Source organism: Shewanella litoralis (assembly GCF_009828585.1).
GTDB classification, from domain to species: domain Bacteria; phylum Pseudomonadota; class Gammaproteobacteria; order Enterobacterales; family Shewanellaceae; genus Shewanella; species Shewanella litoralis.
The window spans coordinates 1-168,171 of the sequence record NZ_WSRZ01000007.1 but is presented as its reverse complement, the minus strand read 5'-3'; the positions used below and the strand labels follow the sequence as shown (position 1 = coordinate 168,171).

128 protein-coding genes, 11 tRNA genes, 1 other RNA gene and 1 pseudogene are annotated in these 168,171 nt (G+C 42.7%); 80 read left to right on the top strand and 61 right to left on the bottom strand.

Going from position 1 to position 168,171, the window contains the following annotated elements; genetic code table 11:
- Nucleotides 1-271 precede the first annotated feature (271 nt).
- Together GQA99_RS08235 and GQA99_RS08230 are read left to right on the top strand one after the other, a co-directional pair.
- A complete protein-coding gene (locus tag GQA99_RS08235; protein ID WP_160053407.1) occupies nt 272-646 on the top strand; it encodes a rhodanese-like domain-containing protein in 375 nt (124 codons plus the stop codon).
- Nucleotides 647-661: 15 nt separating this feature from the next.
- Nucleotides 662-1,357, top strand: coding sequence for an alpha/beta fold hydrolase (locus GQA99_RS08230; RefSeq protein ID WP_160053406.1), 696 nt, complete (start codon nt 662-664; stop codon nt 1,355-1,357).
- Nucleotides 1,358-2,124: 767 nt separating this feature from the next.
- Here GQA99_RS08230 and GQA99_RS08225 read toward each other — a convergent pair.
- The 4 genes from GQA99_RS08225 to GQA99_RS08210 all read right to left on the bottom strand — a co-directional run bounded on the left by GQA99_RS08225 (nt 2,125) and on the right by GQA99_RS08210 (nt 3,284).
- Nucleotides 2,125-2,241 (bottom strand) — tRNA-OTHER (locus GQA99_RS08225).
- A gap of 303 nt (nt 2,242-2,544) precedes the next feature.
- Nucleotides 2,545-2,620, bottom strand: a tRNA-Met gene (locus GQA99_RS08220).
- Between the two features lie 467 nt (nt 2,621-3,087).
- Nucleotides 3,088-3,163 (bottom strand) — tRNA-Met (locus tag GQA99_RS08215).
- Nucleotides 3,164-3,208: 45 nt separating this feature from the next.
- Nucleotides 3,209-3,284, bottom strand: a tRNA-Met gene (locus GQA99_RS08210).
- 292 nt (nt 3,285-3,576) lie between these two features.
- Here GQA99_RS08210 and rlmKL point away from each other — a divergent pair.
- The 5 genes from rlmKL to rmf all read left to right on the top strand — a co-directional run bounded on the left by rlmKL (nt 3,577) and on the right by rmf (nt 10,158).
- The gene (gene rlmKL / locus GQA99_RS08205) at nt 3,577-5,712 is read left to right on the top strand and encodes a bifunctional 23S rRNA (guanine(2069)-N(7))-methyltransferase RlmK/23S rRNA (guanine(2445)-N(2))-methyltransferase RlmL (protein WP_160053405.1); all 2,136 of its coding nucleotides are present in this window, start codon (nt 3,577-3,579) and stop codon (nt 5,710-5,712) included.
- The gene (locus tag GQA99_RS08200) at nt 5,702-5,935 is read left to right on the top strand and encodes a glutaredoxin family protein (RefSeq protein ID WP_160053404.1); all 234 of its coding nucleotides are present in this window, start codon (nt 5,702-5,704) and stop codon (nt 5,933-5,935) included. The genes rlmKL and GQA99_RS08200 overlap by 11 nt, the downstream gene beginning before the upstream one ends.
- Before the next feature lies 1 nt (nt 5,936).
- Nucleotides 5,937-7,853, top strand: a complete 1,917-nt coding sequence (locus tag GQA99_RS08195; protein ID WP_160053403.1) for an ABC transporter ATP-binding protein — start codon at nt 5,937-5,939, stop codon at nt 7,851-7,853.
- A 25-nt stretch (nt 7,854-7,878) separates the two neighbouring features.
- Nucleotides 7,879-9,774, top strand: a complete 1,896-nt coding sequence (locus GQA99_RS08190) for a DUF3466 family protein (protein ID WP_160053402.1) — start codon at nt 7,879-7,881, stop codon at nt 9,772-9,774.
- A 207-nt stretch (nt 9,775-9,981) separates the two neighbouring features.
- Nucleotides 9,982-10,158, top strand: a complete 177-nt coding sequence (gene rmf / locus GQA99_RS08185) for a ribosome modulation factor (protein WP_160053401.1) — start codon at nt 9,982-9,984, stop codon at nt 10,156-10,158.
- Nucleotides 10,159-10,220: 62 nt separating this feature from the next.
- Here rmf and fabA read toward each other — a convergent pair whose 3' ends face one another.
- The gene (gene fabA, locus GQA99_RS08180) at nt 10,221-10,736 is read right to left on the bottom strand and encodes a bifunctional 3-hydroxydecanoyl-ACP dehydratase/trans-2-decenoyl-ACP isomerase (protein WP_160053400.1); all 516 of its coding nucleotides are present in this window, start codon (nt 10,734-10,736) and stop codon (nt 10,221-10,223) included.
- Nucleotides 10,737-10,811: 75 nt separating this feature from the next.
- Nucleotides 10,812-12,551: a S16 family serine protease gene (locus GQA99_RS08175; RefSeq protein ID WP_160053415.1), complete on the bottom strand. Its 1,740-nt coding sequence runs from the start codon at nt 12,549-12,551 to the stop codon at nt 10,812-10,814.
- 249 nt (nt 12,552-12,800) lie between these two features.
- Here GQA99_RS08175 and GQA99_RS08170 point away from each other — a divergent pair.
- From GQA99_RS08170 to GQA99_RS08160, 3 genes are all read left to right on the top strand, one after another.
- Nucleotides 12,801-12,890: transfer RNA gene (locus GQA99_RS08170), tRNA-Ser, on the top strand.
- A 104-nt stretch (nt 12,891-12,994) separates the two neighbouring features.
- Entirely contained in the window at nt 12,995-13,987 is a 993-nt protein-coding gene (locus GQA99_RS08165; RefSeq protein WP_160053399.1) for a site-specific integrase, read from the top strand.
- A 205-nt stretch (nt 13,988-14,192) separates the two neighbouring features.
- Complete coding sequence (locus GQA99_RS08160; protein WP_160053398.1) at nt 14,193-16,307, top strand: TonB-dependent siderophore receptor; 2,115 nt, start codon at nt 14,193-14,195, stop codon at nt 16,305-16,307.
- A 260-nt stretch (nt 16,308-16,567) separates the two neighbouring features.
- Here GQA99_RS08160 and yidZ read toward each other — a convergent pair whose 3' ends face one another.
- A complete protein-coding gene (gene yidZ, locus GQA99_RS08155; protein ID WP_160053397.1) occupies nt 16,568-17,536 on the bottom strand; it encodes an HTH-type transcriptional regulator YidZ in 969 nt (322 codons plus the stop codon).
- Complete coding sequence (locus GQA99_RS08150; protein ID WP_276615937.1) at nt 17,511-18,734, bottom strand: MFS transporter; 1,224 nt, start codon at nt 18,732-18,734, stop codon at nt 17,511-17,513. Before GQA99_RS08150 ends, yidZ begins: the two co-directional genes overlap by 26 nt.
- Before the next feature lie 747 nt (nt 18,735-19,481).
- Here GQA99_RS08150 and GQA99_RS08145 point away from each other — a divergent pair.
- On the top strand, nt 19,482-21,116 hold the full coding sequence (locus GQA99_RS08145) for a methyl-accepting chemotaxis protein (RefSeq protein ID WP_160053396.1): 1,635 nt from the start codon (nt 19,482-19,484) through the stop codon (nt 21,114-21,116).
- Between the two features lie 92 nt (nt 21,117-21,208).
- On the opposite strand, the gene GQA99_RS08140 is transcribed toward GQA99_RS08145, so the two are convergent.
- Nucleotides 21,209-22,675, bottom strand: a complete 1,467-nt coding sequence (locus GQA99_RS08140) for a DASS family sodium-coupled anion symporter (protein WP_160053395.1) — start codon at nt 22,673-22,675, stop codon at nt 21,209-21,211.
- Nucleotides 22,676-23,091: 416 nt separating this feature from the next.
- Between GQA99_RS08140 and GQA99_RS08135 the strand changes: the two genes are divergently transcribed.
- The 10 genes from GQA99_RS08135 (at nt 23,092) to GQA99_RS08090 (ending at nt 29,972) form a co-directional block, all read left to right on the top strand.
- Nucleotides 23,092-23,949 carry a YHYH protein gene (locus GQA99_RS08135; protein WP_160053394.1) on the top strand — a complete coding sequence of 286 codons (858 nt, stop codon included), beginning with the start codon at nt 23,092-23,094 and terminating at the stop codon, nt 23,947-23,949.
- Nucleotides 23,936-24,520 carry a toxin-antitoxin system YwqK family antitoxin gene (locus GQA99_RS08130; RefSeq protein WP_229785866.1) on the top strand — a complete coding sequence of 195 codons (585 nt, stop codon included), beginning with the start codon at nt 23,936-23,938 and terminating at the stop codon, nt 24,518-24,520. The genes GQA99_RS08135 and GQA99_RS08130 overlap by 14 nt, the downstream gene beginning before the upstream one ends.
- Nucleotides 24,495-25,166 carry an SCO family protein gene (locus GQA99_RS08125; RefSeq protein WP_160053393.1) on the top strand — a complete coding sequence of 224 codons (672 nt, stop codon included), beginning with the start codon at nt 24,495-24,497 and terminating at the stop codon, nt 25,164-25,166. Before GQA99_RS08130 ends, GQA99_RS08125 begins: the two co-directional genes overlap by 26 nt.
- 458 nt (nt 25,167-25,624) lie before the next feature.
- Nucleotides 25,625-26,044, top strand: a complete 420-nt coding sequence (locus GQA99_RS08120; RefSeq protein ID WP_160053392.1) for a secondary thiamine-phosphate synthase enzyme YjbQ — start codon at nt 25,625-25,627, stop codon at nt 26,042-26,044.
- 247 nt (nt 26,045-26,291) lie between these two features.
- Nucleotides 26,292-26,936, top strand: coding sequence for a UvrY/SirA/GacA family response regulator transcription factor (gene uvrY, locus GQA99_RS08115; RefSeq protein WP_160053391.1), 645 nt, complete (start codon nt 26,292-26,294; stop codon nt 26,934-26,936).
- A 39-nt stretch (nt 26,937-26,975) separates the two neighbouring features.
- Complete coding sequence (uvrC, locus tag GQA99_RS08110; RefSeq protein ID WP_160053390.1) at nt 26,976-28,808, top strand: excinuclease ABC subunit UvrC; 1,833 nt, start codon at nt 26,976-26,978, stop codon at nt 28,806-28,808.
- A gap of 44 nt (nt 28,809-28,852) precedes the next feature.
- On the top strand, nt 28,853-29,401 hold the full coding sequence (gene pgsA / locus GQA99_RS08105) for a CDP-diacylglycerol--glycerol-3-phosphate 3-phosphatidyltransferase (RefSeq protein ID WP_160053389.1): 549 nt from the start codon (nt 28,853-28,855) through the stop codon (nt 29,399-29,401).
- Nucleotides 29,402-29,649: 248 nt separating this feature from the next.
- Nucleotides 29,650-29,725: transfer RNA gene (locus GQA99_RS08100), tRNA-Gly, on the top strand.
- Between the two features lie 40 nt (nt 29,726-29,765).
- Nucleotides 29,766-29,839 (top strand) — tRNA-Cys (locus GQA99_RS08095).
- Between the two features lie 47 nt (nt 29,840-29,886).
- Nucleotides 29,887-29,972 (top strand) — tRNA-Leu (locus tag GQA99_RS08090).
- An 847-nt stretch (nt 29,973-30,819) separates the two neighbouring features.
- Here GQA99_RS08090 and panP read toward each other — a convergent pair.
- From panP to GQA99_RS08050, 8 genes are all read right to left on the bottom strand, one after another.
- The gene (gene panP / locus GQA99_RS08085) at nt 30,820-32,478 is read right to left on the bottom strand and encodes a pyridoxal-dependent aspartate 1-decarboxylase PanP (protein WP_160053388.1); all 1,659 of its coding nucleotides are present in this window, start codon (nt 32,476-32,478) and stop codon (nt 30,820-30,822) included.
- A gap of 303 nt (nt 32,479-32,781) precedes the next feature.
- Nucleotides 32,782-33,951, bottom strand: coding sequence for a glycerate kinase (locus GQA99_RS08080; RefSeq protein ID WP_160053387.1), 1,170 nt, complete (start codon nt 33,949-33,951; stop codon nt 32,782-32,784).
- 16 nt (nt 33,952-33,967) lie between these two features.
- Complete coding sequence (locus GQA99_RS08075) at nt 33,968-35,326, bottom strand: GntP family permease (protein ID WP_160053386.1); 1,359 nt, start codon at nt 35,324-35,326, stop codon at nt 33,968-33,970.
- A gap of 145 nt (nt 35,327-35,471) precedes the next feature.
- Complete coding sequence (locus GQA99_RS08070) at nt 35,472-36,626, bottom strand: sugar diacid recognition domain-containing protein (protein WP_160053385.1); 1,155 nt, start codon at nt 36,624-36,626, stop codon at nt 35,472-35,474.
- Nucleotides 36,627-36,917: 291 nt separating this feature from the next.
- A complete protein-coding gene (locus GQA99_RS08065; RefSeq protein ID WP_160053384.1) occupies nt 36,918-39,005 on the bottom strand; it encodes an MtrB/PioB family decaheme-associated outer membrane protein in 2,088 nt (695 codons plus the stop codon).
- Nucleotides 39,006-39,017: 12 nt separating this feature from the next.
- Nucleotides 39,018-40,007 (bottom strand): DmsE family decaheme c-type cytochrome, encoded by a 990-nt coding sequence (locus tag GQA99_RS08060; protein WP_160053383.1) that lies wholly within the window; start codon nt 40,005-40,007, stop codon nt 39,018-39,020.
- A 97-nt stretch (nt 40,008-40,104) separates the two neighbouring features.
- Nucleotides 40,105-42,066 carry an OmcA/MtrC family decaheme c-type cytochrome gene (locus tag GQA99_RS08055; protein ID WP_160053382.1) on the bottom strand — a complete coding sequence of 654 codons (1,962 nt, stop codon included), beginning with the start codon at nt 42,064-42,066 and terminating at the stop codon, nt 40,105-40,107.
- Nucleotides 42,067-42,347: 281 nt separating this feature from the next.
- Complete coding sequence (locus tag GQA99_RS08050; RefSeq protein ID WP_160053381.1) at nt 42,348-44,510, bottom strand: OmcA/MtrC family decaheme c-type cytochrome; 2,163 nt, start codon at nt 44,508-44,510, stop codon at nt 42,348-42,350.
- Between the two features lie 443 nt (nt 44,511-44,953).
- Here GQA99_RS08050 and ffs point away from each other — a divergent pair.
- Nucleotides 44,954-45,051, top strand: an RNA gene (gene ffs / locus GQA99_RS08045) — signal recognition particle sRNA small type.
- Nucleotides 45,052-45,152: 101 nt separating this feature from the next.
- Here ffs and GQA99_RS08040 read toward each other — a convergent pair.
- From GQA99_RS08040 to dinG, 6 genes are all read right to left on the bottom strand, one after another.
- Nucleotides 45,153-45,455, bottom strand: coding sequence for a late competence development ComFB family protein (locus GQA99_RS08040; protein ID WP_160053380.1), 303 nt, complete (start codon nt 45,453-45,455; stop codon nt 45,153-45,155).
- A 65-nt stretch (nt 45,456-45,520) separates the two neighbouring features.
- The gene (locus tag GQA99_RS08035; RefSeq protein WP_160053379.1) at nt 45,521-46,465 is read right to left on the bottom strand and encodes a histone deacetylase family protein; all 945 of its coding nucleotides are present in this window, start codon (nt 46,463-46,465) and stop codon (nt 45,521-45,523) included.
- Nucleotides 46,466-47,176 (bottom strand): DUF2057 domain-containing protein, encoded by a 711-nt coding sequence (locus GQA99_RS08030; RefSeq protein ID WP_160053378.1) that lies wholly within the window; start codon nt 47,174-47,176, stop codon nt 46,466-46,468.
- Nucleotides 47,177-47,185: 9 nt separating this feature from the next.
- Nucleotides 47,186-47,848, bottom strand: a complete 663-nt coding sequence (locus GQA99_RS08025; RefSeq protein ID WP_160053377.1) for a primosomal replication protein — start codon at nt 47,846-47,848, stop codon at nt 47,186-47,188.
- Nucleotides 47,845-48,618, bottom strand: coding sequence for a TSUP family transporter (locus GQA99_RS08020; protein WP_160053376.1), 774 nt, complete (start codon nt 48,616-48,618; stop codon nt 47,845-47,847). The genes GQA99_RS08025 and GQA99_RS08020 overlap by 4 nt, the downstream gene beginning before the upstream one ends.
- Before the next feature lie 8 nt (nt 48,619-48,626).
- Nucleotides 48,627-50,702, bottom strand: coding sequence for an ATP-dependent DNA helicase DinG (gene dinG, locus GQA99_RS08015; protein WP_160053375.1), 2,076 nt, complete (start codon nt 50,700-50,702; stop codon nt 48,627-48,629).
- Nucleotides 50,703-50,833: 131 nt separating this feature from the next.
- On the opposite strand from dinG, the gene GQA99_RS08010 reads away from it, so the two are divergent.
- The 15 genes from GQA99_RS08010 to glnS all read left to right on the top strand — a co-directional run bounded on the left by GQA99_RS08010 (nt 50,834) and on the right by glnS (nt 70,518).
- Nucleotides 50,834-53,218 (top strand): DNA polymerase II, encoded by a 2,385-nt coding sequence (locus GQA99_RS08010; RefSeq protein WP_160053412.1) that lies wholly within the window; start codon nt 50,834-50,836, stop codon nt 53,216-53,218.
- Nucleotides 53,219-53,833: 615 nt separating this feature from the next.
- Nucleotides 53,834-56,440 carry a TonB-dependent receptor domain-containing protein gene (locus tag GQA99_RS08005; protein WP_160053374.1) on the top strand — a complete coding sequence of 869 codons (2,607 nt, stop codon included), beginning with the start codon at nt 53,834-53,836 and terminating at the stop codon, nt 56,438-56,440.
- A 102-nt stretch (nt 56,441-56,542) separates the two neighbouring features.
- Nucleotides 56,543-57,514: a class I SAM-dependent methyltransferase gene (locus GQA99_RS08000; RefSeq protein WP_160053373.1), complete on the top strand. Its 972-nt coding sequence runs from the start codon at nt 56,543-56,545 to the stop codon at nt 57,512-57,514.
- 373 nt (nt 57,515-57,887) lie between these two features.
- Nucleotides 57,888-58,670 carry a DUF3450 domain-containing protein gene (locus GQA99_RS07995; RefSeq protein WP_160053372.1) on the top strand — a complete coding sequence of 261 codons (783 nt, stop codon included), beginning with the start codon at nt 57,888-57,890 and terminating at the stop codon, nt 58,668-58,670.
- Entirely contained in the window at nt 58,670-60,025 is a 1,356-nt protein-coding gene (locus tag GQA99_RS07990; protein ID WP_160053371.1) for a MotA/TolQ/ExbB proton channel family protein, read from the top strand. The genes GQA99_RS07995 and GQA99_RS07990 overlap by 1 nt, the downstream gene beginning before the upstream one ends.
- Complete coding sequence (locus GQA99_RS07985; protein WP_011638074.1) at nt 60,025-60,552, top strand: MotA/TolQ/ExbB proton channel family protein; 528 nt, start codon at nt 60,025-60,027, stop codon at nt 60,550-60,552. The genes GQA99_RS07990 and GQA99_RS07985 overlap by 1 nt, the downstream gene beginning before the upstream one ends.
- A 13-nt stretch (nt 60,553-60,565) precedes the next feature.
- On the top strand, nt 60,566-60,970 hold the full coding sequence (locus GQA99_RS07980; RefSeq protein WP_160053370.1) for an ExbD/TolR family protein: 405 nt from the start codon (nt 60,566-60,568) through the stop codon (nt 60,968-60,970).
- Between the two features lies 1 nt (nt 60,971).
- Complete coding sequence (locus GQA99_RS07975; RefSeq protein ID WP_160053369.1) at nt 60,972-61,592, top strand: energy transducer TonB; 621 nt, start codon at nt 60,972-60,974, stop codon at nt 61,590-61,592.
- Complete coding sequence (locus tag GQA99_RS07970; protein WP_160053368.1) at nt 61,592-62,839, top strand: tetratricopeptide repeat protein; 1,248 nt, start codon at nt 61,592-61,594, stop codon at nt 62,837-62,839. The genes GQA99_RS07975 and GQA99_RS07970 overlap by 1 nt, the downstream gene beginning before the upstream one ends.
- A gap of 252 nt (nt 62,840-63,091) precedes the next feature.
- Nucleotides 63,092-64,921: a DUF885 domain-containing protein gene (locus GQA99_RS07965; RefSeq protein ID WP_160053367.1), complete on the top strand. Its 1,830-nt coding sequence runs from the start codon at nt 63,092-63,094 to the stop codon at nt 64,919-64,921.
- Nucleotides 64,922-65,000: 79 nt separating this feature from the next.
- Nucleotides 65,001-65,279 (top strand): peptidylprolyl isomerase, encoded by a 279-nt coding sequence (locus GQA99_RS07960; RefSeq protein ID WP_160053366.1) that lies wholly within the window; start codon nt 65,001-65,003, stop codon nt 65,277-65,279.
- Nucleotides 65,280-65,362: 83 nt separating this feature from the next.
- Nucleotides 65,363-65,899: a GNAT family N-acetyltransferase gene (locus tag GQA99_RS07955; protein ID WP_160053365.1), complete on the top strand. Its 537-nt coding sequence runs from the start codon at nt 65,363-65,365 to the stop codon at nt 65,897-65,899.
- A 198-nt stretch (nt 65,900-66,097) separates the two neighbouring features.
- Nucleotides 66,098-66,337: a FeoA family protein gene (locus GQA99_RS07950; protein ID WP_160053364.1), complete on the top strand. Its 240-nt coding sequence runs from the start codon at nt 66,098-66,100 to the stop codon at nt 66,335-66,337.
- The gene (gene feoB / locus GQA99_RS07945; RefSeq protein WP_160053363.1) at nt 66,330-68,642 is read left to right on the top strand and encodes a Fe(2+) transporter permease subunit FeoB; all 2,313 of its coding nucleotides are present in this window, start codon (nt 66,330-66,332) and stop codon (nt 68,640-68,642) included. The genes GQA99_RS07950 and feoB overlap by 8 nt, the downstream gene beginning before the upstream one ends.
- 205 nt (nt 68,643-68,847) lie before the next feature.
- Nucleotides 68,848-70,518, top strand: coding sequence for a glutamine--tRNA ligase (gene glnS / locus GQA99_RS07940; RefSeq protein ID WP_160053362.1), 1,671 nt, complete (start codon nt 68,848-68,850; stop codon nt 70,516-70,518).
- A gap of 63 nt (nt 70,519-70,581) precedes the next feature.
- On the opposite strand, the gene GQA99_RS07935 is transcribed toward glnS, so the two are convergent.
- A complete protein-coding gene (locus GQA99_RS07935) occupies nt 70,582-71,178 on the bottom strand; it encodes a Yip1 family protein (RefSeq protein WP_160053361.1) in 597 nt (198 codons plus the stop codon).
- A gap of 373 nt (nt 71,179-71,551) precedes the next feature.
- On the opposite strand from GQA99_RS07935, the gene miaE reads away from it, so the two are divergent.
- Nucleotides 71,552-72,334 carry a tRNA isopentenyl-2-thiomethyl-A-37 hydroxylase MiaE gene (miaE, locus tag GQA99_RS07930; RefSeq protein WP_160053360.1) on the top strand — a complete coding sequence of 261 codons (783 nt, stop codon included), beginning with the start codon at nt 71,552-71,554 and terminating at the stop codon, nt 72,332-72,334.
- A gap of 12 nt (nt 72,335-72,346) precedes the next feature.
- On the opposite strand, the gene GQA99_RS07925 is transcribed toward miaE, so the two are convergent.
- Together GQA99_RS07925 and GQA99_RS07920 are read right to left on the bottom strand one after the other, a co-directional pair.
- Nucleotides 72,347-73,069 (bottom strand): UDP-2,3-diacylglucosamine diphosphatase, encoded by a 723-nt coding sequence (locus tag GQA99_RS07925; RefSeq protein ID WP_160053359.1) that lies wholly within the window; start codon nt 73,067-73,069, stop codon nt 72,347-72,349.
- Between the two features lie 2 nt (nt 73,070-73,071).
- Nucleotides 73,072-73,566 (bottom strand): peptidylprolyl isomerase, encoded by a 495-nt coding sequence (locus GQA99_RS07920; RefSeq protein WP_160053358.1) that lies wholly within the window; start codon nt 73,564-73,566, stop codon nt 73,072-73,074.
- 143 nt (nt 73,567-73,709) lie between these two features.
- Between GQA99_RS07920 and cysS the strand changes: the two genes are divergently transcribed.
- Nucleotides 73,710-75,089: a cysteine--tRNA ligase gene (gene cysS, locus GQA99_RS07915; RefSeq protein WP_160053357.1), complete on the top strand. Its 1,380-nt coding sequence runs from the start codon at nt 73,710-73,712 to the stop codon at nt 75,087-75,089.
- An 89-nt stretch (nt 75,090-75,178) separates the two neighbouring features.
- Here cysS and folD read toward each other — a convergent pair whose 3' ends face one another.
- Complete coding sequence (folD, locus tag GQA99_RS07910) at nt 75,179-76,033, bottom strand: bifunctional methylenetetrahydrofolate dehydrogenase/methenyltetrahydrofolate cyclohydrolase FolD (protein ID WP_160053356.1); 855 nt, start codon at nt 76,031-76,033, stop codon at nt 75,179-75,181.
- 283 nt (nt 76,034-76,316) lie between these two features.
- Between folD and GQA99_RS07905 the strand changes: the two genes are divergently transcribed.
- The 10 genes from GQA99_RS07905 to GQA99_RS07860 all read left to right on the top strand — a co-directional run bounded on the left by GQA99_RS07905 (nt 76,317) and on the right by GQA99_RS07860 (nt 86,600).
- Nucleotides 76,317-76,393: transfer RNA gene (locus GQA99_RS07905), tRNA-Pro, on the top strand.
- A 94-nt stretch (nt 76,394-76,487) separates the two neighbouring features.
- Nucleotides 76,488-76,564 (top strand) — tRNA-Arg (locus GQA99_RS07900).
- Nucleotides 76,565-76,572: 8 nt separating this feature from the next.
- Nucleotides 76,573-76,648, top strand: a tRNA-His gene (locus GQA99_RS07895).
- Nucleotides 76,649-77,030: 382 nt separating this feature from the next.
- Nucleotides 77,031-78,335: a trigger factor gene (gene tig / locus GQA99_RS07890; RefSeq protein ID WP_160053355.1), complete on the top strand. Its 1,305-nt coding sequence runs from the start codon at nt 77,031-77,033 to the stop codon at nt 78,333-78,335.
- A gap of 90 nt (nt 78,336-78,425) precedes the next feature.
- Entirely contained in the window at nt 78,426-79,037 is a 612-nt protein-coding gene (gene clpP / locus GQA99_RS07885; RefSeq protein WP_160053354.1) for an ATP-dependent Clp endopeptidase proteolytic subunit ClpP, read from the top strand.
- 133 nt (nt 79,038-79,170) lie between these two features.
- Nucleotides 79,171-80,451, top strand: coding sequence for an ATP-dependent protease ATP-binding subunit ClpX (gene clpX / locus GQA99_RS07880; RefSeq protein ID WP_160053353.1), 1,281 nt, complete (start codon nt 79,171-79,173; stop codon nt 80,449-80,451).
- 131 nt (nt 80,452-80,582) lie between these two features.
- Nucleotides 80,583-82,934, top strand: coding sequence for an endopeptidase La (gene lon / locus GQA99_RS07875; RefSeq protein WP_160053352.1), 2,352 nt, complete (start codon nt 80,583-80,585; stop codon nt 82,932-82,934).
- 263 nt (nt 82,935-83,197) lie between these two features.
- Nucleotides 83,198-83,470, top strand: coding sequence for a nucleoid-associated protein HU-beta (gene hupB / locus GQA99_RS07870; RefSeq protein WP_160053351.1), 273 nt, complete (start codon nt 83,198-83,200; stop codon nt 83,468-83,470).
- A 220-nt stretch (nt 83,471-83,690) separates the two neighbouring features.
- Complete coding sequence (locus GQA99_RS07865; protein ID WP_160053350.1) at nt 83,691-85,568, top strand: SurA N-terminal domain-containing protein; 1,878 nt, start codon at nt 83,691-83,693, stop codon at nt 85,566-85,568.
- A gap of 126 nt (nt 85,569-85,694) precedes the next feature.
- A complete protein-coding gene (locus tag GQA99_RS07860; protein ID WP_160053349.1) occupies nt 85,695-86,600 on the top strand; it encodes an AraC family transcriptional regulator in 906 nt (301 codons plus the stop codon).
- Between the two features lie 66 nt (nt 86,601-86,666).
- Here GQA99_RS07860 and GQA99_RS07855 read toward each other — a convergent pair whose 3' ends face one another.
- From GQA99_RS07855 to GQA99_RS07845, 3 genes are all read right to left on the bottom strand, one after another.
- Entirely contained in the window at nt 86,667-87,911 is a 1,245-nt protein-coding gene (locus GQA99_RS07855) for a DUF819 family protein (RefSeq protein WP_160053348.1), read from the bottom strand.
- Nucleotides 87,908-88,795: a LysR family transcriptional regulator gene (locus GQA99_RS07850; RefSeq protein ID WP_160053347.1), complete on the bottom strand. Its 888-nt coding sequence runs from the start codon at nt 88,793-88,795 to the stop codon at nt 87,908-87,910. The genes GQA99_RS07855 and GQA99_RS07850 overlap by 4 nt, the downstream gene beginning before the upstream one ends.
- 188 nt (nt 88,796-88,983) lie before the next feature.
- Nucleotides 88,984-90,033 (bottom strand): porin, encoded by a 1,050-nt coding sequence (locus GQA99_RS07845; protein ID WP_308426345.1) that lies wholly within the window; start codon nt 90,031-90,033, stop codon nt 88,984-88,986.
- A 275-nt stretch (nt 90,034-90,308) separates the two neighbouring features.
- On the opposite strand from GQA99_RS07845, the gene GQA99_RS07840 reads away from it, so the two are divergent.
- Nucleotides 90,309-92,078, top strand: coding sequence for a flavocytochrome c (locus GQA99_RS07840; RefSeq protein ID WP_160053345.1), 1,770 nt, complete (start codon nt 90,309-90,311; stop codon nt 92,076-92,078).
- A 574-nt stretch (nt 92,079-92,652) separates the two neighbouring features.
- Here the strand turns inward: GQA99_RS07840 and fabV are convergent.
- From fabV to pspF, 7 genes are all read right to left on the bottom strand, one after another.
- The gene (fabV, locus tag GQA99_RS07835) at nt 92,653-93,855 is read right to left on the bottom strand and encodes an enoyl-ACP reductase FabV (RefSeq protein ID WP_160053344.1); all 1,203 of its coding nucleotides are present in this window, start codon (nt 93,853-93,855) and stop codon (nt 92,653-92,655) included.
- Between the two features lie 105 nt (nt 93,856-93,960).
- The gene (locus GQA99_RS07830) at nt 93,961-94,746 is read right to left on the bottom strand and encodes a peptide ABC transporter ATP-binding protein (protein WP_160053343.1); all 786 of its coding nucleotides are present in this window, start codon (nt 94,744-94,746) and stop codon (nt 93,961-93,963) included.
- A complete protein-coding gene (locus tag GQA99_RS07825; protein WP_160053342.1) occupies nt 94,727-95,734 on the bottom strand; it encodes an oligopeptide/dipeptide ABC transporter ATP-binding protein in 1,008 nt (335 codons plus the stop codon). The genes GQA99_RS07830 and GQA99_RS07825 overlap by 20 nt, the downstream gene beginning before the upstream one ends.
- Before the next feature lie 3 nt (nt 95,735-95,737).
- Complete coding sequence (locus GQA99_RS07820) at nt 95,738-96,628, bottom strand: ABC transporter permease subunit (protein ID WP_160053341.1); 891 nt, start codon at nt 96,626-96,628, stop codon at nt 95,738-95,740.
- A complete protein-coding gene (locus GQA99_RS07815) occupies nt 96,615-97,646 on the bottom strand; it encodes an ABC transporter permease (protein WP_160053340.1) in 1,032 nt (343 codons plus the stop codon). Before GQA99_RS07815 ends, GQA99_RS07820 begins: the two co-directional genes overlap by 14 nt.
- Nucleotides 97,647-99,272, bottom strand: a complete 1,626-nt coding sequence (locus GQA99_RS07810) for an ABC transporter substrate-binding protein (protein WP_160053339.1) — start codon at nt 99,270-99,272, stop codon at nt 97,647-97,649.
- Nucleotides 99,273-99,353: 81 nt separating this feature from the next.
- Nucleotides 99,354-100,424 carry a phage shock protein operon transcriptional activator gene (pspF, locus tag GQA99_RS07805; protein WP_160053338.1) on the bottom strand — a complete coding sequence of 357 codons (1,071 nt, stop codon included), beginning with the start codon at nt 100,422-100,424 and terminating at the stop codon, nt 99,354-99,356.
- A gap of 193 nt (nt 100,425-100,617) precedes the next feature.
- Between pspF and pspA the strand changes: the two genes are divergently transcribed.
- The 6 genes from pspA (at nt 100,618) to GQA99_RS07775 (ending at nt 105,048) form a co-directional block, all read left to right on the top strand.
- A complete protein-coding gene (pspA, locus tag GQA99_RS07800; RefSeq protein WP_160053337.1) occupies nt 100,618-101,301 on the top strand; it encodes a phage shock protein PspA in 684 nt (227 codons plus the stop codon).
- A gap of 20 nt (nt 101,302-101,321) precedes the next feature.
- Entirely contained in the window at nt 101,322-101,561 is a 240-nt protein-coding gene (gene pspB, locus GQA99_RS07795; RefSeq protein WP_160053336.1) for an envelope stress response membrane protein PspB, read from the top strand.
- Nucleotides 101,548-101,943 (top strand): envelope stress response membrane protein PspC, encoded by a 396-nt coding sequence (gene pspC / locus GQA99_RS07790; RefSeq protein ID WP_160053335.1) that lies wholly within the window; start codon nt 101,548-101,550, stop codon nt 101,941-101,943. Before pspB ends, pspC begins: the two co-directional genes overlap by 14 nt.
- Before the next feature lie 69 nt (nt 101,944-102,012).
- A complete protein-coding gene (locus GQA99_RS07785; RefSeq protein ID WP_160053334.1) occupies nt 102,013-103,455 on the top strand; it encodes a YcjX family GTP-binding protein in 1,443 nt (480 codons plus the stop codon).
- 22 nt (nt 103,456-103,477) lie between these two features.
- Nucleotides 103,478-104,569, top strand: coding sequence for a TIGR01620 family protein (locus GQA99_RS07780; RefSeq protein WP_160053333.1), 1,092 nt, complete (start codon nt 103,478-103,480; stop codon nt 104,567-104,569).
- A gap of 140 nt (nt 104,570-104,709) precedes the next feature.
- The gene (locus GQA99_RS07775) at nt 104,710-105,048 is read left to right on the top strand and encodes a ComEA family DNA-binding protein (protein ID WP_160053332.1); all 339 of its coding nucleotides are present in this window, start codon (nt 104,710-104,712) and stop codon (nt 105,046-105,048) included.
- Between the two features lie 83 nt (nt 105,049-105,131).
- Here GQA99_RS07775 and GQA99_RS07770 read toward each other — a convergent pair whose 3' ends face one another.
- A complete protein-coding gene (locus GQA99_RS07770; RefSeq protein ID WP_160053331.1) occupies nt 105,132-105,869 on the bottom strand; it encodes a YciK family oxidoreductase in 738 nt (245 codons plus the stop codon).
- 259 nt (nt 105,870-106,128) lie between these two features.
- On the opposite strand from GQA99_RS07770, the gene GQA99_RS07765 reads away from it, so the two are divergent.
- Both GQA99_RS07765 and sohB read left to right on the top strand, forming a co-directional pair.
- Complete coding sequence (locus GQA99_RS07765) at nt 106,129-108,618, top strand: VolA/Pla-1 family phospholipase (RefSeq protein ID WP_160053330.1); 2,490 nt, start codon at nt 106,129-106,131, stop codon at nt 108,616-108,618.
- Between the two features lie 86 nt (nt 108,619-108,704).
- Nucleotides 108,705-109,750, top strand: a pseudogene (gene sohB, locus GQA99_RS07760) (protease SohB).
- A gap of 77 nt (nt 109,751-109,827) precedes the next feature.
- Here sohB and GQA99_RS07755 read toward each other — a convergent pair.
- Both GQA99_RS07755 and GQA99_RS07750 read right to left on the bottom strand, forming a co-directional pair.
- The gene (locus tag GQA99_RS07755) at nt 109,828-110,898 is read right to left on the bottom strand and encodes a DUF3083 family protein (protein WP_160053329.1); all 1,071 of its coding nucleotides are present in this window, start codon (nt 110,896-110,898) and stop codon (nt 109,828-109,830) included.
- A 157-nt stretch (nt 110,899-111,055) separates the two neighbouring features.
- Nucleotides 111,056-111,613: an arylesterase gene (locus GQA99_RS07750; RefSeq protein WP_170293515.1), complete on the bottom strand. Its 558-nt coding sequence runs from the start codon at nt 111,611-111,613 to the stop codon at nt 111,056-111,058.
- 61 nt (nt 111,614-111,674) lie between these two features.
- Here GQA99_RS07750 and GQA99_RS07745 point away from each other — a divergent pair, with 61 nt between their 5' ends.
- Both GQA99_RS07745 and GQA99_RS07740 read left to right on the top strand, forming a co-directional pair.
- Nucleotides 111,675-112,424 (top strand): ABC transporter ATP-binding protein, encoded by a 750-nt coding sequence (locus tag GQA99_RS07745; protein ID WP_160053328.1) that lies wholly within the window; start codon nt 111,675-111,677, stop codon nt 112,422-112,424.
- Nucleotides 112,424-114,907, top strand: a complete 2,484-nt coding sequence (locus GQA99_RS07740) for an ABC transporter permease (protein ID WP_160053327.1) — start codon at nt 112,424-112,426, stop codon at nt 114,905-114,907. Before GQA99_RS07745 ends, GQA99_RS07740 begins: the two co-directional genes overlap by 1 nt.
- A gap of 292 nt (nt 114,908-115,199) precedes the next feature.
- Here GQA99_RS07740 and GQA99_RS07735 read toward each other — a convergent pair whose 3' ends face one another.
- Nucleotides 115,200-115,454 (bottom strand): TIGR03643 family protein, encoded by a 255-nt coding sequence (locus GQA99_RS07735; protein WP_160053326.1) that lies wholly within the window; start codon nt 115,452-115,454, stop codon nt 115,200-115,202.
- A 120-nt stretch (nt 115,455-115,574) separates the two neighbouring features.
- On the opposite strand from GQA99_RS07735, the gene GQA99_RS07730 reads away from it, so the two are divergent.
- From GQA99_RS07730 to GQA99_RS07700, 7 genes are all read left to right on the top strand, one after another.
- Nucleotides 115,575-116,294, top strand: coding sequence for a pseudouridine synthase (locus tag GQA99_RS07730; protein WP_160053325.1), 720 nt, complete (start codon nt 115,575-115,577; stop codon nt 116,292-116,294).
- 229 nt (nt 116,295-116,523) lie between these two features.
- On the top strand, nt 116,524-117,420 hold the full coding sequence (locus GQA99_RS07725; RefSeq protein WP_160053324.1) for a LysR family transcriptional regulator: 897 nt from the start codon (nt 116,524-116,526) through the stop codon (nt 117,418-117,420).
- A 606-nt stretch (nt 117,421-118,026) separates the two neighbouring features.
- Nucleotides 118,027-119,028: a hypothetical protein gene (locus tag GQA99_RS07720; protein ID WP_229785865.1), complete on the top strand. Its 1,002-nt coding sequence runs from the start codon at nt 118,027-118,029 to the stop codon at nt 119,026-119,028.
- A gap of 138 nt (nt 119,029-119,166) precedes the next feature.
- Nucleotides 119,167-119,934 (top strand): hypothetical protein, encoded by a 768-nt coding sequence (locus tag GQA99_RS07715; RefSeq protein ID WP_160053323.1) that lies wholly within the window; start codon nt 119,167-119,169, stop codon nt 119,932-119,934.
- A 307-nt stretch (nt 119,935-120,241) separates the two neighbouring features.
- Nucleotides 120,242-120,382: a type II toxin-antitoxin system HicA family toxin gene (locus GQA99_RS20935; protein WP_206194571.1), complete on the top strand. Its 141-nt coding sequence runs from the start codon at nt 120,242-120,244 to the stop codon at nt 120,380-120,382.
- Complete coding sequence (locus tag GQA99_RS07705) at nt 120,379-120,720, top strand: type II toxin-antitoxin system HicB family antitoxin (RefSeq protein ID WP_160053322.1); 342 nt, start codon at nt 120,379-120,381, stop codon at nt 120,718-120,720. The genes GQA99_RS20935 and GQA99_RS07705 overlap by 4 nt, the downstream gene beginning before the upstream one ends.
- 167 nt (nt 120,721-120,887) lie before the next feature.
- A complete protein-coding gene (locus GQA99_RS07700; protein WP_160053321.1) occupies nt 120,888-121,100 on the top strand; it encodes a hypothetical protein in 213 nt (70 codons plus the stop codon).
- A 993-nt stretch (nt 121,101-122,093) separates the two neighbouring features.
- Here GQA99_RS07700 and GQA99_RS07695 read toward each other — a convergent pair.
- Both GQA99_RS07695 and folX read right to left on the bottom strand, forming a co-directional pair.
- On the bottom strand, nt 122,094-122,984 hold the full coding sequence (locus tag GQA99_RS07695) for a TIGR01777 family oxidoreductase (RefSeq protein WP_160053320.1): 891 nt from the start codon (nt 122,982-122,984) through the stop codon (nt 122,094-122,096).
- A 72-nt stretch (nt 122,985-123,056) separates the two neighbouring features.
- The gene (gene folX, locus GQA99_RS07690) at nt 123,057-123,425 is read right to left on the bottom strand and encodes a dihydroneopterin triphosphate 2'-epimerase (RefSeq protein ID WP_160053319.1); all 369 of its coding nucleotides are present in this window, start codon (nt 123,423-123,425) and stop codon (nt 123,057-123,059) included.
- 153 nt (nt 123,426-123,578) lie between these two features.
- Between folX and GQA99_RS07685 the strand changes: the two genes are divergently transcribed.
- The 7 genes from GQA99_RS07685 to GQA99_RS07655 all read left to right on the top strand — a co-directional run bounded on the left by GQA99_RS07685 (nt 123,579) and on the right by GQA99_RS07655 (nt 130,344).
- On the top strand, nt 123,579-124,727 hold the full coding sequence (locus GQA99_RS07685; protein WP_160053318.1) for an AI-2E family transporter: 1,149 nt from the start codon (nt 123,579-123,581) through the stop codon (nt 124,725-124,727).
- A gap of 33 nt (nt 124,728-124,760) precedes the next feature.
- A complete protein-coding gene (locus tag GQA99_RS07680) occupies nt 124,761-125,675 on the top strand; it encodes a class I SAM-dependent methyltransferase (protein ID WP_160053317.1) in 915 nt (304 codons plus the stop codon).
- Between the two features lie 626 nt (nt 125,676-126,301).
- Entirely contained in the window at nt 126,302-126,460 is a 159-nt protein-coding gene (locus tag GQA99_RS07675; protein ID WP_160053316.1) for a periplasmic nitrate reductase, NapE protein, read from the top strand.
- Between the two features lie 44 nt (nt 126,461-126,504).
- The gene (locus GQA99_RS07670) at nt 126,505-126,762 is read left to right on the top strand and encodes a chaperone NapD (protein WP_160053315.1); all 258 of its coding nucleotides are present in this window, start codon (nt 126,505-126,507) and stop codon (nt 126,760-126,762) included.
- A gap of 2 nt (nt 126,763-126,764) precedes the next feature.
- A complete protein-coding gene (gene napA, locus GQA99_RS07665; RefSeq protein WP_160053314.1) occupies nt 126,765-129,254 on the top strand; it encodes a nitrate reductase catalytic subunit NapA in 2,490 nt (829 codons plus the stop codon).
- Nucleotides 129,255-129,265: 11 nt separating this feature from the next.
- Nucleotides 129,266-129,736, top strand: coding sequence for a nitrate reductase cytochrome c-type subunit (locus GQA99_RS07660; RefSeq protein WP_160053313.1), 471 nt, complete (start codon nt 129,266-129,268; stop codon nt 129,734-129,736).
- A 20-nt stretch (nt 129,737-129,756) separates the two neighbouring features.
- On the top strand, nt 129,757-130,344 hold the full coding sequence (locus tag GQA99_RS07655) for a cytochrome c3 family protein (protein ID WP_160053409.1): 588 nt from the start codon (nt 129,757-129,759) through the stop codon (nt 130,342-130,344).
- Between the two features lie 128 nt (nt 130,345-130,472).
- On the opposite strand, the gene GQA99_RS07650 is transcribed toward GQA99_RS07655, so the two are convergent.
- On the bottom strand, nt 130,473-131,483 hold the full coding sequence (locus tag GQA99_RS07650; RefSeq protein WP_160053312.1) for a D-alanine--D-alanine ligase: 1,011 nt from the start codon (nt 131,481-131,483) through the stop codon (nt 130,473-130,475).
- Between the two features lie 407 nt (nt 131,484-131,890).
- The gene (locus GQA99_RS07645) at nt 131,891-133,993 is read right to left on the bottom strand and encodes a TonB-dependent siderophore receptor (protein WP_160053311.1); all 2,103 of its coding nucleotides are present in this window, start codon (nt 133,991-133,993) and stop codon (nt 131,891-131,893) included.
- Nucleotides 133,994-134,253: 260 nt separating this feature from the next.
- Between GQA99_RS07645 and GQA99_RS07640 the strand changes: the two genes are divergently transcribed.
- Entirely contained in the window at nt 134,254-135,423 is a 1,170-nt protein-coding gene (locus GQA99_RS07640) for a PepSY-associated TM helix domain-containing protein (RefSeq protein WP_160053310.1), read from the top strand.
- Nucleotides 135,423-135,896 carry a PA2404 family protein gene (locus tag GQA99_RS07635; RefSeq protein ID WP_160053309.1) on the top strand — a complete coding sequence of 158 codons (474 nt, stop codon included), beginning with the start codon at nt 135,423-135,425 and terminating at the stop codon, nt 135,894-135,896. Before GQA99_RS07640 ends, GQA99_RS07635 begins: the two co-directional genes overlap by 1 nt.
- Nucleotides 135,897-135,971: 75 nt before the next feature.
- On the opposite strand, the gene GQA99_RS07630 is transcribed toward GQA99_RS07635, so the two are convergent.
- The 9 genes from GQA99_RS07630 to rmuC form a co-directional block, all read right to left on the bottom strand.
- Complete coding sequence (locus GQA99_RS07630) at nt 135,972-136,328, bottom strand: YkgJ family cysteine cluster protein (RefSeq protein ID WP_160053308.1); 357 nt, start codon at nt 136,326-136,328, stop codon at nt 135,972-135,974.
- 271 nt (nt 136,329-136,599) lie between these two features.
- Complete coding sequence (gene recD, locus GQA99_RS07625) at nt 136,600-138,756, bottom strand: exodeoxyribonuclease V subunit alpha (RefSeq protein ID WP_160053307.1); 2,157 nt, start codon at nt 138,754-138,756, stop codon at nt 136,600-136,602.
- Nucleotides 138,750-142,562 (bottom strand): UvrD-helicase domain-containing protein, encoded by a 3,813-nt coding sequence (locus tag GQA99_RS07620; protein WP_160053306.1) that lies wholly within the window; start codon nt 142,560-142,562, stop codon nt 138,750-138,752. The genes recD and GQA99_RS07620 overlap by 7 nt, the downstream gene beginning before the upstream one ends.
- Nucleotides 142,559-146,314, bottom strand: coding sequence for an exodeoxyribonuclease V subunit gamma (recC, locus tag GQA99_RS07615; protein ID WP_160053305.1), 3,756 nt, complete (start codon nt 146,312-146,314; stop codon nt 142,559-142,561). Before recC ends, GQA99_RS07620 begins: the two co-directional genes overlap by 4 nt.
- 136 nt (nt 146,315-146,450) lie before the next feature.
- Nucleotides 146,451-148,502, bottom strand: coding sequence for a transglutaminase TgpA family protein (locus GQA99_RS07610; RefSeq protein WP_160053304.1), 2,052 nt, complete (start codon nt 148,500-148,502; stop codon nt 146,451-146,453).
- Nucleotides 148,502-149,596, bottom strand: coding sequence for a DUF58 domain-containing protein (locus tag GQA99_RS07605; RefSeq protein WP_160053303.1), 1,095 nt, complete (start codon nt 149,594-149,596; stop codon nt 148,502-148,504). Before GQA99_RS07605 ends, GQA99_RS07610 begins: the two co-directional genes overlap by 1 nt.
- A 21-nt stretch (nt 149,597-149,617) precedes the next feature.
- Nucleotides 149,618-150,529 carry an AAA family ATPase gene (locus GQA99_RS07600; RefSeq protein WP_160053302.1) on the bottom strand — a complete coding sequence of 304 codons (912 nt, stop codon included), beginning with the start codon at nt 150,527-150,529 and terminating at the stop codon, nt 149,618-149,620.
- A gap of 116 nt (nt 150,530-150,645) precedes the next feature.
- Entirely contained in the window at nt 150,646-152,574 is a 1,929-nt protein-coding gene (locus GQA99_RS07595) for a transglycosylase SLT domain-containing protein (protein ID WP_160053301.1), read from the bottom strand.
- Nucleotides 152,575-152,733: 159 nt separating this feature from the next.
- Nucleotides 152,734-154,236, bottom strand: a complete 1,503-nt coding sequence (gene rmuC / locus GQA99_RS07590; protein WP_160053300.1) for a DNA recombination protein RmuC — start codon at nt 154,234-154,236, stop codon at nt 152,734-152,736.
- Nucleotides 154,237-154,504: 268 nt separating this feature from the next.
- On the opposite strand from rmuC, the gene msrP reads away from it, so the two are divergent.
- Nucleotides 154,505-155,542, top strand: a complete 1,038-nt coding sequence (msrP, locus tag GQA99_RS07585) for a protein-methionine-sulfoxide reductase catalytic subunit MsrP (RefSeq protein WP_160053299.1) — start codon at nt 154,505-154,507, stop codon at nt 155,540-155,542.
- On the top strand, nt 155,542-156,147 hold the full coding sequence (gene msrQ / locus GQA99_RS07580; RefSeq protein ID WP_160053298.1) for a protein-methionine-sulfoxide reductase heme-binding subunit MsrQ: 606 nt from the start codon (nt 155,542-155,544) through the stop codon (nt 156,145-156,147). The genes msrP and msrQ overlap by 1 nt, the downstream gene beginning before the upstream one ends.
- Before the next feature lie 8 nt (nt 156,148-156,155).
- Here msrQ and GQA99_RS07575 read toward each other — a convergent pair whose 3' ends face one another.
- Together GQA99_RS07575 and GQA99_RS07570 are read right to left on the bottom strand one after the other, a co-directional pair.
- Nucleotides 156,156-156,485: a hypothetical protein gene (locus tag GQA99_RS07575; protein ID WP_160053297.1), complete on the bottom strand. Its 330-nt coding sequence runs from the start codon at nt 156,483-156,485 to the stop codon at nt 156,156-156,158.
- Nucleotides 156,486-156,621: 136 nt separating this feature from the next.
- Nucleotides 156,622-157,938, bottom strand: coding sequence for a benzoate/H(+) symporter BenE family transporter (locus tag GQA99_RS07570; RefSeq protein WP_160053296.1), 1,317 nt, complete (start codon nt 157,936-157,938; stop codon nt 156,622-156,624).
- Between the two features lie 84 nt (nt 157,939-158,022).
- Here GQA99_RS07570 and GQA99_RS07565 point away from each other — a divergent pair, with 84 nt between their 5' ends.
- Entirely contained in the window at nt 158,023-158,562 is a 540-nt protein-coding gene (locus tag GQA99_RS07565) for a helix-turn-helix domain-containing protein (protein ID WP_206194572.1), read from the top strand.
- Between the two features lies 1 nt (nt 158,563).
- Here GQA99_RS07565 and GQA99_RS07560 read toward each other — a convergent pair whose 3' ends face one another.
- From GQA99_RS07560 to GQA99_RS07545, 4 genes are all read right to left on the bottom strand, one after another.
- On the bottom strand, nt 158,564-158,740 hold the full coding sequence (locus GQA99_RS07560) for a DUF6435 family protein (RefSeq protein ID WP_160053294.1): 177 nt from the start codon (nt 158,738-158,740) through the stop codon (nt 158,564-158,566).
- A gap of 217 nt (nt 158,741-158,957) precedes the next feature.
- Nucleotides 158,958-160,163 (bottom strand): MFS transporter, encoded by a 1,206-nt coding sequence (locus GQA99_RS07555; RefSeq protein ID WP_160053293.1) that lies wholly within the window; start codon nt 160,161-160,163, stop codon nt 158,958-158,960.
- 116 nt (nt 160,164-160,279) lie between these two features.
- On the bottom strand, nt 160,280-161,275 hold the full coding sequence (locus GQA99_RS07550; RefSeq protein ID WP_373291428.1) for a response regulator: 996 nt from the start codon (nt 161,273-161,275) through the stop codon (nt 160,280-160,282).
- Nucleotides 161,276-161,292: 17 nt separating this feature from the next.
- Nucleotides 161,293-164,634, bottom strand: a complete 3,342-nt coding sequence (locus GQA99_RS07545) for an MHYT domain-containing protein (RefSeq protein ID WP_160053292.1) — start codon at nt 164,632-164,634, stop codon at nt 161,293-161,295.
- Nucleotides 164,635-164,957: 323 nt separating this feature from the next.
- On the opposite strand from GQA99_RS07545, the gene GQA99_RS07540 reads away from it, so the two are divergent.
- Complete coding sequence (locus GQA99_RS07540) at nt 164,958-166,667, top strand: AMP-binding protein (protein WP_160053291.1); 1,710 nt, start codon at nt 164,958-164,960, stop codon at nt 166,665-166,667.
- A gap of 154 nt (nt 166,668-166,821) precedes the next feature.
- Here GQA99_RS07540 and GQA99_RS07535 read toward each other — a convergent pair whose 3' ends face one another.
- The gene (locus GQA99_RS07535) at nt 166,822-167,760 is read right to left on the bottom strand and encodes an alpha/beta hydrolase (RefSeq protein WP_160053290.1); all 939 of its coding nucleotides are present in this window, start codon (nt 167,758-167,760) and stop codon (nt 166,822-166,824) included.
- Nucleotides 167,761-168,171: the final 411 nt, after the last annotated feature.

Below are 168,171 nucleotides of genomic sequence, written 5' to 3'. Positions count from 1 at the left end.
CAGAAAAGATAGACTGGGCGGTCTGCTATATAACAATAAACGCAAAAAAGTCACAACAAAGAAAATCTAGAAAAGACATAACGTTAGATGGAATTTTTGCAGGCCTTAATGCTTAAGGTCCAGTGTATGAAAAGGGCTTAAACAAGGCGCATGACTGAATGAATAATTGTTCTCTTTCGAAGTCATGCCGGTATCAAGCTTTAATCGATTGAATAAAAGCCTGAAAATAATGTAGTTTAAGCTAACCTCTTATTATTTTTTGGAGCTACCTATGTCATTTCTCAGCCGATTATCCCAATGGCTACCGTTCGGTCACGTGCCAGAAATGGATACTAAAAGTGTTTACCAGCATCTTGAAGATAATAAAATTCAAATTGTCGATGTGCGCACAACGCTGGAGTGGGAAAAATCACACATTAAAGGGGCGATTAACCTTCCCATTACTCATTTCTCTGAAGATTCTGTTAAACAACTTCGGCTTAATACTGACCAGACTATCATCGTTATTTGCCTCTCCGCCCATCGAAGCATTCCGGCCGTTAGAAAACTTAAGCAGTATGGTTTTAAAGATGTGTATCAGCTTAAAGGTGGAATGCTGAGTTGGTGGAAAGAAAAACTGCCGACATTAATATCACAAGTAAAATAGGAAAGGCTCATCAATATGACGTTACTCTTTTTACATGGCTCGGGCTGTACCCATGTTGTTTGGCAGCACCAGCAACAGTTTTTTGAACATAGCATTGCTATTGATTACCCCGGTCACCCTGATGGGCAAACACTGACAACTGTAGATGCGTTAACGCAATGGCTGGTAGACTACATTGCGCAGCATCAGTTTGATGACGTGGTATTAGTTGGGCATTCTCTTGGTAGCGCCGTAGCAATGCAACTCGCTATCTCAGCAAAGGCAAAGATACAATTAAAGGCGTTAGTGCTCATTGGCGCGGGGGCTCGGCTCAAAGTGATGCCTCAACTATTACAATCACTTTCAATATTAGTCGAGTCAGCACAGCCTTTTCCAGCGTATTTATTGGCGGCAAATCAAAATATTGCCGAGCATCTACAATCACAAATCAACACTTCAATTATCAATAATGGCGTTAACGTCATGCTGACTGATTTCACCATTTGCGATAAATTTGACGTTATTGAGCAACTGCCGCAAATTGATGTCCCCACGTTAATTATTGTGGGCGATGCAGATCAAATGACACCGATAAAATATGCCACATTTTTACAGCAGCATATCCCCAACGCGCAAATTGCCATTATAGAAGAGGGCAGTCACATGGTCTTTGCTGAACAACCCGATAGGGTAAATCAATGTATCGAAACCTTTCTCAACACACTTGATTAAGCATGATCTGATATCTGTTGAGTTTATTCACGTAGCTGAATTGTATGCGCGGAGCTGATTTTTTGAGTATAGAAAGTCGTTGCGGGAGCAGGACTTGATAAAAAGAAAGAGCAACGATCTTCAGCTTTGGTTTATAAAAAAGAGCTGTTTATAAAATTCGGCGGTTTATGAAAAGCTGAGTCCGACGAGCTATCAATTGTTTTGGTATTGATTTTTAATAATGGAGTTTTGATAATTATTTTGAATTGAATATAGGGAGTTATACCAATTCCATTAATTATCTGGTCATTCAGCGGAAGTTCTGTGCCTTCTAGGCAAGTAATAGAATTGTAGGCATAGTTGCTCTCGGCAAATGCTCCTGCGTTGCTCTACCTCCTGCATCCATGCAGTCGTACGTCAAAATGCTATTAAGCAGCGTAGAAGGCACAGAAACCCGCCTTGTAGGAGACACTCAGACCGTCCATTTCTTTGTTGCATTGTCTTAGAAGGGAATAACCATTATTTCAACAATGCGCCTCAAACTGAACAATCTGAGTGACTCTGATTGGTCACATAATTAATGGAATTGGTATTAAGTATAAGGAATTTTCAAAATGGTTGCGGGAGCAGGACTTGAACCTACGACCTTCGACTTTTGTTTATAAAATACAGCGGTTTATAAAAAACTGAGCCCGACGAGCTACCAATTGCTTGGTATTGGTTTGATAGTATTAGGGTTTTATATTTGATTTAGATATGGGGATTTAAGTGTATTTGATTTTTCAAAATGGTTGCGGGAGCAGGACTTGATAAAAAGAAAGAGCAATGACCTTCGCTTTGGCTTATAAAAAAGAGCGGTTTATGAAAAGCTGAGCCAGACGAGCTACCAACTGCTCCATCCCGCGACTGATTTTGATTACGTTTATCTTTATTCTTGTTAAACAAGAAAGTGGTTGCGGGAGCAGGACTTGATAAAAAGAAAGAGCAACGACCTTCGCTTTGGCTTATAAAAAAGAGCTGTTTATAAAATACAGCGGTTTATAAAAAGCTGAGCCCGACGAGCTACCAATTGCTTGGTATTGGTTTGATAGTATTAGAGTTTTATATTTGATTTAGATATGGGGATTTAAGTGTATTTGATTTAGATATGGGGAATTAAGTGTATTTGATTTAGATATGGGGAATTAAGTGTATTTGATTTTTCAAAATGGTTGCGGGAGCAGGACTTGAACCTACGACCTTCGGGTTATGAGCCCGACGAGCTACCAACTGCTCCATCCCGCGACTGATTTTGATTACGTTTATCTGTATTTTCTTAAAGTTTAAGAAAATGGTTGCGGGAGCAGGACTTGATAAAAAAGCTACGACCTTCGACTCTTGTTTATAAAAAGCTGAGCCCGACGTTCTATCAATTGTTCCATCTCGCGTCCGATAAACGCTATCAATTATTTTAATTCTATTGACCAAAGAATTGGTTGCGGGAGCAGGACTTGATAAAAAGCTACGACCTTCGACTCTTGTTTATAAAAAGCTGAGCCCGACGTTCTATCAATTGTTCCATCTCGCGTCCGATAAACGCTGTCAATTATTTTAATTCTATTGACTAAAGAATTGGTTGCGGGAGCAGGACTTGATAAAAAACTACGACCTTCGACTCTTGTTTATAAAAAGCTGAGCCCGACGAGCTATCAATTGTGCTATTCCGCGTCCGATAACGCTATCAATTATTTTAATTCTATTGACTAAAGAATTGGTTGCGGGAGCAGGACTTGAACCTACGACCTTCGGGTTATGAGCCCGACGAGCTACCAACTGCTCCATCCCGCGTCCGATAAACGCTGTCAATTATTTTAATTCTATTGACTAAAGAATTGGTTGCGGGAGCAGGACTTGAACCTACGACCTTCGGGTTATGAGCCCGACGAGCTACCAACTGCTCCATCCCGCGTCCGATAAACGCTGCTTCGTTGAATCTAAGTTAATTGCCTGTTGGCGTGTAAACTTGTCTGCTTCAAAGCGGGGCGAACTATAGCGATCCCCACATATCTTTGCAAGCAAAATCGAAATAATTCCTTTTGTTTGCTGGTTAATTAAGCGTGTTGTGTTGCAATGAGATAATATTGATTATTTAAGGCTCAAATTGGAGAATTTATAGGCCCATTTCGATAAGTCGTTGGGGATATGTGTTTGAACAGGTATAATGTTGCACTGAATTTTGTGTAACGATGACTGACTAATACATGTTTAATTTTTTTGCTGCAGCCCCTAAGGGTTTTGAATATAGCCTAGCCTCTGAATTGAAAGATTTTGGCGCTACCGATGTTAAAGAAAGCGTTGCCGGTGTGTACTTTTCTGCACCGCTTGAACTGGCATATCGGATCACCTTATGGACCCGCCTAGCGAGCCGTATCGTATTAGTTATTTATAAAGGAGCTTGTGAATCTGCCGAGCAACTTTATAACGCTGCGTATTGTATCGATTGGCCATCGCACTTTTCACATAAAAAAACCTTCAGTATCGACTTCCACGGTACGGGTGGTTTCATCAATAACACTCAATTTGGCGCGCTCAAAATTAAGGATGCGGTTGTTGACCGTTTTCGTGATGATGGTACCCCGCGTCCAGATGTTGAACGTGTTAATCCCGATTTTAAAATCGATGCGCATTTTCGTAATGGTCAATTAACCATTTCGATGAACTTTTCTGGGGCATCGTTACATCAGCGTGGTTATCGCTCAACAACAGGTGAAGCCCCGTTAAAAGAAAACCTCGCGGCTAATATGTTAGTGCGCAGTGGTTGGCAAGCTAATCAAACCACTATCCTCGACCCATTTTGTGGTAGCGGCACCGTATTAATAGAAGCCGCTTTAATGGCTGCCGATATTGCTCCTGGCTTAAAGCGTGAAAAATTTGGTTTCGAAAACTGGCAGAGTCACAACAAAGCGATGTGGCAAACCATTTTTGATGAAGCTCAAGCTCGTGCCACTTTAGGCAAAACGCGTTGCAAAATTAAGTTTTATGGCTCTGACATTGAGGCCCACCTTGTCTCTATTGCTAAGCGTAATGCTGAAAATGCGGGTGTAGCAGAGTTTATTGAATTTACTGTTTCTGATGCTTTAGACGTTACGCCCCCAGTAAGCGAAGGCTTTTTAATCTCTAACCCACCATACGGTGAGCGTTTGGGTAATGTCACTGAACTACTACAACTTTACTACCAGCTTGGTGACAAGTTGAAAAAAGAGTTCGGTGGTTGGAAAATTGCCATGCTGTGTAGCGACATTGAGTTAATGTCATCGCTCAAGCTTAAAGCCGATAAACAAATGAAAATGTTCAACGGTGCATTAGAGTGTGCATTTAACATTTACACTTTACATGCTAATAGCACTCGTCGTGAAGCCGTTGTACTGCCTGACGGTGTCGATCTAGTCGATATTGCACCTGCATTTGTTAACCGTATTAAAAAGAATGTAAAGCAGCTTGAGAAGTGGGCTAAAAAAGAGCGAATCGATAGCTATCGTTTATATGATGCTGACTTGCCAGAATATAACGTTGCCATCGATAAATATGTTGATTACGTGGTTATTCAAGAATATTCAGCGCCAGCCACCATCCCTGAGGCAGTCACTAAGCGCCGCATCAGCGATGTGTTACTGGCATTGCCGAGTGCTTTAGGTATTCATCCTGATCGCGTGACACTAAAAACGCGCGAACGCCAAAAGGGCACAAGCCAGTATCAAAAGTTAGACGAACGTAAAGTTGAAGTTATCACCGAAGAATACGGTGCCAGATTTAAACTTAACCTTACGGGTTACCTCGACACAGGCCTGTTTTTAGATCACCGCGTTACCCGTAAATTGGTGGGTGACAAATCTAAAGGCAAACGCGTACTTAACTTATTTGCCTATACTGGTTCAGCATCTGTGCATGCAGCTATTGGCGGCGCTAAAACAGTCACCACCATTGATATGTCAAACACCTATATCAACTGGGCGAAAGAAAACTTTGCGCTAAATGGCTTGTCTGGGGCTAAATACGATTTTATCCAGGCGGATTGTTTACAGTGGATAAAAGATAACAGTCATCAACAATTTGATTTGATTTTTATTGACCCACCCACGTTTTCTAATTCAAAACGTATGGAAGACAGCTGGGATGTGCAGCGTGATCACGCCGAAATGTTAGGTGGATTAATTAAGCTGTTGTCTCCTACGGGCGAACTTATTTTTTCTAACAACAAACGTAAATTTAAGATGGACATAGAAGCGTTAAACCAAGCCGGTATTAGCGTGACGAATATCGACCACTTATGTTTACCACTTGATTATAAGCGCAACCCGCATATTCATAATGTGTGGTTACTTACGCATGCCAAGTAAGGCCTTGCCCTATATTTTATATCACACAGATGGCTGCCACCTGTGTGATATAGCATTGGCACTTATTAAGCAAACTGATATTGATTTTCAACACGTTGACATCTGCGATGACGCCACTTTAGCTGAGCGTTATGGCATAAGCATACCTGTGTTAGCACAGGGAAAGCGTGAATTATTTTGGCCTTTTGACGGCGAACAATTACAAGAGTTTATAGGAGTTTAGATTGAGTCTGGTTCGGATAAATAATGGCTCGTTAGCCTACGGTTACACTCCTTTACTGCAAAATGCAGATTTTACCATTGAGCCAGGCGAGCGCGTCTGTATCGTTGGCCGAAACGGCACGGGCAAATCCACTTTAATGAAAGTGTTGTCAAAAGACGTATTGCTTGACGAAGGCGAGTTTAATATCGCTAACGACGTCAATGTCAGTCGTCTACAGCAAGATCCGCCTAAAGCAGAAACTGGCTCGGTTTATTCTTATATTGCAGCGGCATTAAAAGACATTGGTGAGGCGTTAGAAAAGTATCATCAATTATCGCACGACGTAGCAGACGCAAATCCTGATGATATGGAGCGCATGCTCAACGAAATGCAGCGTATTCAGGAAGTGTTAGACCATAACAATGGTTGGCAATTAGATTCACGTATTATTCAAAACTGTCAATTATTGGGCTTAGACCCTGACAAACCACTGAATGAACTATCAGGTGGTTGGCAGCGTAAAGTTGCCTTGGCGCGTGCCTTGGTTGTAGACCCTGATTTGTTGTTACTCGACGAACCGACCAACCACTTAGACATTGATACCATCGAATGGTTAGAGCAGTTTTTATTAAGCTTTAAAGGCGCCATCGTATTTGTGAGTCATGACCGTGGCTTTATTCAACGTATGGCAACCCGAATCGTCGATTTAGACCGTGGTGTAGTGATTTCATTCCCAGGCAATTACCAGGCTTATTTAGATGGTAAACAAGAATGGCTTCGTGTTGAAGCTGAAAAGAATGCCCACTTTGATAAAAAACTCGCAGAGGAAGAAGTGTGGATACGCCAGGGTGTTAAAGCGCGTCGTACTCGTAACGAAGGCCGCGTTCGAGCGTTAAAAGCATTACGCGCTGAGCGTGGAGAGCGACTGAATCGTCAAGGCAATGCCAAAATGGCTGTGTCTGACACAGAGCGTTCAGGCAAGTTAGTATTTGATGTAAAAGACGTTAACTACAATTTACCTGACAAAAATTTAGTTAAAAACTTCAGCACCACAGTAATGCGCGGCGATCGTATCGCATTAATTGGCCCCAATGGCTGTGGTAAATCGACATTAATTAAACTATTGATTGAAAAACTGCAACCGCAATCAGGCGAGATTAAAGTCGGTACAAAATTAGAAGTGGCTTATTTTGACCAGTATCGCGAAGCTCTAGACCCTGAAAAAACGGTTGAAGAAAACGTCGGTGAAGGCAAAAGTACCGTGACGATTAATGGTCAAGACCGTCATATTCTAAGTTACTTACAAGACTTCTTATTTTCGCCTATGCGTGCACGCACACCGGTTAAAGCACTGTCTGGTGGCGAAAAGAACCGATTATTACTCGCAAGGTTGCTATTACGTCCTGCAAACTTAATTATTCTCGACGAACCAACAAACGATCTTGATATTGAGACCTTAGAGTTGCTAGAGTCACTGCTGACTGATTTTGAAGGCACCTTATTGATAGTGAGCCACGACAGAGCGTTTATCGACAACACTGTTACCAGTAGCTGGTGGTTTGCCGGAAATGGACACTGGTCTGAATACGTAGGTGGCTACCAGGATGCAATTTCTCAGGGCGCTAAATTTTATTCTGAGGAACCTGTAGCAACAACTGTTGTCCAATCGACACCCGTTGTTGAAACAAAGCCTGTAAAAACACCGGAAAAGGCGGCAAAAAAGCTCTCTTATAAATTACAAAAAGAGTTAGAAGCACTTCCAAGTCAAATGGAACAGCTTGAGCAAGATATAGAGACATTACAACAAACCGTAAGCAGTGCTGATTTTTATAATCAACCAGCAGATACGGTTAATAAGGCTCTGCAAACATTGGCAGAGAAAGAACAAAATTTAGAGCTGTGCTTCCAACGCTGGGAAGAACTTGAGTCACTGAAGTAAAGCACAATAAAACAGGAATGGTTACATGAAGTTAAAGTTTGATAAAGCCTTGTCATTAGTTGCTATAGGCGTATTAAGTGTTATCGGTTCGGCTCAAGCCGCATCAGTGTATGAAATTGTTAACATCGAAGATTACGATTTAAATGGCACATTAGATGGCACACGAAATGGTTATGCCATGGCTGTAAACGATGAAGACGAGCTTGTAGGTATTTCGAAAGGTAAAAACAAGTTAAGCATCGACGACGTTGATGATTCAGTCATCGATATCGAAGATGGTATTACTGCGGCTGAATCTATCACGTATTCTGTTTACTCTGAAATCGAAGCCAACAACTTTACCTTTATATCAAGTGATAATGCTTCTGTGGGTTCTTGGGTGCCAGAATTCTTTAGCATGGCAGGTACATTTGACCCGGCTAGCACAGAAACAGATTCTGATGATGAGCTAATCGTAAATGATGTCGATACCTTTTTCTATGGCATTAACAATAATGGCGTTAAAGTCGGTGCTTATACTGGCCCAGAATTAACCTTAGATTACGAAGGCACCAGTACCACTCAAGAGTATTTCTATTATCGTGAATTTGAAATGCGCGGTATAGCGGTAAAAAATGATGTCGAATACCCATTGTTGCCCTCATTTACCACATACGAGCGTGAGCAAACAGCTGACGTTGATGCCGCAACGGTTGAAGTCGGTGGTTGGTCATTAGCAGCCAAAGTAAATGATAATAACCTCGTGGTAGGTTATGGCAGTACTGCGCTTGCTTCATCAAGTGAGACCCGTATCGACAATTGTATTGAAGATGCTGAAGATACCGATGCAGACAATCCAATTCCTACTGATATTTGTGTGCAAGCATGGCAGTATCCAGATGATAATGGTACGCGCTATATTCAATATCAAACTCGCGCTATGGTTTGGGATCTTGATAACTTAGATGAAGATGGTCTAGCTCAGAGCACAGAGTTACCTCTTGGGTTAACTCCTGATGAAGACTCAACGCTCATTTTTACTTCGCAAGGTTTAGGGATTAACTCTGCTGGTGATGTCGCGGGTCGTTCACATGTTTATCGTAATGGCGATGAAGATGATTTGTATTTTGATGCCGCTTACTGGAAAAAAGACAGTAATGGCAACTACCAGTACAACTGGGTAGAAATGGATGATAAAGTTTATTACTCAATTGCTTATGATATCAATGACTCAGGTATTTTAGTCGGTAGCTACAGCAAGTACATTAGTGGTTATTTGCGCAGTAAGTTCTTTATGCTGGATACTAATAATCCAGAAGAGGGCATCACAACTCCTAATGACTTCCAGACTTCATTGTCTGATTTAAGTAGCAAGCCAAAAGACATTAACAACAAAGGCCAGGTTGTTGGTTATATTGAATCAACATACGACAAAGAAAAGCCCCGTCCAAAAGTGGCTTTCTTGTATGACAGCACTACGGCGGAATTCGTTGACTTAAATAATCAATTGACCTGTGAGTCAAAAGGTTATGAGCGAAACACTGAAGGCGACTGGGTTCGTCATACTGTAAGTGTTCAAGACGGTACAGGTGAAATATTAACGTACAACACCGAAATTTCAGTTGTAGAAGCCAATAGCATTAACGAAGACGGCACGATTGTCGGTACTGCGTTTATTCTCAAACCTGAATACCAATATGACTCGACAACGGGCGACTTAATTATTGGTGAAAATGGTTTACCGCTATTTGAGCTAGATGGTAACGGTGATCCAGTCACCTCTTATTTACCTCGTATGGTGGTAATGAAACCCACTGCAGGTGAGCCATGCTCAACATCTGATGCGGTTGAAGATACAGACTATGAGCGTAAAGGCGCAGCAAGCTTTGCTTGGTTACTAGCATTACCTTTATTATGGCTTCGTCGCAGAGTAAAAAAATAACGGCCTAATATTACCATCAACAGACTAATCAAAAAATCGAGGAAATTTCCTCGATTTTTTTTAATTTAATTCTCAATACCTTAATAGAAAATCCCAAAAAGGGTCATTTTTTTGATTGATCTTGGCTAAAAAAACGTCTATTTCTATATTCATGGCTTCAGCTTCATCCCGTTAAACAGAAGCCTGTAAATGGAAGAGGACGCATGAATGAAAAGACAGAAAAGAGATCGTTTAGACAGAGCTTTTTCAAAAGGATTTCAGGCCGGGATAGGGGGGCGCTCAAAAGAAGTTTGCCCTCACGCTAATCTTGACTCAAGGTCTCAATGGCTTGGTGGATGGCGAGAAGGGGTTGATGGTCGACTCAGTGGCTTATTTAATAAATAATGCCCAACAAAATGCCCTCTAATGAGGGCATTGTTGTAATAGGATAAAACTCAATTACACGTTTAGAATGTAGAAGTATCGCTAAAAATACCGACTTTTAAATCAGTGGCAGAATAAATTTGGCGACCATCAACTTCCATGGTGGCATCAGCAATACCCATCACCAGTTTACGATGGATTTTACGTTTAATATTCAACTTGTAGGTTACCTTTTTAGCGTCTGGTAACACCTGGCCGGTAAACTTAACTTCACCTACACCAAGTGCGCGGCCTTTACCTTCAGCGCCTTCCCAACCTAAATAAAAGCCGACTAGCTGCCACATAGCATCTAAACCTAAGCAACCCGGCATAACAGGGTCTGTTTTAAAGTGGCAATCAAAAAACCATAAGTCTGGAGTGATATCAAGTTCGGCAACAATTTCACCTTTACCAAATTCACCGCCATCTTCATTGATGGTAATAATACGGTCAATCATCAACATGTTATCGACAGGTAAACGCGGTCTATTTGGGCCCAAAAGGTTACCGTTACCGCAGGCAATAAGTTGTTCTTTAGTGAAACTGTTCGCTTTTTCCATTTAATTCTTTACCACTTTATCAACGATTAATGCCAACAAGATAGCGAACACGTGTAAGCTAAACAACTCCGATCACTATATAATCCGTAACCTAGCTAACAATCTAGCTAAAAAGTTGAGCTCAACGTCTTCATCATCTTGACCTGCGAGCTTATCTAAACGCCCTTGCACCAACCCATAAAGGGTATCAGCAGCAAAGTCGTTGTCTTCATTGGCAATGCCTGCTGGCATTTGCATTAAAATCTCAACAGCCTGATCCATGTGTTCAATGGCATGAATATGAAATAAGCCTTTGTTCACAGCATCTATTACAGCGGGTTCTAAATTAAGCTGCAGCACGTTTGCCTTAGGAATAATCACCCCTTGCTCACCCGTAAGGCCACGGCGTTGGCATAAGGTATAAAATCCTTCAATCTTTTCATTTACACCGCCAATGGCTTGTACATTGCCGAACTGATCTAATGCGCCTGTTACGGCTAAGCTTTGCACAATGGGTTGTTCGGCAATAGCCGACATTAAACAGCAATACTCCGCTAATGACGCGCTGTCACCATCGATTTCTTGATATGACTGTTCAAACACAATGTTAGCATTAAGGTGCAGGGGGGCATCACGGCCAAAGATACGATACAAACAAGCCGATAAAATCATCATGCCTTTAGCATGAATATTGCCACCTAATTCAGATTTTCTTTCAATATCGGCTACTTCACCGTCACCATAATGCACCGACGTGGTAATACGAGCGGGTTCTCCATAGGTGTAATCCCCCGTATCAATAACCGTCAACCCATTAATTTGGCCCACCATAGCACCTTTAGTTGGCAGATTTATGAAATTATCATCAAAACTCTGGGCCGAATACACTTCCGAACTATTATGGCGAAACTTGAGCTTCTCTAGCGCTTTAGCAATAGCAGCAGCATTGAGCGATGATTTGCCGGCATAGGCTTTGGCTTGAGCGATCAGTTGCTTAATCTCTAGCATGTTTAAACTTAAACGTTGCTGATGCTCAACTTGTCGAGAGCTAAACCAAAACAGTGGTAATAAACTAGACGGTTCTAACTCGGCGGCTTCATCCTTAGCTAAAACGCTAAGCCATTGCACATAAGCAGATTCAGGGTGCTGAGTTAAATCAACCTCGTTACTCATCTCTGCAAGAATAGGGAAGTGGCGGTTAAATTTGCGGTCTTCTGAACGCAATTGACCATAAGCGAGCCCTGAACCAACCAAAATAATTTTACAGTTAACCGGGATAGGGGCCAGCTCATTATTGATGCGATAGTAACCGTCATGCAGGATTTGCATTAACAAATCCCACAGGTTTTCTCGTTGCCAAATAGACTCTAAACAAATAAACACCATATGGTTTTTTGCTAACGCACCGGGTTTGTAAACACTGGCTTTGTCTGTCTTAATCATTCGGCCTAATAAATCTGCTCGGCGCAACGTACCTTGTAAATAACACGACAATGATTCTTGCTTAGCGATAATGCCCACATTTTGCGCAGGTATCGCAGCTTGCCATTTAAACTGGACTTCAGCATCGTCAGACAATTTTTTCGTCGCCACTAAATAGTTATTTGACGGCGTATCAGCCTGAGACACTAATGCCTTGATAAATAAAGGTCTATCAACACCAGAGAAATCACCAAGAAACAAATGCTGCGAATCGATTTTGGTCATTAACTTAAATGCATCAACAGCGCGCTCTTGTCCAAGCAGTAAATGGCTTGGAAAAAAGGCAGATGTGGCCGTTTCTGGTAAATGATATTGAGGGGCAAGTTTGGCACTAGGCAATAACGTTGGGTTCATAGGGTAATAATCGGGCCATAGCAACGAAAAATAGTCTGATGATATTAGCATAAAGCACCACAAAAACCTTAGCTCATTCTCAGTGCAAATCGAATAAGTCACTAACGAATTTAACCTGTTACCGCTTAACATACCCTTAGTGCGAATGTATAAAAAAACACTAGGCTGATTAAATGCTAAACATTCAGTCATTTTTTTGAAATTTATAGTTTACAAGCAAACGAGTTACTTATATTATTCACGCCGTTCGGAGGGATGGCAGAGTGGTCGAATGCACCGGTCTTGAAAACCGGCAACGGTTTACCCCGTTCTAGGGTTCAAATCCCTATCCCTCCGCCACATTAAATACTAGAAAAGCCGTTGATTATCAACGGCTTTTTTTGTTTTTGGCGTTTGAGGGGTTCTCCATAAGGATTGACTCAGACAATGTATCCGTTTTTTACATGAGCAGAGCACCCAACAACGTATACTTCACACGTATCTGTTTAGCCAAATATTTACGCGACAAGGGCTTTCCCTTTGACGTAAAAGTCTCCTTACTGACTCGTGACAGAGCAGAAGCAGTCATCCGTAACATTGATGTTGCCGGAGCACTCAAAAAAATCATCAAGTCTATTGACCATCAAACCCGTATTAATGACTTTATTCGCTACGTTGATGAGGTCATTAACAATCTTAGAGCTCAGTTTGATGCAGCTGATCCTGATATTACATTCAACATCACGCAAAAACCTCATGCTATCCCCAATAGAGAGACTAAATTGTCTCAGCATCGTGAAACTACCGCAGTGGCGCAAGCAAAGCCTGTTATTGGGTTAAATGAAGCATTAAGCGCATTTATTATCTCAAAACAAAAATCAGCCATTAGGCCTCTGTCTATCAAGCAGCTTGAGCAGCGTACTCGGCATTTTATTGATACCGTATCATCAAAATCCATTCTTAAAACCAAGCTTAAAACTGATGATAAATGTGTGCATGACATCACCAGTGCTGATGCGATGACCTATCGCGATGAGTTACTGACTCAAGGCCGAAGCTACAAAAGCAATAAAGAGTACTTAGCTGCTATATTTCAGTTTTTTAAGTGGTGCCAGTTAATGAACTATTGCAACCACAACCCTTTTGAAAGCGTTACTGTCGGACAAAAACCAAAAGCTAAACCGAATCAAGCTAGAGACCGCTGGACAAATCCTGAGCTTAAACGCCTACTTCGCAGCTCATCATTCAAGGCTTCGACAACTGATTTCAAATGGGTCACCCAATTAATGCTTTATGGTGGCTTAAGGCCCTCAGAAGCCTGCCAGCTCAAACCTGGAGATATCAAACTAATCGATGGCGTACACTGTATTAGCATTAATGACAGCGGTGCAGCACAGCGATTAAAGAACCTCAATGCCAAACGTTATATGCAGAATATTACGGCAGAATACAGATGACAGTATTCTACAGTGTGGTCGTTCAGACTTAATCCGAATGTGATATTTTTTAGAGGGATTTTTGAATATTCACCCTAATTAACTTCTCACAATTAGCTTCGTTTCATCACGTATGTTTAAACAATTTGTAACGAGTACCACTTTGACTACATGTATTGATATGTTGTAACATTTCTTTTTATTTTATTCCTCATGAGCAAAACACGTGAAAAAGCACTTTATATGTTCACTATTAGTCATTTCTAATGGTGTATTAGCACAAGATAATATTACTCAAACATCAGACGTTCAAGATGACATTGAGCGTATTGAAGTGAAACGATTATGGCAGCCATACCGTGGCAATGTGCCATTAATTGATACCCCTCAAGCTGTTGATAGAATTAACGCCGATACCATAAAAAACGAGGGCATTACTCACTTTATGGATGCCTTGGATTTCTCGCCAAGTATCGTAAGACAAAATAATTCTGGTGGCATGTTTGACAGTTTTGCTGTGCGTGGTTTTTCTGGTGACGAAAATAACCCAACGGGTACGCTCGTTAATGGTTTTAACTCACGTGGTTATACTGGTAACAGAAACACGGCTAATATTGAAACCATTGAAGTGATGAAAGGGCCAGGCTCTGCGTTATACGGACAAGGTGAGCCGGGCGGCACAGTGAATATCATTACCAAAAAGCCGCAATTTGAAGAGCAAGGCTACATTCAGGGAACATTAGGCAGTTACGACAAAAAACAAATCGAGTTTGACCACACTAAAGGTCTTACTGATGATGTGGCTTACCGTATAAACGGCTTTTACGAAGATTCTGATACGTATCGAGATAGCGTTGACATTGAAAGTTTAAATTTAAGCCCTTCTATTTTGTGGAATATTTCAGATGTCACGAGCTTAAGCTATGAGATGGAGGTGGTTGAACAGAGCAAAGCGTTAGACCGTGGCGTGTACGTGTTAGATAATGACTTTGATTCTGTCGACTCTGCTGATTTTTATGGCGACACTCGAGATGGTGCACACAAAGTGAAGGCGCTAGGCCATCAATTGTTGTTAAATCATCAACTGAATAATCATTGGAGTTTATTAGCGGGCTTAGCTTATCGAGACTCATCATTTAAAGGCCAGTCTTCTGATACTGAGCTGTCTGCTGGTCGTCAGTTGATTTATACCGACCCTGATTTGCTATCAAGACAGAGAAGAGAGCGAGATTATCAGGCAGAAGATTTATCTGCCCGTTTTGAAGTCAGTGGTGACATAGAGCTTGGTGGTATTAAAAATAACCTACTGATAGGGTTAGATTATTACAACTTCCAATTAGATACAGATTACAGAGTGTGGCGAACCGCGTGGGGATCGGGTGACTCTACCTATGCTATCGACCCTAATAATCCTGACTACACAATGGAACAGCCTGAAACCTCTCCAACAACGGTGACATCTGAAGAGCAAACAGGCCTTGGCTTATATGCACAAGATTTAATTGAACTGACAGATAAGGCCAAGCTTTTAGTCGGTTTTAGGGTTGATTATTTCGAGCAAGATATATTAGATAAACTTGCTAATGAGTCTCAAGATCAAGACCAAACAGAGGTATCTTCTCGCTTTGGTTTTATTTATGAACTGGCTGACAATATCAATGTGTATACCAGCTATGCAGAAGGTTTTAGACCAAACTCGGGTCTAGATTCAGATAGAAATGCGTTTGAACCAGAACAAACCGACTCTTTTGAAGTGGGTCTAAAGTGGCAAAATGTTGCAGATAGATTTTCTGGTAGCTTAGCCCTTTTTGATGCAAGTAAAACAAATATGTTAACTGCTGAGCCCAATACCGGGCTGTCAGCAACCCTAGGTGAAGTTGAAAGCCAGGGTGTTGAATTGCAATTGACGACGTTATTAACTGCAGATACCAGCCTGGATATTGCTTATGCGTATACCGACGCAAGAACGGCAAAAGATTTAGTTGATAATGACTGGGGTGTACCTATTCCTAAAGGGGCGCGTTTAATTAACGTTGCAGAACATGTCGGCCATGTTTCGTTGCGACATTACACTGACATTATGGGCAAAGAAGCTTATTTTGGCGCAACAGTTAATTATGTTGGCGACCGTCTCGGTGAAACAACCGACCCTGACTATATTTTACCTTCATACACCTTAGTTAACTTATCAGCAGCCGTAGATATTACTAGCAGAGTCCGCGTGATGCTTGATGTAAACAACGTATTTGATGAGGAATATTTTGAAAGCTCATACCACAAGTTATGGACGATGCCGGGTGAGCCGATTAATTTTAGTGCGAGTGTGAAGTACCAATTTTAATTGCTTAATATTGACTTGTTATTACAGACTTAGCTTAAGGTTTTTACTGCACAGTGGCACTCGTCAACGCGCAGTGAAGCCCTTAAGCTTGTTGTTTTAGCATCGACAGCGCCACATTGATTGAGGTTAACTAAGTCGCTATTTTACTGGCGGCTTAATTGTATTACTTTTGGCACTCATACACACATACACTCATACCCCTGGCCACAGTGGTATCTCAATATTTACTTAATACAATACTGATCCTATATGGCTTGTGTTTATTGGCGATTGTTTAGATCGCTATATAAGCTTTTAATGGCATTTCTTAACCAGGATATTTTAGGGTTTTGATTATTACGTTTATGCCAAATGAGGGTGAAGGGGATCATCAGTTTTGCTTGTAATGCACTGTCGACAGGGATGGGTAAACACACTAAGTCGGGGTGCACTTTTTGACAGTAATGTTGGCAATATTGCGGCGCCGTTGTGATCATCTCGTGGCCGGGTTGAGCGGTCATAAATAACGATTGCTCAAAGGTGGCCATGGTGAGTTCAATATTGCGTTTTAGGCCCATTTCAATTAACACTTCATCTAATGCCCAGGTGTCGCATTTTTCCCAAGTGATATTGATTTGCGGGTACTTTACAAAAGTCGAAATGTTCCACTCTTCTTGTAACGCAGGATGACTTTTATGCAGATAAACCACCGGAAGATCGGTAAATAACACTTCATAATTAATAAAGTAGGGCAGCAGTTCAATTGACTCTTTTGATCTGGGGTGACTTTCGCGTCCAGTAAAGCCAATATCAACTTCGCCCCGAATAATGGCTTCAATGGAGTCGTAATCCCAGTTATGCACTTTGACTTTAGCATCAGGGTATTTATGGTAAATCTGTTGGCTTAGCTGATTAAACATGGTCAGTAAGAGCGGCGATTCCATCGCAAGGTTAAAGCGAATACCATTGGGGATTTCATCACCACGTTTTGCTAATAGTTGACTGCTTAACTGCAGCCAATCGGCTAACTCTTGCTCCATGCTAATGGCCAGCGAGGTTGGGCTAAATCCATGGGGCGTTTTAACAAACAGCGGGTCGTCAAACCATTCTCTTAATTTGCTCAGTGATTTGCTCACCGTTGAAGGTGTCACATTGAGCTTTTTGGCTGCTTTAGACACACTCAATTCTTGCAACAGTAACTGCAAAGTAATAAGCAGGTTGAGATCAAGGCGTGCTAACGATTTGTTCATGGGTGTCACTCTGCAGTGCTGAAGGGATTAATAGTATTAAAACCATGCTAATAACACCACCAATTAGCAAGATTAATATCAGCATATTCAATGCACTTACCCCTAACAAACCCAGCAACCAAATAAATAATGCTGAACTGCAAACCTGAACCACACCCAGTATTGAACTGGCCACGCCGGCCCTAAAGCGGTAAGGGCTTAATGCTTGGCTCATCACCACACCAAAGCCAATAGAAAAACTGGCACAAATAAGACTAAAACCGAATAAGCTCAGCAATTGATAGCTTGGCGCTAATTGCGTTACCCCAAGTATGATTGCAGCAGTGACAAATAGTCCTTGAGAGAGAATCATTAAGCTGCGCTGGTGGAAAAAAGACAACGCAAATGGCATTGCAAACGAGGTTAACATACTCACCAGTGCAGTTAAGGCCATGGTGGTTGAGTATTCGCCGCGGCTAAAACCCATGGTATTCATGATTAACATCGGAGATGTATTTACAAAAGTCAGAATTGCGGTCACTGCAATGGCACTGATGAGTAATCTACTTAAGAAAAATCGCTCATAAAAAAATTCAGTCGCGGCTATTTGTGCATCTGTTGTGGGTGCCGAATTGTGTGAGTGTTCAGCCGATGGCATTAGCGTTTTATTGTGAGTTTCTTGTAACACAAACACAGATAACAAACACACCAATACTCCCATCCCCGCCATGGTGATAAACAAGCTTGACCAGGGATAGCGAAGCATAATCAAGTGGCCTATCACGGGGGCAATGACCGGCATAATACAGGTAATGCCATTGACCATGGATAACACCTTTGCCCGCCGCTCGTCGTCTAATGTATCGCGTAAAATAGCAAAGGCGACCACATAACAACCCCCAGCGCCAATGCCTTGAATAAAGCGGACTATCAAAAAGGCTTGGCTGTTATCGACTATACTTCCCATTGCTGAGGCGAGGGTAAAAATAATCGCCCCAGCAATGGCGATAGGTTTTCTGCCAATTTTGTCTGCTAATTTACCGGCAAACACCATGGTCGTCGCCATGCCAGCTAAATATACAGAAAAAGCAATATGCAGTTGTGATTCACTCGCGCCCAAATCTTTGGCTATTTGAGGCAAGCCGACTAAATAGAGATCGATTGCCGTTGGATAGAGCAGAACGAGCGCAAAGCTACAGAGTATAAATCGAGTCATCATATCTTCACTTATTAGTTATCCCGAACTCAGGTTAGTTAAGGATAAGGTGAAAGCATGTGATGCACGAGTTGCCATTTTGACAACAGGTATTTCTATTTACGACATGGGCATGTTAAGCCTTTGCTTAACCATAGTGAGCTAAAAGAGCGTTGTACTCGTATTGAGCGTGCTGAAGTATGCCGTGTTTATACCCAAACAACCTGAAGATGCTCGATTTCAGCAAGAATTTACACGCGTTTAGGCAAGGCATTGATTGCGGGTAATGGTTAGTCCCTTTCCAAAATCAGCTAAATTAACATAAGCCGCAGCATAAACGCGTGTAAAACTTGCCCTTTGGGAGTTTCACCGTGTTCCCCTGATTATTAAATCAAGAGCGTTGTTGCGCTAATTTATAAGGTGCCTACATTACCGCATTAACGCGCCTAGTATTGAAAACACGGTGAAGCTCTGAAACACGTATCTTCAAGTTGATTGGGTATATATTGGCAGCATGAAATCGTTGCAATTTTTGAGTGAATGTTTCGGTCTTTACTGGATAAGATTTTAGTCTTTATTGAACATCTGTTACATTACGGCACCAAGCATTGAGATGGAACTCTTATGGTTACATTGCGAGCAAAAAAGTGAATTAACTTACTGCGGTCATTTAACGGTCAAATAAATATTTTACTTACGCATTAGTTATTTAGCTTAATGTGTATCGCGCAAGAATACCTAACAAACTTAATCACATATAAGGTGTTAATCATGAGAATAATAAGCCGCCTGTACTTTGGCTTTGCAAGTTTACTGGTCATTATGGTTGGTATTACCTTGTTTGGTTTATTTAAAATCAGTGTTGCAGACAGCAATTTAACCCAATTGTCTGAGCAAACCGCAGTAGAACAGCGCCAAGCGATTAACTTCAGAGGCAGTGTGCATGATCGCGCCATTTCTATTCGAGATGCCGTGTTAGTCAACAATGCTTCATTGTCGCAACAACATCAAAATGATATTAATCGCCTTAAAGAGTTTTACCTCACCGCGGCACAAACACTCAATACTATGTATGCCAACGTGCAGCACAGCAATGAAGAGTTAAGTTTACTGCAAGCGATTAAAGACATTGAAGTGACCACACTAGCGGCTACTGAAACCTTGTTACAGATGGTGAATTCGAGCCAAAATGATGTAGCAACAGAACACTTATTAGTGACCGTTTCGCCGTTATATAGCGAGTGGCTAAAAAGAATTAATAAACTTATTGATTATCAAGAAGCTCAAATTCAGCAACAAGTGTCTGCTGCGCGTGAGCAAACTTCCAGTTTTCAGTCGGTGATGTTAATCGTGACGGCCATGGCATTATTGATTGGTAGTGTCGTTGCGTTGACTTCAGTTAAACGCTTAAGAAATATTATTGGCGGTGAGCCAGAATATGCAGCCGATGTCATCCAACAAATTGCTCGAGGCGATCTCACGGTAAAGTTTTCTGTTGATTCTTCTCACAGTATATTAAGTGCGGTGCAGGATTTAACTGTGAATTTGACTGAAATTACGCAAAACTCGATGCGTACCGCTAACAAATTGCTTGCAGCATCTAAAGCACTGTATCAAACAGCACAACAAAACGAGCACCTTATTAACAACCAAAAGCTCGCAACAGATAATGGCGCCGCTGCCATTAACCAAATGTCGAGTACGGTTAATGAAGTGGCTAACCATACCAATGATGCCGCTTTACTGTCGCAAACAGCAACCAACGAGTTTAACGCAGGCCAGCTTGAGGTGACTCAAACACAAAACGACATTGATGCACTTGCAGCTAAAGTCAGTGAAGCAGCCGATATTATTCATTTATTGTCGAAAGACAGCAAAGAAATCGGCACCGTATTAGATGTTATTCAAGGCATTGCAGAGCAAACTAACTTATTGGCCTTAAATGCGGCCATTGAAGCCGCGCGAGCGGGCGAACAAGGCCGTGGCTTTGCCGTGGTTGCAGATGAAGTGCGTAACCTTGCCCAGCGTACCCAGGAGTCAACTCAACAAATTCAAGCGGTGATTGAAAGCATGAGCACCAGCTCAGCCAAGGCTGTTACCGTGATGAATGAAGGGCAGGAGCAAGCTAATAGCAGTGTTGGGCAAGCTAAACGTGCCGGTGAGTCTTTAACGGCCATCAATCTGTCGGTGTCTAAAATCAGTGATATGAATACCCAAATTGCCACAGCCGCAGAGCAGCAATCTGTGGTTGCAGCAGAGATTAATCAAAACTTTATTCAAATCACCAACTCTGCATTATTGGCACAACAAGAGGCGAGCAAAATTACCGCGGCAAGCCATCAATTAGAAGCGTTAGCGCAGAGTTTAGAGTTAAACGTTAAGCAGTTTAAGACAGAGTCATTGTAAATAGATAATAGAATAAACAATAACGCTGACAAGTCGCCTAAGGCGTTTGTCAGCGTTAATCTATAACAAGCAGTCAATTGATTGCGATACATTTACCAAAAGCCAAGTACCTTCCACCAAAGCCCGCCAACCACGCCCCAAATGGTTAAGTTAACTACGCTCATAATAAAGCCCATTGTCCACCAATGTTCCATTGATACGTAACCAGAGCCAAAAATAATGGGTGAGGTGCCAGTTGCATAATGGGTTAATGACATCATTAATGACGATGCCCCGGCAAGTAGCAAACCAAGGTATAAAGGTGGGGCACCTAATGCAATACCTGCAGCAAAGAAGGCGGCAAACATAGCAGTAATGTGCGCGGTTGTGCTAGCAAAGAAATAGTGTGCATAAAAGTAAACCACCACCAATATTATCACCGAAATCATCCAGCCCACGCCAAGTTGAGCGATATTGCTTTCAACCACGCCAGAAAACCAAGTCACTAACCCCAATTTATTGAGAAATGTCGCCATCATGACTAAAGCAGAAAACCACACAACGGTATCCCAGGCGGCTTTTTCTTTAAGTACATCTTCCCAACTGAGTGCGCCACTGAGTAATAAAATTGATAACCCTAAAAATGCCACGGCGGTAGTGTCAACCGCAAAGGCTGCACCAAATATCATGGCGGGTACGCCTGCCCATAACACCAATAACAAACCAAACACACTGACCATGATTTTTTCAGCAAAAGTCATTGGGCCCATGTTGGCTAATTTATCTTTAGCATATACGCGGGCGTCTGGGGTTCGTTTAATTTCCGGTGGGTATACCGCATAAATAATTAACGGCATTAGCGCAATACACAATAAACCAGGTAACAAAGCCGCCAGTGCCCAGGTGCCCCAGGTGATACTAATATCTGCGCCCGTAGCATCGGCAATTAATTTAACGATTAATGGGTTAGGTGCCGTGGCGGTAATAAACATAGCTGAGGTTATGGGGTTGGAGTGATAATTAACTAAGGCAAGGTAATGACCAATTTTTCTGGATGTCCCTTCTTCTGGTGACGAGCCAAAGCTGGTGGCTATTGATTTCATTATCGGGTGGATAATTCCGCCGCCACGGGCTGTATTACTTGGCGTAACGGGAGCGATAACTAACTCGGACAACGCAAGCGCATAGCCTATACCAATGGTTTTTCGGCCAAACAAGGAGATAAAGTAATAGCCGATACGATTACCAAGACCGGTTTTAGCTAACCCACGCGAGATAATAATCGCGATACCAATTAACCAAATTAATGAGTTAGAAAAACCACTTAGTGCATCTTTAATTGCGTCTGAAGGTTTGTCATTGGTTACGCCTGTCAACGCGACTAAAGTAATGGCCAACACCGCAATGGCGCCAATCGGCATTGCTTTACCAATAATGGCGACAACAGTACCAACAAATAGCGCCAGTAAATGCCATGCATTGGCTGTTACCCCTTGCGGTGGCTCAACGATAAACCAAAGAAAGAGAATTATCGCAATTGAAATTATGCCTGGAATAACGCGAATATCAGTATTTTTCATTGCTGCATCCTTAGGGTGGAGAATACATGGTTAACATCAAGAGAACTGTGGGTTGGGTTGAGCAACTCTTTTGCTTGAATTAATGCGATAACTTGATACTAAGTCTTTGTGGCAACTAATTTTGTGAACGAATTCTCATTGCGGCAATACGTCATGAAGAGTTGAAAAATAATCGCGATAGCTTAAGTGCTAAACAGGCAAAAAAGCGTTTTGATGCAAGTTATGCCAGCAGAATATTTGGGTTCAATATGAACTGACGCATCTGAGCATGATGTTAATGGGGGGGGGATTTAATTAGCTGAATTAACAGCGTTAACATAAATAGATACAAACGTGCTGATTATTCATTATTTCTGCACATCTGCTGCACATTTCATTGTTAAGCTTTGTCTTATGTTTACATCATGAGATATCACATGAAAAACCCACATTTACGCTTACTGAGCATTGCAATTTCCGGCGCTTTACTGTTGAATTTACCTGGTTGTGGTGGTTCTGAAGACACCGACACCGCTAGCGAGAGTGCAGCTGATACTGCGACAGACACAGACACAGACACAGACACAGACACAGACACAGACACAGACACAGATTCAGGTACAGAAGACTTAGGCAGTGGTATTTTACATACGGCGTATTACGAGTTTGATCAAGATAACGTCAACGTGGTGCTCAGCGGCACGAAGGTCATCATCGAAACCAACGGATTACCCAACCATACCTCGCCGTATTGGTCCGCTAGCCATGAGTTACATGTCGAGCCCACAGTAACTTCTTACGCAAAAATGGCTCCTGGCTATATCGATGACTTTGTGGGCACCTACACCTTAACCGTTAATAACTCACCATCTAAAGCCGGCACAACCTCAGCAACGGGGCTTGGCGCTATTGGTATTGCAGTCAGTGGTGCGGTTATTTATAACGATGAAGAAGGCCCTGGCATTCCGTTGGATGATGCAGCAACTAGCCTCGACTTTAACGGCGCGCACACTGGGCCGCAAAGTTATCATTACCACCTGGAACCCATTTCATTTTCAGACGATGATTCGAATTTAGTGGGGGTGATTGCCGATGGTTTCTTTTTATACGGTCGAAAGTGTAACTCCACAGGGACTTATCCAACAGACTTAGATGAGTCGGGCGGGCATACGTCGATAACCCAATTTGCTCAAGATGCTGAATACCATTATCACATTCAAAATGAGCTGTATTTAGGCTCGTATTACATTTTATTCCCAGGTAATTATCAAGGTTCAGCCAGTGCTATCCGTTAAGCCTTTACTGATTATTTTGGGTTCAATCCTGTTAGCGGATCTGAGTTATAGCCATTTTTTTACGGTAACAACTGAGCCAATAGCAAGTCAGCACATCAGTATTTCGCCTACAACTGGGCTAAGGATGTACCAAAACACCCCTTTTACGGGTGACTCAGTCACTTTTTATCCCAATGGACAAATGGCAAAGTTAGCCCATTTTGAACAAGGTCTACGAGACGGTTTTTTGCGGCAATGGTTTGAAAACGGCACGTTAGCGTTCGACTCTCATTATGTTGCGGGTGTGCTAGAAGGCGTAACACAAAGCTGGTGGCGCAATGGCAATATGCGTTCTGAGTCGGTTTATCGGCAAGGTAAGGTCAATGGCACGTCGTTGCAATGGTATGCCACTGGCGAGTTATTCAAAAAGATGAATTATGAAAATGGGATTGAGGTTGGGCTGCAACAGGCCTGGCGTCGTAACGGCAAACTTTTTAGCAATTATGAATATATTAACGGGCGAGTGTTTGGCCTTAAACGTTCAAATATGTGTGTAGGATTAGAAGATGAAGAAGTGGTTGAATCTGATTAATGTGTTAATGGCGATGTTAGCTGTTCAGTTTGCGGCTTTGCCGTTGATGGCTCAGCCCAGTGGCGAACCCGCGTTGGCCGAGTTACCTTATTATGGCAGTGCCGAGTTTACTCCACATTGGTTTAAGTCTGATAGCCCAGAGCTGGCTGATTTTCACCAAATACCTGCATTTAGTTTTATGAATCAACAAGGGGCATTCGTCACTCAAGATACGGTAAAAGATAAAATCTATGTGGCGAGCTTTTTCTTTACCCGCTGCCCAGGTATTTGCCCTCGAATGAAATCGCAGTTGTCTAAAGTGCAAAGTGAGTTTATGGATGATGACGACATTATGATTGTGTCTCATTCTATTCAACCCGGTAATGATACAGTTGAAGTGTTGCAACAATATGCTCAAAAAAATCATATTGATGCCGCTAAATGGCAGTTAGTGACAGGCGAGCGAGACCAGATTTATGCACTGGCTAAAAACGCCTATTTTGCCAATGAAGACTTAGGTGAATATGTCAGCAAGGAAGATTTTTTACACACTGAAAATTTAGTGCTGGTGGATAAAAATAGACATATCAGAGGCATTTATAATGGTTTAAATAATACCTCGGTTGCGAACTTGATTACTGATATAAAACGTTTAATGAGCGAGTAATTGTAATTGTATAAGCCGTTTTCGTTTGTCAGAATGAGTACGAAAACGGCTTAAGTAACTTGATGGCCGACCTAAACCTTGTCATGCTCAATCGATTTAGCCCCTTATCACTTATTTTTTAGCCAGCCCCGATCTCTCGGCCTTTTTAAATCAAGCACTTTCGTGATTATCAGAATCGCCCTCGTAACTTGAGTGCATTTACCGCAAAGATCACTTAGCCAGGTATGCATTTATCAAATAGCATTTTCACCAGTAATCATAGTATTTTATGCTATTGCAGATGTTTTCTGTTCAAACCAAACTATTAACTCGGTATGTTCTATCGAAGTGTTAAACTTGAGTGTATGCCCTATGGTGATTGTACAATTTACTTTTATGGTATGATGCTCTGTTTGGTGGTGAATGCGAGTTTTTCGTTAGGCCAACATTGAAATGTTTTGTGATTTAGGGCTTTGTCTATGTGGATCCAAAAAAGTATTACGCTAACCCCCAAAAAACGTGGTTTTCATCTTATTACCGATGAGGTGGTGCGGCATATCCCCCAACTGCGTGAGATTGATGTGGGCTTAATGCAGGTATTTATTCAGCACACTTCAGCCTCTTTAACCATTAACGAAAATGCTGATCCGACAGTACGCGGTGACATGGAACGCCATTTCAATGTACTTGCACCAGAAGGTGCACCTTATTTTAAGCACACATATGAAGGGCTTGATGATATGCCCGCGCACATAAAATCAACGTTAATCGGTGTGAGCCAAACCATACCCATTACCCAAGGCCGTTTGAATTTAGGTACCTGGCAAGGGTTGTATTTGTGTGAACATCGCGATAATGCGTCATCGAGAACAATTATTGTTACAGTTCAAGGCGAATAGTCGATAACGTTAACCGTGGATAGAAAATTACCGTACAGTAGATAACATAATTGCATGTTTTGTATGCATTCCTCACGTTCGGTTATGACTTTGCTTGTGTCAGTAAATGTAAAGATGCTAAATTCAAGTGTCTTAATAATACAATTAACATTTGTGGTCTTATTGGCACTATTTAGCCATCAACCGCATGCTATAAAACGGCCCTAAAGATTTTAAAAGAATAACGCATAAAAATAGGTGGGTTAACGTGATATCTGTATATTTGGTTGACGATCATGAACTCGTGAGAACGGGGATCCGTCGCATTCTTGAAGACGAACGCGGTATTAAAGTTGTCGGTGAAGCGCCCGACGGTGAAACCGCTGTTCAGTGGTCGAGGCAGAATGAAGCTGATGTTATTTTGATGGACATGAACATGCCAGGTATGGGCGGCTTAGAAGCAACGCGTAAAATTTTGCGCTATCAGCCTGAAGCTCGAATTATTGTATTAACAGTACAAACTGAAGATCCGTTTCCCACTAAGGTGATGCAAGCGGGAGCGTCGGGTTACTTAACCAAAGGTTCAACTTCGCCAGAGGTTCTTAAAGCCATTACTCAAGTGGCTCGCGGCCAACGTTATTTGTCGCCAGAAATCGCCCAACAAATGGCGCTCAGCCAGTTTAATCACTCTGATGAAAATCCATTTAGCAGTTTGTCTGAGCGCGAACTACAAATAATGTTAATGATTACCAACGGCGAAAAGGTCAATGATATTTCTGAAAAGCTAAACTTAAGCCCTAAAACGGTTAACAGTTATCGCTATCGCTTATTTGCTAAATTAGGCATTGGTGGTGATGTTGAGTTGACCCGTTTAGCGATTCGTTACAAAATGCTCGACACAGGTTCATTTTAGTTGGGAATATCCCGCGTAACGCATTAAGTAGCTTTAATCATGCCTAGTGGTTTTAATGCCAAATCTTTCTTAAAAACGGTTACCAGCGCACCAGGCGTATATCGAATGTACGATATACGCCAACAAGTGATTTATGTTGGTAAAGCCAAAGACCTTAAAAAACGCCTCAGCTCTTACTTTCGCAGCAATATTCCCAGTGTAAAAACGCAAGCATTAGTGTCGCATATTGATCATATCGATGTGACGGTGACGCATAGCGAAACCGATGCATTGTTGCTCGAAAACGATTACATCAAACAGTACATGCCCAAATACAATGTGCTGCTGCGTGATGATAAGTCCTATCCGTATATTTTACTGAGCGGCCATAAACACCCAAGACTTGCCTATCATCGTGGCCCTAAGCGCGAAAAAGGCCACTATTTTGGACCTTATCCTAATGGCGGCGCAGTACGCGAAAGTTTGCACTTAATGCAAAAGCTGTTTCCTATTCGCCAATGTGATGATTTGTACTATAAGTCACGCTCACGGCCATGCTTACAATACCAGCTCGATCGTTGCAGTGCCCCTTGTGTCGGTATTGTGAGCGATGATGAATACAGCGAACAAGTTAAATTGGCTGGATTGTTTTTACGTGGTAAAGACAAACAGGTGATTAGCCAGCTGGTGGCTAAAATGGAAACCGCAGCGGTTGGCATGGAATATGAACAAGCGGCGCAATATCGCGATCAAATTACAGCATTAAGGCGTGTTGCTGAGCAGCAAGAAGTGTCCAACCACAAAGGTGACATGGATGTGATAGGGGTGGATTACGCCTCTGGGATTGCCTGCTTTCATTTGTTGTTTATTCGCGATGGTAAAATCTTTGGTAGCCGCAGTTATTATCCCTCGGTACCTGCTGAAACCGACATTGAAGAGGTGTTATCCTCATTCCTGGCTCAGTTTTATCTAAATGCTGATATTCAGCGAACCATCCCCAAAGAAGTTATCTTAAGCCATTCGTTTGATGGAATAAAAGAGCTTGAGGCATCGATTGAGCATGCCTTAGATAAAAAGTTTGAGCTTAAAACTCAGGTGCGTGGTGACAGGGCTAATTTTTTACGCTTAGCAATGACAAACGCCAGTAATGCCGTTGCGACGCGGTTATCGCACAAAAATACCGTTGAGCAGCGTTTCCAACTTTTAGAAGAAGCTTTAGAGCTTAACGAACCAATAAAACGCATGGAATGTTTTGATATTAGCCACACCATGGGTGAGAGTACGGTTGCATCTTGCGTGGTGTTTAACCGCGAAGGGCCACACAAAGCGGACTATCGGCGCTACAACATTACCGGTATTACTGGCGGCGATGACTATGCCGCAATGGAACAAGCCATTAGCCGACGTTTTGATAAAATAGACAACAATGGCAAAGTGCCAGACCTTTTATTTATTGACGGTGGTATTGGCCAGTTGCGCGTGGCGCAAACGATTGTCGATGAAAAGTGCGTTAAGATTGATAAACCACCACTGTTAATCTGTGTCACTAAAGGTGAGGGGCGCAAAGCAGGGTTAGAAACCTTTACAGTGGGCGGCAGCGAACAAACCTTTGAGATCCCAAGCGACTCACCCGCATTTCACCTTATTTTGCATATTCGTGACGAGTCACATCGTTTTGCGATTACCGGACATCGAAACAAACGTCAAAAAACGCGTAACACTTCAACACTCGAATCTATTCCTGGCGTTGGCCCTAAAAGACGTAAAGCCTTGCTGCAACATCTTGGCGGAATACAAGAAGTCAAAGGTGCAAGCGTGGCAGAATTAATAAAAGTACCCGGAATTAGCCTAGAAATGGCACAAACAATTCACGATGCATTGCGAGGGGGCTAAAATTAAGGCAAGATTGGCGCTGCTTCTGACAAATTGGTCTTTTTATGCCGTTTAATGTACCTATCGCACTGACTTTATTTCGTATTGCTCTGCTGCCTGTATTTATAGTGATTTTTTATCTCCCCTATACATGGGCGCCTTTTGTCGCCGCATTTATTTTTTGGCTCGCAGCGCTAACGGATTGGTTAGACGGCTACGCGGCGCGCAAACTAGGTCAATTAACTCGTTTCGGTGCTTTTTTAGATCCGGTTGCCGATAAAGTCATGGTGTCAACTGCACTGGTTTTACTGGTTCAACAAAATGACAATATGTACTTAACCTTAGCGTCGTTGTTTATGATTGGCCGTGAGATTGTCATTTCAGCATTACGTGAATGGATGGCAGAAATAGGTAAACGTGGCGTAGTCGCCGTGTCCTGGATAGGTAAATATAAAACGGCAGCGCAGATGGCGGCAATTGTTGGCCTGATTTGGAAGCCCACACCGTTACTCACTGACTTAGCTTTTGCATTGTTTTATGTTGCAGCGGCATTAACGTTTTGGTCGATGATGAGTTATATTTCAGCAGCTTGGAAAGATTTAACCGCTGAATAGTGTAATAATAGTTCAATAAGTTTATTTAGTGCGCAAACAGTCAAAATTGCTTAAATCAATAATTGACACACGAGGTTAATTCGGTAGAATGCCTCCCCGTAGACAAGTGATGAGTCAGCAGCAAGCCTTAGGGTGATATGTTAATCATGGTTGTTTACGAGATTGAAAATGCAACATTAGCTCAGTTGAATAGGTTGAAAGACGATACCTTATTGGCAGTGATAATATGCATTATAAAAGTTTTGTAAGCGACATTAGCTCAGTTGGTAGAGCGATACCTTGCCAAGGTATAGGTCATCGGTTCGAACCCGATATGTCGCTCCAATTTCTTATCTTATCCGATGGATTTGAAGTTGGTAAGTATGGCGCGATGGCAGAATGGCTATGCTGCGGATTGCAAATCCGTCGATCTCGGTTCGACTCCGGGTCGCGCCTCCACAAATTGCTTTTAATGGTTACAATGAGTAACGGTTAAAACACACTTTGCCCGAGTGGTGGAATCGGTAGACACAAGGGATTTAAAATCCCTCGCTGAATAAGCGTGCCGGTTCAAGTCCGGCCTCGGGTACCATTATTTATAGTAAGAAATTGCATACGTAAGTATGGTGTAAAAAAGCCTCGACATCAGTCGGGGCTTTTTTACGTCTGTAATTTGAGTTTGATTGTTAAGGATTAAAATCAAAAGCAAAATCCCTCGCGCTCTGGTTGAACATCAGGCGTGCGAGCGCAAGTCCGGCCTCGGGTACCATCCTCTACATACGTAAGTATGGTGTAAAAAAGCCTCGACATCAGTCGGGGCTTTTTTACGTCTGCAATTTGAGTTTGATTGTTAAGGATTAAAAGCAAAAGCAAAATCCCTCGCGCTCTGGTTGAACATCAGGCGTGCCATTCTTTGCTATCAAGAGTAGTCCTGCCTCGGGTACCATCCTTTACATATACATACCAGAATCTAGATGCTAGAGCGGACTTTGTCCTGCTAGGTCGCTACGCGGCTATAAGAGCGGGTAATTCGAATAGTCGCTAAGTTCTTTGGCTTAACCCCTAGCATAATGAAACTATTTATATGGCCAGCGGCCACTAACGTTGTGTTGTTTCGCCAACACCCGATTAAGGTAGTAAATTGATTTAATTGTCTTCCCGGCTCAAAAGCATTGCCGGGACGACGTGAAAGGTGCTAACAAATTTTGGTCCACCCAAAACGCGTTGGTTTAGCTTTAAAATGTCCAAATTCAACTCTGAACTTGAGGACGGAATGGCAGGGATGAGCCAAAAGAGGATTGCTGTTAATCCCCTTTTGGCAAGTGCAGGGTGGAACCATGCGAACTTAAGCGTTTGCGGCCATTAGCCATAAGTCAAAAATACAAACACCTGAATGCCGGGGCGACGCGAAGCTAGCTAACAGGTTATAGACATCGACGTTATTGATGGGGTTGTGTCACCAAAGCTAACAGTTGTGGTAAAAACTCATTGTCTAATTGGGCTATTTCAGCTTGCTCAGTCAACACGTCATGCAATATTTGCTCGTTGGTAAGCGGGTTAGCTAATACCACTCTAAATACCGTAGTGTGCTGCCTGAAATATTTGGCTGGTTTAATACGGGTACGCGAAACAAATGACTTACCTTGTTCACGTTGATGCTTTTGAATAAATTGGGTTAAGCCATCGAGAAGCTCATTTATTTGACGAACTAAGGGCTCGTTATCATTTGCTACTGCATCGTTAAGTAACTGCTGTACTGTACTGGGAATATATCGATAAGTGAGTAAACATAACTCAGGTTTGGTCACTAATTCAAACTTTGGGTGTTGCTCAATAATCGATGCAAAATAACGGGCTTTTTCTAAGCTGTTATTAATTAAAATCTCATAACCGTCGCGGCCAATAATTTGCAGGCAAGCATGTACTAGCATCGCCATACCTGGGCGAGAGCCCTCTAGTGTTTGGCTACCTAAATCCTTAGAGCCCACACGTAAGATATATTCCGCATGATGCACAATGGCTTGTGCAAGCTCAGGATCTTTAAATATCACCATGCCAGCCCCCATTGGTACATACATCTGTTTATGAGCATCAATGGTGACCGAGTCAGCAAGTTCTATGCCTTTGAGTAAATGGCGGTATTTGTTAGATAACAGGCTTGCGCCGCCCCATGCTGCGTCAACGTGGAAGTGGCATTGTAACTCTGCAGCCAGTTCTGCCAGCTCTGTTAACGGGTCAACATTACCGGTTTCGGTTGTGCCAGCAACGCCAACAATGGCCATCACCTTAATATTTTGCGCCGCAAGAGTGTTAGCGGCTTGGCGCATAGCCTCGACATCGACTTTATTATTTTCATCGGTTGCGATGCTGATAATATTGTCGCGGCCTATGCCCAGTAAATCCGCGGTTTTGCCTAAAGAGTAATGTCCACGCTCGGACACTAAAATGGCTAAATCATCAAAGCCATAAAATCGCAGCGCTTTTGGCATGCCTTCGCGGGTGATGCCTTTAAAGTCACCTTGCGGTTTGAGTAATCGGTTACGAGCAATCCATAATGCAGTGATGTTAGCGACTGTACCGCCAGAACAAAATGCACCTAAGGAATGATTGGCGCTGTGCATCCATTGATCATAAAAGTTACCGGGCTGTTGATACACTAAGTGATGCATCATGCCTAACACCTGACGCTCTAGCGGGGTAAAAGCTTTTGATGTTTCAATTTTAACTAAGTTTTGATTAAGCCCAACCATCATTTTAGATAACGGCAACACAAAATAAGGTAGGGCTGAGGTCATGTGACCAATAAAACTTGGTGCTGCCGTATGGACTGAATGGGCCACCAAATTTTGCATAATTTCGTCAGCGTAGTCAGACACAAAAGTGGGGTCTACTGGAATTTGATGGGCATTAAAGTCAGTTTCGATTTCTGATAACGGTTTTTCTAATGCGGCAATGCTATTGCCTAAAAATCCGGCTAAGTCTTGAGATAACCTCTGTTCAATAATGCTTAACGTCGAGGTGGCGTCTTCTGGTGCGGTAAAGATACGCAATAAACTGTCTGCAGAAGCCTGAGCTTGACGGGTGATTTTTGAGGTCATTGTGCTTGCCGTTGTGGTGAAAACTGCATCCTATAGACGATGACAAATGCGTTAAAATACGCGCTATGTCTGTAGGACGAAAAGAGGGTGCTAACTTTACTGTAAGCCTTGCTTAGCTTCAAGTATTTATACTACAGGTCACTTATTAATACAGATTGGTACTAACCTATTGTAAGTCAATTCTACGTAGTTAGCAGGGCAAAGGACTGTTTAAAATGCGTTTATTATTTCGATCTTAGGTTACATCGTAAAAAGCGCCTAACACTATTGAGTATAAGGCGCGGATTGTGGCTCACTTTACACTTAGTTTTGCTTGAATGAGAGCGACCATACCGCGGCAATATTCTGCGCCGTATTGGTTAAGTTTACCTGAGCATCAGACAAGACTTGTTCTAACGATTGCACCGCAGGAATAATAGGGAAAATGGCTGTCATTCCTTGTTGAATAATCGCATCAGCGTTATCACCTAAGCAGCCGGCGATACCAATGGTGGGTACATTGTATCTTTTAGCTACATTGAGCACACCCATTGGGGTTTTGCCATAGACAGTTTGACCATCAATTCGCCCTTCGCCTGTGATAACTAAATCGGCATCCTGGCAATGTTTTGCGAGCTCAACCGTTTCTGTCACGATGTCGACGCCAGGCTTTAAGGTTGCAGCGAGTAATGCCATAACCCCAAAGCCCATACCGCCAGCAGCACCGGCACCCGCTTGATGTTCACAGCCTAATTTGATGTGCGGTGATTGTTGACGGTTAATAACGTTGGCAAAGTGAGCCAATGCCTGGTCGAGTTGTTCTATCATGGCAGGACTTGCGCCTTTTTGTGGACCAAAAATGGCACTTGCTCCACGAGGTCCGCAAAGTGGATTGTCTACATCACAGGCGACTTCTATTGTGCAATCACTGATATTTGGATGCAGTGACTGAATATCTATACTGTGTAATGTCGCAAGTGCAGCACCACCCAATTTAATATTGTTCCCCGTAATATCGGTGAGTTTGGCGCCAAGCGCTTGCATCATGCCTGCGCCAGCATCATTGGTCGCGCTGCCACCTAGGCCTAAAATGATGTGTCTGATCCCCTGGTTAAGTGCATCGGCGATTAATTCGCCGACACCAAAACTGGTGGTCAATAGTGGGTTTCGTTGTGTTGGTGGCACTAAATGAAGGCCTGATGCTGCCGCCATCTCAATGACGGCAGTATGCTGACCGTTTGCATCAGGTTGCCCAAGGATGCCATAAAATGCCTTTACCGGCGTGCCTAATGGGCCGGTAACGAGACGTTCTATTATATGTCCACCGGTTGCATCTACCATAGCTTGCACTGTGCCTTCGCCACCATCAGCCATGGGGACTTTACAATAGTGTGCATCGGGGAAAATATGTTTAAACCCTTGCTCAATGGCGTTTGCTACTTCAAGTGCACTAAGGCTTTCTTTAAACGAGTCTGGTGCAATTACGATTTTCATATATGGCCCTGATAATTTACAGTAAAAATAAACTGAGGAGGTACACAGTAATCATGGCGGTGACACCTTGGATTAATGTTGCTGCAGTTTGTGCGCGATAAGCTTGCTTAACACTCATGCGGCTAAATTGGGTGACAACCCAAAAGAAGCTGTCATTAGCATGTGATACTGTCATTGCGCCAGCACCAATTGCCATCACTGTTAGTACGCGGCCCATTTCAGAATCAAGACCGATATCACCCAATAATGGCGCGACCAATGCTGAAGTGGCCACTAAAGCTACCGTTGATGAACCTTGTGCTGACTTTAATGCACTGGCGACGATAAATGGCATAAATATCCCGACGCCTAATGCCGATAAACTGCTGCCAAGGAATGCGCCAATTTCTGTTGCTTTTAACACCGCGCCAAATGCGCCACCGGCTCCCGTGATCAGCAAAATAGGCGCAGCAACCACCAAGCCCTGGCTTATGCGCTCACTGAACTCGGCAATTTTTTTATCGCTTTTTAAAAGTGATAAAGACAGCAGCAAACCAATCATTAAGGCATTAACCGGTTGCCCTAAAAACACTAATAGTGAAAATATGCCTTCTTCGCCAAGTGGTTTAGACGGGAAGCTGGCAATCGAGCCTAAACAAATCAGTGCAATAGGCACAAAAATCGGTGCAAATGCTTTAGCTGGGCTCGGTAATTTACCGTAAGCATTTTTAAGGTCATCGAGTTGATCAAGTTGTTGAGTTAGCTCTTCTGCACCTTCACCATCAGGTTCTTCGTTTTTAAAGCGATTAGCCCAAAGCATGCCTGCAAATGCAGCAATAGCAGCCACAAAGACACCGACAGCAATGACTAAGCCTAATTGTGACTCTAGGCCTAGGTTACCTGCTGCGGCAATTGGCCCTGGTGTTGGCGGTACAAATGTATGGGTAGCATAAAGCCCCGTCGCTAACGCAACACTCATTGCCACGTTAGACACCTTCATACGGTGAGCCATTGATTGCTTTAGCGAGTTTAAAATCACGAAGCCTGAGTCGCAAAAAACCGGGATTGACACCAGGTAGCCGATGATCGACATGGTTAAGGTTGGAAAACGTTGTCCAAAAAGCTTAATGACCACTTCTGCCATGGTAATGGCCGCGCCACTTTTTTCTAAAATAGTGCCAATGATTGTCCCCAAGACAATCACCAAACCAATGTAACCAAGAATGCCACCAAAACCGTTAGTGATGGTTTTGGCAATTTCTTGGCTTGGCAGGCCGTAAGCAAAAGCGGCAATAAAGGAGGCTAAGATTAGGGTTAAGAACGGATGTAGTTTAAATTTGGAGGTGGCAACCACGATAAACGCGATCACGCCGAGTAAGATCAATATTAAGCCCATAGGTTACTCATTATTATTGTTTGAGGGTAAAAACACTCAACAATAGTAAATCATTAACCCTAAATTGCTTTGTTCATTTGCATCAACTGGGTGGATATTTTGTGTTGTTTATTGTGTAAATGCACAATTTGTTGTGTTGGTTAATTTATTCCGGCTGGTGGATAAGTTGCCCGAGGTACAAACTGAGTAAACCATTGAAATTATGCAAATCAATATTGGTCACGTTTTGAATTTTATCAAGTCGATAACGCAGGGTATTTCTATGGATAAACAAGCTGTTGGCACACGCTTGTAAGTCGCCCATGTGCTGTAAATATGCCGCTAAGGTCTTTTGTAATTGTTGATTATTGTCAGCTTCAATCAACTTTTGATAAGGCGCTGCAAGTGCATTACCTCGCCAGTGATGACGCAAGCCCGAAAGTAATACCGGTAAACTGTAGTCTTGATACAGATATTTGCTTTTTTCTGGGTGATATTTTTTGCCAATGTCGAGGGTTTCTTGGGCTGTACGGTAAGAGTATGTAATGCCTAAATCACCACTAAAATAATGGCCTAATGCGATGTGTAAACGCAATTGCATGTTTGCTGGCAGGCGTTTGAGTAATTTATCGATGCGCTGGCTTTCAAGTTCGGGGTCAAATTGCTTGCCGTCTAGAAATGCCGGTTTAAGGATCACTAATTGAGTGAGCGATGTCATTGCGATTAAATTGTCACGCATGGGGTGTTGCAGCAAGTACATCACTTGTTTGAGTGCTTGATTGTCTTGCTGAAAAGCCGCGTTATGGCTGTCGAGTTCAATGATGGCTGCAACTCGTGGCATCGACAAATCAATTCCTAATTGCAATGCCCACTGTTTTAGTGACGGCAGTTCTGTTTCGCTAGCAAGAATAAGCTGTGAAATAAACTCTTCTTTTTGGCGATTTTGCCACTGTAGCTGTTCTTGCAAGTTAGCTTGCTCGACAATCATTTCAGCGGTCATTTTAAGCAATTCGCCATAATGGCTTAAAGTGTCAGGCTCGCCAGTGATGCCAATTGCGCCAACAACTTGCCCCTGGTAGTGCAGGGGAAGGTTTAACCCTGGTTTTACGCCTTGTAAATTCGCGGCAATGGTGTGATTTATTTCGACGTTACGGTTTTGGCTAATGGCAAGTAAAGCCCCTTCATGAATGGTGCCGATACGGTGCTTTTCACCTGAACCGAGAATGACAGCTTGTGCGTTCATGACATTGATATTGTGGCCAATAATTTTCATTGTGCGGTCGACAATTTTACCCGCAATATCTGTATCAATTTGAAGCATGATCCCCTCGAACTTCCATCGTGTGTGGCAATAAGATCATGATAACTTATGTGTGTTGATAGTGGCAGTCAATGTTAAAAAAATGCATTTGAGGAGGGAGATGCAGGGTAAATAACAATAAAATGTGGGCAACATCCTTTTGCCCAAATTTCAATCACAAGGTATTCACCTTGTTAATATAATGTTAAATATGGTTATATTGCAAGTTTTTTGTCCACAATATAAAAATGCCAACATAAAGATGTTGGCATTTAATCGTTAACACTATCGTTTATAAGTGTTTATAAGTGTTTATAAGCTATAGCGCATACTCAGCATAATCATATGTGCAGTGTAATCATGGTCGACATTGCCAAAGCTGACTACGTTCCAGATGGTGTCTGGATTGAGGTCGTTGGCGTCGTCGTTATCAAGGTATTTTTCCATTTTGTAGTCAACACGAATGCTCATGTTGTCTGTGGCTTGATATTGGCCGTAGAGGTTGATGTTATGCACTTTGGCAAAGTAGTCACCATAATCGCCCGTGATGCCTTGTCTGACCTGGGTGGTGCTGTCTGAATCTGAGTAAGCATAATCTAAGCCTAGTTTTAGTCGACTGTCCATTAAGTTGCTGTAACTCATGCCAGCACCGACATAATCAATGGTGTCTTCGATGTCAGCTTGCCAGTTGGCGACGCTAAAATTTGAACTGCCTGATTGTTCAGATTCAATGATTTGATGATTGTAAAATGCATTTAGCGATAGATCTGCGTTGACCATGTAATGCAGATTAATATCGTAATAAGTGTCTGTTGATTTGGTGAGACCAATGTCGGTCTCAGAGTAATCGTCTAATGCATAGCGCGCACCAAAATCGACGGTTAAATCTGTTAAAGGCGTATGGCTGAAACGTGCTTCTATTTGACTGCGGTCACGATCGGCAAGATAGTAACGACGTAATAGTGCATTTTGCTCTGATGACGATGACATCGATGCGTTGTATTGTGAACCGTCACGCTGGCTCACGCTGCCTTTTAACCACATATTCCACATGTCAAAGCTGTTAACATTGACCCGCGCCCATAAGGTGTCTTCATCGGTGGTTTCACGGTCTTGATAGCTACGTTCTTCGCGTTTAAAGTCATAACCGCCATCAAGCTTTATACCGTGGGTAATACGATAGTCACTTGCTAATTTGGCGCGGTGAGTGGTGAGATCATACGGTGTGTTGTACGCAGCTTCTCCGGTGACATTGTTGATGCTGATTTGGGTCCATTGTTCGATTTGGGTTTTATTATCTCGGTCGTTGTAGTCATAACTGCCATTGACTCGCCAAGCGCGGTTCAGTCGTGTTACTGCCTTTAAGGTCGCGCCTGTGATGTCCACTTTTGCATCAATACTGTTTGCGGGGAGTGGGTATCCGTAGCCGATAGTCGTGAGTGTTTGATCTTGCGTCATTTGCCCAATCAGTAAGCGACCACTTAGGTTTGTCATGGCCATATTATATTGACCTAATAAAGACACTGTGTGGGCTTCGTTATCAGGGTCTAGTGCAATATAGCCCGTCGTTTGTGCGCCAAACGTTGGATTAAATGCGCTGTCAAAACCGAGTTGATTATTGTCATTTTTAAACACTGAGCCAGTGTAATTTACGCTGGTAAACCAATTGTCCCCGCGAAGCTTAATCCCTGCATTGAGGATATCGGTGGTGTAATCGACAGGCTCTGCCAACATCATAGACTGGTTATAAAAACTGCCTGATGTGGTTTTTGTACCGGTTTTCTCTTCACGTTGAAAATTCACATAAGTGGTAAACAACGACTCTGTCTGGTATTCAAACCCAAGCCCTGCACGGTCACGCGTTAATGATAGTTCTACAGGATTTAAGCTACTGTAGAGCATTGGCATGTCAGGGCTTGAGCCTGCTGTGATCCAATTGTCTGGCAGTGTTAGGTAATCGCTGCCAATATTTTGATATGGGCTTAACGCACTGTTTGATTGGTAGTGGGCAAAAGAGCGATAGTTAACATTGATGTTATATACGCTTTGTTTACCGACATCGATATCGATACGGCCGTTATCCATGCCGAGATTGTGAGCCTCAACATTTGCTTGATAACCCGTTTCGCCTTTATAGCGAATTTCAGCGTCTACTTTGCCTGCTACTTGGTTACTGCTATTGAATGCATTGGCAGATTGAATATCATCTTCACCGTTATAGGCTATGCCTGCCCCAACGTAACCTGTTGTGCCAGTTTCAACCACGCAACCTTTACATTGCCAGGCATCGAATTTAACGCTGTCTGTTTTTGCGTTCGCTAAGCCATAACCTTGTGCAAATAAGCCAAAGCTACAGCTTGATAATAACGCTAAGGTGATGATGTTTAATTTTGTATTCATGTTGTTATCTCCTTAGCGCTGCAATAACTTGCCCGATGGATGGTTTGATCCATGGACTTGACTATGACAGTTTAAGCAGCTTCGTCCGCCAGTAAATGCATTGCCAGTGACTGTTGAACCCATATCTGTATTGCCAAGGTAGGCACTACTGGTGTGGCCGTCGCCTGAGTGACATTGCTGGCATAATTGTGGAGCACGCGTTTTAAGCATTGCATCATTAACCGACCCGTGAGGGTTATGGCAATTTGCGCAATTTTCTGTCACGGGTGCATGCTCCCACAGCTTTGGGCCGCGCTTCTCAGCATGGCAGCTATAGCAAGTTTCGTTGACTGTAGGTTGCACCAAATCGGCATCACTTAAGCTGCCATGGGCATTATGACAATCGCTACAGGTCATTTGATTCCATTTCATTGGATGACTGGTACGTTTGTTCATGTCGGCTTTTTGTTTAGTGTGACAGCTGGTACAAACATCCATTTCGGTTTGCTTTGATAATACAGGGTCGTGCGCGGCATGAACGCTGTGACAAGAAGCGCAGGCTACATCAGCATTTGCATGATGGCTGCTTTCCCATGTCATGCGTTTGTCGTCATTGTGACAACTCATACAAACGCTGTTTTGCTTATCGGTTGCGAGACTTGAGTCAGGACCAAAGGTAATCATCGGCTCTTTGCCGCCACGATTGTGGGTGCCCAATGGGCCGTGGCATGCTTCGCATTGTAGGCCTGCCATTGGGCTTTTTGATGAATCAATTGCACCATGGACACCTTTAAAGAGGTCCATGACTTTTTCTGATTTTTTATGACACATTAAACATGAGTCTGCGCCTTTAGGGGAGTATTTTCCTTCGGCGAACTTTTTATCGAGTGTGGCTTCAACTTCAGCCGGTGTCATGGTGGCATCCCACTTTGCTGCGTGTACTTGATTTGACAAAAATACGGTTGATGCCGTCAAGCAGAGTAGGGCGAGTAGTAGGGTATTAATTTGGTTTGTGGTCTTCATAAGTAGACTTCCTAATTTGTCCATTGTGATGATCAACAGTCTGATAATGTATGTCACAGCTTGAGAGAGAAGCCTGGCTTCTCTCTCAATGAACAGATTACAGTTTTACTTGAGTGTGATTTTCAATGCTAGGTGCGTGGCAGTAGAAACAGGTTTCTAACTGCGCAGCATCGTTTGCTTCTTGGTAGCTACCGTTGACAATAGCGCCCTGGCTGGTGGCATGTTGCGAGATTTCATCAAAGCCATGACAAGATGCACATGTTGCTGTGATAGGTGTGGTGTATAAGCCCGCTGAAGTGGCTAGGGCGCCTTTCACTTTAAATGCATCTAGGTTGAAGTCGTCGTGACATTGAGTACAGTCTTTAATAATGCCTTGCTCACCATGCACACTGTGAAGTTTCATTTCAAGTGCGCCTTGGTTTGCGCCAGAAGCATAGGTTCCATCTGGTGTATGACAGGTGACACAGCCATCTACGCCCACAGTCATTTCACCGTTTAGCTCGCGGCCTAGTTGTTCGCTCATTACAAAACCTGCATGGTGACCTTTATGCAGTTCAAAGGTTTCTCCGTGGCAGCTTTCACAAGAAGCAAAATTAACTGAGTCGATATGACGGTAACTAGGGGCATTACCTGAGTAGGTTGCATGGGCCAGTTCCGCTTTCATGCTGGTGGTGGCGACGCCATCGGCACAGTCGATTGCTTGGCTACCATCATTACACATTTCTAGGCCAATAAAGCTAAAGGCTGTGTCGGTATCACCACTACCAAAAGGTAGCGATGCGATGCTGTAAACTAGCTTGCCATCGGCAATGGTTACATCAGTTTGCAGCAGACCCACTTTAACAAAGTCTTTACTCACTTTAGCAAGTCCACTGCCTGGGCTGGCGTTGTATCCCATGATTGGGAAGTTTGGCCCAACGTTAGTGATGGTTTCAAGACGTTGAATTTTGCTCACAAGTGAAGTGGCATCAATTGCTGCGCCAGCAGCGTCTAACATGGTTACTGATAACGTAGCTGACTTATCTTCCGCTGTGGATTTATTGGCGACTAATGTTGCGCTCATACCATATTGGTTGATAAAGGCTTTTTTCTCGCCAAAGGCAGAGGTATGCAAGGTTTCGGTCCAACTTGCATTATGACAAGCGATACAGTTTGAGTTATCAACTTGTTGTGGGTGGCCTTGACCTGTTTTAAAATCAATGTCGGTATGACAGCTGCTACACGCTTCCATGGTTGGAATGCGTGTCCAGTTGTTCCATTCGGTTAATTGTTCTGACTCAACATGGCACGTTGTACAGTTGTCTTGCACGATTGCGTGCGCAGCTTCTGCGCTTTTATCGAGATTACGTCCGTACATTTTTGCATTGTTATGAACGTTATGAATAAGGTGGCTAAAGTCGACTTGTACTTTGTCTCTTTCGATTGCCATTTCGTTAGTGTGACAACTTACACAGGTCGTTAAGTCGGTATAGCTGTGATAAATGCTTTCGCCTTTTACGTGACAAGTATTACAGGTGGCATCGCTAACAATATTTTTGGTGTATTTAGCACTATAGCCTTCACCGTCAAAGTCTTCTGTGATTTCAGCTCTGGGTGATGTTGAGACGCCATCAAGGAGTGTTGATGCACTTGATATGACATTGTAACGTTGCGTGAGCTCTGGATTAAACCCTTCAACATTCACGGTAAAAGTGTATTTGCCGTTGCCTAAATCGGTAAACGTTTTTTCCGAACCTATGTATTGCCATTGGGCTGAATTACCTGCACCGCTAGCACCGGCAGGAATTAACTGGACCACTTTTTTGACTTCTAATGCTGATAGTCCTGCGATAGGCAGATCATTTTCATTGGTTGCAAATACAGTGACTGTTGGTTTGTTGTCTTGGTAGGTCACATCGGTAATATCAAGGTTAAGCACTTGAATGGTTACCGCAGGCTCACCACCTGGATTGCCAGGGTTACCTGGTTCGCCGTCACTGCCGCCGCCACAACCTACCAGTGTCATTGATGCAGACATAGCAAGTAATAATGCAATTTTTGTGTGTGTTATATTCATCATCTTTTCCCTGCAAAAGTCATCCATCTAACTTACTGGCAGTATATTCTGCAATATCGAATTCAGTTAAGTTGATGTTGGAATAAGTTTTCCCAATACTAAGATTACTTTACAAACAACAAGACGTCTGTAAAGCGAACGCAATTGTGTGATGGTGATCAGGCTATTAATAAAGAGGTATATAAAATACAGGCTTAAAGCATATTAATTGTTCGTAATATAAAAAGACCCTAGGCAAAAGCTAGGGTCATTTAATGATTACAATAGATTATTGTGTGTTGGCGTTAAAAGCCGTGGCTTTCATTTATACGTGTTGGTGTGTGACAGGTAGAACACATTTCAGCTGAACGTGTGCGCACATCATCTTCACTCATGCCGTCCGTAATACCGCCATTGGTTTCAATGTGCGATACGGTGGCATCAGTAATGTATTTTTGGTGACAGCTCAAGCATGCGCCAGTGTCAGATGACACCCAAACATCAGCACCTGTTTCGGTATCAGCGTATCGCCATACTCTATCTTCTGCACGGCCTAGCGTTATACCGTCATTGGTGTGACATGTTTTACAGTCAGTCTTTAACACTGTACCTGATTCAACACCCGCATATTGAAGATAGTGACCTTCAGCACTGTGTGCTTTAAACGCAAAGCTGGTCGATTTTTTACCGCCGGGATAAGTCGCATCAGTTTTTAGCGTTTTATCCGAGGTATGACAAGTTTGGCAGTTGACGCCATTGTCATAGTGATACACTTCCTGATTGTGACAACCTTGGCAAGTTGTTGTATCAATGATGTTTCGACGCGATGCCGCAGTTTGGCTACTATTTACTGCATTTGTGGCCATGACAAAGTGATATGCACTGCTTTTTATTTCAACTTTTCTCACATCATCGGCAGAGCATGCGGTTAACTTCACTTCTGGGCGACCATAACCGCCATTGTTGTAACACGCGGTTACCGCTGACCAAAGCTCAAACGTTTTACCTACATAGTCAGTGGGTAGCGTGACGCTATTCCACACTAGGGTCCAACTATTGTCTGCGTTTGCAATACCTTCACTGAGTTTAATGCGTCTGTTGCTGTAACTGGCATCGTTGTAAGCCGGGTAATCTTTGTTGCTGTCCCATGCCATCACGATGCGACTGCCAGTGTCGATAAATTCAGCTGCAATCACATTTGCCGATGCATCAGTAAACTTAACGGTCGTACTAAATTTGCCTTCAGCAGTAACGGTAATATCGCTAAAGACGGCATTCATGGTTTGGGTTTCGTTATAGGCTTTCATCACATCGCCGTGAGCTTCTTTTGCACTACGGGCGTAACCTTCTTCGATATGACATGAAGTACATTGAGTACTTAAGCCAACATGATGTTCAGAGGCTGATTCTGTATGACAAGCAATACACGCAGTGTCGCTTTTATTGGCATTAAATAATGCGGCGTCTTGAGGGGCATTAGCGCCTTCAACGTGACATGCACTACAATCTGCAGCTGGTTTTTGTGGGTACATCACGTTGCCATAATCATGTACACCACCGCCATAACCAATAACTTTATAAGGCGCGGCTTCTTCCGTTGTTGCGGTATGTGTTACGCGGTCTTGGCCTTTATGGATAGCGTGGATCATGTAACCAAAATCGACACTGTTGCCGGTTTCTGGATCGCCAGATGTAGCCGTGTGGCATGATGCGCAGTTTTCAAGATCGATTCTGCGACCACCGTGTAATTCAAGACTATCTGGTTGGTGACAGGTATAACAGGCTTCAATTGACACCACATCTCGTGAGGCGATATCTTCGGTCAACCCAGTAGATGGCTGGAAGTCATAATGGGCATTTGCTGTAATGAGCGGTTGTTTAAGCTCTAAGGTAATACGCTGGGTATTATCTTGATTATAGGTAATCGTTAATGGTTCAGTAATTTGGCTAATATTGGTTTGGAATGTGTATTGATACGTTCCGTCTTGATTATCCACAAAGCAAGTCTCACAAGCCGAAGCGGCTTCTACTTCGGCTTGGTATTGAGCTGAAGGGGAGATATTGGTTTCACCATCGGGGATAGTGCTGGTATTCGGCTGTTTTAATACATTGATATAAGATTGCCATTGATAGCCGCGATCAACTTGTGTGTCGCCCACTATTTCAGTCACAGGCGTTAATTGTGCAATGCCAAAGCGAATATCGTGATCTTTTGTTAACCCAAGTACTGCAACGCCATTGCCATTTTTGAGGCTAAAAGTCACACTAACTTGACCATCAGTAACAGTCGCATCTGTCATTGTGGCTTTTAGTGTTGATGCGCTGTCTATACTGACACCGATAATGCCATCTGGGCCATCTTCACCATTAGCACCATCGCTGCCTCCACAGCCCGATAGTGCCAAGGCAATCAGCCCTGCACTTAGCACCGCTTTTGTTACGGGACGAACGGTAATTGTTTTCATCATCTATTCCCTGCATTTTTTAGTTATCGCGCAATTCACTAAGGGTTAACAGTGTGCGGATTTTATTCAATTTTCATATTAGCTAACCTTTGCGAGTTACTCATCGAAATAAGTGCAGAGTTGTGACTAAGATCTGACTATTACTTTGGGAGTAATGGCGATATACATTCAAAACATAAATTATGGGCATAACTTGAGGGGAATTCGATGAGTCTATCATTGAGCTGATAAACTTGATGGCAAATAACCATAACAGCCAAATAGTGTCATGGATTCAATTAAGCGTGTTGAGGCCACGGATATTAGTTGGGATTTGCATAAGTATTGTGCAACTAAGCAAGTGATTACACAGTTATCAGGATAAAGGCTTGATCATGCTAAAAGGTTAGGGGATAATCGCCTCGTTCTGAAGAACAAGCTTTGTTAATCAGAAGTCAATGGTGACCCTAGGGTCCCCCCGCAATGATAACTTGTGAACTCGGCCAGGCCCGGAAGGGAGCAACCGCAGCAAGCGACTCGTGTGCCGGGGTGTCGGCTCTAGGGGAGCCTCCAAATTTGTTCCCCACATCATTTTCACTAATTCATTTATCTTTGATTTTTTGCCTAAAAGGGCTGCAAATTACCTATACCCTCGAATAATTATCTCTAAATTTGCTGCGCCGCCGCCATTTCCGCTTCTTCTTTTAAGCGTTTTTGTAAGTTGGCTTTAAGAAATTGACGAGACTTTTCAAGCGCATCGTAAATCTCTGTTTTCATCATGTGCAATTCTTGATAATTTTCAAAAAAATACGTGTCGACCAAGTGGCGGATGTAACGCACGGGTAATTGGTTGAGCGTGACGCAGCATAAATCGGCTAGGTATTCTTCAGGCAGCTCTTCCATTAAGCCTTCATCTCTCAGTATTTCCATTAATAGAACTTCATAGTAGTTACGAATATCTAAGTGCATTATATGCTCCATTGAGATCAGTGTGTTGTCGACGTCTATGTCGAATGCTTTACGTGTAAGTTTTGCTACACGAGCTCGGTTGATGAGTCGCTTTTGCTTAACCATAACTCATTTGCTGCAACGAGTAATTGGCTATGCCTATGAGTTAACTCGGCTTCATTACGACTATAGCCTCCACCAATGACTGCTGCAAGGGGGATGTTGTGGCTTTTGGCTATTGATATCACTTGGGTATCTCTGGCTAAAATACCCTGACTAGAAATATTGAAGTAACCTAAATCGTCATCCTGATGAATATCTACTCCGGCATCATAAATAATAAGATCAGGTTGATGCAATCGAATAAGGTAGGGCAGGATTTGCTGAACATGTTCGAGGTATTCCTGGTCACTGCAGCCTTTGTTTAAATCAATATCATGATCTGAGTGTTGCTTGCGTGAGGGAAAATTTTGCGCGCAGTGGATTGAGCAGCTAATAATATCGGGATACCGCTGAGCTAATGTCGCGGTGCCGTCTCCTTGATGTACGTCGCAATCAAATATCAGTACTTTATCTGCTTTGCCACTATCGATGGTTAACTTTGCCGCTATGATTAAATCGTTAAAGACACAAAACCCGCTGCCAAAATCATGATGAGCATGATGATAGCCCCCGGTTAAATGCACTGCAAAACCATATTCTAATGCTAATTGGCTGCATAATACTGTGCCATTGACGGCATGTAAGGTGCGGGTGACAAGATAATCGCTCCAGGGAAATCCAATACGGCGTTGTGCTTTGTATTCGAGCAATCCGTTGAGGAATTGGTCAACATATTGCGGGCAATGCACAGTGTAAAGTGTTTCGATGTTGATGGGGGCAGGAATATGCTGTGCTGATTTATGCAGTAGTTGTTGCTCAAGTGCATATTCATATAACAACTGATATTTTGTCGTTGGAAATCGATGGGTGCGAGGTAACGCCAGCTGAGAATAGCTGGCGTGATACACAAAGGGGATGGCAGTTAACATTTAAAGTTGCTTAATGGCCCAACCCATAAATTCTTTACGTGTTTTTTCATCGGCTTGTAACCACCAGTATTGCAACATTTGCTCAGCTTGTGCAGGGGTTGTTGCTTTACCTGCAGGTACTTTGGTTGTGACTGAGGTTGCAACTACCTCTGGTGCCATATTGGTTGCAACAGCGATGTCTGGTTTAGCGGGGGCCTGGGTGACAATGGTGTCACCATCGCTCGTCGCGGAGGCGGATAAGCTTTCAAAATCTTGTTGTTTATTGGTTTTGAACAAGCTTGTGATAAACGACTCTTCAGTAAAATTTGTTTGCTCAACACTATAAGAAACAGAGCCGTTGTCTTGACGGCTCACTTCGACCTGTGGCGCTTTAGCAAAGGCTTTTGGCTTTTTGATGACATCACCATTAGCCGGTTTTAGACTGTATTGATAATCACCGTCTACCGTTAGTGTCACAATAAAGGGCGTTGATTTAACAAATGTTTGGCTGTCACTAAACGAGTCATCGATGACGTCGTGGTAACGAATGGCGATTTTATGAGTGCCATTGGTGAGTGTTAAATCTGATTGATGTTTAAACATACTCGTTTCAATGGCTTCTCCATCAAGAGCTAAATATTCAAAAGACATGGGAATAGTTAAATTAGCTGCAAATACTGATGATGAAGTTAAAAATGCTAACAGCGCACTAGTGGTGAATACAGATTTCATTGTTGCTCCTTAACGAGGGTAACTTTGGCGAGGACGTTCAAATAATTGAATGCGCTCTTCAATATAACTTGTTGCTTGTTTACATTTTCCTAAGCGACGATGCATCAAAAGGATGTCATTTTGCAATTGAATTTTGTCATCACTATGACAGAATTCAAGATTTGCTTCCATTTGTTGTATTTTTTGCTCAATTTTTTTCGCCCAGTTGAGATGTTTGTTCAGTTCAGCATATAGCTGATGACTGTTTTGCATCACATTACTGGCTATCCAACCAAATCCACTGTCTTGCACCGCTTGCTGTTGTTTTTTTGCATAACGCGCCCGATTACTGGCTTTACGTTGTGCTTCGGCTTTTAAATTAATGTCGGTGGTGAGCAAGGCTCTTTTAAGTGCGATAAAGCGGTCTTGTATGCGATCGCAACTGAGTTGAATAACAGGACCACTCAGCTTAAGTGATAATTGTTTTTCTAACTTTTGAATGTCTTGGCGAAGTTGTGAAATACATGGGCTCAGTAAGCCACCTTGTTGCGCAAACAACTGGCTGTTAAATCGTTCGGTTTGTTGCAAGGTTTGCCGCTGATTTGGAGCTAGGTTTTGGTCATGCATAAGTGCGTCTTGCTCAAGTTGAGTGAGCTGCTGCTTTAACATTGAAACCAATTGTTGGGTGTTCATCCCCAAGCACTCCAAGTTAGGTGGACCGCTATCGACAATACCATAATGATAAAAATAGGTTTAATAAAAGGAATACCAAAGCGAATAGCGCTACGCGCGCCAATATAAGAGCCGGCCATCATGCACACACCCATCCACAGGCCTAACATCCACTGCACTTGACCCATGGAGGCAAATATAATTAACGCAGTCACATTACTCACAGAGGTCATCACCCTTGCTAAGCCACAGCTGTGCAACAAAGGGAGTTTGTGAATTGACACTGATGATACGGTCCAAAATGCCCCAATACCTGGCCCGGCAAAGCCATCATAACTGCCGAGTATAAAACCTTGCGAGATTTGTTTACCAGTAGACGAAGGTTCAATGGGGAGGCTGACATTATTATCACCCATGGCCTTGGGACTGAATAAGGTATAAATGGCAATGCCGATAATTAATAGCGGCAAAATTTTGTCTAGCCAGGTAGGGTCAATGAGGAAAACCAGAATACATCCAGAGACAGAGCCTACAAGGGTGGCAAAAAAACTGGCTTTCCATAATACAGGGTTAAATAATTGCTGTTTGTAGAAGGTAAAACTGGAAGTTAACGAGCCAAAACATGCCGCTAACTTATTAGTGCCTAAGGCTAAATGAGGTGGAATGCCCACAGTTAGCAATGCTGGTATCGACAATAAACCACCACCACCCACTATGGCATCAATAAAACCTGCAATAATCCCGATGACCGCTAAAACTGCCCAATGGCTAGGGTCTAATAATAAATCCAACTCAATACCTATTCAATAACACGTCTAAAAGGGGGAAGGGCATCAATCAATGATTTGCCATAACGTTTGGTCACTAGGCGGCGGTCTAAAATCGTCACTCGTCCGTAATCTTGCTCTTTACGCAGCAAGCGACCACAACTCTGGACTAATTTACGCGATGCGTCTGGAATTGTCAGCTGTAAAAAGGGATTACCACCTTTTACTTTGACGTATTCTGCATGTGCTTGTTCCACCGGTGATGTCGGTACTGCAAAGGGCAGCTTTGTGATAATAAGGTTGGTTAAATAGTCGCCCGGTAAATCCAGACCTTCAGAGAAGCTGCCGGTACCGAATATAATACTGGGTAAACCATCGTCACAACGCTGCTTATGTTTTTCTAAAATCTGCTGCCTTGGAATGTCACCTTGAACAAATAACTGATCTTTGGCTATTTTGCCCTCGACCAAATCGACCACTTTTTCCATTTGCCAGTAAGATGCAAATAATACTAGTGTGGCCATTTCGCCATCGACTAATGCAACAATATGCTCAGCGATCTCGGCGGTGTAGTTGTCATCGGTAGGCTCAGTAACCATTTGCGGAATAAACAGCGTGGCATTATTTTCGTAATCAAATGGCGACAACAGGGCTAAAAAACGTGTGCCATCATTAATGCCTAATCCGACTTGATGAGCAAAATGGTTAAAGTTGTTTAGTGCTCGTAATGTTGCGCTACACAAGACAACGCCAGCGGCTTTTTGCCATAACATAGACTCGAGCATAAAACCGACTTCGATGGGCGATGAGCAAAATAAGTAATCCTGTTGCTTTCCGGTTATTAGCTCTGCCCAGCGTGCCATTGGAGCACCTTTTTTACTGTCTTCTTTGGCCATCATTTTCCACAGCTTATGCAAATTATCTAAGCGTTGTAAAATAAAGCCTGTTTCAGACAATAACCCTTCAGATTGATGCTTAGGCACTTCACCGTCTTTTATTGCCTCACTGAGCACCGATACCACTTTATTAAACTGTTTAACAGCAGCGCCAGATGCCGTAGCAAGGTTTTCTGCCTGAATGAGTAGTGCTTGTGGTAATTGCCCGTGCTCGAAGCGTAGCCGGCTTTCAGGATTGGCAAATAATTGTGGCTGGGTGTCGCAATAGTGCGCGACTTGAGTCAATAAATTAGTTAAGTCAGTTGTGTGATCAAGCATGGCTTGCACTGGGGCAATAATATTATTCGTCTTTAATTGGTTTTGCAGCTTGGAGCAGGTTTTTGAGGCTTTTTCTAACCAATCACACGCCCCGCGTAATGTTGCTTGAGCGCTAGAAAAATCCCTTGCCACAATCGGTAAGTGATGCGCTTCATCGATGACATAAAACATGTCTTCTGGCTCGGGTAATATGACTCCGCCGCCTAATTCTAAGTCTGCAAATAACAAGCTATGGTTGGCAATCAGCACATCCCAGGTGTCAACATCTTCACGAGCTTTATGAAATGGGCAGTTGTGATGCGCTGACACTTGTCGATGACAGCTGTGTTTGTCGCAACAAATTTGTTGCCATAAAAAGTCAGGAATAGGATGTTGTAGGGTATCTATTTCACCGTTCCAACGTTTTTGATGAAAATCTTGATGCAGTTTTTGCAGTTCATTAATTTGGCTTTGGTCGGGTTTGGTTTGCCACATAGCCATTTGCGAGCTGTCTTGCGTGCCGAGCATTGCTTCAAGTTTAGCTAAACATACATAACGTTGCCTACCTTTTACTAAGCCAAATTTAAAGTCAACTCCAGCTTGTTGTAAAAAAAACGGCAAATCTTTGTGGAGTAACTGTTCTTGTAGTGCCACCGTTGCGGTAGCAATACAGACCTTTTTCTTACTGGCTAATGCTAATGGAATGGTGCCAAGAATGTACGACAGCGACTTACCAATCCCGGTGCCAGCTTCAACTACAATAATTCGTCGATCTTTGTCATACTCTCCCGCTAAGGTTTTTGAGATTTCAGCTACCATGTAGTTTTGTTCGCGACGAGAACGAAATTGCGGCATAGCATTAGCAATTTCTTTATAAATGGTGCGAATTTGACTTTTTATCGTATCCGGTAGCATAGAAGTATGATTTCTGCGTGGTCTGAATTATGCTGTACATAATAACAGTGAATTAGCATGCTACGAAGTAATAAATAACATTGAAACATTTACAGCCGCAATTAGAACGTTACACCCATGCTCGTCAAAGCATGTCTGCATTGCCACGAGTGATGGGCAGAGTATTGACTCGCCATGCGATATACCGGCAAGGGCAGTTGGTGTTGCAATATTATTTAAAAACGGCAAATGGGCCAATTTTAGTTGAGTTGCATCACACTGAGGTGATTTGTTTTTGTCGTCAGCAAGATGTGAATATCTTAACCAGTAAAGTCGATTTTGCGTTGAAGGCAGAATCTATTGGGTTAACCAGTTTTGCGCATGAACCTGTCTGTGCACTGTATTTAAAATCGAACAGTCAATTGAAAGGATTAATCCGGGTTGCTAATGATAGTGGTATCACATTATTTGAGGCAGATATTAGGCCTGAACAACGCTACCTTATAGAGCGGTTTATCGCCCTCGATATTGAATGCGCCGGAGAATACCTTAGTACAAGCCATGATAGCGCTTTGCCATTAATGTTACTTGAACGCGCGCGCAAACCTGTCGTAGAAAAGACTGATAATGATATTACGTTAAGCGTAATATCATTAGATTTTGAATGCAGCTTTGATGGCGAACTCTATTCAGTTGGGTTATATGGCGAGCAATACCAATGTGTGTTTATGGTTGGCGAGCCGCAAAGTGATAGCCATGATTTTATTGTGTGGGTAAAAAATGAGGTAGAACTTATCCATCACCTGATTGCCTGGTTTGAGCAATACGACCCTGACATTATTATTGGTTGGGCTGTGGTCACTTTTGATTTAGCATTATTGTACCGGCGTTGTATTTTGCACCATATACCACTCTTAATTGGTAGAGGTGGTACAGAGTTAAGTTGGAAGGTGGCCGATAAATTTAGGCCAGAAACACTCTCATTACCCGGACGCGTGGTGCTTGACGGCATTGATTGGTTAAAAGCGGCATTTTATCAATTTGATAGTTTTTCATTAGAGTATGTATCAAGGCATCTGCTCGATGAAGGTAAGGCCATTGACCATGTCGAGAATCGCGGCCAAGAAATTACCACGTTATTTCACACCGATAAAAATGCGCTAGCATTTTATAACATCACCGATAGCCGTTTAGTGTGGGATATTTTTGAAAAAACCCAGTTGATTGACTTTGCGATTGAACGAGCAAAATTGACGGGTTTAGAATTTGGCCGTGTCGGTGCATCAATCGCTGCATTTTATCATTTATATTTACCTCACTTACATCGCAATGGGTTTGTTGCTCCAGCACATCCTGCCAGTCAAGGTTTAGAGAGTCCTGGCGGTTACGTCATGTCATCTATCCCTGGTCATTACAACGATGTATTAGTTTTAGATTTTAAAAGTTTGTACCCATCAATAATTCGGACTTTTTTAATTGACCCCAAAGGATTAGTTGAAGGCTTACGCTTGGCCGAACAAGCTGATAATACTTCAACCGTGCCAGGTTATTTGGGGGCTTATTTTGCGCGAGATAACGCAATTTTACCCGGTTTAGTTGCCAGCCTAGCTGCGCAAAGAGAAATGGCAAAAATAGAAAAAAATGCGCCGTTATCGCAAGCGATAAAAATTATCATGAACTCTTTATACGGAGTATTGGGCTCAAAAGGGTGTGTATTCCATGATGCAAAGTTAGCCAGTTCAATTACCATGCGCGGTCATCAAATTATGAAATTGACCAAGCAATGGATAGAAGAATCTGGTTATCAAGTTATCTATGGTGATACAGACTCCACTTTTGTTTGGCTTGGCGCTAATCATGGCATAACAGACATCAACGCCTTGGGGTTACAACTCGCAACCAACATAACAACACGCTGGCATGATTGGTGTGAGACTGAATATCAATTAAACAGTTACCTAGAGTTAGAATTTGAAACTCACTTTGATCAATTTATTATGCCGACGTTAAGAGGGTCTGAAGAAGGCAGCAAAAAACGTTATGTTGGTGCCTCATTAGGGGCGGACAATAAGCTCAAATTGACATTTAAAGGCATGGAGCAGGTGAGAAGTGATTGGAGCCCTATCGCCCGTAAGATGCAATTTGACTTATACGAGATGTTTTTCAACGGTGAGGATGTTATCGATTACCTTCGTCAAGAGTTAGATGCGCTAAAAAAAGGTGAAAGAGACTCCGAGCTTATTTTTAAAAAGCGTTTGCGTCGTCATGCTGAGGACTACACAGCTAAATCATCTCCCCATGTCAAAGCCGCTAAGCAATTGGCACAAATAGAGGGCACAAACAAAGCAACAAGAAGGGGTTATCAAATTAGATATTTAATGACAACAACTGGGGCTCAAGCTGTTGAAACACATCCAAACAATATCGATTACGAATATTACATCAGTAAACAAATTCAGCCGATTGCGGAACCTATTTTACAGTTGTGTGGGCAACGATTTGATGCCCTAGTCAATGATCAGCTCACGTTAATATGAAGCTTAATAATGGCGCACGATCCAATAAAATATAGCAGCATAAGATTAATTCTATGCTTAGTAATACACCTTCGAAATGCCTGTCAATGCCACAAATGTCTTGCCATATTCATTGCTTTCAAACCCTACTAGTTAACATCAATATTGGGCTATTATGACCGTCTATAAACGCCTCAATCTCTATTTTTACCTATCAAAAGTGTTAAAGTTAACAATTTAACCACAAACCCTGTTGTTATAAATGTTAAATTTTTATTCATAGCAACACCGAATGAAAACCTGCCCTAGCATAAAGAATCATTCTGCAAAACAGGATGTTAAGTTTTTTATTTTCAACATCCAAAATTCACTGAAATAAAACGAAAGTTCTATAAGGCTATGCTTTTAAATGAATTTAGCCTTGAGTGTCCATTTTAGTTAACAGGAAGCGAGTTCACATTTGATTAACTTTTGCGCTTACGGCACTTCAATTGTTGATTAGTTGTATCAAATGTGATTTTATTGCATACGTAAATGAGCGGTTGTGATGATTTCTGTTGCATTCCCTCATAGAACTAGCACCTAAAAAGGTTGTTAGTATTATAAGAAAGATATAAAAGTCCAGGGAGATAGACAATGCATAAGAACGTATTAGCTAAATCGGTGCGCTTAGCACTGATCAGTGGTGCTGCAGCAACAGCATTTGCTGCACCAGCAGTTTTTGCTGCTGATGAAGATGGCGCAAAAGTAGAACGTATTGAGGTTACTGGTTCGCGTATTAAGCGTTCTGACCTAGAAGGTGCTTCTCCAATTACGACCATCACTACTGAAGATATGAAGATGGAAGGTAACTTTACAGTTGCTGATGCTCTTCGTAACAGTAACTTAAACTCTTTCGGTTCGTTCTCTGAGCGTTCAGGTAGTTCAGCACAATCACAAGCGACAATTAACCTACGTGGTGCAGGCTCAAGCCGTACTCTAGTATTGATTGACGGTAAGCGTTTTCCTGGTTCACCAACACTTGGTGGTGCATCAGCTAACTTAAACGCTATTCCAATGGCTGCAGTTGAACGTATCGACATCTTAACTGATGGCGCATCTTCTACTTATGGTTCTGACGCGATTGCTGGTGTTGTAAACATCATCATGAAAAAGAACTACCAAGGTATTGAATTCAATGTTGGTGGCGGTTCACGTGACCAAGATGGCGGTTTAACCAGTAAAGAGTTCTCAGTCGTTGCCGGTTATCAAATGGACAAAGGTAACATTACTTTTGCATTTGACCATCAAGATCGTCAAGGCATCTCTGACGGAGACCGTTCTTACACTGCAGCAAGAATGACTGACTTCAACGGTGATGGCGAAATCCAAGCTTACGATGAAACTGCTGGTTGGAGTATTTATGGTGCTACAGTAGCAGCTCCAGATTTCTCTACTGCACAAGCATCACTTTTATGTGATGATTTAGAAGCTGAATATGGCTCTAATGTTTTCCAAACCGTTGCTGCTGACAACGATTGGAGCCCAGGATCAACTTACTGTATGTATGCGTTCGCTAACGTGTCATACAACAAAGCTTCTATTGACCGTAACACCGTTTATGTTGACGCTAACTATGAAGTTGCTGAAGATGTTGAATGGTTTGGTCGTGTTATGGTAACTCAGAACAGTTCTTTCGGTCGTTACGCACCACCTGCTGCAGCATGGAATAACATGGCAGCTGATAACCCAAATAACCCATTTGGTGAAGAAACTACAGGTTATTTCCGTTGGGTAGGCATCGGTACGCGTGATGGTTACGTAGACGATTATAACCAAGATTACTTAACCGGTTTACGCGGTACTATCAGTGCATTAAATGACGCTGAATGGGAAGTTTATTATCACCACAATATCGCTGACAACAAGTCAGTGGGTCAGTACTACTTAAGCTATTCTGGTCTTGCTTACAACCAAGCAAATGATATAGATTTAGGCTCTGAAGCTGGCATCAACAACATGAAAGCCACAACACTTACTACTGGTAAAGCAACATTTGACCAGTACAGTGCAGGACTTGGTTTTGATGCATTCGACTTACCTGGTGGTGCTGTAGCGCATTACATTGGTATGGAATACTTTGACCAGCAGTTCAGCGAAGTATACGACGCGCAATCTGAAGCCGGTCTAATCGGTGGTAGTGCGGGTAACTCAGCTGGTGGCGACCGCCAAGTATGGGCTATGTTCTATGAAGCAGTATTACCATTAACTGACGATATCGAATTAAACCTTGCAGCTCGTTACGATGACTACAGTGACTTTGGTGATAACGTTGCTCCTAAAGCATCTATTCGTTGGCAAGCGCTTGAAAACGTAGTTGTACGTGCTTCTTACTCTGAAGCGTTCCGTGCACCTTCTTTAAGTCAACTCTATGCAGCGACGACATTCAGTGCCGAAGACGGAACTGATTATCCATTCTGTACTGCAACTGGCGTAGCCGATGCGGATTGTGCTGAGAAGCAATACGATACCTTTATCAGTGCTAATAGTGATTTGGGTCCTGAAACATCAGAGTATATTAACTTAGGTGTTGCTTGGGACATCGTTGATGATATCGGTATTAAGGTCGATTACTTCAACTTAAACATTGATGACGTAATCAGTCAGCGTTCAATTACAAACGTAATGCGCGGTATTGCTGCAGGTACGCTTGATACTACAGATACTTTCTATGTAGAACGTGCACCTACTACTGACGGTACACTTGGTCGTGCGCTTGAAGTTGGTACCGGTTATGGTAATAGTGATAAGTTAGAAATCACAGGTATTGACGTTGCATTAAACGCTAAGTTTGAAACATCAATTGGTGATATCGGCTTTAACTGGACTAACAGCTTCGTTCTTGACTACATTCAAGAAGTTGAAGGTGGACAGGCTGCAGAAGATATTTCTGGTTGGAACGGTGCTCCAGACTACAAGTCTAACTTTACCACTAACTACATGTTAGGTGATCATAGCCTATCATGGAACATCAACTATACTGGCTCTACTTATGAAACTGATGACACAGGTCACCTAGATTCATGGTTAATTCATAACTTAAGCTATGTATATGATGCTGGTAACTATGGTTCAGTATTATTAGGTATTAACAACCTAACAGACGAAGATCCTGTATTAACTTCTACCGGTCAGTTCACAAATACTGATCTATATAACAACTACGGTCGTGAATACCGTGCAAGTTATACTCTAAAGTTCTAAACACTAGTCACCATTTGCTAGTTATTTAGACTAATAAGGCTCCTTCGGGAGCCTTTTTATTTCATTAAACATTCAAAACGTATGCGTAATAGAGAGATTCATATGAGTAATCATTGGAGTGAGTATTGGCGACAAGGCCATACAACATCATTTGGTGATGCATTATCAGGTAATTATGAAGGCATTTTGCAGTCTGTTTGGGAGCCTACCTTCAGTAGTTTACAAACTGATTTTGTAGCAGTTGATGTCGGCTCGGGTAACGGTTCTGTTCCTTTATTATTAAGAGAATCATTAAGCAACAGTGCCAAAGTCGGCAAGGTGTATGGTGTTGATCTTGCTGAAGTGCAATTATCTGAAAATACTAAGAGTGAAAATTCGACAATTGAAATCGAATTGATATCCAATACAGCCTGCGAAACGTTACCTTTTGAGAATGAGTCAATTGATCTTTACATGTCGCAGTTTGGGTTTGAATATTCCAGTATAGAATCGTCACTAAAAGAAGCGTCTAGAGTACTTAAGCGAGATGGTCAATTCTCGATAGTGTTTCATCATGGAAATTCAATGATCTTGAATCGAAATAAAAAAATATTAAGATTGATTGAACTCCCTCAGGCAAGTGACCTTGTCGAATATTTACGAGAAATTGCCATCGCGATGGGAAGTATGACTTCTGCTAACGATATCGCAAGAATAAAACAAGATCCTAAGTGTGAAAGTATTCGAGTGAAAATTAATCAGGCGATTAAAGATTTAGTTAACTATGATGAGCTATCTGCACAAGATAGTCAGTTAATGATGTTTATTGCGCAGTTTTTTAAAGAAGGGATATTTTGGCCATTAGCAAAAAAGCAACAATTTATTGAATTCATTAAATTACAGATGGATACGTTAAAGCTTAGATTAACTGAGTTAGTTAATGCCTCTTTTGATGAAGATAAATTAGCTAGATTCATTGGTATTTTTAAACAGAATCTATTGGAAATAAACGAGATAAAAGTGCTTAAAAATGAGCAAAAAGAAATTTTAGGCTGGTATTTAGATGCCAGAAAAATTGAAAATTGTGAAGTTTAGATATAGCTAGCGATTAAAATTGGTATTTTTTTTGCTTTAAGTCAATGATTTAACATCGTTGACCTTTTTTAGGTATCATAGATTTACTACAAATTTATGTTGAAGATGTATATTTATTCACCTTTCGTTTACATTCATCTATTTAACTGCTCTTTCCACTAGTTTTTACGCTTTGCAAATGTTGACACAGGTCAACATTTTGTGAAATGATGCCAACGGGTCTGCGCCTTAGCTGGCGTAGAAAAGGGAAGAAAAACTAACAATCACAAGAAAAAGACACACTTAGTTGAATTAACATTGATAACAAATTTTTATCATTCGTTATTTGCCTCAAAGTAAAACTTTTTAATTCACTTCAAATTGGTTGGGAACTATGTCCAAGGTAAGCAATAGAACAAAAATCGCTACTGCACTTGTTGGCGCACTGGCTTTAGCTGGTAGCAACTTCGTTGTTGCAGGTCCTCTAGCTGACGTTCAAAAAGCTGATAGCAGTCTTCATGCTGCTTCTGCTGCGTCACAACAGAAAGTCGACAAATATTTTGACCAAGCACAAGACATGCTTTTTGAGTATGGCAGCGTCGCTGATGAGCGTGAGTCATTAAAATCTTATAATGATTACGTTGCAGGCTTGGTAGCTGATCAACAAAAAACACTTGATTCAATTCAAACCGACATCAATGGTGTTGATAAATTACGTCAAGGTGTTGTTCCATTAATGTTCAAAATGGTTGAGGCGCTAGATCAGTTTGTTAATCTAGATCTTCCATTCAACTCAGAAGTTCGTAAAGAACGTGTTGAAAATCTAAAGAGCATTCTTAACACTGCAGAGGTTACTCTTGCTGAAAAATACCGTCTAATCCTTGATGCTTATAGCATTGAGCGTGAATACGGTAGTTTCGTTGCAGTTCACACTGGTAAATTAAGCTTAGACGGCAAAGAAGTGTTAGTTGACTTCTTTAACCTTGGTCGTGTTGCACTTTACGCACAAAGCTTAGATCAGAAAACAGCATGGATGTATGACGCTGACGCTAAAACTTGGAACAAGTTAGAAGACAGCTACTTACGCGATATTACTAAAGGTATTCGCATTGCTCGTAAGCAAGGCGCTCTAGACCTATTCGCATTACCAATTCCTGCTGCGGAGACTGCACAATAATGAAGAAGTTAATTACATCAGCGCTAGTGGCTGCAACTTTCTCTTTAACAGCTGGTATGGTTTCTGCTGCTGATGCACCAAAAACTATCGACCAACTGCTACAACAAGTTAAAGTTGATCGTGCTAACGAAGGCCAAACTAACGCTAAGCGCGAGAGAGAATTCCAAGCAGAACGTGGCGATAAAGCTGCTCTACTTAAGCGTGAAAAAGACGCTTTAGCTGCAGAGAAACAACGTGGTAAAGATTTAAACCAAGCTTTCTTAGACAACGAGCGTAAAATTGCTCAGTTAGAAGAAGACTTAAAAACTGCTCAAGGTGACTTGGGTGAAATGTTTGGTGTTGTTAAAGGTGAAGCAGGCGATTTCGCTGGTAAAATTGCTGCATCTAACATCAGTGCGCAATTCCCTGGTCGTGATGCTTTCATTGCTGACTTAGGTGCACGTAAATCATTACCAAAAATTGAAGAACTAGAACAATTCTGGGAAGCTCAATTATTTGAAATGGTTCAGTCTGGTAAAGTTGTTAAGTTTGACGGCGCGGTTACTGCTATCGACGGTAACGTTGTGAATACTTCTATTCACCGTGTAGGTCCTTTTAACTTAACGGCTGAAGGTAAATATGTTGTTTACAAGCCAGAATTAGGTTTGATCCAGCAATTATCACAGCAACCTGAAGGCTATCAAGTCAGTGCAGTTGGTTCATGGGAAAATACCACATCAGGTACAGCTCCTTTCTATATTGACCCAGCACGCGGTGTACTACTAAACATCTTCACTAACAAGGCTAGCCTTGAAGACCGTTTAGAAGCCGGTGGTACTATTGGTTATATTATTTTGGCTCTACTTGCCTTAGGTGCATTAATTGCCCTTGAGCGTCTAGTTACACTTACTGTTATTGGCGGTAAAGTGAATAGTCAGCGTAAGAACATCGATAACCCAGGCAATAATGCTCTAGGTCGCATTTTAAAAGTGTATCAGTCAAACAAAGATGTTGATGTTGAAACATTAGAGTTAAAACTTGACGAAGCTATTTTAAAAGAAACACCAGCTTTAGAAGCTCGTATTTCAATCATTAAAGTTATCGCTGCTATCGCGCCTATGATGGGTCTATTAGGTACTGTTACTGGTATGATCGCAACCTTCCAATCAATTCAGTTATTCGGTACTGGTGACCCTAAATTGATGGCTGGTGGTATTTCTATGGCGCTTATCACAACGGTTCAAGGTCTAATCGCCGCTCTACCGTTAATGTTATTACACGCTGTAGTTGTTGCTCGTAGCAAGTCTATCGTTCAAGTTCTTGAAGAGCAAAGTGCTGGTATTATTGCAGAACATGCTGAGAAGAGGGCTGACTAATGATGCTAATCCTGATGGACGTATGGGATTCCGTCAGGGGCTTCATGGCCTCCGGAGGCGATGTCCTCTGGTTGGTTGCAGCAGTGCTATTCCTAATGTGGGTGTTAATGCTTGAGCGTTATTGGTATCTAAATTGGATATCACCAAAACAACATCAAGCGGTAATCGCCTCATGGGAAGCAAGAGAAGAAACAACTTCTTGGCATGCTCACCGTATCCGTGAAGCTTGGGTATCCCAAGCGAAGCAAGATTTGAATGCACGTATGCTGTTAATCAAAACCCTAGTAGCCATTTGTCCAATGATTGGTTTATTAGGTACCGTAACCGGTATGATTTCAGTATTCGATGTGATGGCAGTCCAGGGGACGAGTAATGCTCGTTTAATGGCCGCTGGTATCTCTATGGCCACAATGCCGACTATGGCAGGAATGGTTGCAGCGCTATCGGGTGTTTTCTTTAGCACTCGTTTAGACTCAAAAATGAGAATCAGTTTAGAAAAGCTAAAAGACAGCATGCCTCACCACTAGAGAGAGATTGAACATGGCACGTAAGAAGCATTCCAGTATGGAAGAGGAAGCTCAAATTGATATGACCCCGATGCTAGACATCGTGTTTATCATGCTGATCTTCTTTATTGTAACAACATCGTTTGTTAAGCCATCTGGCTTAGACTACAACAAGCCTAAAGCGTCACAGGCTACGTCTAAACCATCGGCAAACATCTTTATTGGCATCAGCAAAACTGGCGTCATTATGATGGAAAACCGTCAGGTTGATATCGAACGTGTAACGGCTAACGTTGAGCGTATGTTAGCTGAAGCACCAGAAGCAGCTGTATTGATTCAAGCAGACAAAGACACCCAGCATGGTTTGGTTGTTAAAGTCCTTGATAACGTGAAAGCTGCGGGTATTGACAAAATTTCAGTATCAGCGGGGAATGAGTAATATGCTAAGAGCACTCGTATCAATAATCATTGGTGCTGCAGTGACTTTTGGGCTGTTTGCTTTCATGGCTTTCCTAGTCGGCGGCGGTGCGCAGCGCAACGGCGACTCAGCGGAAACCCCTGTTATTGAAATTACGATGGATAAACAGGATTCGAAGGCACAGAAAAAACCAAGGGTTACACCTAAGCCACCTCCACCACCGGAGCAGCCGCCGAAGCCGGATACTACTCCGCCTGATTCATCATCTAATATTGACACCAACTTGGCGTTTAATATGGGTGGGATTGAAGCTGGTGGTCCAAGTACAGGTTTCAAGCTTGGCAACATGATGACCCGTGATGGTGATGCTACGCCTATCGTTCGTATTGAGCCTCAGTATCCAATTGCTGCAGCTCGTGATGGTAAAGAGGGTTGGGTTCAACTTACCTTTACAATTAACGAACTAGGTGGTGTTGATGATGTATCGGTTATCAAGGCAGAACCTAAGCGTTTATTCGATCGTGAAGCGATTCGCGCATTGAAAAAGTGGAAATACAAGCCAAAAATTGTTGATGGTAAACCATTAAGACAACCTGGCATGACAGTACAACTAGATTTTACTTTAGAGAAGGGAGGTAGATAATGCGTAAAGTTACTAGTATCGCTACAGCGTTATTACTTTCTGTCTGTACAAGTACAATGTTGTCTGGTGCTGCATTCGCCGCTGAAAAGTGTGAAATTGATAAACGTCAATCTCGTGCAGTAGGCGAAAGTGCAGCGAAAAAAGTTCAAAAATCTTTTGAAGCGTACACCGAAGGTAATTTAGACCAAGCGATTTCAATATTGCTTGAAGCTAATGCTAAAAACGATTTCGACAAAGCTTATGTCGATCGTATGTTAGGTAACTTCTACGCTGAAAAAGGTCAGATGGGTACAGCAATCAAATATTTAAAGACTGCTGTCGATGCTGATATTCTTGGCGGAACAGATCATGCTGCAACAATGCGTTTGTATGCTGATTTATTACTTCAAGAACGTAAATTTAAAGAAGCGATTCCATACTATTACAAATGGATGGACTTTACCTGTAAGGCTGATGCTCAAATGTATCGCCGTATTGGTATTGCCCATACTGAGTTAAAAGAGTGGAACAAAGTACTGCAAGTAGCTGATAAAGGGTTATCTTTAGCTGAAACGCCTGATAAAGGTTTGTATCAGATGAAGTTAACTGCTTTCTTTAACCAGAAAAAGTACAAAGATGCCGTAAAAGTTCTCGAAATTATGGTGCCTTTGTTCCAAGACGATAAACGTCTATGGGTTCAGTTAGCTCAGTTTTACTTAATGACTGAAGATTATGATAAATCATTAGCGACTTATGATTTGGCTTATAAAAATGGCTTTTTAGAGACAGACGGTAATATTACTCGTTTAGCTCAATTGTTAGCGCAAAAGGGTTCACCTTATAAAGCGGCTACGATTTTTGAAAAGCACATGAAGTCTGGTCTAATTGCTGAAAACGAGAAGAGCTTATCGACTCTAGCTGGTTTTTATCATAATGCTAAAGAGCTAAAAGAAGCGGCGACTTACTACGGTAAAGCTGCGGCGATTAGCGGCAAGGGTGATTTGTTCTTAAAGCAAGGTCGTATCTTAGCTTTAGATCAAAAGTTCAATGATGCTATACCAGTGCTGAAAAAAGCGCTCGATGCAGGCATTGACAACCCAGGCGAAGCTCAGTTTGAGCTAGCTTTAGCATACTTAAGTTTGAAAAAGTACAAGTCAGCTTATAACCGTGCAGTACTCGCTGCCAATGATAAGAAGACTGAACGTAGTGCAAGAAGCTATATTTCTTATATTAAAGAAAAAGCGCGTATTCACAACGTCACGCTTTAACTGCTCTAAGCATGTAAAAAAAGCCCCTTTTTAGGGGCTTTTTTATTGCTTTTTATCAATAGGTTTTGAAGCGTTAAATATTAAATTGTTAATTTATGTGTATTTGAATAAGTTTAGTTTCATGTATGTCTTGGCATCGATACAATATAAGCATCGTGGTTTGGTTTCTGTTTGTTACCAATGATTAACGTCAGGCATGTGTACTGACGACTCATAGTTAATGAGCTTGTGCTGTGTTAAGGAATAATAACAATGAATAAAACTTTATTGGCACTGTCTGTGTCACTATTATTAGCGACTCAGGGGTGTTCTGATAGCGCTAAAACTTCTGAGTCTGTCAATACATCTCCAGCTCCCGTAGCGGAAGCGATAGAACAAACCGCTTCCGAGCAATACTTAGCTATGGTTGATGCTTTTTTTAATGAGCAACTGAAACTAGAGCCTATTTACGCAACTTTTGTTGGGGTAAATGATTATAACGACCAATTTGGTGGGGCATTAACTGATCAATATTTAACACAACGCCACCAATTAAATAGCCGTTATTTTGATGAGGCGAAGTCAATCGATGTTGGCCAATTATCTCCAGCCCTGAAGCTCAGCTATGACATGTTTGTATATGATCGCAACATGGAGCTTATTGGTGAAACGTATCCAGAACGTTTTTTACCTATTAATCAGTTCTATAGTACCGTTTTTACCATGGTTCAATTGGGTACTGGTGAAAGTGCACAGCCTTTTAAAACCGTAGAAGATTATCAACATTGGATCTCTCGGTTACGGGGCTTTATTCAGTGGATTGAATTAGCCCAGCAACGTATGGATGAAGGTATTGCCAGTAAAGTGGTACTGCCTAAAGTACTTGTTGAACGAATCATTCCTCAATTGGATGCTCAATTAGTCGATTCGGCTCAAAATAGCCTATTTTATTCGCCAATCAATTTATTGCCTGATGGTTTTACTGCAGAGCAAAAAGCCAATCTTACACAACAATATACTACGGTTATCGACGCTGAGTTATTACCTGCCTTGAAAGGGTTACGTGATTATATTCAGCAAGTTTACTTACCTAAATCACGCGCATCTGACGGTTGGTGGGGATTACCAAATGGTAAAGATTGGTACCAACATCTTGCTAATAGCCATACCACAACCACACTCCCAGTAGATGAAATCCATCAAATTGGTTTGTCCGAAGTTGCCCGTATTTTATCTGAAATGGATAAAGTCAGAGAGCAAGTTGGCTTTAAAGGTGATTTGACGGCATTTTTTGCATCGTTATCTTCTGAACCGCAATATTTTTTTACCGATAGACAAGATCTGATTGATGGTTATATGACTATTAAAGATCAGATAAATGAAGTACTACCTCAGTACTTCGATGTCATGCCCAAAGCAGATTATATCGTTAAGCCCGTAGAAGCCTTTAGAGAAAAATCAGCTGCTGGGGCTTCATACGAGTCTCCTGCAGTAGATGGTTCTCGTCCAGGTATCTTCTATATTAATACGTATAATTTAAAAGCTCAGCCTAAATGGGGCATGACAACACTGTCGTTGCATGAAGCGGCGCCGGGACATCATTTTCAAATTGCGATTAAGCAAGAATTAACTGATGTTCCTCAGTTTCAACGTTTTCAAGGCTATACCGCTTTTGAAGAAGGTTGGGCTTTGTATGCCGAATATTTAGGTATTGAAATGGGTGTATTTAATGACCCGTATCAATATTTTGGTAAGCTTTCTGATGAAATGTTGCGTGCAATGCGTTTAGTGGTCGACACAGGTCTGCATGCTAAAGGGTGGAGCCGTGAGCAAGCTATTCAATACATGAAAGACAATTCACCAATGGCTGAGTCTGATATCGTTGCCGAAGTAGAGCGCTACATGGCAATACCCGGCCAAGCTTTGTCGTATAAAGTGGGTCAGTTAACCATTTTACGATTACGCGCTGATGCTGAAAAAGCCCTGGGTGATAAGTTTGATTTAAAAGGTTTCCACGATCAGTTATTAACGACAGGTTCGTTACCGATGGCTGTCATGGAAGATAAAATTGCAAATTGGATAAAAGCTGAGTTGGCTAAATAACTGTCTTAGGCAGTATGTCATCTTAGTGTCATTATGTTAGTGTTATTTTTTATTGAACATATTTTTTAGGAGCCCTTATATGGTACAAGCAACAGCAAGACATTTACTCGTTAGCACGCAAGAGCAATGCGAATCGTTAAAGCAACAAATTCAAGCCGGTGCTGACTTTGCCGATGTCGCTAAAGCAAACTCTTCTTGTCCTTCTGGTGCGCAAGGCGGCGACTTGGGGTCATTTGGCCCAGGTATGATGGTTAAAGAGTTTGATGAAGTGGTGTTCAGTGCGCCGTTAAACGTTGTACAAGGCCCTGTAAAAACTCAATTTGGCTATCACTTACTTGAAGTGACCAGTCGTGGTTAATGCGTAAAGCATTAATTGAGGAAATGGCAGCCTAGGCTGCCATTTTTTATGGATGTTTAACTATCAGAGCATACAGGTTAATTATGCAAACAATATTATATGCAGACAAGGTAGTGTTACGTCATTTAGCCTTGGCAGACTGGGATGATTTTCTATCACTGCATCTAGATAGTTCAGTACAACAATATATTCGCCCTGTAGACAGTGAAGACAATATTAAAATAACTTTTGCTCAGCGCATTGAGCCTTGGTCATTCGAGTCTGGTGAATGGCTATCCTTAGTCATTGAGCGTCTTGATACCCACCAATTCGTAGGTTTAATGGGTTTTAGGTGTGATGATTTATTGCTAAAACGCGCAGAAGTAGGGTATTTAATTGCACCATCTCAACAAGGTTTGGGGTTTGCCACCGAAAGCTTACGCGCTGTTATTGATTGGGGAGCTTTACAATATAACATGCATAAATTTTTTGGCATTTGTGCCAGTGAAAACCTGGCGTCACGTAAAGTGCTCGAAAACGTCGGCTTTCTACAAGAGGGCACGTTAAGACAAAATACCTGCATCAACCAGCAATGGTTTGACGATTGTTACTTCGGTTTATTAACTTCGCAACGCGTGTAACTTTTTAGTTAACACATTTCAAAAAATAAAAATATTTGCTCTATGGACTGTATTCTATTGGGCATTTGTCACATAATACGTAATACAAGTGAAAACTATTCTCGTTAGCAGGTAAAACTTTGATCTAGATTTGAGTTTCACTGGCTAAGCTCAGATAAAATTTCAGACGTTAATAATGTTGTTGAAGGTATATGTTACATGAAGCTGAGTGAACTAAAAGCAGGTGACCGCGCCATTATCTCTGAAATCGGTCAATTAACGTTACCGCAAACCGTAAAGCGTAAGTTGTTATCAATGGGCATAACACCCAATACGCAGTTTTCTTTTATTCGCCGAGCACCGATGGGATCTGGGGTTGAATTAGATTTACGTGGCAGTAAATTATGTATGCGTTGCGATTTAGCCGATATCATTGAGGTAGTAATAACTAATGACTAAACAATTCCATTGCGTCACGGTAGGTAATCCAAACGCGGGTAAGTCGACCCTTTTTAATGCGCTAACTGGCGCCAATCAACAAGTGGGTAACTGGTCTGGCGTCACAGTCGAAAAGAAAACCGGTAAATTTAATTATTCTGGTGTTGAAATATCTCTCACCGATTTACCCGGCATCTATGATTTATTGCCAGCCGGCAACAGTTGTGATTGTTCTTTAGACGAACAAATTGCTCAAAACTACTTAGCCACTCAACAAGTTGATGCCATTATTAACCTGGTTGATGCCACAAACGTAGAGCGTCATCTTTACCTGACTACTCAGTTGCGTGAGCTGGGTATTCCAATTATTGTTGTGATTAATAAAATTGATGCAGCAAAAAAGTTGGGCATCAATATTAACGTTGCAGATATGTCCAGCCGTTTAGGTTGCCCTGTTATTGCCATCAGTTCTCGTAATCAAGCTGATGTTGAGCAATTACAATCAGACGTATTGACCTTATTAAACAGCAACGAGGCAACAATACCTTTAGTCTTGCAATATTCTGACGATATTGAAGCCAGTATTAATGCGTTACAGAGCCAAAATGATAGCCAAGACCTCCCAACGCTTAGTCGTGGCCAAGCTTTATCTATATTAGCTAACTGTCATGGTAATGCCTGCGGTACCAGTGAAGTGCAGCTACATGAAACCGTACAGCAATGTGCTCAACGTGCAGAGCAAAATGGTGAAGATATTGAGATTATGATCGCGACCACGCGATATGATTTTGTACAAAAAGTATTTGAATCTTCAGTTAATCAAGGAAAGCACGTCAGTGCTTCTGATCGATTAGACAAAGTGGTGCTACACCCGGTATTGGGTATTCCTGTGTTCCTGTTCGTTATGTACTTAATGTTTTTATTCAGCATTAACGTGGGTAACTCATTTATTGATTTCTTTGATATCACTGCAGGGGCAATTTTTGTCGATCACTTTGGTGCGTTATTAACATCAATGGGCTCACCTGACTGGTTAGTGACCATTTTAGCTGGCGGGGTTGGTCAAGGTATCCAAACTGTTGCGACGTTTATTCCGGTAGTCGCGGCGTTATTTTTAGCATTATCGGTGTTAGAAGCGTCTGGTTACATGGCCCGAGCGGCATTTGTGGTCGACGGTTTAATGCGTCGCATCGGTTTACCTGGTAAAGCTTTCGTACCTATGATTGTCGGCTTTGGTTGTTCAGTACCGGCTATTATGGCAACCAGAACCCTAGGCAGTGAACGTGAACGCATCGTGACAGGCATGATGGCCCCGTTTATGTCTTGTAGTGCTCGTTTGCCCGTGTATGCGCTATTTGCGGCAGCGTTTTTCCCGCAATCAGGTCAAAACTTAGTGTTCCTTCTGTATATCATTGGTATTTTTGCTGCAATTGGCACTGGGTTACTATTACGTAAAACAGTATTGCCAGGTACAAGCAGCGCAGTGGTGATGGAACTTCCAAGTTATGAAATGCCTAAAACCAAAGCGGTGTTTTCTCGCACCACAAAGCGTACCAAAAGCTTTATTATGGGCGCAGGCAAAACCATTATTATTGTTGTTACCTTGCTTAACTTTGTTAATGCAATTGGTACAGATGGCTCCTTTGGCCATGAAGACAGTAAAGAATCACTATTGAGTGTTGCCAGCCAACAGGTTACGCCTTTATTTGCACCAATGGGCATTGAACAGGATAACTGGGCTGCAACGGTGGGGATCATTACCGGTATATTTGCCAAAGAAGCAGTGGTGGGCACATTAAACAGTTTGTATAGCACCACTGATGGTGATGAAGAAGAAATGCTGTCTATATGGGATAGCGTTAAAGTTGGTCTAGCCACAATCCCTACAAATTTATTGGGTATTGAGCCAGATGATCCATTATCTATTGCGATAGCGAGTATTACTGACTTAGATGAAGCCGCTGCAGAGCTGTCTGTTGATACCTCAACCTTTAGCGCGTTACAGAGTGGCTTTAAGAGCCAGTTAGCCGCTTTTTCATATCTATTGTTTATATTGCTTTATACACCGTGTGTGGCTGCAATGGGTGCATTAGTCAATGAGTTTGGCGCTAAGTGGGCTCGATTTGCAGCAATTTGGACTTTTTCTCTAGCATACGGTTCTGCCACGGTGATTTATCAAGGTGCGACGTTCAGTCAGCATCCTTTACAGTCGGCTAGTTGGATTGGCTTTTTTGCGGTGGCATTAGTTGCTTTTTACATGTGGTTAAGTAAAAAAGGCAGACAGGCTCAACAGATTATTCCTGGGATCCGTATTGTTACCGAATAACCCTTGTTGATCTGAACGACTCTTCTAAAACCCAGCATTGCTGGGTTTTTGTTTATATTTGCTAATAGAGTGAGTTTGTTTGAGGCTATTTGGCATTTTTTGTTTATCTAACTAACTTTTTCGATACTAGTAGTTGTAACTACTCAAGATCTGTAGGATCATCTGTTTTTTATTCATATTGCCATTGTGTGCCAAGAGGAATTCCATGAGTCATGTGGACACCGAAGTACGTCCTAGTAACTTCATTCGTAATATCATAGACGAAGACCTAAGTAGCGGTAAGCACAGCCAAGTTCATACTCGTTTCCCGCCAGAACCTAACGGCTTTTTGCATATTGGACACGCTAAGTCTATTTGCTTAAATTTTGGTATTGCAAAAGATTACCAAGGTCAATGTAACTTACGATTTGACGATACTAACCCTGAAAAAGAAGACATCAACTATGTTAAGTCTATTCAGGAAGATGTGCGTTGGTTAGGTTTTCAATGGTCTGGCGATATTCGTTATTCATCAAATTATTTTGACCAACTGCATCAGTATGCCGTAGAGCTCATCACTAAAGGCCTGGCTTATGTTTGTTTTCTTACTGGCGAGCAAACACGTGAGTACCGCGGCACATTAAAAGAGCCGGGTAAAAATAGCCCATACCGTGACACTAGCCCTGAAGAAAACCTAGCACTGTTTGAAAAAATGCGTAAAGGTGACTTCAAAGAGGGTGAATGTGCACTTCGTGCCAAGATTGATATGGCGTCACCCTTTATGTGTATGCGTGATCCGGTGATATACCGTATTCGTTTTGCACATCATCACCAAACCGGTGATAAGTGGTGTATCTACCCGATGTATGATTTCACCCATTGTATTTCGGATGCGATCGAAAATATTACTCATTCAATTTGTACACTAGAGTTTCAAGACAACCGTCGCTTATACGACTGGGTGTTAGATCATTTAGACGATTTTCAAGCGCCTAATCGTACTCGTCAATATGAATTTTCTCGTTTGAATCTTGAATACACATTGATGTCAAAGCGTAAATTAAATGATTTGGTTACGCGTCAATTGGTCGACGGCTGGGATGATCCACGTATGCCAACCATCGCAGGTTTACGTCGTCGCGGTTATACGCCTGCTTCTATCCGTGAATTTTGCCAGCGTATTGGTGTCACTAAACAAGAAAACTTGATTGAAGTCGGCATGTTAGATGCGTGTATTCGTGAAGAATTAAACGAGCATGCACCTCGTGCAATGGCTGTGTTAAGACCTGTTAAAGTTGTCATAGAAAATTACCCTAATGCACAACCTGAACAAATTATCGCGCCAGCCCACCCAAATAATGAAGCTATGGGCACACGTGAGCTGTTTTTTGGCCGCGAGTTATTTATTGATGTTGAAGACTTCAAAGAAGAAGCCAATAAACACTTTAAACGTCTTGTATTAGGAAAAGAAGTTCGTTTACGCAATGCTTACATCATTAAAGCTGAACGCTGTGATAAAGATGCAGACGGTAATGTAACGACAGTTTACTGTACGTATGATGCAGATACCCTAGGTAAAAACCCTGCTGATGGACGTAAAGTGAAAGGTGTTATTCATTGGGTTGAAGCCAGCACAGCGAAACCCGCTGAGTTTCGTCTTTATGACCGTTTATTTACTAATGAAAACCCTGCTGCATTTGAAACCGTAGATGAAGTGATTAACCCACAGTCTTTAGTGATTGTTAATGGTTTAGTTGAGCCAAGTCTTGTGAGTGCTGAAGCTGAAAAAGCTTACCAATTTGAACGTGAAGGTTATTTCTGTGCAGACAATAAAGATTCAAGCGCTGAACACTTAGTCTTTAATTTAACCGTGCCACTGCGGGATACTTTCTCTTAGTGTTTACTGTTAAATAACCCAATAAAAAAGGCGCTCAAAGCGCCTTTTTTATTGTACTAAAAGCTACTGTAACATTGGACCAAAGCCTACGCTCCATAAAATAACACTGCTAGCCATCAGTGCAACTAACAACACCAATCCTGCCGTGACTACTGAGCTTGCGTAAATAAAGCCTTTTTCTTCAGGAATATTCATAATAATGGGTACCCCGGCGTACAGTAGATAGACCGAGTATGCTAATCCAATTAAGCCCACCACCATAATAAACCAAAGCACGGGATACAAAGCTGATAACCCCACCATGAACAGTGGTGTCGCGGTATACGCCGCAAGCTCTAACGCTTGGGTGTAAGTTGGATCTGCATCGAATGTCCTACCCATCCAAAATGCTAGATAAGCTAATGCCAGCACGCCAACGATTAAACCAAAGTACATGCCAATAGACATAAACATCGCGCTTTTAGGTGTTAAAAATAGCGGTTCACCAGCGCCAGGGTGCCAGCCAATGTGTGCAGTGGCAAAATATGAACATACCGCAGGAATTAACGCGATGAGTAAAACATGACTTAAGCTACTTTTCAGTGCTTCGTGATTTTTTTCAATTGTTTGCCACTCTTGTTTTGGATGAGTGTAAAGCCCCATTAAGTGATTTAGTACCATTATAGTTATCCTTGTTTAGCATTTTCGACCTAGCTCGCCAAACAACAGACGAGCTGACTGCAGCTCATTATCAATCGCCTTAATCAGCTCACTACACTTCGCAAAAACCGGATAAAAGCTAAACATAAAAACTGTCTACTGTCTTTTACAAAGCTATCACCTCATCCCAACTAGAGGTTCTCTTTAAGGAGATTGAACACATTGGTTAACGGCGACATTAATTAAAGTGTTAATGTTTGGTTAAATTCTCAATGCTTAGTCTATTTATTAAACATAAATAGACTTTCGTCAAGTTGTATTACGATTTCAGCTTCAGAAAAGATCATCAAAACGGTAAAATGAAATTCAACGTTTAACTCGGATCCAGACTTTCATGCAGCAACTCCTCGTGCCAATTAATCAGTTTTTAGGCTGTGAAACGCCAGACAGCTGGATATCGCTTGCTAAACGACCCGAGCAATTAACAGCCTTACTGATTGATCATTGCAACTGTGAGCTTAAAGCGGCACAAACGGCCATGATGATGATCCGAAAATATGCTATTGATAAACACAGTGCCCAAGTATTAGTAACCTGGGCAAAGCCTTATGAAGACTTTGTATACAGCCAAGGTCGTGATGTCGATGCATTTTTAAATCGTGATATTAAAAAAAATGACATCACTAGTGAGTTAGTGGCAAATACGACCATGAAAAACAGTGCCGATTTAATGATAAAAATGGTGCGCTTAATCAAAGAAGAGTTTCATCATTTTGAACAAGTGCTGCAAATCATGACCGCCAGAGGCATTGATTACAGTAACATTCGTGCAGGCACATACGCAAAACAGCTTATTAGCCATGTTCGTACTCATGAACCGTTAAAAATTGTCGATAAATTAATTGTTGGCGCTTTTATTGAGGCAAGATCGTGTGAACGCTTTGCTAAGCTGGCACCGCATTTAGATGATGAGCTGGCGAAGTTCTATGTGTCTTTATTGCGCTCAGAAGCACGACATTTTCAAGACTACTTGGTATTAGCGCAAGACATTGCCGGTAAAGATATCAGTGAGCGAATTGCCTATTTTAGAGCACAAGAAGCAGCATTGATTTTATCTGAAGATAGCGAATTTCGATTTCACAGTGGCGTTCCTGTATCTCACTTAATCCCAGTGTGACTCACACAGGGATTAAGGTGTGAAGGGCCTTTTTTGCAACTCACAACCTTGCGAGCTTACGGATAAGACGCTGCCTTGTGTATACCAATCTCCAACAACCACACGTTGTTTATTGTGGGGTAATTGATGAATGTCAGGCCTGTGAGTATGACCGTGTATCATTCGCTGACAGTTGGTTTCGGCTAAGAGTGCATCGACAGCGCTAGGTTCAACATCCATGATTTCGTAATGCTTTTGTTGATTACCTTTGATGCTTTTTTGACGAATTTTGGCGGCGATATTTAAGCGTGTTTGTTTTGGCAAAATATTGGCATAAATCCATCGAACGAGCGCGATGCTGCGAAAACGTCTAAAGCGTTGGTAAGCTTCATCAAGCGTACAAAGACTATCACCATGAAGAATAACGGTACGCGTGCCATATAGGTCAATACAATACACTTCGGGCAGTATTTGCATACCGGCCTGTTTGCAAAATGCACGTCCAACCATAAAGTCACGATTACCATGTATAAAATAGACCGGCATTAAATCTGAAACGGACTTTATTGCTTGAGCGATATCTTGAGAAAATGGCTCAGCAATATCATCACCCATCCACACTTCAAACAAATCGCCAATAATATACAGCGCCTCGGCATCTTTTAAACCGTGAGTTAAAAAGTCTAAGAAAGCCTGAGTAATATCAGGGCGATCAGCACTTAAGTGCAAATCGCCCACAAAGACAGTGCGCTTCAAAATTACGCTTTTACGCTAACGTTGTTTATCACAACGGCTTCTAAAGGCACATCTTGATGCATACCACGGTTACCTGTGGCTACCGCTTTAATTTTTTCAACTACATCTAAACCTTCAACAACTTCACCAAACACACAGTAACCCCAGCCTTGGCTTGTTTCTGATTTAAAATCCAGGAAAGTGTTGTCGTTGATGTTAATGAAAAATTGCGCTGTAGCAGAATGTGGATCTGAAGTACGCGCCATTGCGACAGTGCCTTTGCGGTTTGATAATCCATTGCTAGCTTCGTTTTTCACGGTTTCATTACAACGTTTTTGGCCCATGTCTTCGGTAAAGCCACCGCCTTGTATCATGAAACCATCGATAACACGGTGGAAAATGGTGTTGTCATAAAAACCTTCTTCAACATACTTCATGAAGTTAGCTACCGTTAACGGAGCTTTTTCTGCATCAAGTTGTAAAGTAATGTCGCCGTAATTTGTGTGTAAAGTAACCATTAATATTCACCTAGAAAAAATAATTTGCGCGATTCTAACTTATCTTGGTTGCAGCATAAAGTGCAGTGTTCAAAACCAGTGACAACATGGTAGACTCACGGCTAGCATTTACCATAATAAATTAGTGTAAAAGAGAACTTTTGATGTTGAAAATTTACAATAGTATCAGTCGTGAAAAACAAGAATTTAAACCAATAAACCCTGGCAAAATTGGCATGTACGTCTGTGGCGTGACAATTTATGATTTGTGTCATATTGGTCACGGGCGTACTTTTGTATCGTTTGACATGATAGTCCGTTATTTACGTTACATTGGTTATGAGGTTAATTTTCAGCGAAATATTACCGATGTTGACGACAAAATCATTAAGCGTGCCGCTGAAAATAATGAATCCTGTGATGCATTAACAGAGCGTTTAACGGTAGAAATGCACCGCGACTTTGATGCATTAAACATGTTACGCCCAGATTTTGAGCCTCGTGCAACCTTGCACATGCCAGAAATTATCGACATGGTGCAATTACTTCTCGACCGTGGTCATGCTTACGTTGCGCCTGATGGTGATGTGTTGTTTAGCGTGGCATCTTACAAAGACTATGGCCGTTTATCGGGCCAGAATCTTGACCAGTTGCAAGCTGGCGCTCGAGTTGAAGTAGACCAAAGCAAGCAAAACCCAATGGATTTTGTATTGTGGAAAATGTCTAAGCCGGGTGAACCAACATGGGAATCGCCGTGGGGACCTGGACGTCCTGGTTGGCACATCGAATGTTCTGCAATGAACAGTAAACATTTGGGTGTGCATTTTGATATTCATGGTGGTGGCAGCGATTTACAATTCCCGCACCATGAAAACGAAATTGCGCAGTCTTGCTGTGCCCACGATACGCCATACGTCAACTATTGGATGCACTCAGGCATGGTGATGGTTGACCGTGAAAAGATGTCTAAGTCATTAGGTAACTTCTTCACTATTCGTGATGTGCTTGAGCATTATGATCCTGAAACCGTGCGTTACTTTTTATTATCAGGCCACTACCGTAGTCAGCTAAATTATTCAGAAGATAATTTAAAACAAGCTCGTGCGGCACTAGAGCGATTATATACGGCGCTTAAAGATTTAGATTTAACCGTTGCCCCAGCAAATGCAGAGCAATATGTGGCTAAGTTTAAGCACGCGATGGATGATGATTTTAATACACCAGAAGCATACTCAGTGCTATTTGATATGGTTAGAGAAATCAACCGTCTTAAATTGACTGATATGGCAGCTGCATCAGCCTTAGGCGTAAGTCTTAAGCAATTAACCGATGTACTAGGTTTGATTAGCCAAACGCCAGAAGCATTTTTTAAAGGTGAGGGGACTGATGATGAAGTGGCTGAAATTGAAGCTTTAATTGTTGAACGTAACCGTGCCCGTACTGAAAAAGATTGGCCAGCAGCTGACGTTGCACGTGATCGCTTGAACGAGCTTGGTGTTGTGTTAGAAGATGGCCCAAGTGGCACAACATGGCGTAAAAAATAGTTAGATATTGTATTAAACAAAAAGCCTGCAAAAATTGCAGGCTTTTTAATATCCCACCGCCGCTAATGTCGGTGTATTCACACGCTCAGTTAGCTGTGATATTGCTCGCAAGCATAAAGTGTATTTTCTAAAAGGCTGGCAATGGTCATTGGGCCAACACCGCCAGGTACCGGCGTAATGAAGGCCGCTTTTTCAACCGCAACTTCAAATTCCACATCACCGACTAGCGAGCCATCGTCTAGACGATTGATACCGACATCAATCACAATTGCCCCCGGCTTAATCCAATCGCCAGGAATAAAACCTGGCTTACCCACGGCAACCACTAATAAATCCGCCTGGCGAACTTTTTGCTCTAAGTTTTTAGTAAAACGATGACAGGTGGTCGTGGTGCAACCTGCTAACAAAAGCTCTAACGTCATCGGGCGGCCAACAATATTCGAAGCGCCAACAACAGTTGCATCTAATCCATAAGTATCGATACCTGTCGATTTGATTAACGTCATAATGCCCATGGGGGTGCACGAGCGCAGCACAGGTATACGCTGGGCTAAACGGCCCACGTTGTAAGGATGAAAGCCATCAACGTCTTTGTCAGGTCGAATTCGTTCAATCACTTTAGAGTCGTCAATATGGTCGGGCAGGGGCAGTTGCACTAAAATACCGTCAATGTGAGGGTTGTTGTTGCATTGATCAATTAACGCTAATAACTCGGCTTCAGAAGTGCTTGTGTCAAGATCAAATGATTGCGATTCAAAACCGACTTCTTCACAGGCTCGGCGTTTACTGCCTACATACACCTGCGATGCTGCGTCGCTACCCACTAAAATAACAGCCAGTCCGGGCACTCTTTGGCCCGCGTCTTTGCGCGCAGCGACTTTTTGTTTAAGCGTGTTGCGAATGGATTGTGCAATGGCTTTACCGTCAATAAGTTGAGCAGTCATGGCTGTAGTGTTTCCTTTGAATGGCGCGGCTTGAGGCAGATGAATAAATCGGTGGGTATTCTATCAGGCGATTAAAAGAGTGTCATTTGCTAGACAGGGAAATACAGTGAATAAACTATTCGCGCTATGATGCTAATCACTTCTTTTGCTGTTAAATTCAACATATAGACAATTAGCTTAAAAAAATCGTTGACGATAACATAGTGACTCGTTAAGATGCGCTCCGTTCTCGAGACAACGTGGTTGTAGCTCATTGCTGCTTTATGTTGAGAATAGATTAATTCGGTGATTAGCGCAGCCCGGTAGCGCATCTCGTTTGGGACGAGAGGGTCAGAGGTTCGAATCCTCTATCACCGACCAAATTCAGTTATTTGTTTATGTGTTAACTAAACAAATAATCAAACAAGTGTTAAGCTTGTTTAGCCAGACAGGAAACAGCAAATTGCTGTACCATGCGCCCGTAGCTCAGTTGGATAGAGCACCCGCCTTCTAAGCGGGTGGTCGCAGGTTCGAGCCCTGCCGGGCGTACCATTTCAGTGGTGATTGTAGCTCAGTTGGTAGAGTCCCGGATTGTGATTCCGGTTGTCGTGGGTTCGAGCCCCATCAGTCACCCCATTTTTATTTGATTAACTCAAACTCGTGTTTAATAACTCACCGTGTTAGTTGATACCTAATCAAAGCCTTCAGTCAAACCAATCGCTGGCAACACAATAAAATCAATTCGCACATTAAACGTGCAAACACATCAAAAATGGCTAAAAGTCAGTCCTTTTATCGGCTAAATCGACCTTTTCAGGCTCGACTATGCTAAAAACGGTGGCTATAATGTCGCGTCTTGATAAATATCAAAAATAAGCTACCTGAACCAACAGCGTTTTCAGCATCATAATATCGCTGTGCTGGTGGCCTTAGCTAAACACACGGTCAAGAAACGAATATCGAATAGTTGAGTTGTCGACTATTACAAAGAACGTTAGACATATTTCGAGGTAAAACAATGCAAGTTTCTGTTGAAACAACTCAAGGCCTAGAGCGTCGCCTAACTATTTCTGTACCTGCTGAGCAAATCGAGAAATTGGTTAAAGACAATGTACTTCGCGAAGCAAAGCGTGCACGTCTTCCTGGTTTCCGTCCTGGTAAAGTACCTGTAACTGAAATCAACAAGCGCTATGGTAAAGCCATTCGCCAAGACATCACTGGTGAAGTGATGCAACGCAACTTTATCGAAGCAATCGTAGCTGAAAAATTAAATCCAGCAGGTGCACCAGTATTTACTCCTGGTACCACTGACGGTGACACTTTCCAGTTTGTTGCTACATTCGAAATCTATCCAGAAGTTGCATTAACAGGTTTAGATACAATTGCCGTTGAACAGCCTAAAGCTGAAGTAAACGATGCAGACGTTGACACCATGATTGAAACGCTACGTAAGCAACATGCTACCTATGCTGCTGTTGAGCGTGATGCTGCTGATGGCGACAAAGTTAAAATGAACTTTGTAGGGTCTATCGATGGTGAAGAATTTGAAGGCGGCAAAGCTGACGATTTCGAACTACAAATTGGTTCAAACCGTATGATCCCAGGTTTTGAAACAGGCGTTGTTGGCCATAAAGCCGGTGACGAATTCGAAATCGAAGTCTCTTTCCCAGAAGACTACCATGCTGAAAACTTAAAAGGTAAAGCGGCTAAATTCGCAATTACCTTAACTGAAGTTCAAGGCGCAAGCTTGCCAGAAGTGAATGACGAATTTGCGTCATTATTTGGCATTGCAGATGGCGGCTTAGAAGCGCTTAAGGCTGAAATCCGTAAAAACATGACTCGCGAGCTAGAGCAAGCGCTTAAAGCTAACGTTAAAGAGCAAGTGATTACAGGTTTATTAGCGGCTAACGACATCGTTATCCCTAAAGCATTAGTTGATGGCGAGGTTAACGTATTACGTCAGCAAGCTATGCAACGTTTTGGTGGTCAAACTGAAAATATGCCTGAGCTTCCAGCTGAATTATTCACTGAGCAAGCTGAGCGTCGTGTGAAGATTGGTTTGCTATTAGGCGAAGTCATCAAAACAAACGAGCTTAAAGCTGAAGACGATCGCGTTAATGCATTGATCGAATCTATGGCTTCTGCGTATGAAGATCCATCTGAAGTTGTAGCTTACTACAACTCAAACAAAGAACTCATGCAAAACATGCGCAACGTAGCGCTTGAAGAACAAGCTGTTGAAGCCCTACTAAAATCAGCTAAAGTAACGACTAAAGACGTCGCTTTTGAAGAATTTATGAACAAGGCTACAGGCAGAGCGTAAGCTAAGCTTGACTTAACAAGGCGTTCGCCATTTATAATGGCTCGTATGAGGTTCCTCATGCGGGCCATTTTTATTTTAGGGAAATGAATAATGCATAAAGCACCAGAATCAGTACTCAATGCGCTTGTACCTATGGTTGTTGAACAAACAGCAAAAGGTGAACGCTCTTACGATATTTACTCTCGTCTATTAAAAGAGCGTGTTATTTTTTTAGTTGGCCAGGTTGAAGAACATATGGCTAACCTCATTGTTGCTCAGTTATTGTTCCTTGAGTCAGAAAGCCCAGATAAAGATATTTACCTCTATATCAATTCACCAGGTGGTTCAGTTACTGCGGGCATGGCAATTTATGACACCATGCAGTTTATTAAGCCAAACGTCAGTACAGTGTGCATGGGCCAGGCTGCAAGCATGGGTGCATTTTTACTTGCCGGTGGTACTAAAGGTAAACGTCATTGTTTACCTAACTCACGCGTAATGATCCATCAGCCATTAGGCGGTTTCCAAGGCCAGGCGTCAGATATTGCTATCCACGCACAGGAAATCCTGGGTATTAAGAATAAGTTAAACCAAATGCTAGCCGATCACACAGGCCAACCGCTTGAAGTGATAGAGCGTGATACCGATCGTGACAATTTTATGAGTGCTCCACAAGCGGTTGAATATGGTCTAGTGGATTCGGTATTAACAACTCGTAGTTAATACAGGCTGATTTTTTATTGTGACTGGGTTATTCTTCATTCTAGTGAATGAATAATCCAGATGCACAGCCAGTAAGCATATCGAACAAGCAGAGCTCAGATGTAAGGTCTAGGCTGCAACCAGAGGTAGAATAATGGGCGATAACAAAAATAACGGTGACAGCGGCAAACTGCTGTACTGCTCTTTTTGCGGAAAAAGTCAGCATGAAGTGAGAAAGCTCATTGCTGGCCCATCGGTATACGTGTGCGATGAATGTGTTGATTTATGCAACGACATCATCCGTGAAGAAATCAAAGAGATTTCTCCAAAGCGCGATGAAGACAAGTTACCGACACCACATGAGTTACGCGAGCATCTTGATGATTATGTCATCGGTCAAGACAAAGCAAAAAAAGTGTTGGCGGTTGCGGTTTATAACCACTACAAGCGGTTACGTAATGGTTCCGTTAAAGGTGGTGTTGAGCTAGGTAAAAGTAATATTTTACTTATTGGTCCAACCGGTAGCGGTAAAACCTTATTAGCAGAAACGCTAGCCCGTTCACTCAATGTTCCTTTTGCAATGGCTGATGCCACCACGCTAACCGAAGCCGGTTATGTGGGGGAGGATGTTGAAAACATCATTCAAAAGCTACTGCAAAAATGCGACTACGATGTTGAAAAAGCTGAGCGTGGCATTGTTTATATCGATGAAATTGACAAAATTAGCCGTAAGTCTGACAACCCTTCAATCACCCGTGACGTATCGGGCGAAGGTGTTCAGCAAGCATTGCTTAAGCTCATTGAAGGTACTGTTGCTTCTGTTCCGCCACAAGGCGGTCGTAAACACCCACAACAAGAGTTTTTGCAGGTAGATACCTCAAAGATTCTGTTTATTTGTGGTGGTGCATTCGCAGGACTTGAAAAAGTCATTGAGCAACGAGCACACACAGGTACTGGCATTGGTTTTGGTGCAGAAGTGAAAGGCGAAGCCGACAAAGCGACTATTTCACAGATTTTAGGCCAAGTTGAACCAGGCGATTTAATTAAATTTGGTTTAATACCTGAATTTATTGGTCGTTTACCGGTTGTCGCTACGCTAACTGAGTTAGATGAAGCTGCACTAGTACAGATTTTATCTGAGCCTAAAAATGCATTGACCAAGCAATATGGTGCGTTATTTGAAATGGAAAACGTGGAACTTGAATTTCGCGAAGATGCATTACTCGCCATTGCCAATAAAGCCATGTCTCGTAAAACCGGTGCGCGTGGATTACGTTCAATTGTTGAAGGCATCTTGCTAGACACTATGTACGACATTCCATCTACTGATGGCGTGATTAAAGCGGTTATTGATGAGTCTGTGGTAAAAGGCGAGTCAGCACCAATCTTAATTTACGAAAACACCGAGACTCAGGCCGCTTCTGGCGAACAATAATTACCCTGATAGTCAGTAAATTGAAAAATAAGGAGTCCATTGGGCTCCTTTTTTCGTATTGACCATTGAAACTGACAACATCACCCCAATATACTCAGTATTAAGTCTATTTCATTAAACGGAATCGAGCCATGACCCAAGAGCGTGAAGCGCATATCGAACTCCCCGTATTACCACTGCGAGATGTGGTGGTTTATCCGCATATGGTAATTCCGCTATTCGTAGGACGGGAAAAATCTATTCGTTGCCTAGAATCGGCAATGGAACAAGACAAACAAATTTTACTGGTTGCTCAGCGAGATGCTGATTTAGATGAGCCCACAAAAGACGATATTTTTGATATCGGTACCGTGGCCTCTATTTTACAGTTGCTTAAATTGCCTGACGGCACCGTAAAGGTGTTAGTAGAAGGTGGTCAGCGCGCTAAAATTACTCGCTACACCCAAGAAGAAGAATTCTTTGCCGCCACAGCCCAATACCTTGAATCGCAAGCATTAAGCGACAAGGAAGAAGAAGTGCTGGTTCGCAGTGCTATCGGTCAGTTTGAAGGCTACATCAAGCTCAATAAGAAAATCCCACCTGAGGTTCTTACTTCATTATCGGGTATTGATGAAGCCGCGCGTTTGGCCGATACCATGGCCGCGCACATGCCGTTAAAGCTTGAAGACAAGCAATCGGTATTAGAAATGATCAACGTTGGCGAACGTCTTGAATATTTAATGGCGATGATGGAATCGGAAATCGACTTATTGCAAGTTGAAAAACGTATCCGTACCCGCGTTAAAAAGCAGATGGAAAAAAGTCAGCGCGAATACTATTTGAATGAGCAAATGAAAGCCATTCAAAAAGAATTAGGCGACATTGACGAAAGCCACGACGAATTTGAAGTATTGGCGCGTAAAATTGAAGAAGCTGGCATGCCAAGTGATGCCAAAGAAAAAGCCAGTGCTGAACTCAATAAATTGAAAATGATGTCACCGATGTCAGCAGAAGCGACCGTGGTTCGCAGCTATGTTGATTGGATGACGTCAGTGCCTTGGAAGCAACGCTCTAAAATTAAGCGTGACTTAGCCAAAGCACAAGAAGTGCTCGACATGGACCATCATGGTCTTGAAAAAGTCAAAGAGCGTATTCTTGAGTATCTAGCGGTACAAAGCCGAGTGAAACAACTTAAAGGTCCAATTTTGTGCTTAGTTGGTCCTCCAGGTGTCGGTAAAACCTCACTAGGCCAATCCATTGCGAAAGCGACAGGTCGTAAATATGTGCGCGTAGCATTAGGCGGCGTTCGCGATGAAGCAGAAATTCGCGGTCATCGCCGAACTTATATTGGTTCTATGCCAGGTAAAGTCATTCAAAAAATGGCTAAAGTGGGCGTTAAAAACCCATTATTCTTACTTGATGAAATCGACAAGATGAGTTCTGACATGCGTGGCGATCCATCGTCGGCATTATTAGAAGTACTTGATCCTGAGCAAAATGCGACCTTTAACGACCATTACTTAGAAGTCGACTATGACTTGTCTGATGTGATGTTCGTGGCAACGTCTAACTCAATGGATATTCCAGGTCCGTTACTTGACCGTATGGAAGTTATTCGTTTAGCGGGTTATACCGAAGATGAAAAGCTCAATATTGCTAAGCAACATTTATTGCCAAAACAAGTTGAGCGTAATGGCCTGAAAGCCAAAGAAATTAAGGTTGATGACAGCGCCATATTAGGGATTATTCGCTATTACACCCGTGAAGCCGGTGTGCGTTCTTTAGAGCGCGAATTGTCTAAAATATGCCGTAAAGTCGTTAAGCAAATTTTGTTAGACAAAACCGTTAAAGTGGTTGAAGTTAATCAAGATAACCTTAAGTCTTTCTTAGGCGTGCAACGTTTTGACTTTGGTAAAGCGGAATCAAGCAACCAAATTGGCCAGGTAACTGGTCTTGCCTGGACTCAAGTTGGCGGTGATTTATTAACAATCGAAGCCACCTCTGTTGCTGGTAAAGGTAAGCTAACCTATACCGGTTCGCTTGGCGATGTCATGAAAGAGTCGATTCAAGCGGCGATGACGGTTGTGCGTGCTCGCGCTGAAAACCTTGGTATTAACGGCGACTTTTATGAAAAACGTGATATTCATGTGCACGTACCTGAAGGCGCGACACCAAAAGATGGTCCTTCAGCGGGCGCGGCAATGTGTACTGCGTTAGTTTCTAGCTTAACCGGCAATCCAGTGCGCAGTGATGTGGCCATGACAGGTGAAATAACCTTGCGTGGTGAAGTGCTACCGATTGGTGGATTAAAAGAAAAGTTACTGGCAGCACATCGCGGTGGGATCAAACACGTGTTGATTCCTAAAGAAAATGAGCGAGATCTGGAAGAAATTCCAGCAAATGTGATTGCTGATTTAACTATTCATCCTGTGCGTTGGGTTGATGAAGTCTTGAAACTGGCGCTTGAGCGACCAGTAGAAGGCTTTGAAGTGGTTAAAAAATAGCTTATCAGTTAAAAAATTGCTGTAGAGCATAAAAAAAATGAAAAAAGGGGCTTAACAAAACGCTGACCTGTGGTAGCCTAGGTCTGTGGAGAGTCAGACGCACCAAGCCCTTGGGGCATCTGACTTTGAGCTGTATCCAATTTTATTTTTTTGGTTTTCATACTAGGTTTGATGTGTTATCAAACTTATTACAATAAAGCCTCCGCAGACCGCTCTAAACACGGATTTGGTTGCGGCGCGACAATAACATTCAAGGGGATGACATGAACAAATCTGAACTAATCGAGAAAATCGCATCTGGTGCTGATATTTCTAAAGCTGCTGCTGGCCGCGCACTAGACTCATTTATCGCTGCGGTAACTGAAGGTCTTAAAGAAGGCGATAAGATTTCTCTAGTTGGTTTTGGTACATTTGAAGTACGTCAACGTGCTGAACGTACTGGCCGTAACCCACAAACGGGTAAAGAAATTAAAATTGCTGCTGCGAACATTCCTGCGTTCAAAGCTGGCAAAGCGCTAAAAGACGCTGTTAACTAAATCGTTAGCAACGTAGCCTTTGTAAGGCATTCGTAATACAAGCACTGCTTAGGCGGTGCTTTTTACGAAAAGCAATATTGTTATGTATAACATAATGAATATTGGGAGTATTGGGTCATACCCGTGGTAGCGTCTGATAACTCCATATAATTTACATTAAGGCGCATCCACAAGGTGATGCGCCTTTTTATTTTATTAATCGCAACAAGCGAGAATTCAGATGTTAGAAAAAATCCGTGAAGGATCACAAGGGGTTGTTGCTAAAACAATTCTAGTGCTTGTGATACTTTCTTTTGCTTTTGCCGGTGTCAGCAGCTATTTAGGCTCTAACACAGGTGTACCTGCCGCGATCGTTAATGGTGAAGAAGTTAGCGCTAGCGAGTTGGAAAATGCTTTCCAAAATGAGCGCTCACGTATTGAGCAACAGCTAGGCGAAATGTTTAATGCATTAGCCGCTGATGACAACTACATGAATGGCATTAAGCAAGGCGTGCTAGACCGTTTAGTAGCAGATAAGTTGATTGATCAGGCTGCTAGTAAATTAGGTTTACGTGTGTCTGATGAGCAAATCAAGAAAGCCATCATCGAAGAGCCTGCATTCCAAACAGATGGTAAATTTGATAATGACCGTTACTTAGCGGTATTACGTCAACTGGGCTATCAAACCACCAGTTTTAGAAACATGATGCGCGTTGATATGACACGTCGTCAATTATTAAACGCATTAGTGGGCAGTGAGTTTGTGCTTGATGGTGAAGCTAAACAGCTTGCCCAAGTTCAAGGTCAAACTCGTGATATTCGTTATTTAGTGGTTGATTCTACGCCTTTCTTATCAACGGCTACCGTGTCTGACGAAGAAGCTCAAAGCTATTACGATGCTAACCTCGCTCAGTTTATGAGCCCAGAGCAAGTCAGTCTAGAATATGTTGAGCTTAACGCCGCTGATATGGCTAAAAACAGCGCAACGACCGATGAAGAAGTCAAAGCATATTACGACGAGCATCAATCGCAATACCAAACGCCTGAAAAACGCTTAGCTGCGCACATATTTGTTGCTGCTACTGACGATGAAAGTGCCGATAAAGCCAAAGCTGAGGCGATTGCAGCTAAGCTTAATAATGGTGAAGATTTTGCAGAAGTTGCTAAAACCGACTCAGACGATCAATTAAGTGCAGAGCAAGGCGGTCAATTAGATTGGTTTGAACAAGGCGTGATGGATCCTGCATTTGATGAAGCATTATTTGCGCTACAACAAGACCAGATATCGCCAGTGGTTAAGAGTGAGTTTGGTTACCACATCATTAAGTTACTTGACCTGCAAGCAAGCCAAGCCACAGCATTTGCTGATATAAAAGCCAAGATTGTTGCACAGCTGCAAGAAAAGAAAGCACTTGATGTGTTTTATGGCTTACAAAGCAAGCTTGCTGATACGAGCTATGAAATTCCTGACACGTTAAGTGAAACTGCGCAAGCTGTTGGCGGTAAAGTGCAAACTACTGCGTTATTTTCGCGTGACAATGTCCCAGCACAATTTAACAATCCTGAGTTTATTAAAGCGGCTTTCTCTGACCAGGTATTAGCCAGCGGCATGAACAGTGATGTGATTGAATTAGCGCCGAACCATGTGATTGTTATTCGTATGAAACAACACACTATGGCAGGCACTATGCCATTTGCAGATGTTAAATCTGGAATTAGCGACCGCTTAAAGCAAGATAAAGCCAATGAAACCGCTCGTGAAAAAGCAGCCGAATTTATGGCTCAGTTAAAAGCAGGTAACGACACGCTAGACGGTGCAACATTAACCGCATTGCCTAACTTAGGCCGTTTTAATCAAGATATCGATCAAGCGATTACCGATAAAGCCTTTAAGATTGCCGCTCCAGCAGCAAACAGTGTCACGATTGATACTGCTGCGTTAGCAACGGGTTATGCGGTTATTGTGGTTGATAAAGTGAATGAAGCTCAAGGGATTAATGACAACTTAATTAACACCCTTAAGCAACGTTTAGCGCCACAGTATAGCGAAGCCGATTACCGTGCAGTGATTGCTACACTAAAAGCTGATGCTGAAATTGAGTATCCAGTAGCTGAATAATTAAATGACAATAAATTGCGTTAATCATCTTAGCGTCAATTCGATTTAGTCAGTTAAATTAGTGAAGTAAAAAAGACCTAGGCATACTGTCTAGGTCTTTTTATTTTAGGCCATTAAGGAAAACAAGTGAGCCATAAACTCGATCAAGCATTTGAAAAAGCACTCGCCTATATCGACTCTAATATTGCAGCGCCACTGAATATTGATACCCTGGCAACGATTGCTGAACTGCCAGCGTGTCATTTTCAGCACTTGTTTTACTCGCTCTACCGTTTGTCGATTGAGGAATACGTCGAGTTACTTAAAAGTTTGCAGGCGGCCCATCAATTGGGGTTTGGTGAACAAATTTCACTTGAGGCTATCGCGACAAATTTAGGTTATAACAATGAAGCTGATTTTGTTGACTCGTTCACCCATAGTATTGGTCAAAGCCCACAGTCATTCAGGCAAGCGCCGGATTGGAACAATTTCTTTTCCAAACAACAACCGCTTAAATCGTTTCAGTCACCTGAAGATGGAATGCTCACTGCTGATGTTGAGATAGTGTCAATGGATACCTTAACGCTGGCTAGCGTTACGCACAATGGCCCTGCCAAGGCAATGCCTAAGACGATCGAGCGTTTTATTCGATGGCGTCAACAGTACGCAGTAGGATCTGGCGTTGGTCGAACCTTTAATCTGGTACACAGTCTGCCACAAGCACAGCCATATCATATGGATATTGGTGTATCACTTGATGAAGCAACGCAATCCAGGTTAGCTTCTACGGGCTTAATACAAGAGGGTATTGAAACCTACATTATTGTTGCAGGTCGTTATGCAAAATTATCGGTAACAACCGATAAGCAAAATAGTGATATCAATGCAGTGTTGCATGCTGGAGTTGATTACCTTTACCGTATTTGGTTAAACCAACATCAATATTTAGTGCGCAATAGCCCATTAATGTTTGAGCGGCACAATGTTGGCCAAGTCGCTGAGCAGGGCTTCGAGCTGCATCAATCGGTCGATATCTATTTACCTTTGCAATAGCTTTCGCGTTTTTAGTCTTCAATGAGCCGTCGTTGATGATGGGCGGCTATTTTAGTGAACCACTCTTTATTGATTGATCATGCGCATTAACTCGGCGCAAATCCACACCATATAATTGGCCCAGGCATAACCAAATACCGAGAACATAACCGCAACGGGAGCTAAGTGGCGATTAAATGCCATAGCCACTATTGGCGATGATGCTGCACCGCCAATACAACATTGGCTGCTAATGGCCATATACGCTAAGGGTGCTTTCATGATGAGTCCTGCAATCAAAATCAGTAATGCATGAAAACTCAGCCAGACAAAGCCAATTGCAAAATAGATAGGAAAGTCATTGATCATGGTTAAGTCCATTTTTAATCCCATGGTGGCGATTAATAAGTACAGTAACACGGTTGATATTTTCGATGCGCCCTGGCGCTCTAGACGACGAACTTTAGTGTAAGACAGCGCAATACTGACGCTGGTGACAATGATAACAATCCAAAAAAAGTGCGACGTGAAGCTGAGTTTTTCCGATTGAGGGTAGTGTAGACTAAAAAACGGCACTAATAGATCTGCCCCCAGATGTGCCAAGCCTGTGACCCCAAATCCCACCGCAAAAATAACCATATAGCTGGACAATGTAGGTAATGACAATTTAGTTGTAGACTGGGATTGGTCGCGCAAATTAATGCTTTCAACCAGTTTATTGATGCCATTATTGTCGGCGTTTAAGGTGTTATCTATTACTTTCGCGTGATTGGCACAAAAGAGTAAAAATGACATCCAAAGCGCTGAAAACACCACGTTCACAGAGATCATGATGGCAAACATATTGTCATCAACAGCATAAACCTCTTTCATCGCCAGTTGATTTGCCGTGCCGCCGACCCAATTAGCCGCAAGAGTCGCCATGCCTCGCCAGGCAGCCGTGCTACCTTGCCAACTAATTAAGTCCGGTGACAACAGCGAGAAAATATAGAGCGATAAAGGGCCACCGAGAACAATACCGAGACTACCCACTAAAAAAAGTACAATAATCTTAGGGCCAAGCATGAGCATAGACTTAATATCGACGCTAATGATGAGTAGGGTGAGGCAAGCCGGCATAATATAGCGCGAGGCAATACTGCTCAATTGGCTTGCAGAGGTGTCAACCAGCCCAAAGGTGTTAAATAATGAAGGCATCACATAACACACAACCATCACCGGCACCCAGCGATAGAATTTACGCCAATATCGATGTGGATGTTCACTGGTATAAAAAATCAGCCCCAATGTCGCAGCCAGTAAACCCAGAATGACAGGATCTTGATTTATCATTGAGCTGGAGTGGGGACGCTAAAGTCTAAAAATTCGCGTGTAAGACGTGTTAGCGGTTCATCATTACGATAAATAGCCCAGTAATGACGTGAATAATCCCAATGGTTTAATGCAAGCTCGACTAGCTCGCCACGAATAATCTCTTCCTCAACCGCTAAAAGTGGCAGTACACTGACTCCAAAACCGGTGCCTATGGCACGTTTAATTGCCCCCATCGTGTTCATCGATAACTCTTGAGTAATAGTAATGTTGGCACTTTTAAGCAGTTGAGTATTTCTTAAGCGAGAAACTGAAATGGTCTCGTCCATTACCCAGAGTTGTTGGGATAATATTTCGCTGGTAATGGCTTCTGTCACAAGAGGATTATTGCATCCAGTAACAATGCAGAGTCTGTCTTTAAGCCAAGGTTCTTGAGATAGGTTTTTTAGCCCAGGTTTTGCGTCTACAAAACCCAAATCCAATTCTTTTTCAGCCACCATTTGTTCAATACAAAGACTGTTATTGATGACTAATTTTATATCGACAGAGGGGTGCTGCATTTTAAATAATGGGATTTTACGCGACAACACATAATTGCCCGTTGTTTTACTGCAACCGACTTTAATACTGCCTCTAATATTATTACCTTGAGCAAATACATGCTCTAACTCCATGCCTTTTGAGAGCATTTCGTTAGCATAAGGTAGTATTACCGCGCCATTATCATTAATGGTGAGTCCCGTACTGCTGCGCTCAAATAAACGGCTGCCTAATGAATCTTCTAAATCGCGTAAGGCCATGCTTACAGCAGGCACTGACAAATGCAGCTCTTTAGCCGCTTTAGATATTTGGCCACAGTTATGGATGGCTTTAAAAATAGACAATTGCTTTAAGGTGATCCGCATAAGTATATCGATAGTGGTTAATGAATTGAGTATACCGTGTCTGAACCAGTGGCAAGGTAACGTGTGGCGTAAAATGTTAGAACTGTTAACAAGTGCAAAGTTCTCAACAATAACAACAAGCCAAGTCAGTGCTACGGGAGGTTAACTTGGCTTATTAAATGCCTTAATACTTGTATTCTAGGTGCGTGTTAGAAGTTATATCGTACTCCAATACTTGCAATGTTATCGTCTACAAGATCGATGACCGTGCCTGAATTCGCGATTTGGTACTCACCATCATACATAGCATAGTGTGCTTGCAGCATGGTCGATTTTGATAATTGATATCTCGCGCCAAATATTAATGAGGTGACTTCAACATCGGTTGCTTGGTTGAAATCGGCACTCGATGCAACTGCTGAGTTATATTTGATGAACTTACCAAAACCGGCTTGGTCTCGACCGTATTCAACTTTTAAATCAACCCCGTTTAAATCGTAAGTGACCGTGAAAAAGTATGAATCACCTTCTTTTTGATCGTAACTTTGGCTTTCGGTGTGTTGATATAGGCCACCGACTTTAAATTGGCCCATTTTTACTTGACCAACACCGCGATAGGCATCCACGCCGCCGATAGTGTTGTAGGCTCCAGCAACGTAATAAACGGTGTTTTTAAGCTTTTTATCGCCAGCGACAACACTTAGGGCATACTGAGTTTCGTCACTGCCTTCAAAATTATCATCCATTAGGTAGGTGCCATTGACAGTAAATAAACCTGCAATAGTTGGAGAGTAATAAGTAATACCATCTGCTTTTCTGTCTTGACCGGCAATCATGCGGTTATAAGCAGCGTTGGTTAAATCAAATGCTTCGACATCACCTTTAGATGATTTCATCACTGTGTCGTTACGACCAATTAACACCGTCCCCGCATCAGAAATTACACCTAAGTAGGTACTTCTGGCACTGAAGACTTCTTCATCACCTTCGTTAGTTGCGCTATTTACCTGAACTTCCATTTGATAAACTAACTGTAAATCATCATTGATTTTCTCACTGCCTTTCACACCTACACGGCTAAGGTTGTTTTCTAAAACCGTGCCTTCTTTTCTATTTTGGGTGGTAAAACCCTGATCTGAATTCGTCATCGATATATCTAAACGGCCATAAGCGGTAGGTGAATCGGCTATTGCGGTAGCAGACATTAACGATAGTGCAGATAGTAATGCCATAGAAATTAAGCTTTTATTTGTGTTCATAGTCATCTCTTCTCATTAGTTCATTGTTTTTGGAATGAGTTGGCTTTCAGGTTGAGTTGAAAGCATGGACTAATGCTAAAGATTAACGTGAGGGTGAACATGAATGTGAGTCACAGCATGTTAGATTTCAGGGCATTTTAAGAAAGTCTGAACAGTGTTTCATAAAAACTTAACCAAAAGACAAATTTGATACGCGTCTAAGTTTTACTATTCCTTTATGGGTAACCTTGCCGTCAACAAAGCAAGTTAATACCCAATAAGAAAAGGAATGAACAATGAAACTAAAATACTTAGTCTCAGCGATGGCAGTGATGATGCTATCTTCTGGTACTGCAGTGGCGAAGTCTACCGACTTAGCGACATTTCACGCTGATATGGACAGTTGTCAGTCTTGTCATACTAAGCCTATTAAAGTCAGTGACAGCGAAACTCATGAAAATGCTCAGTGTAAGTCATGCCATGGTGATTACGCTGAATTAGCTAACGACAAACTACAATTTGATCCTCATGCTTCGCATTTAGGTGACATTAACTGTACAAGTTGCCACAAAGGCCATGAAGCACCGAAGTTTTACTGTAACGAGTGTCACTCATTTGATCAAAAAGACATGCCTTTTTCTGACGCTAAAAAGAAACAGCCCTGGGATACCGGTTGGGATCAAGACAAAATTCAAAAAGCCATCGCAGCAGGTCCACGTGAATCAACAGGCGTACTTGTTGTGGGTGCCGGTAGTGCAGGTTTTAACGCATCACTTACGGCTAAAAAAGCAGGCGCAGATGTTATTTTGGTAGAGAAAGCCCCATTCAGTGGTGGTAACTCTATGATTTCAGCGGGTGGTATTAATGCTGTTGGTACTAAACAGCAAAAAGACCATGGTGTAGATGACAGCGTTGAATGGTTTATCGAAGATGCGATGAAAGGCGGTCGTCAACATAATGATAAAAAATTGGTGACCATTCTTGCCGAAAAATCTGCTGACGGCGTGGAATGGTTAGAGTCTTTAGGTGCTAACCTAGACGATCTAAAACGTTCTGGTGGTGCTCGAGTTGATCGTACTCACCGTCCACACGGCGGTAAAAGCTCTGGTCCAGAAATTATTGATACCTTACGTGCAGCAACCAAAGCTCAAGGCATTGATACTCGTTTAAATTCACGCGTTGTTAAGTTAGTGGTTAATGATGACAACACTGTTGTTGGTGCGGTTGTCCACGGTAAGCATTCTGGTTATTACATGATTGGCGCTAAATCAGTGGTATTAGCCACAGGTGGTTATGGCATGAATAAAGAAATGATTGCTTATTACCGCCCAACAATGAAAGACATGACCAGCTCTAACAACATTACTGCAACAGGCGATGGTGTGTTACTGGCAAAAGAAATTGGTGCCAGTATGACCGATATCGATTGGGTTCAAGCGCATCCAACCGTCGGTAAAGACAGCCGTATTCTGATTTCAGAAACTGTACGCGGTGTTGGTGCTGTTATGGTTAACAAAGATGGTAATCGCTTTATTAGTGAGTTAACCACGCGTGACAAAGCGTCAGATGCCATCTTAAAACAACCAGATCAATTCGCTTGGCTTATTTTTGATAATCAACTATATGCAAAAGCCAAAATGGTCCGTGGTTATGATCACCTAAACATGCTTTACAAAGGTGATACCATTGAAAAGTTAGCTGAAAAAACCGGAATGAAAGCGGCCGATTTAGCTAAAACCGTCAGTGACTACAATGGGTATGTTGCTACAGGTAAAGACACTGCGTTTGGTCGTGGTGATATGCCACTTAATATGACACAAAGCCCTTACTATGCTGTTAAAGTTGCGCCTGGTATTCACCACACAATGGGTGGTGTCGCGGTCAATACAACGGCATCGGTTCTTGACCTTCAAAGTAAGCCTATTGTTGGTCTGTTTGCTGCTGGCGAAGTGACTGGGGGTTTACACGGTTATAACCGCTTAGGTGGTAACGCCATAGCAGACACCGTGGTCTTTGGCCGAATTGCCGGAGAAAATGCGGCTAAATATGCGCTAGACAACAAATAGATTCACTTCATCTTACCCCTTGCGTTACTTTGGGTTAAGCCATCTGGCTTAACCCTTTTTTATGGCTAATTAATTTCTAGACCGTGAATGTAATACCAATTCCATTAATTATCTGGTCATTCAGCGGGAGTTCTGTGTCTTCTAGGCAAGTAATAGAATTGAAGGCATAGTTGCTCTCGGCAACTGCTCCTGCGCTGCTCTACCTCCTGCATCCATGCAGTCGTACGTCAAAATGCTATTAAGCAGCATAGAAGGCACAGAAACCCGCCTTGCAGGAGGCACTCAGACCGTTCATTTCTTTGTTGCATCGTCTTAGAAGGGAATAACCATTATTACAACAATGCGCCTCAAACTGAGCAATCTGAGTGACTCTGATTGGTCACATAATTAATGGAATTGGTATAACCTTTGCTGTGCAGGTTTACTTTCATTGTTAGGATTTGACGGCAAGCAAATATATTAAGAAGGATTAGCGACAGTGAGTTTCGTCACTATTTCAAATACAAAAAGCCGCTATGCAGTGCATTGCGGCTTTTTGTTAAATGGTTTGAACTAACGAGATGCTAATTGAACGTTACAGTTCTATTACCTCAAATGTCACGTTAGGATCAACATCAGCTTCGTAATCGATACCATCGATACCAAAACCGAACAGTTTTAAAAACTCTTCTTTGTATTCATTGTAATCGGTCAATTCGCTCAAGTTTTCAGTGGTCACTTGTGGCCATAAATCGCGGCAATGTTGCTGAATATCTTCACGTAATTCCCAATCGTCTAAACGCAGACGGTTCTCGCTGTCTACGACTGGTGCTTGACCATCTTCACGGTATAAACGTTCGGTAAACAAACGGTAAATTTGCTCCATGCAACCTTCGTGAAGGCCTTCTTGACGCATCTTTTTAAATACCATGGCAATGTACAGTGGCATGACAGGAATGGCTGAGCTGGCTTGGGTTACGACGCTTTTTAGTACCGCGACGTTGGCAGAACCACCTTTTGCAGCTAATTGGTTATTTAACGCATGTGCTGCGCGGTCTAAATCCATTTTGGCTTGGCCAAGTGCACCATGCCAGTAGATTGGCCAGGTTAACTCAGTTCCAATGTAACTGTAAGCCACAGTTTTGCAGCCGTCAGCTAATACGCCTGCATCGCTAAGCGCACTCATCCATAATTCCCAGTCCTGGCCGCCCATTACTGTTACGGTATCGGCAATTTCTTGCTCGGTTGCAGGTTCTACTGAGGTTTCAATAATGGTATTTTTATTGGTGTCTACTGCTGTAGCCGAGTAGGTTTGACCAATTGGCTTGAGTGATGAGCGGATCACTTCGCCAGTGTCTGGCAGTTTGCGAACCGGTGATGCTAATGAATACACCACCATGTCGATTTGACCTAAATCTTGCTTAATCAGCTCAATCACTTGTTGCTTAGCTTCATGACTAAAGGCATCACAGTTTATGCTTTTAGAGTATAAGCCTTCAGCTTTAGCAAACTTGTCAAACGTTGCGGTGTTGTACCAGCCAGCAGTACCCGGTTTGGTATCAGAGCTTGGTTTTTCAAAAAATACACCAATTGTTGCAGCGTCACTGCCAAATGCAGAGGCAATACGTGATGACAAGCCATAACCACTAGAAGAGCCCACAACAAGGACTTTTTTAGGGCCGTGAGCAATTTTGCCTTTGGCTTTAGTGAGTTCAATTTGCTCTTTTACATTGGCTTCACACCCAACTGGGTGAGTTGTTGTACAAATAAAGCCACGGATCTTAGGTTTAATAATCATATTTTGGTTTCTTCCTTTAACATTGGCTCTAGGATAATTAGTTCGACGCGTAAATGGCACTGATTTTTGCTAAAAAGCCTGTAAATGTGCAGTGGTTGGAGCAGTTTAGCGTCGTTGCATAAATTGACTTTGCTCTTGAATTAGCCGTTGTGTGTATTCATGTTGAGGCGAGTTAAATAGTGCTTCTGTGGTGGTTTTTTCGACCATAATGCCATTTTGTAATACCATGACTTTGTCGCTAACGTGGCGAACAATGTTAAGGTTGTGCGACACAAAAATATACGACAAACCCATCTCTTTTTGTAATTTTAACAACAAGTTGATAATTTGCGAACGTACAGATAAATCCAACGCAGTTAAGGCTTCATCGGCAATAATAATTTTGGGATTAAGCATTAATGCTCGTGCAACGGCAACACGCTGTTTTTGGCCTTCAGAAATCATATGCGGGTAAAAATCGGCATGTTCTGGCAATAATCCTACTTTACGCAGGGTTTCAAATACCAAGGCTTTACGCTCATCAGAATTGAGTGTGGTATTAAAGCGTAAAGGCTCTTTAAGTAAATTGCCTATCGATAAACGGGGATTGAGGGAGGTGGTGGGATCCTGGAAAATCATTCGAATTAACCGGCAACGTTGCTTTTGGTTGCGGGTTTCTAATGCTTCACCTTCAAAAAATATTTCACCACCGCTGCGTCGTTCAGCGCCCACTAAAATACGCGCTAAGGTGCTTTTACCTGAGCCAACTGAGCCAACAATCGCCATGGTTTCACCGCGTTCGAGTTCAAACGATACCGGCGCTAAAGCTTGGTAGTATTGTGGTTTAAAACGTTTGTAACCTGTGACGTATTGTTTGCACAAGTCGTTCACTTTAAGCAATGGCGTCGTCATCTTCTTGTTCACTTTGATAAGGGAAATGGCAGGCAAAATAGCGACCTTTATTATGTTCAAGGTTAGGCTGTTTTACGCATTTACGCTGTGCTTCAGGGCAGCGAGGACCGAGTCGACATCCTGCTGGCAAGTGCTGCATCGACGGTGATGAACCCTGGAGTGTCGGTAAGTCAGTTTTATGACGCATTTTTTGGGTATGATCGGGTAAGTTTTTTAACAGTGCTCGCGTGTAAGGGTGGTACGGTAACTCAGCCATTGCCGCAGCTGGCCCAGATTCCATTACCTGTCCACTGTATAAAATGGTCAGGTTATCACACCAATTCACCATAATTTCAAGCTCGTGGCTCACCAATAATATCGATACATTTTGCAGTTGGTTAAGTTGTGATAATAATCTAAATATTTGCGCCTGAGTATTGAGCTCCATCGAGTTAGTTGGCTCGTCAGCAATCAACAGCTTAGGGTGATTAGCCACCGCCATTGCAATCATGACTTTTTGGCATTCGCCCTCCGACAACTCCCAGGGATAACATTTCATCAGCTGTTTGGGTTTTTTAATGCCCACTTTATGTAACCATTTTTGGGCATTTAAATAAGTGTCGCGACTACGACGCCAAAAAGGCACATTTTTATTGGGCATCATGGCTTCGATAATTTGGCTACCAATGGTTTTAACTGGGTCTAAACTGCCAGAAGGGTCCTGGAAAATCATTGCGATGTCGCAGCCCATTAAATTACGGCGTTCTTTGGCGCTCATTTCTAGCAGATTTTTACCGTCCCACATCATACGGTCGGCAACAATGTGCCAATTAGGTCCAAGTACACCTAAAATTGCTTTTGCCAGTAGGCTGCGGCCAGAACCTGATTCACCCACTAAACCATGGATTTCACCTGGATTGATGGTCAAGCTGACCTTTTCAAGCACTTTAACGCGGCCTTGCGCGGTATCAAGTTCGATGGTGAGGTTACGCACGTCGAGTAATGGCATAAGTTAGTTTCTTATTGGTGCAAGTGCTGAGCGTAAACCGTCACCCACTAAGTTTACGGATAAAACCGTAAACAAAATGGCTACTCCGGGAATGGTCACTGTCCAGGGGGCGAGTAATAAATTATCCAAACCTTGTGCAACCATCGCGCCCCATTCAGGACTTGGTGCTTGTGCGCCTAGGTTTAAAAAGCCTAATGCTGCAATGTCTAATATGGCTGCAGAAATGGCCATTGTGACCTGAATAATCAGCACATCCCACACGTTAGGCATAATCACATACCAAAAGATTTGCATGGAATTAGCTCCGTCTAATCTTGCAGCGGTAACGTATTCTTTTTGCAGCTCTTCATGAACAGCCTGATGAATTGCACGCACAAATTGCGGGATCATCGCTATTCCTACGCCCCAAAATACATTATTCAGTCCAGGCCCCATTACTGCGACCACAAGAATAGCCATAAGTAATGACGGGATAGACAGTAGTGCATCGAGTAAGTGACTTAATACACTCGACTTTATCCCGCGCATCATTCCCGACAATGAACCAATAATAAAGCCAAAAAATAATGATACCGCAACAATTAATAACGACATGCCAAAGGTTAATTGTACGCCATGTAAAATGCGGCTGAAAATATCACGACCTAAATCGTCGGTACCTAAAAAGTGTTCGACTTTACCTGCAGGGTCCCAAGAAGGAGGCAAGAGTAACACTTGCTGATCTTGAGCTTCTGCGGAGTAGGGCGCGATAATAGGAGCAAAAATGGTCAGCACCAGTAAAAAAATCACCGCCCACAGACCAATCACCGCAAATGGGTTAGCTGAAAAGCTCTGCCAGACACGCCACATTGGCGAGTCAATATGCTCTTCATGGTAGACTTTAATGCGCGGCATATAATTCCTTTCTACTCATCGGATTGATTGCGGTGTGCATTAGGTCAATCAAAATACTCAAGAAAATAATCAATAGCGACACAGACAAAATGCCTGCTTGTATAACAGTATAATCCCGTTGATAAATCCCCGAAACCAACCAACTGCCAACGCCAGGCCATGAAAATATCACTTCGACAACAATGCCATAGCTAGCAAATGAGCCGAGCATTAAACCAATACTTTTTAATACCGGGATTAGTGCATTAGGCATAGCGTGGCGGACTAAGATTTTAAATGTATGTAATCCCCGCGCTTCAGCGGCGCGAATATAAGTTTGATTCATCACATTAATCATCGCCTGGCGGGTGATGCGTACTACAAGGGTAAATGGCAATACTGCGAGTGTTACCGCAGGTAAAATCAAATGCAGCAGTGCGTCATGAAATGCTGGGATACGATAAGCAGACTCTGACATTAATGTGTCCACTAACATAAAGCCGGTAACCGGTTCGATTTCATATAATAAGTTAATTTGCCCCGAAATCGGTAACCAACCTAAATTAACCCCAAACCACATTGACAGCGTTAATCCGAGCCAAAATACCGGGATGGAATAACCTGTTAAGGTGAAGGCTAAAATACTGTGTTGCAAAGCTTTATTTCGACTCAACGCCGCGATTACCCCAATCGGCACGCCAAAAAATACTGCAATAAATCCAGAAAACAATGATAACTCGAAAGACGCAGGTAAAACCGATGCTAATTCACCTGCCACCGTTTGCTGTGAGTTGCTCGAAATACCCAAATTGCCCGACAATCGTTGCCGAAGGTAAGCGGTAAATTGCAATAATACATTATCGTTTAACTGGTAATCGATCTCTATTTGCCGTTGCTGCTCAGCGGTAGGGTATTGTACCCCAGATAACGAATAGGCTTTGTTTACAGGGAACAATCCCGTGGCAATGAACAATACCGCAATCATCACCATCGATGTGGCGACAAACAGGGTGATGCGTCTAAAAAGGTAACGCCACATTTACTCGACTTCCTCTGATATTTGTATTGCTTTTGCAAAGGATATTCCGCCATAGGGGCGAATTTGCATCGCGGTAATATTGTTCTTTTTCAGGACGACCTTCTTTGCATGAGCCAGTGTCACCATAGGAACCTGATCACTAATAATGGCTTCAGCTGATTGATAAAATGCTTTGCGTTCTGGTTGCGAGGTCACGCTTTGTGCCTGGGTGAGTAAATGCTCAAAGTCTTTTTGACACCACCGAGAACGGTTATTGTTTGAGGCTAGTGCCGCACAACTTAATAATGGTGTAAAAAAGTTATCTGGGTCACTGTTGTCAGCATTCCAACCAATTAAGACTGAATCGTAGTTTGAAGCAGACAGCTTTTGAGTAAACACACTCCAATCATAGCTAATGATATTGAGTTTTACGCCTACCCTGGCTAAATCAGCTTGGATAAGTTCGGCTGTCTTCAGGGCGCTTGGGTTATAAATACGTGCCACGGGCATTGCCCAAACATTAATGGCTAAATTGTTTACACCAGCCTCATTGAGTAACTCAATGGCTTTTTGCGGGTTATATTCATTGGGGGATAAATTTTGAGAATAGGCCCACGATGCCGGAGGCAATACGCCTGTAGCTTCAACGGCGGTATCGTTATACACAGCATCAAGAATATTGCGTTTATCAATCGCATGGGCAAGGGCACGCCTAACGCGAACATCATCGAGCGGCGGTTTTTGGGTATTAAACGCCCAAAATGACACATTTAAACCGGGTTTGGCATCTACGACTACATCTGGGTGTTGAGCTAACACGGCAAGTTCGCCTGCTTTAGGTAATGCCGATACACTGCAATCACCGGTTATTAATTTTGCAATACGCGCAGTGCTTCTTGGGGTGATATCAAACACTAGCTGGTCAAGTTCGACCGTAGGTCCCCAATAAACAGGGTGTTTTTTAAAGCGAATATACTCATTTTTAACATATTGGCTGAGCTGAAACGGGCCTGTGCCTACAGCATAGTAATCAATGTCTTCAGGTCTCCCTTGAGATAACAATTGATAACCGTATTCTGCAGATAATATCACCGCAAAATCTGTCGCCAAATTCGATAAAAATGAGGCATCTTTCCGGGTTAAATGAAATATCACTTGATAGTCATTGACCTTTTCAATGGACTCAATGAGCTCAGCAAATCCAATACTTTGAAAAAACGGGTATCCGGTTCTACTCACGAGGTGATAAGGATGTAACGGATCAATGATGCGATTGAATGAAAACAGCACATCGTCGGCATTAAAGTCCCTTGATGGCGAAAAATGGCGTGTTTTATGAAAACTCACATGTTCACGAAGGGTAAACTGATAGCTTAAGCCATCTTCAGACATTATCCACTGCGTGGCAAGGCCAGGAATGATATCGCCTTTAGCCTGACTATAGTTGACTAGCCTGCTATAAATTTGGTGTGAAGTGGCATCGATAGTGGTGCCAGAGGTCACTAATTGTGGGTTAAAGCTTTCAGGGTTACCTTCGCTGCAATATACCAAACCAGAAGGCAATTGTGCTTGTCCACATGCAGCCAGTAATAAACTGGTAAAACATAAGGAAATCAGCTGATACCAGCGTTTTACTATAACAGGCATGGTGTGATCATTTTTTATCGACTTTAAGTCATCATTTTAGCAGTGTTCATGTCAGCGGAGCAATCGCTGATACGTGTTCATTTACGACTTATCAAGTAAGTTGTATTTTTTGAGAATACCTCTGAGCTGGTGGTAGCTTAGCCCAAGTAGATCCGCGGTTTTTTTCTGATTGTATTGACCTTCTGCCAGCGCGCGTTGCAATAATGTCACTTCAGCATTTTCGGTGTATTCTTTGAAGTTTATTGGAAACTCAAGGCTATTTTGCACTATGGTCGTTTCATTTTTTCCTACGTCAAGCTCGGGTTTGTCCATTACAGGCTCAACCGGTCTCACTTGACGCTCACGGGTTTTTATTCGACTCAATGGTCGATAGGGAGAGGCAAAGGGATCTAATATGATGTGATCAATTTCTTGGCCTTCGGAGCCTTCACGGTACACACTGCGTTCAACCACATTTTTGAGCTCACGGATATTCCCCGGCCAGTCGTGCATCATCAGTTGTTCAATGGCAATTGCACCAAATCCACCAAAATATTCAAGCCCGAGCTGCCTTGCCATACTAATCGCGAAATGTTCGGCCAATGGCATAATGTCTTCGGTGCGGCTTCGCAGTGGCGGTAAGGTAATCACATCAAAGGCCAATCGGTCTAATAAGTCGGCTCTAAATTCGCCTGTTTCAGCAAGTGCTGGTAAATCTTCGTTGGCAGCGCAGATGAGGCGTACATCAGACTGTACGGTTTTACTGCCACCAACACGTTCAAATTCGCCGTACTCAATGACCCGCAAAAGTTTTTCTTGGATAAGCCCTGAGGTATTGGCTAATTCATCTAGAAATAGTGTTCCACCATCGGCTCGCTCAAAGCGGCCTTCGTGTTTACCTTTGGCACCAGTAAATGCACCAGACTCATGGCCAAACAGTTCACTTTCGAGTAAGTTTTCACTTAATGATGAACAATTAAGTTTTATGAAACTTTGGTCCCATCGGGCTGATAAGTAATGCAAACGCTCAGCAATTAGCTCTTTACCTGTTCCGCGCTCACCAATAATGAGCACAGGTTTTGATAAAGGCGCGACTTTAGACACATGCTCTAATACTTCGAGTAACGCATTAGACTGGCCGATGAGATTATCTTGTTGGTATTGTTTGCTCACAGTTGGCTTACTCGCAAAATTGTTAGTGAATTAGACTAATAATTGGTGAAAATCATAATAGATGGCTTAGTTAATAAATGAAAGCAAAAGTTAAATATTTGTATAACTAGCTGATATTGTTATAGTTGAAAAAGTTGGCACGCAATGTGTAATACCTATTGCGACATCCACGTTACTTTTTGAGGAATACATTATGGGAATTTTCTCTCGCTTCGCAGATATCGTTAATTCAAATATCAGCGCAATACTCGATAAAGCCGAAGATCCAGAAAAAATGGTTCGCCTTATCATTCAAGAAATGGAAGACACGCTAGTTGAAGTACGCTCAACCTCTGCCAAAGTATTGGCTGAGAAAAAAGAATTGTTACGTCGCATTAGCCGTGTTCAAGAGCAAGTTCAAGATTGGCAGGATAAAGCCGAGTTAGCATTATCGAAAGATCGTGAAGACTTAGCAAAAGCCGCTTTAATTGAAAAGCAAAAAACCACGGGTTTATTGCAAACACTCGAAATGGAATTGCAAGTTGTTGAAGAACATATCACACGTTTAAAAGACGAAGTGGCACAACTGCAAGAAAAATTGAATGATGCCCGTGCTCGCCAAAAGACCATCATTATGCGTAAGCAAACTGCCACTTCACGCTTAGAAGTGAAAAAGCAGCTTGATTCAAGCAAAATTGATGATGCAATGATGAAGTTTGAGCAATACGAGCGCCGTGTTGAAGGCCTCGAAGCTCAAGTTGAATCATATGATTTAGGTAAAAAAGATTCACTTGCTGATGAGTTTGCTGCACTAGAAGCCGAAGATGCTGTTAACGATGAGTTAGCTGCACTGAAAGCCAAAGTCAACGCAAAATCACAACCTAAATCAAAAGCATAATAATTTTTCAGAGGTGAGTTATGGATATGGATCTTCTTGTAGCACCAATTATCATCTTTATGATGTTTGTTGCCCCCATTTGGTTGATTCTTCACTACCGCAGTAAGCGACAAGTGAGCCAAGGACTCACAGAGGAAGAATTCGGTCAGCTTAATGATTTAATTGCGAAAGCTGAAAAAATGAGCCATCGCATAGAAACCTTAGAAGCAATTTTAGATACTGATTCACCAGAGTGGAGGGCGAAACATGGGCACAACTAATGGTCGTACGCTATATCGCAATCCTAAAAGTGGTAAAATAGCAGGAGTTTGTTCAGGCATCGCTGATTACTTTAACTTTGAAACCTGGTTAGTGCGCGTGTTAGCCGTATCAATATTTCTGCTTGGCGGTACCGGCGTGGTGTTTGTGATATATATTGCACTGTGGATGATATTAGATGTCAAACCACAATCATTAGAATATGACGATCAACACAAAGATATCGAAGTTAAAAAGAAGGTATGGCAAGCCGGTGAACCAGCAAAACGTGCCTTATTTGATGTCAGTCGCCAGTTTAATGGACTTGAAACTCGATTACAGCGATTAGAGAAACACGTGACGTCAGATAGTTTTGATTTAAAACGAGAAATCAATAGTCTTTAATGATTCTAAATGGGCGGTTTACCGCCCTTGTTTTATGATCAACCTTGATATTAGGAGCTGTCAGCTACCATGAATTTTTTAGATCGTTCCTTGTTCAAAGTCACCCAAACAGCACAATCTCTCGTGCACCGCAGTACCGACCGACATGTTAGGCTTGCTGTGACCGGTTTGTCTGGCGCAGGTAAAACCGCCTTCATCAGTGGTTTAGTCAATCAACTATTGCATGCAGGCAAAAGCAATAAGCACAATCCATTGCCATTATGGCAAGTCGCAAGAGAAGGGCGATTAATTGGCGTACAGCGCGCTATGCAGCCTGATCTAGATATCGCCAGCTTTGACTATCAAGGCTCAATGAATGCATTAAACTCATCCCCGCCACAATGGCCAGCATCGACTCGCACCATTACTGAATTACGCTTAGCAATAAAGTATCAACCTCAACAAGGCATATTGGCAAAATTAACTGATAGCGCCACCTTGTATGTGGATATTGTCGATTATCCCGGTGAATGGTTACTTGATTTGCCTATGCTAAAACACGACTTTACCCACTGGTGTTTATCGCAACAGCAAAATGTAGCGTGTTTAAGTTATTCCCCTTGTTATGACGAATTTACTCAGGCGCTGAGCAAGTTAGATTTAGCTGAAGTCGCCGATGAACAACAACTTAAATATGTCGCCGATCTTTACCAAAAACTGCTCGTTGACTTAGTCCGCGAGCAAGGTTTTTACCATGCCCAACCCGGGCGCATGTTATTACCCGGCGAGTATGAAAACACACCATTACTGGCTTTCTTCCCATTGTTGTCACTGAGCCCGTTAAATCATTCAGAGCTGACCGCAAGCCCTAAGGACTCTAATTACCATGTCCTAAAGCGCCGTTATGAGCAGTATGTTTCACAAGTGGTAAAGCCTTTTTATCGCGATTACTTTTCACGTTTTGACCGCCAAGTTGTGTTGGTGGATTGCTTAAATGCATTAAACCAGGGTCAAGCACAATTTAATGATATGGGGCGTGCACTAAATAGCATTATGGAAAGCTTTCAGTTTGGGCAATCAAGCTTGATTAAGCGGTTGTTTTCACCCCGTATTGATAAAGTGTTATTTGCTGCAAGTCAGGTAGACCGGGTGACGCGAGACCAACAAAGCCATGTGCTTAGTTTACTCAACGCCATGCTGCAACAAAGTCAGCATTACGCCAATTTTGAAGGCAGTGAAGTGGAAACCATGGCCATCAGTGCCATTAAGGCAACGCAACATGGCATGGTCAATACAGGACACGGCCAGCAAGAAGTGGTCAAAGGCACAGGCCTAGACGGCAAGCAAATAACGGTTTATCCGGGTGATGTGCCAATAACCTTGCCTGATGCCACATTTTGGCAGCAACAGGGGTTTAGCTTTAACGCCTTTTTACCTCCAAATATTAGCCATTTAAATGAAACTCATCCAACGTTTGAGCATATTCGTCTAGATCATCTTTTAGAGTTTCTATTAGGCGATAAATTAACCTAGTGGCATAAGTGTGAGTATTTTTATGAATCAGACAAATAACGCTTCGGGAATTAAAAAATCGCAAGTCTTTACTGACGCAGAACTTATTAACGACGCACAAGAGAGCAAAACCGCTGAACCTATCAAACCAACACAATCATTTAGTGATGTTGATTTTATGTGTGAACAAGCTTTAGATGATCTGCCTGAGTCAATCTCCGACAGTATTGCGCCCAGCAAGCCTAAACGCTGGTCTAGGTTAGCCGTGTTATCATTAATCAGTGTGGCTTTATTAGCCGTTGTGCAAACGGTCTTAGGGTTAATGGAATCATTTAATCAAAGCCCCTGGTTGTTTGGTTTTTATGCCTCCGTTTTGGCCATTGTGAGTCTATGGGCTGGGGTAGGGGTGCTTAAAGAATGGCGTAAATTGGTGAACCTTAAAAAAGTCGCTGATCATCAAACCATAGCCGAGCGATTATCGCAAAGTATGCAAATGGGGGAAGCCAATAAATTTATAGCACCAATTTTAGCAAAATACCCTCATACCGATGCAAAACAGCAGTACATTAAGGCCAGTAATAAAGAACATAATGACGCTGAGATTGTTATGCTGTTTGATCAAATCGTGCTTAGCGAACGCGATTTGTTAGCGAAAAAAAGAGTCAATCGATTCGCAGCAGAATCAGCGTTATTATTAGCAGCAAGCCCGCTAGCGGCGTTAGATATGGCAATTATTTTGTGGCGCAATCAAAAGATGATTAACGAAGTCGCTGCTATTTATGGCATTGAATTAGGCTATTGGAGTCGGATTAAGCTTATCCGTAGCATCATTATCAATGTGATTTACGCGGGCAGTACAGAAGTGATTACCGATCTCGGCACACAATTATTATCTGTTGAAATGACCGGTAAATTATCCACTCGGATAGCGCAGGGCCTTGGTGGCGGCTTGCTCACAGCAAGGCTTGGCTACCAGGCTATGAGTTTATGTCGTCCTATTGCTTTTACAGCCAAAAACAAGCCCAAATTAACTCAAGTGCACCAGCATTTACTGGGTGAGTTAAGTCAATTTACCTCGTCGATGATGAATAAGACAAACGCTAAAACGACGGAAAAGGTCAATAATCAGCCTTAGCGAATTGTGTTTTTTATGTACAATTTTTGATTGTTGACTACAGTTATTGTCGATTTGGAAACAGCATAGCGTTCTGAATCTTCACGCTGGCTTATTGAGTAGGAAACATGCCAGCAATTTAATAAAACAAGGAGACTCTAATGAAGTCATCATGGACATTAACCGCGGTACTCATGTGCTTATGTTGTTTTTTCAGCACGTCATCATTTGCCGCAGAACCCACTAAAACGGTTACAGAATCATCAAAAAAAGCAACCAAGGCTGTTGACAAAAGTATCGCTAAATTACCCAGTGTTAATGTTAACAAAGCCAGTGTCAGTGAACTGCAATCGCTCAAAGGTATTGGGCAAGCTAAGGCTCAAGCGATTGTCGATTACCGGGCTAAAAACGGTAAGTTTAAAAACTTGCAGCAATTGACGATGGTGAAAGGTGTGGGTGAGAAATTAGTTGGCCAAAATGCCAAGAAGATCAGCTTTTAAGTTATTTCATTGAAATTACATTAGCTATAAGCAATAAAAAACGGAAGCCTCGGCTTCCGTTTTTTATTGCTCAATGAATGTCCCTATTGCGCGTTCAATGCCTGGCCATTAGTACCAATTGATTCATCACCCATTAAAAACAGATAAGTAGGCATAATCTGTAAGGCGGTTTTTAACGTTTGTGGATCTTCTGCAGGGTATGCTTTAGCGCGCATTTCAGTGCGAGTCGCCCCCGGGTTAATGGTATTCACTCGAACATGTGTTTCATCACATTCATCCGCCAACACTTGCATCATGCCTTCGGTCGCAAATTTAGAGAAAGCATACGGCCCCCAGTAAGCACGACCTTTGCGGCCAACACTGCTAGAAGTAAAGATAATGGACGCATGTGGCGCTTTACGCATAACGGGTAATAACGCTTTAGTCATAATAGCTTGAGCCGTTACGTTAACTTTCATGATGGTCTCTAACGAAGCAAGATCAATGTGTTCAAACGGGCCTAATGCACCCAGTTGTGAAGCATTGTGTAATAGCCCATCTAAGTGACCAAATTGCTCTGCTATGGTTTCTGCCATGTCGATGTAGTTCTGTTCTGTTGCGCCTTTTAAATCAAGCGGCACAATAGCGGGGGTCGGATAACCCGCATTAACGATTTCGTCATATACTTTTTCAAGTTTTTTAACGGTTTTACCTAACAAAATAACGGTAGCGCCGTGCTTAGCAAATTCAATAGCGGCTGCCTGACCAATACCGTCTCCAGCACCAGTGACCAAGATAGTTTTATTATTAAGTAAATCTTTTGCAGCTTGATATTCCAACATGATTGATTAATTCCTCTAAGCGCAATCGCCCGTCAAATCTAGAACCGAATAAAAAATAAACGACCGTTTGAAACAAATGATTGATAATTGTATACGAATAGGTCATTTGCATGTAACAAACTTGTAGCTAACTCTATAATTTTGCGTTAACTTGAGAATAGTTAAGGACTAACATAAGTCCTTTTGGTCGCATGATTGGACTATTGTGACCAATTCTTGGGGAAAACAAAATTATTAAAACAAGATTTGGGGAAAAAAGATGAAAAGACTCATTTTGGGTGTTGCAATAACATCTGCTCTCGGTTTAACGGCGTGTGGTGGTGATAGTTTTAACGAAGCAAAAGAAAAAGCTGAACCATTAGTGCCTCTGTCGCACGTGCAGTTTGATCCCGCTAATGGAAAGCTGCCGCTACCTAACGATCTACTGTTCAGTGGTACCCTCGATGGTACCTTATCTATCCCGGGTGAAACCGGTGTCGATTACACTAATCCTTCAATCGCACTTGGCGCATTAGATGGATGGTCAACTAGCTCACCAATTTCAATAACGATGGAGCTAGCAAACGATCTACAGGGTAATGCACTCACCATTGATGCTACATCGGTATTTCAGCCTGGTGCGGTTCGCGTGTTTGAAGCCACCGTGGGTGGTTCGCTTTCTACCGATCCTGAATGTACTTCACAAGCATCGGTATCAGCTTGTAAAGTCGGCGAGGAATTAACCTTTGGTGTAGACTTTATCACTAAAGCATCAGGTAGCAGTGTGGCGATAATACCGCTTAAGCCACTCAAACCGATTCAATCCTATTTGTATGTTGCGACAGACTTAATTCAGGATTCGTTAGGTCGCAGTATTGCGCCTTCTACAACATATAACTTACTTAAGTTAGACATTGAAACAAAGCCGCTAGAAACAGCTTCGCAATTGCAGTTACAAGGCTTAGTTAACAGCTATGAAAAAGGCGTTGCTGCTGAGCACGGTGTTGATTCTGAAAACATTATATTCTCAGGCTTATTTACCACGCAGTCGGTCGCCAATGTTTATGAAACCGCCAAGCTATTAATGGTATCAAGCGATCCATATAAACCTGCTTTTACTAAAACGCCAACACCGGCTGGTTACACTGCTGCTCAGGCATTAGGATTAACATCAGCTAGTGGTGTTGCTTACGCTTTAGCTGACATGGCTGATGTTTATACAGCAGAAATAGAACTGCCATTTTACGGTAACTGTTCATCTGCTAGTTGTGTGATTCCAGTTGTTGATGGTGCACCAACAGCGCCAAATGGTCGCTGGTTTGCTCAGGGTGACAGCCCTGTTTCGGTGTTATTAGCATTACAAGCTGGCACGCTAAGCCAAACCAACTTTTTCACTCAAGCATCTGAGCAAGGTGTTGATGCACAGGCTGCATTGGCTAACCCAACATTGCTCGCGGGCAAACAATGGAAACTTGATGACGGCACTGCAGCAGATAAAACCAAGCACTTAACGCGTCTTAATCCTATCCCTGCAATTAAAGGGTATGAAACGATTCCTGTGCAAATTACCATGCCAAATGCGGCTAAGCTTGCGGCATTTATGGCTTCGCAAGGTGGTACATTTGTTCCACCAACAAGCGGCTGGCCAACAACAATTACCATGCATGGTTTAGGTGGCGGTAAAGAAATGAACCTAGCCTACGCAGGCACATATGCTGCTGCGGGTATCGCCACTATTTCAATCGATATGCCACTGCACGGTGAACGCTCATTCGACATCAATGGTGATGGTGTTTATGAAATGTCGGCAACGGCACCTGCATTTGGTAATTTAATTGGTAAGCCTGACGCATTTGCTAATGGTGACCCGTTAGTGTTTGTTAACATTGCCAGTACCTTAACTGTGCGTGATAACTTTCGCCAGGCAACGCTAGATCATTTAGCATTGCGTTTATTATTAGAGGGTATGGCAGGACAATTAATGGCTGCTAACCAACCACAAGTGTTTGATGTCTCTAAAATCAGTGCTCAAGGATTAAGTTTAGGCGGTATTGTCGGTACAACCTTCTCGACTTATGCAAGCACGGGTTTGAGAGACCCTTCAACAGGTGCATCATTAGGTAATCCTTATGCCATTAATGCAGTGTCATTAGTGGCTCCTGCGGGTGGTTTAGCGGGTTCATTTGCTGGCTCTGCTGCATTTGGTCCACAATTGTTTGCTAACGTAACGGCGTCTAGCACGTTTGCTGCGCTATTAACGGCTGCTAACACTGCAGGTTATGAAGAAGGTACTGCGGAGTACGAAGCATTAGTACAGGCTGTGTATGCTGGATTTATTCCATCATTTGCACTGGCTGTACAAACTGCCATTGATTCAGCAGACCCATTAAACCATGCTGGTATGCTAGCTGCGACAGAAGTTCCGGTTCATTTAATCGAAATCGCGGGAGATGATGCGGGTAACTTACCTGATCAAACCTTACCAAACAGTGTGGCTAATTTCCCACTATCAGGTACTGAGCCATTAATTGCCGCTATCGGTTTAGATTGTGTCGATGCTAATACAGCAGGTTCTGGTGCGGTGCGTTTTTCTAAGGGCCACCACAGTTCAATTGTTAGCCCTAGTGAAGTACCAGGCGTGACCGATGGTATGGCTGCTGCGGCAACAGCTGAAATGCAAGCTCAGGTTGCTGGTTTTGCTATGACAGCCGGTGCAGGTCAGGCAACGATTGCTGTCTCAAACAGTGATGTGATTAAAAGCTGTAACTAATACTTACTAATTAGTCGCCGTTTTGACTTAAAACCCAGCAAATTGCTGGGTTTTTTATTCTCTATTTATCGATAATTACTGATAAAATGTCGGTAGACTGTTTTTCCTTTGTGGAGTGGAATTTGGAATTTTTATATGAATACGGCTTATTTTTAGCTAAAGCCGTGACGATTGTGATAGCGATAATGGCTGTAGTGGTATTGGTGTTAGCCAGTAGCATGAAAAATAAAGCTGACAAAGGTGAATTACGCCTGACCGATATTTCAGATGAGCTATTGCAACTTAAGCACCAGTTGAAAGAAGAGTTGTTGTCTAAAAAGCAATTTAAAGCTTATGAAAGCAGGTTAAGGCTGATGAAAAAGCCGCTGATAAAGCGGATGTCACCAAGGGCAAAGTTTTTGTTATCGATTTTAAAGGCAGTATCGATGCGGGTGAGGTTGCCTCACTGCGTGAAGAAGTCACCGCTATTTTAACTATTGCCGATAAAGATGATGAAGTACTGGTGAATGTAGAAAGTGGCGGTGGCATGGTACATGGCTATGGCCTTGCATCAAGCCAATTAGACCGTTTACGCCAGGCTAACATCCCATTATCGATTTGTATCGATAAAGTGGCTGCGAGTGGTGGCTATATGATGGCATGTGTGGCCAACAAAGTGTATGCGGCTCCCTTTGCGATTGTCGGTTCTATTGGCGTTGTGGCGCAAGTGCCGAACTTTAACCGTTTGCTTAAAAAGCATGATATTGATTACGAGCAACATACCGCGGGCGACTTTAAGCGCACCTTAACCATCTTTGGTGAAAACACCGATGAAGGCCGCGCCAAGTTTCAACAAGAGCTTGAAGAAACCCACGTGCTATTTAAAGAGTTTGTTGGCCGCTACCGTCCAGAAATGGACATTGCTAAGGTGGCCACAGGCGAGCATTGGTATGGTCAACAAGCGATTGATTTAGGGTTGATTGATGAGATTTCAACTAGCGATGATGTCATTTTAAACTTAGTCAAAACACACCAAGTGATTAAAATTCGCTATCAGATGAAGAAAAAACTGGCCGATAAAATTGCTCATGGTGCTTCGTTGTCGGTTAACGCTGTGATGAACAAACTGGTTGAACGTAATCAATCAGTATAAGTGTAAAGAATGATAAAAAACGACAGCCCAGGCTGTCGTTTTTGTTTTAGATAAGCATAACAATCATTATGACATCATTACTGAGCTTTATAACTGATGTGCTGGTGGAAGCGTAAAATCACATCGACATGTTCTTTATCAATATCAAAATCTTGAGTAAACATGCGTAATGCATCTTCTACTTGATTCATAAAGCGGCCATAGCCTTCATCGGTTTCGTCACTCTTACCAGCAACAATCACAAAGCGGAAAACATCGACGAGCTTATTGCTGTCCCAGTGGCCAATCGGTTCTGGAGACTGAGCATGAGGGTCAAAACCAATCATTTGAAACTCATCAGTACTGGTGAGCTGCTCGTATTTACTGTTACGCACTAGCGGCAACTTGCCATTAGCCACCATCGCGACACGCTTTAGCTGCTTACTTTGGGTTGCTTGGATAAATTTGTCGTAAACCGTTTGATAAACAGCACCAAAATCGACTGTGTCATTAGCCAACAATTGCTTTTTGATTCGGCGATCCACAGGAATGTTAATGGTGACGTAGTTCAATGTACTGACGTTTTCAGGTAATTCACAGTGACGACGTTGATAGCGACTGTCTACCGCACGCAACTTATAGCCATATGTTTCTTTTAAGCCCTTTGCTTTAGCAAAAAAGTCATAAGAGATATGCTGGTGGTCACGAATTTTAATCGGTACATCTTTAACGGGCAACAGCGGCTTGAGTTCGGCAATAAACTTCTGGATTTTAGTGTGAAAACTGGCGGCATTGCTGCGCAAGTCATCACCGGTCGCTAAAAAGACAATACGTAATTTACGCGCTCTAAAGCCTGGCGTGCTGTGAAGGCGATTCGCTTCATGATGCGCAGGATTATAAAAGAAACGCAGTTGTTCATTTGAACTTAAACAATATGCTTCGCTGTGAAAGCGCACCATAGGTAATTTATCTGTGGTAACTACATGCACATTGTAGAGTTCTTGTTTTTCAGCGAGTTGGTATACTAATTTACTGAATTCATCGTAACAAGTTTCTAAACTACTGTAAGCATTAAGGTATTCGTCGGTTAATGGAAAGCCGATAGTAATGTACTGGTTTTTACGGGTCGCACTAGGTAAATATACTTTTTTTTGACGACTGACGGACATGATATTTCCTTAAATTGTCTAATTGTCTAAAGTTTATCGTTATGTAATTGCTTGCTGAGCATCCATTCTAAACATTGATACTGAAAATAAAATGACTTTCGTTCACTTTATGTAAATGTTTTTAACATTTGCAGTGAAAGTCATAAAATTTAAATAGTTACTTATCTATCGCTTCAGTGATCCAAGGTAGCATCCATTGCGTAATTTTACCTTGAGCCAATTCATTGGGGTGAATACCATCACGTTGCATCAAGCTTTTATCGGCGGCGATATCTTGCATAAAAAAGGGTATAAGGCTGAGTGAGTATTCATCGGCCAATTGATGATATACCTCAGTGAACATTTTAGTATAGCGAGGCCCGTAGTTGGGCGGAACCATGATTTCGGTCAGCAGCACTTTGGCGCCATTATCCTGTGATAGGCTGATGATTTTTGTAAGATTTGATTTCAATTGATTTGGTGGAAAACCACGGAGTCCGTCGTTGCCGCCGAGTTCGATGACAACAATGTCTGGTTGGCTAGAGTCCAGTAAACTCGGGAGTCTGCGCAATCCTCCGGCGGTCGTTTCACCACTGACAGAGCCGTTAATTATTGTGTGTTGTGGCAGCTCATCGCGCAGCAATTGTACCCAACCTTGGTTTTCTGGCATGCCATAGCCTGCACTTAGGCTATCACCTAGTATCAAAACCGTGGCAGCATAGGTAGGCGCGCACATCAACATTAACGTAAATGCAGCTGCTAACATGCGTTTAAGCGACAAAAATAAGAAGGATTGTATGTCTAATAATAGCGTTCTAAATACCAGTGCCATAACGGTAACTAACCTTAATAAAACTGTGGTGACCCAAGAGGGAGAGTTGACTATCCTCAACGGCATTAATATAGAAGTCAAGCAGGGCGACAGTATTGCTATTCTTGGACCGTCGGGTTCGGGTAAATCAACCTTGCTTGGATTATTAGCAGCATTAGACACACCAACATCAGGTGAAATTGTCCTTGATGGGGTGGCATTATCAGGGCTAAACGAAGAACAAAAAGCAGCGCTGCGTAAACAAAAAGTCAGTTTTATTTTTCAATCCTTTATGTTGGTCGACACCTTAACCGCGTTAGAAAACGTGATGTTGCCTGCTGAGCTTGCTGGCGTTACCGATGCGAAACAAAAAGCCCGGGCCATGCTTGAACGTGTTGGCTTGTCGCATCGCTTAAACCACTTACCGAAACAATTATCGGGCGGTGAGCAGCAACGTGTAGCAATTGCCAGAGCATTTATTTGTGAACCTAAAGTGCTGTTTGCCGATGAGCCGACCGGTAACTTAGACAGTGTAAATGGCGACAAAATTGCCGACATGTTATTTGCCCTTAACCAAGAAAGCGACACCACTTTGGTACTGGTCACTCATGACTTACACCTTGCCCAGCGCTGTGCAAGGCAGTTAGTGATGGAAAGCGGTCATTTATCTGAGCCTGCAGCAGAAGCGACCCAGCGCGAAAGTGCATCTGATCCACAATTAGTGGAGGCAAACTAATGGAATGGCGCATTGCTTGGCGTTTGTTTAAGCGTGAGCTTGCACAAGGCCAATTAGTTTTAATTGTGTTAGCGATAACGCTAGCCGTATTGTCGGTCACTGGGCTTGCTCGGGTTAGCGAGCGTTTACAAGTGGCCATTAATGGTGAAGCCGCTAACTTTATTGCTGCCGATCGTATTATCGATTCACCCGTTGAGTTAGACCCTAAAGTGTTAACCATTGCAGATGATATTGGCCTTGCCCATGTGACCAATATGCAATTTAACTCTATGGTGTATTCTGGCGATAAATTTCAATTAGTCACAGTAAAAGCAGTGGGTGATGGTTACCCACTAAAAGGCGATATTGAGCTCAGCACAGGTATCACACAGGCGTTACCACAGGCAGGCCAGGCCTGGTATGAAAATCGTTTAGGCGGCTTGCTTAATTACCCTAAAAGCATTGAGTTAGGTAACAGTGAGTTATCACTAACCGAAGAAATCAGTCGTTTACCCGAAGGCGGTTTTAATCCATTTGCCTCATCACCTGTGTTGCTTATTCACCTAAATGATGTTGCTGCAACAGGGATTATTCAGCCGGGTAGCCGCGTAACTTACCTGTACCAGTTTACCGGTGATGCGCAGCAATTGGTTGAATTTGAGCAACAAGCTAAACCGCTGCTCAATAACAGCCAACGTTGGGTTGATGTGCAGTCGGGCGATTCACCTATTGCCTCAGCGGTACAGCGTGCAGAGCGCTTTTTATTGCTAGCCAGTTTATTGGGTATTGCATTGGCATGTGCTGCAATTGGTATTGCGGCTCAGCGTTATTGTCAACGCCATTATGATGTGGTCGCGATGCTAAAAACCTTCGGCGCGTCGGGTAAACAAATCCGCGTGTTATTTGGTTTGCATCTTTCATTAGTGACCATATTGGGTATTGCGCTTGGTTTAATCGGTGGCTTGTTACTCGACCTAGGTATCACGGCGTTTTTACCGCCCGAAATCGCAGCGTATTCGCCGCCTTACTTGCGCCCTGTATTACTCGGTGTCAGTACCGGGTTAATCAGTGCGTTTATGTTTTCGGCTTATCCGTTAATGCGTTTATTGGCGATTCCGCCACTGCGGGTGCTGCAACGTCAACTTGAGGGTTTACAGCTCGGCATGTGGTTGCATTTGCTCCTCAGCTTAGCGGCGATGGCGCTTTTGGGCTATTTGTATTCAAGAAGCCTCGCACTCACCATGACGGTAGTGTTAGCGGTCATGCTGCTTGGCGTGTTATTGAGCCTATTAGGGTTTGTGATGATCCGCCTCGGCCACGGCATTGGCATGAGAACCACCAACCCATTGCAACTTGCTTTGGCTGGACTGCGTCGTCGCGCTCGTCAAAATGCAGTGCAATTGGTCGGTTTTAGTAGTGCTTTGGTATTGCTGCTGACTATTTTAGCGCTAAGACAAGATTTGCTTAACGAGTGGCAAAAGCAGTTACCAGAAAATGCGCCTAATTACTTTTTGGTGAACATTGCCCCTGAAGACAGTAAGCCGCTCGATGACTTTTTAACCCTCAATCATATAAAAGCCACCGATATATATCCGGTTGTGCGTGGACGTTTAACCCACATTAATGATGAAGAGTTAATTTCTCGTCGCCAATCAGAAGATGGCGAAGAAGGTCGAGTGGGGATCTCTCGTGAGTTAAACTTAACTTATCGCGATACCTTGCCGCCCAATAACAAATTGCTTGAGGGTCAGTTTAATCAAACCGACGATGAGGTGTCTGTAGAGTCTGGTGTGGCTGAGCGTTTGGAGCTTAAACTGGGTGATAAACTGACTTATCGAATCGATAACCAGGATTTATCAGTCACGGTTGCCAGTATTAGACAGGTGCAGTGGGAAACTTTGCAGCCAAACTTTTACATGATTTTTACCCCTAAAGCACTTGAGCCTTTTGCGTATACTTCAATGGCCAGTTTTCATCTTAATGATCAACTATTGGCCGCAGACGGCAGCACGTTAACGGCAGACCAGGTGGTGTTGCAATTAATTAGGCAATTCCCGACGGTGTCGATTATTGATGTTGGCGCTATGGTAGGGCAGCTAAGGCAAATTATTGAACAAGTGTCTTTGTCTTTATCGTTAGTATTAGCATTGGTGTTGTTGGCCAGTGCACTAGTACTGATTGCACAAACCGAGGCCGGTATGGCCACTCGTCAACGAGAGTTAGCGGTATTACGCACCTTTGGTGCATCAGGTTGGTTATTGCGGGCATCAACCGGCTTTGAGTTTGCCCTACTGGGTGCCATTGCTGGCTTGTTAGCGGTCATCGTGGCCGAGTTTGCCTTGTATATGCTAAAAACGCAGGTGTTTGAGTTGGTTGTGTATATGCATTGGCCTTGGTGGGGTATCGCGCCTGTGGCTGGCGCCGCCATTGTTTCAACACTCGGCGTGTGGCGTTGCAGACAATTGTTGAATAAGTCGTGCAGTGATATGTTAAAAGCGGGTTAGCACACACCGACCTCAATAACTGCTAAATGAGCGAAGGGAGATGCATTGCCATCTCCCTTTTGTTTTTTGCTTCATAGATCCCAAGCTCAGGCTATTTAACCTGAGATCGGGATAATAAACGCCTTTCAAACAGTCCTTTGCCCTGCTAACTGCGTTGAATCGACTTGCAATAGGCTAGCTATTGACGCGTCAATTCGCCTTGTCAGCAGAACAAATGACAAGCTTGAAAGAGACAAGTTGTAACATGTTGATTTTAAAAAAACATAAGTTCATCCCTTATCCCGAACTCAGGCTATTTAGATCGCGGCTTATATTGAGTAGGGCAGTAACCTCGGTCGACTCCCTCAGGTCGCAGCTTAAGGTGTTTGGTTTTTCGGCCTGTAACGCGTGCTCGCCACAGTTTAAAGCTACCTGGTTTCATGTTACTGCGCATCAATTTGATGACAGCAGATTCGTTTAAACCATACAGGTGTTCAATGGCTTCAAATGGCGTGCGGTCTTCCCAGGCCATTTCAATAATTCTTGAGGTATCTTGCGCTGAAAGCATTGCGTATGATGTCGTTATTGGGTTTGCCAATACATACGTTAAACAGCCTGACTTAGTTTATAGCGTGTTTATAAATAGTTTAACGATGGTTTAAATCATTATCCAGGGTATTACTATCACATGCGTCTTGACCGTTTTGTCAGTAAAAGTACCGAATTAACGCAACAGCAAGTGAGCGACTGTATTGCTCAAGCCAATGTGTCGGTTAATGGCGTTGCCGTTACCGATGAAGCCACTCAAGTGCATGAAAATAATCTGGTGCAATTCAATGGGCAAACCTTAGTACCGCGTCCTTTTCGTTATCTGTTATTACATAAGCCGCAGCAAACCTTGTGCTCAAACGTCGATGGCGTTTTTCCATCGGTATTCTCGTTACTGGATATTGAGCGGCCGTCAGAGCTTCATATTGCCGGGCGTTTAGATGCTGATACTACTGGATTGGTGTTAATAACCGACGATGGCCGTTGGACATTTAATATCACCTCGCCCAAATACGCGTGTTATAAAACTTATCGGGTTAATTTGGCGAAACCGATAAAAGAGGATGTCGCCGAGCGCTTTGCTAATGGGATCTCATTATCGGGCGAAAAGGGCTTAACATTACCTGCAAAGTTAGAGGTTATTTCGGCACAACAGGTGTTGCTTACACTCACAGAAGGTAAGTTTCATCAGGTTAAACGCATGTTTGCCGCCGTGGGCAATAAAGTGGTTACGCTGCATCGGCAACGTATTGGTGCAGTAGAACTCGATGTGCCTGAAGGTCAGTGGCGCTATTTGACCGCAAAGGAGATCAGCTCTTTTTACTCGGCAAAAAGCGAAGATGGAGCGGCCCTTAGCTAACATAAACATAAAACTCGTTTTTCAACATTCTTATCAATAAAAGAATTATCAATAAAAGAATTATCAATAAAAGAATTATCAATACAAGAATTATCAATAAAAGAATTATCAATACAAGAATTATCAATAAAGACGTATCAATAAAATACTTATCAAAAATAGACTTATCGATAATCTCAAATTATCAAAGCTGTTATGCTATCGACATCATTTAGCGTTGGAGTTTGGCATGTTAAATCAGCAATGGTTAACCACCTTTATTAAGTTAGTTGAAGTTGGGCACTTTACCCACACCGCAGAACAACTGTTTATGACTCAACCCGGCGTGAGCCAACACATTAAAAAGTTGGAACAACAAGTGGGTGTGGCATTGTTATATCGAGTTGGAAAACGTTTTGAGCTGACTGAAGCGGGCATTCAACTACATCAACAAGCCTTACTTTGGCAGCAACAGCAGCAACAACTGTTATCACAACTGGCTGTTGATGATGTTTATGTTGGCGAGTGCCGAGTGGCATGTTCTGGTTCGCTGGCATTATTACTTTATCCGCATTTAATTGACTACCAACAGCCGCACCAGCAATTACAAATCTCACTCGAAGCGGCACCTAACAAGCGCATCATTGACAATGTGTTAGCCAACCAGGTTGAGCTTGGCATTATCACCCAAGCGGTGCATATGGATGAGCTTGAACTCACACCTCTTGGGCAACAAGCTTTATGTATTGTGTTACCGAAAAAGTATCAAGATAGCGCTATAAACTTTGAACAGTTAATGGCACTTGGCATGGTAGCGCATCCCGATGGCATGCATTATTGGCAACAAATTGTGAATCATTATTTTAATGACAAGCAAGCCATGGCACAGCAGGTGCCAATAAGAAGTTACGTTAACCAGCTGAATCAAATACTCGTGCCAGTAGCAAAAGGCTTAGCCTTTGCCGTGTTGCCACAATTTGCCGTAGACAGTTTTGCCCAGCAAGCCCAAATATGCATTGCCAAACTCGATGGTATAGATAATCCAAAGCAGGGCGTCAGTGAGCCATTATTTTTAATCAACAAGAAGCACCGTCCGTTGGCAAAACGATACCAACCCATCATCGATATTATTCATAATTTGGTTTGAGTCTGTTTATGATTTTATTATTTAGGTTTTTTTAAGGCTATTGGGTTTGGAGGGTGCATTGCTGGCTCATTTCTGTCTTATTGGGTATTTAAGATACGGCCTACAACCACTAACCTCATGGTGCAATTTGCTCTGGCCGTTGTTGCTCATGTGAAAAAATCAAAAGCGTTAACGATACAATCAGCGTGAATACTTTTATATGGCACGTGCTGGTTTTATTTACAGCTATAATGGCTTTTCATCGGTTTATGATAAAAAATGATTAAAAATCGTGCGTTAGTTGTAGCAGTTGAGAAATACATAAATCGTAATCATCTGATATTGTTATCTTTAATTTTTTCTGCCGTGCCATCGTATCCTACTTTATGTGCAAGCACGGTTTGCTTTTGTCTTTTAGTCACAATTAATTGCTTTACTTCAATAAGATAGCAAATGTAGGATGATATTAATCAATCACTTAAATGGCCGGGTTGAAATTTAATGGGCCGTTGAATAAGCCGTTATGTATCTGGTGAGTAGAGAAAATTGAAAGCATTTTTGAGACACTCGGATGGTTCGTTAGAAGATTCAACTGGGAGAATGATTTTTTTCAGTATGGATAGATTTGTGTCTGATATCTGCGAAGGTGATTGCTGCTTCATGTGTGGCGCATCGCCAAATGATAAAGAATTTAACGAAGAACATGTGATACCAAAGTGGATTCTCCGAATGCTAGATATCTACAAGTTATCTATTACTTTGCCAAATGATGCAAAAGTACGATACGACAAATATACGGTGCCATGCTGCAAGGAATGCAATTCATTTCTAGGAACTGAAGTTGAAGAAGAGATGAGATCAGTAATTGTCGGTGGTTTAAATTCCGTCAACTCATATATTCAAACAAATGGACCGTGGAAGATATTTCTATGGTTATCCCTTATTTTCTTTAAGACACACCTTAAAGATAGTTATTTGCGAAAGAATTTGGATAAAAGATTGGGTGACGATCCAATATCCAGCGATTATGAGTGGGGCTTACTACATCATATTCATTGCATGATTCGCGCTCTACAAAATGGAATTTCAATTAGTAATGAATGTCTTGGTTCTCTAATTGTTCTTCCAGCTAAAACTGCTGAGCACTTGGATAAATACGACTATAGAGATGTGTATGCCGCTAATACGATTCTGTTAAGAATTAATGATATTGCTTTTCTAGCGGTTCTGGACGATTCGTGCGCAGCTTTGAATTTCTTTTCGGATCATTTTAAACGTCTTTCTGCGCCATTATCTCCTATACAGCTTCGAGAGGTGTTGTCTCATTTAACTCTATTAAACAGTAAGCTTAAATATCGCCCTAGCTACTCAACCAAGATTAACCCGTCTACTGGTGAGGCTGTTATAATTGTTCAGTTGCCTGAGAGCATGGAGCTAGAAGACCATACTAGAGAAGAACTGGGTGAGATATTGTATGCGAATGTTGCAGAATACGTCGAAAAAATTCCTAGTCCAGACAAAAATTTCACAAAAGAAAACGTGCTAAATGGTTCTTACCATTTTCTATTCGATGAAAATCAAGAATTCATTTTAAATTCAATGGATTTAATTGAAATGGAACCAAAATAGTATATATAACAAGGCTATGCACCGGAAATAAAACCTACACGGCTTTTGTGCTACTCGCGCAAGAGCTCAAACATTAGCACAAAATCCGCTCCGGTTTCATTTCCGGTGATAACGGCGTTAAGTTTTTAAAGGAATAAAGTGGACTCATCAAATGAAAAAATGAAATGGATATTATTTTCAGTATTCATAACTCTTTTTAGCTTAGCTGTTTTTGGAACCTTAAGTGTAGTTTTTTTAGGCTTTGGGACTCCAACTGACGCTGAACGAGAGTGGTTGGTTAAAGGGTTGATTTTAGAGGTCTCAGCATGTGTAGTTGCATTGTTTTATTCAATTTTCGGGCTTAAGAAATCAAGTAATCATGTTGATGATAAAATTTTATCAGATATTGAAACAAGGTTAGAAGAACTCGAAACTAAAGTTCTTATAACAACCAAAGAAATTAACCGCTCCGTGAGTACATCGATAAGCATCGAGGAATCAGGTAACGATGTCTCAAAATCAGATTTTTTCCATGAAATGTATCCATTCCTTACTGAAATTGAAAACTTGAAAACTCCCCCTGCATTTGATGACAGTATCTATAGTTTAGAGCCGTTGTACACCGATATAAATTCTGATATTGAACAAGTAAAGCCATTCGATAAAGAGCATAGAATCAAAAGCTACATTGGCCTAAAAGTTCAATGGAAGTGTGCATTTTCTGGATTTACCGAAAAAGATGATTGCTATAGAGTACGTGTGTTTTTAGAAAAACCGTTACATGCAGCATATCTAGATCTCGACTTATCAAAAGATATATCCAAATTGAAAGTACTAAACGAAAACCATCCTTTTTGGGTATGTGGTGAGATAAGTAGTCTTGAAGGAACCAATATTGAGTTAATAAATGCTGATATTTCAGTGTAATCGAAACTTAAAGCATATTCGCCCTCTGCCAGCCAATACATAAATTAGCATGGCCATATATGGACGCTCCCGGTGAGTCAAGACAATACTCTGCTCACCCACAATACAGCTTAAGGGAATTAGCATGACCACCCACGATAGTCTTGGTATAACCTGAAACTTGTTTTGATATCAAATTATGATGTCATCCTGTTTATGAATTCAAAGCAAAAACGCACTTTGATAGCGATATATACAGATCCAGTGTCTGCTTCTTTAGTATGGAAGGATATTGAGTCTCTGTTTGTATGTATAGGTGCTGAGGTGATTGAAAAGTGGCTCGCGTGTTAGGTTCCATAAAAACGGCGTCATTGCTTCTTTCCATCGACCGCACCCAAAGAAAGAAGCAAAACCATATCAAGTCAAAGATGCGCGATGCTTTCTAAAGCAACTAGGAGTGGAACCATGAGTAATTCAATGCTGTATCAAGGTTATGCTGCTCGTATAGAGTTTAGCTCAGAAGATGAGTGTTTTATTGGACATATAGCAGGTATAAAAGACGTTGTTGGGTTTCATGGTGAAACTGTTTCTGAACTAAAAACAGCATTTGAAGAAGCCGTTAATGACTATTTAGAAGCGTGTAAAAAGATTGGTAAAACACCTCAAAAACCTTATTCAGGAAAGTTAATGCTACGCATTCGTCCCGAAATTCACGCAGCTGTTGCAACCGCAGCAGAGCTGAGTGGTCAGAGTATAAATCAGTGGGCGGCAGAGGCTCTCAATAGAGAAGCTAATTTGTTAACTTAATCGGGCAATCGGAGGTGTCTAGCCTCCTCTTGAGCTAGTGTGAGCAAATCACCACAACATTGGTGGCCGCAAGCCATAACGACAAAGCTTAAAGTGACAACTCAAATTACCGCTATACCACCGTCCTGCATTATTTACTCAGTAAATTCACGAATGAGGAGTCAAAGATGAAATTAAACCATAAACTCAATCGAGCTCAGCTTGGTGCTTTAACCTTATGCTTAGGCACTTCACTTGGTATGTCTATATTTGTTGGGAGTTCATCGCCTTTCATAGGATTAATGCTTGGTATAATTACAATTGGTGTTTATGTCATGATTATCTCTGGAAAGTGGAGTACAAAACACACGTATGTAAAGTGGGGGGCAAAAAACAAATAACTAACATGGATGGGCCGCGCGAAGCCGTGTCCTTATCCCAATTGTACTTTTGTTAGGTGATTAGCCAGAACACGTAAAATACCTATTTTATTAACTAAATAATCTACAGTCAGTTTTATTTACTTTACCAACTGGTGAGAACTTTGCGCATAGGCTTGAGTGTGGTTATTCACGTATTCTTGAGTTAGCTACCATCTTTGCCATTGACGTCAACTCGTTGATTTGTTGATTACATATTCGACTGACATGTTGTTTATGAGCTTACAGATTTTTGTCGTTTCTCATATCATATTGTTTGTATTTGATTAATAATAAAAATATTTTAGTATCTTAATCCATCAATATTAAAGGGAGTTTATTTTGGGAAATGACGTTGCTTCAGTAGGTTTAGTGCAATTCTTGTTTGGTTTGGTTTGGTTTGGTTTGGTTTGGTTTGTTTTGTGCCTATTGGGCCCAGAACACCGAGCGTAATGCTTGGTTATGGTTTTTCTGTGGTTGGTTCTTTGCTCCTATTACTGGAATAGTTCTAGTGGTAAAAAATAGTAAATACCGGAAAAATACATAACGGTAACCCTCTAGTTTTCTAAACATTTTTATTTTCTATCGTACGTTTTTTGCTTTATTGAGTTATCACCCTCAGTGACAAAAAGTTTTAATCGAAGAGAGATAATGACTGGTGCAGGTGAGTCAGCGAGTGTCCAAAACAGGGATGTTTTGGTTAAGCCCACATGGATGTGCTTGTGGCGTCTCACTGAATCATTTGCGGCAGGCAATGAGTAACAAAGGATTATTGATATTAAATAAGCTAACCAAAGACCAATTAGACTAGAATAATCAGATAAATAAATCACTTTTTTCCAAGAGTCAGTTGTTAAAGTGATTATATTTTATTATAGCCATGCAACTGTTCGGCTTTCTTTTACCACGACACATTCACTTCACAGCACTCTCAATCCAAAAAACAATCCCAAACCCATTCAACTCACCACGCTTTTAACTCACCACATCAGTGAGTGCAGCTTCAATATCGGTATAGTTAAACTCATAACCGGCTTTGAGCGCATTGGTGGGCAGTACAAATTGGCCTTCGATAATTAACTGTGACATTTCACCCATAGCCAGTCTTAGTGCTAACGGTGGCGTGGTGATAATCGCTGGTCGATTAAGCACTTTACCTAAAGTTAGTGAAAATACTTTATTACTCACCGGATTTGGTGCAGTGGCATTGAATACGCCTTGCAAGGGTGGGTGCTCGAGTAAATAGTTAATTAAGCCCACCAAGTCGCTGATGTGGATCCAGCTCATGCCTTGCTCGCCTTTACCGATGGGGCCACCGACTCCGAGCTTAAACGGTGGTAATATTTTGGCTAACGCGCCGCCATTTTTACCCAATACAATCCCTATGCGAGTAATGCACACGCGGGTTTGTTGCGATTGTGCTTGCAGGGCGAGGTCTTCCCATTTTTGGCAAATATCGTGGCCAAATTCGGCGTGGAATCCGCTTTTTTCATCAACAGGCGTTGCACTTTGAGCACCGTAATAGCCTATTGCTGAGCCGCTAATAAAGGTATGAGGCGGGTTGCTGCTGTTGCGAATAAGCTTGCTAATAGCGGCGGTAATATCCCAGCGGCTATTACAAATAAGCTGCTTTTGTTTAGTAGACCAACGTTTTGCGACTATGGGTTCGCCAGCTAAATTGATCACAGCCTCAATGTCATTGAGGTCGGTTTTGTCTGCCAGGCTTGACCAGTATTGGTGTTGTTCGCCAAGCTTAGCTTTAGCGGTACTAATATTGCGGCTTAATATCACCAATTGATGCTGTGTGAGCGAGCCCACTAACTGTTGGCCTACAAAGCCGGTAGCGCCAGTGATTAATATTTTCATATCCACCCCAATATAGTATGCCGATAGAACTCAATTATACGGCCGTCAACATCAAAATGATCATCCGCGAGCTTATTGCGGTTTTTGGTAACATAACTCCATTGACACCGAGTCGGCAAAGCGCAGTGCGTGCGGTTTGTCTATTTCGACACTGGCAAATTCAACCCAATCATGTTCGCTGGCAATAGCCAATGTTTGGTTGGTAAGATTTTCTAATAACGAAAAGCGATTATTTTCAATCAAGGCAATGATTTTTTTAGTAATGGTGCGATAATTCAATGCATCGGCAACATTGCTGCTATTACGGGCCTTATCAGCACAATAATGAATCACCACATTGACGATAATATCTTGTTGATTATTGATTTCGTCTTCTTTAATGCCGATATAAGTACGTAAGCGTAAGTTTTTAATGCGTATAATAGCGGTTTCTGGTTTCATATTGTGTGATATTCCCTAAATGTGATTCGCTGCTAATATGGCCAATATTAAAAAGTAAGACAATAAAATTTAACTTAATTAGCAACACGTTACTGGGTTTAGCTTAGCATAATCAACTTTTTTAATAAGTATACAATAAGGATTTTTTACCCTATGAAAGGAATACAGCAGTCGCCTATGGCCGTGCGCAGCTTTGTGGTTATGGCGTGTGTGGTGATTATTTTAGCGGGAATTAAAACCGCCAGCCCAATCGTGGTGCCTTTTGTGTTGTCGGCATTTTTGGCGGTGATTTGTAATCCAGCCATTGTGTTGTTGTCTAGATATCGGATACCTAAATGGTTATCGATTATTTTGTTGATGGCGTTTATCGTGCTGATGGGGCTATGGCTAGCCAGTTTGGTGGGCAGTTCAATTAATGAATTCTCAAAACAAATGCCAGTATATCGCCAGCAATTAATTGAACAGTTTGCTTGGATTATTGAAAAGCTACAAAGCTTTAATATTCAAATATCTAAGCAAAAAGTACTCGATTATTTTGACCCCGGTATGGCGCTATCAATGACCACCAATATGTTATCTGGTGTGGGTAATGTGATGGCCAATTTGTTCCTGATTATTTTGACCATTGTGTTTATGTTATTTGAAGCGCAATCACTGCCTAAAAAATTCCATTTAGCGTTAGACGATCCAGACATGCGCTTAAAGCAAATCGACAAGTTTTTACACTCAGTTAATCAATACATGGTGATTAAAACCTTAGTGAGCCTGGCCACCGCAGGGGTGATTGGAATAGGCCTGAGCATCATAGGTGTCGACTATGCGTTGTTGTGGGCTGTGATTGCATTCTTGTTTAATTATATTCCTAATATCGGGTCGATTATTGCTGCTATACCCGCTGTGTTATTGGCGTTTATTCAAATGGGACCTGGCGCTGCGGGCATTACTGGGCTGTTATATGTAGGCACCAATATGGTGATGGGCAATGTGGTTGAGCCTCGTTTTATGGGCCGCGGCTTAGGCTTGTCTACCCTGGTGGTCTTTTTGTCATTAATATTTTGGGGCTGGCTGTTAGGGTCGGTTGGTATGCTGTTGTCGGTACCATTAACAATGATTGTAAAAATTGGCCTTGAGTCTAGTCAGTCGGGCGGATGGTTAGCGATATTGCTTTCAGATGATGTCGAAGACATCGTTAATCAACCTGAAAATGTCGAGCAAGTTGCTGCCACCTCAGCCGATGACACTGCACAACAAACGGATGAAAGCCCGGTTAATACTGATGATGAACAATCCAAACCATCATAAATTGATGAGTCAATAGAGTAAGTAAGAGAGAGTATGAAGCGTTTTTTACAAGTGTTACCCAGTTTGACTGTTGGCGAAGATGTTTGTCGTTTATTTCATGGTCGTGGCGGTTTATTTGCTGGCGATGAACACCTTTGTTTAGACTGGTACAAACCGGTATTACTGCTCACTAGCTTTAAAATGTTAGACTATGAGCAACGTGATGAATTGGTGAGTGCCATTGTGGACTTTTGGCAATCAACCTACCCAAATCAGCCGCTGAATTTAGTTTACCAATATCGCCATGGTGGCCAAACCTTTAGCGACTTGTTGTTTGGTGAAGTGCCTGAACAACACGTAGTGACTGAAAACGGTGCCCGCTTTTTGGTGCATTTACTGCGCGGTCAAAACCATGGCCTATTTTTAGACATGGCCAATGGCCGAACATGGGTTAAGCAACATTCGAAGCATAAAAAAGTGCTTAATTTGTTTGCTTACACATGTGGGTTTTCGGTGGCAGCCTTGCAAGGTGGCGCCGATGAAGTGGTTAATATGGACATGAGTAAAGGCGCGTTAAGTATTGGTAAGCAAAACCATTTACTTAACGATTTACCTGTTGGAGCCCGTTATTTAGGCCATGATATTTTTAAGTCCTGGGGCAAGCTAACAAAGTTAGGGCCTTATGATTTAATCGTGGCAGACCCGCCAAGCAACCAACGTGGCAGTTTTGTGGCCACCAAAGATTATGAGCGTCTGTTAAAACGTTTACCAGACTTGTTAGCGCCGCAAGGGGAAGTGTTATTGTGCCTTAATGCACCTGAACTTGGATGTGATTTTTTAATGCAGCAAGTGGCCAATACAGCACCGCAATTGACCTATGTTGAACGCATTGACAATCCAAGTGTATTTGCTGACATCGATGAGCAAAAATCACTCAAAGTATTGCGTTATCGCTTAAGCTCACTTTAAAGCAAGCATAATGAAATAAAGCCGACCTCCACAAAGGGTCGGTTTTTTTTATGGGTGTTTGTCTACTACACTTAATAAACACCTTGAGGGTTATAAGGTTGCTTTACCGCTGATGCCAGACGTTGTTATACAGGAACCACAAGACCGAATGTTTGTTAGCTAAATTGCAAAAAAATGCAGTGAGCAGCATTAACGAATACAACCGACATGTCTAACATAAAACATTTCTTTTTTGGCAGCGGCTCCTTCGCTGAGCTAAATATATTTACATTGCTAGATCATCATCCAGCCGCCTAATTTAACATGTTCGTATTTTGAACAAATCTCAATATAAAACGTTCTACAAGTCCAATTATTGACAGAAAAAAAACACTTATTTTAGCAAAAGGTGATATTCATCAATTAATCGCTAAATAAGTCTTTATTTAATCGATATTTATGCTTAAGAACTTCGATCTGAATAATGATTTCTCTAATTTGATGATCTAGATCATATAACCCTTAGTTTACCAATTTGTGAGTATATAGTTTGTTAATTGATAAACGGTAAAATTCTCCCGAGTCCTAATTAAGAAACAACAAATATAAGCTTATGTGTTGTTTTATCCCCCACTACTGGAGGGTCTATGAGTAAAGATACTACTAATTTAAAAGGTTTGGAGCTGAAGATATTCATCTTTTTGACCGTGTTTTTAGCGCCAATTTTATCAGTGCTACTGGTCAGTGCACTGGGCTTTAGCATTTGGTTTAGCCAAATTTTAACAGGGCCTCCAGGCGCGGGTTAATCCATCAATCAAATAAATAAAATAATTAATATGAGAGTGATGTAATGAGCAATGAACTGCACGTAACCAGCCTAATTGTCCAAGTGCAACCTGAAAAGATGGCTGAAGTAAGACAGAAAATAATGGCCATCAAAAATGCTGAATTATCAGCTAATAATGACGTTAAGTTAGTGGTTGTTGTTGAAGGACCAAGCCAAAAGTCGTTGATGGACGATATCTCAACGATTAATGCCATTCCTGGTGTGTTGTCGGCCACCATGGTGTATCACCAAAGTGAAGTGCTAGAAGAGGGTGAAATATGAAAATGAATAGACGCGATTTTATGAAAGCCAATGCCGCTATCGCCGCGGCAAGTGTTGCTGGTTTAGCTTTGCCTACTTCGGCAAGTAACCTTATCACTAGCTCAGAACAAACTAAACTCGAATGGAACAAAGCCCCTTGTCGTTTTTGCGGTACAGGTTGTTCTGTTATGGTTGCCACCCGTGACGGTAAAGTAGTTGCTACCCATGGTGACGCGAAAAGTGAAGTGAACCGCGGCTTAAACTGCATTAAGGGTTACTTCCTTTCTAAAATTATGTACGGTCGTGACCGTCTGCAAACGCCTATGTTACGTATGACCGATGGTAAATACGACAAACATGGCGAATTCACTCCAATTAGTTGGGAAAAAGCCTTCGACACGATGGCTGAGCGCTGGAAAGCGACCATTAAAGCCAAAGGACCGACTGCGGTAGGTATGTTTGGTTCTGGTCAGTGGACGGTATGGGAAGGCTACGCTGCGGTTAAGTTAATGAAAGCGGGCTTTGGTTCAAACAACATCGACCCTAATGCTCGTCACTGTATGGCCTCTGCCGTGGGTGGCTTTATGCGTACCTTTGGTATCGATGAGCCAATGGGTTGTTATGACGATATGGAAGCGGCTGATGCATTTGTGCTTTGGGGCTCTAACATGGCCGAAATGCACCCCATTTTATGGACTCGCGTTACCGACCGTCGTTTAAGTGCTCCACACGTTAAAGTTGCTGTGTTGTCTACCTTTGAGCACCGCTCATTTGACTTGGCCGACTTACCGATTGTATTTACGCCACAAACCGATTTAGCGATGCTTAACTTTATTGCCAATTACATTATCCAAAATGGCAAAGTAAACAAAGACTTCATCAACAAGCACGTTAACTTCCGTAAAGGCACTACCGACATTGGTTATGGTTTGCGTCCAACGCATCCATTAGAAATGAAAGCCAAAAACGTGGCGACAGCGGGCGACTCAACGCCAATCGACTTTGATGAATTTGCTAAATTTGTTGCCGACTACGATGTTGAATCGGTCAGTAAATTATCGGGCGTGCCTGAACACAAATTGATTGAATTAGCTGAATTGTATGCTGACCCTAATCGTAAAGTGACCTCATTCTGGACCATGGGCTTTAACCAGCATACCCGGGGAGTGTGGTGTAATAACCTTATTTATAACATTCACTTACTTGTGGGTAAAATTTCTACGCCAGGTAACAGCCCATTCTCGTTAACCGGCCAGCCATCGGCTTGTGGTACTGCACGTGAAGTGGGTACATTCTCGCATCGTTTACCTGCCGATATGGTTGTCACAAACCCTGAGCACAGGAAACACGCTGAACACATTTGGCACATCCCAAGCGGCATCATTCCTGCCAAGCCTGGTTACCATGCCGTTGAACAAAACCGTCGTTTAAAAGATGGCGATTTAAACTGTTACTGGGTGCAAGTGAACAACAACATGCAAGCTGGCCCTAACATTAACGAAGAAGGTTTACCGGGTTACCGCAATCCTGAAAACTTTATCGTAGTGTCAGATGCTTACCCAACAGTTACCACTCAAGCGGCTGACTTAATTTTACCGACAGCGATGTGGGTAGAAAAAGAAGGTGCATACGGTAACGCCGAGCGTCGTACTCAATTTTGGCATCAAATGGTTAAAGCACCCGGTGAGTCAAAGTCAGATCTTTGGCAGTTAATGGAATTCTCTAAGCGCTTTACCACTGATGAAGTGTGGCCAGCTGAAGTATTAGCGGCTAACCCACAATTTAAAGGTAAAACCTTGTTTGAAGTGCTTTACCAAAATGGCAATGTTGAGAAATTCCCATTAAGCGATGCTGATCCTAAATACTTAAATGATGAAGCAAAGCACTTTGGTTTTTATGTGCAAAAAGGCTTGTTTGAAGAATACGCCACCTTTGGTCGCGGCCACGGCCACGATTTAGCAGACTTTGATGTTTACCACCAAGAGCACGGCTTACGTTGGCCTGTAGTGAATGGCAAAGAAACTAAATGGCGTTTCCGTGAAGGGTCTGATCCATACGTTAAAGCCGGTAAAGACTTTGAATTCTATGGTAAGCCAGATGGTCGTGCGGTCATTTTTGCATTACCTTATGAGCCTGCTGCAGAAGAGCCGGATGAAGAATACGATATCTGGTTATCGACAGGCCGTGTACTTGAGCATTGGCATTCTGGTTCAATGACGCAACGCGTACCTGAACTGTATAAAGCCTTCCCTGATGCTGTGTGCTTTATGCACCCAGATGATGCTAAAAAACGTGGTTTACGTCGTGGTGATGAAATCCGAGTGATTTCTCGTCGTGGTGAAATTAAAACTCGTGTTGAAACCCGTGGTCGCAACAAACCGCCTGTTGGCTTAGTGTTTGTTCCTTGGTTTGATGCCAGCCAGCTCATTAATAAAGTGACGTTAGATGCGACAGATCCTTTGTCTAAACAAACCGACTTTAAAAAATGTGCCATTAAGATTGTAAAGGCTTAAGGAGACAGACCATGAAAACAGGTAAATTATTATCAATTATCGCGTTATTAGGTTTCTCTGTCAGCGTAATGGCGACCAGCGTACCTGAAGAAAAAATCGATACATTGCGTTTAGCACCCATTAACGTAGAACCGACTCCGCCAGCCATGCAAGCGGTGATCAATACTGATGTTAAGCAAGTGCGTAACTATCCTATGCAGCCACCGGTTATTCCACATAAGATTGACGGTTATCAGATTGATCTTAAAGTGAATAAATGTATGCAGTGCCACGCTCGTACCAGCACAGGTCATTCACAGGCGCCGATGGTGAGTGTGACGCACTATATGGACCGCGACAATAATTTTTTAGCAGATTTGTCGCCACGTCGTTATTTTTGTACCCAGTGTCATGCACCGCAATTGGATGCGAAATTGTTAGTTGAAAATGACTTCGTTGACATTGATCACTTAATTAAAGCGAAAGCCGCGGTTAAGCACTAGGAGTCAATATGTTAGCAAAACTGCTTGAACAACTAAAACTGGTATGGAAAATTCTGCTTCGTCCGAGTGTCCATTACAGTCTTGGCTTTTTGACCATCGGTGGCTTTATTGCGGGGATTATTTTCTGGGGTGGTTTTAACACTGCTTTAGAATTAACTAACCGCGAAGAGTTTTGTATCGGTTGTCACGAAATGGAAAACAACGTTTACCAAGAGTTGCAAACAACGATTCACTTTACTAACCGCAGTGGTGTGCGTGCTACGTGTCCTGATTGTCACGTACCGCACAACTGGACCGATAAAATTGCCCGTAAAATGCAAGCATCTAAAGAAGTGTGGGGTAAGGTATTTGGTACCATTAACACCCGTGAAAAGTTTGAAGCAAAGCGTCGCCATTTAGCTGAAAATGAATGGAACCGCCTTAAAGCCAATGACTCTTTAGAGTGTCGTAACTGTCATAACTTTGATTATATGGATTTTACCCGTCAGTCTAAGCGTGCATCGCAAATGCATTCAACGTCTTTAGCTAGCGGCGAAAAAACCTGTATCGATTGTCATAAGGGGATTGCACACCAATTACCTGACATGGCAGGTGTAGAGGGTTTCTAAAGGCTTTCAAGATACACTTAAATGAACAAGGCCAGCAATTTGCTGGCCTTATTTTTGTCTCACTAAAATACTATTAACTGAAACACTATTAAGAGTACTCATCGCGATCTTGGTGATAACAACAGCCTTTAAGACAAATCGACTTGTCTGCCAATTACATCAATTAAATACTCAGTAAAATCATGGCCGTGATTTTGTAACATCTTCGGGAACATCGAAATTGGTGTTAGCCCTGGGAAGGTGTTGATTTCATTGAGTAGAATTTGATTATCTTGAGTTAAAAAGAAATCAATACGCGATAAATGACGTAGCTTCATGCCTTTAAAGGCTTTAATGGCATAATCTCGAATTTGCTGGCTAACTTCTGGACTGAGATTATCTGCTACAACATCGGTGCGTGCTTTACTGTTTTTAGCGTACTTTTCTTCAAATGAGTAAAAGGTATTGCTGTCGCAAATAATCTCACCGGGTAAGGTTGCCACTACTTCACCTTGGTATTCGTACACCGCCACTTCTAACTCGCGAGCATGAATGGTTTGCTCAACCACCACGTAAGGTGCGTAACTAAAGGCATCTTTAAGTACATTGGCGATGTTGGCTTTGGCATCGACTTTATAACAGCCCACAGACGAGCCCTGAGAAGCGGCTTTAACAAACACCGAGCCCCACTGGTCAAATGCTGCTTCAGTCTGCTTAATGGCATCATCGTCAAGTTGATGTAAAAAGATGTACGGCGTATTAGGTACACCCAACGCTGAAAACCACATTTTAGCGGTGATCTTGTTAAAGCAATTGCTTGACGCTTCAGACTCGCAGCCAAAGTAGGGCAGTTGGATTAAGTTAAAGTACGACTGAATATCGCCTGTTTCACCTGGAAAGCCATGAATACAAGGAATAACATAATCAACCGACCAAGCCGGTGTGTTGTTGTCTTCAAAGCGGATTTCACGGCGGTTGGTTAAATCGCATAATTTACCGTCTTCGGTGTGGTAATGCCCGTGCTCGTCGAGTACTAATTTAAGTACCGAAAATTTATCTGACGTTGCCAGTGATGACTCAAAAAAACGTGCAGACATTAACGAAATATCGTGTTCTGCACCGCCACCGCCGCACAATAACAGCAGATTAATTTTTGGCATGTTTACTCCTGAAAGACCAATAAAAATGGGCTAGGTTGGAATTCGATTAGCCCTAAAAAAGTGTGCTTATGATAATGACCCACAGCCATGCAGTGCAAGTAAGAGTTAATAATATTTCAGCTTATTTGACGAGGATTTTGAAGTTGGTGCCCGAATTGGGATAATAACGTATCATCTATTTTGTTCATCATCCTCAGATAAGGTTGAGAATCGTCGCCAAAAGTTTGCGGCAATAATGTACATGTTAAGGTGCTTAACACACCGGTGTTCATTGCTTAACATTACGCCTCTTTATACATGTATAAAGAGGCGTGAAAATGATAATCACAATGCTGCTATTTATTCGGCTCAAGCACGCATTAAAGCTTAGTACGTTAGCAAGGCTTTAGCCGCGTAGCCGTCGCTATTTAAAAGCGATAAGTTAAGTTTACTGAACCGTTAACAGGTGCGCCGTAATAGCCAATAGTAGCCAGGCTATTAATGTATTTCTCATCAGTGAGGTTATTAATGTTAGCTCTTAGGCTAAGGTCTTCCGATACATCCCAGTTGGCAAATGCATTCACTACGATATACGCGTCTTGCTCGACATTGTAATCAACGTTTTTGGTTTTAGACTGCCATCGACCGCCCAATCCAACACTCACTTCAGGTAATTGTGGCAAGGTATAATCCATCGAGAAGTTAACTACGTTGCGAGCGGCCCACTCATTTGCTTTATCGCCGTTTTCGTCTTCAACATCAAGCAAGGTATAACCAAATACCGCATTAAGATTCTCTGTTACACGTCCGGTGACTTCGACTTCAAAGCCCTTTGATTCGACATTAACCCCTTTGTAATAGTAATTGCCGTTGGCATTTAGGCCGGCGTAGCTTGCGAGGTTATTTTGCTCTGCACGAAATAACGCAAAGGTTGCCATTAAGTCGTTATCAAGCCATAAGGTTTTAAGCCCTAACTCGTAGTTAACACCTTTGGTTGGCGCTAAAAAATACCCATCATAATCATACTGCTCTTGCGGCTGGTAAATATCTGAATAACTAAAATAAGTGTTAATATCATCTGTGATGCTGTAAACCACACCCGCATAAGGGCTAAACTCGCTCTCATCGTTGTCGATATCTACGCCGCTATTCACACCCTCGCGGGTGTATTTTATTGCATTAAAGCCTGCCACCATAAATAGGCTGTCATTGATATTGTATTTGGTTGAACCATAAGCGCGAAGCAAGCTTACATCGATATCGGAGTATTCTACTTTATCGCCCCATTCAGGCTCTGGAATGGCATCAAGGGCATAAGGGAAAGCAGGTGTTGGCCCATATGCCGGCGTCGCGGCAAAATCAAATGGGTACTGGTACATGTACTTTTTGCTTTGTGAACCGCTTAACCCCAAAGTCAATTCGTGGTCTTGACCAAATAAGCCATAATGGCCAATGGTGGTGATGTCTAAAATGTCTGCTGAAAAGTCAGTATCGTAACGCCCTGGCCAGCCATTTAAGCCTAGGCCCGTGTTTTTATCTATGGTGCCAGAGGCATAAAATAGTTTACTTTCATCTTCTAGCCCCTGGTGATTATAGGCAACTTTAAGGTCCCAATCGTTGGGTAATATATAAGTGTACTCTACAAAAGCCGTGGTATTGATGGTGTCCCACATGGTCCATTCTTGCGTGGTGCTTGCGCTGGTATCCCACTCTGCCTGGGTGCCGTCAGTATAATTGAATACTAATCCACCCCAGGTGTTTCCGTCTGTGTTGGCATCTTGGTAAGAAAAACCTAACGTTAGGGTCGAATTGTCTGTAAGTTGACCATCAACCACAGCGTAAAGATAACCACGGTCGTTTTCTAGGCCATCTAGGTATGATTCTTTATCTTCGACTACGGCAACAACTCTAGCTGCCCAGCTGCCACTTTCTGTTAACAGGGCAGAATAATCCGCTTGCACTCGCTTAAAATCGTCTGAGCCGTATGACACACCAACTTCACCTTGATTTTCGTTCGTTGGGCGTTTACGCACATAATTAATTGTACCGGCAGAATTACCTATACCTGTGAGTAAGCCGTTTGCGCCGCGAATAACCTCTACTTTTTCATAACCGTATGCTTCCATCGCCCCGGTCACAATCCCCCAATCATTGGGCAAACCAACACCATCAATTTGGGTGCTTTTAATTTCAAAACCGCGAGAGGTATATTGCGTTCGGTTGGTTTCCCACTCTTCAACACTGATACCGGTAGCAAGACGGAGTACATCATTTAGGTTGTTGGCAGCAAAATTGCTGATTTGTTCGTTGCTGACCACACTGATTGATTGCGGTGTCTCATCAATCTCCATGGTTAATCCGGTCGCACCTTGGCTAACACGTTTATAGCGTACGCCTAATATTTGGATTTTTTCTATATTTTGGTCATTGTTATCAGCATTTTGTTGCTCGGCTGCATGGGCTAGGGGTTGCACAAGAAAACCCATAGCCAAAACTAATGTTGAAAGTGCAAAGGTGTGTTGAAGTTTCATGTTTTGCCTTATCTGTGTCTTTTTAACGATGAATAATAAAAACGAGTGAACCATATTACTGGTTAGACCTTAATGATATTGCTAATGATTATCATTAACAACCATATATTCTAGATGATTACGTAAAAATGCTAGCTTCAACCCAAAATTTACAATTGATAATAATTATCATTCGATACTTGTTGAGATTAATTATCAATCGTATTAGCATGTGGCCAATACTGGTCTTTACACTGGCCGCGAATAAATTTGGAAGACAGATGGCAAAACTTAGTAATCGATTTTGGTTTAGGCTCCATGGCTGGTTTTCTCTACCCGTGTGGATCATTTTTTGTTTTGTGTGCCTTACAGGGACTATTTCAGTCATCAGCCATGAGTTAACCTGGCTGACTAATCCTGAAGCTCGTGCAGGTAATCCACAGCATGTAGTAGAAAAGCCGATGTCAGAACTGGTTGAAATTGTTCAGCAAGCGCATCCAACGGCCAGTATTACCACGGTAATGAGTTTTGAGTCTTATTTGGTGAATGCGGTTATTTTTAGCGATAAGGATGTGCCGTTCGCTATTGCTTATGTCAACCAATATACAGGCGAAATTCAAGGTGTTAACCACGGAATAACCTTCATCAACTTTATGCGGTCTTTGCATGGTTGGTTGCTGTTTCCTTGGCACAGCAATTACAGCGTGGGCTACTATATTGTTTGTGCAATGGCCATTGTGATGCTTGGAGCACTCATCACTGGACTGGTGATCTATAAAAATTTCTGGCGTGCTTTTACTCAACCTAAATTACGCATCACTCAAGGTAAAAAAACACTGCTTGCAGATTTGCATCGTCTAGCCGGAGTATGGTCTATGTGGTTTTTACTGCTCATGAGCATTACTGGTTTGTGGTATTTGGCACAAGCGATGATGTGGCATAATCACATTGAGCTCGAAGAGCACGCACCGTTAATTGAAGTAAGTCAGGTGCCTTTGTCGTCTAATGACGCGCCGACAAGACCTTATACACTGTCGAATGCATTACACGTTGCTGAGCAGCAGTTTCCAGACTTTAAAAGCACCTATGTGATGCTGCCAGAGCACCAAAGAGATACGTATAAAGTGTATGGTCAAGGCGATCATATTTTTTATGACCAGTATGCCTATGGGGTAACAGTTAACCCCTGGAACGGCAATGTTGAGAGCGAGCGTTCACCAGCAAAAATGACCACGTTACAAACGCTATCGCACATTGCCGATCCGCTGCATTACGGCACAATTGGTGGGCTGTGGACAAAAGCGATTTGGTTTGTTTTTGGCATTTTTCTAACGGGCATGTCTATTACAGGCTTTTTAATGTGGGGAGGGCGAACCGTTAAAGCAGCCAAAGCTAATGTAGACGACACCTCGAGTGTTAACTCGCATTTTGTTAAACAGGAGAGTCACTAATGGCCCGCTTGAAACACACGATTTGGAACCGTTACAAATATAAAATCAATGGCTTAATATTAGTGCTGGTGGGCTATTTTTTATATCAGTCTCTGTTTCCGCAATTTCCTGATGCGCTGCCTACTCAGGCGTTGGGTGCATTTGAAGTCACCCCAATTCCTTATAATGTGGATGCCCCATATCTGCATGATGGCACTTATACCAAAGACTTTTTACTCTTATTCAGTAAAGGGCAAGTGAATACTATCCGTCAGGCATATTTAACTATTGGTACTGATCCGCTACCTTTGGCGACTTTACAGCTAGGTGACGCAGGGATATTGCACGGCAGCCAACATGGACAAGAAGTGCATGCTCTTGCGCCTGAAGTATTACTTGCAGAACATAAAATCTGGCTGACGATTGAGAATTGGCAAGGGCAACAACAAGTGACGAGTTGGGCTTTACCAGAGGTGTTATATTCACCTCACTGATTGCTAGCCTTATGCTGTTGGGCGTTATTTGCCGGTTGTTGGTATTTAACAATTGCCAGCAATAATGCCCCACCGTTAAATACCAAAGGCTTTACGCTCCGATTCACATTCATATTCGGCCATTTCAAACTCACGGCAAATAAGCGGTCTTAGTTCGTAAATTGAACACATCATAGTGTCTCTGTCTAGGGCGGCACACCAACCATCATCAAGTCGGCGCATTACTTCTCCGCCCCAATCATCTTTGGCTATATAAGCTTTAGGCACGCCGGTTTCGGTAATTAACATCACTTCTAAACGGCAGCAACACGCTTGGCAGTTTGAGCAGGTTATCGGGTTTGGGTTTAGCGTAGCGGTGTCGATAGCACTGCCTGATTGAGGCGAAGCACTAGGAGCAATATCGGTAAACTTGGCAATAAGATTTGAAGGCATTAAAGGCTGCGGTTAACTATTTTGCCTAAGGATACCGTAAATTGGATTGGTTATCCTAATCGCTCACAAGAAAATAACCAATCAAACGATGATTGATGGTTTGATGGTTATTTTTCTGTGTCATATCAATAACGTTAAAATTAAAGTTTTACGACTTTACCGGTTAATGCTACTCCAGCCATCAATGTGCCAGCACCACACTGTGGTGAGAATATGTTTACAGTTTGATTAGACCATGAAAATGACCAAGCTTATTTCTACCTCCCCATTCTTACCCCCACAATCGCCAGGCTAAACCTGATGCGCGTGAGGTGGCCTGTTGGCTGGCTTTTTCAAATATGTTTGCGCTGCCTAAGCAATAAAAATGGTTTTTAGCGCGGGTGATGGCGGTGTATACCAGCTCTTTGGTGAGTAACTGCCATTGGGCGATGCTAGGGCGTATGGGCAGCACAAAGCTGACTTTATCAAATTCGCTGCCCTGGCTTTTGTGTACTGTCATGGCGAAGCAGGTTTCGTGGCTTGGCAATCTGGCGGGTAACACTTTTAATAAGCTGCCATCTGCCATGACAAAATGGGCCATTAAGCGCTCTGGTTTATTGCGGTCTTGTAAAATTAAGCCAATGTCGCCATTGAATAAGCCTAGGTTGTAATCGTTACTTTGAATAATGATTGGCCTACCAAGGTAAAACTCACCTTGAGCATGGATTAATCGGGCTTGTTTTAAGCTTTCAGTCACAGCAATGTTAATGCCTTCAACGCCAAATTCACCGGCGCGCATGGCGCATAAAATACGGTATTGGTTAAAGCTGTCGATAATGGCTTGTTCGCTGTGTGGTAGCACAATTGGTGCATTTTGCTCTGGATCTGTGTGTTGCTCGCGGTCAGTTTGTCGCTGTAAGTATGACAATATTGCCTGTTGATTGGCGTTAACTTGCTGCAAATATTCACCATAAGCCTGTACCGACAGTGCCAGTAACTGTTGTTTACCCGTATTATCACCTTGGGCATTTTGTTGGTGTTCATACCAATTCAGCTCGGCGTGTTGCTGGCGCCACACCTGACGGATAGCTGCCACGTTGGCCTGATTGACGGCATTTGCGAGTAAGCCAATACCTGCATCGCCTTTAAAGCGATGACTGTGCATTAACATGCATAAGCTGTCGCCGATTTTAGGCTGTGGGTGAATAAACTGACTCACATCTTGGCCTGTCAATTGGCCAATTTGCTGCGCCTGGGCCTGGCTGTAACGCATTGACCATGGCGAAGACGCGGGTGAGGGCATATTGTCTTGCCCATGCTTTAAACCAATGCAAATGTCGGCTAATACTGCGCCTGCTTCAACGGAGGCAAGCTGGTCTTGATCGCCCAGTAAAATCAATCGGCCATGGGCGGGTAAGGCGCTGAGTAGCTTGTGCATCATGGGTAAATCGACCATTGAGGCTTCGTCGACCACTAATAAGTCGAGCCGTAATGGATTGTCTTGATGATGCCTAAATTGATGCGAGTTAGGAATAACCCCTAAGAGTCGGTGCAGTGTTGAGGCTTCTTCTGGGATGTTGGTGAGTGCTTCAATTAGTACGTTTGCAATGCTTTGGTCGGCTAATTGGGTCAACTCTTTGTGCAAACGCTGTTTTGAAGCTTTAATCGATTCACTTAAGCGTGCAGCGGCTTTACCTGTGGGCGCGACTAGGCGAATGGTTAAATTCGATTGGGTAAGCAGCAATAATAATAACTTGGTTACCGTGGTGGTTTTACCGGTACCCGGACCACCAGTGATCACTGCTAATGCATTGATGAGCGCGGTGGCAGTGGCGATTTTTTGCCAATCGATAGTGGCAGAATTAGCCGTTTGTTTAGTGGGAAATAAGCTGTCGATAAGCTGTGGCAATTGGCTTTGGCTTAAATCAATACGGATTTTCTGGCTGGCAAGCTGGGTCAGTTTATTAGCGACTTGGGTTTCAAAAAAGTGGTATTTATTAAGGTATAAACGGCCATGCTCTAAAATTAATGGCTTATTGTCACCGGGCAAACCGACAGCGTCAAACTGACTGATTTGTTCAATCAGTTGGCTATGACTTAGGCTGATTTGGCAGTTAATTTGTGCATATTTGTGGCTGTCTTCTGTCATTGGGTTAGCTAAATTAATTTGCTCAATAACCAAACAGCTGTGCTGATTAGACAGCTGCTGGCTTAATAACGCGCACACTAACAAAAACAGCGATGTTGCACTGTTATCTGGCTGTAATGGCTGCTGCACGTTTTCAGTATTAGCCGCTGTGTTCTCTACAGAAGTGTCAGCTGATACTTGATCTGGCATAGATTCAATACTGGCAAGCTCAAGAGCAAAGTGACGGTCAAGCGGGGTTAATAAGCGCTGTTGTTGCCATTGTTTAAGCAATAACTCGATAGGTTGGCTGAGCATTAGCATGTTGGCGTCTCCAAAACAGCGTGAGTCGCATCGCCATTAAATAGGCTGTCGAGTTGCTCAATTAGCGCTTGGGGTGGTTTGTCAAAAAACACGCCGCTGCCAGGGTGTTCTGGGCTCATGCCGCGTAAGAATAAGTAATAGCAGCCGCCTAGATGTTGCTGGTAATTATAGCCGGGTAGGCGTAAGCGTAAATAACGATGCAATGCCAGGGTATACAAGATGTACTGCAAGTTATAGCGGTGGCTATTAATGGCTTGGGCCATGGCGCTTTCGCTATAGTCGCTATACTTGTCGCCAAGGTGGTTAGACTTATAATCGGCAATATAATAGCGGCCCTGGTGCTCAAAGGTTAAATCGATAAAGCCTTTTAACATGCCTTGCAAGGTGTCAAAGTCGAGCCCGGCGACATAGCCGTGTTGCTGTAAAATATGGTTTAACTGCTGCGCTTGTAAGGTGGAGATAGGCAGATAAAACTCCATTTCGACACTGGTTTGTTTTGGCGGCAATTGCATTAGACTAATGGCATCTGAGTCATTGTGAACCGATTGATGCTTGGCTAACGGTGTGGCTAAAATATGCTGATACCACAGGCTTAACGGTTCAAACCATAATGTTTCATCAAAACCATATTGTTTCATGGCTTTTTGCAGTGCGCCGGCAAGTTCGGTGTCTGCTTGGGTAAAATCAAACAACTCTAATACCAAATGCATAAAGCTACCGGCGTTAGCGCCTCGCTCAAAGCTAAAGCGGTCGAGTTGTGGTTCAATGAGTTCGTCATCTCGTAACTGCAATTGCAGTAGCTCATCGCTAAAGTCTTCATCATCAGCACCCGGAGCGACGCGCTCATGGGGCAAGTGTTTCACTAAGCCTGAGTAACTGCCGACTCGCCAGGCTAAACTTGGCTTACGCGTGACTGCTTTAGCGCTTAAGTGCACATCGCTATCATCAATGCTGGCCAATGCCGAGGTATCAATGTTGTCGCTTATTTGGTTTACGCTGATGGCATCAATTGTGGCGATTTTGTCGACCTGCGCTTTGATTAAACTAAACTCAGTATGTTTGCCGATAATCCCCAATAAATAGCCAATTCCGGTTTCGTGCAGTTGGCTGCTGATGCCCGCTTTGAGCTTGCGACTTTGATTGGCAATGTATAAATAACACACATAAATCGGCCGAGTTAAGGCCACGTACAATAAGCGCAAATCTTCGGCGAGGGTTTCTTGTTTAAGCTGTTCCCAGCCTTCATCTGTGGCGTCTATGTCCCACACTAACTGTTCATCTTGGTGATATAACATCGGTGACGGACGACGGCTGTTATTTCTGGCGAGGCTGATAAATGGCACAAAACACACAGGGTATTCAAGCCCCTTACTTTTGTGGATCGTCACAATTTGCACCAGGTTTTGCTCGCTCTCAAGGCGCAGCTGTTGCTCATCGCCACCTTGAGTGTCGATGAGTTGTTGCTCATACCAATTGATTAGGGCGCTACTGCCGTCAAGCTCGGTGGCTTTTTGCTGCAGTAACTCGGCTAAATGCCTAAAGTCGGTAAGGCGGCGCTCGCCCGAACCTTTACTGTTTGCCGCAGTGTCACTGTCGTCAGTATCGTTAATGTGCTCGCTTTTAAGCTGCTCTGTTTGCGACAGATAACGATGAATTAATTGGGTTTCGCTGGCAAAGTTAAGTAGCGCTGGCATGACGCCGCGTTTAAGCCATAACTCGTGCCAATGAATAAATTGATTAAGCACCTGTTGGCGCTGTTCTTCATCCTGGTTAAATTGATGAATTTGTAATGCGCTGTAACCCACTAACTCGGTAGCAAGGGCGGCACGGATGGCTCGCTCATCTTTTGGGGTGGCGAGAGCGTACAACAATAGCGCCATTTCGCGTGCTTCTAGGGTGTTAAATACGCTGTCGCGGCTTAAAAATACTGCGCCAATTTTTCGTGCTGATAGCTCAGCTTTCATCACCGCGGCTTCGTTGCGATCGCGCACCAGCACAGCAATGTGTTTCGCAATGAGCGGTTCGCCTTCAGAGTTACCTTTGCTGTTTATGGTGCATAAACCTTGCTGCGCTTCGGTTAATAAGCGTTTTATTTCACTGGCGGCGTCGGCGGCAAGTATTTGTCTGGCGGTGGCTTTATTTAAGCCAAGCTCACTGTCTTCGGCGAGTAATTTAATCCGTAACGCGCTTGGGTCTTTTGTCGCTTCGGTTAACAACTTATGAGCGGATGCTGGTGGCGTATTGACTTGGTCGTAAGGGATTTCATCGCTAATAAACGGATTGCTGTGCTGGCTAAATAATTGATTAACGCCGTCTACTAACTTGGTCGATGAGCGATAGTTTGTCTCTAAATTATAGTGCGCTTGTGTTTGCTGCCTAGCGGCAATATAGGTGTAAATATCGGCGCCGCGAAAAGCGTAAATGGCTTGTTTAGGATCGCCAATCATTAACAAACTGAGCTTGCCTGTTTGCTGGTTGTTTGCGTCAGCTTGCTCAGGGCTGTTTGTTTCATCTTGCTCAAGGCTGTTTGCTTCAATCTGCTCAAGGTCGTTCTCTGCCACAAGTTCAAGTTGAGAGGCCAGCGGTTGCTGGTAGACCTGGTTAAAAATAGTAAATTGCAGTGGATCGGTATCTTGGAACTCATCAATTAATGCCACCGGAAATCGCTTGGCTATTGCCTGGCCTAAGGTGTGCGGATTTTGGCTTAATGCCATGGCCAAACTGAGCAGTAAATCATCGGGCGTCATTAAGTTGCGTTGCTGCTTTTGTCCGGCAAAACGTTGGCGGATCCCTTCACGAGCGCGTACTAAAAATGACGGAATTAATTGATTAATGAGCTCAAGTAACTTGTCGATATGTTCAAGCAAGGGGGCTTCAGCTGCGCTGGGTAGTACACCGCCTTTGTTGAGTTTAAGCTCTGATAATGCAATTTGTTCTAAGGCTTTAATCGGCGGTAAACCCTGGCCGAATGTTGCCCAGTTGCTTATGTCGTCAAACACCTTGGCAAGCTTAGGGTAACCGTCGCTTGCTTTACCAAAACGTTGACCATTGAGAGGCAGTTTATGCAGCAATGCCAGGGTGTCGTTGTGTTTGCCTCGCCATAATAAATTAAAGCGATTTAGGCTTTTGCTTAACTCTGAGCTGAGTTTATCAAATGCCAGTGGCTGGTTTGATAATTGCGCCTGACTGGCGCCAAGTAAAGGGCGTAAATTTTGTGCCAGCGCATCGGGTTCGGCAAATTTATCGCTAATCGCTTCGGCTAAAAAAGGTGGTAATGGATAACAGACCTCACGCCAAAAATCGCGCACGGCATGATGTAAAAACTCGCTATCATCAAGAGTGAATTCTGATTCAAACAGGAGTGAGGATTCAAAAGCCATATCGGATAAAATACGCTGACAAAAACCATGAATGGTAAAAATGGCGGCTTCGTCTAACGATTTTAAGGCTAAATCCAGGCGGCGCAGTGCGATAGGGCGTTCATCTTCGCTAATGTTTTGATATAGCTGTTCAATAAACGGATCGTTAATGGGTAAGCCTAAAAAACGCTTAAACGCGAGGTTGATACGTTTGCGGATCCGGTCACGCAGTTCTTCGGTGGCGGCATTGGTAAAGGTCACTACCAAAATTTGTTCACAACTCAGTGGTGCATTGCCGCCATGGCCGAGTAATAAACGTAAATACAAACCCGATATGGTATAGGTTTTACCCGTACCGGCGCTGGCTTCAATTAAACTGGAACCTGCAAAGGGCAGGGTTAATGCGTTTAACGGGGTGACTTTATTGTCGCTGCTGGCTTGCTTCATTGTTTCGATCCCGAGCTCGAACGGGTAATACTGACAACATCAGCTGATTTTGGCGCATTAGGGGTAGTTATTTCACTGACAAAGCTTTCAAGTTCTGCCAGTTTATCTTTGTGATACAGGCTTATCATGGGCTGTAATAAATGCTCGACCAGTTGGCCAAAACCTTCCTGGCTAAAATCATCGGGGAAGTTAAATAAACGCTGATTATGCGGGTCAAAGGCTTCGCCAAATTGGGTTTGGCCATCGTCCCATTTCGCTTCGGCTTTAAGCAGTTTATCTTCGTGCTCACCTTCAGCTTCTGCGTAAGCAAAGGCGGTTTTAGGCATAAAACACAGTGGTTGGCGCTGGCCTTGAATAAAGCACACAATAAAGCGCATCAGTTGTTCGCGGGCTTGCTCGGCGGTGATGGGGGCAAAAGCATGAAAATGACCAATATCGAGTAAGTAACTGTAGCCTTGTTTGGCTTTATGTTGCGCAGTTGGTACTACTTGATCTGCCATGGCATTAAGGCATAAGTGACGTAAATAGACTCTAATAAAGTCGCGGCCGTGTGCAGTACCTGGGCGATAATTAACCAGGCCTTTTGGCAAGATATCGTCTATGCGGCCAACCAAATTAACCCGAATTTTTGAGGCATTATCTTCAGTGGCTGACTCGAGATTCAAGTCAAAATTGAGGTCGATATTCACCGTGTGCATGGGCTGCTCGTCTTGCAAAAACTGCACTCGGTTTATTAATGGCACGATGTCGCGCTGATATTGCGCTAACAAGATATTATCAAACGGTGCCATGGGCAGCTCGCCACTGGCTTTAAGGCGGCTAATTAGCGCATCGTTTGGTACGCTGAGCTTATTGTCGATGGCGTTATCTATCATCGATAATTGCAATATAAAGCGCTCTAATGCATTGAGACTGAATGGCTCATCGTTATCATCTGCTTGAATATCTAATGATAAATCCACTTTTAAACTGCGATTAAAAAAGAATTGTGCTGGATTTCGATAAAAGCGGATCAGCGATGACAGCTCTAATTCGACCACTTTATTACCTTGGTTATCTATATGACTATGGGCAAACACTTCGTCGGCTTGCTCGGCTGATAATGGCAATGGTTGATTAAAAAATGGCATACTAATCATTCCTTGTTTAGCAGGTGGACACCACTGTGAATTATAGCTTTGCTGTAGTGGGTTGTTGTTGCGGTTTATGCGAAATAATTTAGCATCAAACGGCTGTAATGGCTGTGCTTGGATTAGTTGCTGTAACACGAGGTTGTCGGCGTCATCATTGCTGACCTCATGGCCGTTTTCAAGCTGATGTTTAAGCGTTGATGGCAAGTAACTTAATTGGCAATATTCAATTAATTCTGACACTAGCATTGAGGCAATCCGTTCGGCATTGTCGCGTTCGCTGTGGCCAATATAGCTGATGTACAGTTGTTGCCTGGCAGATAAGAGCGCTTCTAAAAATAAGTATCTGTCGTCTAAACGGCGTGAGCGGTCACCTTTTTTAGGGCCAAAGTGAGCCATTAAATCAAAACCGACAGGGTGCTGAACTCGGGGGTATACGCCATCGTTCATACCTAACAAGCATACAACATTAAATGGAATTGAGCGCATTGGCATTAAGGTACAAAAGTTAATGCTGCCGGCAAGGTAGCGTTGGCCAACACGAGACTCGGTAAGGCGTTGGTTAAACCATTGCTTTAATACTTCAATATTGACCTGACCTTGATGTCCGGCGCTTTCAAGCTCTGTTTCTAACACGACTAAAGCGTCACGTATCGCTTGGATTTGTTCGCGTTCGTCATCATTGGTGTCGTAACAGTCGGCCAATAATTGCTGTAATTGGGCCAAACGTTGTTGGGTGCTAAAGTCGCCGGCAAATAAGCTGTAGTAGGTGTCGATAGTTTCTAAAAAGTTAAGCAGTTTACCTAATGCTTGCGACGACTGACCTTCAACGCCTTGTACGGTTAACGTGCCTTGATATATCTCAGCCTGGTCGTTAAACGCATAACCTAAAATTAGGCGTTTAATGCCAAATGCCCATGAGTTTTGTGCAAAGGGCGCCACCCCTAATTGGCTGCGTGTATCTTGATCGCGGCCCCAGCGAACATTGGCCTGATCCAACCAACGGCGAATAAGCGACAGTTCATCATCATCGAGATCGAAACGGCGTAAAATGGCCGGTACTTCTAAAATGCTGATAATTTCAGTTAAACCAAAACGGCTTTGATTGATATTAAGCAGAGTTAAAAAGCTATTAATCAGTGGTGACTCTTGCGCTGCGCCGCGATCGGCAATGGCGTAGGGCAGGTAGTAGTCGCCTTTTTGTGGATTGGTGTCGGCAAAGTATTGGCTGTTTGCTGTGCCAAATACGGCGTCGATAAACGGTGCATATGCAGCGACATCTGGCATCATCACCACAATATCTTTAGGGCGTAAACTGCTGTCGTTGGACAATAACTCAAGCAAATGATCGTGCAGGGTTTCGACTTCTCTTAAGGCACTGTGACAACTGCGAAGGGTAATTGAATTGTCGTTAGTGTGGAGTTCTCGTCTGGCGCCTAAGTCCTGGTAAATGTCAGCATCTGGCCCTAATGGTTGCCCGAGGGTTTCCATTTGTAAAATGTCGTACTGTACGCCATGCAATAGGTTGTCTGGTGTGGGTTCAACATAACAATCGTAACCAAAATCTGTGTGCTCGGGCGGCAAACTGAGCATTAAATCGAGTAATTCGCGGCCCATTTGACCATTGTTGGCCAGTAAAGGGTTACCCACTTCTAGTTTGTCTTCCCAGCCCTGGTCGAGTTGTTTTTTGTTGGCATATTGCAGTGCCATGCGCGCTCTGGCTTTGGGCTCGATGATGTCGCCCCAATAATGCTGACACGGGCTTAGCGACAACATAATCACGTCTATTCTTGAGGCTAAATGGTAAAGCACCTCAAGGGTTTGTGGCGGCATGGATGAAATACCAAACACATATAAGCGCTCAGGTAACATGGATAAATCGGTGTCAGGGTTTATCAATGCTGCCAGTAAGTCGGCGTGTAAATTAGCGCGATGATAATGGCTGGCTTGTAGCTGGTGGCGATTGTAATCGGCCAGTGCACGCCACAAAATAGGTTGCCAGCGTTGATTGTCATCGAGTTCAAGTTGGCTATTGATTTGGCTGAGCGGTAAGTTTTGCTCCCAGGCGAGAATCCACTCAGGGCGATACACCAAATATTGGTCAAATATATCGGCAATGCGACCACATAATTGAAATAACTTAATCGCCTCGTGGGCGGTGTCGTTAGTTTGCAGTGTGTGGCTGGTTTTACTGGCACCTTCTGGGCTACTTGTCGCTTCGAGATCGATGATTAATGTGTCGGGTCGCGTATTATCAAGGGTGATCTGCGGGCTTAAGTATTGCTTTAATGGGCTAAAGTCGCTGTTGTCTAGCAAACTTGGCAATAAATCCATTAATTTCCAGGTCATTGCCGCTTTAGTAAACGCATTATCTTTTGGCACGTTGGGCAGTAAGTCATGGCATAACTGCCAGGTAAAACTCGATGGCAGTGGAAAGGTTAGCGCCGCCGCAATACCATTGTGCCTGGCCACTTCTAACCGTAACCAGGTCGACATACCGGGACTTTGCACCAGAATATGTTCACCGCTCAATACACTCAGGTTATCGGAGCTAATCGCCAACAATTTTGCTAGCTGCTGTGATAACACTTCCATTTGATTTGATTGAATTAAGGTAAGCATGAGCCACTCGCTGATTCGACATTAATTCATTCTATGGACTCTAGAGAACTTCATCAATCAAAACTGTGCTTATTGATAATATAGCCTGCTGGTTGCTGAACAAATGTGCATTGTTTGACTAAATCTATGTAGAAGATTAACTGCGCAATAAACGTAGGCGTAATTTGCGGTATAAGCGCATAAATTGCTGCTGTTGTTGCTGGCTTTGCTCTGGCGTCAACGGTTGATATTTGAGTGCCATAAAGGCCTGGCTTAGTGCGTTAAAGTCGGCTGCTAAACGTGGATGCTTGTCACTGAGACGTGCTACTACATCGTTAGCGTAATCTTGTGGTGCCTGGCCTTGTGGGCGCGGCATACCTCGTTTAGCTAAACGCTGACACACCAACTGATAACGTTTGTTCAGCGGATCTTTCTGGGTGTTTTGACTAAATAATCCAGCATAGTAACCAATCACTAAAGCAATGATGATAAAGCTAAAAATCATCATTAAGGCAATTTTACTGCTGGTGACATCCCCTAATAGTTTTGATAACACTTGTTGTTTGCGCTCTTCATCAAACCCTAACACCCATACACTCCAATAGTAATCGAGGCTAGAGAGTTGCTGGCGTAATTCGTTAAGCCAGGGGTATTGCTTCATTCTTAAGCTGCTAAATGGACTGTCTTGCAGGTAGCTACTTTGGCTGTCGAATGTGGCGTCAAAACCATCTAAAATGCGCTGCGGTGCAATCATAGCGGTGGGGTCAAAACGCTGCCAGCCTTTGCCTTCTAGCCACACTTCGGTCCAGGCATGGGCCATGTATTGATAAATGCTGTAATAGCCCGCTTGTGGATTGTATTCGCCGCCTTGATAACCGGTGACCATACGTGCGGGTAAGCCGCTCGCGCGGGCCATAAACACTAATGCTGAGGCGTAATGTGCACAAAATCCGGCGCGGTTTTCAAATAAAAAGTCATCAATTTGCTGCTCGCCCACAGTCGGTGGGCTTAACGTGTAGTAATAGGCTTGCTCGGCAAAGTAATTCATCATGGCGTTCATCCGCGCTTGTGGCTCGGGATAATCTTGCGCAAATTTGTGTGCCAGGGCTTGGGTTTTAAGATTACTGTTGGGAGGCAAAGCCAAATTTAATTTTTTGGTATTGTCTTTTAACGTTAGCTCCATGACATTGTCTGGATAAGAAGTCACGCGATAACTCATACGCTGATCGACAGGTCTGAGCGAATACAAGCGATAGTCTGGCAGTTCAACGATTTGGCTGTTGTCGCTAAAGGCTTCGTCGAGACCATATAACCATTTTTGATGACTAGGCTCGCTAATCACCACGTATTCAATTTTGCGGTTTTGCCCGGTAAGTATGGCTTTATCGCGTTGTGGTTTTTGAAAATAAGCTTGGCGTTGTATGTTTTTAATGCTCGGGTCCTGGCGCCATGTTTTGCCGTCGTAGTTTTCCATCACTAGGGTACGCCAGTACAAATCTTGATTTGCAGGGCCTAGAGTAGTGCCGTCTGGGTTGTCAAAACCGACGCGAAAAGCCAACTCTGCTGAGCGGGTGAGTTTATTAATATCGCCAAAAGACATTTCATCAGACAAGCCTGTGGTGGCCGATTTCATGTTGGGCACCATCCACAATGGGCCCAAGCGTGGAAATACGATAAACAATAAAATAGCTAATGGTAAACTTTGTAAGACTAATTTAACGCTAAATCCAAGGTTGGCGAATTTATTGGATTTGTCTTGGTATACGCTAATTAAAATGCCGGTGTTAATCACGACCACGGCTAATAAATGCAAGGTGTTGAGCATGCCTTGTTGGTCGAGTAAGGTAAGAGCAATCAAAAAATACCCTACCAATACGATGGCTTTTACATCTCGCTGTTCACGCATTTCGATGTATTTAAGGGCATAACCTAAAATCAATAAATTGACTAATGCGTTCAGTAAACCGATTTCAGATGAGACCAAGGCAAGGGTCGTTGCTGCGCCAATGGCCAGTGATGTCACTAATAACTTTGGCGGTGCTGCCACTTTACCCAGGTAAATTCCGACTCGCCAGACAAAACAAATCGCACAAATGCCGATGCTCCACAGCGTGGCTTGTTGATACAGCGGGCTTAACACAGCAACATTAGTCACTAATAACCAAAACAAAGTATTACGGCTGATGATGGCGTCAAAGTTATCTTTCATTATGTCGCCTCTGCATCGATGTTAGCTGAGCCTGAGGTAAAGTCAGGATTGATGCTGGAATAACCTTGATAGGTGGCAATAGCCGTTTGACAGGCAATACGATGCGCTTCCCCTGTTTGTTGATTAATGACTGTGTTTCCAAGCACTAAACCAAAAATTTGTTGAGTTTGGCTAAGTTTATCGACTTGCCAGGCAAGGCGACTGAGTTGCTGCTCAAGATCTTTACCACTGGTTTGGGCTAACGAAAGCCAAACGGGTAGGCCTTCTGGCTCGGCAAACTCTTTTGACAGCATGCCTTTATCTTGGGCCCATTGTTTCCACGCGACTTGTTTAAGGGATTCTCCCGGAACATAAGCACGTAGACCTTTGTAATCATCGACACCTGGGCGTAATTTGCCGTGTTCATATTGGCTGTCGCTGTCACTCACTTGGCTAGAGAGCACAATGTCGCTGGCTTCGGGTTTGGCAAAAATAACATGATGAATATCAAGGTCTATGTACGACCATGCGCGGCACAAGCCTAGGGGGAAATTGGATGACACTTTAATTCGCCCGGGATTTAAGTGACCACGTTTTGGATGTTCAAATGGTACGGTCGCTACGGATTGTTGCTCCATGTGTTTTAAGCGCACATGACGCTGGTGGCTAAACTGTAAACAGATTTGTTGATGAGTGGTGTCTTTATGTTTATTGCGCACATTGCCAGTGAGCATAATAGGGAACGGTGTACTGTCGCCAGCATAGGCAATGGGCGGATTTACCGCATTAAAACTGAGGCCCGCCAGGTTTTTGTAGCTGTAAATAATGCAGGTGTGAAATACACTGGCAAGCAATAAACTTAAGCCAATCACCAAGTTGTTTTGATAGTTTGTGCCAAACAAGTACAGCAGCACAATCAGCCCCATCCAAAACACACCAAAGCCGCTGGGTAAAATAAAAATACTGCGATGACTTAAGGTAATGTGCTTTTGCGGCGGTAAACGCCGAGTGAGCCAACGATCCCAGCGTTTAGCCATTGACGCTGGGATAAGGCGTTGCAGCCACGACGGTTTGCTATAACCTGACTGAGCTTTGTTGGCGTTATGTTTGCTCATGTTAACGGTTGCCCCTTGGCGTTAGCGAATGGGGTTAACGCTAGCAAGGATAGTGTCAGACAATGCCTGACCCTGAAACTGACTGCTGCTGCGAATACGATGTTCTGCAACCGAAGCAAATACCGCTTGAATGTCTTCTGGTACCACATACTGGCGTTGATTAATAAACGCCCATGCTTTTGCGGCTTGCAACAGTGCAATACTGGCCCTTGGCGATAAACCGCTGGCAACATCATGCTGACGTGAAAAATCGACTAAGGCGATAAGGTAATTAAGTACCGCATCCGACGCCGACACTTGTGCCACTTGTTGTTGAAGTAATAACAGCTCTTGTGGGGTGATGCATTGAGCCAACGCTGCTTGTTTAGTGGCTTGAGTGTGGGTTTTTAGCATGGCCAATTCTGCGTCATGACTTGGGTAACCAATCGAAATCCGCATCATAAAACGATCAAGTTGTGATTCTGGTAACGGGAAGGTACCGGCTTGATCTAATGGGTTTTGGGTGGCAATCACAAAAAACGGTGAACTTAAGTGATGAGTAATACCATCGATAGTGATTTGTTGCTCAGCCATAGCTTCAAGCAGGGCGCTTTGGGTTTTTGGGCTGGCACGGTTGATTTCATCGGCAAGCAGCATTTGGTTAAATACCGGCCCTTTATGAAACACAAACTGTTGCTGCTCTTTACTGTAAATTGACACCCCAAGAATGTCTGCTGGCAGCATGTCGCTGGTAAACTGGATACGTTGGTAACTCATGCCTAAACTGCTGGCAATGCCTTGAGATAAGCTGGTTTTCCCCATACCTGGCAAGTCTTCAATCAGTAAGTGACCATTGGCAAGAATACAGGCAACCGCGAGCTTAATTTGCTCAGGTTTACCTAATAATACTTTACCAAGCTGTGAGATTAAGGTTTCGATAGTTGATTGCGACACGAACGCTCCCAGTGTATTAACCTCAATCAATTGAGGTTGTAGCTAAATGGTGGGTTGCAGATTGATGACAGTACTCATTATCAATCTGCAACGTTACCCTGAGAACGGGTGTAAAGCTAGTATCGGTAGCTCAGCTCATTGCTGCTAAACATGCTGTCGTTTGATTGGCCATTTTGTTGGAAAATCATGCGATAGCTTAATACGGCTTGCACGTACTCTCGGGTTTCGGTGTATGGAATCGTTTCAATGAATGTCATGGCATCTAACGAACCGTTTGATGCTCGTAACCAACGGCGCACACTACCAGGGCCTGCATTATAGGCGGCGGTGGCCAGTACGCGGTTATTGTTAAATTGTTTAAGCAGCTTACTGTAATAGGCGCTACCGAGCATAATATTAACCTTAGGATCGTATAAGTCTTTTACGTCCTGATAGGCAATTTTGTTCTCTCGTGCCGTTTCTTTTGCTGTTGCAGGCATAAGTTGCATTAAACCCCGCGCACCTACGCCTGATGTTGCATAAGGATAAAATGCGCTTTCGCGGCGCGATATCGCTCTAATTTCATCAATGTTGACGTTATATTTTTTACTGGCTTTAACAAATTCATCATTGGCAGCCAGCGGGAAACGCAGTGCTAAAGAATCCCACAGTTTACCTTGAATACTCGATTCCACACTAAAGCCATGCCAGCCTTGCTGCAGTGCAAATAGTCCATATTGTGCCGTGAGCTCGCTATTGTGACGACGCATTAAATACACCCACTCGTTACGAGCATCAATGCGTTTATCGAGCGCCATTAACTCAATGACACGAGCTAAGCCTTTGTCATTATTGAGCTGTTTTTGCAGCTCTGGATTTACAGTTAGGTTGTCGTCGTTCATCGACAGTTGCTTACCTAGGGATTCTGCGGCACTAAAACCATAAAAATTACGTTGACTGCTGAGCACCGACTGTAATTCAGTGGCTTTAGTTTTATCTTTGCGCGCGGTCATTTTAGCTTGCCAGTACATCCAGCGCGGATTGGCTTTTCCTTCATCACTTAATAGCGCTAAATATTTATTAAGCGTGGTGTAATCAAGTTGACGCAGTGCCCAGCGCATACGCATTTCATATAGGTCGTCTGAATCTAACAGCGGCAACATGTTATCGATATGATTAACCAATTTTTCGTCTTGTTTGATTAAAGCTCTGCGCACCAAATAACGGTTTAATTGGCCGCTTTTTACATCGCTAAAACGGTTGGCTTTTTGGTATTTAACATAGAGTTTAATGGCTTGATGTAAATCTCGCTGAGCAAGCTTGCGTAAACCAGCATCTACAATATCGCCGACAATCGGTTTTGAACTGGTAAATTTATTCATATGGCGCAGGGTATTGGGGTCACGATACACTGACACAAGCAGTTTTGCCTCACGGCTGTGAGTGGTTATTTTTTGTGATAAATAACTTAATAAACTGCTTTGCCCCGCATCAAAACTCAGCAGCAAACGTTGCCAAATGACTTCTTGAGTGCGATAACCGGCTTTGGTCCATTTATCAAACACTGGGTCGCATTCTTTTGGGCGTGAATAACCATAAACCCACAAGCGTTCAATGCCCTGGTATGCCATGTCTTTATTACCCGCATCAAGCTGTGCCTGGTAGTAATAACATTGCAGGCGAATATCGTTTGGCGTACCAGGTGATATCACCAAAAAATCTCGCCAGCGCTGTTTTTTACCTGCATTGAGCAAGTAGCGATAACGAGCATTATTGTACAGCGGCGTGGTATCAAATTGATTAATGGCATTAAGCGCAGTATTGCCTGGCGATTGAACGATTTGGTCAATGGTTGCGTGATAGTCTAGGTAAACAGTTAACGGATAGTCGGCTAGTTGTTTGCGTAATGTCTGATACTGACCCAGTTGTTTTTTATCCAACGCTTTGCGGGCATCGAGATAGGTTTGTTGCTGCTGCGTGAGTGCGTTGGCCTGGCTGATAAAAGCCAAAGGCGAGGCCAAGATCAACAAGCCTGTGAATAAAGTGTTAGCCCAAGTGTTACGCATTTAAATGAGAATCTCCGCCTCAATACTTCGTTTGCGATAATAATATATATGGTTTACTTACGTGTATTGTTAACTATTACGTGCATTGATTAAATAAAGATTAATCTACTCGTTATTCGTAATATTTATGCTACCGATTGTGTTTATTGTATTGGTTGTTTATTGCATTGACTGCTCATCAGCGGTTTCTACCGACTCGTCTAATGCTTTATTAAGCAGTTGCCGGTCAATTTGCTTGCTGGTGTCAACGCCAAGTTGCTGCATAAAATGTGCTTGTCGGATTAAGTTCCCTTTGCCTGATGACAATTTCGCCATTGCACTTTGGTAGCTTTTATCTGCGCCATCGAGTGCGCGGCCGAGTTTTTCCATGTCTTCTAAATAGCCACAGAGCTTGTCGTAAATTCGGCTAGCTTGCTTGGCGATGTTTTGGGCGTTTTGGTTTTGATATTCGTAGCGCCAAATATTGTTAATGGTGCGCAGTGCTACCAATAAGTTAGTCGGGCTAACCAGCATAATATTATGCTCGAGGGCAAAGTTGACCAGGCTTGGATCGTATTCAATGGCTAACAAGAAGGCCGGCTCAATAGGAATAAACATCAGTACATAATCAAGGCTTTTAAGCCCATGAAGTTTGTGATAATCCTTTTGACTCAAGCCTTTAATGTGCTGCCTAATAGACAATGCATGTTCTTTGATGGCCTGTTCACGAATGTCTTTGTCTTCGCTATTAAAGTAGCGCTCGTAACTCACGAGTGACATTTTCGCATCAATCACCACATCTTTTTGTTCAGGCAGGTGGACGATAACATCGGGTTTGAATCGTTTGCCGTTATCGTCTTTTAAATCTTGTTGAATATGGTATTCGTGACTTTCACGCAGGCCGCTTTCTTGTAGTACGCGCTCTAAAATGACTTCGCCCCAGTTGCCTTGCTGCTTGTTATCGCCTTTTAAAGCTTTGGTGAGGTTAATGGCATCCTGGCTCATTTTCATATTGAGCTCGCGCAGATGGTCTAACTGGTGTTTTAACGCACTGCGCTCAGATTGTTCATGAGTGTAAGACTCTTGGATTTGACGTCTAAAGCCTTCAAGCTGTTGCTTTAGTGGCCCGAGTACACCATCCATTTGCGAGACATTTTGTTGTTTAAAGTTTTCGCTTCGTTCATCAAAAATGCGGTTAGCCAAGTTTTCAAATTGCAGTTTAAGGCGCTCTTCGGCTGACTCAAGTAAGGCGATTTTATCTTCTAATGATTTTTGCTCGGCCTCAGCTTTGACCAATATGGTTTGCTGGACAGCATTTGACTTAGCAAGGTTAAGTTGAGATTCCATCAGGCGGTGCTGAGTGTCTGTTAATTGCTGTTCTACTGTGTAGACGCGATCCGCTTTGGCTTCGGCGGTTGAAAGTTGCGAAATTAAACTCTCAATTTTAGTTTGCAGGTGATTACTGTGATCGATTTTGTCATCGAGCGTGTCTTGCAGTCTGGCCAACTCCGCATGCGCTTCATTTACCAGCGTGAGGTTTTCTTGTTCTTGCTGAAGCTTAAGCTGATCCCAGCGTTGTCGAGTTAACCGTTGGTTAACGAGTGCGCCAATTAAAAAGGCAAGAAACGCAACCGCAATCAGCGCTGCAATTTGAGGAGGAGTTAACGACACAGCAAAAGGCATAACAAAAACCGATAGAAAATAATGGCTAAGGGTCGCACGGCTAATAACTGCCTGCAAGAGGCAAAATCAGGATTTAATGATTTTTTATTATTAATGATTAAATTTGAATCTAATCCAATGCTCAAGCCGTATTGTCATGGATATCAAGCTTTTGTTAAAAAGCATTTGCAGGTATTTTTAAGTCATCTGAAATAAAAACATCGGTTTACCTGTCTATTCATTACATGTGGCAGAACATAACCAATATTGACAATTTAAGAGGTGAACCATGGCGCGTAAAAACCGATTTACTCCAGGCATATTACAACGAGCTCCATGGCATGTCGTAGACAATCAAGTCACACCTGAGTCGGTGTTTAATGACCGCCGCAATATTATAAAAGCGTTAGGTTTAGGGGCATTAGGCGCCAGTTTACCTGGGCAGGTGCAAGCGGGCATATTTGATTTGTTTGGCGAGCAAAAAGCGAAAAACCCTTTTACCACTCAAAGTTTAAATTATTCAACGCCGCGTCAATTTGTGCTACCGGATGTGAAAACGCCAGAAGATAAAGTCACCCGTCATAATAATTTTTATGAGTTTGGTACCGGTAAGTCTGACCCATATGACAACGCCCAGGGTTTTAACGTCGACCCATGGACATTGGTGATTGACGGTCTTGTTGATAAGCCGATTACCTTAGATTTACAAGCGTTAACCAAGCGCTTTGCCCTTGAAGAGCGGACTTACCGTTTACGCTGTGTTGAAGCCTGGTCGATGGTGGTTCCCTGGGTTGGATTTTCACTGGCAACACTATTGAAAGACGCTGGGGTTAAATCCAATGCCACTCATGTGGCGTTTGAAACCTTATTTGATCCAGAGCAAATGCCAGGACAAAAAAGTCGTCTAATGGGCGGCGGTATTCATTATCCTTATGTTGAGGGCTTAACCATTGCTGAGGCTATGAATGAACTGCCGTTTTTAGCCGTTGGCCTTTACGGTAAAACCTTACCGCCACAAAATGGCGCACCCATTCGCTTAGTCGTGCCGTGGAAATATGGCTTTAAGAGCATTAAATCAGTTGTGCGTATTCGAGTCATGGACAAGCAACCGCCCACCAGTTGGAATCAACTGGCGTCAAACGAATATGGCTTTTATGCCAACGTCAACCCTGAGGTGGATCATCCGCGCTGGTCACAAGCAAGTGAGCGAAGCATTGGTGAGGGCGGACTCTTTTCGGCTAAGCGCATTCCTACGCAAATGTTTAATGGCTATGGTGATTTTGTGGCCGACTTATATAAAAACATGGATTTAAGGAAGTTTTACTAATGCGTTTAAGCCCCCGAGGTGTGTTTTGGCTTAAAGTGATGTTGCACATCGTATTTTTATTGCCTGCATTGTATCTTGTAGCGCTAGTGCTAACAGATAATGCCGGTGGCGATCCGGTGCAATATATTATCCATTACACCGGCATGGGGGCGATAAATAGCTTACTCGCAACGCTATTGATTTCACCAATTGCCAAACGGTTTAAATTAGCTGCGCTTATGCAAACTCGGCGTTTAGTCGGCTTGTATGTATTTGCTTATGCACTGTTGCATATTAGTGCTTTTGTCAGTTTAGACTTACTGTTTGCTTGGGGATTATTATTTGAAGAAGTGATTAAACGGCCGTACATTTTAGTCGGTGCAGCCGGGTTGATTATTGTGACTTTATTGGCGTTAACATCGCCTAACAAGATTAAGCGCAAAATGGGCAAGCAATGGCAGTCATTGCATAATTGGATTTATGTGGTTGCGCTGTTGGCGCCGATCCATTTTTACTGGTCGGTAAAGTCGGAGATTATTGAGCCGAGTATTTATATTGCAGTATTCGCCGCGTTATTGTTTTACCGCAGAGCCAGTATTAAAAAATGGCTTATGCCAAAGCGTTAATGAGTCAATTAATGGCGTAATCGTTGGTTTAAGCCATTGGTACAAAACGCAGCAAATAAGGTAAATACCATCACGCCAGCCATGATTATTGCCAGTCTGAGCCAGGGTTCTGAGAGGGTAATGCGCATATCAATAAAGTTAAATGTGGTCACAGCCCAAACAAAAATCACACTCAGCACTAAGGCGAACTTAAGTAGTTGGCTAATGACATTGTGGCGAATAAACATCAACAGCGGCATGATAGCTGCGATGATAGCCCATTCGGTTTGACTAAAACGAAGAAAGTGTGCGCCTAACAATAGAAAAGCTAACGTAATGATGATTACTCTCCACCACATAATGTTGCCTCCAATGACACGTCAAATTCCCATTGAATTTGAGTCATTAGCATAGGCGGTATTGCAAACACATTCCTGATGTTTGCTCACAAATTGGTCATGTTTATTTGCTGGTGTATCACGTTATCTCTCCTGGTCAATTTCGTTTTTGGCTAATGCCAAGGTGTGCTAATCCCAATAATAAGCCCCAAACCGCAGCTCCAACACCTAAAAAAGTGATCCCTGACAAGGTGCAAACAAAGGTTAATAATGCCGATTCTCGGTATTTAACCGCATCAAAAGCACTATGCAGGCACATCAATAAGGTTCCCATTAGCGCCAGCCCTGCAAGTATATCGCCAATAGTTGTTGGCAATGTCATAAATAATGTCACAACCGCGCCGGCCCACAATCCCGCAATAATATAAAAGCCACCGGCCCATAATGTGGCTCGATATCGCTGCTGGGGATCGTCATCAACACTGCTGTCCATACAAATGGCTGCCGATATTGCCGCCAAATTTACGCTAAACACACCAAACGGTGCCAATAACATAGTTGAAAATCCGCTGCCAATCAGTAACGGTGAACCATGAGCGTGATAGTCTTTCTCTGAGCCATCAAGGCTTACACTGCTTTTTTCTTGATTTAAATAACCATAGCTTTTTAGCATGGCGAGTCCCGGTAAGTTTTGCGACAACATGGTAATAATGTATAGCGGAATACTGATATTGAGGATTGGCAATAGGGTGAATTCGGGTGTTATCCAAATGGGAGAGGCGATAGATAAGTTGAATTGCTGGCGTATGGCGCTGTTAAATACATCAGCCTGAATGGCATACCCTATAGCAACGATTAATAAGATGGCCATGGCGTATCGGGGCAGCCATTGTTTGGCCAGCATAAAGCTGATGAACAACAGGCAAAACAACTTGGGCTCATCGGATAATGGTATAAAGGCTTTAACACAAAAGGGCAGTAAAATTGCCGCTAGCATGGCAGCCGCTAGTGCAGGTGGAATAGAAGATAACAAACGCGTTAACGGTTTAATGAACCCGCTTAAGGTGATTAACCCCGCTGAAATAATATACGCTCCAATAACCTGGTTTAAACTGAACTCACCGACGACACCAATTAACATTGCCGCTCCGGGTGTCGACCATGCAGTCAGGATTGGTGTTTTGTAGTACCAGGAAAAACCAATGGATGTGACTCCCATCGCTAATCCCAACGCCAATAAACTGCTACTGACTTGTGCAGCATTAGCGCCAGCTTGTGTTGCAGCCTGAATAACAATCATGACTGAACTGGTATAACCGACCAGTACCGCCGTAAATCCAGCTGAGATATGGCTAATTGCAATGCCTTGTTTACTCATAATAAAGTCCATTTTGTTGCATTGCACGAGTCTAAAAGAAGGATGCCTGTCTTTTTGTGCGTTAAAACGCACGTTAATGACGGTAGAATATATCATCGGATGCTATAACGCACAAGATGTTAGGGTAGGCATAAAAATGACGTATAATTGTCGTTAATTTGATTCAAATAGCGTTAGCACATTATGAATATAAAAAACCACATGGCAGAACATTTAAAAGCATTGCGTAAAGCGAGGGCGTTAAGTTTAGATGCAACTGCAATATTAACGGGTGTATCAAAAGCAATGTTAGGCCAAATTGAGCGTCAAGAATCGAGCCCAACCATTGCAACATTATGGAAAATTGCTAGCGGCTTAAATACGTCTTTTTCTGCCTTTATGACATCTCCGCATGGTGAGATAACCAAAGAGCAAACCTTCCCAGATGATCCTAACATGCTCATTAAAAGCGTATTTACGTTTAATCCTGATACGCATTTTGAGATGTTTGAAATCACCCTAAACGGATATCACCAGCAAATGTCAGCACCCCACAGTGTCGGGGTGATTGAGCATGTGATTGTGCTAACCGGGGAGTTATCGCTATTGAGTGGTGGCGAGTGGCAAACCTTGACTGCTGGCCAAAGTAGCCGTTTTTTTGCAGACCAGCCTCACGGATATCATGCCTTGAGTGAGACCGTGGTATTTCAAAATATTGTCAGTTATCCACTTAATCGTTAAGTTATTTTTTCGATTTTTCTAATGCTTCAATCTCTTGCCAAATACTTTCCGACTCAGCGGTTAATAACGAGTAAGTTTTAATGTCGCCTTTACGCTGTGCTTGCATGGCTTGCTCGAGTTTTTGGTCGTAGGTTTTACGCAGTTTTTTAGTTGGGTCTGATTTTAAAAATGAAAACATCGTCTGGCTCAATCTAGTTATGTGGCTGATAACGTTTATACGATTCAAGCTAGGATTTGGTCTAGTATGGATGAATAATATCTCTACATTTGACGTAACCGATTAAACCTAATGGTGAAAAATCCCAGAGTATATGCCGATAACCCAATGAGTGGTATTTTGTTGGCAGTATAGCCAATCACACCATCAATAAGATGGCATGATTGGTCGTTAATGTTTAGACATTGCAGGGCTCGAGCGGAGTCTGTTTGTTGTTCATTTGCAGATAACTAACCACCCACATCATAAATCCACCCATAAACAGTGCCGCTGCGACATAGCCCGTTTCGTTTGGCATTGCGCCATTGGCAATGGCGATGCCCCCAAGCCAGGGGCCGATAGCATTGGCGGTATTGAATGCGCATTGCACTAACGCACCAATCATAGCGTGACCATTAGGTGACACATCCATTAATAAACTTTGAATGAGCGTGGCTAATCCTACACTACAACCGATAAAGAATATCACCACATACAATAGGTTAATATTGTCGCTGGCATTCACATAAGCAAAGGCAAATACGATGCTGCATATTAACGCGAGTCCGGTGGTTTTTAATGCCGAACGATCAGCCGCTTTACCCAGCACATAATTGCCTAAAGTACAGCCAATACCAAACATCACCATGGCGATTGAAATGGTGTAAGCAGGGGTTTTAGTGACCACTAAAATAGTGTCTGCAATATACGTGTATAAACAAAATACTCCGCCAAAGCCAATGATCACGATACCGAGAATTGACCACACTAACTTATTTTTTAATACGCTAAATTCATTGAGTAAGTTTGAGGGTTGGTTATTAGCAATGTTAGGCACCACAACATACACACAAATAAAAGCAACCAATGCCAGTGCAGAAGCACCCGCAAGACAATAGCGCCAGCTGAGGTTTTGGCCCACTAATGTCACAATCGGCACACCAACAATAGTGGCAATCGTTAAGCCCATAAACACTTTTGACATATAGCTGGCACGTTTATTTTTGGGCGCGATATCTGCGGCCAATAAAATAGCGGCACCAAAATAAGCGCCGTGAGGCAGGCCGCTTAAAAATCGAAATGCGATGAGTTGTTCAAGTGACGTTGCCATAGCACTTAAGCCATTGGCAACAAACATTAAGCTTAAAAAAATCATTAATGCGTGGCGTTTTTTCATATTGGCGGTGGTCAGCATTAAAATGGGCGCACCAACCACCACACCGATGGCATAAGCACTAATCGCATAGCCACTTTGTGATGGAGTAGAGGCAAAGGTTTCGCTAATGAGCGGCAGCATGGGCATCATTGAGAACTCAGATAACCCTAAAATAAAGGTTCCCAGAGCTAGTACGATTAATATTCCGCTACGATTGAGTTCCAATGCGGTGTTGTTTGCCGATGTCATAAAAATCCTATAAATGAAAAACAAAAAGGCCAGCAGAGCTGGCTCAATTATCGATTTAGCGATGATATTAAAAGAGTATAATTACAGGTGATGTAAACCCATTTAAATGCTGAAGATTAATCTTGCCAGCGCTGTTTAATGTACAAAATACTGGGTAAACATTGTTGAAATAACACCACTAAATCTGGGTCGAAATGAATTCCGCTTTGGCTTTCAATAAAATCCATCGCTTGCTCTACTGTCCAGGCTTCTTTGTAAGGACGCTTGCTGGTAAGTGCATCAAATACGTCTGCAATAGCAACAATGCGTCCTTCAATCGGAATTTCATCGCCTTTTAAGCCATTAGGGTAACCGCTGCCGTCAAACTTTTCGTGATGGGTCAGTGATACCACTTTAGCTAATGCGATTAAATCTGAATCGGAATCACCAAGAATTTCAGCACCTATTTCTGGGTGGGTTTTCATTATGGTAAATTCTTCGTCCGTGAGTTTTCCGGGCTTAAGCATAATGCTGTCGGGAATACCGATTTTACCAATGTCATGCATAGGCGCAGCGTGGAGTAAATTGTCTGCAGCAAACTCTGAAAAACCATAGGCTAAGGCAATGATTTTAGAGAAATGGCTCATGCGCATAATGTGCATGCCGGTTTCATTGTCTTTGTATTCTGATGCGCGGCCTAGACGTTGAATCACTTGTAAACGGGTACGGCGCAAATCATCCGCTTGCACTAGGGATAAATGGGTTTTAACGCGAGCTTTAACAACTGCCGTGGAGATCGGTTTAGTAATGTAATCGACTGCTCCTACATCAAATCCTTTGGCTTCATCAACTTCATCGTTCAATGCGGTGACAAATATCACTGGCACGGCTTTGCTCAGCGGGTCAGCTTTAAGTTGCTCACACACTTCAAATCCGGTCATCCCAGGCATCATGACATCGAGCAAAATCAAGTTTGGCAGCTCTCGTTGCACTAATCGCAGAGCTTCTTCACCACTTTTGGCAAAAATCAGCCGATATTGGTCCTCAAGTATTTTTTTCAATACTCTAAGGTTTGCTGGTTCATCATCCACAATTAAGATGGTTTGTTTACTGTCTTGTCGGTTAAATATCATTTGATGGGTTCTATTACCTATGCATTAATCAGCGACTCAAGGCTGTCGAGTTCTGTTAATGCTTGTTCAAATTCAAAGTCGTCTAATGCATGCTGTATTGAAGTACAATGCGGTTTATACAATTTAGGTGTTGAAGCAATCAATAGGTCAACATCGACATCATTGTACTCGTTTTCTTTAGCTGCAAGGCGAATACGATTAATAAGCTGTTTAAGTTGCGCTGCATCCATTGTTTGAGTCGTTGTCACTGCGTCTTCAGCTTCAGCCCGTTCATCAGTTTGTTCTGCCTCAAGGTATTGTGCTATCTGGGCAAATGTTTGCTCAAGTGATGGCAACAACGCGACTAACTCAGTTGCAGACGATATGAGTGCCAGTCGCTCAGCATCGATGAGTAATCGGGTTAATTGCGTCAATGACAAATTACCCGCTAAGCCTTTTAAACCATGTAATTGAGCATGCACAGCTGGCCAGTCATCTGCGCTAATTAAGTTCTGTAACTGACTAATACAATCTTGTTGTTTAAACATAAAGCCATTGATTTCTTTTATCAGAGTGGCTTTATCACCCCACAATGCAATGCCTTTTTTGTCGTTTACTGCGTGTTTACTATCGATGATAGTGTGTTGCATGTCAGGGGTTTCATGATGACTTTCAAGATTCAAGACTTGGGCAATCTCATGATTTAGCAGTGCAATATCAATGGGTTTATTGGCAAATCCGTCCATGCCTGCCTCAAGTGCAGCAAGCTTATCTTCTGGCAGCACGCTGGCTGTTAACGCAATAATGGGCATATGTGGCAATTGTTGCTCACGCTCTTGCTCACGGCGCTGTCGTGATGCGGTTAATCCATCCATGATGGGCATTTGCACGTCCATCAATACGATATCAATATTATCACTTTGCATCCGCAGTAAGGCTTGCTTGCCATCGCGTGCAGTAATCACGGTATGGCCTTGGCGTTTCATGACTATGGTCAATAAATCAATATTTTGCTGAATATCATCAACAACTAATATCGCCAATGGTTTAAGGCTGCGGGTGAGTAATGGGGCAGCTTCGCGCAGGCTTTGCTTTGGCGCGGTTAACGGCAGTGAAAAGGTAAAACAGCTGCCTTTGCCATAGGTGCTTTTTGCGGTAATTTTACCGCCCATTAATTCGACCAATTGTTTACTAATGGTCGTGCCTAACCCTGTGCCACCAAAGCGGCGATTCATACTGGCATCGGCCTGGGCAAATGCATCAAACACCAACGCGAGTTGGGCTTGTGTCATGCCGATGCCGGTGTCTTCAATGGCAAATTCAATACAACCACTGGGCTTAACTCTGACATCGATATTTACGCCACCTTCAGCGGTAAATTTGATTGCATTACCCATTAAGTTTGTGAGTACCTGGCGGATCCTATCTGGCGCCCCATGATAAGACTGCGCAACCTCTGAGGCCACGTTAACATTTAAATGCAACCCTTTAGCATTGGCTTGCAACCATAAAGTAGACACGACTGAATCGACTTCTTCAATAACTGAGAAATCCCGCATTTCTAACTCAAACTTGCCTTTATCGAGTTTGGCGCTGTCGAGTACGTCGTTAAGTAGGTGCAGTAATGACTTGGCCGACTGGTTAATGGTTTTTAGGTGTTTATGTTGTTCTGTTGGGAGTTTGTCGTCGAGTAAAATGTCGCTAAAGCCAATAATGGCGTTCATTGGCGTGCGGATCTCATGGCTCATATTGGCTAAAAAAGCGGCGCGTGCAGATGCGGCTTGTTCTGCCTTATCTTTGGCAATCATCAACGATTGCTCCATTGCTTTGCGCTCAGTAATATCCATTATAAAACCGTCGAGCCACTTATCATTAATGTCTAAGCCATCTACATGGGTGCCGTAACCTAGCAGCCAACGGATATCGCCATCGGCATTGATAATGCGATACTCGAGTGTGAATACCTTGTCTGTAGTCACTTGGCTCGCTATTAAATCAAGATCATCGGGATGCACATGTTGATAAAAATGACGTTTGGGCTGAGCGCCGAGGTAGTCGCTTGCCGGGTAGCCGGTAATGCTTTCGACCGCATCACTGATAAACACCATTGGCCAGTCTTGAACATTTAAGCAGCGGTAAGCAATACCGGGAATATTGGTAATGAGAGAACGAAATTGTGCTTCGCTTTTTATCAAGGCGCGCTGCATTTCAATACGATGACGCAAATCGCTGATGTACATTACAAACAGACTTTTGCCTTCAATGCAGGCATGGCCAATAGACACTCTAACAGGAATGGTATGCCCGTTAACGTGTATGGCTTCGACATCGCGGCCATCACTTATTTGATTACTTAATGTGTCATCTGAATAACTGCGCAGATAGGTATTAAAGTCATCGATAAAAGTGGCTGGAATAAAGCTGCGGATATTTTGATGGCAAACATCTTCTAGTCGCCAGCCGAGTAAGGTTTCAACCGACTTATTGCCGCTTTCAATCATGCCTTTATCGTTAAAGGTAATGATACCGTCAACTGCAGTTGATATGGTGGCGCGATATCGTGCTTCACTGAGTTTAGTTTGGTGTAATGATGCTTGATATTTGATCAGCATATTGACGGTTAGTACAAAAAGAATAATCACTACGGTAATTGTTGCAACCGCAATGCCAAGGTAAAGCGATACCATTTTAGTTTGATCTGAAAACTCAAATCCAGCAGGTCTAACAAACCTTGCTGCCGCCATGCCGGTGTAATGCATCGCTGAAATCGCGCAGCCCATCACGACCGCAGCAATCATATTTTTGTGCAATTCAGTTAATGTGAAGCGACCTAGGTGATTTAAGCTATAGCGGATCCACAAAGACAAAATGGCCAATGCCACAGCCACCAAAATAGATAGGCCAAAATAAAACATGTCATATCGTAATAGTGGCGCCATTTCCATGGCTGCCATGCCAACATAATGCATGGTGCCAATGCCTGCGCCGACTAATATTCCGCCCACTACAAAATGGCTTAATTGGGGTTTTTCAATAGAAATTACATTGAGCGCCACCCACGATGCCGCAATGCTCGGCAAAAATGATAAAGCGGTTATCCCGACGTTGTAACTCACCGGCGTACACAAGCTAAATGCCAACATACCGATAAAGTGCATCGACCACACTCCGCCTCCTAAGGCGATACTGCCGCACGAGATCAGTAAGTGCCGTTTGAATACGTTAAGCGTGACGGTCGCTTGTGATGCGACTTGCATAGCCATGTAAGAGGCAAAAACCGCAATAGCTATTGAGATGAATACAACAAGAGGTTGAAAATTACCAATAATGAGTAGGCTTTCATCAGTAACAGAAAATAATGTCGATAAAGTGTCAGGCATAATGTTGTTGATGAGAGCCGCAGTTAAAGTGATTGATAAAGTGTGTATCGGCGCCAAAAGTAAAAACACCAGTCATTTGGTCGATTTTTAATTAAAATATGCGTCAAATCAATATTTATGTGAATCATAGGTATTATACTTATTGGTTAAGCCTTATTTCTCTTTACGTTGTAGTGGCCTTGCTGCGTTTGTATTGACATTGTTAATGTGTCTGTAAAGATTATTCCCCATGCATCTTTAGTCTAATGAAGGGTTATTTTGCTTGTGACTGATGTCGTTCTTTAGGTAGTTTGTCCTAAACAATGGCACGCAAGGAGGCTTAAATGACCATCAAACATCATCAAACACAATTCCCGCTCAATTCAAGTGAATATCATGGTAATCATTCCACGCCGCTTATCTCTAAAACCATTGGGCAGTATTTAACTGACATTGCGAGCGAGTATCCTGAAAATTTAGCGGTAGTGGTGCACCATCAAAACATCCGTTGGACCTATCGCCAATATTGTGAACAAATTGATGCGTTAGCGACCGGATTGATTAAGTTGGGCATTCAACCCGGAGATAGAGTTGGGATCTGGTCGCCTAATAATATTGAGTGGTGTTTAACGCAGTTTGCCACGGCAAAAATTGGCGCGATTATGGTGTGTATTAACCCCGCTTATCGACCCGAAGAGTTAGCATATGCATTAGGTAATGTAGGTTGTCGTGCGGTGATCTGTGCCGACAAGTTTAAGTCTAGTGATTACCTGCAGATGTTAAATGAACTCCTACCTGAACTCGCCGGTAGCAAGATAGGTGAACTCCAGTCTACAGCGTTACCTGAACTCGATTATGTTATTCGAATGGGCAGCGAAACGTCGCCGGGTATGCTTAATTTTAATGATTTATTACAAAGTGTTAGCGCAGAAGATAAGCACACATTGGCATACATCGGAGAGTCGTTAACACCCAATGATGCAATTAATATTCAATTTACTTCGGGTACCACGGGCAGCCCTAAAGGTGCGACGCTATCGCATCATAATATCCTAAATAATGCTTATTTAGTTGCTGATGCGATGGGGTTGAGCCAAACAGATAAATTATGCATTCCAGTGCCTCTGTATCATTGCTTTGGCATGGTGCTAGGTAGTTTAGCGAGTGTAATTCATGCCTCGGCAGCGATATATCCCGGTGAATCATTTGACCCAATAACTACGTTGCAAGTGGTTGCCAAAGAGCGCTGCACCGCATTACATGGCGTACCAACCATGTTTATTGCCTTGTTAGAGCATCCGCAATTTAGTTCATTTGATCTCAGTTCATTGCGCACTGGCATTATGGCAGGGGCAACGTGTCCTGAAGAAGTGATGCGCCGCGTACAAGATTTGATGTACATGAAGGAAGTGTTAATTGGTTATGGCCAAACTGAATGCAGCCCACTGAATCACATTACCGAAATTGACTCACCCATAGAAAAACAAGTGCTTACCGTTGGCCGTGCATTGCCGCACACCGAGGTTAAAATTATTAATGAGTTTGGTGAGGTATTGCCGATTGGCCAACCGGGTGAGGTTTGCAGTCGTGGTTACTGTGTTATGCAAGGATATTGGAATGACCCGGTGAAAACTGCGGCCACAATTGACAGTGCCGGTTGGTTACATTCTGGTGATATTGGCCAAATGGATGAGCTGGGTTATGTGCAAATTGTGGGTCGTATTAAAGACATGATCATTCGCGGCGGTGAGAATATTTACCCAAGGGAGATTGAAGAAAAACTTTACACTCACAAAGATGTACAAGATGCCGCAGTATTTGGCGTGCAAAGTGACAAATATGGTGAGGAAGTCTGTGCCTGGATTAAAGTTCGCGCCAATGCTGCGATTACCGAAGACGATATTCGCCACTTTTTAACCGAAAAGTTTGCTTATTTTAAAGTGCCGCGCTACATCAAATTCGTCGACCAATACCCAATGACAGTAACGGGGAAAATCCAAAAGTTTAAAATGCGCGAGTTGATGTATCAAGAACTCTATCAGGCGATAAATTAAGCGTTATTTTAGGAATAAAACTGAGTCGTTGTTGAGTGAGCTTTTAGTGGAAATGAAGTCGTAATTAGGCTGAACGTTTTGCTTTGTGGGGCAATACCCACAAAGCAACATTCGCGGTGCCTTTTATATAAATGATGATACCCATCGGACCGTTTTATGATGATTTATTCGTTCCAAACATAAAGATTAACGGTACGTGCAAGCGTTTAGACCATGCGTTTTCTGTGTGATCAGCTCCCGGGAAATATAGGCTGCGCCACTGATCTTTTGGGTATTGTTGTTCAATAAATATCTTATCGATTTGTTTTTGTAACTCTGGGTACATAGCATCCAGGGTGCTGTCACCATAATCAAAATAGACTTTTTGATTAGTCAGTTTATGCAAGTTGGCCGCTATATATTGTTGAAATACAGGAAAAACCTCATCTTCTGAACTAAAGGTCCCTGGCCAATGAGTCGACATATTAATCGCGCCAGCAAATTGGTCTGGGTAATTTAATAGGGTGTACCATGAGATTAACCCGCCCATGCTCGAGCCTCCTAAATAACGATGTTGCGGCCCTTTATTTACCGAATAATGGGCCTCAATATAAGGGATGACTTCGTTGACAATAAAAAGGCTGTAGTTATCTGAATACACTTTTGAAGTTAATAACGGGTGATCTGCGTACTTTTCAATTTTATACAAGGCTTGCTGTTTTGATGGCGAGAGACGTTCAAACGGTTGCTGTGGAAAAAACTCACTGTGGCGATTTTCGACCGCATTAGGAATACCCACCACAATTATTGGGCGGATTTTTCCTTGCTCAATCAGCTCGCCAGCGACTTCATCTACTCGCCACACTTGCTTGTTCCAGGTGCTATTTGCATCAAACAACATACGGCCATCGTGCATGTAAAGCACATCATACTGACTTTGTTTGTTATATCCAGGTGGTAACCACACCGTTAAAAACCTGTCTTTTACATAGGCAGACTTAAAGGGTTGTACGGTTTCAATTTGGCCTTTGCTGACACTCACAGAAGGGGGATTCGCGTAAGCGGCTTGGAATAACAACACCGATAAGCTAAGCAGTACAATCAAAAACTTCATGGCACAACCTTATTATAATAAAACATCATTTTTACACGCCGTTATGTTAATTCAATGTGAATACGTATGGTATGCCATTGCGCGTTAATAAGTGATCTCTCAGCGAGAATGTAAAAGGGCTTAAATAAGGCGAATGACTGAATGAATAGTTATTCTCTTTCGAAGTCATGCAACGCAGTGTAAGCCCTTTTAAAACTCGCCTGAAAGGAATGCCCCAGCGGCTTTTGCTTTGCGTTCTCGCTATTTGAAAGGGAACAACCATTACTACATAGCGACGCCTTAATCAACCTGAGCTTCGGATAAGAAATTAGCTCCCCAAAGGAACTAAATGCTCGTTCCTTGATCCGATCATTCGACCAAGAGTGATTAGAAAAAGGAACGAGCATGAATAAATTAGTTGAAACCTACTGT

What these genes read in the sequence shown, in the direction of transcription:
- GQA99_RS08235 (WP_160053407.1), top strand. Translation starts at nt 272, where the DNA reads ATGTCATTTCTCAGCCGATTATCCCAATGGCTACCGTTCGGTCACGTG.
- GQA99_RS08230 (WP_160053406.1), top strand. Translation starts at nt 662, where the DNA reads ATGACGTTACTCTTTTTACATGGCTCGGGCTGTACCCATGTTGTTTGG.
- rlmKL (WP_160053405.1), top strand. Translation starts at nt 3,577, where the DNA reads ATGTTTAATTTTTTTGCTGCAGCCCCTAAGGGTTTTGAATATAGCCTA.
- GQA99_RS08200 (WP_160053404.1), top strand. Translation starts at nt 5,702, where the DNA reads ATGCCAAGTAAGGCCTTGCCCTATATTTTATATCACACAGATGGCTGC.
- GQA99_RS08190 (WP_160053402.1), top strand. Translation starts at nt 7,879, where the DNA reads ATGAAGTTAAAGTTTGATAAAGCCTTGTCATTAGTTGCTATAGGCGTA.
- rmf (WP_160053401.1), top strand. Translation starts at nt 9,982, where the DNA reads ATGAAAAGACAGAAAAGAGATCGTTTAGACAGAGCTTTTTCAAAAGGA.
- fabA (WP_160053400.1), bottom strand. Translation starts at nt 10,736, where the DNA reads ATGGAAAAAGCGAACAGTTTCACTAAAGAACAACTTATTGCCTGCGGT.
- GQA99_RS08175 (WP_160053415.1), bottom strand. Translation starts at nt 12,551, where the DNA reads ATGAACCCAACGTTATTGCCTAGTGCCAAACTTGCCCCTCAATATCAT.
- GQA99_RS08165 (WP_160053399.1), top strand. Translation starts at nt 12,995, where the DNA reads ATGAGCAGAGCACCCAACAACGTATACTTCACACGTATCTGTTTAGCC.
- yidZ (WP_160053397.1), bottom strand. Translation starts at nt 17,536, where the DNA reads ATGAACAAATCGTTAGCACGCCTTGATCTCAACCTGCTTATTACTTTG.
- GQA99_RS08150 (WP_276615937.1), bottom strand. Translation starts at nt 18,734, where the DNA reads ATGATGACTCGATTTATACTCTGTAGCTTTGCGCTCGTTCTGCTCTAT.
- GQA99_RS08145 (WP_160053396.1), top strand. Translation starts at nt 19,482, where the DNA reads ATGAGAATAATAAGCCGCCTGTACTTTGGCTTTGCAAGTTTACTGGTC.
- GQA99_RS08140 (WP_160053395.1), bottom strand. Translation starts at nt 22,675, where the DNA reads ATGAAAAATACTGATATTCGCGTTATTCCAGGCATAATTTCAATTGCG.
- GQA99_RS08135 (WP_160053394.1), top strand. Translation starts at nt 23,092, where the DNA reads ATGAAAAACCCACATTTACGCTTACTGAGCATTGCAATTTCCGGCGCT.
- GQA99_RS08125 (WP_160053393.1), top strand. Translation starts at nt 24,495, where the DNA reads ATGAAGAAGTGGTTGAATCTGATTAATGTGTTAATGGCGATGTTAGCT.
- GQA99_RS08120 (WP_160053392.1), top strand. Translation starts at nt 25,625, where the DNA reads ATGTGGATCCAAAAAAGTATTACGCTAACCCCCAAAAAACGTGGTTTT.
- uvrC (WP_160053390.1), top strand. Translation starts at nt 26,976, where the DNA reads ATGCCTAGTGGTTTTAATGCCAAATCTTTCTTAAAAACGGTTACCAGC.
- pgsA (WP_160053389.1), top strand. Translation starts at nt 28,853, where the DNA reads ATGCCGTTTAATGTACCTATCGCACTGACTTTATTTCGTATTGCTCTG.
- panP (WP_160053388.1), bottom strand. Translation starts at nt 32,478, where the DNA reads ATGACCTCAAAAATCACCCGTCAAGCTCAGGCTTCTGCAGACAGTTTA.
- GQA99_RS08080 (WP_160053387.1), bottom strand. Translation starts at nt 33,951, where the DNA reads ATGAAAATCGTAATTGCACCAGACTCGTTTAAAGAAAGCCTTAGTGCA.
- GQA99_RS08075 (WP_160053386.1), bottom strand. Translation starts at nt 35,326, where the DNA reads ATGGGCTTAATATTGATCTTACTCGGCGTGATCGCGTTTATCGTGGTT.
- GQA99_RS08070 (WP_160053385.1), bottom strand. Translation starts at nt 36,626, where the DNA reads ATGCTTCAAATTGATACAGATATTGCGGGTAAAATTGTCGACCGCACA.
- GQA99_RS08065 (WP_160053384.1), bottom strand. Translation starts at nt 39,005, where the DNA reads ATGAATACAAAATTAAACATCATCACCTTAGCGTTATTATCAAGCTGT.
- GQA99_RS08060 (WP_160053383.1), bottom strand. Translation starts at nt 40,007, where the DNA reads ATGAAGACCACAAACCAAATTAATACCCTACTACTCGCCCTACTCTGC.
- GQA99_RS08055 (WP_160053382.1), bottom strand. Translation starts at nt 42,066, where the DNA reads ATGATGAATATAACACACACAAAAATTGCATTATTACTTGCTATGTCT.
- GQA99_RS08050 (WP_160053381.1), bottom strand. Translation starts at nt 44,510, where the DNA reads ATGATGAAAACAATTACCGTTCGTCCCGTAACAAAAGCGGTGCTAAGT.
- GQA99_RS08040 (WP_160053380.1), bottom strand. Translation starts at nt 45,455, where the DNA reads ATGCACTTAGATATTCGTAACTACTATGAAGTTCTATTAATGGAAATA.
- GQA99_RS08035 (WP_160053379.1), bottom strand. Translation starts at nt 46,465, where the DNA reads ATGTTAACTGCCATCCCCTTTGTGTATCACGCCAGCTATTCTCAGCTG.
- GQA99_RS08030 (WP_160053378.1), bottom strand. Translation starts at nt 47,176, where the DNA reads ATGAAATCTGTATTCACCACTAGTGCGCTGTTAGCATTTTTAACTTCA.
- GQA99_RS08025 (WP_160053377.1), bottom strand. Translation starts at nt 47,848, where the DNA reads ATGAACACCCAACAATTGGTTTCAATGTTAAAGCAGCAGCTCACTCAA.
- dinG (WP_160053375.1), bottom strand. Translation starts at nt 50,702, where the DNA reads ATGCTACCGGATACGATAAAAAGTCAAATTCGCACCATTTATAAAGAA.
- GQA99_RS08010 (WP_160053412.1), top strand. Translation starts at nt 50,834, where the DNA reads ATGTCTGCATTGCCACGAGTGATGGGCAGAGTATTGACTCGCCATGCG.
- GQA99_RS08005 (WP_160053374.1), top strand. Translation starts at nt 53,834, where the DNA reads ATGCATAAGAACGTATTAGCTAAATCGGTGCGCTTAGCACTGATCAGT.
- GQA99_RS08000 (WP_160053373.1), top strand. Translation starts at nt 56,543, where the DNA reads ATGAGTAATCATTGGAGTGAGTATTGGCGACAAGGCCATACAACATCA.
- GQA99_RS07995 (WP_160053372.1), top strand. Translation starts at nt 57,888, where the DNA reads ATGTCCAAGGTAAGCAATAGAACAAAAATCGCTACTGCACTTGTTGGC.
- GQA99_RS07990 (WP_160053371.1), top strand. Translation starts at nt 58,670, where the DNA reads ATGAAGAAGTTAATTACATCAGCGCTAGTGGCTGCAACTTTCTCTTTA.
- GQA99_RS07985 (WP_011638074.1), top strand. Translation starts at nt 60,025, where the DNA reads ATGATGCTAATCCTGATGGACGTATGGGATTCCGTCAGGGGCTTCATG.
- GQA99_RS07980 (WP_160053370.1), top strand. Translation starts at nt 60,566, where the DNA reads ATGGCACGTAAGAAGCATTCCAGTATGGAAGAGGAAGCTCAAATTGAT.
- GQA99_RS07975 (WP_160053369.1), top strand. Translation starts at nt 60,972, where the DNA reads ATGCTAAGAGCACTCGTATCAATAATCATTGGTGCTGCAGTGACTTTT.
- GQA99_RS07970 (WP_160053368.1), top strand. Translation starts at nt 61,592, where the DNA reads ATGCGTAAAGTTACTAGTATCGCTACAGCGTTATTACTTTCTGTCTGT.
- GQA99_RS07965 (WP_160053367.1), top strand. Translation starts at nt 63,092, where the DNA reads ATGAATAAAACTTTATTGGCACTGTCTGTGTCACTATTATTAGCGACT.
- GQA99_RS07960 (WP_160053366.1), top strand. Translation starts at nt 65,001, where the DNA reads ATGGTACAAGCAACAGCAAGACATTTACTCGTTAGCACGCAAGAGCAA.
- GQA99_RS07955 (WP_160053365.1), top strand. Translation starts at nt 65,363, where the DNA reads ATGCAAACAATATTATATGCAGACAAGGTAGTGTTACGTCATTTAGCC.
- GQA99_RS07950 (WP_160053364.1), top strand. Translation starts at nt 66,098, where the DNA reads ATGAAGCTGAGTGAACTAAAAGCAGGTGACCGCGCCATTATCTCTGAA.
- feoB (WP_160053363.1), top strand. Translation starts at nt 66,330, where the DNA reads ATGACTAAACAATTCCATTGCGTCACGGTAGGTAATCCAAACGCGGGT.
- glnS (WP_160053362.1), top strand. Translation starts at nt 68,848, where the DNA reads ATGAGTCATGTGGACACCGAAGTACGTCCTAGTAACTTCATTCGTAAT.
- GQA99_RS07935 (WP_160053361.1), bottom strand. Translation starts at nt 71,178, where the DNA reads ATGGTACTAAATCACTTAATGGGGCTTTACACTCATCCAAAACAAGAG.
- miaE (WP_160053360.1), top strand. Translation starts at nt 71,552, where the DNA reads ATGCAGCAACTCCTCGTGCCAATTAATCAGTTTTTAGGCTGTGAAACG.
- GQA99_RS07920 (WP_160053358.1), bottom strand. Translation starts at nt 73,566, where the DNA reads ATGGTTACTTTACACACAAATTACGGCGACATTACTTTACAACTTGAT.
- cysS (WP_160053357.1), top strand. Translation starts at nt 73,710, where the DNA reads ATGTTGAAAATTTACAATAGTATCAGTCGTGAAAAACAAGAATTTAAA.
- folD (WP_160053356.1), bottom strand. Translation starts at nt 76,033, where the DNA reads ATGACTGCTCAACTTATTGACGGTAAAGCCATTGCACAATCCATTCGC.
- tig (WP_160053355.1), top strand. Translation starts at nt 77,031, where the DNA reads ATGCAAGTTTCTGTTGAAACAACTCAAGGCCTAGAGCGTCGCCTAACT.
- clpP (WP_160053354.1), top strand. Translation starts at nt 78,426, where the DNA reads ATGCATAAAGCACCAGAATCAGTACTCAATGCGCTTGTACCTATGGTT.
- clpX (WP_160053353.1), top strand. Translation starts at nt 79,171, where the DNA reads ATGGGCGATAACAAAAATAACGGTGACAGCGGCAAACTGCTGTACTGC.
- lon (WP_160053352.1), top strand. Translation starts at nt 80,583, where the DNA reads ATGACCCAAGAGCGTGAAGCGCATATCGAACTCCCCGTATTACCACTG.
- hupB (WP_160053351.1), top strand. Translation starts at nt 83,198, where the DNA reads ATGAACAAATCTGAACTAATCGAGAAAATCGCATCTGGTGCTGATATT.
- GQA99_RS07865 (WP_160053350.1), top strand. Translation starts at nt 83,691, where the DNA reads ATGTTAGAAAAAATCCGTGAAGGATCACAAGGGGTTGTTGCTAAAACA.
- GQA99_RS07855 (WP_160053348.1), bottom strand. Translation starts at nt 87,911, where the DNA reads ATGATAAATCAAGATCCTGTCATTCTGGGTTTACTGGCTGCGACATTG.
- GQA99_RS07850 (WP_160053347.1), bottom strand. Translation starts at nt 88,795, where the DNA reads ATGCGGATCACCTTAAAGCAATTGTCTATTTTTAAAGCCATCCATAAC.
- GQA99_RS07845 (WP_308426345.1), bottom strand. Translation starts at nt 90,033, where the DNA reads ATGAACACAAATAAAAGCTTAATTTCTATGGCATTACTATCTGCACTA.
- GQA99_RS07840 (WP_160053345.1), top strand. Translation starts at nt 90,309, where the DNA reads ATGAAACTAAAATACTTAGTCTCAGCGATGGCAGTGATGATGCTATCT.
- fabV (WP_160053344.1), bottom strand. Translation starts at nt 93,855, where the DNA reads ATGATTATTAAACCTAAGATCCGTGGCTTTATTTGTACAACAACTCAC.
- GQA99_RS07830 (WP_160053343.1), bottom strand. Translation starts at nt 94,746, where the DNA reads ATGACGACGCCATTGCTTAAAGTGAACGACTTGTGCAAACAATACGTC.
- GQA99_RS07825 (WP_160053342.1), bottom strand. Translation starts at nt 95,734, where the DNA reads ATGCCATTACTCGACGTGCGTAACCTCACCATCGAACTTGATACCGCG.
- GQA99_RS07820 (WP_160053341.1), bottom strand. Translation starts at nt 96,628, where the DNA reads ATGCCGCGCATTAAAGTCTACCATGAAGAGCATATTGACTCGCCAATG.
- GQA99_RS07815 (WP_160053340.1), bottom strand. Translation starts at nt 97,646, where the DNA reads ATGTGGCGTTACCTTTTTAGACGCATCACCCTGTTTGTCGCCACATCG.
- GQA99_RS07810 (WP_160053339.1), bottom strand. Translation starts at nt 99,272, where the DNA reads ATGCCTGTTATAGTAAAACGCTGGTATCAGCTGATTTCCTTATGTTTT.
- pspA (WP_160053337.1), top strand. Translation starts at nt 100,618, where the DNA reads ATGGGAATTTTCTCTCGCTTCGCAGATATCGTTAATTCAAATATCAGC.
- pspB (WP_160053336.1), top strand. Translation starts at nt 101,322, where the DNA reads ATGGATATGGATCTTCTTGTAGCACCAATTATCATCTTTATGATGTTT.
- pspC (WP_160053335.1), top strand. Translation starts at nt 101,548, where the DNA reads ATGGGCACAACTAATGGTCGTACGCTATATCGCAATCCTAAAAGTGGT.
- GQA99_RS07785 (WP_160053334.1), top strand. Translation starts at nt 102,013, where the DNA reads ATGAATTTTTTAGATCGTTCCTTGTTCAAAGTCACCCAAACAGCACAA.
- GQA99_RS07780 (WP_160053333.1), top strand. Translation starts at nt 103,478, where the DNA reads ATGAATCAGACAAATAACGCTTCGGGAATTAAAAAATCGCAAGTCTTT.
- GQA99_RS07775 (WP_160053332.1), top strand. Translation starts at nt 104,710, where the DNA reads ATGAAGTCATCATGGACATTAACCGCGGTACTCATGTGCTTATGTTGT.
- GQA99_RS07770 (WP_160053331.1), bottom strand. Translation starts at nt 105,869, where the DNA reads ATGTTGGAATATCAAGCTGCAAAAGATTTACTTAATAATAAAACTATC.
- GQA99_RS07765 (WP_160053330.1), top strand. Translation starts at nt 106,129, where the DNA reads ATGAAAAGACTCATTTTGGGTGTTGCAATAACATCTGCTCTCGGTTTA.
- GQA99_RS07755 (WP_160053329.1), bottom strand. Translation starts at nt 110,898, where the DNA reads ATGTCCGTCAGTCGTCAAAAAAAAGTATATTTACCTAGTGCGACCCGT.
- GQA99_RS07750 (WP_170293515.1), bottom strand. Translation starts at nt 111,613, where the DNA reads ATGTGCGCGCCTACCTATGCTGCCACGGTTTTGATACTAGGTGATAGC.
- GQA99_RS07745 (WP_160053328.1), top strand. Translation starts at nt 111,675, where the DNA reads ATGTCTAATAATAGCGTTCTAAATACCAGTGCCATAACGGTAACTAAC.
- GQA99_RS07740 (WP_160053327.1), top strand. Translation starts at nt 112,424, where the DNA reads ATGGAATGGCGCATTGCTTGGCGTTTGTTTAAGCGTGAGCTTGCACAA.
- GQA99_RS07735 (WP_160053326.1), bottom strand. Translation starts at nt 115,454, where the DNA reads ATGCTTTCAGCGCAAGATACCTCAAGAATTATTGAAATGGCCTGGGAA.
- GQA99_RS07730 (WP_160053325.1), top strand. Translation starts at nt 115,575, where the DNA reads ATGCGTCTTGACCGTTTTGTCAGTAAAAGTACCGAATTAACGCAACAG.
- GQA99_RS07725 (WP_160053324.1), top strand. Translation starts at nt 116,524, where the DNA reads ATGTTAAATCAGCAATGGTTAACCACCTTTATTAAGTTAGTTGAAGTT.
- GQA99_RS07705 (WP_160053322.1), top strand. Translation starts at nt 120,379, where the DNA reads ATGAGTAATTCAATGCTGTATCAAGGTTATGCTGCTCGTATAGAGTTT.
- GQA99_RS07700 (WP_160053321.1), top strand. Translation starts at nt 120,888, where the DNA reads ATGAAATTAAACCATAAACTCAATCGAGCTCAGCTTGGTGCTTTAACC.
- GQA99_RS07695 (WP_160053320.1), bottom strand. Translation starts at nt 122,984, where the DNA reads ATGAAAATATTAATCACTGGCGCTACCGGCTTTGTAGGCCAACAGTTA.
- folX (WP_160053319.1), bottom strand. Translation starts at nt 123,425, where the DNA reads ATGAAACCAGAAACCGCTATTATACGCATTAAAAACTTACGCTTACGT.
- GQA99_RS07685 (WP_160053318.1), top strand. Translation starts at nt 123,579, where the DNA reads ATGAAAGGAATACAGCAGTCGCCTATGGCCGTGCGCAGCTTTGTGGTT.
- GQA99_RS07680 (WP_160053317.1), top strand. Translation starts at nt 124,761, where the DNA reads ATGAAGCGTTTTTTACAAGTGTTACCCAGTTTGACTGTTGGCGAAGAT.
- GQA99_RS07675 (WP_160053316.1), top strand. Translation starts at nt 126,302, where the DNA reads ATGAGTAAAGATACTACTAATTTAAAAGGTTTGGAGCTGAAGATATTC.
- GQA99_RS07670 (WP_160053315.1), top strand. Translation starts at nt 126,505, where the DNA reads ATGAGCAATGAACTGCACGTAACCAGCCTAATTGTCCAAGTGCAACCT.
- napA (WP_160053314.1), top strand. Translation starts at nt 126,765, where the DNA reads ATGAATAGACGCGATTTTATGAAAGCCAATGCCGCTATCGCCGCGGCA.
- GQA99_RS07660 (WP_160053313.1), top strand. Translation starts at nt 129,266, where the DNA reads ATGAAAACAGGTAAATTATTATCAATTATCGCGTTATTAGGTTTCTCT.
- GQA99_RS07650 (WP_160053312.1), bottom strand. Translation starts at nt 131,483, where the DNA reads ATGCCAAAAATTAATCTGCTGTTATTGTGCGGCGGTGGCGGTGCAGAA.
- GQA99_RS07645 (WP_160053311.1), bottom strand. Translation starts at nt 133,993, where the DNA reads ATGAAACTTCAACACACCTTTGCACTTTCAACATTAGTTTTGGCTATG.
- GQA99_RS07640 (WP_160053310.1), top strand. Translation starts at nt 134,254, where the DNA reads ATGGCAAAACTTAGTAATCGATTTTGGTTTAGGCTCCATGGCTGGTTT.
- GQA99_RS07635 (WP_160053309.1), top strand. Translation starts at nt 135,423, where the DNA reads ATGGCCCGCTTGAAACACACGATTTGGAACCGTTACAAATATAAAATC.
- GQA99_RS07630 (WP_160053308.1), bottom strand. Translation starts at nt 136,328, where the DNA reads ATGCCTTCAAATCTTATTGCCAAGTTTACCGATATTGCTCCTAGTGCT.
- recD (WP_160053307.1), bottom strand. Translation starts at nt 138,756, where the DNA reads ATGCTAATGCTCAGCCAACCTATCGAGTTATTGCTTAAACAATGGCAA.
- GQA99_RS07620 (WP_160053306.1), bottom strand. Translation starts at nt 142,562, where the DNA reads ATGAAGCAAGCCAGCAGCGACAATAAAGTCACCCCGTTAAACGCATTA.
- recC (WP_160053305.1), bottom strand. Translation starts at nt 146,314, where the DNA reads ATGCTTACCTTAATTCAATCAAATCAAATGGAAGTGTTATCACAGCAG.
- GQA99_RS07610 (WP_160053304.1), bottom strand. Translation starts at nt 148,502, where the DNA reads ATGAAAGATAACTTTGACGCCATCATCAGCCGTAATACTTTGTTTTGG.
- GQA99_RS07605 (WP_160053303.1), bottom strand. Translation starts at nt 149,596, where the DNA reads ATGAGCAAACATAACGCCAACAAAGCTCAGTCAGGTTATAGCAAACCG.
- GQA99_RS07595 (WP_160053301.1), bottom strand. Translation starts at nt 152,574, where the DNA reads ATGCGTAACACTTGGGCTAACACTTTATTCACAGGCTTGTTGATCTTG.
- rmuC (WP_160053300.1), bottom strand. Translation starts at nt 154,236, where the DNA reads ATGCCTTTTGCTGTGTCGTTAACTCCTCCTCAAATTGCAGCGCTGATT.
- msrP (WP_160053299.1), top strand. Translation starts at nt 154,505, where the DNA reads ATGGCGCGTAAAAACCGATTTACTCCAGGCATATTACAACGAGCTCCA.
- msrQ (WP_160053298.1), top strand. Translation starts at nt 155,542, where the DNA reads ATGCGTTTAAGCCCCCGAGGTGTGTTTTGGCTTAAAGTGATGTTGCAC.
- GQA99_RS07575 (WP_160053297.1), bottom strand. Translation starts at nt 156,485, where the DNA reads ATGTGGTGGAGAGTAATCATCATTACGTTAGCTTTTCTATTGTTAGGC.
- GQA99_RS07570 (WP_160053296.1), bottom strand. Translation starts at nt 157,938, where the DNA reads ATGATATATTCTACCGTCATTAACGTGCGTTTTAACGCACAAAAAGAC.
- GQA99_RS07560 (WP_160053294.1), bottom strand. Translation starts at nt 158,740, where the DNA reads ATGTTTTCATTTTTAAAATCAGACCCAACTAAAAAACTGCGTAAAACC.
- GQA99_RS07555 (WP_160053293.1), bottom strand. Translation starts at nt 160,163, where the DNA reads ATGACATCGGCAAACAACACCGCATTGGAACTCAATCGTAGCGGAATA.
- GQA99_RS07550 (WP_373291428.1), bottom strand. Translation starts at nt 161,275, where the DNA reads ATGATATTTAACCGACAAGACAGTAAACAAACCATCTTAATTGTGGAT.
- GQA99_RS07545 (WP_160053292.1), bottom strand. Translation starts at nt 164,634, where the DNA reads ATGCCTGACACTTTATCGACATTATTTTCTGTTACTGATGAAAGCCTA.
- GQA99_RS07540 (WP_160053291.1), top strand. Translation starts at nt 164,958, where the DNA reads ATGACCATCAAACATCATCAAACACAATTCCCGCTCAATTCAAGTGAA.
- GQA99_RS07535 (WP_160053290.1), bottom strand. Translation starts at nt 167,760, where the DNA reads ATGAAGTTTTTGATTGTACTGCTTAGCTTATCGGTGTTGTTATTCCAA.